The following is a 226,048-nucleotide window of genomic DNA, read 5'->3' on the forward strand; positions in this document are numbered from 1 at the left end:
GCAACACCCTTTAGGGGGTGTCCGCAAAGTCGCGTCGTTCGCCCGGAGGGCGGGCCCCGCGGCGTTCGGTGCGTGCTCTCGGCGTGCCGGGCGGGGACCCGCGTACTGGTTGTACTCGGGTGTTCGCCCGGTGCGGCGAGAGTGCGTGCCGGGCATCGCGGGGCAGGCGGGACTTTGCGGACACCCCCTAGCGGTCACGCCAGCTCCTTCACCAGCAGCTCGAACCTCAGGTCGTCGCGCTGCGGAACGCCGAAGCGCTCGTCGCCGTACGGGAACGGGGTCATCCGCCCCGTACGGCGGTAGCCGCGCCGCTCGTACCAGGCGATGAGGTCCTCGCGCACGGAGATCACGGTCATCTGCATCTCCTTGACGCCCCAGGTCTCGCGGGCCTGCCGCTCCGCCTCGGCAATGATGATCTTGCCGAGTCCCGCGCCCTGGAGCCGGGGGCTGACGGCGAACATCCCGAAGTAGGCGTTCTCGCCCTGGTGCTCCAGCTGGCAGCAGGCGACGATGCGGCCGTCCTGCTCCACGGTCACGAGCCGGCTGTCGGGCGACTTGATGACCTCCAGCACACCCTCCGGGTCGGTCCGCTGCCCCTCTAGGATGTCCGCCTCGGTGGTCCACCCGGCCCGGCTGTCGTCGCCCCGGTACGCCGACTCGATCAGCGCGACCAGTTCGTCCACGTCGGCTTCGGTGGCATCGCGGAAGGTCAGTGCGGTGGCGGCGGTCTCCATGGGCGTGGCTCTCCGTCTTCCTGGCGCGGCTCGGGCAGGGACGAGCGTAACGCCGCCACTAGGCTCCGCTGCATGGTGCATGTACTCAGCAGCCGGATCCTGCTCCGCCCCACCGACCCCGAGCGGTCCCGTGCCTTCTACGGTGAGCAGCTGGGCCTCGCCGTCTACCGCGAGTTCGGCACGGGACCGGAGCGCGGCACGGTCTTCTTCATGGGCGGCGGCTTCCTCGAGGTCTCGGGCCGGTCCGAGACGGCCCCGGCGCCCGCCGTACGGCTGTGGCTGCAGGTCGACGACGTGGCGGCGGCGCAGGAGGAACTGCGGGCCAAAGGCGTGGAGATCGTGCGGCCGCCGGTGAGGGAGCCCTGGGGGCTGGTCGAGATGTGGATCGCGGATCCGGACGGGACGCCGATCGTGCTGGTGGAGGTACCGGCGGACCATCCGATCCGCTATCGGCCGGGCATCTGAGGCCGGCCGGGGCGGTGCTCCCAGCCCCGGTCGGTGCGGGTGAGTTCGCGAAAGCCCGCCCCGGTCAGGAGGGCGAGCATCGCGGTGTCGTCGGCTGATTCGTAGGCGACGAGCCGGTCCACGCCGCACAGCCGGAGCCAGTCGGCGGCCTGGGCGAGCAGCCAGTGCTCCAGGCCGGTGCCGTACCGGAGGTCCACGCCGCACAGCCGGAGCCAGTCGGCGGCCTGGGCGAGCAGCCAGTGCTCCAGGCCGGTGCCGTACCGGGCGGGTTCGATGTGCAGGTTGCCGATGTCGGCGAGGCCCGCGGCGCGGGCGTGGCGTTCCGGGCGGGCCAGGGCCGTGTCAATCTCGACGAAGCCCAGGGCCTTCCCGTCGGCGCGCGCCGTGAAGCGGGTGCCGCACTCCCCCAGCGTGCGCTCGACGGTGACGCCCGGCCGGGGCCCGTGGGCCGGCAGGCCGGCCACCGGGGCGATCAGGATGACCTCGGTGTCCCCGGTGTGCCGGAACCCCGCGCGGTCGTAGAGGGCCCGGATGTGCGGCCAGTTGCGGGGCAGGCCGTGGACGAGCGGGGCGGGCAGTGAGCCGTCGGCGTACCGGACGCGGGCGTTCCAGCGGGCGAACCGGGCCAGGCACGCACCCATCAGCAGGTCCGCGGCCAGGTCGGCGTCCGGCCAGAGGGACGCCGCCGGGCGGTGGACGAACCAGTTGATCTCGGCGGCGTCCCGGTAGTGGTCGCCGACCTCGGCGTCGGCACGGTAGCGCAGCAGATGGGCCGCGGCGACGACGTACTCGCGCTGCTCGGCGACGAGCGTCGTCCGCTCGGCCACCCACGGGTCGGTGATGAACTCGCCGGGCTGCCGCTCGAGGTCGCCGAGGACGGTGTTCACGGAGACGGAGACGCCGGGGACGACGGCCGCCACGTGCATGTTGACCAGGTCGGTCAGCTGGTCGCGGTCGGACCGGCGGAACGGGCGCACCTCGGGCGCGGGCATGGGGTACCTCCGGGCAGGGTGAGGGAGCTGGAGGCCGCCACGCGGTGCGGTACGGGGTGAGGGTACGTCGGGGCCACGGGGGCACACCAGTGGGTTTCCCCGGATGGCAGGGAGCCCGGGAAGCGGCTTAGCGTGCTTCAGGGCGCCCTTCCCTTGGGGCCTGCCCCCGCCGCTCGTGGAAGGAACGCCATGAAGCTCGACGCACCGGTGACCGGCGGCCCCTGCTGGACCGAGCTGGGGACCAGCGATCTGGAAGCGGCCCGGCGGTTCTACACGCGGCTGTTCGGCTGGCGGCCCGAGACGGACGCGCGTCAGGAGGCCGGCGGCTACACCGTCGCGCACCTCGGGGACGCGGCCGTGGCCGCGCTCGCCCCGCTGTACCAGCCGTCGCAGCCGGTCGCCTGGAACGTGTCGTTCGCGGTGACCGACGCGGACGACAGCGCCCGTGCGGTGACCGAGGCGGGCGGGACGCTGCTGTTCGGCCCGATGGACGTGTTCGACGTGGGCCGTTTCGCGGTGGCCGCCGATCCGGGCGGTGCCGTGTTCCAGCTGTGGCAGGCGGGGACCTTCCCGGGCGCCGGGCTGTTCAACGCGCCCGGTTCGCTGGGCTGGGTGGAGCTGATGACGCGGGATCCGAAGGGGGCCGTGGCCTTCTACACCCGGGTGTTCGGCTGGACGGTCGCCCCGTCGGACCGCTACACCCAGTGGGGCATCGACGGCGCGGATTTCGGCGGCATGGTGACGATGGACGACAAGTTCCCGCCCGAGGTACCGGCGCACTGGCTGCCGTATTTCGCCGTTGCGGACGTGGACGACACGACCGCCGTCGTGCAGCGGCACGGCACGGTCCTGATGGTGCCCACCTCCGTGCCCGACGGGCCTCGCATCGCGGTGCTGCGGGACCCGCAGGGGGCGATGTTCGGCGTGTACGGGGCGGACCACGAGTGGTGAGACGCCGGGGTGCGGCGGCCGGCTGCGACTTGCGTTGAAGTGCGCTCCAGCTCCTAGCGTCGTGCGTACGACCTGCCCGGAGGGGACGAGACCGTGCGTTACACACTGTTCGGCAAGACCGGTCTGCGCGTGAGCGAGCTGAGCCTCGGCGCGATGACCATCGGCGACGACTGGGGCTGGGGCGCCGGAAAGGAGGCCAGCGCCCGGATCGTCGACGCCTACGCGGAGGCGGGCGGCAACTTCGTCGACACCGCCAACAACTACACCGACGGCAGCTCGGAACGGATCCTCGGAGAGCTGCTCGAGGGCCGGCGCGACACGTTCGTGCTGGCCAGCAAGTACACCTGCGGGATTCGTGACGGTGACGTCAACGCCGCGGGAAACCACCGCAAGAACCTGGTCCAGTCGGTGGAGGCGAGCCTGCGGCGGATGCGCACCGACCGGCTGGACGTGCTCTGGGTGCACGCCCGGGACAACTTCACACCGGTCGAGGAGGTCATGCGGGCCCTGGACGACCTCGTCCGCACGGGCAAGGTGCTGTACGTCGGTGTCTCGGACTGGCCCGCCTGGGAGATCGCCCAGGCCAACACCCTGGCGGAGTTGCGGGGTTGGACCGCGTTCGCCGGTTCGCAGCTGCGCTACAGCCTGCTGGAACGGACCCCGGAGCGCGAACTGCTGCCGCAGGCCCGGGCGTTCGACCTGGCCGTGCTGGCGTGGGCGCCGCTGGCGGCCGGGAAGCTCACCGGCAAGTACCGCAGGGGCGAGACGGGGCGGCTGGACACCACGGGCGGGGAGGCGGACCCGCGGGAGGAGGCGGTGATCAGCGCCGTGCTGGAGGTCGCCGAGCAGGGCGGCTGGAGTCCGGCCCAGGTCGCGCTCGCCTGGCTGCTGGCCAGGCCGGGCAACGTGGTGCCGATCATCGCGGCGACCAGGGAGAGCCAGCTCGCCGACAATCTGGGCAGCGTCGACGTCCGTCTCGACGCGGACGCCCTCGCCCGGCTCGACGAGGTGAGCGCCGTGCCGCTCGGCTTCCCGCACGACTTCGTCCGTGAGCCTGCCATCACCCGGAACATCTACGGCGACCGCTGGGCGGCCGTGGACGACCGCCGCTCCACGCATCGCCGCACGGTGCACGAGGTGCTCTGAGCGGCGACCGGTCAGGCCCGCAGCACGCCGAGCCGCCCTTCGAGCTGGCTGAGCAACTCCCCCAGCAGGAACGCGAGTTCGCCCTGCTCGGGGCCGTCCAGGCCGGACAGCACGGCGGTCTCGTAGGCGAGCTGGACGGGCAGGATGCCGTCGACGAGGTCGCGTCCGGCGTCGGTGAGGCGGAGGTGGACGACCCGGCGGTCACGGGTGTCCCCGCGCCGTTCGACCAGACCGCGCTCGGTCAGCTGCTTGAGGCGTTTGGTGACGGCGGCCCCCGAGGAGAAGGTCTCCCGGGCCAGCTCCCCGGGCGTCAGCTCGTGCCCGGTACGACGCAGCGCGCCCAGCAGATCGAACTCGGGCCTGCTGAGCCCCGCCCGGCGCAACGGAGCGTCCTCGGCCTGCTGGAGCAGAGCGGCACAGCGGTTGATCCGCCCGATGACCTCCATCGGCCCGGTGTCGAGCCCGGGATGCACGACCCGCCACTGCCGAACGACAGCAGCGACGGTGTCCCCCCGACGCCCGCCGACCGGGTCGGCTCCGGGGCCACCGGCCGGATCGACTCCCGCACTCCCGGCCGGATCGGCTCCGGCGGGGCGGCCGCCGCCCGGGTCCGCTCCGGCCGCCGGGGCGCGAGTCGGGTCCCCGTCGGCCGCCGCTCCCTCTTCGGCCGCCCGTCGCTCGGCAAGGTCACCGCCGGCTGCCTGAGTGCCCTCGGCGGAACCGCCTCCGGACGCGCGGGCCCCCTCAACCGCACCCCCTTCACCCGCCCGGACGTCGGCCGGGTCGCCACCGGCCGCCTGAGCACCACCGGCAAGACTCCCTGACACGTGCGACCCCTCGGCCGAGGCCCCTCCGCCCGCCCGGGCGACCTCGGCCGCCCGCACGTCGGCTGGATCGCCCGCGGCAACGTGCGCACCGTCGGTGAGGCCCCCTCCGGACCTTGCCCCCTCATCGGCCGCCCGTCCCTCCGCCACCGGATCTGCCTCGCCCCCCGCCTGCGGGGTCTGCTGTCCCGCGTCGCTCCCCGTGGGCGATGGTCCTTCGGTCGGCGTCATGGCCGTGCGTCCTCCGTTTCGGTGGCCGGGTCCCGGTCCGGGAGCAGTCCCTGGCGTCGGGCCGTCGCGGCGAGCGTACGGTGTCCGGACTGTTCGGCGAGCACGACCCGCTCCTGGGGCAGGGCCCGCTGCCACCATTCACCGGCCGCGGCGTCGGCGGTGGCGCGCAGGTCGGCCAGGGCGACGGCGAGACCACGACGGGCGGATTCCAGGGCCGCGGTGTCGGGGGCCTGCTCGGCGAGGAGGCGGGCGGCGTGCTCGCGGGCCCGGTCGGCGGTGGTCAGCGCCCGCTCGACGCGGTCGCCCGCACGCCGGTCGGTGACGGCCACGGCCGCGGCGAACCCGACCAGTGCGCCGACGACGGTGTCCACGACCCGCTCCGCCATCAGCGGGCCGGGCGCCTGGTGTCCGGCGAACTCCGTGATGAGCAGGGCCATGGGCGTCACGCAGACGCTGCCGAGCCAGTAGTTCCGGCTGATCAGCACCTCCGCACCGAAGCTGAACGCGAGGCAGCACAGCACGAGCGCCACCGGGCCCAGGTGCGCGAGCGGCACGACGGCCAGGAAGACGAGCACCCCGACGGCGTTGCCCACGACACGCTGGACGGCCCGGCTCCAGGTCAGGGAGATGTTCGCCTGGTAGAGCGAGGCGGCGGTGACCAGCGCCCAGTAGGGCCGGCCGATCCCGAGGGCGAGGGAGGCGTAGCCGGCGAGCGCGCAGCCGACCGCGGTACGCACCGCGAGCGGGGTCAGCGGGCCCAGCCGCGTCCAGAGGGGCCGGGCCGCGTCCGCACCGAGCAGTTCGTCGGCGGCCGCGTCCGGCAGCCCGGCCTCCGGGACGGGCCCCGTGCCACGCAGCGAGCCCGCCCACGCGCGCAGTCGGCCCGCGTCCGCCTCCGCCGGCGCCGCGAGGGCGACCTCGGCGCGGACGACGAGCCGTTCGAGGGCCCGCCGGGTCCCAGAAGGGGCGCTGGTGGACAGCAGCGACTGCCAGGCGGCCCGCACGGCGGCATAACCCGCGGCGCGGGCCCGGGCGTGCCCCTCCCCGGTGCCGCCGGTGTCGGCGTACGCGGCGGCGGCCTTCAGAGCCGCGGCGGTGGCGCGGCGCTCCGGTCCGTGCGGCCGGACGAGCGCGGGCGCCATGCAGACCAGCCAGGCCCAGGCACCCGTCACGGCGGCCAGGGCCAGATGGCCGGGCACCCGGGTGAGGGTCTGGGGCGCGAACAGGGAGGCGGAGCTGACGAAGGTGAGGACGACGTTGCCCGGCGGGCCGACCCCGGTGGCGTCGCACAGGCCCTTGTGCGCGGCGGCCAGCAGCGCGCCGACGGTGACCAGGACGACGGCGCTGTGGGTGAGCGAGGCCGCGACCAGGGCCACGGCGAGCCCGCCGAGCATGCCGAGCACCACCCACAGCAGGGCACCGGCCCGGGCGGCGTACGGACGGTTGTGGGTGTACAGCGCGCACAGGGACCCCGCCATCGCGTACATCACGAGGTCGAGCCGGCCGAGCGCCAGCAGGGTGAGGGCGGGTGGAGCGATCGACGCGACGACGCTCAGCGCGGGCTTGAACCAGATGTCCGAGGGCCTGCCGAGGCGCAGCACCCCCGTCAGCGGGAGACGCCGGGCGGGTGGGGAAGCGGGGAGGGGGGCGAGGGGCGCACTGCTCATGACTGTCAGATTAACAGGTGTTTTACTTGTAAAATACTGACCCTCGCCTGGCGTGCTCCGTCGAATGCTCCCCATGTACATCCCTGCGCTCGCGTGCGCGCCGCATGGCCCGGGCATCGAATTGACCGACCGTCGAACGGGGAGGTGCGCGTGCACGGACCGGCTTCGTCCGGCTGGCTGCTGGTGGCGCTCTGCGCCATGACCGGCGTCTACTGCCTGGCGCGGATGCGCAGCGGCGCCGAGGAGCAGCGCAGCGCCGCGGGCGGTGAGGCGCTGATGGGTTTCGGGATGGCGGCGATGGCCGTGCCGACGGCGGTGTTCACTCCGCCGTCGTGGGCCTGGCCCGTCTACGCGGTGGTGTTCGGGGCGGCGGGCGTCCACGCGCTGTGGGCGGCGCGGGCGGGCGCGCACCATCTTCACCATCTGGTGGGGGCCGCTGCGATGGTCTACATGTCCGTCGTCATGGCAGGCTCCCCCGGACACGCGCACGGTCGGGACGGGTCGGGAGTCCCGCTCCTGACCGGGGCGCTGCTGCTCTACTTCGCCGGGTACGTGCTGCTGACCGGCGTCCGCCTGGTGCCGGTCGCCGCCGTGGCCGGGGGCGGCGGTCCCGCCGGGTGGGGTGACCGGCCGGAACTGGCGCGGGCCTGCCGGCTGTCCATGGGGATCGCGATGGTGGCGATGCTGCTGACGTTGTGAGCGGGACCGGCCCCACCCCTCCAACGGATCCGTTGCCTGCGTCACTTCGACGCCACAAGTCGTACCCCTGAGCAGGGCCGCGCTCATAGGCTGCCCCCATGATGCTCACCGCCGTGCTGCTGCTGCTCGGCGCCCTGACCGCCGTCGTCGCCCCCCGGCTGCTCGCGCGGGCGGAGTGGCCGGACCGTGAGCCGGTGGTGGCGCTGTGGGTGTGGCAGTGCGTGGTGGCGGCCGTCCTCGTGTGCTGTGCCCTGGCGATGACGCTCAGCGCGGCGGCGGCCTGGCACGCGGTCGGCGGGCACCTTTTCGCGACGGCCCCCCGGGCGGTCGTCGAGGCGTACGCGCTCGGCACGGCGGGCCCCTGGGCGGCGACCACCGCGGTAGCGCTGGCCGGCGGCGGACTGTGGAGCGCGGCGATGCTGGTCCGCGAGGTCGGCCGGGCCCGCGCCCGGCGCCGTCGTCGGCGTGCCGATCTGCTGGTCCGGGCTCCGCTGCTGCCGGGTGAGGTGGCCGTCTCCGGCCGGCTCGTCGTCCTGGAGAGCGAGCGGCCCGAGGCCTGGTGGCAGCCCGGCACTCCCCCGCAACTGGTCGTCACGACGGCCGCGTTGCGCCGGCTGAAGGGGCGGCAGCTGGACGCCGTCCTCGCCCATGAGCAGGGCCACGCCCGGGCGCGGCACGACTGGCTGCTGAACTGCTCCTCGGCGCTGGCCGGCGGTTTCCCGCAGGTGCCGGTGTTCGCCGCGTTCTGCGACGAGATGCACCGCTTGGTCGAACTCGCCGCCGATGACACGGCGTCACGCCGTTTCGGCCGTCTGACCACGGCCCTTGCTCTGGTCGAACTGAACGAGCACCGCGGCGTGTTCGGCCCCTGCCCGACACCGCAGGCCCATGTCCCGGCCCGGGTGCACCGGTTGCTCACTCCCCCGGACCGGTTGACCGCGGCCCGGCGCCTGCGGCTGACGGCGGCGGCCGCGCTGGTGCCCGTGGTGCCGATCCTGGTGGCGTTCGTACCGGGGCTGCGGGCGCTGGGGTAGCCGGGGCGCCCGGGCACCCTCCGGCGGACAGCGCATGGCCGAAGCATGTCGCCGCGATGACGGAAGATCGTCCCTTACTGGATCCGGACCCCCCGGTTCGGCGAGGATCGCTGTATGCACACCTCGTCCGTCGACTCCCCGCCCCGTCCGGAGCACCGCACCACCGCCGGTCTCGCCGGTGTCCTGGCCCTGTGCTCGGCTCTGCTGCTGACCCTCGTCGCGGCCAGATGGAGCCCGTTGATCAGCGCGGACGGGAACATCGCCGACACCACCCACCGCTGGGCGGTGGACGAACCGGCCCTCACCCAGGCGTGCCGCATCCTCACGGACTGGGTGTGGGATCCGTGGACGATGCGTCTGCTCTGCGCGGCCGTCGTCGTGTGGCTGGTGGTGCGGTTGGCGGCGCGCTGGACGGCGGTGTGGCTGGCGCTGGCCGTCGCGCTGGGCACGCTGCTGCAACAGGGCATCAAGGCCGCGGTGGACCGTCCGCGCCCGGTCTGGCCCGACCCCGTCGACTCGGCCCACTACGCGGCGTTCCCGTCGGGCCACGCCATGACCGCCACGGTGGTGTGCGGACTGCTGCTGTGGCTCCTGCACCGGTACGGCGTCGGCCGGGCCGTGTGGCGTTCGGCCCTGGCCGTGGCCGTCGTCTCCGTGGTCGGGGTCGGGCTGACCCGCATCTGGCTCGGCGTCCACTGGCCGTCGGACGTGCTGGGCGGCTGGCTGCTCGGCACGATGGTGGTGGCCTTGGCGGTGTGGGTGCACCGGCGCTGGCAGCCCTGAACCCGGGGCTGCCTCACTGGTCTTCCCGCGCGACCCGGCCCGGCCTCGTAGGATCGCCGCATGACGGCCGTGCTCTTCGACTTCTCCGGAACCCTCTTCCGTGTCGAGTCCACCGACTCCTGGCTGCGTGGCGCCCTGGCCGGGACCGATGTCCGGCTCGCGGACGCCGAGTTGGCCGCCGCGGCGCTGGCGCTGGAGGCGGTCGGGGCGCTGCCCGGCGGCGGCGACCCCGCACGGGTACCGGAAGGGCTGGCCGGCACCTGGCTGATCCGGGACCAGAGCGCCGCCCTGCACCGGGCCGCCTACACCGGCCTCTCCCGGCAGGTCCCGCTGCCCGACCCGGCGCTGCACGACGCGCTGTACGACCGCTACATGACCCCGGCCGCGTGGGCCCCCTACCCGGACGCCGTCGAGGTGCTGCGCGCGCTGCGGGAGCGGGGCGTCCCCGTCGGGGTGGTCAGCAACATCGGCTGGGACCTGCGGCCGGTCTTCCGCGCGCACGGCCTGGATCCCTACATCGACGCGTACGTCCTGTCGTACGAGCACGGCGTCCAGAAGCCCGACCCGCGGCTGTTCGCCACCGCCTGCGAGGCGCTCGGCGCCGATCCGCGCACGACCCTCATGGTCGGCGACGACCGGCGGGCGGACGGCGGCGCCACTGCCCTGGGATGCAGGGTGCACTTCGTGGACCACCTGCCGACGGCCGACCGGCCGGACGGGCTGCGGCCGGTCCTGGATCTGGTGAGCTGAGCCGGGCACGCCGTCCGCGGAGACGCTGACCCGCACAGAAGGTAGCCCGAGGCCACCACCAGGGCCGACTGCTCGCCCACCTCGGACGATCCCCCGCATCGCCCGAGGCAGACGGCATCGCCGACCCAGACCCTCAGGGTCGTGGCCGACGCTCTGAGTATAGTTGGCTGGCAGCCAGTCAACACAGGAGTTACAGCATGTCCCCGCGTAGCGCCTCGGTCAATGAAGAGTTGCGGCGGCGTTCCCGGGAGCGACTCCTTCAGGCGGCGGTCGAACTCGTGGGCGAACGCGGTTACGACGCCACCACGCTCGGCGACATCGCGGACAGAGCGGGCTCGGCCCGCGGTCTGGTGTCGTACTACTTCCCCGGCAAGCGCCAGCTGGTGCAGTCCGCCGTGCACCGGCTGATGCACCGCACGCTGGAGGAGGCGCTGGAGCGTGAGCCGCGCACCGAGGACGGCCGGGAGCGGATGGCCCGGGCCATCGACGCGATCCTGGGACTGGCCCGGGACCGGCCCGTGCTGATGCGCCAGCACATGGCGGGGATCCTTCAGGCCGAGGGGTTCATGCAATGCCCGGAGCAGCGGCGCCTGGCGGAGCTCCTGAGGGACACCATGGCCCGGCACGGGTCGCCGGACGTCGACAGCGACTACCCGATGATGCGCGCCCTGCTGATGGGCTCCGTGTACGCGGCCGTGGTGCCGGGGGCGCCGATGCCGGTGCCGGTGCTGCGGGCGGAGCTGTTCAAGCGCTACCGGCTCGACTGGGAGCTGGGACTCCCGCCGGAGACCGGAGCCTCCGGCGGGAGGGGCGACAAGGATCTGTCGCGGTTCTTCGCGACCGGGGCCGCACCGGAGTGCGGTCCGCGGGGTCAGTCGAAGTAGTCCGGCTGGGTCTGCACGTTGAGCTCACGCTGGTGGACCCAGCGGGCCGGGTCCGTACGCCGGTCGTCGATCTTCAGGACGTCGAAGCCCCGGGCGTACTCGTTCGAGTAGATGTAGCCGTTGTAGTAGTACGCCGACCACGAGCCGCCCGACTTGATGGTGTCGGTGGTCAGCGGGCCGCGGTCGAAGTAGGCGATCTCCTTCGGTTCGGCCGAGTCGGTGAAGTCCCAGACGGAGACGCCGCCCTGGTACCAGGCCTGGACCATGATGTCCTTGCCCTTGACCGGGATCAGCGAGCCGTTGTGGGCGACGCAGTTCTCGGTGTCCGCCTGGTGGCGGGGGATCTTGAAGTAGCTGCGGAAGACGAGCTTGCGCTTGTCGCCCTTGCCGACGATGTCGTAGATGCCGTCGGCGCCACGGTCCGGGCCGATCTCCGCGTTGCAGGTGGCCGCGCCGCCGCCGCCCAACTCGTCGGTGTAGACGACCTTGTTCGCCTTCTGGTTGAAGGTCGCCGAGTGCCAGAACGCGAAGTTCACGTTGTCCTGCACACGGTCGATGACCTTCGGGCGCTCCGGGTCCTTGATGGAGAACAGGATGCCGTCGCCCATGCAGGCGCCCGCGGCCAGGTCCTTCGACGGCAGCACGGTGATGTCGTGGCAGCCGGTGGTCTTGGACACGCCCGGGTTGGTGGGTCCGCCCGGGTTGCCGCCGCCGTCCGGCCCCTCACCGGGGAACAGCACGGGGAAGCCCACGACCTTCGCCTTCTCGGGGGCGCTGCGCGGCACCTTGATGACGGAGATGCCGTCGTGCGGCGGCTGGCAGTCGGGGTAGGCGGCGTTCGGCGAGTACGAGGACACGTACACGTACACGTTGCGGCGCTCGGGCACCAGCGTGTGGGTGTGCGACCCGCAGGCGGTCTCGACGGCGGCGACGTACCTCGGGTTGCGCTTGTCGCTGATGTCGAAGACCTTCATGCCCTCCCACGAGGACTTCTCGGTCGCCGGCTGGGTGGTGCTGGAGCAACTGCTGTCGCTGCGCGAGGAGTCGGTGGACAGGAACAGCAGGTTGCCGGAGACGGAGATGTCGTTCTGCGAGCCGGGGCACAGCACCTGGGCGACGGTCTTCGGCGCCTTGGGGTTGCTGATGTCGAAGATGCGGAAGCCGTCGTAGTTGCCCGCGAACGCGTACCTGCCCTGGAAGGCGAGGTCCGAGTTCGTGCCCTGCAGCACGTCCTTGGGGACGTGGGCCAGGTGCTGGATGTTGTCCGAGTGGACGATCTCGTCCTGGCCGGGTATCTCGCCGCTCTCGATGGCCTCACGGACCTCGGCCTGAGCGCTCTTGGAGACCTTCTTCGGCGCGGGCGGCGCATCCCCCGGGTCGGGGGTGGCCCCTGCCGGTGCCGCTGTGAGGAGCGCGGCCAGCAGCCCAGCGGCGGCAGCGGCAACTCCCAGACGTCTGCGGCGCGTTCTGCGGTCGTTCAACAGGATCACTGTTTTCCTCCCTGGTTCCGTTCACTGCGGAACGGTTCACGCACCACGCAGTATCGTCTTCGCCATGCACATACCAATAGAGGGCAACAGAATCGCAATGAAGTTTTTTGATCACTGACCCGCGGAAGCGTGCCAGTACGTCGTCCGCAACTCGAGGTGCGTTCCAACCCGTTCGTCCCAGGAGGTCGTTGTGCTCTTCCGCCGTGCGTCTCGGGCGTCCGCCGTCACGACGGGGCTGGTCGCCCTGGTCGTGCTCGCGGCCGGGGGCTGTGACTCCGGCCCGGACCGGAAGCCCGCCGACGCGGACGGGCCCGCTGTGATCGCCCCGGGTGAGCCCGGCGAGGCGAACCGCACCCTGTCCGCCGAGGAGGCCGCAGACCGGCGCTCGGAGAACGACTCCCCCAACTCGGCCGACGTCTCCTACGTCCGCATGATGATCGAGCATCACGCCCAGGCCCTCGTGATGACGGAACTCGTCCCGGAGCGCGCCGAGTCGAAGGGCGTGCGGCGGATCGCCGAGCGCATCGCGGCCGGCCAGAAGCCCGAGATCGAGGCGATGAAGGGCTGGCTGAAGTCGTACAAGAAGCCGCTGAAGGCCGAGCGGCACGAGCACGCCACGATGCCCGGCATGGCCACCGAGGCCCAGCTGAAGAAGCTCCGCGCGGCCGAGGGCAAGGCGTTCGACCGCCTCTTCCTGACGCTGATGGCCACCCATCACCAGGGTGCGATCACCATGGCGACGGATGTGAAGGGGCAGGGCAACAACATCCGCGTCGAGGAGATGGCCGACGAGGTGATCGCGCAGCAGACGAGCGAGATCACCAGGATGCGGAACATGCTCTGAACCCGCCTGGACCGGGCCTGGGCGGTATGAGCTGGCCGCCGGCGATCACTTGATCGCGTTCAGCGCCGGGCGCGGCGCGGCGACAGCAGGCCCGCGTCCCGGGCCTGGCCGATCAGCCTGAGCGACGTACGGCGGCTGTGCCCGGTCGCGCCCATCACGGCGAGAACCGGGTCGGCGCCGTCCCGCTGGGCCGCGCGGTACTCCCGCGCCACCAGCAGCCGCCCCTCCGCGCCGCGCGGCCAGGCAGGCCGGGCACGGCGCCCCTCGCCCGCGCAGCCGTCGGGCCCGAGCCCGGTACCGCAGGCCTCTGCCACCGACTCCTCGATCCAGTCGGCGAGCACGGCCAGGTCGTCGAGGGACAGCGCGGGCTGGGCCCGTACCTCCTCGACGCCGACGCATCCGCCGCCCACGACGGCCAGCGCGTCGACACGGGCGCCGTCCGCGAAAGCCAGCCGGAACTCGAACCACCGGGTGGCGTCCTCGTTCTCCCGCACTTCCCACGCGGGGCGCACGGACACCGCACCGTCCGCCGGAGAGCGATCAGAAAGATTCAGAAAGGATGCTTCCAGCACACACTGAACGTAACCGCATGATCACATCCCCTATAGATCGGACACGCGCCGGGGGTGGCGCACTGCACCCTGTCAGCGGAGCCCTGCCGGTGCGATGCTGGAGGCGTCAGCGCCCTCCTGAGATCCGTCGGATCCCCCGGGTAAGGAGTTCCGCCGTGCTGCGAGTCGCCGTCGTAGGCTCCGGGCCGAGCGGGTGCTACACCGCCCAGAGCCTCGTCCAGCTGGACTCCGAGGTGTGCGTCGACGTCCTGGACCGGCTGCCGTGCCCGTACGGCCTCGTCCGCTACGGCGTGGCACCCGACCACGAGAAGATCAAGTCACTGCAGAACAATCTGCGCGCGATCCTCGAGCACGACCGGGTCAGGTTCCTCGGCGGCGTGCAGATCGGCCCCGCCGGGGTGACCGTCGCGCGGCTGAGGGAGCTCTACCACGCGGTGGTGTACTGCGTGGGCGCCGCCACCGACCGGCATCTGGGCATCCCCGGCGAGGACCTGCCGGGGAGCTGGTCGGCGACGCAGTTCGTGTCCTGGTACAGCGCCCATCCGGACGCCGTGGACGCCGGTTTCCTGCGGGACGCCCGGTCGGCCGTGGTCATCGGCGTGGGGAACGTCGCCGTCGACGTCACGCGGATGCTGGCCCGGGGACCGGCCGAGCTCACCCCGACCGACATGCCGCAGGCGGCCCTGGCCACCCTGGGGGCGAGCCGGGTGACCGAGATCCACATGGTGGGCCGGCGCGGCCCGTCCCAGGCCCGGTTCACCACCAAGGAGCTGCGCGAGCTGGGCACCCTGCCGGAGACCGACGTCGTCGTGGACCCGGCGGAGTTGGCCCTGGACCCGGGGTACACGGACCCGTCCGCGCTGCCCGCTGCGCAGCGCCGCAACGTGGAGGTGCTGCGCGGCTGGGCCGAGGCGCCCCCGAAGGGCGCCCCGCGCCGCATCCACCTCCGGTTCTTCCTCCGCCCGGCCGAACTGCTCGCCGAGCGGGGCCACGTGGGCGCGGCGCGTTTCGAGCGGACCGCCCCGGACGGCCACGGCGGCGTGACGGGCACGGGCCGCCACGAGGACATCGAGGGGCAGCTCGTCCTGCGCTCGGTGGGCTACCGCGGAGTCCCCCTGGAGGGCCTTCCGTTCGACCCGGCCACCGGCACCGTCCCGAACCTGTCCGGCCGCATCCTGCGGGACGGCGTCGTCACCCCCGGCGAGTACGTGGCGGGCTGGATCAAGCGCGGCCCCACGGGCGTCATCGGCACGAACCGCCCCTGCGCGAAGGAGACGGCGACGTCACTGCTGGAGGACGCCCCGGCACTCGCCCTGCGGGCGGTCCCCGACGACCCGCTCCCCGCCCTGCGCGCCGAGGGAACCGATCCGATCGAATGGCGGGGCTGGCAGTCGATCGAGCGAGCGGAGGCGGAACTGGGAGCGTCACTGGGCCGCGGAGTGGTCAAGCTCCCGGACTGGCAGTCCCTGCTGAACGCCGCGGCGGGCAGGACCCTTTAGGGGCACGGGGCCGCATCACACACCCGGGCGGACGGCCTGCCGGGCAGCCGCATCGAGAAGAGCACCCATGAGCCCCGGGAACAACTGATCGAGCTCATCCCGCCGCAGTCCGTTCATCTTGGCCGTCCCCCGGTACACCTGCCGAATCACCCCACTCTCCCGCAGCACCCTGAAATGGTGCGTGGTGGTCGACTTGGTGACGGGCAGCTCGAAGTCCGAGCAGGACAACTCGCCACTCGCACCGGCGAGCTCCCGCACGATCCGCAACCGCATCGGATCCGAGAGCGCGTGCAGCACCCCCTCCAGCCGGATCTCGTCACGCGCGGGATGCGGCAGGTCTCGACTGCTGACGGCGGGGGACGTCACGGCGGCTCCACTTCCTCGGGAACTCCCATAGTACGAGAACCCTCGTAGTTTGACATCCACCGTACTACGACACCTATCGTATGAGTCGACATCGGCCCCGTGACGAATGGAGTCCGCCGTGACCGCGCTCTTCGAGCCCTACCACCTGCGCGAGCTGACGATCCCGAACCGCGTGTGGATGCCCCCGATGTGCCAGTACTCGGCGGCGCCGGAGGGCCCGGAGACCGGGGTCCCCACCGACTGGCACTTCGCGCACTACGCCGCCCGCGCCACCGGCGGCACGGGTCTGATCATCGTCGAGGCCACCGCGGTGTCCCCGCAGGGCCGCATCTCCCCCTACGACCTCGGCATCTGGAACGACACACAGGCCGAGGCGTTCCGCCGCATCACCCGCTTCCTCACCGCGCAGGGCACGGTGCCGGCGATCCAGCTGGCCCACGCCGGCCGCAAGGCATCGACGGACCGCCCCTGGAAGGGCGGCGCCCCGGTCGGCCCGGACGCCCACGGCTGGGACTCGGTCGCCCCGAGTCCGCTCGCGTTCGACGACAGGCACCCGGCCCCGGCCGAGCTGACGGCCGACCAGATCAACGAGGTCGTGGAGCAGTTCGCCGCCGCGGCCCGCCGCGCGCTCGCCGCCGGCTTCGAGGTCGCCGAGATCCACGGCGCCCACGGCTACCTGATCAACGAGTTCCTCTCCCCGCACTCCAACCACCGCACCGACGCCTACGGCGGCTCGTACGAGAACCGCACCCGTTTCGCCCTCGAAGTCGTCGACGCCGTACGGGAAGTCTGGCCGGACGACAAGCCGCTGTTCTTCCGCATCTCGGCGACCGAATGGCTCGAGGACGGCGGCTGGACCGCGGACGACACGGTCCGGTTCGCCACCGACCTGCGGGCCCACGGCATCGACCTGCTGGACGTGTCCAGCGGCGGCAACGCCTCCGGCGTCCGTATCCCCACCGGCCCCGGCTACCAGGTGCCCTTCGCCGCCCGGGTGAAGAACGAGACGGCCCTGCCGGTCGCCGCGGTCGGGCTCATCACCGACGTCGAGCAGGCCGAGAAGATCCTGGCCAACGGCGAGGCGGACGCGGTCCTGCTGGGCCGCGAGCTGCTGCGCAACCCCTCGTGGGCGCGGCTCGCCGCCCGCGAACTCGGCGGCGAGGTGCGGGTGCCGGACCAGTACCACCGGTCGGTCTGATCCGGCCGTCCGATCCGGCACTCGCCGGCATACGTCAACCGGACGCGCACGCCGTCCCGTTGAGCGTGAACGCGGCCGGAGCGGCGCTGTCGCCGCCGTGACCGGCCTGGTAGCCGATGCTCACGCTCGCGCCCGGCGCGATGGTGCCGTTGTACGAGACGTTGGTGGCGGTGACCGCCCCGGACGACGGCGTGTAGGTGGCGCCCCAGCCGCCCGTGACCGTCTGCCCCGCGGGCAGCGTGAAGCCGAGCTTCCAGCCGTTGACGGTGGTCGTGCCGGTGTTGGTGAGGGTCACGGTGGCGGTCAGGCCGGTGTTCCAGGCGTTCACCGAGGCCGTCACCTTGCAGGCGCCGGGCTGGGGCTGGGGGGCCGGGCCGGAGCCGTCCAGGCCGAAGAAGGTGAGCACGCGGGACGCCATGCCCTGGGCGTACAGGTTGTGGCCGACGCCCTGAAGGCTGACGGCCTCCACGGGGGCCCGGTCACCCGTGCCTCCGTAGCGGGTGCGGGTCCAGCCGGACTGAGGGGTGTCGGTGACGGTGGGCGTCCGGCTCACGCCCTGCACGTCGGTCCACTGCTTGATCTGCTCCCCGAAGTTGGGGTAGCGCAGGACGTCGTCCTGGGTGCCGTGCCAGATCTGCATCCGGGGGCGGGGCCCTGTGTAACCGGGATACGCGCCCCGGACCAGGTCGCCCCACTCCTTCGGGGTGTGGGTGACCGTGCCGCCCGAGCAGGCGCTGTTCCACTCGGAGCCGTCGGCGGTGGCGAAGCAGCCGAACGGGACGCCCGAGAAGGCGGCGCCCGCCGCGAACACGTCCGGGTAGTCCCCGAGCAGAACGTTCGTCATCATCGCGCCGGAGGAGATGCCCGTGGCGAAGACCCGGCCGGTGTCCGCGTCGTAGGTGCGGGCGACCCAGTCGATCATGGACTTGATGCCGACGGGGTCGCTGCCGCCGCCGCGGCGCAGGGCCTGGGGCGAGGAGACGTCGAAGCACTTGCTGCTGCGGGTGACGGACGGGTAGAGCACGATGAACCCGTACCGGTCGGCCAGCGTGTCGTACTCGGTGCCGTTGTACATGTCCGGGCCCGAGCCGGTGCACCAGTGCACGGCCACCACGACCGCCGGCTTCGGGGTCACGTTCTCCGGTACGTACAGGTACATGCGCAGGCTGCTGGGATTGGTACCGAAGTTCGTGACCTCCGTGAGGGCCGCGGCGGGTACCGCCCCCTCGCGGGCGGAATCGCGGGCGGGCTCGCCGGCGGCGGCTGCGGGTGCGGCGAGCGCGGTAGCCGCGAGTAACGGCAGCAGAGCGGCGAGGAGAGCGAGGAGAATCGACCGCAGGAATCTTCTCGCCGTGGGGTGGGGGGTGGCAGACACGTCCGGGTCCCTTCCGTTGCGGGGTGCGGCTCGCAGGACGTACGTACGGGCGCTTCGGCGAAGGGGAGCTCGTCCGGCTCAGCGCGCGGAGTTCTCCTTCGGCATGGTGGCATGGACATGGCTGGCATGGAAGCGCTCCCACGCACCGTCGCCGTGACCAGGACCGGCCGAATACGTTCTGCGCGAGGCGTTGACTAGAAAGCGCTTGCCCTCTACGTTCCGTTCAACAGTGTGACCCGCTGGCACTGAAGAGCCGTACGCAGACCGCCTAGCGGGCAGCATGGCGAACATAGTTCATGTATGTGACCTCGCTCCACGCAGGCACCCCCACAGGACGCACGACACCGGAAGGCCCTGACCCTCATCCGCCCCCACGACAGAAGGAATCGGGACATGACTTCTGCGACACGTCCGCGCGCCCGCCGGCGCGCGCTGACCGGCGCACTGGCCACACTCGGCCTGTCATTTGGCATGATCATGACTACCAACGCGCCCACGGCGAGCGCCGCGACCTGGCCGACCCCCAACGGCAGCCAGGGGACCTCCTCCACCATCTCCGTGTCCGGCACCAAGGACTACGGGATGAAGCGGTACTACGGCACCGGGGCCCTGGCCGGTGACGGCCAGGAGGAGGGCCAGGACCCGATCTTCAAGCTCGCAAACGGCGCGGTGCTGAAGAACGTCATCCTCGGCGCCCCCGCGGCCGACGGCATCCACTGCGAGGGCAGCTGCACGCTGCAGAACGTCTGGTGGGAGGACGTCGGCGAGGACGCCGCCACCTTCCGCGGCGGCAACGGCGCCACCTACCAGGTGATCGGCGGCGGCGCGAAGAAGGCGGCGGACAAGGTCTTCCAGCACAACGGCGGTGGCACGCTGACCATCTCCAACTTCGCGGTGCAGGAGTTCAAGACGCTCTACCGCTCCTGCGGTGACTGCTCCACGCAGTACACACGCAAGGTCAACCTCAACACCGTCGACGTGACCGGCACCGGCACCACCGCGCGGCTCGTCGGCATCAACGTCAACCGCAACGACGTGGCGACGCTGCGGAACATCACGATCCGCAACGACTCCGGCCGCAAGGTCGTCCCCTGCCAGAAGTACAACAACAACACCGCCGTCGGCTCGGGACCCGACAGCAAGAACTGTCTCTACTCCGCCTCGGACATCGTCTACAGGTAGTCCGGGCCGACAGTCCCCCCACGGTGAAGGCGGCCGTGCGGAGCGTCCCGGCGGGCGCTGCGCACGGCCGTCCGCGTCATGCGCCGCGCACGCGCGCGCGTACCTCCCCGATCAGCTCCCGCTGGTAGCCGGTGTAGGCGACGCGCAGTTCGGTGCCGGGCCAGTCGCCGGGCAGGAGTCCGGGCGGCAGCACAGGGTCGGCCAGCAGGTGCCGTACGACGGCGGCGAAGGCGGTCAGGCGGTCGGCGGGCCGGGAGGAGCCGGCGACGTGGGCGAGCAGGGCCCGGGCCGTGGCGGACCAGGCGTCCAGCGGCCACAGGGTTTCGGCCCATTCGCCTGGGGGCCGGTCGGGGCGGGCCGTGCAGCGCTGGACCACCTGGTCCAGATCGCCGGGAAGAGTGCGGGTGAGGTTGGCGGGACGGAGCCAGACACCCTCGCGGAGTTCGGCCAGCCGGAGGCCGGTCAGCCGGGCGCGCAGGTCGGCACGTTCGGCGGGCCCACGTCCCGTCGCGGTGATCACGACCATCTCCCAGTCGCCGTCCCACGCGCGCGTGCGGGGGTGCACGGCGTCGTCCTGGCGGCGCTGGCGTTCCAGCAGCCGGTCGCTGAGGCGGTAGCCGCCGGCCGTGCGCCGCAGGTCACCGGCGGCCACCATCCGGCTCAGCGCCGCCCGCAGCGTGGAGCCGCCGACGTCGAAGCCCTCGACGAGCGGCACCAGCTCCCTGACCGGCAGCTCGGGGGGATGCGCCCCGAGCAGCAGGCTCAGCACGACCGACCGCGCGGACAGCGGGCGCAGATCGAGCGCGCCGGACCGCGCCGGAACGTTCCTCGGCATGGTCACGTACTGTACGCGGCGGCTATCGATGTTGCAGTATTGCTGCGATCGCAGCCAAAGTGCAACACTCGGCATATGGTCTCGACACGCGACGGACAGCGGGCGCAGGGCGGACCCGCCACGCACGACGTCACCAACCAGGCCCCGCCCCTCTCCCCCTACGACGCCTCCGACGACACGGCCCTGCTGGAGGGCCTGCGGCGGGAGGGCGCCGGATGGGCCGAGGAGGACCTGCGGCGGCTCGGCCGGCAGGCCGGCAGCGTCCAGGCGCAGGAGTGGGCCGATCTCGCCAACCGCCATGAGCCGGAGCTGCGCACGCACGACCGGTACGGCAACCGTGTCGACGAGGTCGAGTTCCATCCCGGCTGGCACCACCTGATGCGCACGGCGGTCGCCGAAGGACTGGCCGCGTCGCCCTGGGCGGACGACCGGCCCGGCGCCCATGTCGTCAGGACCGCTGGCGGACTGGTCTGGGGGCACACGGAGGCCGGGCACGGCTGCCCCACGTCGATGACCTACGCGGCCGTCCCCGCGCTGCGCAGGCAGCCGGAGCTGGCGAAGCTCTACGAACCGCTGCTGACGAGCCGGGAGTACGACCCCGTCCTGCGGGAGCCCATGCAGAAGCGCGGGCTGCTGGCGGGCATGGGGATGACCGAGAAGCAGGGCGGCTCCGACGTCCGGACGAACACCACGACGGCCACACCGACGGCCGAATGCGGGGTGTACACGCTGCGCGGGCACAAGTGGTTCACCTCGGCGCCGATGTGCGACGTGTTCCTCGTGCTGGCGCAAGCCCCGGGCGGACTGTCGTGCTTCCTGGTACCGCGCGTGCTGCCCGACGGCACCCGCAACACCTTCCGGATCCAGCGGCTGAAGGACAAGCTGGGCAACCGGTCCAACGCCTCCTCCGAGCCCGAGTTCGACGGGACCGTGGCCTGGCTGGTCGGCCCCGAGGGGCAGGGCGTCAAGACCATCATCGAGATGGTCAACTGCACGCGGCTGGACTGCGTGATGATGTCGGCGGCGCTGATGCGCAAGTCCCTCGTCGAGGCGGGGCATCATGCGCGCCACCGCAGGGCGTTCGGCGCACGGCTCGTGGACCAGCCGCTGATGCGCAACGTTCTCGCCGATCTGGCGCTGGAGTCCGAGGCCGCCACGACGCTCACCCTGCGGCTGGCCGGGGCGGCCGACCGGGCGATCCGCGGAGACGATGTGGACGGGGGCGAGGCCGCGTTCCGCCGGATCGCGACCGCCGTCGGCAAGTACTGGGTGACCAAACGGGGTCCGGCCTTCACCGCGGAGGCCCTGGAGTGCCTCGGCGGCAACGGCTACGTCGAGGACTCGGGCATGCCCCGGCACTACCGCGAGGCTCCCCTGCTGTCGATCTGGGAGGGCTCGGGAAACGTCAACGCCCTCGACGTGCTGCGGGCGCTGAGCCGCGAAGCGGACACCGCCGAGGCCCTGTTCGGCGAGCTCGCCCTCGCCCGGGGCGCGGACGCCCGGCTGGACGCGGCCGTGACGCGGCTCAAGGCGGGGCTGTCCGAGGCGTCGCAGACGACGGCACGCCGTCTCGTGGAGCAGATGGCGCTGGCACTCCAGGCCTCCCTCCTCGTCCGACACGCCCCGCCGGCGATCGCCGACGCGTTCTGCGCGACGCGGCTCGGGGGTGACTGGGGGCACGCGTTCGGGACGCTGCCGCAGACGGCGGGCCTGGACACCATCGTGGAGCGGGCGCTGCCCGACGGGGGCCGAGGAGCCGGGTCGGGCTGACCGGCCTGAGCGGGCCGGCCCGCACCGGGTGGCGTGACCCGTCCTGGACGGCCGACTCGAACTCAAGCCATCGTGCGCACAGTTCGCGCACAGTCATCTCCCGACTCCGCTTCGTTGTCAGTGCCGTGGTGCAGACTCCCCGTCAGTTGGCACTTCGCCTGGGGAGGACAACGTGTTCAGGGGGATCGACGAGGTCGACTGGGCCTCGCTGCGCCATGCGTACGGCAGCGCGGAGGACGTGCCCGGATTACTGCGGGGACTGGCCTCCGCCGACCCGGCCGAGCGACAGACCGCGCTCGACGGGATGTACGGCGCCGTGCACCACCAGGGCGACGTGTACGACTCGACGCTCGCCTGTGTTCCGTTTCTCCTCGCGCTCGCCGTCAGCGAGGAGGTGCCGGACCGGGCGGGAGTGGTGGAACTCCTCGTCAGTATCGGCGACATCGGTGGTCCGGCCCACGATCTCGCGGCGAGAGCCCGTGCGGTCCTGCGCGCGCGTGCCGATGTCTTCGTCCGGCTGGCGGGGGACGCTGACGCCGGAGTGCGCCGGGCGGTGCCCGGGGCACTCGTGCGGTTCCTCGACCGACCGTCGCGGGTGCTCGCCCTGTTGCGGGAGCGGCTCACCGCGGAGCGGGACGACCCGGTCCTGCTCGCGCTGGCGGAGAGCCTCGGCCTGTTCGTGCAGCGGTACCGCCTGACCGACGCCGTCCACGCCGCCGAGGCGGTGCGCCTGCTGACCGAGCTGAGCGAGCCCCCTTACGGACCCGGTCTCCGGCTCGCCGCACTCGGCCAGCTCGCGGGATGTGCCCCGGAGTTGCTCCCCGCCGGCCTCGTGCCGACCGTCGTCCGCCTGCTCAGGGACAGATCCGGGCAGCGGACCGGGACGGTCCACCCGTACGACGGTCCGGGCCCGGACACGCTCGCCGGCCGGCTGCGGCGTCTGCGCCCCTCGGACGAGGAGGGCTCCCGGCTGCTGCGGACCCTGCACTGCGCGCTCGGCGACCGGGTGGCCGACCGGGTCGCCCTGCTGTGCGGGCAGTTGACCAGCCCGGACCCCCTCGACCGGTGCAACGGCGTGTGGATGGCGGCCGGGCTGCTGCGCGAGTGGCGTAGCGGCCACACGGAGCCGGTCACCCTGATCGGAAATCAACTGGGCGCGGCGGAGGGGGGGTTGCACGACGCGGCGGTCACCGTCCTGGCGGAGCTCTTCGAGCTGGCCGCGCCCGCCGCGGACCATCTCCACGCGCTGGTGACGTACCGTCCCGAGGTTCGGGTACGGCATGGGGAGCGGGGTGCGCCGTCCTTGGGCGGTCCGCTCAAGGCACTGGCAAGGGCCGGGGACGCGCGAGCCGTGCCGGTGCTGGCCGAGGTGCTGGCGGGCCCGGTCGTCCCGAACGACCTGGGGCTGGTGATACCCCACCTGGGCCGCGCGGCCGTGCCGCTCGCTCCCGCGCTGCGGCGACGGCTCGCCCGCGTGCCGCTCGACGCGTCCGATACGCACGAGCGGGCCGTTCCCCTGCTGTCGGCCCTCGCCGCACTGGGCGATGCCGAATCCGTACCGGCGGTGTCGCGTCTGCTGCGCGGCATGCCGGACGGCTTGCGGCGGCGCGACGCCGTCGCGGAAGCGGCGGTTCGCGCCCTCGGGGCGTCAGGCAGCGCCGCGCACGAGGCGATACCGGATCTGCGCGGGTTGCTGGAGACCGACTGCGCGGTCGCGGCGGCGGACGCGCTGTGGTCGGTCACGGGCGATGCGGATGCCGTGCTGCCCGTGCTGGTCAGGGAGTTGACGGTCCCCGGGAGCGGTCGGCGGCGCCGCGCGGCTGCCGTACTGGGGCGGCTGGGGCCGGCGGCCCGTCCCGCCCTGCCGGGGCTGCGCGGGATGGCCGGCTCCGGTGACGCGTGGGAGCGGGCCACGGCCGCGGGCGCGGTGTGGCGGACAGCCGGGGAACCGGAACAGTGCCTTTCCGTCCTCCGCGGCGCGTGGGTGGAGCACCCGCACACGCGCCGGACGATCGCCGGATGCGTCGCGGCCCTGGGTCCGGCGGGAACACCTCTGCACGACCTGCTCCGAGCGGAGCTGGCCGCTCCCCGACGGCATCGGACGGACCGCGGCGGCTACGGCATACACGAGGATTTGGAGCTGCTGCGGGTGTGCCGGGAGGCGCTGACCGGGGAGGGGCACCACCGGTAGGGCGTCACCCGGCCGTACGCCGCCACATCGGGCCGAAGCGGGACCATTCGGTGTCCCACCGGTCGATGCGGCGACGCTCCAGGCGGCTGCGGAGGGCGCGGCCGGCGACCAGGGGTACGGCCGCGGCGCAGAGGCCCGCCACGGCGCCGATCAGGAAGGCCCGGACGCGGGCCTGGGGCGCGGTGACGGGCCGGGTGACCTGGCGACCCTCGGGGTCCGTCCACACCGTGACCCGGGTCCCGGCGGCGCTGCCCGGCGGGACCCGCAACTGTCCGGAGTGCGCGGAACCGTCCGCGGCGGTCCACCGTGCCGTCGCCCACACCTGCTCGGCGCGGGACACGGGGGTGTTCTCGGAGGCGGTTCCTGGGGCCCGCTCGGCGAGCCGTGCCACGACGGGACGCCATTCGACGCGCTCCCTGGCCAGCGCGTCCTCGACGGACCCGCTCACCGTCGTCCCGGCCAGCACCCCGGCGAGCACGGTGAGCGTCCACACGCCCAGGACGACCCAGGCCTCCACCCTGTCGGCGCGGCGCTTGAGCGGATTGCGCCGCCAGCGCCACAGCCACACCCTCGGACCACGTAACGCCATCGAAGGCCTCCTCCTCACGAGCCCACGACCATCCCGCCGCTCTCCCCATACGGACGGCGGCGCCCGGCTGCTCACGGCACGCCTCCGGCGTGACGGTCCGAACGGGTCCCGGCCTGCGCGAGCGGCGTCCGGGAACGGCCCGCAAGACGGCGTGACCGCGCGCCCGACACCCCTCTGACCTGCGGCGGAGCAGGTTCCGGGGGTGACTGTCAGTGGTCGGGTGCAAACTGGCCGGTGTCTGGGACGAAGGCGTCGACGACGACGCCGCGGAGGTGATCGGCATGACCGAGGTACTGCTCGCCGTGGGCACGCGCAAAGGCCTGTTCATCGGGCGCCGGCGAGGTGGTGGCGCCTGGGAGTTCGACGAGAGCCCCTACTTCAACGCGCAGGCCGTGTACTCGGTCGCCATCGACACCCGGGCCGCGACCCCGCGGCTCCTGGCCGGCGGTGACAGCGCGCACTGGGGCCCGTCCGTGTTCCACTCCGACGATCTCGGCCGGACCTGGACCGAACCGGCCCGGCCTGCCGTCAAGTTCCCCAAGGACACCGGGGCTTCCCTGGAGCGGGTGTGGCAGCTGCACCCGGCCGCCGCCGAGCCGGACGTGGTGTACGCGGGCACCGAACCGGCCGCGCTGTACCGCTCGGAGGACCGCGGGGAGACGTTCGAGCTGATCCGGCCCCTGTGGGAGCACCCGACGAGGTCGAAGTGGGTGCCGGGCGGCGGCGGTGAGGGCCTGCACACCGTGCTCACCGACGCGCGCGACCCGCAGGCCGTGACGGTCGCCGTCTCGACCGCCGGCGTGTTCCGCACGCTGGACGGCGGGGCGAGCTGGGCGCCCTCCAACTCGGGTGTCTCCGCGGTGTTCCTGCCCGACCCGAACCCGGAGTTCGGCCAGTGCGTGCACAAGGTCACGCGGGACGGGGCGACCCCGGACCGGCTGTATCTGCAGAACCACTGGGGGGTGTACCGCAGCGACGACGCGGGCGCCCACTGGACGGACATCGGCGAGGGCCTGCCGTCCACCTTCGGCTTCGCGGCGACGGCGCATCCGCACAGAGGCGACACGGCGTACGTGTTCCCGATCAACGCCGACGCCGACCGGGTCCCGGCCGACCACCGGTGCCGGGTCTACCGGACGGCGGACGCGGGCAAGAGCTGGGAGCCGCTCTCCGCGGGCCTGCCCCAGGAGGACCACTACGGCACGGTGCTGCGGGACGCGATGTGCACCGACGACGCCGATCCGGCGGGCGTCTACTTCGGCAACCGCAACGGCGAGGTGTTCGCGTCGGCGGACGACGGCGACAGCTGGAGGCAGCTCGCCTCACATCTGCCGGACGTGCTGTGCGTGCGGGCCGCGGTCGTCGGCTGAGAGACGACCGCCCACCGCTTTACCTACGTTGAAGGAGGCCCCGAGTCGGGGCCTCCTTCATGTTCGGCCACTCGCACGCCCCCTCCGGCCGGTGGCCCCCGCTGATCACATCACGGCAGGTCAGTCGCCTCATGTCCACGTGACGAGGTCGAGCACTCCGGGTGCCGTCGGGCCTCTCCCTGCCCGAACTTTGCCAATCGAGGATTTACAACGTTTACCGAAGCGCCATATCAATGCCTCCGACGCACTGCCGATCCGGCGGCGTCGTGCACATCCACCTCGATGGCATGGGGCGGCACGGGACGTCCGCGCCCGACAGAGGAGAAGTCGTGGATTCGACCAACTGGGCCCTGCGTACGCGCAGGACCACGCAGGTGGCCTGCGCCGCCGCCGTGCTGGGCCTCGCGCTGAGCGGCTGCGCCGGGCAGGGAGCCGCCCACAGCGACGGCGGTTCGGCCAAGGCCGGCGGCACGGTGACCCTGAAGTTCTGGAACGGCCTGACCGGCGGCGACCGTCCGACGGTCGAGAAGCTGGTCTCCGAGTTCAACGCCTCCCACAAGGGCATCAAGGTCCAGTCGGACCCGATGCCGTGGGACGTCTTCTACCAGAAGCTGCTGACCAGCGTGAGCTCCGGCAGCGGCCCGGACATCGTCGCCATGGACCCGGGCCAGATTCCGAAGTACGCCCACAACGGCGTGTTGCAGCCGGTCGACGACTTCTACGCCGGGGACAAGGCCGTCGCCTCCAAGCTCGTGCCGGCAGCCACGCAGGCGTCGACGTTCGGCGGCAAGAACTACGGCGTGCCGACGGAGACGGCGCCGCTGCTGCTGTACTGGAACAAGGCCCTGTTCAAGAAGGCGGGCCTGGACCCGGACAAGCCGCCGGCCACCTGGTCGCAGTTCGAACAGGACGCGACCGCGCTGACCAAGGACCGCAACGGCGACGGCAAGCCCGACACCTACGCGCTCGCGCTGGCCGACCACGAGACCATCCCGATGTACCCCGTGCTGATGTGGCAGGGCGGCGGCGGGGTGGTGAGCCAGGACGGCAAGCGCGCGATGCTGGACGACCCGGCGACGGTGGCGGCCGTCAAGCACTGGGTGAGCCTGGTCCGTGACCAGAAGATCTCCCCCATCGGCCTGGGCGGCGCGGACGCGGACAAGCTCTTCCAGACGCAGAAGGCCGCGATGGAGATCGTGGGCCCCTGGGACACCACCACGTTCACCCAGTCGCACGTCGACTACGGGGTGACCATGCCCTTCGCCGGACCGAAGGCCCAGGTCACCTCCGCCGGCGTCACCTCGTTCGCCCTGACCTCCACCGACCCGGCGGTCAAGAAGGCGGCCTACACCTTCTTCTCCTGGTGGAACAGCAAGCCCTCCCAGATCACGCTGGCCAAGGGCACGGGCTTCCCGGTCAACCGCACGGACGTGACCGCGGCCGACCTCAAGGGCTACCCGTACCCGATCGCCTTCGGCTCCCCGAAGGTGCTCCAGAACTCCCGGCCGTTCCTGGCGGGTCTGATCAATGGGCCCGTGATCCAGGACCAGATCTTCTACCCCGCCCTGCAGCGCATCCTCAACGGCAAGGGCAGCGCCGAAGCGGTGCTGAAGCAGGCCAACGCCGCTGTGCAGAAGGAACTTGCGACCAAGTAGACCGCTGGTGGAGCCGGACAGGATCCCCTCCCGGCTCCGCCCGCCTCGGCGTCCATGAGGTGAACGATGTCCCTGCAGATCACGTCGCGACCGCCGGCCGCACGCGCCGACCGCTGGTCGCGACACGGCGGACGGCCACGGACCCGGCTGTCCTACCGCGGCCGTCAGGCCCGTGCGGCCTGGCTGTTCCTCACCCCGAGCCTGATGATCCTCACCGTCTTCGTGGTGTGGCCGATGTTCCAGGCCGGCTACCTGTCCTTCACGAGCTACAACCTGGTGCAGGCCGCACAGTGGGTGGGGCTCGACAACTACCGCCACATGCTGCACGACCCGCAGGTCTGGAACGCCTTGCGGAACACCCTGGTCTACGCGGCGGTCAGCACACCGATCAGTGTCCTGCTCGCCCTGGCGCTCGCCCTGTTCCTCAACCGGGCCATGGTGCTGCGGGGCTTCCTGCGCTCGGCGGTCTTCCTGCCGTTCGTGGTGTCCCTGGGAGTCGTCTCCATCGCCTGGTCGTTCCTGCTCGACCCGAACATCGGGCTGCTGAGCGACTGGCTGTCGCACCTCGGCATCACCACCCAGCAGGGGTACCTCCAGGATCCGTCGACCGCCATGGCCGCCGTCATCGCGGTCGGCGTCTGGAAGAACGTCGGCTTCTACATGATCATGTACCTGGCCGGATTGCAGTCCATACCCGGCGAGTTGTACGACGCGGCGCGCGCCGACGGAGCGAACGCCTGGCAGCGCCTGCGCAACGTCACCTGGCCGCTGCTGGCCAACCAGACGATGCTCATCACGATCATGGCGGCGATCGGCACGCTCCAGGCCTTCGACCAGATCTACGTGATGACCCACGGCGGTCCGTTCTTCCAGACCGAGACACTGGTGATGTTCACCTACCGCATCGGGTTCGAGAACAACCAGTTCGGCTACGCGGCGGCCGTCTCCTGGGTGCTGCTCCTGCTGGTCTTCGCGCTGTCGATGATCCAGTTCACGTACTTCCGCAAGCGAGTGGTGACGTTCTGATGGCAACGACTGTCGACATCAACGGCGTTCGGCCCGGCCACCTGCACGACCGGCGCACCCTCACCCTGGCCAGGACCTGGCGCGTGGCCACCGTCGTCGCCGCGGTCGCGATCGCCTTCGCCGTCCTGCTGCCCGTCATCTGGATGCTCTTCGCCTCCTTCCGCCCCGAGCAGGACATCGTCACCAACCCGCCGACGCTCTTCCCGCGCGCGCTGACCCTGGCCAACTACCGGGAGATCTGGCACGCGATCCCGTTCGCGGAGCTGTACCGCAACACGATCGTCTTCGCCGGATCGGTCACCGTGATCTCGTTGTGCTTCGACTCCATGGCCGCGTACGCGCTGGCCCGCCTGGAGTTCAAGGGCCGCAACGCCGTCTTCGTCGTCATCCTCGTGATGCTGATGCTGCCGTTCCAGATCACCTTGGTGCCGCTGTACGACCTGCTGAACAACCTGCACCTGGTGAACACCTTCACCGGCATGATCGTGCCCCGGGCGACCAACGCGTTCGGCATCTTCTTCATGCGGCAGTTCTTCCTCTCGCTGCCCCGGGACATGGAGGAGGCCGCCCGTATCGACGGCGCCTCGGAATGGCGCATCTACTGGCAGGTGATCCTGCCGCTGGCCCGACCGGCACTGCTGACCCTCGGCCTGTTCCACTTCCAGTACAACTGGAACGACCTGCTGTGGCCGCTGATCATGACGTCGGACAACAGCCATGCCACCATCCCCGCCGGCCTGTCCCTGTTCATGGGCCAGCACGTCACCCAGTACGGCATGCTGATGGCCGGGGCCGTGCTCTCCCTCCTCCCGGTGATCCTCATGTTCCTGCTCATCCAGCGCAGTTTCGTGCAGGGCATCGCGACCACCGGCATCAAATGACCCCCGAGGACACCGCCTTGACCCCCTGGTTCCACAGCGACCGGCTGCATTTCGCCGTCGGTATCGAGAACACCTTCGTCCCGCAGGAGGACGTGGGCCGTCGCAGGCTCGACGAGTACGAACTGACGCAGCACTACCACCAGTGGCGGGACGATCTGATCCTGGCGAAGGACGCCGGCGCCGACATGATCCGCTGGGGCATCCCCTGGTACCTGCTCGAACCGGCCCCCGGCCGCTTCGACTTCACGTGGACCGACCGCGTCGTGGAGCACCTGGACCGGCTCGGCCTGCGCTGCGTGGTGGACCTGATGCACTACGGCACCCCGCTGTGGCTGGACAACCAGTTCCTGAACCACCGCTACCCGGAGGCCGTCGCGGCCTACGCGGGCGCGGTCGCCGAGCGCTACGCCGGTTCGCTGGACATCTGGACGCCGCTGAACGAACCGGTCGTCAACGCCGTCTACTGCGGCGAACGGGGCACGTGGCCACCGTATCTGCGGGGTGACGACGGATTCGTCAAGATCCTGACGCAGCTGGCCCGCGGCATGGTCCTCACCCAGCGGCGCATCACCGAGGTGCAGCCGTCGGCCACCTTCGTCCATGTCGACGCCGGGTTCCGCTGGACCGGCACGTGGCCGCCCGGAGAACGCGAACATCTGGAGGAACGCCGCTTCCTCGGCCTGGACCTCGTCCTCGGCCGGGTGGACGAAGCGCACCCGATGCGGCACCACCTCGCCGCCAACGGGGTCACCGACGCGGAACTGGACTGGTTCACCGCCAACGCCGTCACTCCGGACGTCATCGGCGTCAACTACTACCCCGCCTTCACCACCGCCGAGCGCGACGCCGGCACCGGAGCCGTGCGGTCCGCCGAGGCGGGAACCGCGGGTCTCACGGACCTGTTGCACCGCTACGCCGAACGCTACGAGCAGCCGCTCTTCCTGACCGAGACCAGCCGGGGCGGACCGGTGGACGAACGGCTCGCGTGGCTGGAGGAGAGCGTCGACACCGTCGTGCGGCTGCGTGCCGAGGGCATGCCGCTGGTCGGCTACACCTGGTTCCCGTTCTTCGCCCTCGTCGATTGGCTCTACCGCGAGTCGGCGGAACCGGTGGACCGCTGGCTGGTGCAGATGGGGCTGTACGACCTGGAGCGTGACGCGGGCTCGGTCCTGCGGCGCCGGGCCACCGGCCTGGTCGACCGGTTCCGTGCCCTGGCGGCGGGCACGACACACACATCTCAGGAGCGAGGACAGTGTCAGGAGCGAGGACAGTGAACACACATGCCGTGGCGGACGACGGCCTCCACCCCCGGCCCCAGCTGCGCCGGGCCGGGTGGACCGATCTCTGCGGCCCGTGGGGCTTCGCCCACGACGACGCCGACGAGGGGCGGGACGCCGGCTGGCACCGCGATCCCGCGCCGTTCGACCGCACCATCACCGTCCCGTTCCCCCCGGAGTCCCCCGCCTCGGGCATCCGCGACACCGCGCACCACCCCGTCGTCTGGTACCGCCGGACGCTGCGGCTGCCGGCCGGTGAGGTCTCCGGTCGCCGTGCTCTGCTGCACTTCGGTGCCGTCGACTACCGGGCGTCGGTGTGGGTGGACGGCACCCACGTGGGCGACCACGAGGGCGGCATGACCCCGTTCGTCTTCGACGTGACCGCCGCGCTGACGCCCGGCCAGGACGAGCACACCGTCGTCGTGCGCGCCGAGGACCTGCCGTGGGACGCCGCCCAGCCGCGCGGCAAACAGGACTGGCAGGACAGCCCACACGTCATCTGGTATCACCGAACGACGGGCATCTGGCAGCCCGTCTGGCTGGAGCTCGTCTCCCGGACACATGTCGCGGAGCTGTGCTGGACCGCCGACATCGCCGGCGCGTCGGTCCGGCTGGACGCGGTCCTGCGCGGCCCGGTCCGAAGGTCCGGCGACCGGCTGGTGGTGCGGGTCGGGCTGCGTCTGGGGACCGAGTTGCTCGCCGAGCAGTCCGCCCTCGTCACGGACGACCGCGTGGTGATGGACATCGCCGTCCCGGCCCTGCGCAACGGTCAGGACCTCGACCGGCTGCTGTGGTCGCCCGGGTCCCCCACCCTGGTCGACGCCGACGTCGCCTTGCTGATCCGCACGGCGGACGGCGTGGAGCACCCTGTGGACGAGGTCACCAGCTACCTGGGCATCCGCACCACGGGGACCGCCGACGGACGGTTCCTGCTCAACGGCCGTCCGTACTACCTGCGCATGGTTCTGGAGCAGGGCTACTGGCCGGAGTCGCACCTGGCGGCTCCGAGCGCCGGGGCGCTGCGCCGCGAGGTCGAGCTGATCAAGGAACTCGGTTTCAACGGCGCCCGGGTCCACCAGAAGGTGGAGGACCCCCGCTTCCTCTACTGGTGCGACCGGCTCGGTCTGCTGGTCTGGGGCGAGATGGCCGGCGCGTTCGCGTTCGACGCGGAGGCGGTGCGCCGGCTGACGACCGAGTGGATGGACGTGGTACGCCGGGACCGCAGCCACCCCTCGGTGGTGACCTGGGTGCCGTTCAACGAGAGCTGGGGGGTGCAGGACATCGCCGACTCGCCCGCCCAGCGGGCCTTCGTCGAGGGCGTCGTGCACCTGACCCGTGCCCTCGATCCGTCGCGGCCCGTCATTTCCAACGACGGCTGGGAGATGCCCGACAGCGACATGTGGACCATCCACGACTACGCCGGTTCCGGGAAGGAGCTGCGGGACCGTTACGGCTCGGCAGCCGCCGTCGAGGCGATGCTCACCGACGCTCGTCCGGGCGGCCGCCGGGTCGTGCTCCACCCCGACGCCCGGGATCCGCGCGGCGGGCGCCCGGTACTGCTCACCGAGTTCGGTGGGCTCAGCTACCGCCCCGAGGGCGAGGAGTGGTTCGGCTACTCGACGGTGACGTCACCGGACGAACTGCGCAGCCGGCTCGGTGAACTCTTCCGTGCGGTGACGGACTCCCCGGAACTGGCGGGGTTCTGCTACACCCAACTCACCGACACGGAACAGGAGACCAACGGCCTGCTCACCGCCGGGCGGGAGGCGAAGGTGCCGGTCGCGGAGATCCGCCGCATGGTCGGGCGCCCCTCGGCCGCCATGCCCACCGAGGCCCTCGACCGGCACCGGCAGGAGGTGGAGGAGGCTCAAGGCTGACCGGGGTCGCAGCGACAACGTTGTAGGATGCTGCTCCTCCTTCGCAGGCTCAAGGAGCGCAACAGCCGGGGCGAGCCGCGGAGTGCCCCCTTCGGATAAGGACAGTCGGTCATGGGGGTTCGCCTCAAGGACGTCGCCGAGCATGCGGGCGTGTCCATCAAGACGGTTTCCAACGTCGTACGGGGCGAAGCACATGTGTCGGACGCCACGCGCGAGCGGGTCCTCCGGTCCATCGCCGAGCTCGGCTACCGGCCGCACGCCTCCGCCCGCCACCTCAGGACGGGGCGCAGTGGCATCCTGGCGCTGGCGGTGCCGGACCTCGCGGCTCCCTACTTCGCCGAACTGGCCGCGGCGGTGATCGCCGCGGCCAAGGACCTCTCGAGCACGGTTCTGATCGAGGAGACCGGCGGGGACCCGGAGGAGGAGCTGCGGATCGCCTGCGGGCTCGGGTCCTCACTCATCGACGGTGTACTGCTCAGCCCTCTCCGCCTCGACCAGGAAGCCCTGGCCTCCCGTCCGCGCCGGATGCCCCTGGTCCTTCTCGGCGAGCGGGACTACGGCCTTCCGGTCGATCACGTGCTGATCGACAACGTCGCCGCGGCCAGGGAGGTCACCGCTCACCTGCTCTCCCTCGGCCACACCCGCGTCGCGGCGATCGGCGCCCAGCACGGCCCGGCCTCCGCCACCGCCCACCAGCGCGTGCGCGGCTACCAGGAGGCCCTGTACCGCGCCGGTGTTCCTTACGACCCCGCCCTGATGTGCGAGGTCTCGGCCTACCGGCTCGCCGACGGCGTGCGGGCGATGCGGTCGTTGCTGGAGCTGCCCGAGCCACCGGAAGCGGTGTTCTGCTTCAACGATCTGCTGGCGGCCGGGGCCCTGCGGGCGGCGGCCGACCACGGTCTGAGCGTGCCACGGGACGTGGCGGTCGCCGGGTTCGACGACATCGAGCTCTCCCAGTACTCGGTGCCCTCCCTGACCACCGTGGCACCCGACAAGGCCGAACTCGCCCGGCTGGCCGTCACCGCGCTGCTGCGCCGGATAGAGGACACCGAGCAGGCGCCTCCCGCCGTGCTCTACGCCGGGCACCGGCTCGTCGTGCGGGAGAGCAGCGGCGCACGGGGCACCGCGCGGCCCTGACCCCGGGCGCCGGTTCCCGGTCTACGGCAGTCGCCAGTCGACCGGCTGGCCGCCCAGTTGCATCAGCAGATCGTTGGCCCGGCTGAACGGGCGCGAGCCGAAGAAGCCGCGGTCGGCCGACATCGGCGAGGGGTGGGCGGACTCGATCGCCGGGAGATCCCCCAGCAGCGGCCGGAGGTTGCGCGCGTCACGCCCCCACAGGATCGACACCAGCGGCTTGCCGCGCGCGGCCAGCGCCCGGATCGCCTGTTCGGTGACCTCTTCCCAGCCCTTGCCCCGGTGTGCGCCGGGGCTGCGCGGCGCCGTGGTGAGCGCCCTGTTGAGCAGGAGGACGCCCTGCCGGGTCCACGGCGTCAGGTCCCCGTTGGACGGCCTGGGCAGCCCCAGATCGGAGTGCATCTCGCGGAAGATGTTCTCCAGGCTGCCCGGCAGCGAACGCACCTCGGGCGCCACCGCGAAGCTCAGGCCGATGGCCATGCCCGGTGTGGGGTAGGGATCCTGGCCGACGATCAGGACCCGTACGTCGTCGAAGGGCTGCTGGAAGGCCCGCAGGACATGCGCCCCGGCCGGGAGATAGGTCCGGCCCGCCGCTATCTCGGCCCGGAGGAAATCCCCCATGGCCGCGATGCGTTCGGCTGCGGGTTCCAGGGCCTTCGCCCAGCCCGCTTCGACAAGTTCGTGCAACGGTCGTGGTGCCACGCCGCGTCACTCTACTGGCACATGCCGGGGTTCCGCGCCGGCCGCGGATCACGGCCCGGAGGTGCGGCCCCGCCGCTACTCTTCCTCCCCGTCGAGGTTTTCGGCCCCGCTGTGCGACGTGCGCGTCCGGGCCGCCGGGAAGGAGGGGATCGTGTCGCGTCCCGTGGACCGCGGGTTCCTCGCCGTGGACTCCGGCGGATCCGGACTCCGGGTGGTGGTGGGAACCGCCGAGCGCGGACCACTCGCCCGGCGGGCGTCCGGCGAGCCGGTCCGCACGGGTGACAGGGGTATCGATCCCGAGCACTTCATGATGCAACTCGTCCCGCTGGTGCGGGCGTTGACCGACGAGACCGGGCCGATGCCGTTGACGGCCGCCGTCGTGGGGGCGGCCGGGCTCGCCTCCCTGGGCGACGGGCTGCGCGCCGAACTGCCGGGTGCCCTGGCCCGGGAGTGGGGTGTCGACAGGGTCGCACTGGCCGCCGACGCCGTGACCGGGTACGTGGGTGCGCTCGGGCCACGCCCCGGTGCCGTGATCGCCGGCGGTACGGGGCTGATCGCGATCGGCACCGACCTCACCTGCTGGCGGCGTGCGGACGGCTGGGGGCATCTGCTCGGCGACTGCGGGGGCGGCGCCTGGATCGGGCGGGCCGGGCTCGAAGCCGCGCTGCGCGCCCATGACGGGCGCCAGGACGGCTCAGCCCGGCTGCTGGCCTGCGCCGAGGAGGTGTTCGGGCCCGCCGCCGGGCTGCCCGGCGCGCTGTATCCCCGTCCCGACCGGCCGGCCGTCCTCGCCTCCTTCGCACCCCGCGTGGCGGCCTGCGCGGACGAGGATCGCGTCGCCGCGGGCATCCTTCGCGCCGCCGCCCGGCACATGGCCGACTCCGCCGCGGCCGTGTGCCCCTCCGGCGGTGAGCCGCACGTCGCCGTCACCGGCGGCCTGTTCAAGCTGGGCGACCCGCTGCTCGGGCCCTTGGACGAGGAATTGGCGCAGCGGCTGCCGCACGCGCGGCGGGTGCCGGCCGAGGGCGATCCGCTGGACGGCTCGGTGCGCCTCGCGGCCGAATTGAGCACCGGTTCGCTCACGCTGCCGGGTGACGAGAGGATGCTGTCCGTGACCACCCGGTCGGGCGATTGATCCGACCATAACCGGTCCGTACGTAACTCATCAGACAAAACAGGACGGATACCGCTCACCTGCACCCTCCCCGAACAGAGGAACCCAAGAAGCCAGTAACATGCGGCGCCATGAGTTCCCCCACTGGGCCCGCGGATGGCCTGCCCGTACGAATGCCGCGCCCCCGCCAGCCCGGACGCCACCGCCGTCCCGAGCCGCTGGTTGCTCCCGAGGGTGCGCCCGCGCTCGTCCTCGCCGTGCCGGGGACGCCCAGTAGCGCCACGCGCAGCCTCGCCGAGGAGGTCGTGAGCATCGCCCGCTCCGAGCTGCCCGGCCTCGACGCCCGGATCGGGTACCTCGACGGGGACAACGCGGAGTTCCCCTCGCTGCAGGCCGTGCTCGTGCACGCCGCCGAGGAGCGCACGGCCCGTTTCGAGCAGGCCCGCGCCGCCGGCATGGACGTCAAGACGCCCGACGGCCCCGTCGCCGTCGTCGTGCCGCTGCTCGCCGGCCCGGACAGCGCGCTGCTGCGCCAGGTCCGCCACGCCCTCATGGAGAGCCGTGTCGCCGCCGAGCTGACCGATGTCCTCGGCCCGCACCCGCTGCTCGCCGAGGCGCTGCACGTGCGGCTGTCCGAGGCAGGTCTGGCCCGTGCCGACCGCGCCCGGCTGTTCACCGTGGCGACCGCCGCGGACGGCATCATCCTGGCCTCCGTGGGCGGTGACGAGGCCGTGCAGGCGGCCGGGATCACCGGCATGCTGCTCGCCGCGCGCCTCGCCGTGCCGGTGATGGCGGCGGCCCTGGACCAGGAGGGCTCCATCGCGTCCGTCGCCGAGCAGCTGCGCTCCTCGGGCTCGCACCAGCTGGCGCTCGCGCCGTACCTGATCGGCCCGGAGATCGAGCAGGGCCTGGTCGAGGAGGCAGCCAAGGAAGCGGGCTGCTCCGCCGCCGAGTCTCTCGGCCCCTACCCGGCGATCGGCAAGCTGGCTCTGGCCAAGTACACGACGGCACTGGGCATCGCGCCGCCGCAGGCGCAGAGCGCGCCGGTCCGCTGACGCGCGTACCACCGGGAAAGGCCCGCTCCGGGTTCGGAGCGGGCCTTTCCTGTCGTAGAGCGGGTGTCCGGCGAGCCCTCACATTGCCGTCAGTCCAGGACCACACAGGATGCGGCCGTCACCCTGATCGAACCGGCGCGTCGTGGGACACCCGTGTGCGGGTCGGCGGCGAACCAGGTCACGTCGCCGGAGCGCTCGTTCGCGACGTACAGGAAGCCGCCGGAGACGGTGAGGGCGCGCGGCCAGTGGCCGCCGCAGGGCACCGTGGTGACGAGCCGCAGCTCCTCGCCCTCGACGGCGAGCACGGACAGGACGTCCTCGCCGCGGGTGGCGGTCCAGAGGAAGCGGCCGTCGGGCGAGGCGACGATGCCCGACGGGTAGGCGTCGCGCGCCGGTGCTCCGGGCAGGACCGGGGTCTCGGACAACGGCGTCAGGGCGCCTTCCGCCGCGTCCCAGCGGCAGACGGTCACGGAGGGGCTCAGTTCGTTGACGACGTAGGCGTGCGAGCCGTCCGGGTGGAAGGCCAGGTGGCGCGGCCCCGAGCCGGGGCGCAGGGCGGTCTCCCGGTGCAGGGTGAGGGCGCCGTCCGTGAGGGTGCACACCCGCACCGAGTCCGTACCGAGGTCCACGCTGACGGCCCAGCGGCCGCTCGGGTCGGGCTGTACATGGTGGGCGTGCGGCCCCTGCTGGCGGGGGGTGTGCGGCCCCGCGCCGGTGTGCCGGAGCACGCCGGAGGCGGATCGCGCGAGGGTGCCGTCGGGGCGGAGGGGGACCGCGGTGACGCTGCCGGAGCCGTAGTTGGCGGTCAGGAGGTGGCCGGCGTACAGACCGAGGTGGGTCGGACCGCTGCCGTCGACCGGCACGGGCCGCCCGGCCGGTTCGGGCTTGTCCCCGCTCACCCGGTACGCGGCCACCGCGCCGTCGGCCGTCTCACTGACCGCGTACAGCGTCTTCCCGTCGAGCGAGAGCGTCAGGCAGGAGGGGTCCGGGACGGCGTTCACACTGCTCAGCACGGTCAGCGCGCCGCTGCCCGGGTCGGTCTCCGCCGTCACGATCCCGGGGCCGCCGGCCGCCGTGAACGACCCGATGAACGCCCGCCGCCTGCCGTCCGCCACCGCTGTCCCCTCTCACCCGTGCCGCCCGGAAGGACCTCGCAGCCGATCATGCGCGGTCTAGACCAAGCGGTCAAGGGCGGGTCGCCCGGTCGGACCCGAGCCCGACGGGGTACGGCCGCGCCTGGAGCGGCGGCCCGGGCCGCCGCACAGGGCCCGGGCGGCCCGAGCCGACGCCAGGCCATCGGAGGGCGCCCTGTCAGCCATCCGCCGACTGTGAGCGACGCGGCCGCATCAAGCCGGCCAGTCGGCCGAAGCAGACACCAGCCCATCCGGAAACCGCCCCGCGCGCAAGGAGCCCCGACCCCACGTCGCAACCGGCAGGGCACGCGGACGGCGTCCCGTCAGGCGCCCACCAGCGGCGAGCCCGGCAGTGTGCGCAGGGGGCGGGCCAGTTCGGAGAGGGCTCGTTCCAGGCCGTGCAGGTGGGCCAGGGCGGGTTCGGCGTGGGGCAGCCCGTCCGCGTGGGTCGCGATGTCCCTGCCCTCGGTGAGGGCCTCGACGGCGGCCTCCACCCGTCGGCAGGCCGTGGCCAGACGGGCGTCGTGGGAGGCCTCGGGATCGGCCGCGACGGCGACCAGGCCGCGGATCTCCCGGGCGCAGTCGTCGAGGAGGGCGAGTACGTGCCGGGCCCGCCGTTTGCGGCCGAGCATCGGGTTCAGCGGGTGCACGAGCGGGGCGACCGAGAGCCGTACCCGGGCGAGGAGCTGCTCCAGCTCCGCCACGCGCGGGGCCGGGTCGGCGTCCGCCGCACCCGCCAGGCGCCGGGCGGTCTCGACGGCGCAGGCGTGCACGCAGCGCAGGGCCCGCCGGATCCAGGCGTCGGTGACGCTGTGGGTGGTGACGGGCAGGACGAGGATCACGGCCAGGGCGGCGCCGAGCGCCCCGACGCCGGTCTCGGCGAGGCGCAGGGCGAGCAGGCCCGGGCCGAGGACCCCGAGAAGGCCGTAGAGCAGTCCGGCGAGCAGGGTCACCCAGAGCATCATCCAGGTGTAGGACACGGCGGCGGTGTAGAAGATCCCGAAGACGCAGGCGGCGGCGAGCGCGGCCGTGACGGTCGGGTCGCCGTGCACGGGCACGGCGACGAACAGGCCGAGGGCGATGCCGATGACCGTGCCGAGGAGCCGCCGGAAGCCGCGGACCAGGGTCTCGCCGCGCGAGGTGGTGTTGACGAAGATCCACCAGGTGGCTCCGACGGCCCAGTACCAGCGCTGCCCCGACACCAGCTGGCCCACGACGAGGGCGAAGCCGGCTCCGGCGGTGGCCTGGATCGCCTGGCGGGTGGTCACGCGGGCCAGGCCGGTGCCGCCCGGCGGGGCGGGCACGGCGGGCACGGGCAGGCGGCGCTCGTAGCACCACAGGCCGAAGCGCACCACGGCGGCGGTGAGGACGGACAGCAGTACCGCGGCGTACAGCTGGGGCAGCTGATCGGTGGTGGCGTGCAGGAACTGCGCCACGAAGAAGGTCATGAAGGCGAACACGCCGAGGCTGTGGCCGCGCGGCCCCCAGCGGCGCGCGTACACGCCCGCGCCGACCACGGCGAGGAAGGTGAGGTCCCGGGCCACCGGGTGGTCGTGCAGCTCGGCCGCGGCGGTGAGCACGGGCAGGCCGACGGCGGGCAGCAGCGCGGTCGTGACCGCCTGGCCGCGCACTGTGGCGTCGGTGACGGTGAACAGGGCGAGCAGGGCGGCGAGACCGCCGGTGACGGCACCCGCGAGGGAGTGCCCGGCGAGACCGCACACGGCGACCGCGAGCGCGATGCCGAGCACGGCGCGGGTGGCGAACCGCAACCGCGTCCGCCCCGGATCCGGAGCCGTGAACACCCTCTTCAGCACCGCTTACCGCCCCTTTCGACACACCGGCCATGAGTACGCATGAAAAAGGCGCCGCGGGGTCCGCAGCGCCATCGACTCCCCCATATCAGCATCCCGGAGGCCACTGGCTCAACCGGCCCTCGCTAGACTGGGCCATTGGTACAGCCGGAGCGGCCGGAGGGCGGCCGCGGCAGAGCCAACGGACGAGGAGGACGCGCCATGCCCGTGGACGAGCTCGACACCCGCATCCTGCGGTTGCTGCTGGAGCAGCCGCGTACGAGTGTGCGCGAGTACGCGCGGACCCTCGGTGTCGCCCGGGGCACCCTTCAGGCCCGTCTCGACCGGCTGGAGCGCGACGGTGTGATCACCGGCACGGCACCGGCCCTCTCCCCCGCCGCGCTCGGGCATCCGGTGCTCGCGTTCGTGCACATCGAGGTCACCCAGGGCCATCTCGACGAGGTGGGCGACGCGCTGGCGGCGGTGCCGGAGATCGTCGAGGCGTTCTCGATCACCGGTGGCGGGGACCTGCTGGCCCGGGTGGTGGCGCGGGACAACGCGCACCTGGAAGACGTCGTTCAGATGCTGATCAGCATGCCCGGGGTGGTACGCACCCGTACCGAGGTCGCCCTGCGCGAGCGCGTCCCCCACCGGCTGCTGCCGCTGGTGGAGTCGATCGGACGGTCGGCCCGCGGATGATCTTTGAGAGCATGGCGCCATGAGCATGCTCCGCGGAATATCGGTCATCTTCGATCTCGACGGAACGCTCGTGGACAGCGAGCCGAACTATTACGAGGCAGGCCGGCAGACGCTCGCCGAGTACGGCGTCCAGGACTTCACCTGGGCGGACCACGAGCGGTACGTCGGCATCAGCACACAGGAGACCGTCGCGGACTGGAAGGACCGTTACGGCCTGTCCGCCTCGGTGGACGAACTGCTCGCCGCCAAGAACCGCCGCTATCTTGAGCTGGCCCGCGGCGCCACGCGCGCCTACCCGCAGATGCGCTCCTTCGTCGAGCTGCTGGCGGCCGAGGGCGTGCCCATGGCCGTGGCCTCGGGCTCGTCCCCGCAGGCCATCGCGGCGGTGCTGACCGGAACCGGACTGGACGCGCACCTGCACACGGTGGTCTCCGCCGACGAGGTCGCGCACGGCAAGCCGGCTCCGGACGTCTTCCTGGAGGCGGCCCGCAGGCTCGGCGCGGCCTCGTCCGACTGCGTCGTGCTGGAGGACGCCGCTCCGGGTGCCGCCGCCGCGCACGCGGCCGGCATGCGGTGCATCGCGATCCCCTACGTCCCGGCGCAGGCGGACGCACCCGAGTTCGCCACCGCGAGTCTGCTTCTGCGGGGCGGCCAGAAGGAGTTCACGGCGCGGTCCGCCTACGACTGGCTCGTGAGCTCGGCCGGCGGCCTTTCCTGAACTCGCCCCTCCCGACCCGTTGACGCTCCCCCGCCCCCTCCCTAGGGTCTGGTCGATCATCCGTACAGCGTTCGAAATATCGACCACTCTCGACCACCCCCGAGCACTCGGACCCGTGGAGGAGCACACATGGCACGACCCCTCTCCAGACGATCCCTTCTTCAGGCAGCGAGCGTCGTCGCGGCCGTCCCCGCGCTGTCGTGGGCGGCGACGGGACGGGCCGCGGCGGCTCCCACCGCTGCCGCCGCCGGCTCCCCGTCCGCATGGACCGTACGGCCCTTCGGGTTGGAGGACGTGAGCCTGGGACCGGGCGTCTTCGCCGACAAGCGGAAGCTGATGCTGGATCACGCCCGCGGCTATGACGTGAACCGGCTGCTCCAGGTGTTCCGTGCCAACGCCGGTCTGGCCACGGGCGGCGCTGTCGCGCCGGGTGGCTGGGAGGGGCTGGACGGCGAGGCCAACGGCAATCTGCGGGGTCACTACACCGGCCACTTCCTGACCATGCTGGCGCAGGCGTACCGCGGGACCGGGGAGCGGGTGTTCGCGGACCGCATCGGCACCATGGTCGGGGCGCTGACCGAGGTACGCGCCGCACTGCGGCGGGATCCGGCGGTGCTGAGCGTGGAGGGGAGGTTCGGGGCCGCCGCGGACCAGGTCCGGGGCTCCTACCAGTACGTGGACCTGCCGGCCGCCGTGCTCGGCGGGGCCTCGGCGATCACCTTCTCCGTCTGGGTCCGGCCCACCCACGACGCCGACTGGACCCGCATCTTCGACTTCGGCAACGACACCCACCGCTACCTGTACCTGGCCGCCCGCAACCAGGCCGGGGTGCCGCGCTTCGCCGTCACCACGTCCGGAGCCGGCGGCGAGCAGGGCCTGAACGGCACGGCCCCGCTGCCGCTGGACCAGTGGAGCCACCTTGCGGTCACGATCGCGGGCGGCACCGGCACGCTCTACGTCAACGGCACCGCCGTGGCGCGCAACACCGCGATGAGCCTCACCCCGGCGGCTCTCGGCCCGCTGAAGAACAACTGGCTCGGCCGCTCGAACTACTCGGCCGACCCCGTCTTCGCGGGCGCCTTCGAGGAGTTCAACGTCTTCTCCCGGGCGCTGACCGCCGCCGAGATCGGCGAGTTGCAGCGTCAGCGGGCCGCCGACGCCTCGACAGGCCGGGGCGACCTGGTGTCGTACGCCTTCGACGAGACGGCCGGCGGGGCCTTCGCGGACGCCTCCGGCCGGGGCCTGACCGCCGGCCTGCGCCGCACCTGGGGCGGGCCCAGCCACCCCGGGTTCCTCGCGGCGTACCCGGAGACGCAGTTCATCGACCTGGAGTCGAGGACCAGCTCCGACTACACCAAGGTGTGGGCGCCGTACTACACCGCGCACAAGATCCTCAAGGGTCTGCTCGACGCGTACACCGCCACCGACGACGACCGGGCCCTCGATCTCGCGTCCGGCATGTGCGACTGGATGTACTCACGGCTGTCCAAGCTGCCGGAGGCCACGCTCCAGCGGATGTGGGGGATCTTCTCCAGCGGCGAGTTCGGCGGCATCGTCGAGGCGATCTGCGACCTGCACACGATCACCGGCAAGCCCGAACACCTCGCGCTGGCCCGGCTGTTCGACCTCGACCGGCTGATCGACGCGTGCGCCGCGAACACCGACATCCTCGACGGCCTGCACGCCAACCAGCACATACCGATCTTCACCGGCTATGTACGGCTGTACGACGAGACCGGCGAGGAGCGCTACCTCACGTCCGCGAGAAACTTCTGGGACATGGTCGTTCCCCACCGCATGTACGGCATCGGCGGCACCAGCACCCAGGAGTTCTGGAAGGCGCGGGACGTGATCGCGGGCACGATCGGCGCGACCACCGCCGAGACCTGCTGCGCGTACAACATGCTCAAGCTGAGCCGGACCCTGTTCTTCCACGAGCAGGAGCCGAAGTACATGGACTACTACGAGCGGGCCCTGTACAACCAGGTGCTCGGCTCCAAGCAGGACAAGCCGGATGCCGAGAAGCCGCTCGTCACGTACTTCATCGGGCTGACGCCCGGTCACGTCCGGGACTACACGCCCAAGCAGGGCACGACCTGCTGCGAGGGCACCGGTATGGAGAGCGCCACGAAGTACCAGGACTCGGTGTACTTCGCGAAGGCCGACGGCAGCGCCCTGTACGTCAACCTGTACAGCCCGTCCACGCTGACCTGGGCGGAGAAGGGCGTCACGGTCACCCAGACCACCCGCTTCCCCCAGGAGCAGGGCAGCACGCTGACCTTCGGCGGCGCACGCGCCTCCTTCACCCTGCGACTGCGGGTGCCGTCGTGGGCGACCGCCGGGTTCCGGGTGACCGTCAACGGACGTGCCGTGTCCGGGACTCCGAAGCCGGGGAGCTACTTCGACGTGTCCCGGGCCTGGCGGGCCGGCGACACCGTCCGCATCGCCCTGCCGTTCCGGACGCGGGTGGAGAAGGCGCTGGACGACGCGTCCCTGCAGACCCTGTTCCACGGGCCGGTCAACCTCGTCGCCCGCGACGCGGCCACGGAACACCTGAAGGTGGGGCTGTACCGCGACGCCGGTCTGTCCGGCGATCTCTCACCGTCTCTCACGCCCGTGCCGGGCAAGCCGCTGCACTTCACGCTGGACGGGACCGAGTGGGCGCCCTTCTCCGAGGGGACGGAGGATCCGACGCACGCCTACTTCCGGCGCGCCGAGCCGAAGGTCGTGTTCGGCGGCCGGGACTCGGGCGTCGCCAACCCGGCGAAGTTGGACGGCACCACGCTGCTGGACGAGATCTGGGCCGGGGCGCCGTTCCGGAACAAGCGGGCGCTGGTGGCGCGGGTGCGGTCCACGGTGGACGCGTGGGTGACGGCCGGGCTGCTGACCAGGACGGATGGGGACAAGGTGGTGGGGACGGCGGGGGCGGCTTCGTACAAGCCCTGAGCGCCTGCCCGACGGGTCGGGTGAGGCGTCCGGGCGGGCGCCGCACCCGCCCGAACTTTTTTACGGCAGGGGTGATTGTTTCGCCCCTGGCATCCGTACCTCTTGGTGTTGGGCCGTTCATATCCCAGGAGGCACGATGCGCATCTCGCGCAGCACGGCAGGAACCGCGTTCGTGGGCGGTGCGTTGATCCTTACGCTCACCGCGCTCGCCTACCCGAGCATGCTGGGCGTGCAGAACGCGGCTTCCGGCCAGGACCGCATCATCGCCAACACCCAGTGGGGTCCGCTGACCGAGGCGGATCGCGACTTCGTGGTCCGCGTGCGCGCGGCCGGCCTGTGGGAGTACCCGCTGGGGCAACTGATCAAGCAGCGGAGCTCGTCGCCGGAGATGCAGGAAGTCGCCAAGCACCTGCTCGTGGGTCACGGCCGGCTCGACGCGGGCTGCCGCAAGGTCTCCACGGACCTGGGCATCACCCTGCCGAACGAGGCGTCGCCGCAGCAGCAGCAGTTCGTGGCGACGGCGGAAGGCAGCACCGGCAAGGAGTTCGAATCCACGGCGGTGACCATCATGCGCGTCGCGCACGGGGGGATCTTCCCGACGATCGCCAAGATCCGGGCGACCACCCGTAACAGCCTCGTGCGGGAGCTCGCCGACACGACCAACGACACCGTTCTCGACCACATCACGGTCCTGGAGAAGACCGGCCTGATCAACCAGGAGCAGGTCAGCTTCCAGATCACCGCCCCGCCCAAGCTGCCCCAGGAGCAGACGACACCGCCGCCGCCGCAACAGGGTGCGCCGGTCCGCGTGCTGCCGATCCCCGAAGAGCTGAAGGATTTCCAGACGGTCGCCCCCAATCCGTCCTATGGGGCGCCGGCGCCGTCTCCGTCGGCCGGCTGAGCCGGGTACGAGATCGCGGGGGGCCGCGGTCCGGTTGCGGCCCCCGCCCACGTCGCGGCCCCGGTCCTACGAACGACGGCGGGGCTTGCCGCGCCGGTCGCCCTTGGGAGCGCCGCGCCCGCTCTTCCCGGTCCGCTTCGCCCCGGCGGACCTTCCGGCCGCCGACTTTCCGGGCATCGGCTTCCGTCGGGCGCCGCCCCGGTCCGCATCCGCGGACTCACCCCGCGCCGGAGGCTGCTGACGGCCCCGGGTGCTGTTGACCGTGCGGCCGCGGACGATGCCGATGAAGTCCTCGACCAGGTCCGTCTTTTGGTCCTCGGGCCAGGCCAGGGCCACGCTCGACTCGGGGGCGTCCCTGAGGGGCCGGTGGGTGAGGTCCTTGCGGTGGTGCAGGCGGGCGAGCGACAGCGGGACGACGAGGACTCCGATGCCCGCCGCGACCAGTTCGACGGCGTCGGCCGTGGTGGCGGGCCGTTCGAGGGCGGGCCGCCCGGGCAGGCTCTCCCAGTCGAGAACGTCGTCGAGGGGATGGAGCACGATGTCGTCGGCCAGGTCTTCCGGCGCCACCTCGTCGACGGCCGTGACCAAATGGTCCTTGGGCACCACGACGACCGTCTGCTCGGTGTAGAGGGGGATCGCGCTGAAGACCGTGCGGTCCACGGGTGTGCGGACGAGGCCCGCGTCGGCGTCCCCGCCCAGCAGCCGCTCGGCGGCCGCTCCGGCGGGCACCTGCGTGAGGATCAGCGGGACACCGGGCTGCCGCTCGTTCCAGATGCGCACCCACTTGTCGGGCATCACCCCGGGGACGTAGGCGAGCCGGAACGAGGGGGTTGCATCCGAGCCTGTCACCTCGCCAGGTTACCGGCCGTGGTCAGCCGTCGTGCACACGCTCGATACCCTGGGGGCCATGACGTCGCACCAGAGCACCCAGACGATGAAGCCCGCCACCGCGGCGAAGAAGCTGGGTGTGTACCTCGAGGCCACACCCGCCGAATTCCGGGAGGGTGTCGTCTCGCGCGCCGAGCTGAACGAGCTCCAGGCGAATCCGCCGCAATGGCTTCAGGACCTGCGGCGCAACGGCCCGCACCCCCGGCCCGTGGTCGCCGCGAAGCTCGGCGTCTCCATCGCGGGACTTGCCCGGGCGGGCGTCACCGAGCCCCTCACCACCGAGCAGATCGAGGCGCTGAAGCAGGAGGGCCCCGAGTGGCTGGAGCGGGAACGCGCCACCCAGGCGGAGGTCCGCAAAGAGGCGGAGCGGATCAAGAAGAAGAACGCCGAACGTCAGGCCTGACCCCAGCACCCCTCGTTTTTCGGACGGCCCCCACCGGATGATCCGGTGGGGGCCGTCGCTGTTTCCCGGGTGTCCCTGGGCGTCGTGTGGCGTCGGTGAAATCTTTCGACCATGTCTTGACATGGCGAGGAAACGACCCGCAGCTTGGCCGATCATCTAACTCCGTGAAGCGGATTCACGAATGCGAACGGACCACACGCTGGAGGTGTGGACCCGGAGCGATCCGGAGTCCGCCCAGACCTACGACCGTGTGTTCGCCGCCTTCACCAAGAAGACCGGCATCAAGATGGACTACCAGCCGGTCATGAACTTCGACCAGCAGTTGCAGAGCCGCGCGTCCGTCAAGGACCTGCCGGACGTCATGATCAACGACACCGCCCTGATGGGGAGCTACCAGGCCCAGGGCCTGCTCAAGCCGGTCACCCCGGCCTCGCAGCGAGAAGGCCAGCGGTTCGACCCTGTCGTTCCTCCCGCAGCACCCGACCCTGCTGAACTTCGAGGTCGCGGGCGAGCGGGGCATCTGGGACTACTTCGGCAACTCCCTGGTCATCGCGGGCGGCGGACTGCTGCTCCAGCTCGCCGTCTGCACCCTCGCCGCGTACGCCCTGGCCCGGCACAGGTTCCGCGGGCAGGCGCTGATCCTGACCCTGTTCATGCTGACGATGATGCTCCCCGAGGAGGTCATCGCCATCCCGCTCTCCCTGGTCCTCGGGCATGTGCCCCTGGTCGGCGTCGACCTGAAGGGCACGGTCTGGGGCGTGATCCTGCCGCTCGGCGCCTGGGGCTTCTCGGTGATGCTGCTGACGGAGTTCATGAAGGACATCCCCACCGAGATAGAGGAGGCCGCCCGGATCGACGGCGTGGGCGAACTGCGGATGCTGTGGCAGGTCGTGCTGCCGCTGTGCAAGCCCGCGCTCGGTGTGGCCGGGGTGCTCGGCTTCATCATGGTCTGGGACCAGTACCTCCTGCCCCTGATCGCCGCCAAGGACCCCACCGACTACACGGTCACCGTCGCCCTGTCCGTCCTGCGCACCGACCCCGAGGTCGGCTCCGGCGTGGTGCTGGCCGGTGCGGTCATCGCCCTCGTCCCCAGCCTGATCGCCCATCTGCTCCTCCAGCGCTCGCTGGTCACCGGCATCGCCGCCGGGGCCACCAAGGGCTGACCACCCACCCCCATGTTTGAGGGAGACATGAAGTTCCACGGAGTGCTGTTCTTCCCGGTCACGCCGTTCGCGGCGGACGGTTCACTGAACGAGGAACGGCTGGCCCAGCACGTCGAGTCGGGTGTCGCCGCGGGGGCGGGAGGTGTGTTCGTCGCCTGCGGCACCGGCGAGTTCCACGCGCTGTCGACCGAGGAGATCGAACGGGCCACCCGGGTCGCCGTCACGACAACGGCCGGACGAGTGCCGGTCCTCGCGGCGGCCGGCGGTCCCACGCCGGTCGCCCGGGACCAGGCCGCACGGGTCGGACGCGCCGGTGCCGTGATCGCCTGGGAGCATCTGAGGCCGGCCGTCGAGCAGGACGCGATCCAGGTCCTGCTCACCGACCACCACTACTGGGGCGGGCTGCGCCGCACGCGTGAACTGGCTGCCGTGTGCGAGGCGTTCGGGCTCGCCCTGTCGATGCACTCCAACTCGCATCTGGGCATCAGCCTCGCCGCGATGACCCATGTCGCCGCGGTCATCCCCAACCTCGACCACTCCTGCGACACGCACTACCCGTGGAACTTCGCGGACGACGTGATCGTGCCGGGCGCGCTGGAGCTGCGCGACGGGGAGGTCATGGTGGTCACCGGGCCGGGGCTGGGTGTCGAGCTCGACCACGACCGGCTGGAGCGCCTGCACCGGCGATACGTCGACTCGGGCATGCGCAGCCGGGACGACACCGGCTACATGCGGCGGTTCCGGCCGGAGTACCAGCTGAGGCTCCCCCGCTGGTGACAAGCGTGCGTGACGTGCGTGAAGTTGATCGCAGCGTTACGGGACGCACCGTCGAACGCCCTCTTTCGACCGGGACGTGGCCGACCCAAACGCCAGGCCACGCCACCCCTTCCGGCGCGTAGAAATATCTACGAGCATGGCTACGGCCGGGCGGCACGCGGAACCCCGCGGGTCGTCGGCTGGTGTCCAGCGCGCGCCCGACCGCGGCGCCGCCGACTGTGCCTGGGGTGGCCATGCAGAGCGTCATGTGGAAGCAAGCCGTCGAGTGGCTCGCCGCAGCCGCCACGGACCCCAAGGAGTGCAAGCGGGAGTGGGACTACGGCGCGGGAACGGTGCTCGTGGAGGCCGGGCGGTACTGGGACGTGCTCAGCGTGCCCGACCGGCTCGGCCTCCTCGCACTGGACATCCTGTGGCGCGACCCGCTGAAGGTGCCCGGCCCCACCCTCGTGGACTGCGCCGCACGAAGAGTGGGGTTCTTCCTGCCGCCGGACCCGGTCAGCGAGTGGGTCGGCTTCGGTGTGCGGCACGTCGGCCGGGGTTCCTGGGTCGCCGTGCCGCCGCCGTACCGGCCCGCCGGGCGTCTGGAGTGGCTCGTCCCGCCGGACGGAACCGGCACCCTGCACACGGCCGGCACGCTCGAATCGGCCCTGCGGGAGGCCAGCGGCACCCTCGCGGTGCTGGCGCCGGTCAGCGCGGAGCCGGTGCTGACGGACGGCTGGTGAGGCGGGCGCCGGACGAGGGTGCCGTCCCCGAGTGGCGGCCGGCAGCAGGGCGGGTACCGGAGGGCGCGGCCGGACCCGGGTGCCGGCCGGCAGCCGGGTGAGAGGCCCCGGTTGGGTGAGAGGCCCCGGTTGGGTGAGAGGCCCCGGTTGGGTGAGGGGCGCCGGGGACGACAGGGCCCATGTGCCGGCCGGCGGTCCACGAGGTGACGGCGCTCCAGGTCTCGCTCACGGCCGGCGCGGCGAAGGAGACCCACTGGCCGTCGCGGTGCTCCGGGACCGTGTGGCCTCTGGCCTCCCACTCGGCGACCAGGGCCGCGTAGATCGGCGGATGTCCCGCGTATCCGCTGGTGAGTTCGGCGTACGAGCGGGGCGCGGCGGCGTTCCCGGGAAGGCGCCGCGCCGTCTCCGTGCTGTCCATGCCAGGGAAACGCGGCGTCGCGCACCGGTGGTACGCGGGCCGCACCCCGTCCGTCGGGTCGAGTGAATCCGTCACCCGTACGGCGGCACGTGGGCACCGGACAAACATCCAGTCAGGCGGTCGTCCGTTCAGAAACATCTCCTTCGCGTCCGACGGGATTCTCGACCGGGGCAGACGCATCCGGTCACACTGGCCTGACGCCGAGAACCCGGTACGACGGCAGGGAGAGGCCATGTCACAGCGCCCTGACCTCCGGCAGCGCAGGGCCGTGCTGGAGCACGAGTGGTCACGCTGGGTGCCGCGGCTGAGGTCCCCGGGCGCGCGGCCGGGCGGCACCGCGGCGCTGCGCCACGAGGTGACCGAGTCCTGGGCGCGTTCGCTGGACAGTGTGGACCCGGGCCGGGACAGCGCCCCGGTCACCGACGGCGGCCAGGTGCACCAGCGCTGGACGTCCTCACCGCTGTACCGGCCGGTCTCCGCTCTCGCCGGGGAGCTGCACAGCATCGCCGAGGACGCCGGGTTCGTCACCGCCGTCACCGACGAGTCCGGCACCATCCTGTGGACCTGCGGCGGCCCGACCATGCGCCGCCGGGCCGAGCGGGTGAACTTCGCGCCGGGCGGCCGCTGGGACGAGCAGGCCATGGGCACCAACGCGCTGTCCCTCGCCCTGCGCACCGGCCGCCCCAGCTCCGTCTTCTCGGCCGAGCATCTGGTGTCGGCCCTGCACGGCTGGGTCTGCTACTGCGCACCCGTGCACGGCCGGGACGGCCGCGTGCTCGGCGTACTGGACCTGTCCACGACCTGGGACCGCTCGCACCCCCTGGCCATGTCCACCGTCCGCACGCTGGTGTCGACGATCGAGGCCCGCCTGACGACGGAGGTGTCCCGCCCGGCCCGGCCGGCTCACGAGCCTGGGCTCCGAACAAGCCGTGCACGAGGGACGCCCCCTCCCCCTGCGGCCCCGCCAGATGGAGATCCTCACCCTCCTCGCACTCGAACCGGAGGGCTTCTCCCCGGCGCGGCTGCGTGCGGCCCTGTACGGCGACCGGCCGGTCACGTCATCCACCTTCAAGGCGGAGATCTCCCACCTGCGCCGGGCGCTGGGCGGCGCGATCTCCCCCCGCCACTACGCCCTCACCGCCCCGGTGTCCTGCGATGCCGCGGAGGTCCTGCGCGCGCTGGAGCAGGGCGACACGGACACCGCGCTGCGCCACTACGGCGGCCCGCTGCTCCCACGCTCCGAGGCTCCCGGCGTCGAGGAGTGGCGGATCCGCCTCGAAGTGGCGGTACGTGAGGCGGTGCTGGCGAGCAGGCGCGCGGAGCACGCCCTGCGCTACGGCGAACGGGCCCCGTACGACGCGGAGATCCACGAGCACGCGCTGCGCCTGCTCGGCCCGGACGACACGCGCCGCGCGATCGCGGCGGGCCGGCTGACAACGGCCCTGCGAGACTGACGGACCGTCATCGCGCCGCCAACCTCGCACCAACCTCCCGGGAGCACAGTGAGGGCTGTCCCGACGGCACGGACCGTCACCCGCCCGCACCGCCCTTCACCGAGGAGAGCCGCCATGGTGTACGCGCAGCCAGGAACCGACGGCAGCATCGTCACCTTCGCCCGCCGCTACGACAACTTCATCGACGGTGACTGGACAGCGCCTGTCGAGGGCCGCTACTTCGAGAACCCGACGCCCGTGACCGGCAAGGCCTTCTGCGAGGTCGCCCGCTCCACCGCGGCCGACGTCGACCTCGCCCTGGACGCCGCGCACCGGGCTGCCGACCAGTGGGGCCGCACGTCCACGACGGAACGCGCGAACATCCTGAACAGGATCGCGGACCGCATCGAGCAGAACCTGGAGAAGATCGCGGTCGCCGAGACGTGGGAGAACGGAAAGCCGGTCCGCGAGACCCTGGCCGCCGACATCCCGCTGGCCGTGGACCATTTCCGGTACTTCGCCGGCGTCGTCCGCGCGCAGGAGGGCAGCATCGCGGAGATCGACGCCGACACGGTCGCCTACCACTTCCACGAGCCGCTGGGTGTGGTCGGCCAGATCATCCCCTGGAACTTCCCGATCCTCATGGCCACGTGGAAGCTCGCACCCGCGCTGGCCGCGGGCAACTGCGTCGTCATCAAACCGGCCGAGCAGACCCCGGTCAGCCTGCTCTACGTCATGGACCTGATCGCCGACCTGCTCCCGCCGGGCGTGGTCAACGTCGTCAACGGCTTCGGCGTCGAGGCGGGCAAGCCGCTGGCGTCCAGCCCGCGGGTGGCGAAGGTGGCGTTCACCGGCGAGACGACGACCGGCCGCCTGATCATGCAGTACGCGAGCGAGAACATCATCCCCGTCACCCTGGAACTGGGCGGCAAGAGCCCGAACATCTTCCTGCCCGACGTCATGGCCGCCGACGACGACTTCCTGGACAAGGCCGTCGAGGGCTTCGTGATGTTCGCTTTGAACCAGGGCGAGGTCTGCACCTGCCCGTCCCGCGCCCTGATCCCCTCGTCGATCTACGACGACTTCATGGCCCGCTGCGTCCAACGCACCGAGGCCATCGTCGGCGGGGACCCGCTGGACCCGGCCACGATGATCGGCGCGCAGGCGAGCAACGACCAGTACGAGAAGATCCTCTCCTACCTCGACATCGGCAGGAAGGAGGGTGCCGAGGTCGTCACGGGCGGCAACCCCCGCGCGGTGCCCGGCCTGGAGGGCGGCTACTACATCGAGCCGACCATCTTCCGCGGCACCAACGACATGCGCATCTTCCAGGAGGAGATCTTCGGCCCGGTCGTCTCGGTCACGACGTACGACTCGGTCGACGAGGCCCTGAAGATCGCCAACGACACCCTCTACGGCCTCGGCGCGGGCGTCTGGACCCGCGACGGCAACACGGCCTACCGCCTGGGCCGCGAGATCAAGGCGGGCCGGGTCTGGACCAACTGCTACCACGCGTACCCGGCGCACGCGGCGTTCGGCGGCTACAAGAAGTCCGGGATAGGGCGCGAGACCCACAAGATGATGCTCGACCACTACCAGCAGACGAAGAACCTGCTGGTGTCGTACGCGCCGAAGAAGCTGGGCTTCTTCTAGGAGCCTGAAGTCGGTTGCCTGGAGACACCGTTGTGCTCCAGGCAACCCGACACGGTAGTTCGGGCCCCAAGTAGACCTGCCACGGGCCAGTTTCAGTACTGCAGCCAGGTGCGGGTCCGGCCGGAAGCTGTCCGCGCCGTCGAGGTTCTGGGCGCCCACACCCCGACCCTCACCGAGGCGATGAAGACAGCCGCCACCAAGGCATTCGTGATCCTGGACCGCACCCTGCTGCCGATCGACCGAATCGCCGTCGACCGGCCCCCCCCACTTCGGTGACCACACGAAGCACGGCGTGAACGTGCAGGTCCTCGCCGACTCGCAGGGCGGCTGCTGTCGGCATCGCCCGCCCTCCCCGGAGCCGTCCGCGACATCAAGGCCGCGAGTACCCGCGGCATCATCGACGCCCTGGAGGAGGCCCGGCGTGGAGTGCTGGGGGGACAACGACGGAACGGTACGGGTGCCTTACCGGGGTCGCTGGGGACCGCCTGCGATCACGGGGACGGCTCATCGCGGCTGACGCCCTCTGACGAGCGCAGTGGGCAGTGACGCGTCAAGGATCAGATCACGCGGCAGCGCCAGTTCGAAGCGCTGCTCCAGAACGGCGAGAGAGGCACGGTGCGCCGTGTCCCTCAATCTCTGCTCCGGGATTCCGGCCGCATCGATATCAGCGCGGATGAGGTCGGCGCCGGGGCCGGTGATCTCCTGCGACCAGGTGTACATGTACATGTCGAAGCCACACACATAGTGGTCGTCGTGGAAGGTCATCGAGCGGATCCTGGCCGCCCTGGCCGATGCTTGCGGGCTGCCGGAGCCCTCACCGGCCTGGTGGGTCACCTTCCGGGTGGTCGGGGAAGGCAGCTGGGGTTCGAGCGGTGGCGTCCTCTCCATCCCCTTCCTCCTGAACAGCGGTGTTTTCACGGAGGAGAAGGTAAAGCGGATCCGGGCAGCGGTCGGTGCCTGAGCCCGGCCCCGCCGTCAGCTCGAAGGGCCGAGCGCCCCGGCGATCAGCCCTTCGAGCTGGACGAGAAAGCTCGACGCCGCCGTGGCAAACGAACTCATCCCCGCGTTCCACTGATGGTGACGACGCCCTTCGTCCTGGCGCCGGTCTTGTTGTCGTAGAGGACGTCGCCGGTGGACTTCTTCCAGATCTTGATGCGGAAGGTGTCCGGGCCGTCGGTGGCGGTGACTCTGAAGGCGTAGCCGCCCTTGCCGCCCACCGTTCCGGTGCCCTGGTAGACGGCCTGGGAGCCGTGCACCACGAGCCAGTCGGAGCCGGTCGAGCGGAAGGTGAGCCGGGCGGCGCCGAAGACGAACGTGGCCTTGCCGGTGGGGACGGTGGCTCCCTTCCGGTACTGGGCGCCCAGGGTGAACGCCGCCTTTCCGGTCAGCGCCGGCCCGGCCGGGTAGGCACCGGCCGGCGAGGTGATCGTGCCTGCGCCGGCAGCGGGCCCGGCGGCACGGTCGTAGACGATCAGCTCCGCGAGCATGGTGGTGTCCGTGCCCTCGTCGTCGTCGGTGACGGTGACGACCGGGCGGTGGATGCCCGCGTCGTCGTAGACGTGTGCGGCGCGGCAGCCGGAGTCGGTGACCGTGCCGGCCGTCGGCCGGCTGCCGTCCTTCCAGTCGACCTCGCAGGTGTGGCGGTCGGCTGTGCCCGGGTCGTCGAAGGACGCGGTGACGACGGCGGCCTTGCCGACCGGGACGGGCGAGCCGGGGCCCTTGGCGGACGTGATGGAGGGTGCGGCGTTGGAGACCTCGACGGTCGCGGTGTCGGCACCGCGCCCGCCGGTCAGGGTGACCTGGAAGGTGCCGTCGTCGGTGCAGGTGAGGGTCGTCCGGGCCGCCGCGGGGTCCTTGACGGTGCACGGGGTGCCGTCCTGGACGGTCCACTTGGGCGCGCCGGCCCCGGAGACGGTGCCGGCGAGCGTGATCGCCTCACCCTCGGTGCCGGTGGTGTCCGGCCCGGCGTGGACGACGGTGACCGGGTCGATGCCGCCGAGGGTCGGGACGACCTTCTCGATCAGGCCGTCGGAGTCGAACTCCAGCTTGTCGATGGTCGTTTCGCGGTGGGTGCCGTCGCCGCCGGGGATGGCGAAGCGGTGGTAGGCGATGTACCAGTCGTCGGTGTTCGGGACGTGGACGACGGAGTGGTGGCCCGGGCCCTTGATGCCGAGGGACAGGTCCTTCTCCAGGATGACGCCCTGCTTGGTCCACGGGCCGGTGGGCGAGGGGCCGGTCGCGTAGGCGACGCGGTAGTTCTCGTCCCGGGTGTCGTTCTCCGACCACATGAAGTAGTAGGTGCCCTTGCGCTTGATGATGAAGGTGCCCTCGTTGTAGCCGCTCGGAGTGATGTCCTCGACCTGTGAGGTGTCGATGGAGGTCATGTCGTCGCCGAGCGGGACGACGTAGGCGCGGCCGTTGCCCCAGTAGAGGTACTGCTTGCCGTCGTCGTCGGTGAAGACCGCCGGGTCGATCATCTGGCCGCGGAAGTCACCGGCCTTCAGCAGTGGTTTGCCCAGGGCGTCCTTGAACGGTCCGGTGGGCGAGTCGGAGACGGCTACGCCGATGTTCGCGTCGGCGCAGAAGTAGAAGTAGTACTTCCCGTCCTTCTCGGTCATCGCCGGTGCCCAGGCCCGGCTGTCCGCCCAGCTGACGTCCGGCCCCAGGTCGAGGATGACGCCGTGGTCCTTCCAGTGGACCAGGTCCGTGGAGGAGTACGCCTTGAACTGTGTGCCGCTCCAGCCCTCGAAGCCGTCGGTCGTCGGGTAGAGGTAGAAGGTGTCGCCGAAGCGCACGATGTTCGGGTCGGCGTTCAGACCCGGCAGGACCGGGGTCTTCATGATCAGCGCCGAGACCTTCCAGGTGCGCTTCTCGCCGTCCGACCCGGTGACCTCGTACGTCACCGGCTTGGTGAAGTCGCGCACGCTGCCGGAGGCGGGGCTGATCGTCGCGCCCTCGGCGAGGGTGAACTCCGGTGCCAGGGCGGTGAGATCGGTGCCCGCCTTCATCGGCAGGGTGATCGTGCCGGCCGCGTTGTCGACGAGCGCGTCGACCTTGAGCGCCGGGTGCGTCACCTTGGCGATGCCCGCGGTGTTGCCGCTGAGTCGCATGACCTCGGTGCCCGTGAGGGCACGGTCGTAGACGCGGAAGTCGTCGACCTCGCCGCCGAAGTACGGGTCGGCCGCGTACAGGGAGCGGCCGATGTAGCCGCTGTAGTCCTTGGCCGCGTCGTACAGCTCGGACGGTTTGATGGTGGTCGTCGTGCGGGCCGCCTCGACACCGTCGGCGTACAGGACCATCGTGCCGGTGGCGCCGTCCAGCGTCACCGTGACGTGCCGCCACTGGCCGGGCGTGAGCTGCGAGCCGGCCGTGAGCTTCGACTCCGCCGACCAACTCGCCTTGGTGATGGCCGAGTAGAGGCTGGAGCCGCCGTTGGACGGGGTGGCGAACAGGTACTTGTCGCTGTCGGGCCCGAGCCCGAACAGCCACTGGAAGCTGCTGCCGCCCTTCCACTTGGCGTATGTCGACACCGTCACGCTGCCGGCGTTCTTCAGCACACCGTTCGGGATCTTCACGTACGGCGAGGCGGAGTCGCCGGACATGGTGAACGAGCCGCCCTCGACACCGGTGCCGAACTCGGGGGTCCGCACATAGGTGCCGTGGTGACCGTGCCCGCTGGAGTCACGGGCGATGCTGCCGCCGGTCTCGTCGAAGTCGTAGTGCAGCAGCAGGTCGGCCGGGACGTCCGGCCCCTCGTCGGACACGGTGACCTCGGCCCGGACCGGGATCGCGCCGCCGTCCGGCAGGCTGCCGGCCACCGTGAAGGTGCCGGCCTGGGCGTACTTCGACGCCGGTACGTCCTCCCAGGTGACCGCGACGGGCCGCTTGACGCCGTCGGCGTACTCGGCGATCACCGTGGCCGGCAGGACCGGGGCGTCGCCGACCCGGGTCTTCACCGACACGTCCTCGACGCTCTTCACGATCTGGTCGGGCTGGTAGGCGCGCAGCAGCCGGTCGTACTCGGCCTGGGTGACCGGCAGGACGGTGCCGTGGCGGGGTTTGGCGGGCAGGTCGTAGCCGGTGGAGGGGGTCCAGGTGCCGGAGTCGAGATCGGTCGTCTCGAACGGGATGTAGCCGCGGCCGCCGAACTCGTCGAGGAACGCGTACCACTTCTCCTCGGTGTTGGACTTGAACACCAGCGGCCCCTCGGCGGCGTTCATCGCGCCCTTGCCGATGCCCTCGGCGACCGCCGTCCAGGACGGGTTCAGGATCGAGTCGCTCTTCTCCTGGAAGATGAACTTGCTGTTGGGGGTGGAGGAGGTGTTGTTCCGCTCGTCCTTGGACAGGCGGTAGTACGTGCCGTCGTGCCGGATCATCGTGGAGTCGATGACCGAGTAGCCGCGGTCGATCCAGACCTTGGGCTCGCTGAAGGTGTAGAAGTCGCGGGTCGTGGCGTACATCATGCGGTTGTACGTGTCGCCGGAGTGGTCGGCGTTGTCGTACAGCTTCGACGCCCAGAAGACGACGTACTCACCGCGCTCGGCGTCGTAGAACGCCTCCGGCGCCCAGGTGTTGCCCGCGCTGTCGGGTGAGACCTTGACCAGGCGCTGGTTCGTCCAGTGGACCAGGTCGGTGGACTCCCAGACCATGATGGACTTGCTGCCGGTGCGCTGGGAGGCGTCCCAGTCGCCGTTGCCGTAGATCCTGAGGTCGGTGGCGATCTGGTAGAACTTGTCGCCCTCCGGGGAGCGGATGATGAACGGGTCGCGCAGGCCCTTCTCGCCGAGCGTGGAGGTGAGGACCGGCTTGCCGTCGTTCAGCTCGCGCCAGTGCAGCGGGTCGTTGCCCTTGCTGAGGGCGGCGTACAGCTGTTCGCCGTCGGAGGTGCCCTCGCCGGTGAAGTAGCTGAACATGTAGCCCTTGAGGGCCGCCTCGGCGGGCCGTTCGGGCACCTTGGCGGTCATGACGCGGGTCGCCTCGGCCTCGCCCTTGGTGACGGTGGCGGTCAGCTCGACGGTGGTGTCGCCGTGGCCGTGCGCGGGCCGGTGCACCTCGCCGCCGGCGGAGACGACGTCCGGCTTGGCGGAGGACCAGGAGACGGCCGTGCCGAGGGCCCCGCTCCTGGGCAGGGTGAGGTTGCCGCGTGCGTCGTCGAGGTTGTGGACCGTGAGCGCCTCGGCGGCCTGCCGGGTGGCGGCGGCGTCGTCGAGCGCGGGCCGGACCGTGACGTCGAAGGTCTTGGTGCCGGTCACGGTGCCCTTCTTCAGGGTCGCCGTGAGCGTGGCGCGGCCGTCCGGGGAGCCGGCCTCGGGGCGGGTCACCTTGCCGGTGTCGGACACCACGGACGGGTTGTCGCTGTCCCAGCTGATGGCGGAGCCGCCGGCCGGGCCGGTCCTGGGCAGGTCCAGGTCGGAGGTGACGCCGGTGGTGTCACCGAGGCTCAGGGCGTCCTTGTCGTCGGCGACGCCCTGGGTGGCGACCGGGAGGGAGAGCTGCTCGACCTCCGAGCCGGCCAGTGCCCGGTCGTAGACACGGAAGTCGCGGATCCGGCCCTTGAAGAGTTTGTCGCCGTCGTAGACGGACTTGCCGATGTAGTTGGCCCTGGTGGTTCCGGAGCCGATGGCGCCGGGCGTGGTGGTGACGGAGGTGTTGCGGCCGACCTCGACGCCGTCCTCGTAGAGCACGCCCGTGGAGCCGGTCTGGGCATAGGTGATGTGCTTCCACACCCCGCGGGTCAGGTTGTGGGAGTCGGACGGCTTGGTGGTCTGCTCGGTCGACCAGTTGCCCGTCGCGACGGAGGTACGGAAGGAGTTGCCGGTGGTGAACAGGTATCCGTTGCCGTTGCCCGCGCTGGTGTTGCCGAAGCCGTAGAGGAAGTAGGGCGTGCTCTGGGCGGAGTCGATCAGTACGTCCATGGAGACGGTGATCGAGTTCATGCCCTTCATGACGTCGTCCGGCACCTTGACGTAGGTGTCCGACCCGTTGAAGGCGAGCCCCTGACCGGATGCCGACCAGTCGGCGGTGCCACTGATCGTGCCGTTCCGGCCGTTGCCGGAGGCGTCGGTCACGGTGTCGCCGGAGCCGGCGTCGAGCTTGTACCACAGGGCCAGGCCGTCGGTGAGGTCCGCGGCTTCGGCCGTCTGTGCGGAAGCGGTGGGTCCGGCGAGGGTGAGCAGCATCGACGCGGCGGTCAGTCCGGCGAGATGACCCGCCCGACGTCTCACGCGGCTGCGAAGTCGTGCGACGTGCGTCATGTCGAGGTTCCCTGCTGAGGCATGGCTGGTGACGGACAAGGCGGAACGGAAAGACGAGGAGCCGACGAGGCGACGGCAAGTCCTTGCCGTGGGCCTGCCGTTGCACGCAGGTGAAGTGTGTTGCGAGAGTTTCAGTCGGCGCCCGGGGCAGCGTCAAGAGGTTCCGAACAATGTCCGACAGGTCGAACAAGGCCGGGCGTTGTCAGTAGCGGGTGGCAGCATCGGGCGCATGACGAACACCACGGCATTCGACTGGCGGTCCTTGCTGCTCAAGTGGAGTGAGGAGTGGGCGGATTCCCTGCCGGACGGCGAAACGCGGGGCGAGGACGACGAGGCCGCCCGGCAGGCACGGTGGCTGGGGTTCCCGCCCGCGTCCGAGGAGCGGATCGCGGTCCTGGAGGAGCGCCTGGGCCGGCGGATGCCCCCGTCGTACCGGGAGTTTCTGAAGGTCAGCGACGGCTGGCGGCACGCCGGCGGGTTCGTGTGGCGGCTGGCGGGGACCGAGGACGCGCGCTGGCACGACAACGAGTCAGGGCTCGCGGACACGTTCGAGGAGTACCTGGACGAGGACGCAGGACCCGAGGAGCGGCGGGAGGCGGACCTCTGGCGGCGCGGGCTCCAGCTCGACGTCGAGTCCGACGCCACCTACGTCCTCATGGATCCCGAGGACGTGGACGAGGCCGGTGAGTGGGCCGTGTACACGTGGGCGAGCTGGCGGGCCGAGTCGCCCGAGCGGCACGCGAACTTCCACGCGTTCATGCGGGACATGCACCGGGAGTTCCACAGCCTGCGGGCGCACCGGAGCGACGGAGAGCCGGTGTTCGTCAACGACACGACGCGAGCGCTGGACGCGCAGATGGAGGAGGCCCGGCTGGAGGCGCTGCGCGGCGACTGGGAGCGGGCCGTCACGACGCTGGACGAGGCCAAGGAGTACGGCAGACCCCGGGCCGCCGGGCTGGGAGACCAGATTCGCCGCCTGCTCGGGCAGACCTACATGGTGCACTTCGACGAACTGGCGACGGACCCGCAGTACGCGCCCGAGATGCTGCCGCCGCTGGTCGCCGAGCACGCGGCGCACTCGTACCGGGACGACTCCACGCTGACGTTCCATCTGAGGGGCGCCGGCGACGACCTGGTGTCGCTGGCTTACGCGACGCTGGACGAGGTGCGGAACGGCACGTATCGGTACACGGCGGCAGGACCGTTCGGGGAAGCGGTCGAGCGAGCGCGGGAGCTGGCGCGGTGGGGGGACACCGACGGGGCATGGCGGACACTGATCAAGGCTCTGCCCCGCTGGGAGCCGCTGGGACCGGACCACCTGGCCCCTGTGGGCTGGGTGGCGGACCCCGTGCTCGGGCCGCTGCTGACCCCGGAGCGGGGCCGGGAACTGCTGGCCACTCCCCGGGGCGGGCAGCCCGGCGAGGGACCGAGGCCGACGGCCGGGCTCGACCCGGGCAGCCTGGCGTGGCTCGCGGGGCCGGACCCGGGCAACAACCGCACGTCCTACCGGTTCGTCCTGGTGGAGGGGGTGGAGCCGGAGGAGCTGCCCGAACGGCTGGGGGACGGGGACGGGGACGGGGGCGGGGGCGGCCCGGTGCTGAGCGAACCCCTGACCCTGTGGGAGGCGCGCCGCAGGTCGCTGCACGATCGCAGGGAGTTCTCGTCCTACGACGACAGGGCTCTCATGGCGGTCGGCCGGGCCGGCTCCGGGTGGAGCTTCGCCTTCGACGGTGATCCGGCCGCGTTCGACGGGCGGCGGTTCGTCTCCCCGGCCGTCGCCGCCAGCGCCGGCACCCGTGCGGTGGTGGTGTGGAGCGGCCTGAGGACCGGGCGCCAGGAGCCCTTCTTCCATGTTTCGGTGGCGCGAGACGGCGTCGAGCAGTACTCCTTCACCTACGTGGACGGAGAGGTCAGGCCGAGCGGGGAGATACCGCGGGCGCTGGAACCGAGCAGGTTCTTCGGTGACCTGGAGGACGGCGTCGGGACGGAGCGGTCGCTGCTGGAAGCGGTGGCCGGGGAATTCGGGGTCTTCCTGCCCCGTCATGCCATCGTCAGCGGGCGGCTGCACACGTTCACCACCCGTTCCTGGACGCGTCCGCCCAGGGACGGTGAGACGTACATGGTGATCCGGATGGGCTGACCCGCCCGGAGAAGGCGGCGGGTCACGTCCTGACGTCGGCACCCCGGCGCGCTCTGCCGCACGTCTGCCGGTACGAGCGGGCGAAGGGGCCAACGCGGTGTCCCCCGGCTGTGTCGAGCGGCCGGCGCGCGGGCGTTCAGCCATGCTGGGCCGAGGTGGCACCCCCTCCATACGACAAGGAGCCCCGTATGCCCACGGACCCGCTCGGACGATTCCTGGCCGCTCTGGACCCGCAGCACCGTGAAGCTGTCGGCTCCAGGCCGCGCGAGGAGCAGGAAAGCCTCGCGGCGGCCTGGGAGCGGGAACTGGAAGCGGACGACGAGCTCGACACGCTCGACGAGCTGTCGCCGGCGGCGGCGGAGGCCGAGGCGGCCCGCCGCGTCCTGGAGCGCGAGTCCGACTAGCGCAGGGGCCCCACCGCCGCCCCACCATCACCGCACAGGACTCTTCCCAGCCCGGCGACTGGCGTACGCCCTGCCCGTCGGCGCACCGAGCCTGCCGCCCGGACACCGCCGGGCAGCCGGATTGTCCGTGATCGGTAACAGACGGATCCGCCCGCCTCCTTCCTCCCTCTTGCCGTATGCACGGGCTCCACGGCGACGGCGAAGGAACAGAACACATGGTGCGAAGTGGCGGACGGGGATGGTACGCCAAAGTGCTGGCGGCGGCGCTCGGAGTGACCGCGGTGGCCGGCATGACCTCGTTCTGGAACGCGCAACTCGGCTCCGCCGAGGGACGACCCACCCGAGCCGGCGTCTCGGCGCCTCCGCCCCAGTCGCAGCCGCAGGGCCGCAAGGCGGCGCCCGTGTCGGCGGACATCGCGCATGCCTCGGACGGGGGCGCCCGTGGCGTCAACATCACCATCGACGACGGACCTGACCCCGTCTGGACACCTCAGGTGCTGCGGGTGCTGCGGGACAACGGTGTGAAGGCCACCTTCTGCATGGTGGGCACGCAGGCCCGCGCGCACCCCGATCTGGTCAAGGCGGTGGTGGCGGCCGGGCACCGGCTCTGTGACCACACGGTGTCGCACGACGTCACCATGGACCACAAGTCCGAGGCCTACCAGTCCCAGCAGATCCTGACCGCCGCACGCATGATCACCGAGGCGTCCGGGGGTGTCCGCCCCCAGTACTACCGGGCCCCGGGAGGTGCCTTCACCCCCTACAGCCGTCACCTCGCCGCGTCCCACGGAATGCGCCCGCTCGGCTGGAACATCGACTCCAAGGACTTCGAACGCCCCGGCACGAACGCCATGGTCGCCACCGTCAAGAACGAGATCTCCAACGGCCCGACCCTCCTCTTCCACGACGCGGGAGGTGACCGCTCGCAGACCGTGGCGGCGCTGCGGGAGGTCCTGCCGTGGCTGAAGGAGCAGGGCTACTCCTTCGGTTTCCCCGTGCGCTGAGCGCGACCGGAGGAGCCGGACGGCGGGCGCGGGCCACCGAAGCGGGGGGGGTGGGGAGGCCGACCCGAGGTTCCACGGACGGGCGCGGCCCGCGCCGGCCGGTGGGCGTTCCCGCCCCCGGCTGACGCGGGCCCGTGGCCGGTCAGTCCGACAGGCCGACCCGGCGCGCCTCGACCGGAGACCACTGTGTGCCGCTGAGCCGCACGGCGCTGTCCGGTGAGCCCCGCCGTCCGGCCGGGCCGGTACGGCCTTCGGGGGAATTCCGGGCCGGCTCCGCGGTTCGGCGGCCGGGGGGTGGTACGGGCATGAGATGTCGACGCCCCCCGAGCCACCCGCCTCGGCGCTGCCACGCCTGGACGACGCCGAGTCGCGTGTGCCGGGTGTGCTGCGGACGGCGGCCGCGTACGCGTGGCGGCTCATCGCGGTCGGCATCGTCGTCCGGGTCGCGTTCTCCGTGCTCGGGCAGTTCCACCGGATCGCCGTCGCCGTCTTCCTCGGTCTCGTCATCACCGCGGTGCTGCGTCCCGTGGCCGGTCTGCTGGCCAGGTTCATGCCCCGGCCGCTCGCGGTCGCCGCCGCGCTCATCGGCGGCATCGTCCTCGTCCTCGGGGCGCTGGCTCTGGTGGGTGAGACCGTGGCGGATCAGCGGAGCGGGCTGGAGAAGGAGTTCGTGGCGGGAATCGACCGGATCGAGCGCCGGCTGGAGGAACCGCCCTTCCGGCTTCCCGCGGACGCGTTCGACGATCTCCAGTCCCGGATCGGCAAGCTCCTGTCGGACCACCGCTCCACCCTCATCAGTACGGCGCTCAGCGGCGCGAGCCGGCTGGTCGAGGTACTGACCGTGCTCGCGCTGGCCCTGTTCTGCGCGGTCTTCTTCACGCACTCCGGCGACAAGCAGTGGCAGTGGCTGTGCGACCAGTTCCCCGGCCGGGCCCGGCAGCGGTTCACGATCGCGGCCGGGGCCGCCTGGCGGACCTTCACCGGTTACACGCACGGCATCCTGCTGGTGGCGGCGACCAACGCGGTCCTCGTGGGCATCGCGCTGTTCGCCCTCGGGGTGCCGCTCGCCGTGCCGTTGGCCCTGCTGGAGTTCCTGGCCGCGTTCATCCCCTTGATCGGCTCGCCCATCGCCCTGGCGATCGCGGCCGTCGTCGCCCTCGCGTCGAAGGGACCGCTCATCGCCCTGGTGGTGGTGGCCCTGATCGTGGTCATCGGCCAGATCGAGGGCCACCTCCTGCACCCCGTCGTGATGAGCTGGGCCGTTCGGCTGCACCCGGTGGTGGTTGCCCTGGCGGTGGTCGGCGGGGCGGTCGCCGCCGGGGTGATCGGCGCGGTCGTTGCCGTACCGCTGGTGGCCGTGGTGTGGTCCGTGTACCAGGCGCTGCGCGGCCGTACGGGCGAGCCGGCGTGAACCCGGGAGGTCACCGGCCACGGCCGGCGCTACCGGACCAGCTCCCAGTCCTGCGAACCGTCCGAGAGCGCGCTCTGACGGAGTCAGCGGCGCTCCCGCGCTCGCGCCGGTCAGGTACAGGCTCGTGTTCTTGACCAACTGCAACCTGCAGTGACCGTAGGGGGCCTGGAGGTGTCAAGACCTCACCCTATGGCGATCCAGCGGCACTCGCTCAGCCGTCGGAGCGACGAGTGGACCAGGCCGTATCATCGCGCGGTGGGCACTGGGGTGGGGATCACGGCGCCGTTCGGCCGGATGCTGCGCGCGTTACGGCAGAGCCGCCGGCTGACGATCGAGGAACTGGCCGAGGCGTCGGGGATCTCGGGGCGTGCCATCGGTGACATGGAGCGGGGCCGGAGCCGGCGTCCGCACCGGGGCACCGTCACCGCGCTCGCCCAGGGCCTGGGCCTGGACGAGGCGGCGCACGCGGACCTCCTCGCGGCCGCCCGCGCGGCCCGACCCGGGGCGCGCTCCGCCGCCTTCGTCAGGGCCTCGCCCCACTCGCTGCCGAGGGGCGTGCGGGACTTCGTCGGCCGGCAGGCGGAACTGGCCGTACTGCGTGCTCTCGCGCGGGAAGCCGCCGAGGGCCGGGGGGTCGCGCCGCCGGTGGCCGTGGTGTCCGGGCCGCCCGGAAGCGGCAAGACCTCGCTGGCTGTCCGGCTTGCCGAGGAACCGGCGTCGTCCTGTCCCGACGGGGCGTTCCTGGTGGACATGCGGGGTCTGGACGAGCGGCCGCTGTCTGCGGAGCAGGCCGTGGCGGGGCTGCTGGGCTCGTGGGGCGTCGGGGACGCCGAGCTGGCCCGGCTCACCGCCGAGGAGCGTCTCACCCGCTACCAGGAGATCGCCGCCGGGCTGCGCGCGGTCCTGGTGCTGGACAACGCCGGCGGCGAGGCACAGGTCAGGCCCCTGCTGCCGCGCGCGGGGCGGCTGCTCGTGGTGGTGACGAGCCGCCGTACGCTCACCGGTCTGGAGGGAGTGCGGCGCGTCGAGCTCGGTGCGCTGAGCCGGCGGGAGTCCGCTGCCCTGCTGCGTGCCGTCGTGGGCGACGGGCGGGTGGATGCCGAGCCGGCCGCCGCGGACGTCGTGACCGAGCTGTGCGGGCATCTGCCGCTGGCGCTGCGGGTGGCCGCGAACTGGGCCGCCACCCGCGCCAACTGGAGCCTGGAACGGCTCGCCGGGCGGCTGGCCGACGAGGACCGCAGGCTGGACGCGCTCAGCGCGGGCGACGTGCGGGTCAACTCCGCCTTCGCGCTGTCCTGCTCCCGTCTCGCTCCCGAGGCCGCGCGGATGTTCCGGCTGCTGTCGCTCCTGCCGGCCGGGGACTTCAGCGTGGCCCCGGCCGCCGTGCTCGCGGACGTCCCCCTGCCCGAGGCCGAGGACCTCCTTGAGGAACTGCTGGAGGCCGGGCTGCTGATGACGTCCCGGCAGGACCGCTACCGGCTGCACGACCTGCTGCGCCTGTACGCGGCGGCCCGTCACCGCGCCGAGGACGCAGCGGAGAGGTCGCTCGCCGCGCGGTCCCGGCTGCGGCACTGGCTGCTGGACACGGCCGTCCTCGCCGGCCGCTGGCACGAGCCGGACTACGGGATGCCGCCGGCGGACCCCGGCCGGCTGGTCGCCCTGGACGACCGTGAGCAGGCGGCGCGCTGGATCAAGGCCGAGGGCGACACCTGGCTGGCCGCGTTCCGCGAGGCCGCCGAACACGGCGAGCACGCGCGGGTCGTCGAGGTCGCGGAGGCCATGCACTGGTTCTCCGACCACTGGGTGTCCTGGGGCCACTGGGTCGAGATCTACGAGCGTGCCGCCGCGGCCGGGGCGGCGCTGGGGGACGCCGCTCTGCAGGCGACCCACCGCAACTACCTCGCCTGGGCGTACTGGGCCTGCGCCCGCCGGCACGACGCGGCGGTGGAGTCGGCCACGAGTGCACTGGGTCTCGCCCGGGCGGCCGGCGACGTCCTCCAGCAGGCATGGGCCGAGGCGTATCTCGGCTGGCTGCGGGACGCCGTCGACGACCTGACGGCCGCCGCCGACCACTACCACCGCGCCATGGAGCTGTTCACCGCGACGGACGACGTCAACGGCTACCTCCAGGTGTCCTGCGGGATGATCCGGGTACTGCGCGGGGCGGGGCGTGGGCAGGCGGCCGTGGAGACCTTCCGGGGCATCATGGACGCCCTCGCGGACCCCCGTCACCGGGACCGGATCCCGCCCAACGTAGGGGAGTTCACCGTCCTGACCGCCGTCTACGCGGTGTCGTTCGTCCATCTCGACGAGGCCCGGTGGGAGGACGCCGTCGACGCGCTGCGCTCCGTCCGCGGGCAGTTCGACGCCCGCGGATGGCACAAGCAGGCGGGCAAGGTGCACCTGCACCTGGCCCATGCGCTGGACCGTCTCGGCGAGCGCACCGAGGCCGCCGCCGAGTACCGCGCCGTGCTCGCCCTGGGAAGCCGCGTTCCCGCGGACGTGCGGGACGAGGCCCGGGCGGGCCTTGCCGCACTGACCGCGGGCCGGACGACGCCCACCGTCCGGTTCGTGCAGTGACGGGCCTCAGCCCCTGCGGCCCGTCGCGGAGGCGAAGCCCAGCCAGGTGTGCCGGTTGTTCCACCAGCACCAGCCGACCTTGGGGGCGTTGCGGCGCTCGCGGCCGTCCCGGCCGGTGCCGTTGCTGATCCAGATGGCCGGGGTGCGGGCGTCCAGGGTGCCGTTGGGCTTGCGCAGCCGGGAGCCGATCGTCATGAAGCAGAGGTTGCGCTCCAGGGCCTCGGGCTGCTGGAGCACCCAGTGGATACCCTCGGTGAGCACCAGCGGGGTGCGGTCCTCCTTGGTGAGGGCGGGCAGGGCCTCGTCCGGGGACCAGTTGGCCATGTGGTCGCCGCGGTCGATGCCGGTGACGACGTAGAGCGGGGCGTCGGGCAGTTCGACGGCGCAGGGCGTGAACTCGTCGACGTCGGGCATGTCGACGACGACGAAGCCCGGCTTGCCGTCGCGGCGGAGCAGCGGCGCGAGGGCGGAGGCGGGGGCTCGGTCCGGGTGCACGGCCAGCAGGGCGCCGTCACCATCGGCCCCGGCCCCGGCGGCGAAGGTGCGGATCTCGTCGGCGGACAGCCCGGCGGTCTCGTGCACCCCCAGCCCGATCAGCCGCTCGGCCTGCGCGCTCAGGGCCGGGAGTGCGGGCAGGACGGTGGACGTGTCGGGCGTGGTGTCGGGCACGATGCTCCCTGGGTCGGCGACATGGGCGAACTCGGACGCGGTCGGACTCACGGGCAACGAGCCGGTGTGCCGGGACGTTCCCGCTCCGCCGGGTCCGTCTCCCCTTCGCCGGACAGGCCGTGCATCCGCCAAGCGCGGGGCGTCATCCCGTAGGCCGCGCGGAAGGCGCGGCTGAAGTGGCTGGGGCTCGTGAACCCCCAGCGCCGGGCGACGGCCGCGACCCCGGGCCCCAGGGCCGGGGGGCGCAGCAGATCCCGGCGGCACCGCTCCAGCCGCTGCGTCCGGATCCACTCCCCCACCGTCATGCCCTCCGACTGGAACAGCTTGTGCAGGTAGCGGACCGACATGCGGTGCGCGGCGGCGATCCCGGGCGGTGCCAGGCCGGGGTCGGCGAGGTGGCGCAGGATGTGGTCCTTGACGCGCACGAGGGTGGCCGCGGCGGTCTCGGGAGCCTGGGGGGTGAAGCGGCCGCGCCGCTCGTTGATCAGCAGCGCCAGCAGGTCGAGCGCCGTGGCGGCGAACTGGCGGCCGGCGCAGGCGTCGAGATGCGCCGCCTCACGTGCCAGGCGCGCGAAGTACGTCCCGACCAGGGCGGCGCTGCCCTCGCGGCCGGAGAACGCCGTGGCGGTCAGCGCCCGCAGATCCTCGTCGCGCACCCGGAGATCCTCACGAGGGAAGTGGAAGGAGGTGAAGGAGAACGCGTCCTGCACCTCCTTCCGGAACAGCCGGGAGGAGTCGGAGAGGGAGAAGTCGCCCGGCCCGATACGGGCCTGTCTCCCGTCCTGCTCCTTGATGGCGCTGCCTCGCTGCTGAAGGGTGAGGATGAGGTGCTCCTTCCCGTCCCGGGCGATCAGCCGTCTGCTGCGCGTCACGACCTGCGGGCCCGCCTGGACCTGCGAAACCCGTAAGGAGCCCAGCCGCTCGCTGACGATGCTGCCGGGCGACGGGGCGTCCTCGAGGAGGCGCACGTCGAGCGGGATGAAGGTGCGGGACACCGCGTCGTGCCAGCGCTCACCCCGGTCGGCCGCCGGCAGTGACGCGGTGGAAAGGACGACGGGCACCTGGTTCCCCCTGAGCATCATCAAGGGCCGGCGGGTGGGATCCGCTGCCGGCCTTGACGATGTCACCATCCCGCCCCGGGGCAGTCCAGGAAGAATCGGAGGAAGAATCCGATCACTTCGCCAGGAAGGCGAGCAGCGCCGAGTTGACCTCGTCCGCGTGGGTCCAGAGCAGACCGTGCGGGGCGCCCTCGATCTCCACGTAGTCCGCGGCCGGAAGGGCGTTGTGGAACGGTCGCGCGGTCCCCTCCACGGGCAGGATGCGGTCCCCCGTGCCGTGCAGGATCAGCGCGGGCACGTCGATCGCCGGGATGTCGGCGCGGAAGTCGGTGTACCAGGTCGCGGGCGCGGCGGACGCGGCGAAGAAGCCGCCGCCCGCGGCGACGTCCCAGCTGTGGCGGACGGCCTCCTCGCTGATCCGGATGCCGAGGTTCTCGTCGAGGTTGTAGAAGTCCTTGTAGAAGTCCGTGTAGTAGGCATAGCGGTCGGCCTTCACCGCTGCGACGACCCCGTCGAAGAACTCCTTGGGGGCGACCCCGTCCGGGTTGTCGTCGGACTTGAGCAGGCAGGGCTCCAGGGAGGCGAGGAAGGCGACCTTGGCGACCCGGGCCGAGCCGTACCTGGACACGTACCGGGCGACCTCGCCGGTGCCCATCGAGAACCCGACGAGGACGGCGTCGCGCAGGTCGAGGGTTTCCATCACGGTCTTCAGGTCGGCCGCGAAGGTGTCGTAGTCGTAGCCGGTCGTCGGCTGAGCGGACTGCCCGAAACCGCGCCGGTCGTAGGTGATCACGCGGTAGCCGGCGGCGAGCAGCACGGCGCTCTGCCGCTCCCAGGAGTGCCCGTCGAGCGGGAAGCCGTGGATGAGGACGACCGGCTGCCCGGATCCGTGGTCCTCGTAGTACAGGTCGATGGCGGTGGAGTTCTCCTGGCCCACGGTGATGTACGGCATGTGCTGCTTCCTCGTTTCCGAGCGGCTCGATGCAAGGGACCCGGCCACGCTAGGGCGGGCACGGTCCGGCCGATTGCGCTGCAGCGCACGGGTTGTTGACCGGGGGCGCACCTGCTGCCGGTGGTCCTCGACCGGGTGCGTCCTCGAGGCCGGCGTGACACCATCGCCTCCATGGATGGGTTCATGACACCTGATCAGATCTCCGCCCGCACATCCCGTGCCCTCGCCGCCGCCGTCGCGGCAGGGCGTGATCTGGGGCTCGACGTGGCCGGTGCGAGGGTCCTCTACGACGTGTTCTCCGTCGTGGTGCACCTGGCGCCGTCGCCCGTGGTGGTCAGGGTGCCGACCGTCCTGCCGTCGTACGCCGACGCCGACTCCCAGGCTGCCCGGCAGCGGCTGGAGCTGGACGTGGTGGGGTGGCTCGCGGATCAGGGGCACCCGGTGATTGCGCCCAGTCCGCTCGTGCCGCGCGAGCCCGTGCGGCGTGACGGGTTCTCGATGACGTTCTGGCAGTTCGTGGAGCTGGACCAGAGCGCCGAGCCCGACTTCGTGCACCACGCCGGCCTGGTCGCCGGCCTGCATGCCGCGCTGCGCGCCTACCCGGGTGAGCTGCCGTTCCTGTCGGCGGCCGAACCGCGGTTCGTCTCCGAGGGGCTTGCCGCGCTCGAAGGGCGCCCCGATCTGCTGGCGCCGGCCGACGTCGACCGGGCGCGGCGGGAGTGGAAGGTGCTGGAGCCGGTCGTCGCCTCCCGCGCGGGGTTCGAGGCGGTGTTCCCCGGCATCGACGTCCAGCCGATCCACGGGGACGCCCCGGCGGCCAACATCGTCTCCGGCCCGGGCAGCGAGCTGTACTCCGACTTCGAACTGACCACGCTCGGTCCGGTCGAGTGGGACCTGGCGGCCTTCGGCCCCGAGTGCGAGGCCGCGTACGACGCGGCCGCCGGGCGCCTGGGGCTGCGCCGGCTGGACCGGGACGTGCTGCGGGTCGTCAACGCGGTGGGCATGTCCCGCGCGGTGGCGTGCCTCGCGCTCGCGCCGCAGTTGCCCCTGCTGGTGGACGCGCTGAAGCCGGCCGTCGAGCAGTGGCGGTCGATGCCGTTCGCCGCGGGGCTGGGCGGCTGAGGCCGGCCGCACGCGCGCAGGCCGCTCACTCGGGCAGGGGGCGGTCGTCGACGATGTGCTTCATGACGAGGGTGGAGTTGATGCGCTGGACGCCGGGGAGCCGGGCGAGCTGCCGGTCGTAGAGCTCCTGGAAGGCGGCCAGATCGGTGGTGGCGACGCGCAGGAGGTAGTCGGGGTCGCCGAAGAGGCGCTGGGCCTGGAGCACGTGCGGGACGGCGGCCACCGCCTCTTCGAACGCGGAGACGGTGTCGGCGTCCTCCCAGCGCAGGGTGACGAAGACGAGGGCCTCGAAGTTGAGGCCCACCGCGGCCGGATCGACCACCGCGCGGTATCCGCGGATCGCACCCTCGCGTTCGAGGTCGCGCAGTCTGCGGTGGCAGGGCGAGACGCTCAGTTTCACGCGGGCGGCCAGCTCGGTGACCGTGAGACGGCCGTCCAGCTGAAGCTCGGTAAGAATTCTCCGGTCCAGGGCATCCATGGAGAAGATTCTGCCCCACATACCGCGATCAAGGAGTAAAGAAGGGAACACCTTCGGGTCGATCCGGCCTAGCCTTCCTCTCGCACCACAGCATGTGAGAGGGAACGATCGATGGACACGACCACGCTGGCGGCCTTCCTGGCAGTGGATCTGCTGCTGATATTCACCCCCGGCGCGGACTGGGCCTACACGATCACGGCAGGCCTGCGGGACCGGTCGGTCGTGCCGGCGGTCGCCGGGCTGGTCGCCGGGTACGCGGGGTACACCCTGCTCGCCATCGCGGGCCTGGTGGTGATCGTGGCGAGCTCGGCGACCCTGCTCACCGCGCTGACCCTGGCCGGCGCCGGCTATCTCGTGTGGCTCGGCTGGGGGGTACTGCGGCAGCCGGCCGCCCTGACGGCCTCCGAGGAGGAAGTGGGCACCGAGGGCGCCTCCCGTATGCGGGTCATGCTCAGGGGAATCGGGATCAGCGGGCTGAACCCCAAGGCGCTGCTGCTCTACTTCTCCCTGTTCCCGCAGTTCATCGACCCCGCGGGCGCCTGGCCGGTGGCGGGCCAGACCGGCCTGCTCGGCTCGCTGCACATGACCGCCTGCGCCGTCGTCTACCTCACCGTCGGAGTGCTGGCCCGCACGGTCCTGCGGACCAGGCCCTCCGCGGCCCGGGCGGTGACCCGTGCCTCCGGCGCCATGATGATCGTCATCGGCGGGTTCCTGCTCGTGGAACGCCTGGCAGGCTGACGGACCCGAGCGGCCCCCTGTCGAAGGAGAGCACGAGGACTGATGGCCCACCCCGGCGTCAGGATCACCCGGATCGCACCCGGCCGCGTCCACATCGGGCTGCCGGGCCGCCCCGAAGCCACCCGGCAGCACGGCTGCTTCCACGCGGCAGCGACCAGCGCGATCGCGGACAGCGCGGGCGGGTACGCGGCGTTCACCGCAGGATCACCGTGCGCCGGCCCTGGACGAACACCCGGCCTTCGCAGTGCCAGCGGACCGCCCGGGCCAGGGCCGCCGACTCCGCGTCGCGGCCGATGGCGGCGAGCTCTTCGGGCGTGTGGCTGTGGTCGACGTCGATGACCTCCTGGGCGATGATCGGGCCCTCGTCGAGGTCCGCGGTGACGTAGTGGGCGGTGGCGCCGACCAGTTTGACGCCGCGCTCGTGCGCCTGGTGGTAGGGCTTGGCGCCCTTGAAACTCGGCAGGAACGAGTGGTGGATGTTGATCATCCGGCCGGGCAGCCGGGTGCACAGGTCGTCGGAGAGCACCTGCATGTAGCGCGCCAGTACGACCAGGTCGACGTCGAACGCGTCGACGATGCCGAGGAGCCGGGCCTCGGCCTCGGGCTTGGCCGCCGCGGTGACCGGCACGTGGAAGAACGGGATGCCGTGCCAGGTGACCAGCGCCTCGTGGTCGCGGTGGTTGGAGACCACCGCGACCACGTCGATGGGCAGGTCCCCGCTGCGGGTGCGGAAGAGCAGGTCGTTGAGGCAGTGGTCGTAGCGGGACACCATGATCAGTACGCGGCGGCGGGTGCTGACCGGTTCGAGGTGCCAGCGCATGGCGAACGGCTCGGCCACGGCGGCGAATGCGCGGCGCAGGAGCTCTTCGGCGTCCTCTCCGGGCGCTGCGAAGCGCACCCGCATGAAGAAGTGGCCGTCCCTGCGGTCACCGAACTGGTGGTTGTCGATGATGTCGCTGCCGTGGTCGAGCAGGAACCGCGAGACGGCGGCGACGATGCCGGGCGACTCGGGGCAGTCGAGGGTGAGCACGTACTCGGCCGGTTCCATCACGGCACCTCCGGTCCACGGAACTCGCTCATCGCGTCGATGACCCAGCGCCCCAGGTAGTCGGCGTACGAGGAGCGCGGCAGCAGCCGGTACGTCGGCGCGTCGTCGGTCTGCCAGAGCAGTACGGCGACGGGGCCCACCGTGGTCGACACCGCCCGGCCCGGACCGAAGGCCCGGGGATGCAGGTCCAGCGGGCAGCCCTTCTCCAGCACCTGCCGGGCGGACGGGCCGCTGAGCTCCAGCGTGGTGCGGTTCGCGGAGACGTCCACGACCGACCCCGGGTCCGGCCCCAGTGCCTCCCGCAAGGCGGCGGTCTCGTCGGACGGGGAGAGCACGAGCCACTCGTCGGGCCCCAGCCAGACGACCGTGCGGGGCCCGGACGCGGTGGTGTCACCGCACCGGTGCGGCAGCGTCGCCCCCAGCGCCGTCTCGATACGGCCGGCCGCTTGGGAGGCGGGGTCGACGCGCACGTTCACCATGCCGAGGAACGGCAGCTCCCTCAGCGTGACACCCCGGGCGCCGGTGACGGCGGCGGCGCGCATCCGCTCCGCCAGGCCGGCCAGGGGACTTATGCGCAGGGCCGTCACGTTCGGGGGGATCGTCCGCTCAGCCATCTCGCTTGGTCCCTTCGGGGTCGTAGAGGACGCAGTCGGCCACCTCGACGGGCACCAGGTCCTCGCCCACCGGTGCGAGGAGGGTCTCGCCGATCCTGGCCCGCCCGCCGGCGACCAGGGCCAGGGCGAAGGGGCGGCCGAGGGCCGGGCTGTGATAGCTGGAGGTGACGTGGCCGAGCATCGGCACGGGCACGGTCTCCAAGGTGGTGCCCGGGGCGACGAGTTGGGTGCCCTCGGGCAGCCTGGTCGTGCGGTCGCTCGGCAGCAGACCGACCAGGTGCTTGCGGTCGCTGCGGGCGGTGTCGGCGCGGGAGAAGGACCGCTTGCCGATGAAGTCCTTCTGCTTCGAGACCACCCAGGACATGCCCGCGTCCTGCGGGGTGACGGTGCCGTCGGTGTCCTGCCCGACGATGATGTAGCCCTTCTCGGCCCGCAGCACGTGCATGGTCTCGGTGCCGTACGGGGTGATGCCGTACGGCTGCCCGGCCTCGTGCACCTGCTCCCAGACGGCCGGGCCGTACCAGCCCGAGACGTTGATCTCGTAGGCCAGTTCGCCGGAGAAGGAGATCCGGCAGACGCGGGACGGGATGCCGGAGGCGAGGGTGGTCTCGCGGAAGGCCATGAAGGGGAAGGCGTCGGCGGTCAGGTCGAGGCCGGGCGCGAGCCGGGCGACGACCTCCCGGGACTTCGGTCCCACGACGGCGATGGTCGACCACTGCTCGGTCACCGAGGTGCAGTGCACGTCGAGTTCGGGCCACTCGGTCTGGAGCCACTCCTCCAGCCAGTCCAGGACGCCGGCGGCACCGCCGGTCGTGGTGGTCATGAAGTAGCGGTCGTCGTCCAGGCGGAGCGTCACACCGTCGTCGAAGATCATGCCGTCGGGCTTGCACATCACGCCGTAGCGGGCCATGCCGGGCTTCAGCTTCTTGAAGGCGTTGGTGTAGATGCGGTTGAGGAACTCGCCCGCGTCCGCGCCCCGGATCTCGATCTTGCCGAGGGTGGAGGCGTCCATGAACGCCACGCCCTCACGGGCCGCCCGGCACTCGCGGGCCACGGCGGCGTCCATGTCCTCACCGGGCCGGGGGTAGTACCGGGGGCGCTTCCACTGCCCGACGTCCTCGAACTCGGCGCCGTGCGCCACATGCCACCTGTGCAGGGGCGTGGTCCGCTCCGGGTCGAACAGCTCGCCGCGCTCGCGCCCGGCCAGGGCGGCGAAGGCGACCGGAGTGTACGGCGCCCGGTAGGCGGTGGTGCCGATCTCCCCGAGTGAACCGCCGAGCACCTCGGCGATGACGCCGATGGCGTTGACGCCGGAGGTCTTGCCCTGGTCGTTCGCGGTGCCGAGGGAGGTGTAGCGCTTGACGTGCTCGACGCCTCGCATGCCTGCTGCGGTGGACCGCCGGACGTCGGCGACGGTGACATCGCGCTGGAGGTCGACGAAGTGGCTGTCCCAGGTGGCGGGTTCGCCGTCGGGGGCGGGCACCAGCCACAGGGCGCGTGTCGGGCCGGCCGGGAGCCGCGCGCCCTCGGGCGGTACGGCGACCGGGAACCCGGCCTGCGTCGCGGCCAGCGCGCCCGCCCTCGCCCCCTCGGCCCGGCAGCCGTCGAGGTCGTACGTCCCGCGCGCCGCGCCGACGACCTGCTGGTCCCGCACGGCACCGTCGGGCACGAAGGCGACCAGTTCCTCGTCCCAGCGCAGCCGCCCCTGCCGCTGGCTGTGCAGATGCACCACCGGGCTCCATCCGCCCGATACGGCGAGCAGGTCGCAGTCGAACGCCTCCCGGCCGCCGCTGAGTTGCCCGTTCTCGTCGAGCCCCTGGACGGTGACTCCGGTGAGCCGGCCGGAGCCCGCCGTGCCGACCACCGCGCTGCCTGTCAGCACCCGCACCGCGGTCGCCCCGGCGACCTCGGCGGCCCGTCGGGACAGTTCGGGCCGCGCGTCCACCACGGCGGCGATGCCGATCCCGGCCGCGTACAGGTCGGCGACGGTGTCGTAGGCGCTGTCGTTGTTCGTGCTCACCACGGCCCGCGAACCGGCGGCCACGGCGTACCGGTTGAGGTAGGTCCGCACGGCCGAGGAGAGCATCACCCCGGGCCGGTCGTTGCCGGCGAAGACCAGCGGCCGCTCGTGCGCGCCGGTCGCCAGCACCACCTGGCGGGCCCGGATGTGCCAGAGCCGCTGGCGCGAGACACCCGCGGGAGCGGCGGCTCCGAGATGGTCGGTCCGGCGCTGGAGGGCGAGCACGTAGTTGTCGTCGTACGACCCGAAGGCCGTGGTGCGCCGCAGTACGACGACCTCGGGGGCGGAGTCGAGCGTGGCGCGGATCTCCGCGACCCACTCGGTGCCGGAGTGCAGTGCGCCGCCGCGCTCCGGCTGGTCGTCGACGAGGATCACCCGGGCGCCGGACCCGGCGGCTGCGGCGGCGGCCGCGAGTCCGGCCGGACCCGCGCCGACGACCAGGACGTCGGTGTGGACGTACTTCTTGTCGTAGACGGCGGGGTCCGGGGCGGGGTCGAGCCGGCCCATTCCGGACAGGGTGGTGGCGGACAGGCCGTCGTAAAGCTCCACGGTCGTCGCGGGCAGCATGCCCTCCGAGCAGGAACCGTCCAGTTGCACCAAGGCGTTGGGTTCCTCGACGCCCGCGGCGACGATGCCGCGCGGGCGGCCGCGGTAGAGCGAGGGGGCGACCTCGACGAGCCCGTTCGCCAGCATCGCGGAGGCGAGGGTGTCACCGGGGTGCCCGGTCGACTCCCGTCCGTCGACGGTGAAGCGCAGCAGGGTGCCGCGATCGACACGGCCGCCCCGCGGCAGCCGGAAGCGCTGGTCGCTCATCGGGTACCTCCGGGGCGCGGCTCGTCGAGCCGGTAGGTGGTCAGCACCTCGTGGGTGACGGTGTCGCGCAGCACGTTGAACCAGCGGCGGCAGCCGGTGCTGTGCGCCCATCGCTCGGCGAAAAGCCCCTTGGGGTTGTCGCGGTAGAAGACGTACTCGGCCCACTGCTCGTCGGTGAGCTCGGCGGGGTTCTCGGGGTGGGGGACGTGGGCCTGTCCGCCGTAGTGGTACTCGGTCTCGTCCCGCGGGCCGCACCATGGGCAGGTGATCAACAGCACGGTGTCCTCCTCAGTGGGCCACGGCCGCGGCGCCGTGCTCGTCGATCAACGCGCCCGTCGCGAAACGGTCGAGGGCGAAGGGGGCGTTCAGCGGGTGCGGCCGGCCCGTGGCGATGGTGTGAGCGAAGGTCCAGCCGGCCGCCGGAGTCGCCTTGAAGCCGCCGGTCCCCCAGCCGCAGTTGACGTACAGGCCCTCCACCGGGGTGCTGCCGATGATCGGCGAGGCGTCCGGGGTGACGTCGACGATGCCGCCCCAGGTCCGCAGCACATGCGCCCGCGCGAAGATCGGGAACAGCTCCACGGCGGCGGCCATCTGCCGCTCGATGACGTGGAACGAGCCGCGCTGGCCGTACCCGTTGTAGGAGTCCACGCCGGCGCCCATCACCAGCTCGCCCTTGTGGGCCTGGGAGACGTACACGTGCACATGGTTCGACATGACGACCGTCGGGTGCACCGGCTCGTGCAGTTCCGAGACCAGCGCCTGGAGCGGGTGCGACTGCACCGGCAGTCGTACGCCCGCCCGTTCGGCGAGCACGCTGCTGTGCCCGGCCGCCGCGAGGCCGACCCGGCCGGCGTGGATGCGCCCCCGGTTGGTGTCGACGCCCACGACCCGGTCGCCGTCCTTGAGGAAGCCGGTGACCTCGCAGCCCTGGATCAGGTCCACGCCCAGCTCGTCGGCGCGGCGGGCCAGCGCCCAGGCGACGTGGTCGTGCTTGGCGATGCCGGCCCGGGGCTGGAAGGTGCCGCCGAGGACCGGATGGCGGGTGCGGGGCGAGACGTTGAGGATGGGGCAGACCTTGGCGACCTCGTCCGGTTCGAGCCACTCGGCGTCGACCCCGTTGAGACGGTTGGCGTTCACCCGGCGCACGCCCTCGCGGACGTCCTGGAGGGTGTGGGCGAGGTTGAGGACACCGCGCTGGCTGAACAGGAAGTCGTAGTCGAGTTCTTCGGGGAGCCGCTCCCACAGCTTGAGCGCGTGCTCGTAGATCGCGGCGCTCTCGTCCCAGAGGTAGTTGGAGCGGATGATCGTGGTGTTGCGGGCCATGTTGCCGCCGGCCAGCCAGCCCTTCTCCAGGACGGCCACCTTGTTGATGCCGTGGTTCTTCGCGAGGTAGTAGGCGGTGGCGAGGCCGTGGCCGCCCGCGCCGACGATGACGACGTCGTACGAGGAACGCGGCTCGGGGTTGCGCCAGAGGAAGTCCGGGTGCTCCGGCAGCGGTCGGGCGGTCATGCCGGGGCTCCGTCCATGGAGAGGGGGAAGGCTGCGGCGAGTTCGCCGACGCGTCCGCGCAGTTCGTCGTCCGGCTGTTCGCCCTTCAGTGCCTCGGCGACGATGTCGGCGACCTCCCGGAACTCCGTCGCGCCGAAGCCGCGGGTGGCCAGGGCCGGGGTGCCGATACGCAGTCCCGACGACACCGTCGGCGGGCGGGGGTCGAACGGCACCGCGTTGCGGTTGACGGTGACGCCGATGCGGTGCAGCCGGTCCTCGGCCTGCTTTCCCTCGAACTCCGAGTTCCTCAGGTCGACGAGGACCAGGTGGACTTCGGTGCCACCGGTCGGGACGGTGATCCCGGCCTCGGCGACGTCGTCGGCCAGCAGCCGTCCGGCGAGGATCTTCGCGCCCCGCAGCGTGCGCCGCTGACGCTTCCTGAACTCCTCGCCCGCCGCCCCCTTGAAGGCCACCGCCTTCGCGGCGATCACGTGCTGCAGCGGGCCGCACTGCCGGCCCGGGAAGACCGCCGAGTCGATCTTCCTGGCGAGGCCGGCCCGGCTGAGGATCACCCCGCCGCGCGGGCCGCCGCGTTCCGGCGGATCGCCGACACGGTGGGCGCGTACCTGATGGTGGACATGGCGCACTTCGCCGGGCTGGTCGCCGCCGGGCTGCACCCGAACCCGGTGCCCTACGCCGATGTCGTCACGACCACCACCCACAAGGCTCTCGGCGAAGTCCAGCTGTCGCGGGTAGGCCGACCAGCCGGCGACGATCATCCTCGGCCGGTGGGCGAGGGCCGGCCGCTCGACCTCGTCGACGTGTGCGCAGCCGCCGTAGGGGCGGCGGCCCGGGTGGCCCTCGGCGTACGTGTGGGTCAGGACCGAGCCCTGGGCCTCCGGCACGGCGGCCGGGGCGGACTTCTCCGAGGCGATCATCTCCGGCGTCGACTGCCGGCGGTGCAGCTCGGCCGTCACGGCAGCGGCGACGTCCGGGTCCAGTTCGTTGAGCGGGAGGGCGAGGGGGGTGGCGAATGTGCTGGTCGACGGGCTGGTTGCCATGGGTGCACCATCCTGGGAGGCAACTGATGCGCGACTGATATATCAGACTGTGCGGTACGGTATGGGAGCTCGCCGGACAGGTCAAGGGGGCATTCATGCAGCAGCTGGCGACCGAGCCGAGAAGCGGGGATCCCCGTGGTGGGGAGCCCGGGGGCGAGGAGCTGTCCCTCGCCGAGCGCGCCTACCGCGCCATCCGCGACCGGCTCGTCATGCTCGAGATCCGCCCGGGCGCGCCGATCCACGAGGAACAGCTCGCGCAGTCCCTCGGCGTCGGGCGGACGCCGGTGCGCGAGGCGCTGAAGCGGCTCCAGTACGAGCGCCTGATCACGACCTACCCCCGGCGCGGCACCTTCGCCACCGAGGTCAACATCACCGACCTGGCCCATATCTCCGAGGTGCGCCAGGAGCTGGAGCCCCTGGCCGCCGCCCAGGCCGCGCGACGCGCCACGGCGGCGGACCGGGCGGTCCTGACGGCCCTGCGGGAGGAACTGGAGAGCGCGCACTCCGCCCGGCAGGACCCCACCGAGCTGATGCACCTCGACCTCCAGGTCCACCGCGCCGTCTACGCCGCCGCGCACAACCCGTACCTGGAGGACACCCTCGTCCGCCACGACAACCTCGCCACCCGCATCTGGTGCCTGTTCCTGGACCGCCTGTCCGACATGGCGGGCCATGTCGAGGAGCACGGGCCGCTGATCGAGGCGATCGTCGCGGGTGACCCGGAGAAGGCGGCGCGGCTCGCCCGCGGTCACGTCGACGGCTTCGAGCAGGCGATCCGCGCGGCCATCTGAGCGTCTTCGCTGGTCGCCGCAGTGGCTCACGGCAGACGAGCCGCAGCGAGTCGGTAGCGGGACAATCGGTGCAGAGAAGTCGGCGTCGGAGGCGAGACGACGTAGGTCGGCGCGATCTCCTCGGGTTGCGCCGCGCGTTCCAGAGGGGCCTCGCTGCCGATGTGGGCGAGCCCGTCCGGCGGCATGTGCGGGTCCGCCTCGTTGAGGGGTGTCCAGGGCGGGCCCGGCGCGACCACGTTGGCACGCACGCCCCGCTCGGCCAGGTGCACGGCGACCGACTTGGTGGGAGTGATCAGCGCGGCTTTGGACGCCGCGTAGTCGATCATCGACGTTCGTCTTGAACGCCCCTTTGCCGGTGTTGTCCACGGCGCGGCCCGCTGCACCGGCCACGCCGTCCTTGCCCGGTCCGGAATGCCGGCAGGCACGTGGGGTACTCCGTCGATCTTGCAAGCCGGCCTTCGGGCCGTACGTCGTCGGAAGGAGAGCCGTGTCTGACGAGACGGTGAAGAACGTCTTCGTGATCGGGCTCGACGAGGCCAATCTGCCCACACTCCAGCAGGTTCCGGGAGCAGACCGGCTGCGTTTTCACCAGCTGCTGACGATCGAGGAACTCCAGGTCGGCGAAGTGCACCTGCCCACACTGCTGGACAAGGCCCAGGGCGTGCTCGACGCGTTCGACGGCAGCATCGACGCGATCGTGGGCTACTGGGACTTCCCGGTCAGCACCCTCGTCCCGATGCTGAGCGAACGCTACGGCACCCGCAGCACCAGTCTGGAGTCGGTGGTCAAGTGCGAGCACAAGTACTGGAGCCGGCTGGAGCAGCAGAAGGCCACCGACCGGCACCCGCGCTTCGACCAGGTCGACCTGTCGGCCGAGCCGCCGCGCCCGCCGGAGAACGTGACCTTCCCGATGTGGCTCAAGCCGGCCCTCTCGTACTCCTCCGAACTCGCCTTCGGGGTGGATGACGAAGAGGAGTTCCGCAAGGCCGTCGCCGAGATCCGCGACGGCATATCCCGCATCGGCCGCCCCTTCGAGCACATCCTCGAACGCATCGACCTGCCGCCGGAGATGCACGGGGTGGGCGGCCGGGTCTGTCTCGCCGAGGAGGCGATGTCCGGCGTCCAGGTCGCCGTCGAGGGCTACGTCCACCGCGGCGAGGTGACGATCTACGGGGTCCTGGACTCCATCCAGTACCCGGACTCCTCCTGCTTCCTGCGCCATCAGTACCCGTCGATGCTGCCGCCCCCGGTCATCGCCCAACTGCACGACGTCAGCGAGCGCGTGATGCGGCAGATCGGAATGGACTCGGCCACCTTCAGCATCGAGTACTTCTACGACCCGCGGACCCAGGGGATCAACCTGCTGGAGATCAATCCCCGGCACTCCCAGTCGCACGCGGAGCTGTTCCAGTACGTCGACGGCGTGCCCAACCACCATTGCATGGTCAGCCTCGCCCTCGGCGAGGACCCGCACATGCCGCACCGCGAGGGTGAGTACGCGATGGCCGCGAAGTGGTACCACCGCTGGTTCACCGACGGTGTGGTGCGCCGGGTGCCGAGCCCCGAGGAGATCGCCCGCATCGAGCGGGAGACCCCGGGCGTGCGCATCGAGGTGATCCCCGGAGAGGGCGACAGGCTCTCGGACCTCCCCGGGCAGGACAGCTACAGCTACGAGCTGGCGCACATCTACACCGGCGGGGCCGACGAGGCGGAACTGCGGGAGAAGTTCGACCACTGCGTGGCCGCCCTGGGCCTCTCCTTCGAGCACGCCCCGTCCGAGGCCGAAGCCGCGCGAAAGTGAGGAGCACGTCACTTCCATGCGTTACGTGAGCAACCTGCCGTACGAGACGAAGGAAGAAGAGCACGTCACGATCCCGATGTCCGACGGGGTCCGGCTCTCCGCGCACATCTGGCGCCCCACCTCCTCCGACCAGGAGCCGGTGCCGGCGGTGCTGGAGTACATCCCCTACCGCAAGCGCGATCTGACGGCCGTACGGGACTCGATCCACCACCCCTACCTCGCCGGGCACGGCTACGCGTGCGTCCGCGTCGACCTGCGCGGCACCGGCGACTCGGAAGGGGTGCTGCGCGACGAGTACCTGGAACGGGAGCAGGCGGACGCCGAGGAGGTCCTGGCCTGGCTGGCGGAGCAGCCCTGGTGCGACGGCGGCACGGGCATGATGGGCATCTCCTGGGGCGCGTTCGCGGCGCTCCAGGTGGCGGCCCGCCGACCGCCGAGCCTGAAGGCCATCGCCATCGCCTCCTTCACCGACGACCGGCACTCCGACGACATGCACTACATGGGCGGCGCCCTGCTGTCGGACAATCTGGCCGAGGCGGGCACCATGTTCGCCTACGGCACCTGCCCGCCCGACCCGGCCGTGGTCGGCGACCGCTGGCGCGAGATGTGGCACGAGCGGCTGGAGAACACCGAGCCCTGGGTGCTGGAGTGGCTGCGCCACCAGCGGCGCGACGACTACTGGCGGCACGCCTCGGTGTGCGAGGACTACACGAGCGTGCAATGTCCGGTCCTGGCCTCCAGTGGCTGGGCGGACGGCTACTCCAACGCCGTGACCCGGCTGCTCGGCAACCTGGACGTACCCCGCAAGGGGCTGATCGGCCCCTGGTCGCACAAGTTCCCCCATCTCGGGGAGCCCGGCCCCGCGATCGGCTACCTCCAGGAGCTCGTGCGGTGGTGGGACCACTGGCTCAAGGGTGCCGACAACGGCGTCATGGACGGGCCGATGCTCCAGGCCTGGATGCAGGACAGCGTGCCGCCCTCCACCTCCTACGAGGAGCGGCCGGGCCGCTGGGTGGGCGAGCCGGACTGGCCGTCCCCGCACATCCGGCCCGTCGCCCACCCGCTCACGCGGCACACGATCGGGCCGCCGCGGGACGCGGCCGCGGAGGCGTCCGAGGGCGGTGCGGCGATGACCGTGCGGTCGCCGCTGTCCGTCGGCCAGTTCGCGGGCAAGTGGGCCTCCTACAACGCGCCGCCGGACCTGCCCTACGACCAGCGGGAGGAGGACGGCGGTTCGCTCGTCTTCGACACCGAGCCGCTGACCGAGCCGGTGGAGATCCTCGGCTCGCCGAGCGTGGAGCTCGACCTGTCGGTCAGTGAGCCGGTCGCCATGGTGGCCGCGCGGCTGTCCGACGTGAGCCCCGACGGCGCCGCGACGCGCGTCTCGTACGGCATCCTGAATCTGACCCGCCGTGACAGCACCGAGGCGCCCGAGCCGTTGGAGCCGGGGCGTCGCTACCGGGCCACCATCCCGCTGAACGGGGTGGCGCAGGCGTTCCCGCCGGGCCATCGCATCCGGCTGTCCCTGTCGACGTCCTACTGGCCGCTGGCCTGGCCCGCGCCGAAGCCGGCCCTGCTCAGTGTCCACGAGCACTCCAGCACGCTCACCCTGCCGGTGCGGCCGGTGGACGAGCCCGACGAGGTGCCGTCCTCGCCCTTCGGTGAGCCCGAGGGCACTCCCCCGCTCGCCATGACCCAGGTGACGCCCCCGGAGGAACGCTGGGACGTCAAGCGGGATCTGATCGACTACCGCTCCGAGCTGGACATCGTGAAGGACCGGGGCACGGTCCGTTTCGAGGACATCGGCCTGGAGGCCGGCCGCCGCGCCCACGAGCGCTACACGGCGGTCGCCGACGACTTCACCTCGGTCGGCGGCGAGACCACGTGGACCATGCGGTTCCGGCGGGACGACTGGGACGTACGGGTGGTCACCCACACTCGGCTCACCTGCGACGAGACGGACTTCTTCGTCGACGCGACCCTCGACGCGTACGAGGCCGGCCGGCGGGTCTTCTCCCGCACCTGGAACGAGAAGGTCCCCCGCGACCTGCTGTAGGCAGCATCACCTCGACCGGGCGGCGCACCAGCGGAAGTGCCCGTCGTGCGGGCCCATGCCGAAGAGGTCGTACGTGATGAGGGCGTAGGCCCTCCGGTAGAGGGCCACGACCTCTTCGGCATGGCCCAGTTCCCGGGCGAAGAGACGGCTCAGCTCGGCGGTGTGACGGTCGGCGTCGGGTCCGTACATGTCCCAGACGGCGGCCGTGACCGCGGCCTCGAAGGCGGGGTCGCCGGCGGTGGTGCAGAACCCGAAATCGAGGACGGCGACCGGCTGCCCGGTGGCGTCCATGTGGATGTTGGGCGGTACCAGGTCGCCGTGGATGACGCTGTCGGCCTGGTCGGGCAGCGCCCGCAGCGCGGTGGTCGTGCGGGACACGACATCGGTCAGCCCGGGCACCTGTGCGGCGAGGGCGTCCCTGTTGCGGCCGACGGCCCGCTCCACGAGGGCGGCGAGCGCGTCGGAGAAGCGGGAATGGCCTTGCCAGAGGGGCCGGTCGTCCCCCTGGATCACCAGGCGCCGCATGGCCTCGCTGCCCGGCACCGAGGCCAGTCCGCGCAGGACGGTGAGCAGGGCGTCGGTCTCCCGGCGGGGCAGGTCGCGGGCGGGCGGGTCGCCGTCGAGCCCGGAGCGCAACGGGCGCCCGCCGAGCTCGCGTTCGTAGCTGACGAGCACGCCGTCGCATTCTTCGGCGTCGAGGATCTCCGGAGTGCGGAAGGGCAGGGGATGCCCGGCGATGTCGGCGTAGAGCCGTCGGGTGAGCTCGAAGTCCCCGGGAGGACGTCCGGCCCACACCTTCGCGACGGTCCCCTCCTGGAGCCGGTAGACGGTCCCTTCCATGCCGGAGGCGAGCCGCCGCGCATGGGGGTAGCCGCGTCGGGCGAAGTACTGGACCCAGCGGTCGGTCTCCTGCGCGTCGGTGTCGGTCACACCCGGCATTCAACCAGCGCCCGTGGTCGGCCGGTCGAGCCCTTGCCTGCTCGGAACGATGAAGTCGGCTTTGCGGAGGGAGACTTGGCGGCCGGCGGTTCGTGGCCGCGTACCGCAGGGGCGACCGGCTGACCGGCGGCCTGATCCGAGTCCTCACTAGGCGGGAGGGGACAGGTGCCGCTCCCGGCTTGTGGCCCCCACCCGTACGGCGGCGGATACTGGACGACTCGCGATACGGACCGGTTCCCGACCCCACCGTCACCGCAGGAGGACCACATGACCGTGCGCACAGGGCGTGTCGAACTGACCCCCGCCGCCGAGGACCTGCTGCGTCGGCTGACCGGGACGCACGGGCCGGTGATGTTCCACCAGTCCGGCGGCTGCTGCGACGGCAGCGCCCCGATGTGCTACCCCCGCGGCGAGTTCCGGGTCGGAGCCTCGGACGTCCTGCTGGGGCACGTGGCCGGGGACACCCCGTTCTGGATGAGCTCGGACCAGTTCAGGTACTGGTCGCACACCCATCTCACCGTGGACGTGGTCCCCGGCCGCGGCAGCGGCTTCTCACTGGAGGCCCCCGAGGGCGTCCGCTTCCTGCTCCGCTCCCGCCTCCTCACCGACGAGGAGCTGCGCCGCCTCGAGTCGGAACCGCCGCTGCCGAACGGGGCGGACCTGACGGCCTAGGGGGTGTCCGCAATGTCGCGTCGTTCGCCCGGAGGGCGGGCCCCGCGGCGTTCGGTGCGTGCTCTCGGCGCGCCGGGCGGGCACCCGCGTACTGGTTGTACTCGGGTGTTCGCCCGGTGCGGCGAGAGTGCGTGCCGGGCGTCGCGGGGCAGGCGGGACTTTGCGGACACCCCCTAGGGTGGACCCTATGTACACGTCCCGGGTCTCCGGCCATGTAGACGCTCCCCGTTCCGCCGTCTACCGGGCACTGGTGAGCGCGGAGGCGATCGCGCGCTGGCGGGTACCGGCCGGGATGAGCGGCGAGGTGCACGAGTTCGACGCCCGCGAGGGCGGCAGGTTCCGGGTCTCGCTCACCTACGAAGCACCGGACGCCTCCGGGAAGTCGGCCGCGCACACCGACACCTACCACGGCCACTTCGCGCGGCTGGTGCCGGACGAGCAGGTGGTCGAGGTGCTCGAGTTCGAGGCCGCCGACCCCGCCCTGCGCGGCGCCATGACGCTGACGACCACGCTCACCGACGCCGAGGGCGGCGGCACCGACGTGCTCATGGTCCACGAGGGCATCCCCGACGCCGTGCCCGCCGCCGACAACGAGACCGGCACGCGCATGGCCCTGGCGAACCTGGCCCGGCTCGTCGAGACCGACGGCTCTGCCTGAACGGCGGGGGTTACCGGGCGCCGGTGCACACCGACGGCAGCGCCCGCACCAGTCCCTCCAGGTGCAGGGCGTCGAGCCGGTACGTGGAGGCGGACCAGCCGGCGGCCACGGCCAGGCGCGGACCGCACGAGGGCGCGGACCGGGCCCGTTCCGTGTCCCGCAGCGCGGCCAGCAGCCCGGTGGTGATGCGGTCCAGGGCCGGACGGACCACCTTGGTCAGGTCGGGGCGCTCGGTGGGACGCTCGCCCGGGTTCGCGTCCCAGCGGGCGTACAGACCGCGCTGCACCAGCTTGTTCGCCTCGATCTGGTCCCGGAACACGGCGGCCACGGCGTCCGGGTCGAGCCCGAGGGCGGCTGCCCGGGTCCGGACGTCGTCCAGGATCCGCGCCTCGCGCACCGGGTCATCGATCGGCGTGGCGGTGCCGTACTTGGCGGCGGCGACCTTGTCGGCCAGCAGCAGCCGCTGAGCGAGCAGTTCGGTCACCGGGGTGAGGCCGTGGGCGGTGGCGGCATGGCGTGCGAAAGCGGGCGGCCGGGTGTCGGCGGCGGCCGGGCCGGCCGGACCGAGTGCCAGAGGGGCCGCCGCCGCGACGGCGCCGAGAACGGTGAGAGCAGAGGGGCGGAGACGTCGTGGGCGCACCGGGTCGACCCTTCCGTGAGGGGAAGCAATGCAAGCGCCAACGTACCGATCGCCCTCGGGACGCACGACGGCGCCGACCCCGGCTCGCAAACCTCCCGCCGCCCCATGTCCCGCCGTCCGCCGAGCTGTTGGCGGGGACCCCCGTAGCGGAAGCGCTGCAACACCGGACCCACCGCCCACATCTGGACGCCCTCACATGCCCTCGCCTAGGGTGCATCGGCAAGCGCTTTCTAGCCTGCCCATGCCAATCCCCTGTGCGCGCAGCCCCGCCGACGGCCGGACGAGGAACCGCCGCGGGGCCGGCGCGGAAAGGCAGTGCCCAGTGCCGCAGAGACCGTCACTCCCGTCCGTCACCCGCAAGTCCTTCTTACGGGGGATGGCAGCCGCAGGCGCCGCTCCCCTGCTTCCCGTCACCACCGCCGAGGCCGCTCCCTCAGCCCGCCGCCCGGACTTCCCCCTGCTCCGGGACGGCACCGCCGTGGACGTGTTCGTGGACGCGGCGGACGACCCCGCCGTCCTCCGGGCGGCCGGCGACCTCCAGGCGGACGTGGAGCGCGTCGGCGGCGTCCGCCCGAGGCTCCTGCACACGGTGCCGCCGCGCGCCGAACTCCTGATCCTGGTGGGGACGATCGGGGCGAGCCCGGTGATCGACCGGCTCATCGGCAACGGACGCCTGGACGTCTCCGGGGTGAAGGGCCGCTGGGAGGCCTCCGTCACCCAGGTCGTGGACCGCCCGCTGCCCGGCGTGGGACGTGCCCTGGTCATCGCCGGCAGCGACCGCCGAGGCACGGTCTACGGCGTCTACGACACCTCGGAACGCATCGGCGTCTCACCATGGTACTGGTGGGCCGACGTCCCCGTGGCCCGCCGCGACACGGTGACGGTCCCGGCCGGCCCCTTCCTCCGCCGGGAACCCGCCGTCCGCTACCGGGGCATCTTCATCAACGACGAGCAGAACCTCACCACCTGGTCCCACCGCACCCAGGAGCCGGACAAGAACATCGGGCCCAGGACCTACGAGCGGGTCTTCGAGCTGCTGCTGCGCCTCAAGGCCAACTACCTCTGGCCCGCGATGCACCCCTACTCCGACTTCTTCAACAAGCACCGCGAGAACCCCGAACTGGCCGACCGCTACGGCATCGTGGTCGGCTCCAGCCACCCCGAAGCCATGCTGCGCAACGGCGTCCACGAATGGCAGCCGTGGGCGGAGGAGCACCGGAACCCCGACGGCAGCCTGCCGCTCTACGACTACACGGTGAACCCTGCCGTCATCTCCGACTACTGGCGGGCCCGGGCCCGGCAGAACGCCGCCTACGAGAGCAGCTGGACGATCGGCATGCGCGGCCTGCACGACTCGGCGCTGGAGACGAAGCACGCCACCACCGTCCCGGAGAAGGTCGTGGTGATGAACGACATCATCGCCGACCAGCGCCGCATCCTGGCCGAGGAGGTGGGCCCGGCGGCCGAGCCGCAGATCTTCATCCCGTACAAGGAGGTGCTGGAGCTGTACAACGCGGGCGTCCAGGTCCCCGACGACGTCACGCTGATCTGGCCGGACGACAACCACGGCAACATGCGACAGCTCCCGAACGACGCCGAGCGCCGCCGCCCCGGTGGCAACGGCATCTACTACCACCTCTCCTACTGGGGACGCCCCCGGAGCTATCTGTGGCTGGACACCACGCAGTTGAGCAAGGTGTGGCAGGAGCTGCGCCGGGTCCACGAGCATCAGGTGGACCGCATGTGGATCTTCAACGTCGGTGACATCAAGTCGATCGAGACGGGGCTGTCCTTCTGCCTGGACATGGCCTGGGACGTGGACCGCTGGGGCCCCGGGAACGTCGAGGACTTCCTCGTGGAATGGGCCGGGCGCCAGTTCGGCCGGCGGTACGGCTCCCAGATCGCCGCGATCCGCACCGAGTACTACCGCCTGGCGGCGGAGCGGCGCCCGGAGTTCATCGACCGGGCGGTCTTCTCGACGGTGCACCACGGCGACGAGGCGGGCCGGCGCATGTCGGCCTACGAGCGGTTGCTGGAACGTGCGCGGCGGCTGGGCTCGAAGCTGCCCGAGGCCTACCGGAACGCCTACTACGAGCTGGTCGAATACCCCGTCCACGGCGCGTACTTGATGAACCTGAAGTACTACTGGGCGGACCGCAACGCGCTCGCCGTCCGGCAGGGCCGCGGGGCGGGCACGAACCGCTTCGCGGACCTGGCCGAGGCGGCACACGCCGAGGAGCAGGCGATCACCCGGCGCTACAACACCGACATCGCGGGCGGGAAGTGGGACGGCATCGTCAACCCCTACCCCTCCGAGATCCCGAAGGCGCCGGGCCGCCCCGCCGTGACCAGGGTCCCCCGCCAGGAGACGTCGGGCCTGGGCCTGGCCTCCGAGGGCAACGAGACGGGAGCGGACCGCCCGTTGTCCTTCTCGTCCTACACCCGGGACCGCCGCTTCGTGGACGTGTTCAACACCGGCTTCCTCCCGCTGGAGTGGCAGGCCGAGCCGAGCGCCCCATGGATCCGGCTGAGCTCGACGGGCGGTCAACTCACCGACCAGATCCGGGTGTGGGCCGAGATCGACTGGGAGCGGGTGCCGGAGGGCACGCACCGTCCGGCGCTGACCTTCACCGGTGCCGACCGGAGCATCCAGGTGCCGCTGCTGGTGGTCAATGACGGGGAACGGGCGCGCCGACGGGCCCGCGGCTTCGTCGAGGCCCACGGCTTTGTGTCGATCGACGCCGCGCACTTCGACCGCGAGGTGCCGCGCGGCGGAGCGCGGTGGCGGGTCGTGCGCGGGCTGGGCCGCCGCACGGCCGCCGTCGAGGCGGTCCCGACGACGGCACCGCCGATCACGGAGGACCTCACCACCCGGTCACCGGAGCTGCGGTACCGGGTCCGCTTCGCCACGGCCGGCACCTTCCCGGTGACGGTCTTCCGGCTGCCCTCCCTCGACGAACGCGGCAAGCGGCGCGTCGCGGTCGCCCTCGACGATCAGCCGCCGACCCTCCTGTCCGGCCAGGCGATCGCCACCGGCAACCGGGGCGACGCCTGGGCTCGCAACGTGGAGGAGGGCGTCGAGAAGCTGACGACCCGTCTGACGGTGACCGCACCCGGTGAGCATGTACTGAGGGTGTTCATGGTGGACCCGGGGATCGCGGTGGACCAGATCGTGGTCGACACGGGTGGGGTGGGGGGCGGGTATCTGGCGCCGCCGGAGAGTTACCGCCAGTAGTCTCCGGCCGCCGAGTAACCGGCGGAGCCACCCCGGGCTCCGCCGGCCCGGAAGCTCCGCTTTCGAATCGGAACGTTGGGCAAGGGAAAGGAGCGACTCGAGAAGCACGAGTGGCGGGCGAAAAGCATCAGCGGTGCCGACATGCACCAGCAATGAGTCACCCAGCGCTTGCCCGTGCTCCCGTGCGCCCCCCTGGAAAAGGGGTTCTCCAAGTCGACGGGCAGCCCGGACTGGGCAGGACATGGTGCAAGTGCCAAGTCGGTGAAAATTCACCGGATTACCTGGTCGACTGAGGCAGGTGGTTTTTCGATGAACGGCCTCGTTCCCGAAGCCGAGCGCGCATGGACGGTCGGTACTGCTCCAGGCATATTCCCATTCATCAGTCACGGTATCGCCTTGGCCCGTCGGCCGCTGGCGTTTGTGAATTCTTTACCCGAGCACGGTGACCTCGTCGAGTTGCGGCTCGGCCCACAGCGCGCGTGGATGGTGTGTCACCCGGAGTTGGTCCACCAGGTCCTCATGGACCCGGCCACCTTCGACAAGGGAGGCCCGCTTTACGACAGGCTCGGAAAGCTGATGGGCGACGGGCTCGTCACGTGCCGCCAGGACACTCACCGGCGCAAACGCAGGATGCTGCAGCCCGACTTCCGCCCCTCGCGCATCGCCCGGTACACGGACCTGATCGTCGACGAGGCCGAGGCGGCGTGCCGGGACTGGCAGGCAGGACGGGAAGTCCCCGTCAGCGCGGCGATGATGGCACTGACGACCCGGGCGATCAGCCGCGTCCTCCTCTCCGACTCACTCGACGAGGCGACGGCGATCGAAGTGCGGGACTGTCTGACCGTCATCGTCCGCGGCCTGTTCGTCCGTACCGTCGCACCGATCGACGTCCTCTTCCGTATCCCCACACCCGCGAACCGCCGTTACCAGCGGGCGATCGAGCGCATGCACGCGATCATCGCCACGGCCATCGCGGAGCGCAGCGAAGGCGCTGCCCGCGACGACGTCCTGGGGACGCTGCTGTCGACCGGACGCGAGGACGCCACGCCGGCACTCACCGCGCAGGAGATCCACGACCACCTGGTCACGCTGCTGCTCACAGGGGTCGAGGCGCCCGCACTGTGCCTCGCCGACGCTTTCGGTCTCCTGGCACGCCATCCGGAGGCCGAGGACCGCCTGCACGCGGAGGTCGACACCGTGCTCGGTGGACGGCCGCGGCCAGGGCCCGGCGATCTGCCTCGGCTCGTCTACACCCGGAGCGTGATCTCCGAGACGCTGCGGCACACCTCACCCGGCTGGCTCTTCACCCGACTCACCACCAGGGAGACGGAGCTGGCCGGTCGCCGGCTGCCCCGGGGCGCCACCGTGCTGTACAGCCCCTACCTGCTGCACCACTCCCCCGGCACGTTCCCCGAACCGCAGCGTTTCCTCCCCGAGCGCTGGTTGCCGGGCCGGACCACCGCCGAGCAGCGCCGGGCGACGATGCCGTTCTCGGCGGGCAGCCGCAAATGCCTCGGGGACGCGTTCTCCATGGCGGAGGCCACACTGGCGCTCGCGACCATCGCCGGCCGCTGGCGTCTGCACCATCTGTCCGACCGCGACGAGCGTCAGCGCCCGGCGATCACCCTCGGACAGCGCTCGCTGGTGATGGTCTGCGAGCCGCGTCCCCGCACGTCCCGTCCCGAAGGTGCGCACGCCGTGGAAGTGCCGGGTTCACGAAGGGCAGGTGACAGCAATGTCGATCACGCATGAGGAGATCGCCGTCGGCGGTCGGGACGAGGACGCCGCGTTCACTCTGGTGGAGCTGATCGACGCCCACCTTCACATGCCCTTCGCGTTCCAGCGCAATGCCCACGAGGCCGAGGCCGCGGCGGGCGTCGACACGTGGCTCGCCGAATGTGGGCTGACCGCCGAACCCGGAGTGGCGACCATGATCGCCCGCACCCGTCCCGCGGAGCTCGCCTCTTTCAACGGCCCGGCCATGGACTCCGGCCTGCTGCAGATCGCGGCCAACCAGATCGCCTATCAATTCATCTTCGACGACCAGGCGGAGGAGGTCGGCCGGGAGGCACCGGGCCGGCTGCTGCCGATGCTGTGCGAAAGCGTCGGGATCCTGCGCGACGGTCAGCCGCCCAGCACGGCCCTCGGCGTCGCACTGGCCGATCTCCATGAGCAGGTGCGGGAACGCTGCACCCCTGCGCAGGCCGCGCGCTGGGCGGCGAGGAGCCGGGAGTACGTGCACGGTCTGTTGTACGAAGCCGTGGCACAGGCACACCCCTTCCCGCCCCAGACCGACCTGTGCAGTTCCATACGGTCGCTGACCGCGGGCGTCGAACCGTTCTACCCGCTGTGCGAGGCGGCGCAGCCCTGCGAGCTCCTCCCCGAGGAACTGCACCATCCCGTGATGCGGCGCCTCAGCCGGCTGTCGGCCGACGCGGCGGTCTGGATACCCGACCTCTTCTCCGCGGTGAAGGAACAACGCGTGGGCGGGTTGATCAATCTGGCTCTTGCCTACGAACGGGCGCACCGGTGTTCACTGCCTGCGGCGGTGTTACTGGCCATCCGGCAGATCAACGGCACGATCGCGGAGTTCGAAAAGCTCTACGCGGACATCGAACCGGAGTTGAGCCCCGCAGGTGTCGGCTACGTGGAAGGCATGATCGGCTGGATCCGTGGCTGCTACTACTGGTCCCGCACCGTGCCGCGCTATGCGGACGCGGCGGCTGCGCAGGCTCTGGCCTGAGCCCCGACCGACGGTCCCTGGGGAACGATTGATCGGCCGACGTTACCCGAAGGGGGACAGTTCGGGTCCGCTCCCAGGCACGATTCACCCTTTCCAGTTGCACTGACCATCAAATCAGCTCAATCCCGCACCCGGAGGAGCATACGCTCGGCCTGTCTCTCCGAGGCCGACGACAGGAAGCGGTGCGGCACATGGAGCAGGAGATTCAGCAATCGAACCCCGAGAACCGGCCACTGCTCGAGAGGCGACGCGAACTGCGCGCGCTGGAAGCCGCCCTGGCGGAACTGCGGTATGCGGTCGACGGGGTTCCGCGAGCGCGGAGCAGCGGGCTCCTCGCCTTCACCGGTTCGGCCGGACTGGGCAAGACGGCGCTCGTCACCCAGGCCCGCGCCCGGGCCGCGGCACACGGGTTCACCGTGTTCTCGGGCCGGGGCGGCGAGAAGGACCAGCAGCTGGCGTTCCATGTGGTGCGCCAGCTCGTCCAGCCGTCGCTGGCGACGATGGACTCGGACAAGCTCCGCAGTGCTCTGGGCAGTTGGTACGACATCGTGTCGGCGGCGCTCGGCCTCGAGGCGCAGGGCGCCGCCCAGGTCCCGGATCCGCTCTGCGTGCGCGAGGGCCTCGATTGGGTCATGACCCGCCTCGTCGTCAGGAAGGCACCCGTCGTCCTGCTCCTGGACGACCTGCACTGGGCCGATACCGAGTCCCTCGGATGGCTCGCCTCCTTCGCCCCGCGGGTCGAAGACCTCCCCCTGCTGATCGTGGTCGCCTACCGGCCCGACGAACTCCCGCCCGAGGGCGATGCGTTCCACACGCTCGCAAGCCGGCACGGCAAGCGTCCGTTCGCCTTGGACCGGCTCAGCGCGGACAGCGTCACGCAGATCATCAGGAACGAACTCGGGGAGGACGCCGAGGACACGTTCTGCAAGGAGTGCTGGTCGGTCACCGGCGGAAATCCGTTCGAAGCGGTGGAGCTCGCCATCCGGCTCGGCGATCACCAGCTGAGGGGCACCGAGCGGGACCTGTCCGCCATGCGGGAGTTCGCCGCGACCGTCAAAGGGCCCAGGCTCCACGAGCGGCTCCAGCGGCTCGACACGAAGACCGTCCGCTTCGCGCAGACCGCGGCCGTCCTGGGTTCCCCCTTCTCACCGCAGCTCGCCGCGTCCATCGCGGTGCTCGGCGAGGAGGATGCGGCGCAGGCGACCGCCAACCTGCGCGCCGCCCGCATCCTGGCCGAGGGGCACGACCCGAAGGGCGAGCTGGAGTTCGTCCACCCGCTGATCGCCACGTCCATCTACCGGCACATCCGCTCCGGTTTCCGGGTTCTCCTGCACAACCTCGCCGCCGAGTCACTCCGTACGGCGGGGAGCAGCCCCACTGCCGCCGCCCGGCACCTGCTGGAAGTGCCCTGCGAGGGCAAACCCGAGGCGGTGGCATGTCTGCGCGAGGCCGCTCGTGAGAGTCTGCGGGCCGGGGCCACCGAGACCGCTCGGCGTCTGCTGACCCGAGCGCTGCAGGAGCCGCCCCTGCCCGAGGACCGGGCCGCGATCCTGTACGAACTCGCGTGCTGCACGTTCCTGATCGAGCCGACCGCCACCGTTCGCCACCTCCGGGAGGCCTTGACGGAGTCGGACATCGACCCCGACCTGCACGCGTCGATCGTCTACACGCTGACTCAGGCGCTGGCCCACACCGACCAGTTGGCCGAGGCCGCGACCGTGGCGGCCGAGGAGGCACGGAAGGCCGTCAACCCGCGCGTGAAACTCCGCATGCAGGCCGACCACTTCGTGTGGAGCATGGTTCGCACCGACGAGGTGGATTCACCCGCCCACTCCCGCACGCTGACCCGGCTGGCCGAACAGTTGCCCGGTCGCAGCCTGGAGGAACGCTGCATCATGGGCCTTCGCGCCTGGGACTCCATGAAGCGCGGCGAACCGCGGGAGACCTCTCTCACCTACGCCGAGAAAGCCCTGGACGGCGGCATGAGCTGGACCGACGAGAACCGGGGCTTCGAAGTGCCCGTGTCGGTCGCGCTGGTGTTCATGTACGGCGACCAGCCCCGACGGGCCGAGGAACTGTTCAACAAGGGCATCGCCGAGTGCGTGGGCAAAGGCTGGCGGGGCTCCCACCTGGCCCTGGGCCAGACCCTGGCCGGCTACATCCGTTACCGCCGCGGCTGTCTCGCCGAAGCCGAGGACCTGGTCCGAGAGGGACTGCGCATCGCCGAGAAGGTGGACGGTGCGGTACCCGCCCGGTGGTTCGCCCTCGGCGTCCTCATCCAGACACTGCTGGCCCGTGGGCGGATCACCGAGGCACGTCAGCTCGCCGACGAGTTCGCGTACGGCTCCGTGGTCCCCAACGCCGTCATCTACCCCGACCCCCGGATGGTGTACGCGGAACTGCTCCTGGCCGAGGGGCGGCAAACGGACGCCGTTCCCCTGCTCACCGCCGTCGGGGCCTGGCTGGACAAGCGGGCCTGGCGCAACCCTGCCTGGTGCCCGTGGCAGTTCGGCCTCGCGTCCGCACTGGTACCCACGGCCCCCGACGAGGCGCTCCGCCACGCCCAGGACGCTGTGAAGCGCGCCCGTGACTTCGGCGCCGCGTCCGTCATCGGGCAGTCGCTGCACAAACTCGCCGAGGTCACCGGCGGACCGGCGGCACTCGACCTGTACGAGCAGGCCGTCGATCACCTGGAACGCTCCCCCGCCGCCTACGAGCTGGCCCGTGCCCTGGTCGGCCATGGGGCCGCGCTGTCGCGTAACGGCCGGGTGCAGAAGGCTGCCGACCGGCTCTATCAGGGGCTGGAGGGGGCGGTGCACTGCGGTGCCGAGGCACTGGCCGCACGGGCCAGGGAAGAGCTCTCCGCAGCAGGCATGCGTCCGCTCCCCCTGCGCTACGCGCAGACCGACATGCTGACGGCACAGGAACGCAAGGCCGCCGAGATGACGGGGCAGGGCCGCCCGGCATCGGAGGTCGCGAAGGAGCTCCGGATCACCGAGCAAGGGGTACGGCAGCGGTTGTCCTCCGTGTACCGCAAACTCGGCACGGACGCGGCCGGCCTCGTGGCGGCCCTGGAGGCCTGTCCTCCGCCCGGGCGGTGACAGGCCGGACCCCCAGCCGCAGGCGAACCGGCCACGCGGCCCGGCCGCTCGGCAGCCGGTCGCGCGGCGTCACAGCTCACCGCGGCCGCGCATTGTGCTGCGCCCGATGCCCCATCGACTCCCAGAACCTCCGCAACTCCGTGAGCTTCGTGCGGCGCTGCCAGGACGCCTTGCGGCGCAGGCCCGAACGGGAGTGGGACAGGAGGGTGGACTGGGCGCGGCAGAAGGCCTCGCCCAGTTCGACGCGTTGGCCGTCCAGGCCCTTGGGCGGGTAGGGGCACAGTTCGAAGGCGCAGTCGTCACGGCAGTTGGAGCCCGCCTGGGAGGAGGCCGTGCGGACGGCGGTGCGGCCCGGGTCGAGCGGGGTGCGGTCCAGGGTGAGGCAGGGCGGCAGGTCGGGGCGGGCGGTGTGCTGGAGGCGGCGGATGCGGTCGGTGGGCCAGTCACCCCGCTCGGCAAGGTTGAGAAGCAGCAGCACGTCGGCGAGGAGTTGCTGCGCGCTCGGGTGGAGGGCGCTCCAGCCGGTGGAGGGCGGGATCCAGAGGTTGTGCTTGCGGGCCTCGCCCCGGGCCGTCTGCGAGCCGACGTGCGCGGCGACACCCGACTCGTCGATCCACAGGAACCGCTCGGGCTGCCGGGTCTCGAGCGCCCACACGCACAGTTTCCCGGCCGCCGTCACGAAGGGGTGCTCCGGTTCGCCGTCCGGCCGGGCCAGCCACTGGCGGACCTGCTGGGCGGGGTCGGAACCGTGGCCGCTCGACGGGTGGGAGACCGTGGCGCCGTCGGGCAGGTCCCAGAGGGTCAGGGCGTGCAGCAGCGTGAGGCGGGTGAACCAGAAGCGGGTGCGCTTGAGCATGTCCCACGCCTGCTCACTGAGGTACTCGCGGGCTTCGGACCGGGCGTGCGGATGGCGGTGCCGGCGGTTCGCCGCGTACTTGAAGCCCTGGGCGAGTGCCACCTCCACATTGAGGTCGAGCGCGGCGTGCGCGTCCGGGCTGTCCTCGGGGATGCCGACGCGGCGCACCCAGCTCTCCAGGAACGCGTACGGCGTGTCCTGATGGCGGTGGGTGGTGACCGAGCCGACGAGCAGCGGGATCAGCCAGGCGCACAGGGTGTTGTCCCGCCACTGCCGTTCCTCGGCCTCGCGGTCCTCGCGCTCCCGCCGGCGTTCCTGACGCCGCTGCTGCTCACGCTCGTTCAGTTCCCTCTTCATGCGGGCGACCTGGCCCTCGCCCCGCCGTCGGCGTCTGCTTTCCCGCTCGCCGACCACCTCGGGCTGCTGGCTGCCCCAGATCTCCTCCGTCCAGTCGGGCTCCCGCTCCACCCGTCGGCCCTCGACCACCTGCGGTCCGCGCAGTCTGGGCTGGAGCGCCGCGAAGGCGAGATCGCCGCCTGCGCCGATCTCCTGCGCGATGGCGAGACGGACGGCGTAGGAAGGCTCCAGGCGCGCGATCTCGAACAGTTCCAGGTAGGCCGGCCGGAGGGTCTGCCGCTGGGCGACCCCGCGCATGGCCTCGCCGAACCGGGCCACGAGCAGGGCCTTTGCGGTCTGCAGGGTGTGCGGGTCGCGGGCCCGCAGGTCCGGCCAGGACGTGCACAGCCGCATGGCGATCAGATGCTGTTCCGGCTCGGCGTCGACGCTGTCGATCTCCAGGGCCGCCGCGTAGAGCTCGAGGGCCTTGCTGTGCAGGGTGCGGCCGAAGAGGGGGCGCACCTCCTGCTTGTCGTCGTTGTCGTGGCCGGAGTTCCGGACGGCCTGCGCATGGCAGGCGGCCTGCATCAGAAGGTCGCGGGCGGCGCTCACCGGGCACCAGCACGTTCCGTCCGGGGCCGCCGCGCCCGGCTCCTCGTGGACGCACGCGCCGTCGGGCAGCCGGGAGTGCAGCACCATGGCGATGAGCAGCTCCCGGCCCGGCCTGCGCAGGGCCGCCGGGAAGAACGAGCCCTCCCGGGGTTCGGCCGGGACGTCGGGGTGGATCACCGCGTTCAGGAAACGGGCCCCCAACTGGGCCTGGATCACGCTGTGCTGGAAGCGGACGCGGTCCCCGCCGAGCTCGACCAGCTCCATCCGGGCGCCCCAGTGGGCGGCGAGGCGGAGGTCGATGCCGCTGTCGCCGACCCTGCGGCCCAGTTCGCGGACGATCTCGGGGAAGCGGGAGCGGTCCGGGTCCTGCTCGTCGACGACGTCGGCGAACCGCACCTCGGAGGTGTCCAGGGCGAGTCCCACGCACGCGAGCGCGGACAGGTAGTGGACGGTCGAGCGGCGCTCCTCCGGGGAGAGCGGCAGGTGCGGCCGGAAGCGGCCGCTGATGAGGGCGCTGAGCCAGGTCTCGAACAGATGGAACCGCAGGGACGCCCGGTCGCCGCCCCGGGTCTCCACCGCCTCCTCTTCCGTGGGGACGCTGAGGGCGCGCTCGAGCAGCCCCTGCTCGTGCAGTTCGGCGGCGATCTCCAGGTAGGTGGGGGCCTCGGCGATGCCGGCCCGCTCGACGATCCAGTCCAGCCGCTGCCGGTCCTCCCCGGCGCCCCCGGACGAGATGTAGGTGAGGGCGGCCTCCTCGCTCAGCGGCTCCAGTTCGGTGAGGGAGGCCTCCATGCCGCGCAGGGAATCGTGCGGCCGGGAGGTGATGATCAGCGGCAGGCCCTCCTCGTTGGCACGGCGGATGGCCAGCCGGATGATGGTGTCGCGCTCCTCCGTCAGGTCGCCGCCGGTGAGCGCCTCCTCCAGGCCGTCGGCGAGCACCACGATCCGCCCCTGCTGGCTCAGCCGCCGCCACACCTTCTCGGCCTCCGCGCCGGAACGGATGGTGCCCTGCACCTCCCGGCAGAAGCGCTCGAAGGCCAGCTCGCGGAAGTCCAGGTCCTTGTCGGCGGCGCGCAGCCGCAGCGGCACGGGCACCGCCCCGCGCTCGGCGAGCCGCTGGGTCAGCAGCACCACCAGCGCCGTCTTGCCGGTGCCGATGCCGCCGACGACGACATGCGTACGGCGGAAGCGGCGGTCGCGCAGGTCCTCCATGAGGACGGAGCAGAGCTGGTCGCGGCCGACGACCCGGCCGAAGATGCCGCCCGCGGTCTCCACGAGTTCGTGCGGGTCCTGGAGTGCCTTGCGCACATAGGCCCGGCGCACATGCCTGAAACGGAAGAACAGATAGGTGACGGTCGCCAGGGCGAGGGTGAGGAACGGCATGAAGAGCGACTGCAGGACGGTGCAGCTGAAACTGTCCGCCTTGCACTGCCGGTCGATCCATCTGACGGGTGAGTCGAAGCCCTTCTCCTGCGGCAGGGTGATGAGGGCCGTGATGGCCAGGAACAGCAGGAGCAGCGCCCCGAGGAACGTCAGCACCAGCAGCGCCACGTACCCGCCGTTCTTGCGGACCCGCCAGGTCCTGGTCCGGTCGTAGCCCTGTCGCATCAGCCGGCGCCGGTGCAGGGCGCGACGGACACCGAGCCCGTCGCGCAGCACGGGCCCGAGCCGGTGTGGCAGTCCTCCTCCTTCGCTCACCCTGTGAGGGTTCCGCCGCCGAGGGGGTTTCGCGCGCCGACGGCGCCGGATTCACCCGAGGAAGGACCTCTGACACCCGCCACCCGGCCGTACGGCGTCCTCCCGGCAGAGCGGCAGCCGGACCTCCTTCTCGACTTCGTTTTCGCAACTTCGTTGCATGACGGACTACTTGACGTCGGACCGTTGCACTGCTTCCCTCGAAAGACTGCTCATGGGAGCGCTCCCAACCCACCCCCACGTGAAGGGAACCCCACCCGTGCAGACCTCCCCCCACACCTCCCCGAGACGTGCCCGGCCGGCCCTTCTCGCGGCCGTGCTCATGGCGAGCCTGCTCTCCTGGGCCGGCGGCTCGCCGGCCCGGGCCGCCCCCGATGGCACCACCGGCCGTCTCACGGACGGCCCCCACTCCTCGGCCGCCCCCGGCCAGCCCGGCGACCCGAACATCAAGTTCGTCGGCCGCTGGGACACCACCGGCTCCAGCACCGCCTACACCCCGTACTGGGCGGGCGCGTACTACCGGGCCGGCTTCACCGGCCGGACGGTCAAGCTGAAGCAGCGGGGCACGATCGACCTGTGGGCACGGATCGACAACGGTCCCGTGAAGTTCTACGACGACGTCAAGGGGACGGTGAACCTGACCCCGACGGCCCTCTCCCCCGGCAACCACACACTCCAGGTCAACTACCAGGTGGTGGCCGGGTCGTACAAGGGCGACGCCGTCTTCCAGGGGCTGGTCCTGGACAGCGGTGCGACGACCTTCGCACCGCCGGCCCCGGCCAAGCTGGTCGAGTTCGTCGGCGACTCGATCACCGTGGGCACGACGACCTCGCAGAACGCCCGTACCGCGTACGGCTGGCTGATCGGGGAGCGGCTGGGCGTCGAGCACACGCAGATCGCGCAGGGCGGGGCGTGTCTGGTGGCCGCGGCGGACGGCTGCGTCGGACTGGAGCGGCAGTTCACCAAGCTCAACCCGAACGCGGCGACCCCCGACTGGAACTTCTCCCGCTACCGGGCCGACGCGGTCGTCATCAACCTCGGCACCAACGACGTCGGGCACGGGGTGAGTGCGGCGCAGTTCCAGTCGGCGTACAGCAGTCTGCTGCGCAAGGCGCGGGCCGCGTACCCGCAGGCGTGGATCTTCGCGCTGGAGACGTTCCGCGGGCGGTTCGTCCCGCAGACCGAGGCCGCGGTGAAGGCCGCCGTCGCCGGGGGTGACGCGCGGGTGTCCTTCGTCGACACGACCGGCTGGCTGGGGTCGGGCGATCTGACGGACTCGGTGCATCCCAACGACCGGGGGCACCGGGTCATCGCCGACCGGCTGGCGCCGGTCATCGCGGCGCGGATCGGTTCGTAGCGGGCCCGAAGGGTTCGGGGGCGGGCCTCACATCGGGCCGGGGCCCGCTCCTCCCTTGAGGCGTTCGAGGTCCGAGGGCCGGACCTGGATGACGACCAGGGCGATCAGGGCGGCGACGGCGGTGAAGATCGCCGCCATGATGAAGGCGGCCGAGACGCCGGCGGTGAGGATCTCGTCGGACCACGGTTTGGGCAGTTGCCCGGTGCGTTCGAACCGGATGCGTTCGGCCGGGCTCGCCTGCTGGAGGAAGTCCGGGACCTGCTTGTCCGCCTCGTTGGTACTGGCCGTGCCGTACATCGTGACCAGGATGGACAGTCCGAGGGAGCCGCCGACCTGCTGGGTGGCGTTGAGGAGCCCGGAGGCCGCGCCGGTCTCCGGCGTGGACACGTTGGACAGCGCCATGAGGGTCAGCGACACGAACTCCATGCCCATGCCCAGGCTGAAGACGAGCATCGGGCCGAGGACGCTGCCCGCGTAGGTGGAGTGCACGTCGGTCAGGGTCAGCCAGGCCAGGCCCACCGCCGCCAGGATCGCGCCCACCACCATGAACGGCTTGGGCCCGTAGACGGGCAGGAACCGCGAGGCCAGTCCGGCGCCGACGGCGATGACCGCGCTGACCGGCAGGAAGGCCAGTCCGGCCGCGAGCGGGCTGAACCCGAGCACGTTCTGCACGAAGAGCGTGAGGAAGAAGAACATGCCGAAGATGGCGGCGGCCAGGCACAGCATGATGCCGTACGTGCCCGCGCGGTTGCGGTCGGCGAACATGTGCAGCGGTGTGATGGGCTGTTTCGAACGCCGCTCGATCATGATGAAGGCCACCAGGACGACGACCGCTCCGGCGAACGAGGCGAGGGTGAGGGCGTCCCGCCAGCCGTCCTGCGCGGCCCTGATGAAGCCGTAGACGAGCAGCACCATCCCCGCGGTGGAGGTGAGCGCGCCGGTGATGTCGAAGCGCCCGGGGTGGCGTTCGGACTCCCTGATGTAGCGCGGTGTGGCGAGCACGATGAGCAGGCCGATGGGCACGTTGACGAACAGCACCCACCGCCAGTTCAGCCACTCCACCAGCATGCCGCCGGCGAGCAGGCCGATCGCGCCGCCGCCGGCCGAGACCGCGGCGAAGACCCCGAAGGCGCGGTTGCGTTCCGGTCCCTCGCGGAAAGTAGTGCTGATCAAGGCGAGGGAGGTCGGGGAGGCGATGGCGCCGCCGACGCCCTGGAGGGCTCGGGCGCCGAGGAGTTGGCCTGCGTTCTGGGCGAATCCGCCGAGCAGGGAGGCGAGCACGAAGAGCAGCACGCCGAAGACGAAGACGCGCCGCCGGCCGAGGATGTCTCCGGCCCGGCCGCCGAGCAGCAACAGGCCGCCGAAGGTGAGGGTGTAGGCGTTCACCACCCAGGACAGGCTCGTGGTGGAGAACTCCAGGGAGCTCTGGATGTGCGGCAGCGCGATGTTCACGATGGTGATGTCGAGGACCACCATCAACTGGCAGGAGGCGATGACGAGCAGCGCCATCGCGTTTCCGCCACCACCGGATTCCCTGGTGGTGGTCGCCTGTGGTGAAGCCGGCTGCGGGCTGCTGCCTGCGGTGTCCACCGTTCGACGGTACGCCTGGCTCCCACACCCCACCACTCGATCACCGTCGGCCTCGGCGGGCGCCTTGCGGTGACGGCAGCTGGGCGCGCGGGACGGCCGGTTGGCCTGCGACGACATGGACGCGGACGGTCCGCGACAACCTGGTCGGCGATCACCCGGGACGGCCGGGCAGGTCATCGAGGTGTACCTGCCCGGCCCCCGCGGGCCGTCAGCCCTGTGCAGGGATCTGCCCCGAGCATCCCACGGCGGGCGCGCCGCCGACAGCGCCGTTCGTCCGCCGTGCCCTTCCGGTCAGCGTCCGCCGCGGATGAGACCCGTCAGATAGCGCCACAGCGAGGATCGCTGCCGGGAGGCCGGGTCCGGCAGGACCTCCTCGGCCACCCCCGGCGCGGGGTCGTCCGCCCACGGCCGTGGGGGCGGTGCGGAGGCGAGTTCGTACCGCACGGGCAGGGAGCGCAGGCCGCGCATGAACGGCGAGGAACGCCATGGCAGTTGGTCGGCGGGCAGGGCGAGGTCGAGGTGGTCGAACCGCTCGAACAGGCGCCCCACTCCGGCCGCCGCGACCGCCGAGGCGAGTTCCCGCGCGGGGCACTGGCGCGGGCCGGCTCCCCAGGACAGGTGGGCCCGGGTGCTGATGGTGGTGCCCGAGGCGATGTGGTCGGCGAAGAGCGGGTCGGCGTGGGCGGCGCCCGGGGAGACCCACACCGGGTCGCCGGCCCGGATCGTGTAGTTGCCGAGCGGGGTGTCCCGGGCCGCGAAGCGCGGGACGAAGTTGACCAGCGGCGGCTTGCGCATGACCACCCGGTTCATGGTCTCCCTGACCATGCCGGCGGACAGGCTGGCGCGCACGCTGCCCTCGCCCGAGATGACCTCCACGACGGTGTTGGAGACGAGGATGCCGACGTGGTCGGAGGTCATGCCCAGCAGCATGAACAGCTCGCGGGCGAGCTGGTCCAGCGACAGGTCCGGGTGGGCGGCCAGCAGATACGAGGGGAAGTCGTCGCCCGGCTTCTCCAGCTTCAGCGCGGCCAGTTCCGCCAGCGTCGCCAGCAGGCGCTCCAGCGCGGCCTCGGCGTCCGGGCCCGCGTCGAGCACGCGCCACATGTCCATCAGCGCGTCGTCGCCCTGCGAGCCGGGGAAGCCCAGCAGATGGCTGGCCACCATCAGCGGCAGCGGCCGGGAGAACTGGGCGGACAGGTCCGCCACGCCGGTCTTGCCGCCCTGCCCGATGAGTGTGATCAGTTCGTCGGCGTAGGCGGTGACGGCGGCCTTCAGGCGCTTGGTCTGGGGGTGGCGGGAGTCCTGGAAGGGCTTCAGGGCGACGTCCCAGGCGGTGCGCAACGGCCGGTAGCCGGCGCCGCCCTGGATCAGGATGTGGTTGACCTCGAGGGAGGGGCCGAGCGGCCAGTCGGCCGGCACCCGCCCCTCGGAGCGGGCCCGCCAGTTCTCCAGGCCCTTGGGCCAGCCGTCGTCGTCCTGGAGCACCTGGAGCGACTCGCGGTAGCCGAGGACGAGCCAGGCGGGGACCCCCAGCAGATCGACCGGCGCGACCGGGCCGTGCCGCTGGCGCAGCCGCTCGTACACGAGCGCGGGACGCGTCTCGTAGTCCCTGGTCAGCAGCGGTTCGGGACTGAGTGTCTCCAGCCCGGTGTCGTCCAGGTCCACGGATCCGCCGTCACCCCACTGGGATTCCATCGTCTTGCCACCCTCCGACACGCCCTGTACCGGCACACCATCAGTCGGTAGCCGGAAACGCTGGGGACCCTACCCCAGGCTGAACCCACGGGTAACGACGGGGGTGGGGTGGGGAGGGCGGCCCGGCCGCTTGTCAGGCCGCCGTGTAACCGAGTTGACGGCGCATGTAGGGCGTCATGAGGCTCTTGGCCTTGGCCAGGGTGGTGGTGCGGCTGCCGAGGACGGCGGACTCGCCGCCCGGCACGGGCAGCACGGTCAGTCCGTCGGCGGGGCCGAACGGCACGATGAGCGGGGTGCGCTGCATCGGGCGGTACAAGCGCGGCTCCTTGCGGTGCTTGCCGGAACTCTGGAGGTAGGCGCGGATGTTGTGGGCCGCGAGGTCCGCCTGGGCGAGGGCGGCGGGGGTGATCTTGAGTTCGCTGACGTCGTTCACGTCGCCGACGGCGAACACGTCCAGCCTGCCCTCGACCCGGAGTGTGCGGTCGACCTTCACGCGTCCGGCCCCGTTGAGCCAGTCGCCGTGCCCGGCCAGGCGCAGCCAGAGCGTGTTGGGGGTGGTGCCCGTCGCCCAGAAGGACAGGTCGGCCTCGATGACCGTGCCGCGGGCGTCGCGGTAGGTGCCGAAGTCGTTGCCGGGCGACATGAAGGAGTCGAGCCGTACGTCGATGTCGTGGGACTCCAGCCAGGCCAGGGCCTTGCGTCCGGGACGGGCGCTGCCCGTGGAGTCGAGCAGGGCGGGCCCGGAGTGGGCGAGGGTGACCCGGGCGTCCGGGCGGGCGAGGCGGATCTCGGCGCTGAGTTCGACGCCGCCGGGGCCGCCGCCGACGACGAGGACGTGTTCGGCCGTGGCGATGTCGCGCTGGTGCTCGGCGAACGACTTGGCGGCTTCCTCGGTGGTGGTGCCGGTGAAGCGGGCCGGCTCGGGGTAGTCGGCGCCGGTGGCGATCACGACCACGTCGTACGGCAGCCGCTCGCCGGTGGCGAGGACGACCTGCCGTTCGGCGGTGTCGACGCGGACGGCCTTGCCGGTGACCACCCGGCCGTGGTGCAGCAGCCGGTCGTAGGGAATGAAGGGCGTGTGGGTCCACTCGGGGTGCACTCCGGCACGCAGGGAGGCGACGCGGTGGAAGAAGACCTCCTTGCGGTCCACCAGCGTGACCCGGGCCGTGCCGTCCAGCCGCTTGGCCAGCCGGACGCCGGCGTATCCGCCGCCGATCACCACTACGTCGCCGTCGTACACACCGAGTCTCCTGTGCATGGTGGGGGGGAGCGAGGGCCGCCGCGGACGGGCCCCGCTCGGATCGACCCCCGGCGGCCACTCGACTGACGCGACAGTAGCGCTTGAACTTTAAAGGGATCCCGAGGTTTCGTGCATGTTCCGTGAAGGGATCGGCACCTGACCGGCCGTCACTTTCCCCAGATCTTCCGGTACGCCTCCCGGTAGCCCGACGGGTCCCAGGCGGTGGCGCCTTCGCTGTTGCCGGCCGTGGCGATGTGCACGGGGGCCACGTACCCGCTGGCGGGACGGCCGGAGAAGGCACGGTTGAACTCGTCGACGATCTGCCAGCCCTGGAGGGACAGCGGCTCGGGCACGGTGGCGGCCTGGTACTGCCTGCTGTTGACGCGCTGGAAGGCGGACGGGTCGCCGTCGCCGGCCCCGATGTTGAAGGGCGGCCCGGAGCCCTTCTCGCCTGCGGCGCGGAAGGCGGGGGCGGCGTCGGCGAAGTACAGGTCGTTGATGGCCACGGAGTGGGTCCAGCGGTCCTGGAAGCGGGACAGCAGGGAGGAGATCTCCCTCGGCGTGCGGCTGCTGGCGTCGGGGATCGGGATGTTCTCCACCGACAGCAGCCGCACGCCCTGACAGCTCGCCAGCTCCTCGCGGATCAGGTCGGACTTGTTGCGCGCGAAGGGGATCGAGGCGTCGGTGATGAGCACCACGCCGGCGCGGCCGTTGGAGTCGGAGATGATCCACTGCGCGCTGATGCGGGCCACGTCCTGGACGCGGGTGGTGACGTTGGTGAACAGGTCGGGCTGCCGGCTGGGGCCGGGCTCGGGGACCGCGTGCCAGCCGATGAGCGGGATGCGCTGCGCGTTGGCCCGGGCGGCCTGCTGTGCCGTCGAGTCGGGGTCGAACCCGCCGATGACGATGCCCGAGGGCCTCAGGGCCACCGCCTCGCTCATGGCCGCCTGGATGCCGGCCGGGGTGCCCCCGCCGTCGATCACCCGGACGTTCCAGCCGATGGCCCGCGCGGCCTCCCGCACCCCGTTCGCGGCGCCCGCGACACCGGGGTTGGTCATGGTCTGGGCCACGTAGACGATCGTCTTGCCGGACACCGCCTCGGGGCCGCTGGTGGGCCCTCCCCAGGGGATGTCGGTCCGCTCCGCCCGGGTGACGGCGTCCCGGGCGCGGGCGTGGACGGCGGGGCAGCCGTTCGGGCCTGTCACGGTCTCCTCCGCGCCGTCGGAGGAACCGCGTTCGCAGCCGACGAGGGCGACGGCCGTGGCCAGCAGGGCGCAGGAGGCGAGCCGCGCGGTGCGGACTGCGGGGGCGGCCTTGCGAGTGCGGTGCACGGGAGCTCCAGTGAGGGGATCGACGCGGCGGGCGTGCCGGGAGGGTCAGGGCGGTGCCGTTCCGCCCCCCGGCGCCGGGGAGGACGGCGGCGGGGGCGGCGCGGCGGGCGTGTCGCGGGCCGCACCGCCGCGCAACCGGCGGCGGGCCGCGTATCCGGCCAGGCCGACGGCGATGAGCAGGGTGCCGCCGTTGAACAGCGGGACCGTCCAGAACTCGGCGCCCAGCTGGGCGATGCCGGTGAGGCCGACGGCCAGGACGGCGACGGCGACGACCGTGCCGAGGGCGTTGGGCCGGCCGGGCTTGATCGCCGTGGAGCCGAGGAGGGCGCCGACGAAGGCGGGCAGCAGGTAGTCGAGGCCCACGCTCGGGTTGCCGATCTGCTGCTGGGCGGCGAGCAGCACACCGGCGAAACCGACGATCAGGCCCGAGGCGGCGAACGCGTAGACGGTGTACGTGCGGGTCGGGATGCCCACGAGGCCGGCCGCGCGCGGGTTCGACCCGACGACGTACAGGTACCGGCCGAGCGGCAGCCGCTCCAGCACCAGCCAGAGGAGGGCCGCGAGCGCGAGCACGTAGAAGGCGGGGACCGGGAGGCCGAGGAACGAGGAGTCGTAGAGGTCGGTGAACGCGGGCGGCAGGCCCTGGGGGCCGGGGACGATCCGGCCGCCGTCGGTGATCCAGCCGGTCACGGCGTACATCATGCTGCCGGTGCCGAGGGTGGCGATGAAGGAGTCGATCCGGCCGAACATGACGACGACGCCGTTGAGGACGCCCACGACCAGCCCTCCGGCCAGCACGGTGAGGCAGGCGAGCGGCCAGGGCCAGCCCTCGTCGACGACGAGCCACAGCACCATCACATGGGCCAGGCCGAGGCCGTAGCCGATGGACAGGTCGAACGCGCCGGTGACGATGGGCACCATGGCGGCGAGCGCGAGGACCGCCGGGATCGACTGGTTGGACAGGATCGAGTCGACGGTGTCCAGCGTGGGGAAGGTGTCCGGCAGGACGAGGGAGAAGACCAGGTAGAGCAGGGCGGTGAGGGCAAGCAGGCCGTAGGCGCCGATGTGGTGGCCGCCGGGTCGGCGCCGCGGCCGGGGCGGCGGCGTCATGAGTGCCCGGCCGTGGACGGGGGCAGGGCCGAGGCCGCCCGGGTGAGTCCGGCGACGGTGAGGGCGGGGCCGCTCAGCTCCGTCGTCACGGTCCCGCGCACGAAGACCAGCGTCCGGCGGCACACACTCGCCACCTCCTCGAAGTCGGTGGACAGCAGCAGGACCGCGAGGCCCGCCTCCAGTGCCTCCCGGAGCAGGCGGTGGATCGCGGCCTTGGCGCCGACGTCGACGCTCGCCGTCGGCTCCTCCAGGATCAGCAGCCGCAGGTCCGTGCGCAGCCAGCGGCCGATCATGACCTTCTGCTGGTTGCCGCCGGAGAGCGTGGCGATGGGGGTTTCGGTGTCCCGGGGGCGCACCGCGAACCGTTCCATCAGGGCCGCGGCGCGGGTGCGTTCGCGGCGGGGGCCGATCCAGCGCGGTGCCGCAAGACCTCCCGCGCGGGGGTTGGCCAGGAGGTTCTCCCGTACGGTCAGCTCGGCGAGGCAGCCCTCGCGCAGTCGGTCGCCCGGCACGAGGCCGACTCCGAGAGCGACGGCCTCCGCGACCGTGCGGGGGCGGTACGGCCGCCCGTGCAGCACGGCCCGCCCGTCCAGGAGGGGCCGGGCACCGGCGAGGGCGCGGCCCAGGTCCATGTGCCCGGCGCCGGAGAGGCCGACCAAACCGAGGACCTCCCCGGCCGCGAGCTGGAGGCTGACGGGTCCGGCCCGGGCGGTGCGCACGCCGTCGAGGGCCAGGACGGGCGGCGCGCCGGCCGGGGACCCGGCGGGGCGGTGGAGGGCCGGTTCGTCCGCCTCGCCGGCCTCGCCCGCCTCGCCGACGATGTCCTGGACCAGGCGGGCCGGGCTGCGGTCCGCCAGCCGGCCGTGGCTGACGAGTCGGCCGTCGCGCAGGACGGCGAAGGTGCCGGCGACCTGGTAGACCTCGTCCAGGCGGTGGCTGACGTAGAGGATGGCGTGCCCGCGGTCGCGCAGGTCGTGCAGGACGCGGAAGAGCCGGGCGCTGTCCGCGGCGGGCAGGCGGGCGGTCGGCTCGTCGAGGACGATCAGCCGTGCGCGTGCCGCCAGGGCCCGGGCGATGGCGACCAGCGAGCGTTCGGCCGGCGCGAGTGAGGAGACCGGTGCGTCGGGGTCGAGGGGGGCGGCGACGATCCGGAGGGCGTCGGCGCAGCGCTCGCGGGTGCGCCGCCAGGAGATCAGCCCGGACCGGCGCGTGTACCCGGTGGTCAGGGCGAGATTCTCGGCGACCGTCATCCACTCCACGAGACCGAGGTCCTGGTGGATGAAGGACATGCTCCGGGTGGCGGCGGGGCTGCCGAGGGGCTCCCCGGCGACGGTGACCTGTCCCGCGTCGGCGTGGTGGACTCCGGCGAGGATCTTGATGAGCGTGGACTTCCCGGCCCCGTTGGGCCCGAGCAGGGCGAGGACGCTGCCGGCGTGGACGTCGAGATCCACCCCGGCCAGCGCGACGGTGCCGCCGAACCGTTTGCTGAGCCCGCGGATGCGGACCAGGGGTTCCGGCCCGAAGGGCGAAGCCGCCTTCGCCGGCATGTCGGGAGCGTCGCGCACCCGATCAAATTACAGCATTTCGGGCATTTTTCGGCTCGCGACGACTCCGGGGCCGGTGACCGCGTCACGCGGCGTCGAGCCCGCATTCGGCCCAGATGACCTTGCCCTCCGGCAGGTAGCGCGTGCCCCAGCTCTGCGAGAGCTGCGCGACGAGGAACAGACCGCGGCCGCCCTCGTCCGTACTCGCCGCCCGGCGCAGGTGCGGGGCGGTGTTGCTGGCGTCGGAGACCTCGCAGATCAGGGTCCGGTCGTAGAGCAGCCGCACCCGGATGGGCCCGGCGCCGTGCCGGATGGCGTTGGTGATCAGCTCGCTCAGGATCAGCTCCGCGGCGAACGCGGTCTCGTCGAGCCCCCAGTCGGACAGCCTCCGCATGGCGGACGCCCGGACCTCCCCGACGAGGGCCGGGTCGGCGGACAGTTCCCAGGCGGCGATCCGGCCGGGGTCCAGGGCGTGGACACGGGCGACGAGCAGGGCGATGTCATCGTGCGGGTGCGCGGGTGCGACGGTGTCCAGGACCACCTGGCAGGTCTCCTCGGGGGCGCGCTCAGGGTGGGCCAGGGCCTCGCGCAGCTGCTCCAGGACCACGTCGACGTCGCGGTGCCGGTCCTCGATGAGCCCGTCGGTGTACAGGACCAGCTGACTGCCCTCGGGGAGGTCGACCTCGACGGCGTCGAAGGGCAGGCCTCCGAGGCCGAGCGGGGGCCCGGCGGGGAGGTCGGGGTAGGTCACGCTGCCGTCGGGACGGACGAGCGCGGGCGGCGGGTGGCCGGCGCGGGCCATCAGGCACCGCTGCGTTGTCGGGTCGTAGACGGCGTAGAGGCAGGTCGCGCCGATGACGCCGGCGCCCTTGCCGTCCGGGTCCTCCCGGTCGAGGCGGCCCACGAGGTTGTCCAGGTGGGTGAGGACCTCCTCGGGCGGGAAGTCGAGTTCGGCGAAGCTGCGCGCGGCGGTGCGGAGGCGGCCCATGGTGGCCGCGGAGAGCATGCCGTGGCCGACGACGTCGCCGACGAGGAGTCCGACGCGGGCGCCGGAGAGGGGGATGACGTCGTACCAGTCGCCGCCCACGTCGGATTCGGCGGGCAGGTAGCGGTGGGCGACCTCGACGGTGTCCTGGTCGGGCAGGCCGTGCGGGAGGAGCCGGCGCTGGAGGGCCAGGACCATGGTGCGTTCGTGGGTGTAGCGCCGGGCGTTGTCGATGGACAGGGCGGCGCGGGAGGCGAACTCCTGGGCCAGGGAGCGGTCGTCGTCCCCGAAGGAGCCGCCGGCTCGGTAGAAGCTGGCGATGCCCAGGACGACACCGCGGGCGAGCAGGGGGACCGCGATGAGGGAGTGGACGTGGGCCAGCAGGCGCGCGGTGTGCTCGGGGTCCTGGGCGAGCCAGCCCGCGGCGGCTTTCAGGTCCGGTTCCAGCACGGCGTCGCCGCTGCTGAGGCAGCGCAGCTGGGGCGTGGTCGGGCCGAAGTCGACGCGCTTGCCGGGCGGCGTGAAGGGCAGGCCGTCACGGATGCCGTGCACGACCGTGCGGCGCAGGTCGGCGAAGGGGTCGACGGACTCCTCGCCGCGCAGCACGGCGTCGGGCAGGTCGATGGTGACGAAGTCGGCCAGTCCGGGGACCGCGGTCTCGGCCAGTTCCTCGGCGGTGCGGCGCACGTCCAGGGTGGTGCCGATGCGGGTGCTCGCCTCGGACAGCAGCTCCAGGCGCCGGCGCGCGGCGAGGGCGTAGGCCCCGACGTGCGGCTCCCCCAGCATCACCAGCCCCCGCGCCGGGAACGCCGCCCCTTCGGAGTGATCACCCGCCGGACCCTGGCCTCCGTCGGCAGCCAGGGCCTCACCGGGCTCGGCAGCCCTCCCGGGGCTACCGGCCGCGGTGGGCCCGGCAGGGCTCGGGCCGCCTGCCGACCCGGCGGAACCCCTGCCACCGTCCGCCGAGACGGCCGCACCGGGCTCAGCGGGCGTGCCAGGCCTGGCGGTCGCACCACCGGGCTCGTCCGCCCTGTGCGGACTGCCGGCCGCAGTGGGCCCGGCAGGGCTCCGGCCGCCGGCCGACCCGGCGGAACCCCCGCCACCGTCCGCCGAGACCGCCGCGCCGGGCTCAGTGGGCGGGACCGGGGCAGCGGCGGTCCCCCTGTGGCCACCGGCCGTGGGGAGCGCGCCGGGCCCGGCTGTCCCGCCCGGCCCCGTGGTCGCGGGGGACGGGGCCGTGCCGCCGTCTCCGTCGGCCGTGATGACCGGGCCGGGGGCCGCGGCGGAGAGCCCGGACGGCAAGGTGATCGCCGGGCGCGCGGTGGAGAGCGGGACGGCGGCGGCGGTGAGGCCCGACAGCGTCGACAGCTCGTCCGGCTGGTGCGGTATGACGAGGGGCCCCGCCGCGGAACCGGGCAGCACGGCCTCGATGGCGATGCCCCGCACACCGGAGCTGCTCGTCACCGGGCGGCTCACGAGTGTCACCCGCCGGCCGTCGGGCAGGGTCACCTCGACGGCGCCCCGCTGCCCGCCGGAGATCAGCTCGGCGGCCTTCTCCTTCAGGATCGCCTGGTCACGGGGACGGAACTCGTTCGCCAGCGCGTCCATCGCCACGCCGCGATGCGGACCGGCGGTCTCGGCCCCGGTGGCCAGGTACGTCCGCAGCAGGGCGCGCTCGTGCGCGGAGCTCTGTCCCAGCAGCCGCCGCTCGATGCCCTCGGCCGCGCGGCGGATGGCGACACCCAGCGCGGGCCGCTCCAAGCCGCGCGGATAGCCGAGACACAGGACGCCCTCGATGCGTCCGCTGAGCGGGTCACGGACGGGCAGCGCGACGCAGGCGTTCTGCTGGGAGCGCTCCGCGAAGTGCTCGGCGCCGTAGACGCGGATGAGCTGCCGCTCCGCCAGGGCCAGCCCGATGCCGTTGGTGCCGGCGACCTGCTCGGCGAACACGAACCCCGGCACGACCTGGATGGCCGGCAGGCTCCTGGCCATCGACGGGTCCCCGAAGCGGCGCAGCAGCACCGTCCCGTTCGCGTCGGCGACCGAGATGTTGACCTGGCTGCCGGCGAACGTGGCCTGCAGCCGGTCGAGCACCGGCGCCGCCGCCCGGACGATACGGCCGCCCGGGTCGAAGTCGTCCCGGTAGGGCAGGTCGAGCGTGTCCGGCGACAGCCCCAGGGACCGGCAGCGCTGCCACGAGTTCAGGATGGACGTCCGCACGCCCGCCGTGACCGGCTCGCCCTGGAGGAACAGCTCACGAAGACTGGCGGGCCCCGTGCCGTCCGTCGCACGCCCCGCCGGCTTGGGTTCCTCGCCGGACCGAACCACGCTTCGCCTCACTTGCGCCCGCGACAATCCGCTGCTCGGAAGAGAGTCTGGCATTGATGAGGATACGGGCATAACGGTCAGGCGTCACGGCACACCAGGGCCACACGGGACCGGTGACCGGCGGGGCGGGGGTGGGCGGAGGGCGCTCACCCCAGGAAACTCAGGCGCACCTTCCGTTCCGGGTTGTCCTTGTTGGTGTCCACCAGGCACACGGACTGCCAGGTGCCGAGCTCCAGCCGGCCGCCCAGCACCGGCAGGGTCGCGTGGGGCGGGACGAGGGCGGGCAGGACGTGGTCGCGGCCGTGGCCGGGGCTGCCGTGCCGGTGCTGCCAGCGGTCGTCGGCGGGCAGCAGGGTGTGCAGAGCGGCCAGGAGGTCGTCGTCGCTGCCGGCGCCGGTCTCCAGGACGGCGATGCCGGCCGTCGCGTGCGGGACGAAGACATTGAGGAGGCCGTCGCGGCCGGCCGCCGCCTCGCGCAGGAACGACTCGCAGTCACCGGTGATGTCGAGGACCCTCTCCGCGGCACCGGTGCTGACGTTCAGAACTCGGGTGGTGAAGACATCTGACATGCCCCCATCCTGACGCACGCGCCGGGCTTCCCCGAGCCACGCCGGGCCGGGTGGCGAGGGGATCCCCACCGCCGACGGGGGGCTCGTGTCGCGAAGGGCGCCTCACGGGAAGATCCACGACCCCGCCCCAGTTAGTAGAAGTGTGAACAACACACGCGAGGTCGAGGTAGTCGTCACAGGCGCGGGTCAGGCCGGTCTGGCCGGCGCCTATCACCTGCGGCGATCCGGTTTCGAGCCGGATCGCGACTTCGTCGTGCTGGACCACTCCCCCGGCCCCGGTGGAGCCTGGCAGTTCCGGTGGCCGTCGCTGACGTACGGCAAGGTGCACGGGATGCACGCCCTGCCGGGGATGGAGCTCAGGGACGCGGACCCGGCGCGGCCGTCCGCCCAGGTGATCAGCGAGTACTTCGACCGCTACGAGCGGACCTTCGACCTGCGCGTCAGGCGCCCGGTGGACGTACGGGCCGTGCGCGAGGGGCCCGGCGGGCGGCTGCTCGTGGAGACCTCGGACGGCGTGTGGTCGGCGCGGGCGCTGATCAACGCGACCGGCACCTGGGACCGGCCGTTCTGGCCGCGCTACCCGGGCCAGGAGACGTTCACGGGGCGGCAGGTGCACACCGCGCAGTACCCCGGGCCCGAGGAGTTCGCCGGGCAGCGGGTCGTGGTGGTGGGCGGTGGCGCCTCGGGCACCCAGCATCTGCTGGAGATCGCGTCGTACGCGGCGGCCACCACCTGGGTGACGCGGCGCCCGCCCGTCTTCCGTGAGGGGCCCTTCGACGAGGGCGCGGGCCGCGCGGCGGTCGCGCTCGTCGAGGAACGGGTACGGCGGGGACTGCCGCCCCGCAGTGTCGTCTCGGTCACCGGGCTGCCGCTCAACGACGCGATCCGGCAGGGCATCGAGGACGGTGTGCTCGACCGGCAGCCGATGTTCGACCGCATCACGCCCACGGGGGTGGACTGGAAGGACGGGCGGCACGTCGACGCCGACGTCATCCTCTGGGCCACCGGCTTCCGTGCCGCCCTCGACCACCTCACCCCGCTGCGGCTGCGCTCCCCCGGCGGTGGCATCCGCATGGAAGGCACGCACGCGGCCGCCGACCCCCGCGTTCACCTGGTCGGATACGGCCCGTCGGCCAGCACCATCGGAGCCAACCGGGCCGGCCGCGCGGCCGTACGGGACATCAGGCGGCTGCTGGAGCGGGAACCGGCCGCGGCATGACCCGGGCCGGGGCCCACCGAGCTGTCAACCTGCCGCCCGCGCCCCGCTCTTCTTGCTCTGCGCGTTGAACTCCGCGACATTGCGCTGGTGTTCCTGGTAGTTCGCCGTGAAGCGGGTGTCGCCCGGGCGGACCGTGACGAAGTACAGCCAGTCACCCGGGGGCGGGTTGACGGCAGCGCGCATCGCCTCCTCGCCGGGGTTGGCGATGGGCGTGGGCGGCAGGCCCATGCGCTGGTACGAGTTGTAGGGGCTGTCGATCCGCGTGTCGCTCTCCGTCGTACGGACGGTGGAGCGGCCCAGGGCGTAGTTGATGGTGGAGTCCATCTGCAGCGGCATGCCGCGTTCGAGGCGGTTGAAGACGACCCGCGCCACCTTGCCCATGTCGGCCCTGGTGGCCGCCTCCGCCTGGACGATGCTGGCGATGGTGACGGCCTGATAGACGTTCATGGCGTTGCGCTGCGCCCCGGCGGTGACGGGCGCGCCGTTGAACCTGTCGTTCGCGGTGTCGACCATCAGGGCGAGGAGCTTGTCCGGCGTGACCTTCTCCTGGAGCGGATAGGTGGCCGGGAAGAGATAGCCCTCGGGGTTGCCCTCGGCGTCGTTCGGCAGCTTCAGGGCGGCCTTTTCCAGGGACTTCCTCGTGCTGCCCGCGGGCAGGGCGAGGGCCTTGTCGACGGCCGCGTAGACCTGGCTCGCGCGCCAGCCCTCCGGGATGACCAGGGTCGTGGGCCGGCCTTTCTCCTCGGTCTCCAGGATCAGCAGCGGCACCGCCACCGCGGTACCGACCACGACGGCTCCGGTCGCGACGAGGGCGATACGGCCCCGGCGCGTCAGTCGAATCGTGCTCCGTGGCGGAGTGTTCTTCTGCATGCGGGCACGGTAACCCGCATACCGTCACAAACCCGGCATATTTTCATCTTGTCGGTTCCAGTTGGGCGTCCCGGCGTACGAGCGCCGCGTACCGGCCGCCCTCCTCCAGAAGCTCCTCGTGCGTACCGCGTTCGACCGCGCGGCCGGAGTCGAGGACCACGATCTGGTCGGCGCCGCGCACGGTGGAGAGCCGGTGGGCGATGGTGAGCGTGGTGCGGTTGGCCGACAGGGCGTCGATGGCGTCTTGGACGGCCGCCTCGGTCCGGGTGTCCAGCGCGCTGGTGGCCTCGTCGAGGATGAGGACCGGCGGGTCGCGCAGGATGGTGCGGGCGATGGCCAGGCGCTGCTTCTCACCGCCGGAGAAGCGGTGGCCGCGCTCGCCCACGACGGTGTCGTAGCCGTCGGGCAGGGCCGCGATGTGGTCGTGGATCTGCGCCGCCCTCGCCGCCTGGTGGAGTTCCTCGTCGGTGGCGTCGGGCTTGGCGAAGCGCAGGTTGTCGGCGACCGAGGCGTGGAAGAGGTACGTCTCCTGCGAGACGACGCCGACCGCGCGGGCCAGGGTGTCGAAGTCGAGGTCGCGGACGTCGACCCCGTCCAGGGTGACGCGACCGCCGGTCACGTCGTAGAGCCGGGGCACCAGGTAGCCGAGGGTGGACTTGCCGGCGCCGGTGGGGCCGACGATCGCGAGGCTGCCTCCGGCCGGGACGGTGAGGTCGATGCCGTCGAGGACCGGGCCGCCCTTGCCGTCGTAGCCGAAGGAGACGTTCTCGAAGCGGACCTCGCCCCTGATCCGGTCGAGGCTCACCGGGTCCGGGCGCTCGGTGATGTCGACCGGCAGGTCGAGGTACTCGAAGATGCGCTGGAAGAGGGCGAGGGACGTCTGGATCTGCACGCCGGTCGACAGCAGGCTCACGGCCGGGCGGAACAGGCCCTGCTGGAGCGAGACGAAGGCGACGATCGTGCCGATGGAGACCGCGGGCCCGCCCAGCTGGAGAGCCATGCCGGCGGTCCAGTAGATGACGGCGGGCAGGGCGGCCATGACGATCGTGATGACGGCCATGCGCCACCGGCCGGCCATGTTCGACCGCACCTCCAGGTCGACGAGGTCCTCGGACTCGTCGGAGAAGGACTTCGTCAGCGAGTCCGAGCGGCCCATGGTGCGGCCGAGCAGGATGCCACTCACCGAGAGCGACTCGGTGACGGTGGCGGCCATGGCGGCCATCTGCTTCTGGCGCTGGGTGGTGATCTTCCGGCGTTCGTTGCCGACGCGGCGGCTGATCCACACGAACACCGGCAGCAACAGCAGCGAGACGACCGTCAGGCGCCAGTCGAGGGCGATCATCGCGACGATCGTGGCGACGACGCTGGTGGCGTTGGAGACCAGGGAGGTCGCGGTGGAGGTGACGGTGGCCTGCATGCCGCCGATGTCGTTGGCGATGCGGGACTGCACCTCGCCCGTACGCGTGCGCGTGAAGAAGGCGAGGGACATGCGCTGGAGCCGGCCGTAGACGGCGGTGCGCAGGTCGTGCATGACGCGCTGGCCGACCGTCGTGGAGATCAGGGTCTGGAGAACCCCGAAGACGCTGGTGAGGACGGCGCTGAGGATCATGCCGAGGGCGAGCAGGCTGAGCAGGCCCGTACGCCCCTCGGGGATCGCGACGTCGAGGATCTCCTTCAGCAGGAAGGGCGTGGCGACCGAGACCAGCGAGGCGGCACCGACCAGCAGGCCGACGATCGCGAGACGGCCCCGGTAGGGGCGGAAGAGGCCGAGGATGCGGCGGACCTGCCGGGGCTGCTCCTTCGAGTCGGCCGGCGGGGTCCAGGGGGCTTCACGGTCGGGATGCATGGGCTCCTACGCGGGATGCGGCGGATCGGATCACAGCCCATTGTTACCTATACTCACAATGAACTGCATCCTGATATTGTTCCCGCATGACCACGCCCGACCCCGACGGCCTGCTCGCCGAGCAGTTGCTGCGGCTCACCCGCCGGGTGCACCGCATCCAGAAGCGCCATCTGGAGCAGCGCGACCTCGGCATCACCCCGGCCCAGTCCCGGCTGCTGCGCACGCTCGCGCACTGGGGCTCGCCACCGCGCATGGCGGACCTGGCCGAGCGCCTGGAGGTGGTGCCGCGGGCCGTGACGACGCTGGTCGACGGCCTGGAGGCGAGCGGCAAGGTGCGCCGGGTCCCGGACCCGGCGAACCGGCGGGTGATCCGCATCGAGCTCACGGACGACGGCCGGGGCGCGCTGCGCGAGCTGCGGGCGGCGCGCAGGTCGGCGGCGGAGGAGATCCTCGCGCCGCTGACGGGGGATCAGCGCGAGGCGCTCGGGGGGCTGCTGAACACGCTGATCGACGGGGCGCCGGTGCAGTCCTGCTGACCGGCCGGGGTACGGAATCGGGCCGCGGCCGCCGCTCGTCCTGCCCAAGCGGTGGCCGCGGCCCGTTCGGTCGCTCTCAACCGGCCTCGGGGACAGGCTCCTCGAGTTCCTTGGACTTCTGGGCCGGGATGCCCGGGACCGGCGCTTCGGTGCCGATCTCGCCGTCGGTGCCCCTTTCACCCTCGTCCGGGTCGAAGGTGTCCTCCCCGTCGAGTGTCCTCTTCGCCCGGGCGGTGTCCAGCGCCCCCTCCCAGCGGGACACCGCGAAGACGGCGACGCAGTTGCCGAGCAGGTTCGTGACGACGCGCATCGAGTCCATGATGCGGTCCACGCCGAGCAGCAGCGCGACGGCTCCGGCGGGGATCGCCCCCAGGGACGAGGCGGTCGCGGACAGGGCGAGGAACGCCGAACCGGGAATGCCCGCCATGCCCTTGCTGGTCAGCATCAGCACCAGGACGACGGTGACCTGCTGACCGAGGCTCAGGTCCACGCCCACCGCCTGGGCGATGAACAGTGTGCCGATGGACAGGTAGAGCGAGGCGCCGTCGAGGTTGAAGGAGTAGCCGGTGGGGAGGACCAGGCCCACGGCGTCGTCGCGGGCGCCGGCCCGGCGCAGCTTCTGCATCACGCGCGGCATGACCGACTCGGTGGACGCGGTGCCGAGCGCGAGCAGCATCTCCTCGCGGATGTAGCGCAGGAACTTCCACAGGCTGAGCCCGGTGACGGCCTTCAGAGCGACGGCGAGCAGCGCGACGAACAGTGCCGCGGCCACGTAGCAGAGCACGATGAGCTTGGCGTACGTCCGTATGACGCCCAGGCCGTAGTTGCCGACCAGGTGGGCCATCGCGCCGAACACCGCGAGCGGGGCCAGCCGCATGATGAAGCCGACGACCGCGAAGATGATCTCCTGGGCCTGCTCGATCGCGGGCAGGATCTTCGGCACCTTGGTGTGCCCGAGGTGCAGCAGGGCAGCGCCCACCAGGCAGGCCAGGATGAGGACTTGCAGCAGCTCGTTCTCGGCGAAGGCGCCGACGAAGCTCTGCGGCAGCGCGTTCAGGACGAACTCGGTCGTCGTGGGCAGATGACCGCCGCCCGTCGTCTCGTCCACCGCCGCGGTGTTCAGCGAGGACGGGTCGACGTTCATGCCCTTGCCCGGGCCGACGACGTTGGCCGCCACGAGACCGATGACCAGGGCGGCGGTGGAGGCGATCTCGAACCAGATGAGGGCCTTGACCCCGATCCGGCCGAAGGCCTTCAGGTCACCGGCCTTGGCGATGCCGACGACGACCACGCAGAACACCAGCGGCGAGATCACCGTCTTGATGAGCCGGGTGAAACCGTCGCCGAGCGGCTGGAGAGCCGTGGCCGTGTCCGGCCACAGCTTCCCGACGACGATTCCGAGGACGAGCGCACAGGAAACCTGCGCGAAGAGCGAGGTGCGTAGAGTGCGTGCGACGCGTCGCGGCAGGGACGGTACAGACGGCGGCACGTAGCCTCCTAGGGGGACGGCGCGCACAGAAGCCGGAGGAGACTTCTGTGATGCGGAAGGAAGATTCCGCTTCCGACACACTGAAGGCCGTCTCGATCACGCACAAGACCGCAACGTTTCAGCCAAGTAAAAACGTCATAAGTGGCCTACGTCGCACACACCCCCTCGCTCACCTCAGCATCGGCTGATGTCCTCCGTGAGCACCCCTTGCACGGCGGTCAGCGTGCGGTCGTAGCAGCCGCGCGAGCCGTGCAGCCGGTAGCGCTCGCTCGTGGTGCCGACCGCGTGGCGCCGGTCGCGCGGCACGTTCGCCGTGTACGTCGCGTCGCCCGTGTAGGTGTGGTCGAGCCGTGACCACGGGATGCGCCGCCCGTGATGCGTCCCGGCGACCGTGGCGCGGTCGCCCAGGGTCAGCACCGTTCGCAGCCGGTCGCCCGCGCCGAGGGTGGTCGTACCGTCCATCGTGTAGATGCGGTGGGTGCGCGTGGCGCGGCCGTCGACGGTCACCGACTCGTCGTCGGTCCACGTGGCTTCGAGCGCGTCAGTCGTCTCGCCCTCGGTCCAGCGGTGCGTGGAGGCGTGGGCGAGCGAGCGGCTGACCGTGGTCCTGACGCGGCCGTGCGACGTGTCGAGGTAGCCGCCGACCGTCAGCCGGTGGGCGCCCTCGGTGTGGACCGCATGCTCCGAACCGGGCGTGTACGCCGATGAGTCGGTGAGGTCGCCCTCCCTGTGCACCGTGAGCTTCCCGGTGACCCGCTCGCGCTGCTCGTCCTGCCAGACGAGGACGTTCACGGGCGTGCTCCAGCCGGTCTGCCCCTCGGGCACGCCGACGACCGAGACCTCGACGCGGTGCGGGCGGCCGTCGTTGAGGATCCCGGCGAAGGGGGTGAGGTCGTAGGTGATCGGCTTGATGTCGAAGGCGCGCGGGCCCGGGATCACGTACCAGAGGAACGGGTTGGACCAGCCCCCGGTCCACACCGTCGGGAACGGGGCCGCGATGCCCGCGAGCCGGCCGTCCACGCTGATCTGCACCTCCCGGTAGGGGCCTTGGCCGGCCTTGCAGGAGTACGGCGCCGGATCGGGCACCGTCAGGTACCAGTACTCCTCGCAGCCGCCGCCGGACCCGGTCGCGTACACCTCGGCGAGGACGCGCTCACTGTTGCGCGGCGTGGTGAGGGCCGAGTCGCCGTCGAGGGTGAGGACCCGGTCGGGGCTCTTCCCGTCGGGGCGGCCCCGGTAGAACGTCAGCGTGACCTTGACGTCGAGGACGCCCGTGTAGGTGTCGTCGACGACGTTCCCGATGAGCATCTCGACGTCCCGGCGCGTGCGGAAGGTGTCGCTGTAGCGCGTGACGTCCTTCTCCACGGACCACTCGATGCCGTCCGGCGAGGGCTGCGGCGTCGACGTCCGGAAGATCTCGACCCCGCCGACGTGGATGTAGCCGAGCCGGTCGTACTGGCGCCCCTTGACGTTGCCGTCGAGCCGCAGCACCACCTTGCTCCAGCGGTCGCCGCAGCCGTCGGGCGGGGTGTATGTGCCGCGGTACGGGGTGAAGTCACGGAACCGCGCTTGGGCGACGGTGACTTCACAGGACTTTCCGGCAGGCCTTTCGACGGGCGGGGCGGCCGTGACCGGGTCGTGCCAGTCGGTGCCGAACTCGGCGGGGACGCCGGCCGCCCGGGCCGGGACGTCCGCCGCCCCGGCGGGTCCGGTGCCGAGGAGGGTGCCCGCCAGGAGGGTCGCTCCGGCAAGCATGGACATGACGATACGTCTCTTCATGGGCGGTGTTCTACGGGGCCCCGGCCGCCTCCGCAATGAGCACCTGCCCGCCGGGACAGCCCTGTTCCCGCCCCGGTCGGCCGGTTCCCGTCGGTGGGCGGAAAACCTGTTGCCCCGGACCGCGCGGCGAGGCGAACCTGTCACGGTTTGCTGCCTTCGGCCGGACCTCATCCCCCCTGACACGAGCCACTGGGACGTCATGCAGATTCAAGACCTTCCGTACCCCGACCCGGGCGTGCCGGACGCGCGTTCGGGCCCCCGATTCCTGTGGTGGCTCTTCCGGAATCAGCTGGGCGGTCAGCTCAAGTCGCTGGCCTGGGGGCTGCTGCACTTCGCCTCCGTCGCCGCGCTGCCGTTCTGTGTCGGGGTCGCCGTGCAGGCCGTCGTCGACCGCTCCGGCTCACGGCTCGCCCTGGCGGGCGGCCTGCTGGCGCTGGCCTGCGTCGGCAACGCCGTGGGCGACACCTTCCTGCACCGCACCGCGATCACCAACTGGATCACGGCGGCCGCCCGGGTCCAGCAACTCCTCGCCCGCAAGGCGGCCCATCTGGGCTCGGCGCTGACCCGACGCGTCGCGGCCGGTGAAGTGGTGGCGGTTTCGACGGGTGACGTCGAGAAGATCGGCTGGTTCGTCGAGGCCCTGTCCCGCTTCACCGCGGCCCTGGTCACCATCGTGCTGGTCTGCGTCGGCCTGCTCGTCTACCAGCCGGCGCTCGGCGTGGTCGTCGCCGTGGGGCTGCCCGCGCTGGCGCTCGCGGTGCTGCCGCTGCTGCCCCGCGCCACCCGGCGCGCCGACACCCAGCGCGAGAAGGCCGGACGCGCCACCGAACTCGCCTCGGACACCGTCGCCGGCCTGCGCGTGCTGCGCGGCATCGGCGGCGAGGAGCTGTTCCTCGACCGCTACCGCAGCGCCTCCCAGGAGGTCCGCCACGCGGCCGTGCGCAGCGCCCGGATGTGGTCCCTGATCTCGGCGATCCAGGTCCTGCTGCCGGGGCTGCTGCTCATCGCCGTCGTCTGGTACGGCGTGCGGCTGGCACGCGAGGGCCGGATCACCGTGGGCGAACTGGTCACCGTCTACAGCTCGGTCATGGTTCTCACCTATCCGCTGCGGCACTTCGAGGAGATCGCCATGGCGTACTCCTTCTCCCGGCCCTCCGCCAAGCGGGCCGCGGGAGTGCTGTCGCTTCAGCGGCCCACGGACACCGCCGGGTCGCGCGCCGCCGGCGTCCCCTCCGGCGACCTGTACGACCCGGAGACCGGCCTGCTCGCGCCGGCCGGGCGGCTCACCGCCGTGGTGTGCGGCGACCCGGACGCGGCGGGCCTGCTGGCGGAACGGCTGGGCGGACACCCGTCCCAGGAGGGCACCTCGGCGCTGCTGGGCGGTGTGCCGCTCGACGAACTCCCGCTGGACAGCGCCCGTACGGCCGTCCTCGTCCAGGACAAGGACCCCGTCCTGTTGTCCGGCACGCTGCGCGACCTGCTCGACGTACCCGCGTCGGGCGACGTCCAGCCGCAGGCGGCGCTGGCGGCCGCGCAGTGCGACGACGTCCTGGCGGCGCTGGTGCAGGGCTCGCTGGACGCCGCCGACCCCATGGACGCGCGGATCACCGAACGCGGCCGGTCCCTGTCCGGCGGTCAGCGCCAGCGGCTCGCGCTGGCCCGGTCGCTGGTGACGGACCCGGAGGCGCTCGTCCTGGACGAGCCGACCTCGGCCGTCGACTCGCACACCGAGGCACGGATCGCGCAAGGCGTGCGGGAGTTGCGCGCCGGGCGCACGACCGTGGTGTTCACCTCCTCCCCGCTGCTGCTGGACCGCGCCGACCGGGTCGTGTTCCTGCACGACGGCGAGACCGTGGCGGTGGGCACCCACCGCGAGCTGGTGCAGAGCGAACCCCGCTACCGGGCGGTCGTCACACGCGAGACGGACGACGAGGCCGCACTGGACGGCTCCGTCGCCCTGAAGGACGTACTGCAGGAACTGGAAGAGATCGAGGAGAAGGCATGATCGGCGTCGCGCCACCGGCGTACGACCCGGCGGCCCCGACCACGGCGAGCACCCTGCCGGTCGGCGCCCCCGAGACCGTCCGCGCCTACGTGGCCGAACTGCTGCGCCGGCACCGGCGGGCGTTCCTGCTGCTGGTCGCCGTCAACACGGCCGCCGTGATCGCCTCGATGGCCGGTCCCTGGCTGCTGGGCGGGCTGGTGGAGCGGGTGTCCGACGGGGCGCGGGACCTGCGGCTGGAGCTCACGGCCGGGCTCTTCGTGGCGGCGCTGGCCGTCCAGGCCGTGTTCGTCCGTCAGGTGCGGCTGCGCGGCGCGATGCTGGGCGAGCGGATGCTGGCCGACCTGCGCGAGGACTTCCTCGTCCGGTCGGTCGGGCTGCCGCCGGGAGTGCTGGAGCGGGCCGGGACCGGCGACCTGCTGTCCCGGATCACGACCGACATCGACCGGCTGGGCAACGCGATGCGTGAGGCCGTGCCGCAGCTGTCGATCGGCGTGGTGTGGGTGGTCCTGCTGATGGGCGGGCTGGTGATCACCGCGCCGCCGCTGGCGCTCGCCGTGCTGCTCGCCCTGCCGCTGCTGATCGTCGGCTGCCGCTGGTACTTCCGGCGGGCGCCCTCGGCCTACCGTTCCGAGGCCGCCGGGTACGCCGCCGTGGCCGCCGCCCTGGCCGAGACCGTGGACGCCGGGCGCACCGTCGAGGCCCACCGCCTGGGCGAGCGCCGCGTCGCCCTGTCGGAGCGCCGGATCCGGGAGTGGACGGCCTGGGAGCGGTACACGCTCTGGCTGCGGTCGGTGCTCTTCCCGGTCATCAACGTCACCCACGTGACCGTGCTCGCCTCGGTCCTGATGATCGGCGGTGTGTTCGCCCTGCACGGGTGGATCGACGTCGGCCAGCTGACGACCGGCGCGCTGATCGCCCAGATGCTGGTCGACCCGGTGGGCATGATCCTGCGCTGGTACGACGAGCTGCAGGTGGCCCAGGTGTCGCTGGCCCGGCTCGTCGGGGTCCGGGACATCGAGCCGGACGCCGGTGATCCGTCGGTGGCTCCCGAGGGACGTCATGTGCACGCCGACCGCGTGCACTTCGGCTACCTGGAGGGCGTGGACGTCCTGCGCAAGGTGTCCCTGGAGGTCTCCCCCGGCACCCGGCTGGCCCTGGTCGGCCCCTCGGGCGCGGGCAAGTCCACGCTGGGGCGGCTGCTCGCCGGGATCTACGCGCCCCGGGACGGCCGGATCACGCTGGGCAGCGCCGAGCTGTCCCGGATGCCCGCCGAGCGTGTCCGCTCCCACGTGGCCCTGGTCAACCAGGAGCACCACGTCTTCGTGGGCTCCCTGCGCGACAACCTCCGGCTCGCGCGGACCGGTGCCGTCGACGCCGAGCTGTGGGCGGCGCTGGGCGCGGTCGACGCGGACGGCTGGGCCCGGGCGCTCGAGGACGGCCTGGACACCGAGGTCGGCTCGGGCGGTCTGGCGCTCACCCCGGCGCAGGCCCAGCAGATCGCGCTGGCCCGCCTGGTGCTGGCGGACCCGCACACGCTGGTCCTGGACGAGGCGACGTCGCTGCTCGACCCGCGCGCCGCCCGCCACCTGGAACGGTCCCTGGCCCGGGTCCTCGACGGCCGCACCGTCGTCGCCATCGCGCACCGGCTGCACACCGCCCATGACGCGGACGTCATCGCCGTCGTCGAGAACGGCCGCATCAGCGAGCTGGGCAGCCACGAGGAGCTGGTCGCGGCGGACGGGGCGTATGCGGCGCTGTGGAGGTCGTGGCACGGCTGAGTCGTGACCCGAGCGACGGGATGAGCGGGGCGGGGCGCTCGCCCCGAGGGGCCACCGGGCCCTTGGCGTTGCGCGGGCCCGAGCCGGGGGGAAGGCACCTTGGCGTTGCGCGGTCCCGAGCCGGGGTGGAAGGCTGGAATCAGGCACCGGCTCGGGGAACGCCCGGGGACCAGCGGTTCGGGCGGCGCCAGTGCCCCGTGCGACGGCGGCCCGGCGCGGGCTCCGTGAGAGCGGGCCCGTTCCCATCCCCTGGAGGTACCCGTGAACAGCTCCGACGGCTGGGGAGACGACGTCTACCAGCCGGACCAGGATGAGCAGAGGGAGGACACGGGGCTGCTCGACGCCGAGGACACCCTGGAGTACGACGGCGTCGACGATCCCCTGGACCGGGGCTGGTCCCCTCCCGAGCGGCCCTGGGCCGTCGAGCACCTGGGCGTGACGGCGGCCGAGCGGCTGCGGGGCGAGACGCTGGACCAGCGGCTCGCCGAGGAGCTGCCGGATGCCGTCGCCCCGGACGGTGACGGCCTCGGGGACTTGCAGGGCACCGACGGGGAACTCCTGGACAACGAGGTCGGCGCCGCACGTTCCGGCCGGCTCGTGGCACCCGACGAGGGCGCCCACGAGGACGAGGAGGAGGCACTGGTCGCCATGGACGTGGGCATCGACGGCGCCGCCGCTTCGGCCGAGGAGGCCGCCGTGCACATCGTCGACGAGGACACCCTGTCCGGCTGATCGCGGAACCGGCCCGAGCCGGCCCGAGCCGTCCGAGGAGCATTCATGCAGCAGGACCAGCACCCCGACTACCACCCCGTCGTCTTCCGCGACCGCGCCGCCGGCTACGCGTTCCTCACCCGGTCCACCGCGACCAGCGACCGGACCATCGAGTGGGACGACGGCGAGACCTACCCGGTCGTGGACGTGGAGATCTCCTCGGAGAGCCACCCCTTCTACACGGGCAAGGCGCGCACGGTGGACTCCGAGGGCCGGGTGGCCGCGTTCGAGCGGCGCTACGGCGGCGGCTGAGGCACGGGGCGGTGCCGCGCTCAGATGACGTTGAGCGCCGCCGCGCAGCCCACCCCGCCGAGCAGCATGAACACCGGCATCAGCACCTTGAGCTCGACCCAGCTGCCGGCCCGGAAGCGCATGACCTTCGGCGGTCCGATCGGGTACCAGCGCTTGCGGCCGACGGGGATGGGCCACAGGATCGGGCAGCCGGAGACGGTCAGCGCGTCCCCGATGTCGTGCACGATCGCACCCAGCACGACCGGCAGCCCCAGCCACAGGTACTCCTGGCCCGGGGCCGTGAACAGCCAGTCCGCGCCGTTGCCCGGCTTGTCCAGCACGCCCGCGAGGATCCACGCGGTGGTCGCGGCCAGCAGCCACACCAGGACCTCGCTGCTGGAGCCGCGCGTCGCCCGCCACAGCAGGCCCTCGATGGCCAGGACCATGTGCACGAAGAGGATCGCGAGCACGCCCCAGCGGTCGCTGGTGATCGCCACGGCCGAGGTGCCCGCACCGATCAGCACCGCCCACAGCCAGGTGTGCGTGAGGGTGCGGTGCCCGCCGGAGCGGCGGGGGTCGCCCTGCTTCTTGGTGGCCTTGTACACGGCGTACGACAGCTTGTCGACGATCTCGCACAGCCAGCGCGACACCGGTCCGAAGGACCGGGAGATGGTGGCCGCTTTGTGGTCGAGGTCCGGGGCGAGTGCGGCTCCGGCGCAGATCAGGGCGCCGACGAGGAGGACCGGCCAGGGCATCGGGTGCCCGGCCGCCGCGGCGGCCGCACCGACGCCGAGCCAGGCGGCGGCTCCCGACAGTGAGTGTGCTGGTCCCATCATGGCCGCTTGCCCGCCCCATTCGTCGTATGCCGCTGTCCAGTTGACCGGGCGTGCTGACGTCCCGTCGGCGCCCCAGCGTAGCGTTCGTGATCTTCGGGCCCGCAGCCGATTCCCGCATCGGGCATCGGGCCAGGCAAGATGGGGGGCGTGACCCTCATCGATCAGCTGCCGCGGACCCCCGACCCCGACGCCTTGTACGAAGCCTTCGAGTCGTGGGCCGGCGAGCGGGGTCTCACGCTCTACCCCCACCAGGAGGAGGCGCTGATCGAGGTGGTCTCCGGCGCGAACGTGATCGTGTCGACGCCCACCGGCTCCGGCAAGAGCATGATCGCGGCGGGCGCGCACTTCGCGGCCCTCGCCCGGGACGAGGTCACCTTCTACACCGCCCCGATCAAGGCACTGGTGTCGGAGAAGTTCTTCGAACTGTGCAAGATCTTCGGCACCGAGAACGTCGGCATGCTGACCGGCGACGCGTCCGTCAACGCCGACGCCCCGGTGATCTGCTGCACCGCCGAGGTGCTGGCGTCGATCGCGCTGCGCGACGGCAAGGACGCGGACGTCGGCCAGGTCGTGATGGACGAGTTCCACTTCTACGCGGAGGGCGACCGCGGCTGGGCCTGGCAGATCCCGATCCTGGAACTGCCGCAGGCGCAGTTCGTGCTGATGTCGGCGACGCTCGGCGACGTCTCCTTCTTCGAAAAGGACCTCACCCGCCGCACGAACCGCCCCACCGCGGTGGTCCGCTCGGCGACCCGGCCGGTCCCGCTGTCCTACGAATACCGCTACACCCCGCTCACCGAGACGCTCACCGACCTGCTGTCGGCCCGGCAGGCACCCGTCTACATCGTGCACTTCACGCAGGCGCAGGCCGTGGAACGGGCGCAGGCGCTGATGAGCATCAACATGTGCTCGAAGGAGGAGAAGGAGCAGATCGCCGAGCTGATCGGCAACTTCCGCTTCACCACCAAGTTCGGCCGCAACCTCTCCCGTTACGTCCGGCACGGCATCGGCGTGCACCACGCCGGCATGCTGCCCAAGTACCGCCGCCTGGTGGAGAAGCTCGCGCAGGCCGGTCTGCTGAAGGTCATCTGCGGCACCGACACGCTCGGCGTGGGAGTCAACGTCCCCATCCGCACGGTGTTGTTCACGGCCCTCACCAAGTACGACGGCACCCGCGTCCGCACCCTGCGGGCCCGGGAGTTCCACCAGATCGCGGGCCGGGCCGGGCGGGCCGGGTACGACACGGAGGGCTTCGTCGTCGCGCAGGCGCCCGAGCACGTCGTGGAGAACGAGAAGGCCCTCGCCAAGGCGGGTGACGACCCGAAGAAGCGCCGCAAGGTCGTCCGCAAGAAGGCTCCGGAGGGCTTCGTCGCCTGGTCGGAGCAGACCTTCGACAAGCTCATCGGGTCCGAGCCGGAGCCGCTGACGTCCCGGTTCCGGGTGACGCACACGATGCTGCTGTCGGTGATCGCCCGCCCCGGCAACGCCTTCCAGGCGATGCGGCGGCTGCTGGAGGACAACCACGAGCCACGCAAGCAGCAGTTGCGGCACATCCGCCGCGCCATCGCGATCTACCGTTCGCTGCTGGACGGCGGCATCGTGGAGAAGCTCGACCGGCCGGACGCCGAGGGCCGCATCGTCCGCCTCACGGTCGACCTCCAGCAGGACTTCGCGCTGAACCAGCCGCTGTCCACGTTCGCGCTCGCCGCGTTCGAGCTGCTCGACCCCGAGTCGCCGTCGTACGCGCTCGACATGGTGTCCGTCGTGGAGTCGACGCTCGACGACCCGCGGCAGATCCTCGCCGCCCAGCAGAACAAGGCGCGCGGCGAGGCCGTCGCCGCGATGAAGGCCGACGGCGTGGAGTACGAGGAGCGCATGGAGCGCCTCCAGGACATCACGTACCCCAAGCCCCTGGAGGAGCTGCTCTTCCACGCGTACGACACGTACCGCAAGAGCCACCCCTGGGTCGGCGACCACCCGCTGTCGCCCAAGTCCGTCATCCGTGACATGTACGAACGGGCGTTGACCTTCACCGAGTTGGTGTCCCACTACGAGCTGGCCCGCACCGAGGGCATCGTGCTGCGCTATCTCGCCAGCGCCTTCAAGGCCCTCGACCACACCGTCCCGGACGACCTCAAGTCCGAGGACCTCCAGGACCTGATCGCCTGGCTGGGCGAGATGGTGCGCCAGGTCGACTCCAGCCTGCTGGACGAGTGGGAGCAGCTGGCCAACCCGGCGGAGATGACCGCCGAGGAGGCCCAGGAGAAGGCCGACGAGGTCAAGCCGGTCACCGCCAACGCGCGCGCCTTCCGTGTCCTGGTCCGCAACGCCATGTTCCGCCGCGTGGAACTGGCCGCGCTCGACCAGGTCGGCGAGCTGGGCGAGATGGACGGGGAGTCGGGCTGGGACGCCGACGCGTGGGGCGAGGCGATGGACAAGTACTGGGACGAGTACGAGGATCTCGGCACCGGCCCCGACGCCCGCGGCCCCAAGCTGCTGCTCATCGAGGAGGAGCCGGAGCACGCCCTGTGGCGGGTCCGGCAGATCTTCCACGACCCGAACGGCGACCACGACTGGGGCATCAGCGCGGAGGTCGACCTCACGGCCTCGGACGCGGAGGGCCGCGCGGTCGTCCGCGTCACCGATGTCGGCCAGCTGTGACGGGCCGGGCAGCAGCGAGCACAGGAGAATCCCACTGATGACGACGAACCCGGCCGAGAGGCTCGTCGACCTGCTCGACCTGGAGCAGATCGAGGTCAACATCTTCCGCGGCCGCAGCCCGCAGGAGTCCCTGCAGCGGGTCTTCGGCGGTCAGGTGGCGGGGCAGGCGCTGGTCGCCGCGGGCCGCACCACGGAGGGCGACCGCCCGGTGCACTCGCTGCACGCGTACTTCCTGCGCCCGGGCCGGCCGGGCGTGCCGATCGTCTACCAGGTCGAGCACGTGCGCGACGGGCGGTCGTTCACCACCCGCCGGGTCACGGCCGTGCAGCAGGGCCGCACGATCTTCAATCTCACCGCCTCCTTCCACAAGCCGGAGGAGGGCAGCTTCGAGCACCAGCTGCCGCCGGCCCGCAAGGTCCCGGACCCGGAGTCCCTGCCCACGGTCACGGACGAGATCCGGGAGCACCTGGGCACGCTGCCCGAGCAGCTGGAGCGGATGGCCCGCCGCCAGCCCTTCGACATCCGCTACGTGGACCGCCTGCGCTGGACCGCCACGGAGGTCGAGGACGCCGAGCCGCGCAGCGCGGTGTGGATGCGCGCGGTCGGACCGCTCGGCGACGACCCGCTCGTGCACACCTGCGCCCTCACCTACGCCAGCGACATGACGCTCCTGGACGCCGTCCGCATCCCCGTCGAGCCGCTGTGGGGCCCGCGCGGCTTCGACATGGCGTCGCTGGACCACGCCATGTGGTTCCACCGCCCGTTCCGCGCGGACGACTGGCTCCTCTACGACCAGGAGTCGCCGATCGCGGTGGGCGGCCGTGGTCTGGCCCGGGGCCGGATCTACGACCGGGAGGGCCGGCTGGTCGTGTCCGTGGTGCAGGAGGGGCTCTTCCGGAAGCTCGGCTGACCTGGCTCTTCGCCGATCGGGGCCCCGCTCGGCGGGGTTCCGATCGCGCCCCTGACCGGATCCGGCGACGATGGCAGGAGCAGGCACTGCCGGCGTACCCGCCCGCCGATCCGGGAGGTGGCCACGCTGCACACCGTGCTCCCCGTCGTGTTCGCGATCTGCGCGGCCTTCAGCAACGCCGTCGCGACTGTGCTGCAACGCAAGGCGGCGCTCACCGTGCCCGCGTCCCAAGGGTTGCGGGCCGGGCTGATCGTCGACCTGCTGCACCGGCCCGTGTGGCTGGCCGGCATCCTCGCGGTGATCGGCGCCGCCGTCTGCCAGGCACTGGCGCTGGCCACCGGGCCGCTGACGATCGTGCAGCCGCTGTTCGTGCTGGAGCTGCCGCTCACCCTCATCGTCGCCTCCCTGCTGATGCACCGGCATCTGCCCGGTAGGGGCTGGCTGGCCGTGACGGTGGTGGTGGCCGGTCTGGCGGTCGCGCTCGCCGCGGCCTCCCCCGCGGGCAACCGCACCCATGTGGCGCTGGACCGCTGGATTCCCGCACTCGCCGTGTGCGCCGGGGCTGTCGTCGCACTGGCTCTCGCGGCCCTCCGGCGCCCGGAGGGCCGGGCCCGGGCCGCCTGCCTGGGTGCCGCGACGGCGATCAGCTATGCGGTGACCGCGGCGCTGATGAAGGCCGCCACCCACATCCTCGATGAGCAGGGCCTCGTGGGTTTCCTCACCGCCTGGCAGACCTACGCCTTCGCCGCCACCGGCGTGTGCGCGCTGTTCCTGCTGGAGAACGCCATGCAGGCCGGCCCGCTGGTCGCCTCCCAGCCCGCGCTCACCCTCGGCGACGCCCTCGTGAGCCTCGCCCTCGGTATCACCCTCTACGAGGAGACCATCCGCTCCGGGTGGTGGCTGCTGCCCCAGCTGTTCGGCGTCGCGCTGATCGCCGCGGGGGTGCTCGCGCTGGCCCGGATTCCGTTCACGCAGTCGCTGGTGGCCCCGGGCGAGGAGCGCGAGACCGCGGCGGCACCCTGAGCGGAGGAGGTCCACGACGGGGCGCCTCAGCGAGCGGGTGGCGATCGTCACCGGAGGGGCCGAGGGCATCGGAAGCGCGGTGGCTCGTGCCCTGGCGGCCGAGGACGCCTCCGGGGTGATCGCCGGCGATCACGGCTGACGGCTGCCCCGCCGAAGGACCCGCCCCGCCCGGATCACCCGTCCGGCTGGCACCGCGGGCACCACACCGTGCCCCGCCCGGCCATACGGGACCTGCGCAAGCCGCTGCCGCACCGCGGGCATCTCGGGTCCCGGTCGTCCCGGTGGCCGGTGAGCCAGGAGTCACGCGGCGGCACGCAGCCGGCGGCGACGGACGAGCGCAGGGTGCGGCGCATCTCGCCGTACAGGCGACGGTAGTCCTCCTGGGTGAGATCCCGCGCCCCGCGGTCGGGGCGCAGCCGGGCCCGCCACAGGATCTCGTCGGCGAGCAGATTGCCGAGGCCGGCGAGGACGGACTGGTCGGTGAGGGCCGTCTTGAGATGCCCGCGGCGCGACGAGAGCGCCTCCTCGAACCCCGCACGGTCCACCGCCAGCGCATCGGGTCCCTGCCGCTTCAGCAGCCGGTCGACGTCGGACTCGTCGTGGGCCAGCCAGAGCCCCTGGAGTTTGCGCTGGTCCCGGAAGCGCAGCTGGCGGCCGCCGCCCAGGGTGAACAGGACCCGGTCATACGCCTCGACGGGATCATCGGCGTGCCCGCAGACCAGCCGTCCCGTCATACCGAAGTGCAGCACGAGGACGGGGCCGCCGGTGCGGGCGAGCAGCCACTTGCCGCGCCGCTCCGGTGTGCCGAACCGCCGCCCCTCCAGCGCGTCCCGCAGCCGCCGGCCGTCGACGCCGTGCAGGACGCCCGCGTCCCGCACGTCGACGCGCCGGATGACACGTCCCTTCGCGCAGGACTCGAGCACCTCCCGGAAGCCCTCCACGTCGGGGAGCTCGGGCATGACCGGCGCGTCAGGTTTCCTGGAGGACGGACAGCACGTTCCCCGCCGGGTCGGTGAACCACGCGATCAGCGGGCCGCCACCGCGGAAGATGCCCTTGTCGTCCGTCTTGAGGTGGTCGTAGCGCTCAAAGCGCACGCCTCTCCTGCCCAGCTCGTCGACCGCGGCCTCGATGTCGTCGACCGGGAAGTTGAGGATGGTGAACGACGCCGGTGTGTGGTCCGGCTTGGGGTAGACCAGGGTGTCCCGATCACCCGCGATGTGCAGGATCAGCATCCCGTTCTCCTCCGACACCCGGAGCCCGAGCGTGTCACCGTAGAACGCCCTGGCCGCGTCGATGTCGTTGACCGAGAACCCGCTGAACGCCTTCGTCGTACCGAACATGATCGCCTCCTGGACACAGTCTTCTCAGAGATGGGACCCGGGCGCATCCGCAAACTCATCGGTCAGCGGCCCCGCCGACGGTGACTCGGTGTCGCCGAGGTCGGTCGTCGGCCTCTGCGGAGAAGCCGGCTCAGCAGGCCGTGGGGAGGGGCGGGGCTCGGGGGCGCGGGCCACTCCGGCGCCGGAGCCGGGGGTGCCGCCGGCGGCTGCGGTCCTGACGCCGGTGTGGCGGGAAGGGCCTCGGCCACGGGGAGGTGCCTTCGGGCCGTCTCCACCGAGTGGGCCAGGTCGGCACGGAACCAGGCCACTTCGTCCGGTTCGCTCGCGGTCATCAGTGTCTCGGCCAGCTCGGCGGCGGGTGAACCGGGGGCGCCGTGCGCCGGGAGCCGGGGGCGGCAGCGGTCCAGGTGGGCTCGCTCGAGGGGATCCAGGACGACGTCCGCCACGTCGGCAGGGTCCAGGAGGCAGGCGACGGCTGCCGCGCGTGCCCACGGGTCGTCGCCCGCCTGCCGTGTCAGGAATCCGACGTGACGCCCCCGCCAGTTGCGGGGCCGCCGGTCCATCTTGGACTTCAGGCCTTCCCGGATCTCAACGGGCGTGCGGCGTGCGGTCAGCAGCCCGGCGTTGCCCTCCTCGGCCGCGAACTGCCGTAGTTCCTCGGCCGGATACAGCCAGACGACCGTCCGGTACCGGTTCAGGCAGAACGTCACCGGGACCAGCAGGCCGAAGCGCGCGAGGCTCGTGAACCTGGAGGGCGTCACCTTCATGAGCTGCGCGCCTTCTGTGGTGCCGACGGTCGCGACGCGCTCGCGCAGGACGTCCGGAAAGCCGTCCCCGGAGCGCAGCCGGTCGATCTCGCCCCGGGGCACGCGCCGGCCTCCGCCTCCTTCGTCGGGGACGGTCCGAATGAGCCCCAGGTTCACCGCGAGGTCGAACTCGCGCCGCTTCAGGTCCAGTTCGCGGGCGGCCCGGCTCGGGGCGCAGGTGAGTCGGTCGGGTGTCGTGCCGGTGCGTGCCATGGTCGGTCTCCCCCGTTGAGTCGGCGGCTCACGCCCTGTGCGGTCGCCGTGCACACACCGTAGCCGTTGCGGCGGATCTCGCGGCGGGCCTGTGGATAACTCCGCGGGGGATGATGAACGTGCAGGTCAGAGGTCTGTGATCGGTTTTGGTTCCGGCTGGCGGGCATCCACGTCGAGGTGCTCGCCCACCCGGTTGACCAACAGTGTCATCTCGTAGGCGATCTGGCCGATGTCGGCCTCCGCGCCGCTGAGGACGCACAGACAGCTGCCCGTTCCGGCGGCGGTGACGAAGAGTACCGCGTCGTCGAACTCGATCATCGTCTGGCGTACGCTGCCCGCGCCGAAGTGCCGTCCGGAGCCCTTGGCCAGGCTGTGCAGCCCGGACGACACGGCAGCGAGGTGCTCCGCGTCCTCGCGGCGCAGTCCGGTGCTCGCGCCGGTCACCAGGCCGTCGTTGGACAGGACCAGTGCGTGCCGCACTTCGTGGACGCGCTCGGTCAGGTCGTCCAGCAGCCAGTCGAGTCCCTGGTTCTGCGCCATGGTCCGTTCTCCCCGTTTTCTCCCCGTGCGATTCTCCTCCTGGCCGGAGGATCTCCACGCCAGCCTTCCCCACGACCGCTGTCGGGGCAAGGAGGATGGGAGCCATGGCAGAGAAGATGTCCGACGCGCAATGGCGCGAGTTCGTTTCCCACGGCACCCGCACCGCGAAGCTCTCCACGGTCCGGGCAGACGGCGGCCCGCACGTGGCTCCGATCTGGTTCCTGCTGGACGGGGACGAGGTGGTGTTCAACACCGGCAAGGACAGCGTGAAGGGGCGCAATATCGTCCGGGACGGCCGGGTCGCCCTGTGCGTGGACGACGACCGGCCGCCCTACTCCTTCGTGGTGCTGCGGGGCCGGGCCCGCGTCTCGGAGGACCTCGACGAGATACGGCACTGGGCCACCCGGATCGGTGCCCGGTACATGGGCGAGGAACGCGCCGAGGAGTTCGGCGCGCGCAACGGCGTCCCCGGTGAACTCCTCATCCGGGTCACCGTCGACAGGGTGCTGGCGGAGCGGGACGTCGCGAACTGACCAGGGGGCGCCCCTGTGCCGCAGGTCAGCCGACCGAGTCGAGCAGCCGGGCGGTGTGCATCCGCCCGGCGTACTCGACGAGCCGGATCAGCACCTCCTTTCCCGAGTCGCGGTCACGGGCGTCGCACAGCACCACGGGTGTGCCCCGGTCGAGGTCGAGGGCGCGCGAGACGTCCGGGGCGCCGTGCCGCCGGGCGCCCGCGAAGCAGTTGACGGCCACGACGAACGGGATGCGCCGGTGCTCGAAGAAGTCGACCGCGGGAAAGCAGTCCTCCAGGCGGCGGGTGTCCGCGAGGACCACCGCACCGAGCGCCCCTTGCGACAACTCGTCCCACAGGAACCAGAACCGGTCCTGGCCCGGCGTGCCGAACAGGTACAGGGAGAGGCCGGACCGGATGGTGATGCGTCCGAAGTCCATGGCGACGGTCGTCGTGGTCTTGTGGTCCACGCCGCCGGTGTCGTCCACCGACTGTCCCGCTTCGCTGAGCAGTTCCTCGGTGCGCAGTGGCCGGATCTCGCTGACGGCGCCCACCAGGGTGGTCTTGCCCACGCCGAATCCGCCGGCGACCAGAATCTTCAACGCCAGTGGGGCGGTCTCGCCGCCCTGGGCGTCGGAGTGCTCGGAGACCATTGATCACTTCTCTCAGGAGTGCCGGGTGTCGTGCGTGCGTGGGGGTGTGGGTGAAGTGGGTGCAATCGACGCGCGGGGGCTACAGCGCCCTCAGTCCCTCGATCACCTCGCGCAGGATGCGTTCGTCGGGCAGCTGCGCCGGGGGTACGGGACGGCTGACGGTGACGCAGCCGAGTTCCAGCAGGTCGCCGAGGAGGACCCTGACCACGCCGACGGGCAGGTCGGCGCCGGCGGCGAGTTCGGCGACCGACTGGGTCTCCGTGCGGCACAGGTCGAGGAGGTTGCGGTGTTCCGGCCCGAGCGGGGCGTCCTCGACGCCGGGTGCGCCCGGGTCCAGGGTGACCAGGGCGATCAGGTCGAACCGGACGCCGGTGGGGCCGGGCCGGGTGCGTCCGCCCGTCATGGCGTAGGGGCGGACGAGTGGGCCGGCCTCGTTGTCGTACCACTGGCTGCCTTGTTCGAGCGGGGTGCCCGTCATGTCCTCGGTCATCTGCTTGGACCGTTCTCCCGGTTCATCCGGCGGCGGGGGGCCGCGCGGCGACGCGGGGGGCCGTGCCGAGGTGCTCGCCGACGCGTTTGACCAGGCGCGCCATCTCGTAGGCGACGAGGCCGATGTCGGCGGTGACGGCGGTGAGGAGGGCGAGGCAGGAGCCGTCACCCGCGGCGGCCACGAACAGGAAGCCCTCGTCCATCTCCACCATGGTCTGGCGGACCCCGCCGGCGCCGAAGTGCCGTCCCGCACCCTTGGCGAGGCTGTGGAAGCCCGAGGCGACCGCGGCGAGGTGCTCGGCGTCCTCGCGGCGCAGGCCGGTCGAGGCACCCACGGCGAGGCCGTCGTTGGACAGCACCACGGCGTGCCGGATGTCGCTCACGCGGAGCACCAGATCGTCCAGCAGCCAGTCGAGTTCGCCGGAGCGCCGGGCGGACCGGGTGCTCGGGTCCTGGATCATGCGGGGTCTCCTTCACTGCTGTCGCTGCCCGTCGCGGGGGCGGGAGTGGTGCCGCGGCCGGGTCGCCTGCCGCCGCCGCGCGCCCAGCCGTCGCGATAGGCGGCCATGCGGTCCCGTACGTGTTCGGGGGTGCGTTCGTCGTCCCGGGGGGCGGGCGTCGGCGGTTGCTCCTCGGGGCGCCCGTCGCGCAGTTGCGGAGCGAGGCTGGCCTGGCGTACCCGGCGCGGGAGGGTGTCGGAGTCTTCGGGCTGCTGCGGTGGGCGGTGCAGTCGCAAGGTGGCGACTCCTGGGGGTGGGGTCTGGCTCGGGGTCTCCAGGTGACGCGGGCTCTCCGCGTGACGCGAGATGTCCGCGTGACGCGAGATGTCCGCGTGACGCGAGGCCTCGTTCTCCACGGCGGCCGGTACCGGAGCCACGAGGGCGCGCCGGTCGCTCCGGGCGGGGACGGCGTCCTGGAGCAGGGTGCCGTCGGGCACGCGCGCGTAGGCGCGTTCGCGTTCATCGGGTTGCCGCGCGGGTTCCGCCGCTTCCGGGGATCGTTCCGCCGCCCCTGTGTGGAGCAGGGCGGTGGGCAGCAGGACGACCGCGGTGGTGCCGCCGTACGGCGAGGTTCTCAGGTGGACCTTGACGTCGTGCCGGGCGGCGAGCCTGCTGACCACGAACAGGCCGAGCCGGTCGCTGTCGAACAGGTCGAGTGCCTCGGACTGCGCGATGCGGCGGTTGGCTTCGGCGAGGGTCTCCTTGCCCATGCCGAGACCGCGGTCCTCGACCTCGACGGCGTAGCCGTTGCCGACGGGTTCGCCGGTGACGCGCACGCGCGTGTGGGGCGGCGAGAACTGGGCTGCGTTCTCGATGATCTCGGCCAGCAGGTGGGTGAGGTCGGCGACGGCCGCGCCGACGACGGCTGCCTCGGGGAGCTGCCGTACCTCCACGCGCGCGTAGTCCTCCACTTCGGAGACGGCCGCGCGGACCACGTTCGTCAGGGAGACGGGCATGCGCCAGGCCCTGCCGGGGGCGGCTCCGGAAAGGATGATCAGGCTCTCCGCGTGGCGCCGCATGCGGGTGGTGAGGTGGTCGAGGCGGAAGAGATCGCTCAGCTCGTTCGGGTCGTCGGAGCGGCGTTCCATGCTGTCGAGGAGGGCAAGCTGCCGGTGGACGAGGATCTGGCTGCGGCGGGCCAGGTTGACGAAGACGCCGGAGATGCCGCTGGCGAGTTCGGCGCGTTCCACCGCGGCCCGCAGCGCGGCGCGGTGCACGGTGGTGAGGGCCTCGGCGACCTGCCCGGTCTCGTCCTCCGCGGGCGCCTCCGGCGGGGCCTCGGCACGGATGTCGATCTCCTCGCCCGCGCGCAGTTTCCGCATCGCGTCAGGGAGTTTGCGCCGGGCGATCTCCAGGGCGCTGTTGCGCAGGCTGACCAGTTCCACCACGAGGCCGCGTCCGATGCGCACGGAGATGACGAGCGAGGCGGCGACGGCGGCGAGGCCGAGCAGGACGGCGGCGCCGGCCGGGGTGAGCACTCCTCGGGTGAAGGGGTCGGCCCGCCCCGCGACACCGCGTGCCGCGTCGTCCTCGATGATGCGCATGCCGTTCTGCACGCGCGCGTGGGCCGTGTTCCAGGTGTTCTCGGGTACCGCGTCGACCGCCTTCGTGCCCGGCCCGCGGGCGAGGACGCCGTCCTCGGCGTCCCCCAGGGCGGTGTAGGCGCTGTTGTCGGCGAGGGCGTTCCACGCGGAGCGTTCGGTGCCGCTCAGGTCGGCGACGGCGGACTCGGTGAGCGTGCGGCGCAGGTCGACGGCGCCGGTGAAGAGCCGGAGCCGCTCCCCGGTCAGGGTGCCGTCCAGGCGGGCACTCGCCAGTACCGCGTCCTCCTGGGCCAGCGCCTCGCCCGCGCGGGCGAATTCGAGCAGCACGCGCGCGTCGGAACCGAGGTCGGCGTCCTGGATCCCGGTGAGGGCGCCGCCGACGCCGAAGGCGGCCGAGACGGTCCGGGTGTAGCGGTCGTACGTCTCGGCCCAGCCGGCGCGCCGGTTCTGCACCGCGGAACGCAGCGGCCTCAGTTGCTCGGCACCGGTGACGAACGCCTCCAGCCGGTGGGCGACTCCGGCGGGCAGTTCCCCGCTGTCGGCCACGGTGTTGTTCTGGCCGAGCCGCAGTTTCGCGACGGCCCGGTCGGTGCGCCGGGCGAGCTCGTCGAGTTCGTCGGTGGGGACGGCGGACGGGTCGGTGGCGTGGCGCACGGCGGCCGCGCGTTCGGCCTGGAGGGCGGCGACGGCGGCGGAGACGGGAGCGCGGACGGTGGCGTCCACGCGCTGGACCTGCCGCAGCCGTGAGACGTCCTGGGCGGTGGTGACGGTGGCGTAGGCCCACAGGGCCAGGAGGGAGACCACCGGCACCATCAGCAGACAGACGATCTTGGCGCGAACGGTGCGGGGACGTATGTGCCAGCGCTCCGCGCGCGCGGGTGACTCGTCCGCTGCGGCGCCCGAGGGCGTCTCGGGGCCCTCGTCGGCCGGTGGTCCGGCATGCGCACGGCGACCGCGCACGGGCGGGGAGGGCGCCTCGGCGCCGGCTGTGGAACTCCTACGGGGTGTTCGCATGGACTCCTCGCTCGGGAGTGGGTCGGGGCATGCGGGCCGGCGTCCTGGCCGGGGCGGGCCGTCGTCCGAGCGCGCCGTGGGACTCGGAGCGCACCGGCAGGGCCGTCGGGCGGGCAGTGCCCGCCGTGGGGGCGCCGCCCGGGCCGCTCAGCCGCGGTCTGCGGTCTGCGTTACCGCCGTCTGCGGTCTGCGTTACCGCCGTCTGCGTTACTGCGGTCCGCGGTTGCCTTCGCGGCTAGGGGGCCGCGCTCCGAACCGGCCGCTGAGCCGAGGCGGACGCCGCACGCTCCCCCGCCGTCGGCGACAGCGCGACGAAGGCCGAGGTGAGGAAGAGGTAGGAACCGAGGCCGACGGCGAGGGGGAAGATGAACTGCATCGCCGTGGCCCCGGGCAGGGCCTCCCCGGAGGGCGTCACACGCACGCCCACCGCGAACATCCCGGTGTAGTGCATGCTGCTGACGGCCGCGCCCATGATCAGGGAGGCGATGGTGACCGCCACGGGCGACTTGATGTTGAGGGCCGCCCACAGGGCCGCGGTGGCGGCGACGACGGCGATCAGCACGGAGAGTCCGACGAGCAGCGGGTCGTAGGTCACGTCTCCGTGCAGACGGACGGCCGCCATGCCCAGGTAGTGCATGCTCGCGACGCCGAGGCCGGTGGTGAGCCCGCCGACGAGCAGCGCCCGGCCCCGGTCCTTGCTGTAGCCGACGGCGAAGACGCCGGCGCAGACGACGACCATGGCGACGAGCAGGCTCAGCAGAGTGAGCGGCACGTCGTAGCGGAGGTCGGTGCCGGTGACGCCGAACCCGAGCATGGCCACGAAGTGCATGGTCCAGATGCCGGTGCCGATCGCCGAGGCGGCGGTGACGAGCCAGTTGCGGCGCGAGCGCCCGGTGGTGGCGAGTGCGCGGACGGTGCAGCGCAGTCCGAGCGCGGCGCCTATGCAGGCCATCACGTACGACAGTGCGGGGGTCAGCCACCCCAGGGCTGCGTGGTCCAGGTGTCCCATGGCCCCGGGACGCTAGACCCGGCTGGGGCGTGTGAAGGGGGCGCATTTCGAAAGGTGTTGGAATATGACGCAAGGATGTACCGGAACGATCGGGTCACGCTCGAACGTGTGCGCTGAGCCGTCATCCCTGCGGGGAGGCATCATCCGTCCCGGTGAGGAATCATGCGGTGCATGAGCGACGAGCAGACGCGTGTCCAGGAGTTCTTCACCGCCCGCGCCGCCGACTGGGACAGCCGGTTCCCCGACGACGGCCCGGCCTACGCGGCCGCGGTGGCCGAGCTCGGCCTGCGGGCGGGTGACCGGGTGCTCGACGCGGGGTGCGGCACCGGACGCGCCCTGCCGCCGCTGCGAGCCGCCGTGGGGGCCTCGGGGGTGGTGTTCGGGGCCGACCTGACGCCGGCCATGCTGCGGGAGGCCGTACGGGCCGGACGGGACCGCGACGGGCAGTTGCTGCTCACGGACGTCGCCGCGCTGCCCTTGCGCTCGCGGTCGCTGGACGCCGTGTTCGGGGCCGGCCTCATCTCGCACCTGGGGAGCCCGTCCGAGAACCTGCGGGAGCTGGCGCGCGTGGTGCGCCCCGGCGGGGTGCTGGCGCTGTTCCACCCGATCGGCAGGGCGGCTCTCGCGGCGCGCCACGGCCGCCCGCTCACCCCGGACGACCTGCGCGCCGAGCCCAACCTCCGTCCGCTGCTGGCCGGCTCCGGGTGGCGCCTGACGTCGTACGTCGACGAGGACTCCCGTTTCCTGGCGCTGGCCGTGCGCGACGACTGAGCCGCCGCGTCACCCGGCCTCGGCGTCCGGCGCCGCGTGCCGCACGGGGCAGCCCCGGACGCCCGGGACCGGGCGTGTGCCCAGGTCGGCGATCCGGTAGCCGTACGGGTAGCCCTTGATCTCCCGGTTCTGGCGGGCGAAGTGCGGGGCGCGCCGGGGCGGCAGCAGGCGGACGGCGCGGCCCCGGAGCCGGACCGCGCGACGCACCCACGCGCGCGTGGTGGCACCCGGCGGGGTGTAGCGGAAGGCGCGCAGCAGCGAGTCGTCGAGCAGCGCGAGGGTCGTGGTGCGCAGCAGGGGCGCGAGGGGGCCGGGGTACCAGGAGGCCATCAGGACGAGCGTGGCGTCCGAGACGCGCCGGGCGTCCTCGTCCCAGGCGAAGTGGGCGGCCTCGTAGGAGTCGAGGCAGCTCTCGAACTCCTCGTAGGTCTCGGGGATGTACTTGATGCCCATGTGCCGGCCCAGTGTGCGGTAGTGGACGACACTGGCGACGATCTCGTGGCGCGACATCCTGCGCCAGCCGTAGGCGTCGATCCACCGTTTGGGCATCACGACGAATGTGCTCAGCACGTAGCGCATGTCGTCGTCGCTGATGTCGTAGCTGCGGTGCATCTGATTGATGCGGCGGATCGCGGTCCTGCCCTGGTCACTGGCGAACCCGTGCTCGACGATGGCGTCCAGGAGCAGCGAGGTGTCGTCGTAGCGCTTCTGCGTCCGGTCCGTGAGCTCAGCGGTCCGCGCGAGCAGCCGGCCGATGCTCGGGACGGCGTACGTGCGGAAGAGGGCCAGTTCCAGGGCGCGTGTGACGTCCCAGGGGAACTCGTAGGCCACGCTGAGCCGTTGGATCTCCGTTGCCTCCTCGTACGGGTCCATCCGCCGGATCTGTTCGAGCCGTGAGAAGCGCTTCACCGTGCCGTCCCCCTTCTGCCACAGGTTTTCCAACTCTACGTTGGTGACCGGGAGATGAAGGACCAGGCACGGCAGGCGCGCAGGGGGAAAGGTGGTCAGTATGTGGGGCAGGTTCCGCAAAGCCGGGGGAAGGGTCGCCGATGTCTTGCGCACGGAGCCGAAGGCCGGTGGGGACAAGCGTCCGCACAATCTTTTCGAGGCCGCGGCGACCTACGTCACGGCGTGCGCGGAAGATGACCAGGAGCGGGGCGACGAGGCGGCCGGCTGGGTGTCGCCGGAGGCGCTGTCGTTCGGGGTGAACGAGCTGGCCTGCCGGGCCGTGATCGCGCTCGCCCGGGAGCGCGGCGAGTCGCCGGAGACCGTGGCCCGCGAGTTGCTGGGACTGCCGGCGGCATGACGGGCGCGCCCCGGACGGCCGATTCGCCCCGTCCGCCGGAAAACTGCAGCTCCGCGTGCGCATGCGAGACCGTGACAAGGGGCTTCCCGGCGCATTAGGGTGCGCGCCGGTGGACGAACCGATGGGGAGGCTGGGATGGCCGGGACGGACGAGGAAGCCGTCGCCGCCGCGGACGATGCGCTCTATGTGCTCACGGCGGTGCTGCTGACGCCGGCGAAGTTCCCGAGTGTGCTGGGCGACGACTACCCCGAAGCATGCGCGGCGCTCGGTCTCGCACCGCTCGCCGACGGGTACGGTCTGGTGCTCGGGCAGGACGGCGAGGGCGCCCGGTGGACGGTGGCCATCGACGACGTCTCCCTGGTGGCCGTCGCGATCGCGTCCTGGGACTGCGGCATGGAGTACGAGCTGTCGCCCGACGAGCGGACGGTCGTCGCGGCCCTGCCCGGCTGGCCCCTCGCGGTCGCCGTCGCGGCCCCCGGGGTGCCCGCGCCGCACGATCCGGGCCCGGAGGCCGACGACCGGCCCCCGCTGACTCCTCCGGACGCCACCGTCTGGGGCCCGGCCCAGCGGCGCCTCGGCGCGGACGAGATCGCGCTCCAGTGGGCGGTGTGGCGGGAGCAGGTCGACGACGCGGAGTTCCCGACGCCGGGGCCCGCGGGTGCACCGGGTGACGGGAGCGGGGCGGCCGACGGCCCGGACGGAGGCGGGGAGAACGGACCGCAGGGTGGCCACAGCGGCATCCGGCGCGTCCTCGCGGAGGCCCGCACCTACATCGACTCGCCGCCGCCGCTGGGCCGGGTCCGGTCGTCCTTCGCGCCGGGCGACGCCCGGACCCTGCGGGCCGACGGTCCGGGCTGGTCGCTGGTCGCCAGGACCGACGACATCGCCTTCGTGCTGCTCGACGAGGAGCCCGGCGAGGTCCTGCCGGTGGGCCGGGGGCCGGAGCTGCCGGGTCTCCTCGAGGCGCTCGACAAGATGGCCGTGCGGCCGAACTGAGCCGGTTCGGCCGGGCCGCCGACGTGCCGGCCGGGCCGCACCGGGTCAGCGCCTCAGCGGCCGAGCTCCTTACGGGTGGTGCGGCGCAGCCTGCGCCGCTGCGATGGGTCCAGCGCGAGGTACGCGGCGGCCGGGACTCCCAGGATGATCAGGAGCGCTGCCCACCAGGGCAGCCAGATCAGCAGGATGAGCCCGACCGCCACACCGCCTGCGGCGATCTTGGCGTTGTTCGACATGACTGTCGCCTCCTTCGCGGCCACTGCCGCTCTCTGTCTCGAAAACGGACCCGCGCTCACGGCGGTTCCGGACCGCGACCCTGAGACATCCCTGAGGTGCCACCCCGACGCACCCCTTAAGACCTCCATGGTGACTCAGCTCACAGCTCAGCCATACCCATGCGCACCGGTAGTGCTGTACTCTCGGCGGCTCCGACCCCCACTAGTCAAATTTGAGGAATCCGCCATAGCCGAGCATCCGACTCCCCCGGCATCCTCCTCCGACCTCTGCGAACTCGCCCTGTGCCGCTCCGTGTTCCTGCCCGGCGACCCCGCTCGCACGGGCCGGGTCGCCTTCTGGCGGCCCGACGGCGCCGCCCCTCCGACCGCGGCGTCCACGCCCGTCGGCGACCTGACCGTCGTGATGCCCCACGGCAGTGGCGTCGCGAAAGCGAGCGTGCCCGCCGTTGTGGTGCCCGTGCGCACGGCCCTGCCGGTCCTCACGCGTGCGCGTGCCGACGGGCAGGGGCACCGGTCCACCGTCTTCTGGGGCGCCGCGGCCCTGCACGCCCTGCACCTCGTCGCGCGCGGGCTGCTGCTGCCGGGGCTGTCCCCGGGCGACCACGACGCCTGGCGCACGGGCCCGCTGCGCGCCCAGGACATCGAGGCCGTACGCCGCCTCGCCGCCGCGATGCCGCCCGAGGCGCACGCCGTGCCCCAGGAGGGCGCCGGGCCGCTGCGGCTGCCCGAGCCGGAGCAGCTCCTGCGCGCCTTCCTCGACGCGGTCGCCGACACCCTGCCCCGCTCCCCCGCCGCCCAGCTGGTGACGGGCGGCCCCGCCTACGCCGCGCCGGAGCCGGTGCGGCTGCCCGAGCAGCGCGCCTGGGCCACCGATGTCGCCGCGGGCCACGACGCGGGCGTGCGGCTGTCGTTGCGGATCGAGGCCGACGGCCTGATGGACGAGGTGGCCGACGACGCGGACGTGACGTTCCGGGCCGTGCTGCAGGTGCACAGCGTGAGCGACCCCGCGCTCGTCGCGGACGCCGCGGACGTCTGGGCCGGCGCGGGGGGCGACGCCTTCGGCCCGCGCGCGCGGATGGACGCGCTGCTCGCCCTGCGCCGTGCGGCCCGGGCCTGGGCCCCGCTCACCCCCCTGCTGTCGGCCACCGTGCCGGACGCGGCCGAACTCGCCGACGAGGAGGTCGCCGAACTTCTCGGCGCGGGCGCCCGGGCACTGGGCGCGGCCGGGGTCGACGTGCACTGGCCGAAGGGACTGGCCCGCGAGTTCACCACACGGGCGGAGGTGGGCCCTCCCGACGGCGAGCCGGAGTCCGGCAGGGGCTTCGCGGCCATGCCGTCGTTCCTGTCCGCCGACGCGCTGCTCTCCTTCACCTGGTCGTTCGCCCTGGGCGACCGGCGGCTGGACCGCGAGGAACTGGACCGTCTCGCCGAGGCCAAGCGCCCCGTGGTGCGGCTGCGCGACCAGTGGGTCCTGATCGACCCTCACGAGGTGCGCCTGGCCCGCGCCCGGCAGGACCGGAAGGTGACACCGGTGGACGCCCTGGGCGCGGCCCTGACGGGCTGGGCGGAGGTGGAGGGCCACCGGGTCGAGGTGCGGCCGACCGGGTGGCTGGCGGCCCTGCGGGAGAGACTCGCGGACCCCGAGGCGCAACAGCCCGTGGAACAGCCGGCCGCCCTCGCGGCCACTTTGCGGGACTACCAGCGGCGGGGTCTGAACTGGCTCTCCGGTATGACGTCGCTGGGTCTGGGCTGCTGTCTCGCCGACGACATGGGGCTCGGCAAGACGATCACGCTGATCGCCCTCCACCTGCACCGGCAGACCGAGCCGGGTTCCGCCGGGCCCACCCTGGTGGTCTGCCCGACGTCCCTGATGGGCAACTGGCAGCGGGAGATCGAGCGGTTCGCACCCGGCACACCGGTGCGGCGCTTCCACGGCGCGCGGCGGGGCCTGGACGGCCTGGCCGACGGGGAGTTCGTGCTCACCACGTACGGCACGATGCGCCTGGACGCGCCCCGGCTCGCCGAGGTGCCGTGGGGCATGCTCGTGGCGGACGAGGCCCAGCACGTGAAGAACCCGTACTCCTCGACCGCGCGGGAGCTGCGTTCCATCGGGGCACGCGCGCGCGTGGCGCTCACCGGCACCCCGGTGGAGAACAACCTGTCGGAGCTGTGGGCGATCCTCGACTGGACGACTCCGGGGCTGCTGGGCCGGCTCGGCACCTTCCGCAGGCGATACGCGGAGGCCGTCGAGGGCGGTCAGGACCCGGCCGCGGCCGACCGTCTGGCCCGGCTCGTGAGGCCGTTCCTGCTGCGCCGCCGCAAGTCGGACCCGGGGATCGCGCCCGAGCTGCCGCCGAAGACGGAGACCGATCACGCCGTGTCGCTCACCCAGGAGCAGGCGGGTCTCTACGAAGCCGTGGTGCGCGAGGCGCTCGCGGAGATCTCCGGCGCCGGCAGCATGGCCCGCCGGGGCCTGATCGTGAAGCTGCTGACCGGCCTCAAGCAGATCTGCAACCACCCGGCGCAGTACCTCAAGGAGGAGCGTCCGGTGATCACCGGACGGTCGGGGAAGCTGGAGTTGCTGGACGAACTGCTCGACACGATTCTCACCGAAGGGGCGGGCGTGCTGGTGTTCACGCAGTACGTGCAGATGGCCCGTCTCCTGGAGCGGCATCTGGCCGCCCGGGGCACGCCCTCGCAGTTCCTGCACGGCGGGACGCCCGTCGCGCAGCGCGAGGCCATGGTGCGGCGCTTCCAGGACGGCGAAGTGCCGGTGTTCCTGCTGTCGTTGAAGGCGGCGGGCACCGGACTGAACCTCACCCGAGCCGAGCACGTCGTGCACTACGACCGCTGGTGGAACCCGGCCGTCGAGGCGCAGGCCACCGACCGCGCGTACCGCATCGGCCAGACCCGGCCCGTGCAGGTGCACCGGATCATCGCGGAGGGAACCATCGAGGACCGCATCGCGGAACTGCTGATGCGCAAGCGGGAGCTGGCCGACTCGGTCCTGAGCGCCGGCGAGGCGGCGCTCACGGAACTGACGGACGCGGAACTGACGGATCTGGTCGAACTGCGAGGGGGCCTGCGATGACTCGGCACGATGGCGACACGGAGCGCACCTTCGCCGCACTGCCCCCCGCGCACGGGCGGGGCTTCGCGTGGACCTGGTGGGGCCAGGCCTGGCTGACGGCGCTGGAGGGCACGGCGCTGGACTCGGCGCAGCTCAAGACGGGCCGTCGGCTCGCCCGCGCGGGTGCGGTCGGCGCGGTGTCGGTGCGCCCGGGGCGGCTCACGGCCGTCGTCCAGGACCGTGACCGTACGGCGCACCGGGCCGACGTCCTGCTGGAGGAGCTCTCGCCCGGACAGTGGGACCGCTTCCTGGACATGGCGGCGGAGCGGTCCGGCCACGTGGCGGCGCTGCTGGACCGGGAGATGCCGCCGCACCTGGTCGAGGACGCGGCGGACGCGGGCGTGGAACTGCTGCCGGGCCTGGGGGATCTGGAGCCGGAGTGCGACTGCGGGGCCTGGGACCACTGCGGGCACACGGCGGCGCTCTGCTACCAGGTGGCACGGCTGCTGGACCAGGACCCGTTCGTGCTGCTGCTGATGCGCGGACGCGCCGAGGCCACGGTGCTGGACGATCTCCAGACGCGCAGCGGTACGTCCGCTCCGGAGCCCTCGGGGCCCTCGGGTGTGGACGCGGCGGAGGCGTACGCGAGCGGTCACATCCTGCCTCCGCTGCCGGCCCTGCCCGGACTGCCCGACGAGCCGGGGGTGCCGCCGTCCCTGGACACCGAGACGCCGCCCGCTCCCGGCATCGACCCGGACGCGCTGGAGTTCCTGGCCGCGCGAACCGCCGTACAGGCCCACCGTCTGCTCACGGGGGCGCTCCGGGGCGCCGTCGACGCGGAACTGACGCTGACGCAGGACGCGGCGCGGCTGGCCGCGGGCGGCCCCGGCCGGGAGATGACGGACCGGCTCGCCGACGGATCGGGACGCGGCCGGGAGGGACTGGCAGCGGCGGTCCGCGCCTGGCGCCACGGCGGGACGGACGCGCTGTCCGTCCTCGACGACGAGTGGCGCGTGGAGGGCGAAACGCTCGCACGCGCGCGTGCCGCCCTGGAGTCGGCCTGGGACGCGGACGAACGGCCGGTGCTGCGGGCGCGGGGCAACCGGTGGACGGTCGTCGGGGCACCGCTCCAGCTGCGCCTCGGCCGGGACGGCCGGTGGTGGCCCTACCGCAAGGAACGCGGCCGCTGGCTGCCCGCGGGAGGCGCCGCGCAGGATCCGGCGACGGCTCTGGCCTCGGTGACAGCCCCGGCTTCGGTGACAGCCCCGGCTTCGGTGACAGCCCCGGCTTCGGCGGAACTCGCTCCCGGAGAGGGGAACTCGCTGTGAGGATGCAGCGGTACGGCCCGGACGTCCTCACCGTCGCCGACGAGCTCACCGAGGCGTACGCCGAGGTCTTCACGGCACCGCCCTGGGAGCCGCGGGACGCGGAGGAGACGCGGGGTGAGTTCCGTGAGCGGCTGGAGACGGACGTGCGCCGTCCGGGTTTCCGGGCGGTGCTGGCGCTGTCGGAGGACGGCGGGGTGGACGGCTTCGCCACGGGCTGGATCACCCAAGCGCCCTTCCGCACCGACCGCGCCTACGGGAAGGTGACCCGGCGGCTCGGTGCCGACCGGGTGAACGAGCTCCTCGTGGGCTGCTTCGAGATCGACGAACTGGGCGTACGCCACCGGGCTCGCGGTACGGGTCTGGGGCAGCGGCTGCTCTCCGCTCTCAGCTCCGGCGCACCCGGCGGCCGGGCCTGGTTGATGACCTGGAACGGTGCGCCGGACGCACTCGCCTTCTACCGCCGTGCCGGATGGCGGGAGCCCGAGCCCGTGGCGGGTGAGGAGACGGACATGGTGGTGTTCATCGCCCCGGGCCGGCCTGCCGGCGAGGGCTCCGGCTTCGGGGCGCAGGCGTCAGCGCGCTAGCTCGCCGGAGCCAGGGACGGCAGGAGCGATTCGAGGCCGCTCGGAAATTCGCTCGGAAGCCGAGTCGGGAAGCCCGACGGCAGTCGGGTCGGCAGCTCGGTCGGCAGCCCGGTGGGCAGCTCGCTCGGCAGCTCGGTGGGGAGGCCGAAAGAGGGAGCGGGAGTACGGCTCGAACTCTCACCCCCCGGCTCCCCGTCCGGCGGGTCGTCCCGCCCCGAGGCCATCAGCACCACGAGAGACACGGCTGCGACGGCCACGAGCACGGCGAGCAGGACGAGCAGCGGACTGCGGCGCCGGGGAGGTCCGGGCGGGTGGGGCGGTACGGGCGGCAGGGCCATATCGACCACAGTCGCCGCGTCCCGCCCGAGCCGGGAGGGGCGTGCGGAAGCTGATACGGACTCATGGCGTGGACCGCATGATTCCGGAGCATGACGGACCCGTCGACCGGCCGGAGTGACCGGCCGACGGGCCCGCACGCGCGCGTGGACTCAGCCGCGTGCCCCCAGCAGATGATCCATCGCCAGCTGGTCCAGGTGCTCGAAGGCCATGCCGCGCGCGGCGGCCGCCTCCACGTCGAACGCCTCGAACGCCGACGGGTCGGCGAGCAGCGACTGAAGGCCGTCCGCGGCGGTGGGCTGGGCCAGCTCGTCCAGCCGGGCCGCGTGCAGGGCCTGCTGGACCTCCGGGTCGGCGCGGAAGGCGGCGGCGCGCTCCTTGAGGATGAGGTAGTTGCGCATGCAGCCGGCCGCCGACGCCCACACGCCGTCGAGGTCCTCGGTCCGCGGCGGCTTGAAGTCGAAGTGGCGCGGACCGGTGTAGCCCGCCGACTCCAGCAGGTCGACCAGCCAGAACGCGGCACGCAGGTCGCCGGCGCCGAAGCGCAGGTCCTGGTCGTACTTGATGCCGGACTGACCGTTGAGGTCGATGTGGAACAGCTTGCCCGCCCACAGCGCCTGCGCGATGCCGTGCGGGAAGTTGAGCCCGGCCATCTGCTCGTGACCGACCTCGGGGTTCACGCCGTACAGCTCCGGGCGCTCCAGGCGCTCGATGAACGCCAGGGCGTGGCCGACGGTCGGCAGCAGGATGTCGCCGCGCGGCTCGTTCGGCTTGGGCTCGATCGCGAAGCGCAGGTCGTACCCCTGGGAGGTGACGTACTCGCCGAGCAGGTCGAAGGCCTCCTTCATCCGGTCCAGGGCCGCGCGGACGTCCTTGGCGGCGCCCGACTCGGCACCCTCGCGGCCGCCCCAGGCCACGTACACCTGGGCGCCCAGCTCGACGGCGAGGTCGATGTTGCGGATGGTCTTGCGCAGGGCGTAGCGGCGCACGTCGCGGTCGTTGGCGGTGAAAGCGCCGTCCTTGAAGACCGGGTGCGTGAAGAGGTTGGTGGTGGCCATCGGGACCTTCATGCCCGTGGCGTCCAGCGCCTGCCGGAAGCGCTTGATGTGCGCCTCGCGCTCGGTGTCGCTCGAGCCGAACGGGATCAGGTCGTCGTCGTGGAAGGTCACACCGTGGGCGCCCAGATCGGCCAGGCGCTGCACCGTCTCGACCGGGTCGAGGGCGCGCCGCGTGGCGTCGCCGAAGGGGTCCCGTCCCTGCCAGCCGACGGTCCACAGGCCGAACGTGAACCTGTCCTCGGGGGTGGGCTGGTAGCTCATGCCGCGGCTCCTTGCTCGCTGAGGCTATTTCGTCATGCCGATTTACAAATTAGTATGCGAGCACCTCTCTGGGAAGAGACAAGGTGCCTCCGAACGGAGACACGTGCCGCGCGCAGTAGGGAGAAGACCGATGTCAGCAGCCGAGGGTCCGCTCGTCGTCGGTGTGGATTCGTCCACCCAGTCCACCAAGGCGCTGGTCGTCGACGCGTCCACCGGACGGGTGGTCGCGAGCGGCCAGGCGCCGCACACGGTCTCCTCGGGGGCCGGACGGGAGACCGACCCGCGCCAGTGGTGGGACGCCCTGTGCGAGGCCCTGCGCCAGTGCGGTGACGCGGCGCACGAGGCCGCCGCGGTGTCGGTCGGCGGGCAGCAGCACGGCCTGGTCACCCTGGACGGCCGGGGTGAGCCGGTGCGGCCCGCCCTGCTGTGGAACGACGTGCGCTCGGCGCCGCAGGCCCGCCGGCTGACGGAGGAGATGGGCGGCGCGAAGTTCTGGGCCGACCGCACCGGAAGCGTGCCCGCGGCCTCGTTCACGGTCACCAAGTGGGCCTGGCTTGCCGAGCACGAGCCGGAGGCGGTGCGCGCCACGAAGGCCGTGCGGCTCCCCCACGACTACCTCACCGAGCGGCTCACCGGACAGGCCACGACCGACCGCGGCGACGTCTCCGGGACGGGCTGGTGGGCGTCCGGGACGGAGGCGTACGACGAGGAGATCCTGGCGCACGTAGGGCTCGACCCGGCCCTGCTGCCCCGGGTGGTCCGGCCCGGCGAGGTGGCGGGCACGGTGCGCGACGGCCATGACCTGCCGTTCTCCAGGGGCACCCTGGTCGCGCCCGGCACGGGCGACAACGCCGCCGCCGCGCTGGGCCTCGGGGTACGGCCGGGCGTGCCGGTGATGAGCCTCGGCACCTCCGGCACGGTGTACGCCGTTTCGCAGCGCCGGCCCGCCGACCCGAGCGGCACGGTGGCGGGTTTCGCCGACGCCCGCGGCGACTGGCTGCCGCTGGCCTGCACCCTGAACTGCACGCTCGCCGTCGACCGCGTCGCGGCGCTGCTGGGTCTGGACCGCGAGGCCGTGGAACCCGGCACGGCCGTGACACTGCTGCCCTACCTGGACGGCGAACGCACCCCCAACCTGCCGAACGCCTCCGGCCTGCTGCACGGCCTGCGTCACGACACGACCGCCGGCCAGCTGCTCCAGGCCGCCTACGACGGTGCCGTGCACTCCCTGCTCGGGGCGCTCGACCTGGTCCTCGACGAGGACGCGGACCCCGCGGAGCCCCTGCTGCTGATCGGCGGCGGCGCCCGGGGCACCGCCTGGCAGCAGACCGTGCGGCGGTTGTCGGGACGTCCCGTGCAGGTGCCCGAGGCCAAGGAACTCGTCGCGCTCGGCGCCGCCGCGCAGGCGGCCGGGCTGCTGACCGGGGAGGACCCCGCGGCGGTCGCGCGCCGCTGGGACACGGCGGCCGGGCCGGTGCTCGACGCCGTCGAACGGGACCAGGAGACGCTGGCCAGGATCGCCGGGGTACTCTCCGACGCGGCTCCGCTGCTGGAGCGGCCCACGGACACCCACTGAGGACTGACGTCAGGCATGACCGCACCGCTGCACGAGGCCCGTCACGCCGGGCCGGGACGCGCACTGCCCGACACCCAGCAGGGCATGCGCCGCCGCAACCTCGCCCGCGTCCTGCACGCCGTCCGGGCCGAGGGGCCGCTGTCCCGGGCCGCCGTCGCCTCGCGGATCGGCCTGACCCGGGCGGCGGTCTCGACCCTCGTCGACGAGCTCATCCGTACGGGACTCCTCGAGGAACTGGGACCCGAGCGGCCCGGCCGGGTGGGCCGCCCGGGGTCCGCGCTCGCCGTCAGCGGACGCGGCCCGGCCGGCATCGGCGCGGAGGTCGGCGTCGACCATCTCGCGGTCTGTGCCGTCGACCTGCGCGGCACGACCCGGTCGCGGGCGATACGGCAGGGAGCGAACCGTGGCCGCTCCCCACAGCCCGTGCTCGCCGAACTCACCGAGCTGATCCGGCAGGTCGTCGCCGAGGCGGAGGGCGAGGGGCTGTGGCCGGCCGGACTCGCCGTGGCCGTGCCCGGCCTGGTGGCGCGCGACGCCCGGACCGTCGTGCGCGCCCCGAACCTCGGCTGGCACGACACGGACCTCGGTGAGCTGCTGCCGGAGGACCTCCCGCTGACCGTGGACAACGAGGCCAACTTCGGTGCCCTCGCCGAACTCTGGCTGGGTGACGGCACGCCCCGCGACTTCCTGCACGTCTCGGCGGAGATCGGTATCGGTGCGGCGGTCGTGGTGGACGGCGGGCTGCTGCGCGGAACACGCGGTTTCGCGGGCGAGTTGGGGCACGTGCCGGTCCAGCCGGACGGGCCGCAGTGCGCCTGCGGCGGGCGGGGCTGCCTGGAGCAGTACGCCGGTGAGGAGGCCGTACTGCGTGCGGCCGGTCTGGAACCCGGCGGGGACCGGGTCGGGCTGCTCGCGGGGCGCGCCGCGGAGGGCGACGAGAACGTGCGCCGTGCCCTGCGCGACGCGGGTACGGCGCTCGGTGTGGCCCTGACCGGGGCGGTCAACCTGCTCGACCCGCAGAGCGTGGTGCTGGGCGGGGAACTGTCCGGCCTTGCGCCCTGGCTACTGCCCTCGCTGCGGGAGGAGCTGGCACGTCGTACGGCGGGTCCGGTCTGCCCCGTGTCCGTGTCCGTGCTGGGCCCGCAGGGGCCGCTGCTGGGGGCCGCCCACTCGGTGGTGCGGGCGGTGCTGGACGACCCGGCGGCCGTCGCCCGGCAGGCTTGAGTGGGACAGTCGCGCACGGTCGCCGCCGGGTCGCTGCCCCTGTGAATCCACAAGCGCTGCCTCCGGCTCGTCAAGTCCGCCCGGAAACCTGGTCGGTGCGCCGCGATCCACCTCACGTCCCGGTTACAAATCGCTCAACCTCTGGTTGCGGACCGGTAAGCAGGCGACGATGGGGGCATGACTCTGGCCCAGCGCGCCCTGGAGCGCCTGCAGGCCTGGCCCGACCTGATGGTGGGCCCGGCGAGTTGCGGCACCGGAAGGGCGCTCCGTTCCGTCCGTGACGAGATCGTCCACTTCCACTCCTCGCGGGACGTGGACCTCCACCTCACCCACCGGGCCATCCAGCGCTTCCACTACGACCTCGCCGGTTCGAGCGCGATCCACCTGCTGCCCGGATCGTGCTGGGTGACGGTCCACCTCGACTGCGAGGCGGACATCGACCTGTTGCTGAGCCTGGTGAGCATCGCGCTGAAGGCCCACCAGAACCCGCCCGCCGACGACGTGCCCCGGCTCGCCGGGTGCAACTTCCACCGGGTCACGGTGCTGCCGCGTGACGCCGTCGCGGGCGGCTGAGCCTTGGCGGACGCACCGGAGGCGGTCAACGCCGAGGCCTGGGACGCGTACGGAGCACATCATCTGCGACGGGGCACGGTGCTGCCCGAAGCAGCACGGATCGACTGGGGGTTCGAGGGCGGCGGCCCGGGGAGCGAGGTGCTCGGGGAGCTGACGGGCCGCCGGGTGCTGGACCTCGGGTGCGGTCCGGCCCGGCACGCCGCCCATCTGGTCCGGGCCCACGGCGCGCTGGTGGACGCGGTCGACGCCTCGGCCGGGCAGTACCAGAGGGCCGTCGCCCGCTACGGCTCGCTGCCCGGGCTGCGGCTGGTCCTGGGCGATGCGGTGGAGCATCTGCGCGGTGCGGAGCCGTACGACGTCGTCTACTCCGTCAACGCCGTCCCGTACATCGATCCGCACCGGCTGCTGCCCGCCCTCGCCAGGGCGCTGAGGCCGGGCGGCAGGCTCTGTTTCACGGTGCTGCACACCAACAGTCGTGGTGACGGACCGTCGGACCGGGTCGTGGCCCGGCCGGAGGTTCTGCGGTTGGCGGGCGGTGGCGAGGTCACCGTCCACATGTGGGTGCTCACACCGGAGCTCTGGACGGCGCTGCTCACCGAGTACGGGCTGCGCGTGGAGGGGGTCGACGTCCTCGACACGCCGCAGGGCGACAACAAGGCCTCCTACCGGCTCTTCCGGGTGACACGTCCCGTCCGGGTCTCCTCCCGGCCGCGCGTCGACAAGCCGCCGCCGGCGCACGCCGCGCTCGGGGTGGGCGCCCTCCTGTACGGGCCGCGCGGGCTGCTTCTGGGCCGGCACCGGCGTGGGACGTGGGAGCTGCCCGGCGGGACGGTGGAGCCCGGGGAGTCGCTGCAGGAGACGGTCGTGCGCGAGCTCGGCGAGGAGACGGGGCTCGCGGCCCGGCCCGAGGACGTCCGGCTGCTCGGGACGCTCCTGGACGACGCGGGCGGTGTGGTCCGCATGACCGTGGCCGCCCGGGTCATCGCCTGGCGGGGTGAGCCGTCGGACCAGCCCGGGGAGAGCGTGGGCCGCTGGCGCTGGTTCGGCCTGGACCGGCTGCCGGAGCAGCTGTTCGTGTGCAGCGCGCAGGCCCTCACCGCGTGGCGGCCCGGTCTGCCGATCGACCACGCGCCCGCGCACTTCACGCCGTACGACACCGGAACGGGCGACCGCTGAAGCACCCAGAGGGGTGCGTTTTTCAGCCGTTCCCGCGTGGTCGGCGCTCAGCCACCCTGCCGGGCCCCGCGGTCTGGTGCACTGCCTCCGAGGGTCCGGACCATTGACGAGGCATCAGGGGGCACGGTGACAGGTCGTCACAGGCGTAGGAGAGCAGGCAGATCGGTACTGGCGTTTCTCACGGCGTTCGGCGCGCTGACCGGTGCGGCCCTGGTGGGGGCGGCGCCGGCCGGCGCCGTCCAGAAGGGCGGACGGGTCGCGCCGGGCGTGACGTACGAGGAGTTCGACATCGAAGCGGCCAAGGGGGTGACGCACGCACATGTGCTGAAGGTCGACCTGGACAACCCGCGGGTCCGCGTCGATCTGCTGTACCCGGGGGCGGTGGCCTCGCGCGCGCGGGTCTCGGCGATGGCGCACACCCAAGGGGCGGTCGCCGGTGTCAACGGCGACTTCTTCAACATCACCGAGACGCAGCACCCGGGCGTGGAGGCGACCGGCGCGAGTGTGGGTCCGGCGATCGCCGCCGGGCGGACGCTCAAGGGTGCCGTGCCGGACGGTCAGCGTTTCGGGCCGGAGCTGCCGCCCGGCACCAGCACCCAGGACGTGTTCGGCGTGGACAGCGACGGGCGGGCCCGGCTGGACCGGCTGGCGCTCGCCGGTTCGGTCCGTACGGCCGAGGCGCGGCTGCCTCTCGGGGGACTCAACCAGTACGCGCTGCCGGTGGGTTCCGTCGGCGCGTTCACCTCCGAATGGGGCAGCGTCTCCCGGGTCCGCGCGACGTGCGGCACGGACACGGACCGCGCCGCTCCGTGCAGCACGGACACCCACGAGGTGACGGTCCGCGACGGCAGGGTCGTCTCGGCCGCCGACACCCCCGGCAGCGGACCCATCGCGGAGGGGACCACCGTGCTGGTGGGCCGGGAGGCGGGCGCCCAGCAGCTGCGGAAGTTCTCCACCGGTGAATCGGTCGAGGTCGAGCACAGCCTCGTGGCGGCCACGGACGGCCTCCCGTACCGGCTCGCCCTCGGCGGCTACCCGGTGCTCACGGGCGGGCAGCCGCTGCCGGGGCTCGACGACACGACGTCGGCCGTCCGTACGGCGGTGGGGATCTCCGACGGCGGGCGGCGTGTGCTGCTGCTCGCACTGGACGGCGCCGCCGCCTACCGCAGCGGTCTGACGATCGCCGAAGTCGCCGACACCATGCGGAAGCTGGGTTCGCAGGACGCCTTCAGCCTGGACGGCGGCGGGTCGTCGACCCTGGTCGCACGGAAGCCGGGCGCGAGCCAGGTCTCCGTGCGCAACCACCCCAGCGGCGGCTCCGAACGCCCCGTCCCGAACGGCATCGGCGTGTTCTCGGGGTGACCTCAGGGACGCAGACCACTGACGATGTCCGCCGTCGCCGTGAGGCCACTGTGGATGGTGGGAGCGATGCTGGTGCTGGCCAGGTAGAAGCCGAGCAGCAGGCAGACCAGCGCGTGGGAGACCTTCAGCCCGCCGTTGCGCAGGAAGATCACCGCCAGGATCACGAGCAGCAGCACCACAGAGATGGAAATGGCCATCGTCAACTCCTCCGCCACGCCGCCATGTCCGGTTCACGGCGTTCGGCCGCAAGTGTGGCGTAGCGAAGGGTTCGTCCGGGCGGCTGACCTGTCCGCCGAACGTGTGGTTCTCCTGCTGCCCTAGAGGGCCCGCCGGGCGTCGAGGAACGCCTCCAGCCCGGCGAGGTCGTCGGTGTTGAGGTGGTCGACGCCGGCGGCGAGCAGTTCGCCCCACAGCGCGTCGCGGGCGGGTCCCGCCAGGTCCGGGGTCGCCCAGAACCGCACCTTCTGCCCGCGCTGGTGGGCGGTCCTCGTGATGTCCCGCAGCTTCTCCCGCTCGCCGTCCGGGAACGGGCCCACGCCCTGCCAGGTGAAGTTGAGTGTCCAGTTGTCGCTGATCAGCGGGATGAAGGAGGCCGGCGCCCGGCCGCCGAGGTCGGCGAGGCGGCCGTCGTAGAAGGCGCGCCGGACGGTCTGGGCCTCCATGGGCGCGCGGGCCGCGCGGTCGCCGGAGATCACGGCGGTGACCGGGCCGCGGTGGACGCGGCCGTGGGCGTACGTGGTGAACAGGTGCCGGTGGCGCCGGAGGTGGCGGTCGAGTTCGAGGTACGTCGACGAGCCCTCGGTCTTGATGTCGATGAGCAGGTGCAGCGAGCCGCGGTACCCCCGGTACACCGAGCCGTGGTTGGCCCGGACGCGGGCGGCGAGCGGGTCGAGGTAGAGGGACTCGAGGGTGCGGGAGGGGTCGAGGTCCTCGGGGTCGTGTGCGACGAGGAGCCGGTCGCCGACGAGGTGGATGTCGGCCTCGACGCTGCCGAAGCGGTGGTCGAGGGCGTCGAACAGGGGTCGCGGGTGCTCGTAGTCGTTGTGGGCGTGGGCGCGCCACAACGGGCGGGGCCGGTGCGTGCGTTCGCCGGCCGGTGCGGGGGCGGCGGGGAGGGCGATCGAGCCCGCGAGGACCGCGCCGAGGGTGGTGAGGGCACTGCGACGGGTTGTGAGGGCCATGCTCTGCCTCCCTGGAGGTGCCGTACGGGAACCCTGCGAGTATGGGGTCCCGGTCGGCTCAAGGAGCAGGCCTGCGCACGGAGTTGGCCGGACTGCCGCCACGCGTTCACTTCGCCGGACCGGGGCGCACGAAAAGGCCCGCCCCTGGTGGGGCGGGCTTTCCGGGCTTGCCCGGGCCTTTCCGGGTGCGTTCCCCGGCGTCGGCCGGATGTACGTCGTCGTACGTCAGGGGGCTTGGAGGTCGACCAGTCCGGCCAGGGCCTCCCGGTGGGCGCCCGCGGTGCCGTAGGCGATCGAGTCGGCCTTCGCCCGCTTGAGGTACAGGTGCACCGGGTGCTCCCACGTCATGCCGATGCCGGCGTGCAGTTGCAGAGCCTCCTCGGCGGCGTGCACGGCCACGGGTGCCGCGTAGGCCTGGGCGACGGTGACGGCCACGTCGACGTCCTCGCCGGTGGCCAGGGCGTCGGCCGCGTTGCGGGCGGCCGCGCGGGCGTTGACGACCTCCAGCCACAGCTGGGCCAGCCGGTGCTTGAGCGACTGGAAGCCGCCGACGGGCCGGTTGAACTGTGTGCGTTCCTTGAGGTAGCGCACGGTCTCCGTCAGCGTCCACTCGGCCAGCCCGAACTGCTCGGAGGCGAGCAGCCCGGCCCCGGCGCGCAGGGCACGGCGCACTGCGGGCTCGGCGTCGCCCAGCAGCCGGCCCGGCGCTCCGTCGAGGGTGACGGTGGCCAGCGGCCGGGTCAGGTCCAGGGAGGTCCGGGGCGTGAGGGTCGCGGCCGAGGCGTCGACCGCGTACAGACCACCGTCGTCGGCGGGCACGAGCAGGACGTCCGCCACGGCCGCGTCGGCGATGCCGGTCAGTTCCCCGTGCAGGGCGCCGTCGTCGTGCCGGACGGTCTTGTAGGCGGCGCCCGGTGCGACGTGGAGGGCGACCGCGAGCGCGCCGATCCTCGTCCCGGTCGCGAGGTCGCGGAGCAGGTCGTCGGTGCCGCAGGCCAGCAGAGCCTCGGTGGCGACGACCGCGCTCGTCAGATACGGCACGGGCGCGACCGCGCGTCCGAGCTCCTCCAGCACCACGGCGGCTTCGCGGTGCGTGGCGCCCTGGCCGTCGAGTTCCTCGGGCACCAGCAGGCCGGCGAGGCCCATGCCGTCGGTCAGGGCCTTCCACAGGGCCCGGTGGTGCGGGGCGTCCGACTCGGTGCGGGCGATGACGCCGGGCGCGTCGCAGTGGTCGGTGAGCAGGTCGCGGACGGCGGCGCGCAGCGCCTCTTCCTCTTCCGAGTACAACAGGTCGCGCTCGTTCTTCACCGGGCCAGGTCCTTCCAGGCGACGTCCTTGTCGGTGCGCGGCTCGGCGGGCAGGCCCAGAACGCGCTCGGCGACGATGTTCAGCAGGACCTCGCTGGTCCCGCCCTCGATGCTGTTGCCCTTGGAGCGCAGGTAGCGGTAGCCGGCGTCGCGGCCGGTGAAGTCGACCAGCTCCGGGCGCCGCATGGTCCAGTCGTCGTACAGCAGGCCCTCCTCACCGAGGAGTTCCACCTCCAGGCCGCTGATCTCCTGGTTGAGGCGCGCGAAGGCCAGCTTCATGCCGGCGCCTTCCGGGCCGGGCTGGCCCACGACGAGCTGCTGGCGGAGCCGCTCCGCGGTGAGGCGGGAGACCTCGGACTCCACCCAGAGCTTCAGCAGCCGCTGGTGCAGATCGTGCGTGCGCAGCTCGGGCCGCTCGCGCCAGGTCTTGGAGATCGGGCCGATCATGCCGCCCTCGCGGGGCAGTCGCATACCGCCGATGGCCACGCGCTCGTTGTTCAGCGTGGTCTGGGCGACCTTCCAGCCGTCGCCGACCGCGCCGAGGCGCCGCCCGTCGGGGATGCGGACGTCGGTGAGGAACACCTCGTTGAACTCGGCCTCGCCGGTGATCTGCCGCAGCGGCCGCACCTCGACGCCCGGGTCGCTCATGTCGCAGACGAAGTACGTGATGCCCCGGTGCTTGGGCACGTCCGGGTCGGTGCGGGCGATGAGGATCGCCCAGCGGGCCACGTGGGCGCTGGACGTCCAGACCTTCTGCCCGTTGACGACCCAGTCCTCGCCCTCGCGCACGGCCCTGGTGCCCAGCGCGGCGAGGTCGGATCCGGCACCGGGCTCGCTGAAGAGCTGGCACCACACCTCCTCACCGGTCCACAGCGGCCTCAGGAAGCGCCGCTTCTGCTCCTCGGTGCCGAACTGCAGGATCGTCGGCGCGGCCATGCCGAGGCCGATGCCGATGCGCCGCGGGTCGTTGTCGGGCGCCCCGGCGGCCTCCAACTCGGCGTCCACGGCGGCTTGGAGGGAGCGGGGCGCACCGAGGCCACCGAGGCCCTCCGGGTAGTGCACCCAGGCCAGTCCGGCGTCGAAGCGGGCCCGGAGGAAGTCCAGCCGGTCGGTGGAGGCCGGCGGGTGGGCGGCCAGCAACTCGCGGGTGCGGCGGCGCAGTTCCTCGGTGTCGGTCATGCTGTCTCCTCCATGACGACCGCGACCCGGCCGGTGGTCAGACCGTCCGCCACCTTCTGCACGGCGGCGGCCGCCGAGCCGAGCGGCACGCGCTCGCTGACCAGCGGCTTGATCGCACCCCGGGCGGCCAGCTCGGTGAGCTGCTCGTGGCAGTGCTGGACCAGCTCGGGGTTCTTGGTGTTGTACAGGCCCCAGTGCAGGCCGAGGATCGAGTAGTTCTTCACCAGGGCGTGGTTCAGGCCCGGGCTGGGGATCGTGCCGCTGGCGAAGCCGACGACGACGATCCGCCCCTCGAAGGCGACGGCCTTGGCGGACTGGGTGTAGGCCTCGCCGCCGACCGGGTCGTAGATCACGTCGGCGCCCCGGCCGCCGGTGGCCTCCTTGACGGCGGCGACGACGTCCTCGGAACGCCGGTCGATCACGACGTCGCAGCCCAGCTCGCGGGCGACGGCCGCCTTCCCGGAGCCGCCGACGACACCGATGACGGTGGCGCCGGCGGCCTTCCCGAGCTGCACGGCCGCGCTGCCGACCCCTCCTGCGGCAGCGTGGACGAGCAGGGTCTCGCCGGCCTCCAGACCGGCCCGGCGGTGCAGACCGAACCAGCCGGTCTGGTAGCCGATGTGCAGGGCGGCGGCCTCGGCGTCGTCGAGGGCGTCCGGCGCGGGCAGCAGGGCGGCGGCGTCCACGACGGCGTACTCGGCGAAGCCGCCGTGGGGCAGCGCCGGGTTGGCGATGACGCGGCGGCCGTCCTCGGTCTCGCCGCAGATCTCCACGCCCGGGGTGAACGGCAGCGGCGGCCTGACCTGGTACTGGCCGCGGCACAGCAGGGCGTCCGGGAAGTTGATGCTGGCCGCCCGTACCTTCAGCAGGACCTGGCCGTCGCCGGGCGTGGGCGGCTCCACGTCCTCGAGCCGCATCACCTCGCCCGGCTCGCCGTTCTCGTGCACTTGCCATGCCTGCATGCGGGGCCTCCACGGGGGACTGCTTCGTCTGACCGGGGTCGGTTCGCATACTAAGCGGTCGCTTGCCCATCAGGGAACAGTCTTCGGGCAATCTCCCGCGCGGAGGCCTCCCGTACGTCAGGCGCCCTTCGGCCGCGCCCGCACATGCATCCGCTCACCCTGCGGCCCGAACAGACTGAGGAACTCCACGGGCCCCTCCCCCGTCGACCCGAACCAGTGCGACACCCGGGTGTCGAACTCGGCGGCCTCCCCCGCCGTGAGCACCACGTCGTGCTCGCCGAGTACCAGACGCAGCCTCCCGGACAGCACGTACAGCCACTCGTAGCCCTCGTGCGTCCGTGGGTCCGGCTCCTGTCGGCGCCGGGGTTCCAGGACCTTGTAGGCCTGGAGGCCGCCGGGCTGGCGGGTGAGCGGCCAGTGGGTGCGGCCGCCCATCACGATCGGCTTCGAGCGCACGCGCGGATCACCGGCCGGCGGGGCGCCGACCAGCTCGTCCAGCGCCACCTGATGAGCGCGCGCGATCGGCAGCAGCAGTTCCAGACTGGGTTTACGCAGGCCCGACTCCAGCCGCGAAAGGGTGCTGACGGAGATGCCGGTGGTCTCGGAGAGCGCCGCCAGGGTCACCTCCCGGTCCTTCCGCATCTGCCGCAGCCGGGGGCCCACGCCCGCGAGTACCTCGTCCGTCGTCATGGTCGTATTGCAGGTTCGGCAAAGTGGTTTGTCAATCCCGCAGTGCCGGGGCGACGCTCGGCAGCGGAGGTGGTCACATGACCGACACATACGCAGTGGTCGTCGTCGGCGGGGGCGCGGCGGGTCTGTCCGCCGCGCTGGTGCTGGGGCGGGCCCGGCAGCGCACGCTGGTGGTCGACGCGGGCGAGCCGCGCAACGCGCCCGCCGCGCACATGCAGGGCTATCTGTCCCGGGACGGCATGCCGCCCGCCGAGTTCCTGGCCGTCGGCCGGGAGGAGATCGCGCGCTACGGCGTGGAGCTGGTGCGGGACCGGGTGGTGGAGGTCGAGAGGGGCGAGGACTTCACCGTGGCGCTGGCCGGTGGCCGGAGCGTGCGGGCCCGGCGCCTGGTCGTCGCCACCGGGCTGAGGGACGAGCTGCCCGAGGTCGCCGGGATCGCCGAGCGGTTCGGCCGGGACGTGCTGCACTGCCCGTTCTGCCACGGCTGGGAGGTGCGCGACCAGCCGTTCGGGGTGCTGGCGACGAGTCCGGCGAGTGTGCACCAGGCGCTGATGGTGTCCCAGTGGTCGAAGGACGTGCGGTTCTTCCTGCACACGGTCGCCGAGGAGGAACTGTCCGACGAGGATCTGCGCCGGCTCGCCGCGGCCGGGGTGGACGTGGTGCCGGGGGAGGTCGCGGAGCTGGTGGTCGAGGACGACCGGCTCACCGGCGTCCGGCTCGCCGGGGGGCCCTCCGGGGGAGGTACGACGCACGCCCGCTCGGTGCTGTTCGTCGCCCCGCGGGCCGTTCCGCAGACCGGCCTGCTGGAGCGGCTCGGCGCCGAGCTGCGCGAGACGCCGTTCGGCGCGTATCCGGTGGTCGACGCGACCGGTCTGACGAGCGTGCCGGGCGTGTGGGCCGCGGGCAACGCGATCGGCTTCGCCGAGCAGGTCGTGCACGCGGCGAGCGGCGGATACCGGGCGGCGTCCGCGATCGTCGGGGACCTGCTGATGTCCGACCTCGACGCGGCCGTCCGGAATCAGAGCTCACCTTGACGCCGTAGGCACTCCGGCACCCGCCGTGCCGGAGTGACGATTGCGACCGGGGTCAGGAGAGGCGCAGATCGATCCAGGGAACCGTCTCTCCCGGAAGCAGGTACCGCTCGGTCTCGACGAACCCGTGTGTGAGAGCGAACCGCAGCCCGTCCTCATTGGAGGACAGGACCACCGTTTCGATCACCTCGGCGCCCCACTTCCGTGCCCGGCCGACCCCGCGCGCATACAGCTCCTCGCCGAATCCCTGCCCTCGGTGAGGAGCAAGCACGCGTGCGATCACCGTTGCCGTGGAGGTGGCGTCCGCCGGGGGACGCACGGTGCTGCAGCCCACGAGTACGTCTCCGAGGTACGCGACTTCCAGGTGATGGCGCTCTGCGCGGTCGCGCACGTCGTCCATCGACAGGAGGTGCGTGGGAATGATCGTGTTGTGGACGTACTGCCAGTCCCTGAGCGCGCCGTCGTCGTCGGGCTGCAGGATGCGAAGATCGGACATCGCAGTAGAAGATCCGAGTGTGCTGCGCATGTCAACATCATCGTGCCGCGCCACCGAAGCGCCGTGGTCGCCGACAGTCCGGGTGTAGAGGCGGCTCCTCCGGTGCACCATGGCTGCATGCTGCTGCACCGGCTGGCCCGAGTGTCCCAGGAGGTCGCCGCCACCTCGGCGCGGTCCCGTAAGACGGCTCTGCTCGCGGAGCTCTTCCGGGACGCCGAGGCCGAGGACGTGCCGATCGTCATCCCGTACCTGGCCGGACGGCTGCCGCAGGGCCGGATCGGCGTCGGGTGGAAGGTGCTGAGCCGCCCGGTCGACCCGGCGGCCGAGCCGGGCCTGACCGTGCGGGAGGTGGACGCCCGGCTGGCGGAGCTCGCCAAGGTGTCCGGCCCCGGCTCCCAGGCGGAACGGACCCGCCTGGTGGGGGAGTTGATGGGCGCGGCCACCGAGGACGAGCAGCGGTTCCTGCTCGGGCTGCTCACCGGCGAGGTCCGGCAGGGCGCACTGGACGCGGTGGCCGTCGAGGGCCTCGCCCAGGCGACCGGGGCGCCCTCCGCCGACGTACGGCGGGCCGTGATGCTCGCGGGCTCCCTCCAGGCCGTGGCCGAGGCGCTGCTCGCGGACGGCCCCGCCTCCCTCGACCGCTTCCGCCTCACCGTCGGCCGCCCGGTGCTGCCGATGCTGGCGCACAGCGCCTCCTCGGTCGCCGAGGCCGTGGACAAGCTCGGCGCCTGCGCGGTGGAGGAGAAGCTGGACGGCATCCGCGTCCAGGTGCACCGCGACGGCGACACCGTACGGCTCTACACCCGCACCCTCGACGACATCACCGACCGCCTGCCCGAAGTGACGGCCGCGGCACTGGAGTTGCGGGGCGAGCGGTTCATCCTGGACGGCGAGGTGATCTCCTTCGACGAGGGTGGGCGCCCCCGCTCGTTCCAGGAGACCGCCGGCCGCGTCGGCTCCCGCACGGACGTGGCGACGGCCGCCCGCGCGGTGCCGGTCTCCCCCGTCTTCTTCGACGCGCTGTCCGTCGACGGCCACGACCTGCTCGATCTGCCCTTCGCCGAGCGGCACGCCGAGCTGTCCCGCCTGGTGCCCGAGCCGATGCGGGTGCGGCGCACGCTGGTGTCCGGCCCCGACGACACGCCCACGGCGGAGGAGTTCCTCGCCGAGACCCTGAAGCGCGGCCACGAGGGCGTCGTCGCCAAGGCGCTCGACGCCCCCTACAGCGCGGGGCGGCGCGGCGCCTCCTGGCTGAAGGTCAAGCCCGTCCACACCCTCGACCTGGTCGTCCTGGCCGCCGAGTGGGGCCACGGCCGCCGCACCGGCAAGCTCTCCAACCTCCACCTCGGCGCCCGCACCGCCGACGGCGGCCTCGCCATGCTCGGCAAGACGTTCAAAGGCATGACCGACGCGATGCTCACCTGGCAGACCGAACGGCTCCAGCAGCTCGCCGTCGACGACAACGGATACGTCGTGTCCGTCCGCCCGGAACTCGTCGTCGAGATCGCCTACGACGGGCTGCAACGCTCCACCCGCTACCCGGCCGGCGTCACACTCCGCTTCGCCCGCGTGATCCGCTACCGCGAGGACAAGCGCCCGGAGGACGCCGACACGGTCGAGACGCTGCTGGCCGCGCACCCGGAGGTGAAGCCGTGAGGCGCAGTGCCGGCCTGCTGCTCTTCCACCCCACGGACCACGGCCTCGAAGTGCTGCTCGGCCACATGGGCGGTCCGTTCTTCGCCCGGCGCGACGCCGGGGCGTGGACCGTGATCAAGGGCGAGTACGAGCCGGACGAGCCCGCTTGGGAGGCCGCCCGCCGGGAGTTCCAGGAGGAACTGGGGCTGCCCCCGCCCGACGGTGCGCCCATCGACCTCGGCGAGGTCCGGCAGACCAACGGCAAGATCGTCAGGGCCTGGGCGGTCGAGGCGGACCTCGACCCGGCGACGATCGCGCCCGGCACCTTCCGGATGGAGTGGCCGCCGAGGTCGGGGAAGCTCCAGGAGTTCCCCGAGCTGGACCGGGTGGCGTGGTTCGGCCTGGACCGGGCCCGCACGGTGATCGTCAAGGCGCAGGCGGCGTTTCTCGACCGCCTGGCGGAGCACTCGCCCTGAGGAGACGCTCCCGCGTTGCGGTCCCCTCCGCCGCGCGGGAAGGTCGAGACACAGCCCGCTCCGAGGGAGGTCAGCCATGCCCATCGCAACGGTGAACCCGGCGAACGGCGAGACGCTCAAGACATACGAGGCCATGGGCGAGGAGGAGATCGAGCGCCGGCTCCAGCTCGCGGAGGCCACGTTCCGCACCTACCGGACGACGACCTTCGACGAGCGCGCCCGGCTGCTGCACCGGGCCGCCGACCTCCTCGAAGAGGACCAGCAGGACATCGCCCGCGTGATGACCACCGAGATGGGCAAACCGATCCAGCAGGCCCGGGCCGAGGCGGCGAAGTGCGCCAAGGCCATGCGCTGGTACGCCGACCGCGCCCCGGAACTGCTCGCCGACGAGGAACCCGCCGACGCCGACGTCAAGGACTCCGGCGCCTCGCGCGCACGGGTCCGCTACCGGCCGCTCGGCCCGGTGCTGGCGGTCATGCCGTGGAACTTCCCGCTGTGGCAGGTGATCCGCTTCGCCGCGCCCGCGCTGATGGCGGGCAACGTGGGCCTGCTCAAGCACGCCTCGAACGTCCCGCAGACCACCCTCTACCTGGAGGACCTCTTCCACCGGGCGGGCTTCACCGAGGGCTGCTTCCAGACCCTGCTGATCGGCTCCGCCGCGGTCGACGAGATCCTGCGCGACGAGCGGGTCAAGGCGGCCACGCTCACCGGCAGCGAGCCGGCGGGCCGCGCGGTCGCCTCCACCGCCGGGGAGATGATCAAGAAGACGGTGCTGGAGCTGGGCGGCAGCGATCCGTTCGTCGTCATGCCCTCCGCCGACCTCGACCGGGCCGCGAAGGTCGCGGTGACCGCGCGGGTGCAGAACACCGGGCAGTCCTGCATCGCCGCGAAGCGGTTCATCGTGCACGCGGACGTCTACGACGCCTTCGCCGAGCGGTTCGCCGAGGGCATGAAGGCGCTGAAGGTCGGCGACCCCCTGTCCGACGACACCGAGGTCGGGCCGCTCTCCAGCGAGCAGGGACTGCGCGACCTGGAGGAACTGGTGGACGACGCGGTGCGCAGTGGAGCGCAGGTGCTGTGCGGTGGCGAACGGCCGGACGGGCCGGGCTGGTACTACACGCCGACGATCCTCGCCGGCATCACCCGCGAGATGCGGATCCACCGGGAGGAGGCGTTCGGGCCGGTCGCGACGCTGTACCGGGCGGCCGACCTGGACGAGGCCGTGCTGATCGCGAACGACTCCCCGTTCGGACTGAGCTCGAACGTCTGGACGCGGGACGAGGAGGAGGTCGACCGCTTTGTACGCGATCTGGAGGCCGGCGGGGTGTTCTTCAACGGCATGACGGCGTCCCACCCGGCGTTCCCGTTCGGCGGTGTGAAGCGGTCCGGGTACGGGCGTGAGCTGTCCGGGCACGGAATCCGGGAGTTCTGCAACATCACCACTGTTTGGCACGGTGCGTGAGTGTTGCGGGGCTACGATCCCGTCTGTGAACCGCGAAGTGACTCTGCCTCTGATCGTCGACGACCGCGGGACCTTGCAGGTGGCCGCGGCGGATGTCAGCAAGCTCTTGCGGACGGTGGGGGGTCGGTGGGTGCGGCTCGTGGAGGGCGGGGAGTCGGGACTGGACGAGGACACCGTTGCCGAGTTGGCCATTGAGCTGGCGAAGCTCGCCGATCGTATTGATGTGGCCTGTATCGCGCACAGCAGTGGGACTGCGACGTAACGCCGGCGAGTGGGGGTGCGTTGTGGCTTGTCGCGCAGTTCCCCGCGCCCCTAGGGGGTGTCCGCAAAGTCCCGCCTGCCCCGCGACGCCCGGCACGCACTCTCGCCGCACCGGGCGAACACCCGAGTACAACCAGTACGCGGGTGCCCGCCCGGCACGCCGAGAGCACGCACCGAACGCCGCGGGGCCCGCCCTCCGGGCGAACGACGCGACTTTGCGGACACCCCCTAGGAGGTCGGCTCCCCCAGCGTCGACCAGAACCTCGCCTCGTAGTTCTGAAGCAGGCGGCCGTACGCGTGGGCTCGTTTCTCGTCGAGGCGGCCGGCGTCCAGCCCCTCCCGCACCGCCGCCGTCGCCAGTCGGTCCAGGTCCGGCGACGGCTCGGCGAAGAAGTCGAAGAAGGCGCAGGCCTCGTCCGTGAAGCCGTACCGTTCGCGCAGCGCGGTGGCGATCGTCGCGCAATAGCCGCCCCAGGCCGAGAAGTTGGCCGTCAGGGCCAGGACCACGTCGGCCGGTGAGGCGTTCAGGGCCAGCCAGGCCACGTACGCGGGGTACGCCTGGCAGCCCGGGAGGGGTTCGTACGAGGCCTCCCGGGCCTCGTCCACGCCGCACGCCCGTGCGAACGCCGTCAGGCGCTCACCCGCCAGCGCCTCACCCTCGGCCAGCATCGTGAAGAAGGCCGCGGCCTTCGGGTCCGTCGCTTCGCTGCGCGCTGCCAGGAATGCGAACGCCCGGCGGTCCGCGGGAATCACCCATGTCTGTTCCAGGGCCAGCGCGGCGAGGGTGGTACGGGGGGCCGTGCCGCGGGCGATCAAAGGGACCAGGGGGTTGGCATGAGGGTCCGGGGCGAGGTTCGCCGTGGTCGTCCGCAGCAGGTCCCGGGCCGGGTGCGTCATCGCGTCCTCCGTCGTCGAGGCATCGGCACGAGCGTGGCACGGCGTCCCCGGTACGGACTAGTCCGGCGCGAAGTCGCCGTACCGGCGGGAGATCGTGGGTGGACCACCCCTTGAGGTGAGCCACCTTCTGACCGGGGGGCGAAGGCCTTCCGGGAGGCGAGAGCGGGGACGGTTCATGGCGACGTTGTGCAGACCCTCGGTGTCCGTTCCAGAACACGTGATCACGATGGAGGAGACGCTGGAGCTGGCGCGTGAGCGCCACGCCGGCCACCCTCGACTGCCGCTGGCCCTCCGGCTGATCGAGAACACCGGTGTGCGCACCCGGCACATCGTGCAGCCCATCGAGGAGACCTTGAAGCATCCCGGGTTCGAGGACCGCAACAAGCTCTACGAGGCCGAGGCCAAGGCGCGGGTGCCCGCGGTCGTCCAGCGGGCGCTGGACGACGCGGAGCTGCTCACCACCGAAGTGGACCTGATCGTCTACGTGTCGTGCACGGGCTTCATGATGCCCTCGCTCACAGCCTGGCTGATCAACGAGATGGGCTTCGGCTCGACCACCCGGCAGCTGCCGATAGCCCAGCTGGGCTGTGCGGGCGGCGGCGCGGCGATCAACCGGGCCCACGACTTCTGCACGGCCTACCCCGAGGCCAACGCGCTGATCGTGGCCTGCGAGTTCTGCTCGCTGTGCTACCAGCCGACCGACATCGGTGTCGGCTCACTGCTGTCGAACGGTCTGTTCGGTGACGGCATCGCCGCCGCCGTGGTCCGCGGCCGGGGCGGCGAGGGCGTCCGGCTGGAGCGCAACGGCTCGTACCTGATCCCCAAGACCGAAGAGTGGATCATGTACGACGTGCGGGCGACCGGCTTCCACTTCCTGCTGGACAAGCGGGTCCCGGCCACGATGGAGCCGCTCGCGCCGGTGCTGAAAGACCTGGCCGGTGACCACGGCTGGGACGCCTCCGACCTGGACTTCTACATCGTCCACGCGGGCGGCCCGCGCATTCTCGACGACCTCAGCACCTTCCTGCGGGTCGACCCGTACGCCTTCCGGTTCAGCCGGGCCACGCTCACCGAGTACGGCAACATCGCCAGCGTCGTCGTCCTGGACGCGCTGCGCCGGCTGTTCGACGAGGGCGGCGCCGGACACCGGGCGCGCGGGCTGCTCGCCGGGTTCGGACCCGGTATCACCGCCGAGATGACCCTGGGCCGCTGGCACAGGGCGGACGAGACGACGTGAGATGAGCGAAGAGACGGTCAGCGCAATCCTGCCCCCGGTCCGGGACCGGCCCGCGCCCGACCTGTCCGGCGGCGAGGACCGGGCCTGGCTGGTCACCCGGCTGCGTCGCAGCGTCGCCGGCGCGTTCACGGTGCGCGGGGTGGAGCGGGTGCGCGAGCGGTCCCGCCACATGCTGACGGAACTGGTCGACGAGGTGCTCCAGGACGGCCCGCCCGCCGACCTGACCGAGGCCGTGCTCAGCCCGTTCCCCACCGCGGTGATCTGCGAGCTGATGGGCATCCCCGCCGCCGACCGGCAGGGCATGCACGCCTGGACCCGGCGGATCCTGTCCCCCTCGCACGGCGCCGAGGCCGGCGAGAAGGCCGGGAAGGAGCTGGGCGCCTACTTCTCCGACCTGATCGGGCTGCGCGGGGGAGGTGGCGGCGAGGACGTCGTCTCCCTGCTCGGCGCCGCTGTGGGCCGCGGGGAGGTCACCCTGGACGAGGCGGTCGGACTCGCGGTCCTCCTCCAGATCGGCTGCGAGGCGGCCGCCGGCGACAGCGGCCGGCTGGTCCACGTCCTGCTGACCCGGCCCGAGCTCGCCGAACGGCTGCGCGCCGAACCGGAGATCCGGCCCCGGGCCGTCGAGGAACTGCTGCGTGGGCTCCCCCACCGCCACGCGGTCGGCCTGTCCCGGATCACCCTGGAGGACGGGGAGATCAGGGGCCCGGCCGCGAACCCCGACCCGAACCCGCACGTCTCCTTCGGCTTCGGGCCGCACTGCTGCCCCGGCGGCATGCTGGCCCGGCTGGAGTCGGAACTGCTGGTCGACGCGCTCCTCGACGGCGTACCGGGCCTGCGGCTCGCCGTTCCCGCCGAGGAGGTGCCCTTCAGGAACGGCACGCCGACCGACGGGCCCGAGGCCCTGCCCGTGACGTGGTGACCCGGCGATGACGGCGACGGAAGGGCTGCTCGTCCCCCCGGGGCACGGCCGGGTGCTGTCGGCCCCCGCCCAGCACGTCACCTTCAAGGTGACCGGCACGCACTCCCGCTCGGCCTCCACCTTCGAGGTGGTCGTGCCCCCGGGCTTCGACGTCGGTGCCCATGTGCACACCCGCAGCGAGGAGTTGTTCTACGTCCTGGAGGGCGAGCTGGACGTCCTCGCCTTCGAGCCGCGTGTCCGTACTCCCGACAACTGGCAGCAGTGGGAGTCACGTTCGGGCAGCCGGGTGGTACGGGCGACACCGGGAACGGTGATCGTCGTACCGCCGGGTTGCCCGCACGCGTTCGCGAACCCGGCGGACGAGCCCGCGAAGGTTTTCTTCCAGGCCAGTCCGCCGCCGGATCACGAGCGGTACTTCGAGGAACTGCTGGAGATCCTCGGCGCCGGGGGCCCGCCGGACCACGCGGCGATCGAGGAGCTACGGGCGCGGTACGACATCGAGCAGCTGACCCCGCTCAGGCACCGTTAGCGGATGGGCACGCCGGCGAGGGTCCGGGCGATGACCAGCCGCTGGATCTCGCTGGTGCCCTCGAAGATGGTGTAGATGGCGGCGTCCCGGTGCATCCGCTCGACGGGGTACTCGCGGGTGTAGCCGTTGCCGCCGAGGATCTGGATCGCCTGGGCGGTGACCTTCTTGGCCGTCTCGCTCGCGAACAGCTTGGACATCGAACCCTCGGCCGCCGTGAACGGCTTGCCGTTGATCGCCATCCAGGACGCGCGCCACACCAGCAGCCGGGCCGCGTCGATGGACGTCCGCATGTCCGCGAGCTGGAAGGCGACACCCTGGTTGTCGATGATCGGACGCCCGAACTGCTCCCGGGTCTTCGCGTAGTCGAGGGCGACCTCGTAGGCGGCCCGGGCGGTGCCGACCGCCATGGCGCCGACCGCCGGGCGTGAGGCCTCGAACGTGGCCATCGCCGCGTTCTTCACGCGCTCACCGCCCTGCTTGGCCTTCTCCCGCGCGCGGGAGAGCCGCTCGTCCAGCTTCTCCTTGCCGCCGAGCAGGCAGGAGCCGGGGACGCGCACGTTGTCGAGGATGACCTCGGCGGTGTGGGAGGCGCGGATGCCGTGCTTCTTGAACTTCTGGCCCTGGGACAGGCCGGGCGTGTTCGGCGGGACGATGAAGGACGCGTGTCCCTTGGAGCCGAGCTCGGGGTCGACGACCGCGACGACGACGTGGACGTTGGCGATGCCGCCGTTGGTCGCCCAGGTCTTGGTGCCGTTGAGCACCCATTCGTCCTTGGCCTCGTCGTACACGGCCCGGGTGCGCATGGAGGCCACGTCGGAACCGGCGTCGGGCTCGGAGGAGCAGAACGCGGCGACCTTGACGTCGTTGGCGTCGCCGTACATCTGGGGGATCCAGGTGCCGATCTGCTCCTCGGTGCCGTTGGCGAGGACGCCGACGGCGGCGAGGCCGGTGCCGACGATGGACAGGGCTATGCCCGCGTCGCCCCAGAACAGCTCCTCCATCGCCATGGGGATGCCGAGGCCCGTCGAGTCGAAGTACTGCTGGGCGTAGAAGTCCAGGGAGTAGATGCCGACCTTGGCGGCCTCCTGGATGACCGGCCAGGGAGTCTCCTCACGCTCGTCCCATTCGGCGGCCGCGGGGCGGATCACATCGGCGGCGAAGCCGTGCAGCCAGTCCCGGACCTCCTTCTGTTCGTCGTTGAGCTCCATGGTGAACTCGGCCATCTCGTCCCCTCCAGCGGTACACATGCATGTTACTTGCGGTAACACCAGTCTGTTACCGACGGGTAGTCGAAGTCAACTCCTACCGACCGGTCGGCACCCGTTCGGTGTCCTGGGCACGCTTCAGTGTTAGTTTGCGCAGGCGTCATGGAAACAGCACGGGTGGGGAGAGACCATGGACACCACGCAGCGGACCGATCAGCAACGGTCCGCCGACCGCCGCCGGCGTGAGCTGCTGGAGGCCGCCGACCGAGTGGTGCTGCGCGACGGCCCGCAGGCCTCGATGAACGCGATCGCGGCGGAAGCCGGTATCACCAAGCCGATTCTCTACCGGCACTTCGGCGACAAGGGCGGACTTTACGCGGCCCTTGCCATGCGGCACACGGACGCGCTGCTGGACTCGCTGCGGGCGGCGCTGGACGCGCCGGCGGACCGACGGGAGCGGGTCGAGGCGACGTTGGACACGTACCTCGCGGCGATCGAGGCGCGGCCCCAGGTGTACCGGTTCCTGATGCATCCGGCGGAGGGGAGCCAGCCGGGGGATCAGGGGTTCGATGTCGGCAAGCACAGTGCGCCGTTGCTGCGGCGGATGGGCGAGGAGCTGGCACAGGTCATCGAGGAGCGGCTGGATCTCGGGCCGGGCGGGCAGCAGCTGGCGCGGGTCTGGGGGCACGGGATCGTCGGCATGATGCATGCGGCCGGGGACTGGTGGCTGGGGGAACGGCCGTGTTCCCGTGCGGAGTTGGTGCGGAGTCTTGCCGATCTGTTGTGGGGTCGGCTTGCGGCTGCGGGGGATCGGGTGGGAGGTCCCGGGTTCTGACCGTCGTGTGTCGCGTGCGGACCGGTGGGGGCTGGTCGCGCCCACGCGGCGGAGCCGCACATCGAACACAGCCCCGCGCCCCTGGACGCCTCACCGCACCCCACGCCAAGAGGCCCGGGCCACCTGCCGCATCAGTCTGCGATGGCGCCAGCCCTTGAGGTGGTCCGCGTAGACGCGGCCCGCCAGGTGGTCGCACTCGTGTTGCAGGCAGCGGGCGAAGAAGCCCGTGCCGTGGACGGTGATCGGGTCCCCGGTCACCGTGAAGCCCTCCACCACCGCGTGGTCGTGGCGTTCCGTGCCCGCCTCCAGGCCCGGCAGGGACAGGCAGCCCTCCGGGCCCCGGACGACCACACCGTCCTTTTCGGTCAGGCGGGGGTTGATCACATGGCCCACATGGCGGACGTCCTCGTCGTCCGGGCAGTCGTAGACGAAGACCCGCAGCGGCACGCCGACCTGGTTGGCGGCGAGACCGACGCCCTGGGCGGCGTACATGGTCGCGAACAAGTCCTCGACGAGTCGGGCCAGTTCGGGTCCGAAGTCGGTGACCTCCGCGCAGGGTGCGTGCAGGAGCGGGTCGCCGTGCAGGGTGAGGGGTCTCACGCGGCCGTGGGCGCCTGGGATGGAGCTGTGTCGCATGGCGGCAAGAGTAAGGTCCTGTCGGTCCGCGCCTCCCACACGAGTTCGCCACAGTGCCGCGGTTCGGGAGTGCGAATGGATCTCGATAGGCTGAGGTCCACACCACGTGGCCGTCAGGCTTCAAGGCGCGGCGCGTACGCAAGGAGGATCGAGAACTGATGGCAGGCAACTCGGACCCGCTCTCGCCGCGGGCCAAGCTGGCCGTGACCGCGGGCAAGGCGGTCGCGGCGGCATCGCGCGCCGCAGGGCGCGGCAGCGGTTCGGTGATCGGCGGCCGGGTCGCGCTCAAACTCGACCCCGACCTCCTCGCCCGGCTCGCCCAGAACCTGGACGTGATCCTGGTCTCCGCGACGAACGGCAAGACCACCACCACCCGGCTCATCGCCGAGGCGCTGCGCGCGGCGGGACCGGTCGTCTCCAACGCGCTCGGCGCCAACATGCCGGCCGGCATCACCTCGGCCCTCGCCGGCAGCTCGGACGCCCGCTACGGCGTCATCGAGGTCGACGAGAAGTACCTCGCCGGCGTCGCCCGGGACACCGCCCCGAAGTGCATCGCCCTGCTCAACCTCTCGCGCGACCAGCTCGACCGGGCCGCCGAGACCCGCATGCTCGCCGAGAACTGGCGGGAGGGACTCGCGGGTTCCAAGGCCGTGGTCGTGGCCAACTGCGACGACCCGCTGGTGGTGTGGGCGGCGTCGTCCTCCCCCAACGTGATCTGGGTGGCCGCCGGGCAGATGTGGAAGGACGATGCCTGGTCCTGCCCGTCGTGCGGTGGCGTCATGCAGCGCCCGGGCGACGACTGGTTCTGCGGCGAGTGCGGCTTCCGCCGTCCGACGCCGAGCTGGGCGCTCTCCGGCGACCACGTGCTCGACCCGCACGGCTCGGCCTGGCCGATCCACCTCCAGCTGCCCGGCCGCGCCAACAAGGCCAACGCCGCCTCCTCGGCCGCCGTCGCCGCCGTGTTCGGGGTGCCGCCGCAGGTCGCGCTGGAGCGCATGTACCAGGTGCAGGCGGTGGCCGGGCGGTACGACGTCGTCCAGTTCCAGGGCCGTGACCTGCGGCTGCTGCTCGCGAAGAACCCCGCCGGCTGGCTCGAGACGTTCTCCCTGATCGACCCGCCGCCCACCCCGGTCATCCTGTCGGTGAACGCGCGCTCCGCCGACGGCACCGACACCTCCTGGCTGTGGGACGTCGACTACTCGCGCCTGACCGGCCACCCGATCTGCGTCGTCGGCGACCGGCGACTGGACCTGGCGGTGCGCCTGGAGGTCGCCGACCAGCACTTCCAGGTCTACGAGAACCTCGACCAGGCCGTGGCCGCGTGCCCGCCGGGCCGGATCGAGGTCATCGCCAACTACACGGCGTTCCAGGACCTGCGCCGCCGCGTCGGCAACTGAGCACGAGACGTCAGGGGACTTTTGTGAGCGACAACCAACTGCGCATCGTCTGGATCTATCCCGACCTGCTCAGCACCTACGGCGACCAGGGCAACGTCCTCGTCGTCGAGCGCCGCGCCCAGCAGCGCGGCCTGGACGTGGCCCGGCTGGACGTGCGCAGCGACCAGCCGATCCCGACCTCGGGCGACATCTACCTGATCGGCGGCGGCGAGGACCGGCCGCAGCGGCTCGCCGCCGAGCGGCTGCGCCGGGACGGCGGACTGACCCGGGCCGTGGAGAACGGCGCCATCGTGTTCTCCGTGTGCGCCGGCTACCAGATCCTCGGCCACGAGTTCATCAACGACCTCGGCCAGCGCGAGCCCGGTCTCGGGCTGCTGGACGTGGTGTCGGTGCGCGGCGAGGGCGCGCGGTGCGTCGGTGACGTGCTGGGCGACGTCGACCAGCGTCTGGGCCTGCCCCCGCTGACCGGCTTCGAGAACCACCAGGGCGTCACCCACCTCGGCCCCACCGCCCGCCCGCTCGCCCGGGTGCGCTTCGGCAACGGCAACGGCACGGGCGACGGCACGGAGGGCGCGTACAACGACACCGTCTTCGGCACGTACATGCACGGGCCGGTGCTCGCACGCAACCCGCTGATCGCGGACCTGCTGCTGAAGCTGGCCCTCGACGTCAACGCGCTGCCGCCGACCGACGACCGCTGGTACGAGGCGCTCCGCAACGAGCGCATCGCCGCTGCGCAGCAGCCTGCGTGAACACTGCTGCTCAGCGGCCCGCGTGAGGGAGGCGTCAACCTGCTGGTCAACAGCCCGTCTGACGGCACATCCGCACAGGTGAGCGGGGTCGTCCAGCAGGCGGACGCGTGCTTCGGTCCGGCCCCTCGATGCCGCTAGGGTGGCGGGGATTCGAGCCGGACAACGTGGTCCGGTCCCCGGCCCACGTTGAGAAGGTATTCGGGCTATGCGCATTGGTGTCCTCACGTCCGGCGGCGACTGCCCCGGCCTGAACGCCGTCATCCGGTCCGTCGTGCACCGCGCCGTCGTCGACCACGGCGACGAGGTCATCGGCTTCCGGGACGGCTGGAAGGGCCTCCTGGAGTGCGACTACCTCAAGCTCGACCTCGACGCCGTGGGCGGCATCCTCGCCCGCGGCGGCACGATTCTCGGGTCCTCCCGGGTCCAGCCCTCCCATCTGCGGGACGGTGTGGAGCGGGCCAAGGGCCATGTCGAGGAGCTCGGCCTCGACGCGATCATCCCCATCGGCGGCGAGGGCACGCTCAAGGCCGCCCGGCTGATGTCGGACAGCGGCCTGCCCATCGTGGGCGTGCCGAAGACCATCGACAACGACATCGCGGTCACGGACGTCACGTTCGGCTTCGACACGGCCGTGGGTGTGGCGACCGAGGCCCTGGACCGGCTGAAGACCACCGCCGAGTCCCACCAGCGCGTGCTGGTGGTCGAGGTCATGGGCCGGCACACCGGCTGGATCGCGCTGCACTCCGGCATGGCGGCCGGTGCGCACGCCATCGTCGTCCCCGAGCGGCCCTTCGACGTCGACGAGCTGACCCGCAAGGTGGGTGAGCGGTTCGAGGCGGGCAAGCGCTTCGCGATCGTCGTGGCGGCGGAAGGGGCGAAGCCGAAGCCGGGAACCATGGAGTTCGACGAAGGCGGCAAGGACATCTACGGGCACGAGCGGTTCGCCGGGATCGCCCGGCAGCTGTCCGTGGAGCTGGAGGGGCGGCTGGGGAAGGAAGCCCGGCCGGTGATCCTCGGGCACGTGCAGCGCGGCGGTACGCCGACCGCCTATGACCGGGTGCTGGCCACGCGGTTCGGGTGGCATGCGGTGGAGGCCGTGCACCGCGGTGAGTTCGGGCAGATGACCGCGCTGCGCGGCACCGACATAGTGATGGTGCCGCTCGCCGAGGCCGTGAAGACGCTGAAGACCGTGCCGGAGGACCGGTACGACGAGGCGGAGTGTGTGCTCTGAGATCGAGCTGATCCGCGCCTGACTGCGCCCCCGGTCACAACCGTGGCCGGGGGCGGTTCTACTCTTGTGGGCGGACAGATGGCTGCACACCCCCACGAAACAGGAGCCGGCGGAATGGATCACAGCGGGCACGGCATGACCATGGATCTGCCGCCGTTCACGCTGGGACGAGGGCTGGAGTGGTCGGCGGACCCGTTCTTCCTCGTCGCCTGCCTGGCCGGGCTGGCCCTGTACGGGTGGGGTGTCGTGCGGCTCGTCCGGCGCGGGGACAAGTGGCCCGTGGGGCGGACGGTCGCCTACGTCCTGGGCGTGCTGAGCATCATGCTCATGATGTGCACCCAGCTGAACGACTACGGCATGGTCATGTTCAGTGTGCACATGGTGCAGCACATGGTCATCAGCATGGTGTCGCCCATCCTCATCCTGCTCGGGGCGCCGATCACACTGGCGCTGCGGGCGCTGCCGACCGCGGGGCGTGGCCGCAAGGGCCCGCGTGAGCTGCTGCTGATGTTCCTGCACAGCCGGTACATGCGGATCGTCACGCACCCGGCGTTCACCATCCCGCTGTTCATCGCGAGCCTGTACGGGCTGTACTTCACGCCGCTCTTCGACACCCTGATGGGCTCCAAGGCCGGTCACATCGCGATGATGGTGCACTTCCTCGCCGTCGGCCTGGTGTTCTTCTGGCCGATCATGGGCGTGGACCCGGGCCCGCACCGCCCGGGCTACCTGATGCGGATGCTGGAGCTGTTCGCGGGCATGCCGTTCCACGCGTTCTTCGGGATCGCGCTGATGATGGCGTCCGAGCCGATGGTCGAGACGTTCAAGAACCCGCCCGGCTCGCTCGGCATCGAGGCGCTCTCGGATCAGAACGCGGCGGGCGGCATCGCCTGGGCGTTCAGCGAGATCCCCTCCGTGCTGGTGCTGGTCGCCCTGCTGTTCCAGTGGTACGCCTCGGACCAGCGGCAGGCCAGGCGCGAGGACCGGGCCGCCGACCGCGACGGGGACAAGGAACTGGAGGCGTACAACGCCTATCTGGCCTCGCTGAACACGCAGGGGCGCTGAACACCGCTCGTGTACGGGCCGTGCGCGCCGGGCGTCCGCCGGGCACCATAAAGGGACCGAACCATGAGGAGGGTGTTGCGATGCCCGGTTCCACGAACGGTTCCAACTCGACGAAGACCATGGGAGCGCTCACGCTGGGCGGGCTGGTCGTGGTGACGGCCTACACGGTGGCGCTCGGGAGCAATGGCTGGCTGTGGTTCGGCTGGGTCGTCCTGGGGCTGATCACCCTGGGACTGGTGGTCACCACGCGCAGCACCTGACGGCTCACTCCCGGGTCAGCCGGCCGGCCGGGTGCACACCCGGCTGGTACTTCGGGAGCCGGACGGTGATCTTCATGCCGGCGCCCACGGCGGTCTCGATGACGAGCCCGTGGTCGTCGCCGTAGACCTGGCGGAGCCGGTCGTCGACGTTGGAGAGGCCGATGCCGCCCGAGGGGCTGACCTCGCGGGCGAGGATGCGGCGCAACAGGCCGGGGTCCATGCCGGCGCCGTCGTCCTCGATGACGACGAGGGCCTCGGCACCGGCGTCCTGGGCGGTGATCTGGATGTGGCACTTGCCGGAGGGCACGGCCTTGCCCTCCAGACCGTGCTTGACGGCGTTCTCGACGAGCGGCTGCAGGCACAGGAACGGCAGGGTCACCGGCAGCACTTCCGGGGCTATCTGGAGGGTGACGGAGAGGCGGTCGCCGAAGCGTGCCCGCACCAGCGCCAGGTAGTGGTCGATGGCGTGCAGTTCCTCGGCGAGGGTGGTGAAGTCGCCGTGCCGGCGGAACGAGTAGCGGGTGAAGTCGGCGAACTCCAGGAGCAGCTCGCGGGCGCGCTCGGGGTCGGTGCGGACGAACGAGGCGATCACCGCGAGCGAGTTGAAGATGAAGTGCGGGGAGATCTGGGCCCGCAGGGCCTTGATCTCGGCCTCGATGAGGCGGGTGCGGGACTGGTCGAGATCGGCCAGTTCCAGCTGGACCGAGACCCAGCGGGCGACCTCGCCGGCGGCGCGGACGAGCACCGCCGACTCGCGGGGCGCGCAGGCGACGAGGGCGCCGTGCACCCGGTCGTCGACGGTGAGCGGGGCGACGACCGCCCAGCGCACCGAGCAGTCGAGGCTGTCGCAGGTGAGCCGGAAGGCCTCGCCGCGGCCGGTCTCCAGGGGGCCCGCGAGGCGTTCCATGATCTCGGTGCGGTGGTGGGCGCCGTCGCCGTCCCAGACCAGTACCTGCCCCTGGTCGGTGAGGCAGAGGGCGTCCGTGCCGAGCAGGGAGCGCAGTTTGCGGGCGGACTTGCGGGCGGTCTCCTCCGTCAGGCCGGACCGCAGCGGGGGCGCGGCGAGGGACGCGGTGTGCAGGGTCTCGAAGGTGGCGTGCTCGACGGGGGTGCCGAGGCCGGCGAGGCTCTTGGCCCGTGCGGTGCGCCGGCCGAGCCATACCCCCAGGGCGAGCACCGGGAGCACGGCCACGCACAGGCCCGCCAGGAATCCGCTCATGCCGTCACCTCCGTGCGCAGTTCCTCGGGCAGGTGGAACCGGGCCAGGACCGCCGCCGTGCCGGGCGGGACCCGGCCGGGGGTGGCCAAGGACACCAGGATCATGGTGAGGAAGCCCAGCGGCACCGACCACAGCGCGGGCCACGCCAGCAGGGCGTGCAGGGCGGCTCCCTCGCCCGGGTAGCCCGCCATGGTCGCGGCGACGGCGAGCAGGGCGGAGCCGCCGCCGACCAGCATCCCGGCGGCGGCTCCCGGCGGGGTCAGCCGACGCCACCAGATGCCGAGGACGAGCAGCGGGCAGAACGAGGACGCCGACACGGCGAAGGCGAGCCCGACGGCGTCGGCGACCGGCAGCCCACCGACCAGGACGCTCGCCGCGAGGGGCACGGCCATGGCGAGGACCGTCCCGAGCCGGAAGTGCCGTACGCCCCGGGACGGCAGCACGTCCTGGGTGAGGACACCCGCGACCGCCATGGTCAGGCCCGAGGCCGTGGACAGGAACGCGGCGAAGGCGCCCCCGGCGACCAGCGCGCCCAGCAGATCGCCGCCCACTCCCCCGATCATGCGGTCGGGCAGCAGCAGGACGGCGGCGTCCGGGTCGCCGGTGAGGGTGAGTTCGGGGGCGTAGAGGCGGCCGAGCGCGCCGTAGAGGGGTGGCAGGAGGTAGAAGGCGCCGATCAGGCCGAGGACCGCGACGGTGGTGCGGCGGGCGGCGACGCCGTGCGGGCTGGTGTAGAAGCGGACCACGACGTGCGGCAGGCCCATGGTGCCGAGGAACGTGGCGAGGATCAGCCCGTACGTGGCGTAGAGCGGGCGTTCCTCGCGGCTCTCGGCCTGTGACGGGGACAGGTCGCCGCCGCCGCTGCGCTCGGCCCGGGGGACGGGGGCGCCCGCGGCGAAGGTGAGGCGGGTGCCGCGTTCGATGTGGTGGGTACCGGCGGGGAGGTCGAGCCGTGTGTCGGTGTGCGCGCGGCCGTCGACGGTGCCGGTCACCGTGACGGTCAGCGGGCGTTCCAGCTTCAGGTCGATGCTGTCGTCGACGCGGACGGCGCGCTGCTCACGGAAGGTGGCCGGTTCGTCGAAGGCGTGCCGGGGGGCGCCGTCGCTCTGCCAGGTGAGGACCAGGAAGAGGGCGGGGACGAGCAGGGCGGTGAGCTTCAGCCAGTACTGGAAGGCCTGCACGAAGGTGATGCTGCGCATGCCTCCGGCGGCGACGATGGCGGTGACGACGACGGCGACGATCACTCCGCCGAGCCAGTCGGGCGCCCCGGTCAGCACGGTCAGGGTAAGCCCGGCGCCCTGGAGCTGGGGCAGCAGGTACAGCCAGCCGACGCCGACGACGAACGCACCGGCCAGCCGCCGCACGGCCTGGGAGGCGAGGCGGGCTTCGGCGAAGTCGGGGAGGGTGTAGGCGCCGGAGCGGCGCAGCGGGGCGGCGACGAAGAGCAGCAGGACCAGATAGCCGGCGGTGTAGCCGACCGGGTACCAGAGCATGTCGGGGCCCTGGACCAGGACGAGGCCCGCTATGCCCAGGAAGGAGGCGGCGGAGAGGTACTCCCCGCTGATGGCGGCGGCGTTGAGGCGGGGGCCGACGGTCCGGGAGGCGACGTAGAAGTCGGAGGTGGTGCGCGAGATGCGCAGGCCGAAGGCGCCGACGAGGATCGTCGTGACGACGACCAGGGCGACGGCGGGGATGGCGTAGCTGGAGTTCATCGGTGGGGCTTCAGCGGTCTTCGACGAGGCGTACGAAGTCGCGCTCGTTGCGCTCGGCGCGGCGGACGTACCAGCGGGCGAGCAGGACCAGGGGGGCGTAGAGGCCGAAGCCGAGGACGGCCCATTCCAGGCGGCGGGCGTCGGGCATCGCCGCGAACAGCAGCGGGAGCGGGCCGATGAGCAGGCCGAGGACGGCGAAGACGGTGAGGGCGGCGCGCAGTTGGGTGCGCATCAGGGAGCGGACGTAGGTGTGGCCGAGGGTGGTCTGCTCGTCGATCTCGGTGCGCGGGCGGTAGTAGCCGGATGAGGTCCGGCGCGTCAGGCGGGGCGGGCCGGTGACGACGACGCGGCGTTCGGTGTGGTCCTGGGGCACCGTCACGGCCTCCTCATGAGCAGGTCGCGCAGTTCGCGCGTGTGGCGCCGGCTGACCTGGAGCTCCTCGGAGCCGACGAGGACGCTGACGGTGCCCGCGTCGAGGCGCAGTTCGCCGATGTGGCGCAGGGCGACGAGGTGGCGGCGGTGGATGCGGACGAAGCCGCGGGTGCGCCAGCGCTCCTCCAGGGTGGACAGCGGTATGCGCACCAGGTGACTGCCCTTGTCGGTGTGCAGACGGGCGTAGTCGCCCTGGGCCTCGACGTGGGTGATGTCGTCGACGGCGACGAAGCGGGTCACCCCGCCGAGTTCGACGGGTATGTGGTCCGGGTCGGGTTCGTGCACGGGGATGCGCGGGGCGGCGCCGCGCAGCTCGGCGGCCCTGCGGACGGCCTCCGCGAGCCGCTCCTTGCGGACGGGCTTGAGGACGTAGTCGACGGCCTTGAGGTCGAAGGCCTGCACGGCGAAGTCCTCGTGGGCGGTGACGAACACGACGAGCGGTGGCCTGGCGAAGCCGGTGAGCAGCCGGGCGAGGTCGAGGCCGTCGAGGCCGGGCATCTGGATGTCGAGGAAGACGACGTCGATGGCCTCGGGCCCGCCCGGGCCGGACTCCAGGGCGCGGTTCATGCGGCGCAGCGCCTCGGTGGCGTCGCCGGCGCCCTCCGCGCTGCCGATGCGGGGGTCGGCGTGCAGGAGGTAGAGCAGCTCCTCCAGGGAAGGGCGTTCGTCGTCGACAGCCAGGGCACGCAGCATGAACGTGGAGTGTAGGGGCGATCCCCGCTGTTCGGACACGTGGATACAGTGCCCGCATGAACAGCAGGTCGTCCACGCCGTTCGACGAACTCGACCGGAAGATCATCACGGCGTTGATGGCGAACGCCAGGACGTCGTTCGCCGAGATCGGCACGGCGATCGGACTGTCGGCCACGGCGGTCAAGCGGCGGGTCGACCGGCTGCGCGAGACGGGCGTCATCACCGGGTTCTCGGCGACGGTGAAGCCGTCGGCGCTGGGCTGGCGTACGGAGGCCTATGTCGAGGTGTACTGCGAGGGCGCCGCACCGCCGCGGCGGCTGGCCGAGGTCGTGCGCGACTACCCGGAGATCGCCGCGGCGATGACCGTGACCGGCGGCGCGGACGCGTTGCTGCATGTGCGGGCGCGGGACGTGGAGCACTTCGAGGAGGTCCTGGAGCGGATCCGGCAGGAGCCGTTCATCAGGAAGACGATCAGCGTGATGGTGCTGTCCCACCTGCTCCCGGAGAGCCCGGAGGCGGGGGCCAGCCAGCCGGCGCCGCAGGAGCCTCCGGGGCGCGCAGCAGACCTGCGCTGAGCGGTCACAAGACGCAGCGTTCCTGCGCGAACACGCAACCTTTGATTCTTGTCGGGCACCTCCGTCGGTTCCTACCGTTGTGTCAACCCCCAGTCACACACCGTGAGGAAGCGGAGGGACCCCTCTGTGCCCGACTCCCGTGTGCCGCGCCGGCGGCGCTACCTCGTCTGCGAACCCAGACACTTCGCCGTGCAGTACGCGATCAACCCGTGGATGCATCCCGACGAACCCGTCGACGTCATCCGCGCCCTGGACCAGTGGCAGGCGCTGGTCGACGCCTACCGTGCCCACGGCCATACCGTGGACAGTGTGAAACCCGTTCCCGGTCTGCCCGACATGGTCTTCGCCGCGAACGCGGCGGTCGTGGTCGGCGGCCGCGTCTTCGGCTCCCTCTTCCACGCGCCCGAACGCCGTCCCGAGTCCGTGCCCTACGAGGCGTGGTTCAAGACGGAGGGCTTCGAGGTGTACCACCCCGAGTCGGTGTGCGAGGGCGAGGGCGACCTGGTGCCGGCCGGCCGCTGGATCCTGGCCGGGACGGGTTTCCGTACGACCCGGGAGGCCCACAGCGAGGTGCAGGAGTACTTCGGGACGCCGGTGATCAGCCTGACGCTGGTGGATCCGTACTTCTACCACCTCGACACGGCGCTGTTCGTCCTCGACGAGGGGCACGACGGGAACATCGCCTACTACCCCGAGGCGTTCTCGCCGGGCAGCCGCGAGGTGCTGGCCCGGCTGTACCCGGACGCGGTGCTCGCCACCCGTGAGGACGCGATGGCGTTCGGGCTCAACTCCGTCTCCGACGGGCGCCACGTGTTCATCTCACCGGGGGCGACGGGCCTGGCCGAGCAGTTGGCCGGCCGTGGCTACGTCCCCGTCCCCGTCGACCTGTCCGAGTTCCAGAAGGCCGGTGGCGGCATCAAGTGCTGCACCCAGGAGATCCGGGAGACCCGCTCATGACCGCACCCGTCCGCACCGAGGACCCGCAGGAGAGCCGTGGCTCGCGGGAGACCCGTGGCTCGCAGGAGCTGATCCGCGCGGAGGAGCCGGTCCTCGCGCACAACTACCACCCGCTGCCGGTGGTCGTGGCCCGGGCCGAGGGCACCTGGGTGGAGGACGTGGAGGGGCAGCGCTACCTCGACATGCTGGCCGGCTACTCGGCCCTCAACTTCGGCCACCGGCACCCGGCGCTGATCGAGGCGGCCCATCGGCAGCTCGACCGGCTGACCCTCACCTCACGCGCCTTCCACAACGACCGGCTCGCCGAGTTCGCGGAGCGGCTGGCCGCGCTGACCGGCATGGACATGGTGCTGCCCATGAACACCGGTGCGGAGGCGGTGGAGAGCGGGGTGAAGGTGGCCCGCAAGTGGGCCTACGACGTCAAGGGCGTACCGGACGGCCGGGCGACGATCGTGGTCGCGGCGGACAACTTCCACGGCCGTACGACGACGATCGTCAGCTTCTCCACGGACGCGACGGCCCGGGCGGGCTTCGGGCCCTTCACCCCGGGTTTCCGGGTGGTGCCGTACAACGACCTGGCCGCGATGGAGGCGGCGGTCGACGAGACGACCGCGGCGGTGCTGATCGAGCCGATCCAGGGCGAGGCGGGGGTGATCATCCCGGACGACGGTTATCTGGCCGGCGTGCGGGAGCTGACCCGCCGCAAGGGCTGTCTGTTCATCGCGGACGAGATCCAGTCCGGGCTCGGCCGCACGGGCCGCACGCTGGCGGTCGAGCACGAGCCGGTGGTGCCGGACGTGCTGCTGCTGGGCAAGGCGCTGGGCGGCGGCATCGTGCCGGTGTCGGCGGTGGTCGGGCGCCGGGAGGTGCTCGGGGTGCTGCATCCCGGGGAGCACGGCTCGACGTTCGGCGGCAACCCGCTGGCGGCGGCGGTCGGTACGGCGGTGGTCGAGCTGCTGGAGACGGGCGAGTTCCAGCGCCGGGCGGCCGAGCTGGGCGTGATCCTGCGCGACGGTCTGACGGGGCTGGTCGGCAAGAGCGTCGTCGGCTTCCGCTCGCGCGGCCTGTGGGCGGGCGTGGACGTCGACCCCGCGCTCGGCACCGGCCGCGAGATCAGCGAGCGGCTCATGCGGGAGGGAGTCCTGGCGAAGGACACCCACGGCTCGACGATCCGCCTGGCCCCGCCGCTCACCATCACGGCCGAGGAGCTGCGGGGAGCACTCGCGGCGCTGGAGAAGGCACTGGGGTAAGGGGCTGGAGGAGGACCTTCAGCGGCAGGTCGGCGGCGATACCGAGCGGGCGGACGTGCGGACGACGCCGGCGCCCTGCCGCAGTTGGCGGGGGCGCTCGCGGGCGTTCGAGCAGGCTCGACCCTCATCGGGTGGGCACGCGTCCTCGATGCGGGATCGCAGCGCCCTCCGGCGACGTCGGGCCGAGCAGGCGCGGATCCGTGTGGGCCGAAGCGATGCCGGTCCGCTCGTCGGGGGTCGTCCCCTTCCGCGCGCTGACCGGCCCGGGGGCTCTGAGGCGGAACGACCCCACCCCGCCCGGCCCCGCCCAGGCCGCCCGCTGTCGCCGGAAGGGTGAAGATTGAGGCAAGAGGTGGTAGACCACTCTCAGCGACAGAGAGGTCGGCCGTGGGCGCAGACGAGGTGTACGGCGTTGCCCGGCAGCGGTTCGATGTGGCCGACGCGGCGCCCCTGTTGCTCGATCCACAGGGCGTGGTGACGGGCTGGACCAGCGGTGCCCGGCGGCTGCTGGCGTACCCGGCTTCCGAGGCGGTCGGCAGGAAACTGGCCGATCTGCTGGTCGCCGAGGACGCGCAGCGGGTGCCGGACCTGGTCGAGCGGTGCCGCACGAGCGGCGGCTGGACGGGGCTGCTGACGGCCCGCCGCAGGGACGGGCAGCCGGTGAAGGTCGTGGCCCGGATCGCCTCGGCCGAGGAGGCGCACGGCGGGTCGCGCTGGCTGATGCTCCTGTCGGAGCTGGCCGACGCCCCCGGCTGGGACATGAGCCGCACGGTCCTGGAACAGATGGCGGCGGGCGCCCCGGTCGGTATCGCGATCGTGGACACGGACCTGCGCTTCGTGTGGTCGAACGCCGCCCTGGAGCAGTTCGGCGGCGGCCCGGCGGCGCGCCGGCTCGGTCTGCGCTTCGCGGACGTCCAGCCGGGCATGGACGCCCAGGCGGTCGAGGCGCAGATGCGGCACGTGCTGGAGACCGGCGAGGCCGTGATCGGCTATGAGCACGTGGGCCATGTGCGCTCGGCACCGTTGCGCGAGACGGCGCACATGCTGTCGTTCACCCGGCTCGAGGACGACCGGGGCCATCCGATCGGCGTGTACTACACGGTCGTGGACATGACCGAGCGGCACCGCGCGCGGCAGCGGCTGGCGCTGCTCGACCGGGCCGGCCAGAGCATCGGCCGCAGCCTGGACCTCACGCGCACCGCCCAGGAGCTGGCGGACGTGGCCGCGCCGGGGCTGGCCGACTTCGTCACCGTGGACCTGCTGGAGTCGGTGCTGGGGGGCGCCGAGCCGGCTCCCGGGCCGCTCGCGGACTCGGAGGAGCCGGTGGAGCTGCGCCGCGCCGGCTACCGGTCCGCGCAGGACGACCTCACGGAGGCCGTCATCGCGATCGGCGAGGTGGTCGCCTTCCGGGCCGGCACGCCCCCCTTCCGCTGCCTGGCCACGGGACGGTCCTGGCGCGAGGAGCGACTCGACCCGCTGACCCGGGACTGGACCACGGACACCCCGAGCGGCCGCCGGGCCACGTTCCGGGAGCTGGGTCTGCACAGCGTGATGGCCGTGCCGATCCGCTCGCGCGGCACCACCCTGGGCATCACGACCTTCTACCGGCGCCACAGCCGGGAACCCTTCGACGAGGAGGACCTGCGGCTGGCCGAGGACCTCGTCGCCCGCGCGGCCGTCTGCGTGGACAACGCCCGCCGCTACACCCGCGAGCGGGACGCCGCGCTCGTCCTGCAACGCAGCCTGCTCCCCCACCGACTGCCCGAACAGGGCGCCGTCGAGGTGGCCGCGTGCTACCGGCCGGCCGACGAGCTGACCGGACTCGGCGGCGACTGGTACGACCTCATCCCGCTGTCCGGGGCGCGCGTCGCGCTGGTCGTGGGCGAGGCGCCCGGGCACGGCATCGACGCCGCGGCGGCCATGGGTCAGCTGCGGACCGCCGTACGGACCCTGGCGGCCCTGGATCTGCCGCCCGCGGAGGTGCTGGCGCACCTCGACGACCTGGTGGCGCGGTCGGCGCGGGAGGAGGGTGCCGAGCCCGGCACGGTGGGTTCCGCGGGCACGCAGTGTGTGGGCTCCGGGTGCCTGTACGTCGTCTACGACCCGGTCGACGGCGGGTGTGCGATGGCCGCGGCGGGGCATCCCGCACCGGCCGTGGTGCTGCCCGACGGCTCGGTCGTGTTCGTCGATCTGCCGCAAGGGCCGCCGCTCGGCGTGGGCGGCCCGCCCTTCGAGGCGGTCGAGCTGCCCCTCGTGGAGGGCAGCACGCTCGCGCTGCACACCGACGGGCTGCTGGCCCGGGGGGAGACCTGGGCCGTCGACGCGGGCCGGGAGCGGCTGCGCCGCGCGTTGGAGCGTGAGGGCCCGCTCGAGTCGTACTGCAGGGCCGTGGTCGACGCGCTGGTCCCGGCCCGCCCGTACGACGACGTGGCGCTGCTGATGGCCCGGACGAAACGTCTCGGCACCGAGCAGGTCGCGGCCTGGGACCTGCCCTCGGACCCGGCCGTGGTCGCCGACGCCCGCCGCACGGCCACCCGGCAGCTGGCGCACTGGGGGCTGGACGAGCTGGCCTTCACCACGGAGCTGGTGGTGAGCGAGCTGGTCACCAACGCCATGCGGTACGCCACCGGGTCCATCCGGCTCCGGCTGATCCGGGAGCGTGCCCTGGTGTGCGAGGTCCTCGACGGCGGCGCCACCGCGCCCCATCTGCGCCATCCCCGTACGACGGACGAGGGCGGGCGCGGGCTGCTGCTGGTCTCCCAGCTCACGCAGCGGTGGGGCACGCGGTTCGTCCCCGAGGGGAAGATCATCTGGGCCGAGCAGTCTCTGACGGACCCGTCGGAGTGAAGCCGGGTGAGGTTCACCCATACCGTGCGAAACTGGTGTGATCCCGGCAGCGGTGAGGCGGCAGCCATGGCGGACACGGCGATCGACTACGGGGCGGTCTTCCAGGCGCTGCCCGGCATGGTGGCTCTCCTGACACCCGAGCTCGTGTACGCGGACGTCAACGAGGAGTTCGTCCGCGGCTCCGGCCGCACGCGCGAGCAGCTGATCGGCAAGTACCTGTTCGACGTCTTCCCGGACAACCCCAACGACCCGGCCGCGTCGGGCATGCGCAACCTGGAGGCCTCGCTGTACCGCGTCCTGGCCACCGGGCAGCGCGACACCATGGCCCTCCAGCGCTACGACGTCGAGGATCCCGAGCGCCCCGGCGAGTGGCAGAAGCGCTACTGGAGCCCGGTGAACGCGCCCCTGCTCGGCTCGGACGGCAAGGTCGTGCTGATCCTGCACCGCGTGGAGGAGGTCACGGAGCTGATCCGGGCCCGGGGCGGCTCTCCGGCGAACCGGGGCAGCCGGGCCCGGGTGCTGGAGGCCGAGCTGTACACCCGCGCCCGTGAGTTGCAGGAGCTCAACGAGCGGCTGCGCCAGGCGCACTCCAGGGAGCGGGAGGTGGCGCTGGCCTTGCAGGAGGCGATGCTGCCCGCACCCCGGCAGGTCGGCCACCATCGGGCCGCCGTCCGTTACCGGCCCGCCGTGGGCGCGCTCAACGTGTGCGGGGACTGGTACGACCTGGTCGATCTGGTGGGCGGCGACCGCATCGGCGTGGCCGTGGGCGACGTGGTCGGGCACGGGCTGGAGGCGGCCGGTGTGATGGGCCAGCTGCGCAGTGCGCTCAGCGCCGCCTCCCGGGTCGCCGCGGGCCCGGCCCAGGCCCTGGACGTGCTGGGGCGCTACGCCCACGTGATCGACGGGGCCGAGTCCGCGACCGCCGTGACGACCTTCGTCGACTGCGACCGCCACGTCATCACGTACAGCAGCGCCGGCCATCTCCCGCCCGTGCTCGTCCACGCCGACGGCCGCACGGAGTTTCTCGACCAGGCCACGGACACGCCGCTCGACGCCCGCCCGGACCCGATCCCGAGGCCCCAGGCCGCGACCACGTTCTCGCCGGGCGCCACGCTCGTGCTCTACACCGACGGCCTGATCGAACGGCGGCGCGAGGACATCGACACGGGTCTGGACCGGCTCGCCGCCGCCCTGCGCGACCACCGGGACCAGGAACCCGAGACTCTCGCCGACACCGTCCTGTCCCAGCTGCTGCCGCCCGGCGGCGCCACCGACGACACCGCGCTGGTCATCGTGCGTCTGTGAGCTACATGCGGGTCTTGCCGTGGTCGAGCAGCCGGACGCGGTCGACGTTCTGCCGGTCCTCGGCGTCCCCGCTGGGCTCGCCGGCGAACCACGCGTCGAGGATCTCCGTCAGCAGCGGCTCCGACGTCAGGCGCAGGCTGAGCGCGAGCACATTGGCGTCGTTCCAGCGGCGCGCCCCGTCGGCCGTGTAGGCGTCCGTGCACAGGGCGGCCCGTACGCCGGGCACCTTGTTCGCGGCGATCGAGGCGCCCGTGCCGGTCCAGCAGCACACCACCGCCTGGTCGGCCATGCCGTCGGCGACCTCGCGGGCCGCGGCCTCGGAGCACACCGCCCACTGCGGGTCGTCCCCCGGGCGCAGCGCGCCGTGCGGGCGCACCTCGTGCCCGCGCTCGCGCAGGGCGGCGACGAGGGAGCGGGCGACGGGTTCGTCCATGTCCGAGGAAACAGAGATCCGCATACCTGGCAGGTTACTCGCCGGAGCGGCCGGGGCCACCGGCCCACAACAGCCCCTCGCGCGCAAGAGCCTCAGGCCCGCCACGCACCCCCGCCATCGCGCCACGCCACCCGTTCGGCTTGCCCGTCACCGGCACGGCGCAGCACGCTGGTCCCGCGGTTCTCCCCAGCCGCATGAGCACCACCGGACACCCACTCCTGACTGACCATCAGTCAATTGGCGAAGGATCTGTGCGGTCCGGCCGCACGAGGTGCCCGGTGGTCGCGCCTGCACCTACACTGGCACCCCACGACATGCCGGTTGACCTGCTGGAACGCGGCGGTTGAGTCCACCGCGAGAGTCGAGGAGCGCCCGCTTTGTTCTACTACCTGCTGAAATACGTACTGCTGGGCCCGCTGCTGAGACTGGTCTTCCGGCCTCGCATAGAAGGCCTGGAGCACGTTCCCGCGGAGGGCGCCGCCATCGTCGCCGGCAACCACCTGTCGTTCTCGGACCACTTCCTGATGCCCGCGATCCTCAAGCGGCGCATCACCTTCCTCGCGAAGGCCGAGTACTTCACCGGCCCGGGCCTCAAGGGCCGCCTGACGGCCTTCTTCTTCCGCAGCGCGGGGCAGATCCCGGTCGACCGCTCGGGCAAGGACGCGGGCCAGGCCGCGATCCGCGAGGGCCTCGGCGTGCTGAGCAAGGACGAGTTGCTCGGCATCTACCCCGAGGGCACCCGCTCCCACGACGGCCGCCTCTACAAGGGCAAGGTCGGCGTCGCGGTGATGGCCCTCAAGGCCGGCGTCCCGGTCATCCCCTGCGCGATGATCGGCACCTTCGAGGCCCAGCCGCCCGGCAAGGTCATTCCCAACATCCACCCCGTCGTGATCCGCTTCGGCGAGCCCCTCGACTTCTCCCGCTACGAGGGCATGGAGAACGAGAAGGCCATCCTGCGCGCCATCACCGACGAGATCATGTACGCGATCCTCTCCCTGTCCGAGCAGGAGTACGTCGACCGGTACGCGGCCGAGGTGAAGGCCGAGGAGGCCGCCGCCAAGGAGCGGAAGTTCCGGCGCATGCCCCGCAGCTGAGATCTGCTGTCGGCAGAGGCCGGTTCCCCGGCCGGACCGCGGCGATCTACGGTCACGGCATGAGACGTGCTGTGGTGATCGGGGCCGGCGGGCAGATCGGGCGGCCGGCGGTGGAGGCGCTGGCGCGGGACGGCTGGGAGGTGACGGCCGCGTCGCGCGGCGGCGGCCGGGGCGAGAACTGGCCCGGCGAGGTGCGGACGCGGCGGCTGGACCGCGAGGACGACGCGGCGCTGGGCGCGCTGATCGGCGACGGCTGCGACCTCGTGGTCGACATGGTCGCCTACGGGGCCCGGCACGCACGGCAGTTGACGCACCTGGCCGACCGGATCGGCGCGGCCGTGGTGGTGTCGAGCGTGTCGGTGTACGAGGACGGCACGGGCCGCGGCTTCGACACCATGGCTGAGCCGGACGGTCTTCCGCGGTACCCCGTGCCGATCGCCGAGGACCAGGTGACGGTCCTTCCGGGGGACGCCACGTACAGCACCGGCAAGGTGGCTCTGGAGCGTGAACTCCTGGCGGTGGGCGAACGGTTGCCCACGACCGTGCTGCGCCCGGGCGCGATCCACGGGCCGTACAGCCCGCTCCCCCGGGAGCTGTACTTCGTCAAGCGGAACCTCGACGGCCGGGGCAGGAGGGTGCTCGCCTTCCGGGGCGAGAGCCGCTTCCACACCTCGGCCGCGCGCAACATCGCCGAACTGATCCGGCTGGCGGCGGCACGGCCGGGCTCGCGGGTGCTCAACGCCTGTGACCCGCGGCCGCCGACCGTGTCGGAGATCGGGGCCGCCGTGGACGCGGTCATGGGAGCGGAGGCGGAGACCGTCCTGCTGGACGGGCCGGCGCAGGCGTCCGTGGGCAGCTCGCCCTGGTCGGTGGAGCTGCCGGTGGTGTGCGACATGTCCGCCGCGGAACGGGAACTGGGCTACCGGCCGGTCGTCTCCTACCCGGACAGCCTACCGGAGACGGTCGAGTGGCTCACGCGCCGGCTGTCCGAGCAGGACTGGCGGGAGGCGTTCCCCACCCTCGCCCGCGCCTACCCGGACCTCTTCGACTATGCGGCGGAGGACGCCTGGTTCGCGGCCCGGCAGGCATGAGGAAGGGGCGGCCGGTGTCCCGGCCGCCCCTCACCGCCGTACGGCCGACGGCTACGGCTTCGGCGTGGCGTGCGGCGCGCAGGTCACGTCGGCGCCGTCCAGCTTGCCGGTGAGCAGGTAGCTGTCCACCCGGGGGTTGATGCACGGGTTGACCAGGCCGGTGACGCCGTGGGAGCCCGCGTCCTTCTCCGTGATCAGGCGGGAGCCCTTGAACCGCTTGTGCAGTTCCACGGCGCCCTCGTACGGGGTGGCCGCGTCCCGTTCGGACTGGACGATGAGCACGCCGGGCAGGCCCTTGCCGGTCTTGACGTTCACCGGCGTCTGCTGCTTGGCCGGCCAAGTGGCGCAGGGCAGGTTCATCCAGGCGTTGGCCCAGGTCATGAAGGGGTGGTCGCGGTGCAGCCGGGTGTTGTCCCGGTCCCAGGTACGCCAGCTGGTGGGCCACTTGGCGTCGGCGCACTCCACGGCCGTGTAGACGGCGTTGCCGTTCTCCGAGGCCGCGTTGCCCGCCGTGTCGGACAGGTCGGGGGCGGCGGCGTCGACGAGCGCCTGGGTGTCACCGGCGGCGTACTTGCTGAAGACCGACGCGACCGGCGCCCAGGAGGAGTCGTAGTACGGGGCGCTCTGGAAGAAGGAGATGAGCTCGGCCGGGCCGACGACCCCGCCGATCGGGCTCTTCTTCGCGGTGGCGCGCAGCTGGAGCCACTTCGCCTGGACGGCGGCACGGGTGGTGCCGAGGTGGTAGGTCGCGTCGTTCTCGGCGACCCAGTCCTGCCAGTCCTTCCAGCGGCCCTCGAACGCGACGTCCTGGTCGAGGTTGGCCTGGTACCAGATCTTGTCCCGGGACGGGTTGACGACGCTGTCGACGACCATCCGGCGCACGTGGCCCGGGAAGAGGGTGCCGTAGACGGCGCCCAGGTAGGTGCCGTAGGAGACGCCGAGGAAGTTGAGCTTCTTCTCGCCGAGGGCGGCGCGGATGACGTCGAGGTCGCGCGCGGTGTTCGGTGTGGTCATGTGCGGCAGCATCGCGCCGCTGCGCTCCTGGCAGCCCTCGGCGTACTCGCGGGCCAGCTTGCGCTGGGCGAGCTTGTCGGCCTCGGAGTCGGGCACCGGGTCCATCTTGGGTGCCTTGACGAACTCCTGCGGGTCGACGCAGGAGATGGGCGTGGACTTGCCGACGCCGCGCGGGTCGAAGCCCACGAAGTCATAGGCCTTGGCCGCGTTCGCCCAGACGGCGTTCTTGTTGGTGACCCGGGCCGGGAAGCGCAGTCCGGAGCCGCCGGGGCCGCCGGGGTTGTAGATGAGCGCGCCCTGCCGCTCGGCCTTCGTGCCCGTGTTGCCGATGCGGTCGACGGCGAGCTTGATCTGCTTGCCGTACGGCTTGGCGTAGTCGAGCGGCACGGTGACGTACCCGCACTGGATCGGCTTGGCCAGGTTCCAGTCGGCGGGGCAGTCCTGCCAGTCGATGCCGGTCTTCGCGGCCCGGGCGGCGGCGATAGCGGTGCCCCGGGCCTCCCGGTCCTGGCCGTGGCCGCTGCCCGCGCTCGCGTTGGCCGTGGGCGCCGCGACGGCGCCGGCTATCAGCGTGGCCGTGACGAGCGCGCCGGCCGAACCGAGCGCCGCCACCCGCTTCTTCGGTCTCGAACCCCTCAAGGGGAACCTCCCCGTACCTCGTTGCGATCAGTACGGGGGATCCTCTCGGTTGTGAGGTCCCTGACAACAGGGCCGGACGCCCTTCTTTGCCAATCCGATAAACGGAGAACCGGTTCTGCTCTACGGACGGCTACCGTCGTGACGCGAGGGACGTCAGGGTCTCGTCGAGCAGCTGCCGCAGCCGGAGGGCGTCCGGCGCCACGGCGGTCACCAGCGCGGCGGGCCCGGCGAGCGGCACCACCGAGGCCCCCTCCCCCAGCACCCTGGCGGCCACCGGTTCGGCGGCGAACTCCGGCCTTACGACGATCAGTTGCCCGACCGCGCGATGCCCCGCCAGCACGGCGGGCCCGTCCCAGCCGCCCGGTGCGCCGGGCCCGCAGGCGAGTTCCTGGTCGAGCACGGCCTGCCCGTCGACCCGCACGGTCAGACGGCTCGTCAGCCGCCCGGGTTCCTCACCGACGCGCCCGAGCACCTGCTCCTCGCGGAGCACGAGCCGGGCCGTGGCGGCGAGCTCGACGCGGGTGGTGACCTTCAGGTCACTGCCGTGGGCGGAGATCAACTGCTCGGGCAGCCAGTGCAGTTCGCCATGGTCGGCGACATCGAGCCGGACGTCGTAGCGGGCGTCGCCCTTCGCCTGGCCGGGCAGCGCGATGGTGGCGGCGGCCGACCCGGCGGACAGCCGCGCCCCCTTCTCCACCCGGGCCTCCACGGTGAAGTGGTCACCGCCGAGCGGCCCGCTCATCGCACCGACCAGCATGACCCGCGCCTCCGAGCCGGTCGCCCGGGTACGCCGCAGCGCCAGCGGTCCGTCGCTCTCCAGCACGGGCAGCGAGGTCCCGCCCCGCCCGTCGTCCCGGGCGACGATCCGCGCGACGGACCGCACCCCGGCGCCGGCGCGCACGCTCACGCCGTCCACGCGGCGAGCTGCGCACGCACCCACGCGGCGACATCCGCCACCCCCGTCTCGCCCCGCAACGACTGGAGGACGACCGGCAGTTCGGCGCGCTGCGCCTTGGCGTCGGCGGCCATCCGCGCGAGGTCGGAGCCGACGTACGGGGCGAGGTCGGTCTTGTTGACGACGAGCAGGTCGGCGGTGGTCACGCCGGGGCCGCCCTTGCGCGGGATGTCGTCGCCACCGGCCACGTCGATCACGAAGATCTGCGCGTCGACGAGCCCCTTGGAGAAGGTCGCGGTGAGGTTGTCCCCGCCGGACTCCACGAGCACCAGGTCCAGCGGCCCGACCGCGTCCTCCAGATCCTCCACCGCCTCCAGGTTCGCGGAGATGTCGTCCCGGATCGCGGTGTGCGGGCAGGCCCCCGTCTCCACCGCGGTGATCCGCTCGGGCGGCAGCACGGCCTCTCGGAGCAGGAACTCGGCGTCCTCCCGCGTGTAGATGTCGTTGGTGACGACGGCGAGCGACAGCTCGTCCCGCAGCGCCCGGCAGAGCGCGGCGACGGTGGCGGTCTTCCCGGACCCCACCGGGCCTCCGAGCCCGATGCGCAGGGCACGGCGGCGACCGTCGGGGCGCAGGGCGTCGGCGCTGACGGCGGCGGGACCGGGGTGGCTGTGGTCGAGATGCATGGAAGCGACTCCTACGTTGTTGTCCGACTGATGCGGGTGGTGGATGCAGGGCCCGGCGACCGTCTAGGAGGCGAACAGCCGCACGGCCCACCCCGCATGGGTCTCAGCCCCGATCTCCAGCAGCGGCGCCGATCCCGCCGGCAACGCGTCGACCCCCTCGTCCACCACCCTGCGCGCCGCCTCCACCGCCCGGTCCACGACCCGGTCGACCTCGGGCGCCAGCCGGGCCAGCACCCCCGTGGCGTCGAACGGATCCAGACTGAGCAGCCGCACCGTCGCCGACGCGGGCCCGCTCACACTCTCGTACGCCGCGCAGTACGCCGCGTCCACCGGCCCCAGGCCCGCCGCCCGGGCCGCCAGCCCCAGCACCACCGGCTGATGCGCCCCTTTGGGGAATTCCCTCCCGAGCGTGTCCAGCTCGGCGGACGGCCAGGTCGCCCGCGCGGCCCGCAGCAACTGCCGCCCCAGCTTCCGGGCGGCGACCCGCAGCGCGGGCGAGGGGGTGCGCGCGTCCGCGGCACGGTCCAGCGCGACGGGATCGATCCCTAGTGCCGCGGCCGCGGACAGCCCCGCCGCCACCAGCCCCGTCGTGTGCAACCGCCCCCGGCAGAACTCGCTGAGGCTCGTCGCCCCGCTGATCCGCCCGGCCTTGACCGCCGCCTCGGCACCGCCGGAGTGCGCATGTCCCCCGGCGGGAAACCGCCCGTCGGCCAGGACGAGAAGCGCTGCACGCGACATCAGACCACCTCAGAACAGGAAGTACCGCTGAGCCAGCGGCAGTTCGGCCGCCGGCGCCGCCTCGACCAGCTCCCCGTCGATGTGCACGGCGAAGCTGTCGGGGTCGACGCGGACCTCGGGCCGCGCGTCGTTCTCCCGCATGTCGGCCTTGGTGACCCCACGCGTCGACTCGATCGCCACGAACCGCTTCCCGAGCCCCAGCCGCTCCGGCAGCCCGGCCTCGACGGCCAGGGGCGCGACGAAGTTGACGGAGTTGGAGGCCGGCGCCCGCCCGATCGCCCCGTACATCGGCCGCGGCAGGATCGGCTGCGGCGTGGGGATCGAGGCGTTCGCGTCGCCCATCTGCGCGTACGCGATCTGCCCGCCCTTGATGACGAGTTGCGGCTTCACGCCGAAGAACGCCGGCTCCCAGAGCACCAGGTCGGCCAGTTTGCCGCTCTCCACCGACCCGATCTCCCGGGACAGGCCCTGGGCGAGCGCGGGGTTGATCGTGTACTTGGCGACATAGCGGCGTACACGGTGATTGTCGGCCCGCCCGTCCCCGGGCAGCGCGCCCCGCCGCCGCTTCATCACGTGGGCGGTCTGCCAGGTCCGCATGACGACCTCGCCGACGCGGCCCATGGCCTGGGAGTCGGAGGAGATGATCGAGATCGCGCCCAGGTCGTGCAGCACGTCCTCCGCCCCGATCGTGGACGGCCGGATCCGGGACTCGGCGAAGGCAAGGTCCTCCGGCACCGCCGGGTTGAGGTGGTGGCACACCATCAGCATGTCGAGGTGTTCCTCGGCGGTGTTGACGGTGAACGGCCGGGTGGGGTTCGTGGAACTGGGCAGCACGTACGACTCGGAGACCACGGTCATGATGTCCGGCGCGTGCCCGCCGCCCGCGCCCTCGGTGTGGTACGCGTGGATGCCCCGCCCGGCGATCGCGGCGAGGGTGTCACCGACGAACCCGGCCTCGTTGAGCGTGTCCGTGTGGATGGCGACCTGGATGCCCGTCCGCTCGGCGACGGTCAGCGAGGCGTCGATGACGGCCGGGGTGGAGCCCCAGTCCTCGTGCAGCTTCAGGCCGAGCGCGCCGCCCCGGATCTGCGACAGCATCGCCTCGTGGGAGACGGTGTTGCCCTTGCCGAGCAGGCCGATGTTGAGGGGGTGGGCCTCCAGGGCCTCCAGCATCCGGGCGAGATGCCAGGGGCCGGGCGTCACGGTGGTGGCCTTGGAGCCCTCGGCCGGTCCCGTTCCGCCGCCGACGAGGGTCGTGATGCCGGAGGAGAGCGCCTCGTCGGCGATCTGCGGGCAGATGAAGTGGACGTGCGCGTCGATGGCGCCCGCCGTGAGGATCCGCCCGTTTCCGGCGATGATCTCGGTCTCCGGGCCGATGACCAGGTCCGGGTGGACGCCGTCCATGGTGTCGGGGTTGCCGGCCTTGCCGATGCCGGTGATCCGGCCGTCGCGGATGCCGACGTCGGCCTTGACGATCCCCCAGTGGTCGATGATCACCGCGCCGGTGATGACGGTGTCGGGGGTTCCTTCCGCCCGCGTGGCCCGTGCCTGGCCCATCGACTCGCGGATGACCTTGCCGCCGCCGAACACGGCCTCGTCACCGGCGAGACCGGGCCCGCCGGAACGATCCTCCTCGATCTCGACCAGCAGATCGGTGTCGGCGAGGCGGATCCGGTCGCCGGTCGTCGGGCCGAACAGGTCGGCGTACGCGGCACGCGAGATCTCAGGCATCGAGGGCACCTCCGGTCTCCCCGCGCAGACCGGGGACCACACGGGCACCGGCCAGCGGAACGAGTTCGACGTCGACGGGGATCCCGGGCTCGAAACGCACGGCCGTGCCGGCGGCGACGTTCAGCCGCTTGCCGCGCGCGGCGGCGCGGTCGAACTCCAGGCCGGGGTTGGCCTCGGCGAAGTGGTAGTGGGAGCCGACCTGCACGGGCCGGTCGGCGGAGTTGAGGACGGTGAGCCGGGTGGCCTCGCGGCCCTCGTTGTAGACGATCGGGTCCTCGGCGAACAGGATTTCTCCGGGAATCACGGCGGCCTCCCCGTCAGACGATCGGCTCGTGGACGGTGACGAGCTTGGTGCCGTCCGGGAAGGTGGCCTCGACCTGCACGTCGTGGATCATCTCCGGGATGCCCTCCATGACGTCGTCCCTGGTCAGGAGCTTGCGTCCGGAGGACATGAGTTCCGCGACGGTCCGGCCGTCCCGCGCCCCTTCGAGGATGTGCGAGGTGATGAGCGCGACCGCCTCGGGGTGGTTGAGCTTCATTCCACGGGCCCGGCGCTTCTCGGCCACGTCGGCCGCCACGTGGATGAGCAGTCGTTCTTGCTCGTGCGGGGTCAGTTGCACGTCCCACCTCACAGTCCTCGCTCCCGAGCCGTGCGGGGCCCGGCTGCCGCGGCCACGGGGCAAAGTGCCAGGTGGCGTGGATCGGCAGGCTAATGGGACCGCGTTTCGGGCACGTTAACCGAGCTGTGATCCACCGGTCGCGGTGTCCTCGTTCCGCATACTGGTCAGGGCCCGCAGACCGTCCCGGAGGACTTCGACCGGGGCGGGTCCGAAGAGGGACTGCTGCGCGATGAACCCGAGCACGGCGGCGATCATCGTGCGGGCCACATGGTCCGGCGCCACGTCCGCCCGCATCATCCCGGCCTCCTGATAGCCCTCGACGATCCTCCCCCAGGCCGCGCGGACCGAGCCGTAACCCTCCCGCAGGACGACCGCCAGCTCCTCGTTGCGCAGTGTCTCCGTCCACACCTGGATGACGAGCCGCGGAAAGGCGGGCCGGCCGTCGACGACCAGGGCCTCGCGAGCGGCGAGCGTCTTGCCGAGGACGGAGGCGACGAGTTCGTCCGGCGGCGGGGGCGGGCTCTGCCGCGACGCCTCCTCGAAGGCCACGCGGACCGAATCGAGCACCTCGGCGACGATCGCGCCGATCAGCTCCTCCTTGCCGCTGAAGTAGCGGTACACCGCTCCCGCCGAGAGATCGACCTCTTTCAGCACGTCCTGCATGGACGTGGCGTGGAAGCCGTTGCGGGCGAAGCAGAGCGCGGCGCCGTCGAGGATCTGGCGACGGCGGGCATCGAGATGTTCCTGGGACACGCGGGCCATGGTCCACAACGTAAAACGAATATTCATTCTTGACAAGACGCCCCGACCGGAGCACGGTGAGAGCAGAGCAAAACGAACGATCCTTCTTTTTAGCGCTCCGCTTCCGCTCGCCTCAGGAGACCTCATGCCTTCCCGCAACCGCCATGTGCTCGCGGTCGTCGTCCTCGTGCCCGTCCTGGCCGCCCTCGCGCTGTGGGCCTTCGCCTGGCCGGCCTCCCGAATCGCCCCCCGTGACCTGCCGCTGGGCGTGGCCGGACCGCCCGCCGCGGCGGCCCAGGTCGAGCGGCAGCTGGAGCGGCACGAGGGCGCCTTCGAGATCCACCGCTACGCCGACGAGGCCGCCGCCCGGGACGCCATCGAGGACCGGAGCGTGTACGGCGCGGTCGTGGTCACGCCGCAGGGGCCCGAACTGCTCACCGCGTCCGCGGCCGGACCGGCCGTCGCGCAGTTCCTCCAGCAGGCCGTGGCACAGCAGGCCGCCAGCGGGGGCACAGCGGTCAAGACGGTCGATGTCGTGCCCACCCCGGCCGGCGATCCGCGCGGTACGGCGCTGAACGCGGCCGTACTGCCGCTCGCCCTGGCCGGCATCGCGGCGGGCGCGGTGGTCACCCTGCTCGGACTGCGCGGCGCCCGGGCCGCGATCGCACTGCTCGGCGCGTCCACCCTGGTGGGCGTGGTGGCGGCCGGGATCGCGCACAGCTGGCTCGGGGCGCTCAGCGGCGACTGGTGGGCGGAAGCGGGTGTGCTCGCGCTCTCCACGCTGGCCGTCGGCGGTGCCGTCGCCGGGCTCGCCGCCCTGATCGGCCCGGCCGGCACGGGCATCGGCGCCGCCCTGGTGATGCTGCTGGGCAACCCCTTCTCCGGCGCCACCTCGGCCCCGCAGATGCTGCCGGAGCCGGCCGGTGCGATCGGCCAGTGGCTGCCGCCCGGCGCGGGGACGACACTGCTGCGCTCGGTGTCGTACTTCGACGGCGCGGCGGCGACCGGACCCGCCCTGACCCTGACCTGGTGGGCGGCGCTGGGCCTGGGTGCCGTACTGCTCGGCAGCTCGCTCCGGGCACGGAGGGCGGGCGGTGAGCCCGCGCCCGACCGGCGGGAGCTCTCGGCCGTCGGCTGACCGACGCCCGCGCTGGACGACCGTGCGTCCCCGATGTGGCGGACGGGGACGCACGGTCTTTCGTGCCTCAGGGGCTTACTGGGACCTAGGCCGGGCCGGCCCGCCGGTGCTCGGCCGCGATGCCGAAGCGCTGGGGTTCGCCAGGAGCGGACGCGACCTCGCGGACCGTGGAGACCGCGCTGATCACCTGCTCCTCCGCGGACTCCGCATGCTCTGGGGCCTCTTCGAGTCGCCGCAGGTCATCGGCCGAGACGAGGGCGACGAGGGGCTTGCCGTGCCGGGTGACGACGACGCGCTCGCCGGCGTACACCACGCGGTTGATCAGGTCGGCGAGCTCAGCCCGGGCTTGCGTCACCGGAATCTCATAGGCCATGTCCCCATCATAACGTGACGTACGTCCTGTACATTTTTTACAGAGACAGCTGTCGCCGGAGACCGCTGCGCCGCGAGGAGGGGTTCGCCATGACCCGACCGTCCGCCCGTTACGTGCTGCCCGAGTTCACCGAACGCACGGGGTCCGGGCAACGGACGATGGACCCGTACTCGAAGCTCCTGGAGGAGCGGATCGTCTTCCTCGGGGCGCCCGTGGACGAGACTTCGGCGAACGACGTGATGGCCCAGCTCATGTACTTGGAACACCATGCCCCGGACCGCGACATCTCGCTGTACATCAACTCCCCCGGCGGCACCTTCCACGCGATGACGGCGATCTACGACACCATGCAGTACGTCTCCTGCGACGTGGAGACGATCTGCCTGGGTCAGGCCGGTGCCGCCTCCTCGGTGCTGCTGGCGGGCGGCACGCCCGGCAAGCGATTCGCGCTGCCCGACGCACGCCTGGTGATCCATCAGCCGGCGCTGCCCGAGCCGGTCCGGGGGCAGGCCGGTGATCTGGCGATCCAGGCCGAGGAGTTGACGCGCATCCGGCTCCGGATGGAGGAGATGCTCGCACGGCACACCGGCCGCACCCGGAAGCAGGTGAGCACGGACATAGAGCGGGAGAAGATCCTCACCGCCCAGCAGGCGGTGGAGTACGGCCTGGTGGACGGGATCATCCCCAACCGCAAGGCCACCCTGGTCCCGCCGACCGGACGGTGAGGCCCCGGTGCTCCCGCCCGAACTCCCGCCGCTGCCCGCCCTGACCCGCGCCGAGGCGGAGTTGATCGACCGTTACCTCGAGGTCGTCGACCTGCTCGGCCGCATCAACCCGGCGCGGCACGGCGACACCTACCGCGGACTGCGCGCCGCCCAGGCGCTGGTGGGCAAGGCGACGGCGCTGCGCGACGCGCTGGCCCTGATGCACCGGCGAGGCGAGACGGAACTGCACGCCGGGACGTTGGCCCGGGCGCTGCGGGTGCTGGACGGTGAACGGCGCACGGCCCGGCTCACCCTTCCCCCGGAGTCCGTCAGTTGACGCGGAACCGTCGGTCCGGACGCCCGCCTCGCATACGGAGCGTCCGGACCTGAGTCGAAACGGACCAAAAGACGTACCCCTGTTCGGACTAGGCGGGAGACCGATTTTCGGCCCGTCCCGGTTGCGCAACATGCGGAGCCGATGGACGGAATGGGGCATTCCGTCGCTGGTCCGGCGGTCCGCGAACCCGTGGACAGTGGCTCGAAGGCACACGTGTCCACCCGAACGGGTGAGTGGTGAGTAACAACACAAATACGCGGTTCAGTTGGGAAATCAGGACAGTCATGAGCCAAGATCCCTGTCTGACGACAAGCCCCCGCCGCTGTGGCGGGGCGATCCGGGCGGACGCCGAGTCCTGCCGCCGCCCGGATGACCGGTCGACAGGAGTGGATCGGCAGGAGTGGAGGACCCAAGCACGACGGGTCGCCGGGACGGTCACGCCATGACCGACCCCGAGCAGCCCTTGGGGTGAAGCCGCGTCAGCGGCCGGGCAACTTCGCCAGCCCGAATCCGACAGGTCATCCTTCACAGGCGGCTGACGAAGGGTTGCGCATGACTGCGCTCAATCGTGTCCCGTCGCTCATGGTTCGGGCCGGCACGGCCTCGGCCCTCACCATCGCCGCGGTGGGCGGCTCGATCGTGGCCCCCGGCTTCTCCTCGGAGGCCGCGGCAGCCACACCGGGGACCAAGGCGCTCCAGATAGCGGCCTCGAAAAAGGGTGCGCCCTACAAGTACGGGGCCACCGGTCCGCACCGGTTCGACTGCTCCGGGCTCACGCTCTACTCGTTCAAGAAGGCCGGCAAGAAGCTTCCGCGCACGGCCGCCCAGCAGTACAACAAGACGCGCCACATCTCCGCCAAGAACCGCAAGGCGGGAGACCTGGTGTTCTTCCACTCGGGCAGCAACGTGTACCACGTCGGTATCTACGCGGGTAAGAACAAGCTCTGGCACTCCCCGAAGAGCGGGGACGTGGTGCGGCTGCAGAAGATCTGGACCAAGAGCGTCTGGTACGGGCGCGTGAAGTGATCCGCCCGGCGTGCGGCGGCGTCCCTGACGCGCCGCCGCACGCCGGAGCGTGACACGGGCTTGCCCGGATACCCGTCATTCCATGGCCGAGCACCGTCCCTGCACCGCACGCAACGAGACTCCGCTGCAGCGCGCCGACCGCAACTTCGTCGAGCTGCTCCAAGAACTCCGCGTCACCCAGACGGGCATGCAGATCCTCTTCGCCTTCCTGCTGTCGCTCGCCTTCACGTCGCGCTTCGAGGACCTCGACACGGTCCAGCGCGTCACCTACGTCATCACACTGCTGCTCGCGGTCCTGGCCGCCGCGCTGTTCACCGCGCCGGCGGCACTGCACCGCTCGCTCTTCCAGCAGGGCGCCAAGCCCCGCATCGTGCAGGTCTCCTCGCGCCTGGCCACCACCGGCCTGAGCGTGCTGGTGTTCGCGTTCAGCGGTTCCGTGCTGCTGGTGGTCGATGTGACCACGGGCCGGGCCGGTGGTATCGCCGCGGGCGTCGCGACCTTCCTGGTCTGCGTCGGCCTGTGGGGGCTGCTCCCGCGGCTGGTGCGGCGAGCGGGGCGGCGTGCGGAGGCGGACGGCACCGGGGACACCACCGAGGAGGAGCCGGCCCGGGACGACGCCACGATCCCCGCACAGCTGCGGCACACCGTCAGGCAGCCGTCTGGGCTTCGAGGAGCGGCAGCGCACCGGGAGGCACCGGCACGACACCGGTGACGGCGGCGGGCTCCTGCGGGGCGTGACGCCCGGAGCGGGCATCGTGGCCTCGGGGGTGGCCCGGATGTCGGTCGCGCGGGCAGGGGCGTGGGAGGGCAACCGCCGGGGAGGTCTTTCGGGTCCTGCGGTGAGCGGCTACGGCTCCTGCTGGACCGCTGTCGTCACCGGCCGGACCGGGACGACCCAGGGCAGTTCGATCGAGATGGTCTTGCCGCCTTCGCGGGTGGGGCGGATGCGGAGTCGGCCGCCGCATTCCGCGGTCAGCCAGCGGATGATGACCAGGCCACGGCCGTTGTCCTGCTGGACGGCCGCGGGCAGGCGTTTGGGGAAGCGCGGGTGACTGTCCGTGACACCGATGCGCAGCTGCTCGTCGCGGTCGAGCGCGACGTCCACGGTGAACGTGGGCGACTGACCGAAGGTGTGCTGGACGGCGTTGGTGGCGAGTTCCGAGATGATCAGCCGGACGGTGTCGGACACTTCCGTGCCCTCCGGCAGGCCCCACTCGGCCAGCGTGTCCACCACATAGGCGCGCGCTGCGGAGACCGAGGCGGGATCGCTCGGCAGAGTGACGGATGCTTCCAAATGGTCTGCCATGGCGACGTCGTCCCTTTCCCACGGGACCGCAGTCCGACACGGAGCGGATGGTTCGAGTACGGTCCCGGACTGGTGCTTCGTCGCCAGACTGCCACCAGTACGCCCGTGAAGGACGGCGATCCACCAAGATATGCATATATCTGTCGCTCAAAGCGGTGAACTCTGCGACGCGAGACCGTATTTGGGTGGCTCGGAAGGAGTAAGGAGGAGCCCATGCAGCACGGTCCCGCGGTGCGCCGCCGGAAACTGGGCGCCGAACTGCGTGCGCTGCGCACCTCGGCGGGGCTCACGAGCGGTGAGGCGGCACGGCTGGTGGGCTGGCACCAGTCCAAGGTGAGCCGGATCGAAACGGGCACGAGCGGGGCGAAACCGGCCGATGTGCGGTTACTCCTCGACGCCTACGCCGTCGCGGACTCCCAACTTCGCGAGCTGCTCATGGCGTTGGCGGGGTCCGACGAGAGCGGCGGACGTCATCACTGGTGGCACGCCTACCGGGGGGTGCTGCCGCCGACCTACCGGGACTTCATCAGCCTGGAGTCGCAGGCCGGCGCGATGCGCACGCTGGAGACCACGGTCGTCCCGGGCCTGCTCCAGACGCCCGAGTACGCGCGTGCGGTGACCAGGGCGGCGGTGGAGGGGCTTCCGGAGGACCGGCTGGACACGCTGGTCGAGGTGCGGCTGGCCCGGCAGGACGTGCTGCGCGCCGATCCCCCACTGGAACTGAGCGCCGTCCTGGACGAGGCGGTGCTGCGCCGGGAGGTGGGCGGGCCCGGGGTCATGGCACGCCAGCTGGAACGGCTGGTCGAGGCGGCCCGGCTGCCCCAAGTGCGCCTTCAGGTGCTGCCGTTCGCCGCCGGGGCGCACATCGGTGTCACCGGCCCTTTCGTTATCTTGTCATTTTCGAGCACTTCTGATCTGGATGTGGTTGTTCTCGACCACTTGACGAGTAGCCTCTACCTCGAACGGAAAGAAGACCTCCAGGCCTACACGGAGGCCTTCAACGCCCTTCAGATCCACGCCCTTTCGCCCGAGGACTCGTTGGATTTCATCGCCGGGACAGCCGCCGGCGCGTAAGGAGGCACCATGCGTGCACTGCCTCGTCACGTCCCCTCAAGCATCGAACTGCACGGTGTGCGGTGGTTGCGCAGCAGCTACAGCACCGGCGCGAACAACTGCGTCGAGACGGCGTGTCCGGATGCCCCGCCCTGGGCCGGACTGCTCGCCGTGCGCGACTCCAAGGACCCGGCCGGACCCGCGCTGCTCTTCTCTCCGGGGAGCTGGGCGGCCTTCGCGGCCGGGGTGGACCGCATGTAACCGCGTCCGATCAGACCGTCATCGTGCGACGCACGGCCGTGTCACGCCGACTCATGGTCGCGTCTCGCCGATCAGCCGTACGGCGCGTTCGATCTGCTGACCGGTCAGGTCCGCGCGGGCGGTCAGCCTGAGCCGTGAGATGCCGTCGGGCACGGAGGGAGGACGGAAGCACCCCACGGCCAGGCCCGCCGCTCGGCACTGCGCCGCCCAGTTCACGGCGTCCTCGGGAGAGGGCGCGCGCACCGAGACCACCGCGGCGTCCGGACGTACCGCTTCCAGTCCCGCGGCGGTCAGGCGTGCGTGCAGTTCGCCCGCCACCGCGCGGGCCCGTGCCGCCCGTTGCGGTTCGCGGCGCAGCAGCCGGAGGGCCGACAGGGCCGCTCCCGCCGCGGCGGGGGCGAGTCCCGTGTCGAAGATGAACGTCCGGGCCGCGTTGACCAGGTGGTCGACGACCCGCGCGGGGCCGAGGACGGCCCCGCCCTGGCTGCCCAGCGACTTGGACAGCGTGACCGTCGCGACCACGTCGCCGGCGCCCGCCAGTCCCGCCGCGTACGGGGCGCCGCGGCCGCCGTCGCCCAGGACGCCCAGGCCGTGGGCGTCGTCGACGACCAGCCCGGCGCCGCGCTCCCGGCAGGCCTCGGCCAGCGCGGTGAGGGGCGCCGCGTCGCCGTCGACGGAGAAGACCGTGTCGGACACGGCGATGGCCGTGCCCTCGTGCGTCGACAGCGCCTTGCGCACGGCATCGGGTTCGGCGTGCGCCACGACCTGTGTCGTGCCGCGGGCCAGTCGGCAGCCGTCGATGAGCGAGGCGTGGTTGCCCGCGTCGGAGACGATCAGGGAGCCGTGCGGGGCCAGCGCGGTGACCGCGGCGAGGTTGGCCGTGTACCCGGAGGAGAAGACGAGGGCCGCCTCGAAACCGCAGAAATCGGCCAGTTCCCGCTCGAGTTCCGTGTGCAGTTCGGTGGTGCCGGTGACCAGCCGGGAGCCGGTGGAGCCGCCGCCCCAGGTCCGCGCGGCCCGGGCCGCGCCCTCGGTGACCTCGGGGTGGCGGGCCAGCCCCAGGTAGTCGTTGCTCGCCAGGTCGAGGAGCGGCGAAGCGGCCGGACGGGGGCGCAGAGTCCGTACGAGTCCGGCGCGGCGGCGCCGCTGCGCCTGCTCGTCGATCCAGCCGAACGCCATGGGTGGTCCTCCGGGGAATTTGTAGGCAGTGCACAGACACTAGCGGGACGACCAGCAGGTCACTGTGTGGCAATACCCACACCTCGAAGCGACTCTGTTGTGCGAAGTCTCCTTGGCCCCGGGCACCTCCTTAGGACAGGATCGGCTTCCATGGACCTGCTGAACACGCTGGTGGACAAGGGGCTTCGGCGCGAGCTGCCGACCCGCGACGAGGCACTGGCCGTCCTCGCGACGTCCGACGACGACCTGCTCGATGTGGTGGCCGCGGCCGGAAAGGTGCGGCGGCACTGGTTCGGCCGGCGGGTGAAACTGAACTATCTCGTCAACCTGAAGTCCGGCCTGTGCCCCGAGGACTGCTCGTACTGTTCGCAGCGGCTCGGTTCGACGGCCGGGATCCTCAAGTACACCTGGCTCAAGCCCGACCAGGCGTCCGACGCGGCGGCGGCCGGGGTGGCCGGAGGGGCCAAACGGGTGTGCCTGGTGGCCAGCGGGCGCGGCCCGACCGACCGGGACGTGGACCGGGTCTCCGAGACGATCAAGACGATCAAGGAGAACAACGAGGGCGTCGAGGTGTGCGCCTGCCTCGGACTGCTCTCCGACGGACAGGCGGAGCGGCTGCGCGAGGCGGGCGCCGACGCCTACAACCACAACCTCAACACGTCCGAGGCGACGTACGGGGAGATCACCACCACGCACACGTACGAGGACCGCGTCGACACCGTGCACAAGGCGCACGCGGCCGGTCTGTCCGCCTGCTCCGGGCTGATCGCCGGCATGGGCGAGTCGGACGAGGACCTGGTGGACGTCGTCTTCTCGCTGCGTGAGCTGGACCCGGACTCGGTTCCGGTCAACTTCCTGATCCCGTTCGAGGGCACCCCGCTCGGCAAGGAGTGGAACCTGACCCCGCAGCGGTGCCTCAGGATCCTGGCGATGACGCGGTTCGTCTGCCCGGACGTCGAGGTGCGGATCGCGGGCGGACGCGAGGTCCATCTGCGCACGATGCAGCCGCTCGCCCTGCACCTGGCCAACTCGATCTTCCTCGGCGACTACCTCACCAGTGAGGGCCAGGCCGGCAAGGCCGACCTGGAGATGATCGCGGACGCCGGATTCGAGGTGGAGGGCACCGGCCAGGTGACGCTTCCCGAGCACCGGGCGGGAGGCTGCCACGACGGCGGCGGAGTCTGCGGTTCCGGTGGCGGGGCGTGCGGCTCGGACGAAGAGCCGCAGGTCGCCGACGCCCGTACAGGCGCCGAACCCCGGACCGATCTGGTCGCCGTGCGCCGCCGGGGCGCCGGGACGGACCTCGCGCCCAATGCCTGAGCCGACGGTCGCCGAGCTGCTGGAGCTCGACCGGCGGCACGTGTGGCATCCGTACGGCCCGATGCCCGGGCGGCAGGAACCGCTCGTCGTGGAGTCGGCGAGCGGGGTGCGGCTGCGCCTCGCCGACGGCTCGGGAGAGCTGGTCGACGGCATGTCGTCCTGGTGGTCGGCGATCCACGGCTACAACCACCCGGTGCTGAACGAGGCGGCGCGCGAGCAGCTCGGGCGGATGAGCCATGTGATGTTCGGAGGGCTCACCCACGAGCCCGCCGTGCGGCTGGCGAAGCTCCTTGTCGACATGTCGCCCGAGGGTCTGGAGCATGTCTTCCTCGCCGACTCCGGTTCGGTGTCGGTCGAGGTCGCGGTCAAGATGTGCCTGCAGTACTGGCGTTCGCTGGGCCGCCCCGGCAAGCAGCGGCTGCTGACCTGGCGCGGCGGCTACCACGGCGACACCTGGCAGCCGATGTCGGTATGCGATCCGGACGGTGGCATGCACGACCTGTGGACCGGGGTGCTGCAGCGCCAGGTGTTCGCCGACCCGCCCCCGGCGGAGTACGAGGAGGCGTACGCCGAGCACCTGCGGTCGCTGATCGAGCGCCACGCCGGTGAACTGGCCGCGGTGATCGTCGAACCGGTGGTGCAGGGCGCCGGCGGGATGCGGTTCCACTCCCCCGCGTATCTGCGGGTGCTGCGCGAGGCGTGCGACGCGCACGACGTGCTGCTGGTCTTCGACGAGATCGCGACCGGTTTCGGCCGTACGGGTGCGATGTTCGCCGCCGAGCACGCGGCCGTGGCGCCGGACGTGATGTGCCTGGGCAAGGCGCTGACCGGCGGCTACATGACGATGGCGGCGACGCTGTGCACCACGCGGGTGGCCGACGGCATCTCGCGGGGCGAGGTTCCGGTGCTCGCGCACGGCCCCACCTTCATGGGCAACCCGCTGGCGGCCGCCGTGGCCTGCGCCTCGATCGAGCTGCTGCTCGGGCAGGACTGGATCGCCGAGGTCAAGCGGATCGAGGCGGGGCTGCGGGACGGGCTGGCCGCGGCCTCGGACCTGCCGGGGGTGAAGGACGTACGGGTCCTCGGCGCCATCGGGGTCGTACAGCTGGATCACGCCGTGGACATGCGGGCGGCGACCGAGGCGGCCGTGCGCGAGGGCGTGTGGCTGCGGCCGTTCCGCGATCTGATCTACACCATGCCGCCGTACGTGACGGGCGACGCGGACCTGGCACGGATCGCGCGAGCGGTGTGCGCGGCGGCGCGGGAGGGATGACATGCCGGTACTGGTGATCACGGGCACGGGCACGGAGGTCGGCAAGACGGTCGTGACCGCCGCCGTCGCCGCGACGGCGCTGGCGGCCGGCCGTTCGGTGGCCGTGCTGAAGGCCGCCCAGACGGGCGTGCGGCCCGACGAGCCGGGGGACGCCGCCGAGGTGGCGCGCCTGGCGGGTCCGGTGACGACGGCCGAACTCGCCCGATTCCCTGAGCCGTTGGCCCCGGCCACGGCCGCACGCCGGGCCGGACGGGCCCCGGTGCATCCGCACGAGGTCGCGGAGGCCGCCGCCAAACTGGCCACCGAGCACGACCTGGTGCTGGTCGAGGGAGCGGGCGGACTGCTCGTACGGTTCGACGCGGCCGGAGGAACCCTGGCGGACGCGGCCCGGCTGCTGTCGGCGCCGGTGCTGGTCGTGGCGGCTGCGGGGCTCGGCACCCTGAACACGACGGAGCTGACGGCGCGTGAACTGCGCTCCCGGGGGCTGGACCTGGCCGGGATCGTGATCGGGAGCTGGCCCGCCGCCCCGGATCTCGCCGCGCGCTGCAACCTCGCGGACCTGCCGGACGTGGCCGGAGCGCCGCTGCTGGGCTCCGTTCCGGCGGGGTCGGGCGCCCTCTCCCCCACCGCTTTCCGGGGCACCGCACCGCACTGGCTGGCGCCCCGGCTGGACGGCTCGTGGGACGCGGAGGCGTTCCGGGTACGGGAGGCGCCCGAGGCGTTCTGAGGGTCGGACGGGCGTGTGGTGAAACCGGCGCGGACGTGATCGCGTGTTGAACCACGTACGTGATCGCCTCCGAAGGGACCATCTTGCACACGAACGGATCACGCCCGTCCCGCCGTACGGCCCTGGCACTGGGCACGGCCGCCGCTCTCTCGCTGGGCGGCGGCACGGCTCACGCCTCGCCCGGCACCCGTGGTGTCACCGCGCGGCTGCGGGAACTGGAGCAGGAGCACACCGCCCGGCTCGGCGTGTACGCCCGTAATCTGCGCACCGGGCGGACCGTGCGGTACCGGGCCGACGAACGCTTCCCGATGGCCTCGGTGTTCAAGACGCTCGCCGCCGCGGCCGTCCTGCGCAACCTCGACCGCGCCGGCGAGTTCCTGTCCCGGCGCGTCCACTACACCCAGGCCTACGTCGGCAAGTCCGGGTACTCCCCCGTCACCGAGAAGAACGTCGCGACCGGCATGACCGTCGGCGAACTGTGCGACGCCACCATCCGCTTCAGCGACAACACCGCGGGCAACCTGCTTCTGAAGGAGCTGGGCGGGCCGACCGCCGTGACGCGCTTCTGCCGTTCGATCGGTGACCGGGTCACCCGGCTCGACCGGTGGGAGCCCGAGCTCAACTCCGCGGAGCCGTGGCGCGTGACCGACACGACCTCCCCGCGCGCCATCGGCACGACCTACGCCCGGCTCGTGCTCGGCACCGCGCTGGAGCCCCGGGACCGGGCGCGGCTCATGGACTGGCTGCTGCGCAACACCACCAGCATCGACAGGTTCCGCAAGGGCCTGCCCGCCGACTGGCTGCTCGCCGACAAGACCGGCGGCGGACGGTACGGCAGCAACAACGACGTGGGCATCACCTGGCCGCCGGACGGCCCGCCGATCGTGCTGTCCGTCCTGACCACGCAGCCGGAGGAGGACGCCGTGGCCGACAACCCGCTGGTGGCCCGGACGGCCGCGCTGCTGGCGGCGGAACTCGCCTAGCGTGGGCCTCGACGGCAGGTCGTCGGGGGACACCTGGCTGGTGAGCGGTGCCCTCGGTGTCGCCGGTCTGCTCGCCCTGCACTCCGCCGTGCCCAACGGGGTCGGGCGGCTGGGGAGCCTGCTGGAGACGTTCCTGCCGTGGCTGGGGGCGGCCGTGCCCGTGCTCGGCTGCCTCGCCCTGCTCAAGCGGTCGTGGGCGGGGGCGCTCGCCTGCCTGGCGCCCACGGCCGTGTGGCTCTGGATGTTCGGTGGGATGTGGTTCTCCTCGGCCCCGGGCCCGTACGACCTGACCGTCGTCCAGCACAACGTGGCCGACGACGACGCCCACCCCGCCGGCACCGCACGGGCCCTGCTCGCGACCCGTGCGGGGCTGGTGGCCGTGCAGGAGCTGACCCCCGCGGCGCGGCCCGTGTACCAGGACGTCCTGGGCGCCTCCCATCCGCACCGGGCCGTCCACGGCACGGTCGGGCTCTGGTCGGCCCATCCGCTGTCCGACGTGCGGCCGGTGGACATCCGGCCCGAGGGCTTCCCGGAGGGCTGGCAGCGGGGTCTGCGGGCCACGGTGTCCGCACCGGGCGGCGGGATCGCGGTGTACGTGGTCCATCTGCCGTCCGTCCGGCTCGGGACGACAGGCCTCGCCTCGGCGGCCCGGGACGAGAGCGCGGCCCTGCTCGGCGCCCGGATCGACGGCGACCCCTCGGGCCGGCTCCTGGTGGTGGGCGACCTCAACGGAACGGTGCAGGACCGCGGTCTCGCCCCGCTCACCTCCCGGCTGCACGCCCCGCGCGCGGGGTTCGCGTTCAGCTGGCCGGCCGCCCTGCCGGTGGCGAGGATCGACCAGGTGCTGGGGCGAGGGGTCGAGGTGACGGAGGTGTCGGCGCTGGAGGCGACCGGCAGTGACCACCGTCCGGTCCTGGGCCGCGTACTCCTTCGGTAGGCGGCATGGGTGCGCCGGGCTCGTCGCGGGGAGAATCCCGGTAAGGCCGGCATCCTCAGGGAGGTCCCCATGCCGCACCGCTCCGGCACGATGCCACGGGACGCCGTGCACCATCCGCTGTTCGCCCGCTGCTACGCCCGGGTCAGTGTGGCCGCCGAGACCAGGATGGGCATGGGCCGGACGCGCGAGAGACTGCTCGGCGGGCTGTCCGGGCGGGTGATCGAGATCGGCGCGGGCAACGGGCTGAACTTCGCGCACTACCCGGGCACCGTCGCGGAGGTCGTGGCCATCGAACCGGAGCGGCGGCTGCGGCAGCTGGCCGTTCAGGCCGCGCTGCGCGCCGAGGTGCCGGTGGACGTGGCGCCGGGCGCGGCCGAGGCGCTGCCGGTCAAGAGCGAGGGCTTCGACGCGGCCGTGGTGTCGCTGGTGCTGTGCAGTGTGCGGGACGTGCCCCGGGCGCTCGGGGAGCTGCGGCGGGTGCTGCGGCCGGGCGGCGAGGTGCGGTTCTTCGAGCACGGCCGGGGCGGTGGCCGGGCGATGACCTGCACGCAGCGCGCGCTGGACCGGACGGTGTGGCCGGTGCTGAGCGGGGGCTGCCATGTGGCGCGGGAGCCGGTGCGGGCACTGCGGGAGGCCGGCTTCGAACTCGGCCCCTACCGGCGGGTGCTGATGCCGGCGGAGGGGCCGAAGCTGCCCACTTCGTACTGCGTGCTCGGGACGGCCTGGCGGCCGGTCAGCGGGTGATCACCAGGCTCCACCGGCGCGGCTCCCGCTCGATGTCCCGTACGGACGCCTCGCCGTTCTCGACCAGCCGGGCGAGGAGCTGGAGCAGTGCGGCGGCGCGGGGTGCGGGCTGTCGTAGACGGGGACGCCGAACACGGCGGCCCGGTGGCGGGCGACGGCGGCGACCAGAGACCTCTGGCGCGGAGGGGCTGGCACCGGCGAGAGCGGAGTCCGACCCACGGAGGATACCGAGTGTGGGCCGGGTCACATTACCCTCGGGCAGGGCCAGGAGGTCCTGACGTCCACCCAGAGGAGGCGGCCTTGTCCACACCTGCTGCGGAGCACGCTCCCGGCCTCGCGCCGGCCGACGGGATCGCGGCCCGCGCCCGCGGCCTGACCAAGGCGTACGGCTCGGGCGAGACGACCGTGCTCGCGCTCGACTCGGTGGACGTGGACGTCGTCCGCGGCCGGTTCACCGCGGTGATGGGGCCGTCGGGCTCCGGGAAGTCCACGCTGATGCACTGTCTGGCGGGGCTCGACACGGTCTCGGCCGGTCAGGTGTGGCTCGGTGACACGGAGATCACCGGGCTGAGGGAACGCGAGCTGACGCGGCTGCGCCGCGACCGGATCGGGTTCATGTTCCAGTCGTTCAACCTCATCCCGACCCTGAACGCGTTGGAGAACATCACCCTGCCCATGGACATCGCGGGCCGGAAGCCCGACGAGACATGGCTGGACCGGGTGATCGACACCCTGGGTCTGAGGGACCGGCTCAAGCACCGGCCGTCGCAGCTCTCCGGCGGGCAGCAGCAGCGCGTGGCCTGCGCGCGGGCGCTGGCCTCCCGGCCCGAGCTGATCTTCGCGGACGAGCCGACCGGCAACCTCGACTCGCGCGCGGGCCTCGAGGTGCTCGGCTTCCTGCGCGAGGCGGTGGACCAGCTCGGGCAGACCGTCGTCATGGTCACCCACGACCCGGGCGCCGCCGCCCACTCGGACCTGGTGCTCTTCCTCGGGGACGGCCGGATCGTCGACGAGATGCGGCGCCCCACGGCGGAGGCGGTACTGGAGCGGATGAAGAGGTTCGACGTGATCCGCACCCGGTACGAGGACGCCCCGGTACCGACCGAGGAGAACTGAGCCCGTGCTCAAGGCGACCCTGAGGAGCTTCCTGGCGCACAAGGGGCGGCTGCTGCTCTCGGCGCTCGCCGTCCTGCTGTCCGTCGCGTTCGTCACGGGGAGCCTGATCTTCTCGGACACCGTCAGCCGCACGTTCGACCGGTTGTTCGCCTCCACCGCGGCCGATGTGACGGTCAGCCCGAAGGAGGGCCTGGACGAGGCGGTGCCCTCCGGCCGGACGGCCACCCTGCCGGCCGCACTCGCCGAACGGGTCCGGCAGGTCGACGGGGTCGCGGCGGCCCGCGCCGACGTGGAGGTGAACGGCCTCACGGTCGTCGACGAGGAGAACGAACCGGTGGGCCCGACCACCGGGGCGCCCACACTCGGCAACGCCTGGAACCCGAACGAGCGCAGCCCCGTGAAGCTGACCTCGGGCCATGCCCCGCGCGGTCCCGCCGAGGCGCTGCTCGACTCCGAGACCGCGGGCCGCAAGGACGTGCGCATCGGCGACACCCTCACCGTCATCGCGCCCCCCGGGTCGTTCCAGGTCCGGGTGGTCGGCATCGTCACCTTCACGACCACCAACCCCGGCTCGGCGCTGATCTACTTCGACACCCCCACCGCGCAGACGAAGCTGCTGGGCCGGCCCGGGACGGCCACCGCCATCGCGGTCGACGCGGCGGAGGGCGTCGGCGACGGCCGGCTCAAACAGCGCGTGGCCGACGCGCTCGGCGCGCACACCTACGACTTCAGAACGGCCGGCGAGCAGGCCGAGTCGGATGTCGAGCAGCTGGGTGGGTTCCTCGACGTCATCAAGTACGTGATGCTCGGCTTCGCCGGGATCGCCGTGCTGGTGGGCGTGTTCCTGATCGTCAACACCTTCTCCATGCTCATCGCCCAGCGCACCCGGGAGCTGGGGCTGCTGCGCGCGCTCGGCGCGGACCGGCGCCAGGTCCGCGACTCGGTGCTCACCGAGGCACTGCTGCTCGGGCTCGTCGGCTCCACGCTGGGGCTGGCCGCGGGCATCGGGCTCGCGGCCGGGCTGATCGGGCTGATGGGCCTGCTCGGCATGAACATCGACGCCGACGAGATGGAGATCCGCTGGGTGACACCGGTGGCGGCGTACGTCGTCGGGCTCGGCGTCACCTTCGTCGCCGCGTACCTCCCGGCGCGGCGGGCCGCGGGCGTCTCGCCGATGGCCGCGCTCTCGGACGCCGAGGTCGCCGGGGTGGGCCGGCCGCTGCGGATGCGCGCGGTGGCGGGCGGGATCGTCGGCGCGGCCGGTGTCGCGGCGCTCGTGGGCTGCGCGGTGTCGGAGCAGACCGCGTCGGCGGCGTCCCTGCTGGGGCTCGGCGTGGTGCTCACCCTGATCGCGACCGTGATCGCCGGGCCGCTGCTGGTGCGCCCGGTGATCCGGGTGCTCGGCGCGGCCTTTCCCGCGCTGTTCGGGTCGATCGGCCGGATGAGTCAGCGCAACGCCCTGCGCAACCCGCGCCGCACCGGGGCCACCGCCGCCGCCCTGATGGTGGGGATCGCCCTGGTCGGCGGGATGTCGGTGGCGAGCGAGTCGATGACCGCGTCGTTCGACCGGCAGATCGACAAGACGCTGGGCGCCGACTTCGTCATCCAGAACACCAACTTCCAGCCGTTCCCGAGGGAGGTCACCGACAAGGTGCGCGGCACCGACGGTGTGGGCCTCGTCGTGCGCGGGCGGTTCACACCGGTCGCGGTGCGGCTCCCGGACGGCGACCGGGTGGAGACGACCGCCGGGGGCTACGATCCGCGGCTCGACGAGGTCGCCAACATCGCCTACGTGCAAGGGGACTCCGCGGCCGCGCTGGCGAGCGGGCGCCTGGCCATGGACCGGGACTTCGCGCGCGACCACGGCGTCCGGGTGGGCAGCACCGTCCCGGTGGAGTTCCAGGGCGGACGCTCGGCCGAGCTGACGGTCGGCGCGCTCACCGACCAGGACGCCGCCGAGGGGTTCGGCACTCAGGGCGGGCTGTACTTCGGGCTGGGCACCCTGGAGCGGTACGCGCCGGGCGGGCAGGACTCCGCGCTGTACGTCAACGCCGCCGGCGGCACGAGCGACGACGACCTGCGCGCGAATCTGGAGGAGACGCTGGACCCGTACCCGCAGGTGCAGGTGCGGGACCTGGCCGACTACAAACAGCTGGTCCACGACCAGATCTCCGTGCTGCTGTACCTCGTGTACGCGCTGCTCGGGCTGGCGATCATCATCGCGGTGCTGGGCGTGGTCAACACCCTCGCGCTGTCGGTCGTCGAACGCACCCGGGAGATCGGCCTGTTGCGCGCGATCGGGCTGGCCCGGCGTCAGCTGCGGCGAATGATCCGGCTGGAGTCGGTGGTGATCGCCGTGTTCGGCGCCGTCCTCGGGCTCGTGCTGGGGCTGGTGTGGGGTGTGTGCACCCAGCAGGTGCTGGCGCTCCAGGGCATGACGGCCCTGGCGATCCCGTGGCTGACGATCGTGCTGGTGGTGGTCGGCTCGGCGGTGGTGGGGGTCGTGGCGGCACTGCTGCCGGCGTTGCGCGCGTCCCGCATGAACGTGCTGGCGGCCATCGCGCACGAGTGACGTCCGGATGGTGAAACGGTCTGACGCGGGTCTGCGTGAGTGATGTGATCACGGGATGACCGACCTGCGTATCCGGGCCGCGACGCCCGAGGACATCGACGCCGTGCTGGCCTTCTGGAAGGTCGCCGCCGAGGGCACGAGCATCAGTGACGACCGCGGTGGCGTGGAGCGGCTGGTCGCGCGTGACCCCGAGGCGCTGATCCTCGCGGAACGCGGCGGCGAGCTGGTGGGCACGGTGATCGCCGGGTTCGACGGCTGGCGCTGCCACCTGTACCGGCTGGCCGTGCACCCGGACCACCGCCGTCAGGGCATCGCGTCCGCGCTGCTCGCTGCCGCGGAGGAGCGGTTCGTACGGCTCGGCGGTCGCCGCGCGGACGCGATGGTGCTCACCCGCAACGAGACAGCGCACCAGGCGTGGGGCGCCGCGGGATACGGGCCGGAGGAGCGGTGGCGGCGCTGGGTGAAGCCGCTCACCGACCCGGCGCCCGCCCCGTGATCGGGTCCGGGTGAGGACTTTGCCCATCCTTTACCCTTGAATGGCCACTCGGTCCTGCATGAAAGGTTGTGAGCGTCCGCCCATGGGCGAGCCTCCCCGTGCGCGACACCGCGCGTTCCGCCCCGTCCTGGAGAACCATGGAACGGGGGTGAACCGATGACCGAAGTGCTCCTTCTCCTGGCGGCGATCCTGCTGTCACTCGCCTGCGGCGCCTTCGTGGCGGCCGAGTTCTCCCTCACCACGGTCGAGCGTGCCGAGCTGGAGCGGGCCGTCGAGCGCGGCGAGCGGGGTGCGCAGGGGGCACTGAAGGCCGTACGGAACCTGACGTTCCAGCTCTCCGGTGCCCAGCTCGGCATCACGGTGACGAACCTGGTGGTCGGCATGCTCGCCGAGCCGTCGATCGCCGCCCTGATCGCCGGGCCGCTGGAGGACCTCGGCATCTCGCGCTCGGCGTCGCACAGCGTCGCGCTGGTGCTGGGCACGGCCGCGTCGACGGTGTTCCTGATGGTCGTGGGCGAGCTGGTGCCCAAGAACTGGGCGATCTCCTCGCCGCTGGCGGTCGCCAAGACGGTGGGCAACGCGCAGCGCTGGTTCAGCGCCGCGTTCCGGCCCTTCATCACCCATCTGAACAACACGGCGAACCGGGTCGTGCGGCGGATCGGTGTCGAGCCCGCCGAGGAACTGGCCTCGGCGCGCGGGCCCCAGGAGCTGGCCGCCCTCGCCCGGCACTCCGCCAAGGAGGGCGCCCTGGAGGCAGACACCGCCGAGCTGTTCGTGCGGACCCTGAACCTGGCCGACCTGACCGCGGAGAACGTGATGACGCCCCGGGTGCAGGTCGTCGCGCTGGAGGTGCAGGCGACCCTGGAGGACGTGGCGAACGCGACCCGGGCGACCGGACTGTCCCGGTTCCCCGTCTACCGCGGGACGCTCGACTCGGTCGTCGGAACGGCCCACGTCAAGGACGTGCTGGCGGTACCGGCCGAGCGCCGGACCCGGATCCACGTCTCCGAGCTGATGCGCGAGCCGCTGCTGGTCCCGGAGACGCTCACCGTCGACCGGCTCCTGGACCGGCTCTCCGGCAAGCGCACGATGGCCGTCGTGATCGACGAGTACGGCGGCACGGCCGGCGTGGCCACCCTGGAGGACATCGTCGAGGAGGTCGTCGGCGAGGTGCGCGACGAACACGACCCGCACGAGGTTCCCGACCTGGCCGCGGCCGGCACGGACGAGGCCGGACACCCGCTGTACTCGGCCGACGGCTCCGCGCGCGTGGACCACCTGGAACGCGTCGGGCTGCGCGCGCCGGAGGGCCCCTACGAGACGCTCGCCGGGCTGGTCGCCATGGTGCTCGGCCGGATACCGGCCGCCGGTGACACCCTCGAGGTCGCCGGCTGGCACCTGGAGGTCCTCGACGCGACGGGGCGCCGGGCCGCCCGCGTCCGGCTGCGCGCCCCCCTCGACGACCGCAAGCCCGACGAGAGGGGGGTCGAACTGTGACCGCCGTCCAGCTGCTGATCGGACTGGCGACGCTCGTCGTCAACGCCTTCTTCGTCGGCGCCGAGTTCGCGCTGATCTCGGTGCGCCGCAGCCAGATCGAGCCCTACGTCGACCGGGGTGACCGGCGCGCGAAGAGCGTGCTGTGGGGCCTGGAGCACGTGTCCGCGCTGATGGCGGCCGCTCAGCTCGGCATCACGCTGTGCACGCTGGTCCTGGGCGTGGTGGCCGAACCGGCGATCGCGCACCTGCTGGAGCCGGTGTTCCACGCGGTGGGCGTGCCCGAGGGAGCGGGACACGCGGTGTCCTTCGTGATCGCGCTGGCCCTGGCGACGTATCTGCACATGCTGCTCGGCGAGATGGTGCCGAAGAACATCGCGCTGGCGGAGCCGGTGCGCAGCGCGCTGGCGCTCGGTCCGCCCCTGGTGGCGCTGTCCCGCGCGCTGCGCCCGGTGATCTTCACGGTGAACGCGTTCGCCAACGCGCTGCTGAAGCTGCTGCGTGTGGAGGCCCGGGAGGAGGTCGCCGCCTCCTACTCGGACGCGGAGATCGCGCAGATCGTGAAGGACTCCAGCGAGGCCGGTCTGATCGACGACCGTGCCCAGGAGCGGCTGCACGACGCGCTGGAGCTGGGCCGCCGTCCGGTGCGGGACGTGGTGCTGCCGCTGGAGCGCGTGGTGTACGCGAGCGTCGGCGTCACGCCGGAGGAGCTGGAGCGGCTGTCGGCGGAGTCCGGGTTCTCCCGCTTCCCGGTGGTGGACGAGGGGCGGCGGATCGTGGGCTATCTCCATGTGAAGGACGCCCTGGAGGCCGTCGGGCGCGACGTGCCGTTCCGGCTGCGCGACATGCGGCCCATCGCGCGCGTGGTGGAGCGCACCCCGCTGGACGACGTCCTGACGGCGATGCGGGGCAGCCGTACGCACCTCGCCGCCGTCCTCGGGGCGGACGGGCGGATGGCCGGGCTGGTGACCATGGAGGACGTGCTGCGGGAGCTGTTCGGTCAGCGGGCGTGAAGCGGGCGGGCCGCGGAGCCCGCTGCCGAGGGCCCGGAGGCCGACCGACTGCTGGGTATGTGCACGGGATACCATTTCCGTCGCCATGCAGACGAACCCCACCTACAGCAGCCTGGTCGCGGTCGGCGACTCCTTCACCGAGGGCATGTCGGACCTGATGCCCGACGGCACCTACCGGGGCTGGGCCGACCTGCTCGCCACGCGGATGGCGGCCCGTACGCCCGGCTTCCGGTACGCCAACCTCGCGGTGCGCGGCAAGCTGATCCGGCAGATCGTCGACGAGCAGGTCGACGTCGCTGCGGCCATGGGTGCCGACGTGATCACCCTGGTCGGCGGGCTCAACGACACGCTGCGGCCCAAGTGCGACATGGGCCTGGTGCGCGGGCTCCTGGAGGAGGCCGTGGAGAAGCTGGCCCCCGCGTGCCGGCAGCTCGTCCTGATGCGCAGCCCGGGCCGGCAGGGCCCTGTCCTGGAGCGATTCCGGCCGCGCATGGAGGAGCTGTTCGCCTGCGTCGACGAGCTGGCCGCCCGGCACGGCGCGATCGTCGTCGACCTGTACGGCGCGCCGTCCCTGAGCGACCCGCGGATGTGGGACGTGGACCGGCTGCACCTGACGGCCGAGGGTCACCGCCGGGTCGCCGAGGCGGTGTGGCAGACGCTCGGCTACGACCCCGAGGACGCCGAGTGGCACACGCCGATGCCGGCGACGCTGCCGCCGGGCTGGGTCATGCGGCGGGTCGCGGACGCGCGCTTCGCCCGGCAGCACCTGCTGCCGTGGATAGGCCGCCGTCTGACGGGCCGCTCCTCGGGCGACGGTCTGCCGCCCAAGCGGCCCGAGCTGCTGCCGTACGAGGATCTGGCGTAGCCGCAGGTGGAGACGGCCCGGACGCTCTCGTAGGTTCCGACAAGGACACCCGCGGCGCTGGCCTGCACGAATCGCCAGTAGAATCCGTGCACGTGACTTCCGCTCCCGCCAAGCCCCGCATCCCGAACGTCCTCGCCGGACGCTACGCCTCCGCCGAGCTCGCCACGCTCTGGTCGCCCGAGCAGAAGGTGAAGCTGGAGCGGCAGCTCTGGCTCGCCGTGCTGCGGGCCCAGAAGGACCTCGGGATCGAGGTGCCGGACGCGGCGCTCGCCGACTACGAGCGCGTCCTCGACACCGTCGACCTGGCTTCCATCGCCGAACGCGAGAAGGTCACGCGGCACGACGTGAAGGCGCGGATCGAGGAGTTCAACGACCTCGCCGGGCACGAGCACGTACACAAGGGCATGACCTCGCGCGACCTCACCGAGAACGTCGAGCAGCTCCAGATCCGCCTCTCGCTGGAACTGATGCGCGACCGCACGGTCGCGGTCCTGGCGCGCCTGGGCAGGCTGGCCGGCGAGTACGGCGAGCTGGTCATGGCCGGTCGCTCCCACAACGTGGCCGCCCAGGCCACCACCCTCGGCAAGCGTTTCGCGACCGCCACCGACGAGCTGCTCGTCGCCTACCACCGGATCGAGGAGCTGCTGGGCCGCTACCCGCTGCGCGGCATCAAGGGCCCGGTCGGCACCGCGCAGGACATGCTGGACCTGCTGGGCGGGGACGCCGCGAAGCTGGCGGACCTGGAGCAGCGGATCGCCACGCACCTGGGCTTCTCGCAGGCGTTCACCTCGGTCGGCCAGGTCTACCCGCGCTCGCTGGACTACGAGGTCGTGACGGCGCTGGTGCAGCTGGCGTCGGCCCCGTCGTCGCTGGCGAAGACGATCCGCCTGATGGCCGGGCACGAGCTGGTCACCGAGGGCTTCAAGCCCGGCCAGGTCGGTTCCTCGGCGATGCCGCACAAGATGAACACCCGCTCCTGCGAGCGCGTCAACGGTCTGATGGTCATCCTGCGCGGCTACGCCTCGATGACCGGCGAGCTGGCGGGCGACCAGTGGAACGAGGGCGACGTGTCCTGTTCGGTGGTGCGCCGGGTCGCGCTGCCGGACGCGTTCTTCGCGCTGGACGGTCTGCTGGAGACGTTCCTGACGGTGCTCGACGAGTTCGGCGCGTTCCCGGCGGTCGTCGCCCGCGAGCTGGACCGGTACCTGCCGTTCCTCGCCACCACCAAGGTGCTGATGGGCGCGGTGCGCGCGGGCGTGGGCCGGGAACTCGCGCACGAGGCGATCAAGGAGAACGCCGTCGCCTCCGCGCTCGCGATGCGCGAGCAGGGCGCCGAGCGCAACGAACTGCTCGACAAGCTGGCCGCCGACGCGCGCATCCCGCTGGACCGGGACCAGCTGGACGCGCTGATGGCCGACAAGCTGTCCTTCACGGGTGCCGCGGGCGACCAGGTCGCCGCCGTCGTCGCCCGGGTCGAGGAGATCGTGAAGCAGCACCCCCAGGCCGCGGGCTACACGCCCGGGGCGATCCTCTGACCCGCCGCCCCTGATGGCGCGTTTCACGCCCGAGGAACTGGAGGCCGCCCGCGGCCGCGTCGTGCCCGACGTGGTCGCGGAGGGCCTGCACGTCCTGTTCTGCGGCATCAACCCCGGCCTGATGACGGCCGCGACGGGCCACCACTTCGCCCGCCCGGGCAACCGCTTCTGGCCGGTGCTGCACCGGTCGGGGTTCACACCGCGCCTGCTCGAGCCGTCCGAGCAGCAGGAGTTGCTGTCGTACGGGCTCGGCATCACCAACGTCGTGGCGCGGGCCTCCGCCCGGGCCGACGAACTGAGTGCCGAGGAGTACCGGGAGGGCGGGCGGCTGCTCGCGACGAAGGTGGAACGGCTGCGGCCGCGCTGGCTGGCCGTGGTCGGTGTGACCGCGTACCGCGCCGCGTTCGACGACCGGAAGGCGCAGGTCGGGCCGCAGGAGCGGACGATCGGGGACACGCGCGTGTGGGTGCTGCCCAATCCGAGCGGGCTGAACGCGCACTGGACGGCCGAGACGATGGCGGAGGAGTTCGGACGGCTGCGGGAAGCCGCCGAGCACTGATCGCCTACGGCGGGTCCGTCTCCGTGACCAGGGCCAGCAGTTGGACCTCCCGCGACGCGTCGCGGTCGGCGACCGCCACGGCGACCCAGCGGCCCGTGCCCTCCACCTCCCACAGGTGGGCGACGCTCGCCCACGCGCTCAGTTCGGCCCAGGGCCGGGGCATCTCCTCATGCTCGGTGCGCAGCAGGACGGTCTGCAGGTTGTAGGGGTCCGTGTCGCCCCAGCGTGAGGCGAGGAGCTCGTAGACGGCGTCCCGGTCCTTCTCGTACTGGTCGATCGTCACCGCGCGGGCCGCCGGGTCGGCGTCGGTCGCGGCCTCTAACACCGCGATGTGGTGACCGGGTCCCGAGACACCGACGTCCGACGGGCCGTGCTCCGCCGGAAAGGGGCGGTAGCACAGCTCGTCGATGAGGGCGATGTGCTGCGCGATGTTCATGGGTCCAGTAAACCCGCCCCCACTGACACTTGGCGGAGCGTCAACCGGACCGTCGTCAGGCGTCCCTGCGACGCAGGCTCCACGCCCCCGCCAGCAGGGCCGCCGCCGTCCAGAGCGCCGTCACCGCGAGCCCCGACCACGGGCCGAGGGTCCCGTCGTACGTCTCCCGGAGAACGAGTTGTCCCGCCTTGTCCGGGAGGAAGTCGGCGACGGTGCCCGTCGCGTCGCCGATCACGAACGACACGACGAGGATGAACGGGATCAGCACGGACAGCGTGGCCACGCCGCTGCGCAGCAGGGCGGCGAGCCCGGCGGCGAACAGGGCCATGAGCATGAGGTACACGCCGCAGCCCACGACACCGCGCACCTGCTCGCCGGTGCTGAGCCCGTCGGCCGCCGGCCCGAGCCCCGCCCGCGCCACGAGGAGCGCGGCGAGGGCGGTCACCAGCCCCACCAGGAGGGCCGGTACGGCGATGGCGGCCGCCTTGGCCGCGAACCACCGTCCGCGCTGCGGAACCGCGGCCAGCGAGAGCCGGAGCCCGCCCGAGTGGAACTCCGAGGACACGGCCAGGGCCCCGAAGGAGAGGGCCGCTATCTGCCCCGGTATGACACCGGACAGAGCCATGAACAGCGGGTCGAACCCGGGTTCCGACGTGTCGGAGACACCGGCGATGGCGGAGAACGCCGTGGTCGCGGCGAACAGGGCGAGGAGCGCTCCCAGGAGCGAGCGGAGCGTGCGGATCTTCAGCCACTCGGAGCGCAGGACGGGCGTGAATTCCATGGTCAGGCCTCTTTCGGCTGCGGTGCGGTGAACTCGGTCTCGGCCGACGTGAGGTCGAAGTACGCCTGCTCCAAGGTGCCTTCCTCCGCCGCGAGTTCGAGAACCGGCACACCGGCGGCGGAGGTGAGGCGGCCGATGTCGTCCACGCGCGCGTGGTGCACGTTCCAGTGCCCGCCCTCGTGTTCCACCGCCTCGTAGCCGTGCGGGGCGAGGGCGCTCTTGAGAGCGGCGGGGTCGGTGGTCCGGATGCGTACGCGTGGCTGCACGCGTGCGTGGATGAAGTCCCGCATCGGGGTGTCGGCCAGCAGCCGGCCCCGGCCGAGGACGACGAGGTGATCGGCGAAGGACGCGGTCTCGTTCATCAGGTGGCTGGAGACCAGGACCGTGCGGCCCTGATCCGCGAGCCGGCGCAGCAACTGCCGGATCCACACGATGCCTTCGGGGTCCAGGCCGTTGGACGGCTCGTCCAGCATGACCACCTCCGGATCGCCCAGCAGGGCGGCGGCGATGCCCAGCCGCTGGCGCATGCCCAGGGAGTACGTCCGCACGCGGCGGCGGGCCACCGACGCCAGGCCCGTCTCCTCCAGCACCTCGTCGACCCGTCGGTCCGGGATGCGGTTGCTCGCCGCCAGGACACGGAGATGGTCGCGGGCGGTGCGCGAGCCGTGCGCGGACTGCGCGTCGAGCAGGGCGCCCACGTGGCGCAGGGGTTCGCTCAGCGTCGGGTAGGGCCGGCCGCCGACCGTGGCGGAACCGGCGGTCGGCCGGTCGAGGCCGAGCACCAGCCGCAGGGTGGTGGACTTTCCGGCGCCGTTCGGGCCGAGGAAGCCGGTGACGCGGCCGGGCTGCACGCGGAAGGTGAGCCCGTCCACGGCTCGCCGGCTGCCGAACTCCTTGGTGAGGTCCTGGACGTCGATGCTGGTCATGGCAGCAGCGTGACGGTCGGACCGGGGTGCGGTCCTCCCCCGGCGGCGGGGACCGCCTCCCCCGTGCGGGGGAGGCTCGATGTCCGTGCCGGCTGGCACGATGACGCCATGGTCCGCATGCTGCGCCCGTTCACCCGGGCGGTGACGTACACGCGGTGGCTGCATCTCTCCATGGCCATCGTGTGGCCGTCCCTGTGGCTGTTCATCGACGAGGCGTGGTGGACGGTGGGCACGGCGACCGTGCTGCTGGGGCTCGCGGGTCTGGTCCCCGCCATGCGGGTCGTGGAGGGGTTCCAGGCCAGGCTGCTGCTGACCGGCCACCGGGACGGTGGCGAGAGCCCGGAGATCGTCGTCGCCCCCTCGGCCACCTGGGGCGACCGCGGCCGGGTGGTGGTGTGGCTCCAGACGCGGCTGTTCTTCGGCGCCCTGGTGTCGCACCTCGCCGTCCAGCTGCTCCTCCTCGGGGTGGACCTGGTGTCGACGGCGATCAGCGGCGAACGCGCCGGCGGTGCCTGGCTGGTCGTCACGGGCCACCACTGGTGGCACGTCCTGCTCGCGCCCCTGCCCCTGGTCCTGGCGGCCGCGGTCGTGGTCGGTTCGGGGCACTTCATCACGGCGCTCGCCCGGCGCCTGCTCGGCCCTTCCCCCGCCGAGCGGCTCGCCGCACTGGAGGAGCGCACGGAACAGCTCCTGGAACGCACCCGGATCGCCCGCGAGTTGCACGACTCCATCGGGCACGCGCTCACGGTCGCCGTCGTGCAGGCGGGGGCGGCCCGGGCGGCGGGCGATCCGGCCTTCACCGACCGGGCCCTGGGTGCCATCGAGGAGACCGGCCGGGCCGCTCTGGAGGACCTGGAGCGGGTGCTCGGCGTCCTGCGTGAGTCGGGGAAACCGGTGAGCGGCAGACCGACCCTCGCCGACGCCGACCGCCTGCTGGAGTCGGCCCGGGCCTCCGGGGCGAAGGTCGACGCCGAGGTGACCGGGCCGGTGGAAACGGTGCCGGGACCGGTGTCCCGGGAGGGCTACCGGATCCTCCAGGAGTCGCTGACCAACGTGCTGCGGCACGCAGGGGCGGTCCCGGTGCGCGTCCGGGTGCGCGTCGCCGGCGGCACCCTCGTCCTCGCGATACGCAATCCGCTGCCGACCGGAGCTCCCGGCTCGGGGCGCGGCAGCGGGCTGCGCGGGATACGCGAACGCGCGGCCCTGCTCGGCGGGCGGGCCCGGACCGGACCCGACGAAGGCGACTGGCAGGTCCATGCCGAACTGCCGCTGAGTTGATCTACGCTGGTCCGATGCCGGTCACCGTTCTCCTCGTCGACGACGAACCCCTCGTACGCGCCGGTCTGCGGGCCGTGCTGGAGGCACAGCCCGACATCGAGGTCGTCGGGGAGGCCGCGGACGGGGCGGCGGTGATCCCGCTCGTACGGCAGCTGCGGCCGGACGTGGTCGCCATGGACGTGCGGATGCCGCTGCTGGACGGCATCGAGGCCACCCGGGCGCTGCTGCGGACGGTCGACGAGCCGCCCCGGATCCTCGTGGTGACGACGTTCGAGAACGACGAGTACGTGTACGAGGCGTTGCGCGCGGGAGCCGACGGTTTCCTGCTCAAGCGGGCCCGCCCGGCCGAGATCGTGCACGCGGTACGGCTGATCGCCGAAGGCGAGTCGCTGCTGTTCCCGGCCTCGGTGCGGCAGCTCGCCGCCGAGTACGGTGACACCGGCGGGAACCGCGCGGCACGGGCCGTGCTGGAGCGGGCTCAGCTGACCGAACGCGAGGCGGAGGTGCTGCGGCTGATGGCGCGGGGCCTGTCGAACGCGGAGATCGCCACCCGCCTGATCGTGGGGACCGAGACCGTGAAGTCGCATGTCAGCGCGGTGCTGGCGAAGTTGGGGGCGCGCGATCGCACCCAGGCGGTGATCGCGGCGTACGAGTCGGGGTTCGTGGCGCCGGGCTGATCGCCCCGGGCCCGTGCCCGCCCCTCGCCGGGGTGTGCCGTGCCGAAGTACCATCCGGCCAACACGCGCGCGACCTGGGAGGACGGACGGTGGGGCGGCTGACCGGCGGGGACCCCTCGCTGCTGCGAAGGATCAACTCCGCGGTGGTGCTGCACGCGCTGCGTGCCACGGACTGCGCGACGCTGACCGAGATCACCCGGGTGACGGGGCTGTCCCGGCCGACCGTCGAGGGCGTCGTCGAAGGGCTCATCGAAGCCGGGCTCGTCGTCGAGAAGGCGGCCGAGGAGGGCGCTGCCCGGCGGCAGGGCCGTCCGGCGCGGCGGTTCCGCTTCCGGGCGGAGGCCGGGCATCTGCTGGGGCTGGAGATCGGGGCGCACCGGGTGGCGGCACTGCTGGCCGACCTGGACGGCCGGGTGATAGGCGCCCAGGCCAGGGAGGTCCCCGAGACGGCCGGTGCCGACGAGCGGCTGGAGCGGCTGCGGGGGACCGTCGCCGAGCTGCTGCGGCGGGCCGGGGTCGCACGCGGTTCGCTGCGGGCCGTGGGCGTGGCGACGCCCGGGATCGTCGAGGCCGACGGCACGGTGCGGCTGAGCACGGCGCTGCCGGGGTGGACCGGGCTGCGGCTGGGCGAGCGGCTGGGCCGGTCGTTCAAGTGCCCGGTGCTGGTCGAGAACGACGCCAACGCGGCCGCCGTCGCCGAGCACTGGAAGGGCGCGGCCACCGAGTCGGACGACGTGGTGTTCGTGCTGGCGGGGCTCAGCCCGGGCGCCGGTTCGCTGATCGGGGGGCGGCTGCACCGGGGCTACGGCGGGGCGGCCGGCGAGATCGGCGCGCTGCATCTGCTGGGCCGGGGGGTGACGCCCGAGACGCTGCTGTCCACCACGGACGAACCGCTGCACCCGCTCGACGAGCAGGCGGTCGCCGAGGTCTTCGCGCAGGCCCGCGAGGGTGACCAGCGGGCCCGCGCGGCCGTCGACCGCTTCATCCAGCGTCTGGTCCACGACGTGGCGGCCCTCGTCCTCGCCCTGGACCCCGAGCTGGTCGTCGTCGGCGGCTGGGCGGCAGGCCTGGACGGCGTCCTGGCACCCCTGCGGCAGGAACTCGCCCGCTACTGCCTGCGCCCCCCGGAGGTGACCCTCTCCAGTCTGGGAGACGCGGCGGTGGCGACAGGCGCCCTGCGCCTGGCCCTGGACCACGTGGAGGAACAACTCTTCGCAGTGGAGCAACGCCCCCTTTAGGGGCGCGGGGAACTGCGCGACAAGCCACAGCGCGCCGGCAGCCTCCCGCACCGCACCCCTACGGCGCCAGGCTCAGGACGCCTGCTTCTGAAGCCCGGGGTGGATCTCCACACCCCCCGCATCACCGAAGGTCAACCGGCACGTGTCAGCGCGATACGTCGCCACCGACAGCGCAGCCGTCCGCCCCCCGGCGACGAACCGCGTCGTCACCACCAGCACGGGCGCCCCGGGCAGCCGGTCCAGTTCCTTCGCCTCGTCGGCGCCGGCGGAGCCGAGCTCCACCGCGTTCTCCTGCCGCTCCAGCTCCAGCCGCTGAAGCTCGCGCAGCACCGCACGCGCGCGTGCCGCTCCGGACGGCGCGTCGATGCCGGAGAGCTCGGCCACCGAGGGCTGCGGGACGTACAGCAG

At 72.2% G+C, this 226,048-nt stretch carries 204 protein-coding genes, 6 pseudogenes and 1 riboswitch (1 of these 211 cut by a window edge); of the genes and pseudogenes, 121 read left to right on the top strand and 89 right to left on the bottom strand.

From position 1 onward, the window contains the following. Positions 1–194: 194 nt before the first annotated feature. Positions 195–734 carry a GNAT family N-acetyltransferase gene (locus ACIRDU_RS21605; RefSeq protein WP_403581766.1) on the bottom strand — a complete coding sequence of 180 codons (540 nt, stop codon included), beginning with the start codon at positions 732–734 and terminating at the stop codon, positions 195–197. Positions 735–806: 72 nt separating this feature from the next. On the opposite strand from ACIRDU_RS21605, the gene ACIRDU_RS21610 reads away from it, so the two are divergent. Continuing rightward, positions 807–1,199 (top strand): VOC family protein, encoded by a 393-nt coding sequence (locus tag ACIRDU_RS21610; protein ID WP_403581768.1) that lies wholly within the window; start codon positions 807–809, stop codon positions 1,197–1,199. Here ACIRDU_RS21610 and ACIRDU_RS21615 read toward each other — a convergent pair. Beyond that, positions 1,181–2,191 carry an N-acetyltransferase gene (locus ACIRDU_RS21615; protein WP_403581769.1) on the bottom strand — a complete coding sequence of 337 codons (1,011 nt, stop codon included), beginning with the start codon at positions 2,189–2,191 and terminating at the stop codon, positions 1,181–1,183. The genes ACIRDU_RS21610 and ACIRDU_RS21615 overlap by 19 nt on opposite strands. Before the next feature lie 189 nt (positions 2,192–2,380). Here ACIRDU_RS21615 and ACIRDU_RS21620 point away from each other — a divergent pair, with 189 nt between their 5' ends. Both ACIRDU_RS21620 and ACIRDU_RS21625 read left to right on the top strand, forming a co-directional pair. After that, on the top strand, positions 2,381–3,142 hold the full coding sequence (locus ACIRDU_RS21620; RefSeq protein ID WP_403581770.1) for a VOC family protein: 762 nt from the start codon (positions 2,381–2,383) through the stop codon (positions 3,140–3,142). A 93-nt stretch (positions 3,143–3,235) separates the two neighbouring features. After that, positions 3,236–4,288: an aldo/keto reductase gene (locus ACIRDU_RS21625; RefSeq protein WP_403581772.1), complete on the top strand. Its 1,053-nt coding sequence runs from the start codon at positions 3,236–3,238 to the stop codon at positions 4,286–4,288. Positions 4,289–4,299: 11 nt separating this feature from the next. Here the strand turns inward: ACIRDU_RS21625 and ACIRDU_RS21630 are convergent, their stop codons facing one another. Further along, on the bottom strand, positions 4,300–4,761 hold the full coding sequence (locus tag ACIRDU_RS21630; RefSeq protein WP_403581773.1) for a MarR family winged helix-turn-helix transcriptional regulator: 462 nt from the start codon (positions 4,759–4,761) through the stop codon (positions 4,300–4,302). Here ACIRDU_RS21630 and ACIRDU_RS21635 point away from each other — a divergent pair. Then, on the top strand, positions 4,756–5,112 hold the full coding sequence (locus ACIRDU_RS21635) for a hypothetical protein (protein WP_403581774.1): 357 nt from the start codon (positions 4,756–4,758) through the stop codon (positions 5,110–5,112). The two genes, ACIRDU_RS21630 and ACIRDU_RS21635, sit on opposite strands and share 6 nt — an antisense overlap. Positions 5,113–5,339: 227 nt before the next feature. Here ACIRDU_RS21635 and ACIRDU_RS21640 read toward each other — a convergent pair whose 3' ends face one another. Next, positions 5,340–7,010 carry an FUSC family protein gene (locus ACIRDU_RS21640; protein WP_403581775.1) on the bottom strand — a complete coding sequence of 557 codons (1,671 nt, stop codon included), beginning with the start codon at positions 7,008–7,010 and terminating at the stop codon, positions 5,340–5,342. 150 nt (positions 7,011–7,160) lie between these two features. Here ACIRDU_RS21640 and ACIRDU_RS21645 point away from each other — a divergent pair, with 150 nt between their 5' ends. From ACIRDU_RS21645 to ACIRDU_RS21665, 5 genes are all read left to right on the top strand, one after another. Continuing rightward, on the top strand, positions 7,161–7,709 hold the full coding sequence (locus ACIRDU_RS21645; RefSeq protein WP_403581777.1) for a DUF5134 domain-containing protein: 549 nt from the start codon (positions 7,161–7,163) through the stop codon (positions 7,707–7,709). Between the two features lie 98 nt (positions 7,710–7,807). Then, entirely contained in the window at positions 7,808–8,743 is a 936-nt protein-coding gene (locus ACIRDU_RS21650) for a M56 family metallopeptidase (RefSeq protein ID WP_403581779.1), read from the top strand. Between the two features lie 114 nt (positions 8,744–8,857). Beyond that, the gene (locus ACIRDU_RS21655; protein ID WP_403581781.1) at positions 8,858–9,526 is read left to right on the top strand and encodes a phosphatase PAP2 family protein; all 669 of its coding nucleotides are present in this window, start codon (positions 8,858–8,860) and stop codon (positions 9,524–9,526) included. A gap of 60 nt (positions 9,527–9,586) precedes the next feature. Next, positions 9,587–10,276, top strand: a complete 690-nt coding sequence (locus tag ACIRDU_RS21660; RefSeq protein ID WP_403581783.1) for an HAD family hydrolase — start codon at positions 9,587–9,589, stop codon at positions 10,274–10,276. A gap of 197 nt (positions 10,277–10,473) precedes the next feature. After that, positions 10,474–11,160: a TetR/AcrR family transcriptional regulator gene (locus ACIRDU_RS21665; protein WP_403581785.1), complete on the top strand. Its 687-nt coding sequence runs from the start codon at positions 10,474–10,476 to the stop codon at positions 11,158–11,160. On the opposite strand, the gene ACIRDU_RS21670 is transcribed toward ACIRDU_RS21665, so the two are convergent. Beyond that, a complete protein-coding gene (locus ACIRDU_RS21670; protein ID WP_403581786.1) occupies positions 11,148–12,650 on the bottom strand; it encodes an LVIVD repeat-containing protein in 1,503 nt (500 codons plus the stop codon). The genes ACIRDU_RS21665 and ACIRDU_RS21670 overlap by 13 nt on opposite strands. Positions 12,651–12,840: 190 nt before the next feature. Here ACIRDU_RS21670 and ACIRDU_RS21675 point away from each other — a divergent pair, with 190 nt between their 5' ends. Then, positions 12,841–13,494 (top strand): DUF305 domain-containing protein, encoded by a 654-nt coding sequence (locus ACIRDU_RS21675; protein WP_403581788.1) that lies wholly within the window; start codon positions 12,841–12,843, stop codon positions 13,492–13,494. 59 nt (positions 13,495–13,553) lie between these two features. On the opposite strand, the gene ACIRDU_RS21680 is transcribed toward ACIRDU_RS21675, so the two are convergent. Further along, the gene (locus ACIRDU_RS21680; protein ID WP_403581790.1) at positions 13,554–14,012 is read right to left on the bottom strand and encodes a DUF6214 family protein; all 459 of its coding nucleotides are present in this window, start codon (positions 14,010–14,012) and stop codon (positions 13,554–13,556) included. Between the two features lie 209 nt (positions 14,013–14,221). Here ACIRDU_RS21680 and ACIRDU_RS21685 point away from each other — a divergent pair, with 209 nt between their 5' ends. Beyond that, positions 14,222–15,565 (top strand): FAD-dependent oxidoreductase, encoded by a 1,344-nt coding sequence (locus ACIRDU_RS21685; protein ID WP_403581792.1) that lies wholly within the window; start codon positions 14,222–14,224, stop codon positions 15,563–15,565. Between the two features lie 15 nt (positions 15,566–15,580). Here ACIRDU_RS21685 and ACIRDU_RS21690 read toward each other — a convergent pair whose 3' ends face one another. After that, on the bottom strand, positions 15,581–15,931 hold the full coding sequence (locus ACIRDU_RS21690) for an ArsR/SmtB family transcription factor (RefSeq protein ID WP_403581793.1): 351 nt from the start codon (positions 15,929–15,931) through the stop codon (positions 15,581–15,583). 118 nt (positions 15,932–16,049) lie between these two features. Here ACIRDU_RS21690 and ACIRDU_RS21695 point away from each other — a divergent pair, with 118 nt between their 5' ends. Further along, entirely contained in the window at positions 16,050–17,129 is a 1,080-nt protein-coding gene (locus ACIRDU_RS21695) for an NADH:flavin oxidoreductase/NADH oxidase (RefSeq protein WP_403581795.1), read from the top strand. A 34-nt stretch (positions 17,130–17,163) separates the two neighbouring features. Here ACIRDU_RS21695 and ACIRDU_RS21700 read toward each other — a convergent pair whose 3' ends face one another. Further along, complete coding sequence (locus ACIRDU_RS21700; RefSeq protein ID WP_403581797.1) at positions 17,164–18,504, bottom strand: PHB depolymerase family esterase; 1,341 nt, start codon at positions 18,502–18,504, stop codon at positions 17,164–17,166. Between the two features lie 393 nt (positions 18,505–18,897). Here ACIRDU_RS21700 and ACIRDU_RS21705 point away from each other — a divergent pair, with 393 nt between their 5' ends. Continuing rightward, complete coding sequence (locus ACIRDU_RS21705; RefSeq protein WP_403581798.1) at positions 18,898–19,686, top strand: pectate lyase; 789 nt, start codon at positions 18,898–18,900, stop codon at positions 19,684–19,686. 76 nt (positions 19,687–19,762) lie between these two features. Here the strand turns inward: ACIRDU_RS21705 and ACIRDU_RS21710 are convergent, their stop codons facing one another. Continuing rightward, the gene (locus ACIRDU_RS21710; RefSeq protein ID WP_403581800.1) at positions 19,763–20,521 is read right to left on the bottom strand and encodes a PaaX family transcriptional regulator C-terminal domain-containing protein; all 759 of its coding nucleotides are present in this window, start codon (positions 20,519–20,521) and stop codon (positions 19,763–19,765) included. A gap of 75 nt (positions 20,522–20,596) precedes the next feature. Between ACIRDU_RS21710 and ACIRDU_RS21715 the strand changes: the two genes are divergently transcribed. Next, positions 20,597–22,291 (top strand): acyl-CoA dehydrogenase family protein, encoded by a 1,695-nt coding sequence (locus ACIRDU_RS21715; protein ID WP_403581802.1) that lies wholly within the window; start codon positions 20,597–20,599, stop codon positions 22,289–22,291. Between the two features lie 172 nt (positions 22,292–22,463). Continuing rightward, positions 22,464–24,482, top strand: a complete 2,019-nt coding sequence (locus ACIRDU_RS21720) for a HEAT repeat domain-containing protein (protein WP_403581804.1) — start codon at positions 22,464–22,466, stop codon at positions 24,480–24,482. Positions 24,483–24,486: 4 nt separating this feature from the next. Here the strand turns inward: ACIRDU_RS21720 and ACIRDU_RS21725 are convergent, their stop codons facing one another. After that, complete coding sequence (locus tag ACIRDU_RS21725) at positions 24,487–25,071, bottom strand: hypothetical protein (protein ID WP_403581805.1); 585 nt, start codon at positions 25,069–25,071, stop codon at positions 24,487–24,489. A 212-nt stretch (positions 25,072–25,283) separates the two neighbouring features. Here ACIRDU_RS21725 and ACIRDU_RS21730 point away from each other — a divergent pair, with 212 nt between their 5' ends. The 7 genes from ACIRDU_RS21730 (at position 25,284) to ACIRDU_RS21760 (ending at position 34,294) form a co-directional block, all read left to right on the top strand. Continuing rightward, positions 25,284–26,441 (top strand): WD40/YVTN/BNR-like repeat-containing protein, encoded by a 1,158-nt coding sequence (locus ACIRDU_RS21730; protein WP_403581807.1) that lies wholly within the window; start codon positions 25,284–25,286, stop codon positions 26,439–26,441. A gap of 329 nt (positions 26,442–26,770) precedes the next feature. Continuing rightward, positions 26,771–28,096 carry an ABC transporter substrate-binding protein gene (locus ACIRDU_RS21735; RefSeq protein WP_403581809.1) on the top strand — a complete coding sequence of 442 codons (1,326 nt, stop codon included), beginning with the start codon at positions 26,771–26,773 and terminating at the stop codon, positions 28,094–28,096. Positions 28,097–28,162: 66 nt separating this feature from the next. Further along, positions 28,163–29,122 carry a carbohydrate ABC transporter permease gene (locus ACIRDU_RS21740; protein WP_403581810.1) on the top strand — a complete coding sequence of 320 codons (960 nt, stop codon included), beginning with the start codon at positions 28,163–28,165 and terminating at the stop codon, positions 29,120–29,122. Continuing rightward, positions 29,122–30,003, top strand: coding sequence for a carbohydrate ABC transporter permease (locus ACIRDU_RS21745; protein ID WP_403581812.1), 882 nt, complete (start codon positions 29,122–29,124; stop codon positions 30,001–30,003). The genes ACIRDU_RS21740 and ACIRDU_RS21745 overlap by 1 nt, the downstream gene beginning before the upstream one ends. Further along, the gene (locus ACIRDU_RS21750) at positions 30,000–31,277 is read left to right on the top strand and encodes a family 1 glycosylhydrolase (protein WP_403581813.1); all 1,278 of its coding nucleotides are present in this window, start codon (positions 30,000–30,002) and stop codon (positions 31,275–31,277) included. The genes ACIRDU_RS21745 and ACIRDU_RS21750 overlap by 4 nt, the downstream gene beginning before the upstream one ends. After that, complete coding sequence (locus tag ACIRDU_RS21755) at positions 31,274–33,157, top strand: sugar-binding domain-containing protein (protein ID WP_403581815.1); 1,884 nt, start codon at positions 31,274–31,276, stop codon at positions 33,155–33,157. The genes ACIRDU_RS21750 and ACIRDU_RS21755 overlap by 4 nt, the downstream gene beginning before the upstream one ends. Before the next feature lie 111 nt (positions 33,158–33,268). Then, complete coding sequence (locus ACIRDU_RS21760; protein WP_403581816.1) at positions 33,269–34,294, top strand: LacI family DNA-binding transcriptional regulator; 1,026 nt, start codon at positions 33,269–33,271, stop codon at positions 34,292–34,294. Positions 34,295–34,315: 21 nt separating this feature from the next. Here ACIRDU_RS21760 and ACIRDU_RS21765 read toward each other — a convergent pair whose 3' ends face one another. Next, entirely contained in the window at positions 34,316–34,993 is a 678-nt protein-coding gene (locus ACIRDU_RS21765; protein WP_403581818.1) for a uracil-DNA glycosylase, read from the bottom strand. Between the two features lie 163 nt (positions 34,994–35,156). Between ACIRDU_RS21765 and ACIRDU_RS21770 the strand changes: the two genes are divergently transcribed. Continuing rightward, positions 35,157–36,128, top strand: coding sequence for an N-acetylglucosamine kinase (locus ACIRDU_RS21770; RefSeq protein ID WP_403582211.1), 972 nt, complete (start codon positions 35,157–35,159; stop codon positions 36,126–36,128). 110 nt (positions 36,129–36,238) lie between these two features. Further along, entirely contained in the window at positions 36,239–37,162 is a 924-nt protein-coding gene (locus ACIRDU_RS21775; protein WP_403581820.1) for a sirohydrochlorin chelatase, read from the top strand. An 89-nt stretch (positions 37,163–37,251) separates the two neighbouring features. On the opposite strand, the gene ACIRDU_RS21780 is transcribed toward ACIRDU_RS21775, so the two are convergent. After that, the gene (locus ACIRDU_RS21780) at positions 37,252–38,277 is read right to left on the bottom strand and encodes a lactonase family protein (RefSeq protein ID WP_403581822.1); all 1,026 of its coding nucleotides are present in this window, start codon (positions 38,275–38,277) and stop codon (positions 37,252–37,254) included. Between the two features lie 341 nt (positions 38,278–38,618). Further along, a complete protein-coding gene (locus ACIRDU_RS21785) occupies positions 38,619–40,109 on the bottom strand; it encodes an FUSC family protein (protein ID WP_403581824.1) in 1,491 nt (496 codons plus the stop codon). A 198-nt stretch (positions 40,110–40,307) separates the two neighbouring features. Here ACIRDU_RS21785 and ACIRDU_RS21790 point away from each other — a divergent pair, with 198 nt between their 5' ends. The 4 genes from ACIRDU_RS21790 to ACIRDU_RS21805 all read left to right on the top strand — a co-directional run bounded on the left by ACIRDU_RS21790 (position 40,308) and on the right by ACIRDU_RS21805 (position 45,349). Further along, complete coding sequence (locus tag ACIRDU_RS21790; RefSeq protein WP_403581826.1) at positions 40,308–40,784, top strand: Lrp/AsnC family transcriptional regulator; 477 nt, start codon at positions 40,308–40,310, stop codon at positions 40,782–40,784. Between the two features lie 19 nt (positions 40,785–40,803). Then, positions 40,804–41,502: an HAD family hydrolase gene (locus ACIRDU_RS21795; RefSeq protein WP_403581828.1), complete on the top strand. Its 699-nt coding sequence runs from the start codon at positions 40,804–40,806 to the stop codon at positions 41,500–41,502. A 129-nt stretch (positions 41,503–41,631) separates the two neighbouring features. Continuing rightward, complete coding sequence (locus ACIRDU_RS21800; protein ID WP_403581830.1) at positions 41,632–44,448, top strand: beta-L-arabinofuranosidase domain-containing protein; 2,817 nt, start codon at positions 41,632–41,634, stop codon at positions 44,446–44,448. A gap of 136 nt (positions 44,449–44,584) precedes the next feature. After that, positions 44,585–45,349, top strand: a complete 765-nt coding sequence (locus ACIRDU_RS21805; RefSeq protein WP_403581831.1) for a DUF4142 domain-containing protein — start codon at positions 44,585–44,587, stop codon at positions 45,347–45,349. Between the two features lie 66 nt (positions 45,350–45,415). Here the strand turns inward: ACIRDU_RS21805 and ACIRDU_RS21810 are convergent, their stop codons facing one another. Beyond that, entirely contained in the window at positions 45,416–46,198 is a 783-nt protein-coding gene (locus tag ACIRDU_RS21810; protein ID WP_403581833.1) for a LysR family transcriptional regulator substrate-binding protein, read from the bottom strand. 58 nt (positions 46,199–46,256) lie between these two features. On the opposite strand from ACIRDU_RS21810, the gene ACIRDU_RS21815 reads away from it, so the two are divergent. Then, positions 46,257–46,640, top strand: a complete 384-nt coding sequence (locus ACIRDU_RS21815; RefSeq protein WP_403581835.1) for a DUF5997 family protein — start codon at positions 46,257–46,259, stop codon at positions 46,638–46,640. Positions 46,641–46,821: 181 nt separating this feature from the next. Beyond that, positions 46,822–47,073: pseudogene (locus ACIRDU_RS21820) on the top strand (sugar ABC transporter substrate-binding protein); the annotation flags it as partial. A 93-nt stretch (positions 47,074–47,166) separates the two neighbouring features. Here the strand turns inward: ACIRDU_RS21820 and ACIRDU_RS21825 are convergent. Next, positions 47,167–47,295: a hypothetical protein gene (locus ACIRDU_RS21825; protein ID WP_403581836.1), complete on the bottom strand. Its 129-nt coding sequence runs from the start codon at positions 47,293–47,295 to the stop codon at positions 47,167–47,169. Between ACIRDU_RS21825 and ACIRDU_RS21830 the strand changes: the two genes are divergently transcribed. From ACIRDU_RS21830 to ACIRDU_RS21855, 6 genes and pseudogenes are all read left to right on the top strand, one after another. Beyond that, the gene (locus tag ACIRDU_RS21830; RefSeq protein WP_403581838.1) at positions 47,294–47,803 is read left to right on the top strand and encodes a carbohydrate ABC transporter permease; all 510 of its coding nucleotides are present in this window, start codon (positions 47,294–47,296) and stop codon (positions 47,801–47,803) included. The two genes, ACIRDU_RS21825 and ACIRDU_RS21830, sit on opposite strands and share 2 nt — an antisense overlap. A gap of 27 nt (positions 47,804–47,830) precedes the next feature. Next, the gene (locus ACIRDU_RS21835; protein ID WP_403581840.1) at positions 47,831–48,580 is read left to right on the top strand and encodes a dihydrodipicolinate synthase family protein; all 750 of its coding nucleotides are present in this window, start codon (positions 47,831–47,833) and stop codon (positions 48,578–48,580) included. Positions 48,581–48,813: 233 nt separating this feature from the next. Beyond that, positions 48,814–49,302 carry a hypothetical protein gene (locus tag ACIRDU_RS21840; protein WP_403582213.1) on the top strand — a complete coding sequence of 163 codons (489 nt, stop codon included), beginning with the start codon at positions 48,814–48,816 and terminating at the stop codon, positions 49,300–49,302. 1,347 nt (positions 49,303–50,649) lie between these two features. Next, positions 50,650–51,174: a transcriptional regulator gene (locus ACIRDU_RS21845; RefSeq protein WP_403581841.1), complete on the top strand. Its 525-nt coding sequence runs from the start codon at positions 50,650–50,652 to the stop codon at positions 51,172–51,174. A gap of 114 nt (positions 51,175–51,288) precedes the next feature. Beyond that, the gene (gene adh / locus ACIRDU_RS21850; RefSeq protein WP_403581842.1) at positions 51,289–52,806 is read left to right on the top strand and encodes an aldehyde dehydrogenase; all 1,518 of its coding nucleotides are present in this window, start codon (positions 51,289–51,291) and stop codon (positions 52,804–52,806) included. A gap of 135 nt (positions 52,807–52,941) precedes the next feature. Beyond that, a pseudogene (locus ACIRDU_RS21855) lies at positions 52,942–53,284 on the top strand (transposase family protein); the annotation flags it as partial. A gap of 26 nt (positions 53,285–53,310) precedes the next feature. On the opposite strand, the gene ACIRDU_RS21860 reads toward ACIRDU_RS21855, so the two are convergent. Both ACIRDU_RS21860 and ACIRDU_RS21865 read right to left on the bottom strand, forming a co-directional pair. Beyond that, on the bottom strand, positions 53,311–53,724 hold the full coding sequence (locus ACIRDU_RS21860; RefSeq protein ID WP_403581844.1) for a hypothetical protein: 414 nt from the start codon (positions 53,722–53,724) through the stop codon (positions 53,311–53,313). A gap of 137 nt (positions 53,725–53,861) precedes the next feature. Continuing rightward, complete coding sequence (locus tag ACIRDU_RS21865; protein WP_403581846.1) at positions 53,862–59,060, bottom strand: family 43 glycosylhydrolase; 5,199 nt, start codon at positions 59,058–59,060, stop codon at positions 53,862–53,864. 229 nt (positions 59,061–59,289) lie between these two features. On the opposite strand from ACIRDU_RS21865, the gene ACIRDU_RS21870 reads away from it, so the two are divergent. From ACIRDU_RS21870 to ACIRDU_RS21890, 5 genes are all read left to right on the top strand, one after another. Next, positions 59,290–61,200 (top strand): SMI1/KNR4 family protein, encoded by a 1,911-nt coding sequence (locus ACIRDU_RS21870; RefSeq protein WP_403581848.1) that lies wholly within the window; start codon positions 59,290–59,292, stop codon positions 61,198–61,200. 188 nt (positions 61,201–61,388) lie between these two features. Then, the gene (locus ACIRDU_RS21875) at positions 61,389–61,604 is read left to right on the top strand and encodes a hypothetical protein (protein ID WP_403581850.1); all 216 of its coding nucleotides are present in this window, start codon (positions 61,389–61,391) and stop codon (positions 61,602–61,604) included. A gap of 215 nt (positions 61,605–61,819) precedes the next feature. Further along, positions 61,820–62,608 carry a polysaccharide deacetylase family protein gene (locus ACIRDU_RS21880; protein WP_403581851.1) on the top strand — a complete coding sequence of 263 codons (789 nt, stop codon included), beginning with the start codon at positions 61,820–61,822 and terminating at the stop codon, positions 62,606–62,608. A 310-nt stretch (positions 62,609–62,918) separates the two neighbouring features. Next, positions 62,919–64,019 carry an AI-2E family transporter gene (locus ACIRDU_RS21885; RefSeq protein WP_403581852.1) on the top strand — a complete coding sequence of 367 codons (1,101 nt, stop codon included), beginning with the start codon at positions 62,919–62,921 and terminating at the stop codon, positions 64,017–64,019. A 255-nt stretch (positions 64,020–64,274) separates the two neighbouring features. Then, complete coding sequence (locus ACIRDU_RS21890) at positions 64,275–66,599, top strand: helix-turn-helix domain-containing protein (RefSeq protein WP_403581853.1); 2,325 nt, start codon at positions 64,275–64,277, stop codon at positions 66,597–66,599. A gap of 6 nt (positions 66,600–66,605) precedes the next feature. Here ACIRDU_RS21890 and ACIRDU_RS21895 read toward each other — a convergent pair whose 3' ends face one another. The 3 genes from ACIRDU_RS21895 to ACIRDU_RS21905 all read right to left on the bottom strand — a co-directional run bounded on the left by ACIRDU_RS21895 (position 66,606) and on the right by ACIRDU_RS21905 (position 69,278). After that, a complete protein-coding gene (locus ACIRDU_RS21895) occupies positions 66,606–67,268 on the bottom strand; it encodes a DUF5701 family protein (protein WP_403581854.1) in 663 nt (220 codons plus the stop codon). A gap of 47 nt (positions 67,269–67,315) precedes the next feature. Continuing rightward, positions 67,316–68,329, bottom strand: coding sequence for a helix-turn-helix domain-containing protein (locus tag ACIRDU_RS21900; RefSeq protein WP_403581856.1), 1,014 nt, complete (start codon positions 68,327–68,329; stop codon positions 67,316–67,318). Positions 68,330–68,441: 112 nt separating this feature from the next. Then, positions 68,442–69,278: an alpha/beta fold hydrolase gene (locus ACIRDU_RS21905; protein ID WP_403581857.1), complete on the bottom strand. Its 837-nt coding sequence runs from the start codon at positions 69,276–69,278 to the stop codon at positions 68,442–68,444. A gap of 183 nt (positions 69,279–69,461) precedes the next feature. On the opposite strand from ACIRDU_RS21905, the gene ACIRDU_RS21910 reads away from it, so the two are divergent. Continuing rightward, positions 69,462–70,400, top strand: coding sequence for a phosphotransferase family protein (locus ACIRDU_RS21910; RefSeq protein ID WP_403581859.1), 939 nt, complete (start codon positions 69,462–69,464; stop codon positions 70,398–70,400). A gap of 25 nt (positions 70,401–70,425) precedes the next feature. Here the strand turns inward: ACIRDU_RS21910 and ACIRDU_RS21915 are convergent, their stop codons facing one another. Next, positions 70,426–70,878 (bottom strand): Lrp/AsnC family transcriptional regulator, encoded by a 453-nt coding sequence (locus ACIRDU_RS21915; protein WP_403581861.1) that lies wholly within the window; start codon positions 70,876–70,878, stop codon positions 70,426–70,428. Between the two features lie 111 nt (positions 70,879–70,989). Here ACIRDU_RS21915 and ACIRDU_RS21920 point away from each other — a divergent pair, with 111 nt between their 5' ends. After that, complete coding sequence (locus tag ACIRDU_RS21920) at positions 70,990–71,616, top strand: LysE family translocator (RefSeq protein ID WP_403581862.1); 627 nt, start codon at positions 70,990–70,992, stop codon at positions 71,614–71,616. 42 nt (positions 71,617–71,658) lie between these two features. After that, positions 71,659–71,814: pseudogene (locus ACIRDU_RS21925) on the top strand (DUF4442 domain-containing protein); the annotation flags it as partial. On the opposite strand, the gene purU reads toward ACIRDU_RS21925, so the two are convergent. From purU to ACIRDU_RS21955, 6 genes are read right to left on the bottom strand one after another with little or no spacing between them, the layout of a single operon-like run. After that, a complete protein-coding gene (gene purU / locus ACIRDU_RS21930) occupies positions 71,810–72,664 on the bottom strand; it encodes a formyltetrahydrofolate deformylase (protein WP_403581864.1) in 855 nt (284 codons plus the stop codon). The pseudogene ACIRDU_RS21925 and the gene purU overlap by 5 nt on opposite strands. Beyond that, the gene (locus tag ACIRDU_RS21935; protein WP_403581866.1) at positions 72,664–73,278 is read right to left on the bottom strand and encodes a sarcosine oxidase subunit gamma; all 615 of its coding nucleotides are present in this window, start codon (positions 73,276–73,278) and stop codon (positions 72,664–72,666) included. Before ACIRDU_RS21935 ends, purU begins: the two co-directional genes overlap by 1 nt. Then, positions 73,271–76,111, bottom strand: coding sequence for a sarcosine oxidase subunit alpha family protein (locus ACIRDU_RS21940; RefSeq protein ID WP_403581867.1), 2,841 nt, complete (start codon positions 76,109–76,111; stop codon positions 73,271–73,273). Before ACIRDU_RS21940 ends, ACIRDU_RS21935 begins: the two co-directional genes overlap by 8 nt. Then, entirely contained in the window at positions 76,108–76,389 is a 282-nt protein-coding gene (locus ACIRDU_RS21945; RefSeq protein WP_403581868.1) for a sarcosine oxidase subunit delta, read from the bottom strand. The genes ACIRDU_RS21940 and ACIRDU_RS21945 overlap by 4 nt, the downstream gene beginning before the upstream one ends. Before the next feature lie 10 nt (positions 76,390–76,399). Then, positions 76,400–77,620 (bottom strand): sarcosine oxidase subunit beta family protein, encoded by a 1,221-nt coding sequence (locus ACIRDU_RS21950; protein WP_403581870.1) that lies wholly within the window; start codon positions 77,618–77,620, stop codon positions 76,400–76,402. Then, on the bottom strand, positions 77,617–78,246 hold the full coding sequence (locus ACIRDU_RS21955; RefSeq protein ID WP_403582215.1) for a hypothetical protein: 630 nt from the start codon (positions 78,244–78,246) through the stop codon (positions 77,617–77,619). The genes ACIRDU_RS21950 and ACIRDU_RS21955 overlap by 4 nt, the downstream gene beginning before the upstream one ends. Here ACIRDU_RS21955 and ACIRDU_RS21960 point away from each other — a divergent pair. Then, positions 78,193–78,330: pseudogene (locus tag ACIRDU_RS21960) on the top strand (serine hydroxymethyltransferase); the annotation flags it as partial. The gene ACIRDU_RS21955 and the pseudogene ACIRDU_RS21960 sit on opposite strands and share 54 nt — an antisense overlap. 84 nt (positions 78,331–78,414) lie before the next feature. On the opposite strand, the pseudogene ACIRDU_RS21965 reads toward ACIRDU_RS21960, so the two are convergent. Further along, positions 78,415–78,660 (bottom strand): annotated as a pseudogene (locus tag ACIRDU_RS21965) (serine hydroxymethyltransferase); the annotation flags it as partial. 95 nt (positions 78,661–78,755) lie between these two features. On the opposite strand from ACIRDU_RS21965, the gene ACIRDU_RS21970 reads away from it, so the two are divergent. Next, a complete protein-coding gene (locus tag ACIRDU_RS21970; protein WP_403581872.1) occupies positions 78,756–79,451 on the top strand; it encodes a GntR family transcriptional regulator in 696 nt (231 codons plus the stop codon). Positions 79,452–79,477: 26 nt separating this feature from the next. Here ACIRDU_RS21970 and ACIRDU_RS21975 read toward each other — a convergent pair whose 3' ends face one another. After that, complete coding sequence (locus ACIRDU_RS21975; protein ID WP_403581874.1) at positions 79,478–79,777, bottom strand: SDR family oxidoreductase; 300 nt, start codon at positions 79,775–79,777, stop codon at positions 79,478–79,480. A 161-nt stretch (positions 79,778–79,938) separates the two neighbouring features. Between ACIRDU_RS21975 and ACIRDU_RS21980 the strand changes: the two genes are divergently transcribed. Further along, positions 79,939–81,252, top strand: coding sequence for an acetyl-CoA carboxylase biotin carboxylase subunit family protein (locus ACIRDU_RS21980; RefSeq protein WP_403581876.1), 1,314 nt, complete (start codon positions 79,939–79,941; stop codon positions 81,250–81,252). A gap of 16 nt (positions 81,253–81,268) precedes the next feature. Beyond that, the gene (locus tag ACIRDU_RS21985; protein ID WP_403581877.1) at positions 81,269–83,308 is read left to right on the top strand and encodes a CocE/NonD family hydrolase; all 2,040 of its coding nucleotides are present in this window, start codon (positions 81,269–81,271) and stop codon (positions 83,306–83,308) included. A gap of 6 nt (positions 83,309–83,314) precedes the next feature. Here ACIRDU_RS21985 and ACIRDU_RS21990 read toward each other — a convergent pair whose 3' ends face one another. Beyond that, a complete protein-coding gene (locus tag ACIRDU_RS21990; RefSeq protein WP_403581878.1) occupies positions 83,315–84,247 on the bottom strand; it encodes a phosphotransferase family protein in 933 nt (310 codons plus the stop codon). A gap of 267 nt (positions 84,248–84,514) precedes the next feature. Here ACIRDU_RS21990 and ACIRDU_RS21995 point away from each other — a divergent pair, with 267 nt between their 5' ends. Both ACIRDU_RS21995 and ACIRDU_RS22000 read left to right on the top strand, forming a co-directional pair. Beyond that, positions 84,515–84,919, top strand: coding sequence for a DUF779 domain-containing protein (locus tag ACIRDU_RS21995; protein ID WP_403581879.1), 405 nt, complete (start codon positions 84,515–84,517; stop codon positions 84,917–84,919). Positions 84,920–85,106: 187 nt separating this feature from the next. Further along, positions 85,107–85,577, top strand: coding sequence for an SRPBCC domain-containing protein (locus ACIRDU_RS22000; RefSeq protein WP_403581881.1), 471 nt, complete (start codon positions 85,107–85,109; stop codon positions 85,575–85,577). A 10-nt stretch (positions 85,578–85,587) separates the two neighbouring features. Here ACIRDU_RS22000 and ACIRDU_RS22005 read toward each other — a convergent pair whose 3' ends face one another. Further along, a complete protein-coding gene (locus tag ACIRDU_RS22005) occupies positions 85,588–86,217 on the bottom strand; it encodes a chorismate mutase (RefSeq protein ID WP_403581883.1) in 630 nt (209 codons plus the stop codon). A 376-nt stretch (positions 86,218–86,593) separates the two neighbouring features. Between ACIRDU_RS22005 and ACIRDU_RS22010 the strand changes: the two genes are divergently transcribed. The 4 genes from ACIRDU_RS22010 to ACIRDU_RS22025 all read left to right on the top strand — a co-directional run bounded on the left by ACIRDU_RS22010 (position 86,594) and on the right by ACIRDU_RS22025 (position 95,296). After that, positions 86,594–89,452 (top strand): glycosyl hydrolase 115 family protein, encoded by a 2,859-nt coding sequence (locus ACIRDU_RS22010; RefSeq protein ID WP_403581885.1) that lies wholly within the window; start codon positions 86,594–86,596, stop codon positions 89,450–89,452. 309 nt (positions 89,453–89,761) lie between these two features. After that, on the top strand, positions 89,762–91,204 hold the full coding sequence (locus ACIRDU_RS22015) for a cytochrome P450 (RefSeq protein ID WP_403581887.1): 1,443 nt from the start codon (positions 89,762–89,764) through the stop codon (positions 91,202–91,204). After that, a complete protein-coding gene (locus tag ACIRDU_RS22020; protein ID WP_403581888.1) occupies positions 91,140–92,195 on the top strand; it encodes a (-)-alpha-amorphene synthase in 1,056 nt (351 codons plus the stop codon). Before ACIRDU_RS22015 ends, ACIRDU_RS22020 begins: the two co-directional genes overlap by 65 nt. Before the next feature lie 191 nt (positions 92,196–92,386). Next, a complete protein-coding gene (locus tag ACIRDU_RS22025) occupies positions 92,387–95,296 on the top strand; it encodes an ATP-binding protein (protein WP_403581889.1) in 2,910 nt (969 codons plus the stop codon). A gap of 76 nt (positions 95,297–95,372) precedes the next feature. Here ACIRDU_RS22025 and ACIRDU_RS22030 read toward each other — a convergent pair whose 3' ends face one another. After that, complete coding sequence (locus ACIRDU_RS22030) at positions 95,373–98,798, bottom strand: NACHT domain-containing protein (protein ID WP_403581890.1); 3,426 nt, start codon at positions 98,796–98,798, stop codon at positions 95,373–95,375. Between the two features lie 256 nt (positions 98,799–99,054). Between ACIRDU_RS22030 and ACIRDU_RS22035 the strand changes: the two genes are divergently transcribed. Then, positions 99,055–100,152: a GDSL-type esterase/lipase family protein gene (locus ACIRDU_RS22035; protein WP_403581891.1), complete on the top strand. Its 1,098-nt coding sequence runs from the start codon at positions 99,055–99,057 to the stop codon at positions 100,150–100,152. 27 nt (positions 100,153–100,179) lie between these two features. Here ACIRDU_RS22035 and ACIRDU_RS22040 read toward each other — a convergent pair whose 3' ends face one another. From ACIRDU_RS22040 to ACIRDU_RS22075, 8 genes are all read right to left on the bottom strand, one after another. Further along, positions 100,180–101,661, bottom strand: coding sequence for an MFS transporter (locus ACIRDU_RS22040; protein WP_403582217.1), 1,482 nt, complete (start codon positions 101,659–101,661; stop codon positions 100,180–100,182). 372 nt (positions 101,662–102,033) lie between these two features. After that, entirely contained in the window at positions 102,034–103,437 is a 1,404-nt protein-coding gene (locus tag ACIRDU_RS22045; RefSeq protein WP_403581892.1) for a cytochrome P450, read from the bottom strand. A gap of 133 nt (positions 103,438–103,570) precedes the next feature. After that, on the bottom strand, positions 103,571–104,677 hold the full coding sequence (locus tag ACIRDU_RS22050; protein WP_403581893.1) for an NAD(P)/FAD-dependent oxidoreductase: 1,107 nt from the start codon (positions 104,675–104,677) through the stop codon (positions 103,571–103,573). A 167-nt stretch (positions 104,678–104,844) separates the two neighbouring features. Further along, positions 104,845–106,008, bottom strand: coding sequence for a substrate-binding domain-containing protein (locus tag ACIRDU_RS22055; protein ID WP_403581894.1), 1,164 nt, complete (start codon positions 106,006–106,008; stop codon positions 104,845–104,847). Between the two features lie 45 nt (positions 106,009–106,053). Next, positions 106,054–107,118: an ABC transporter permease gene (locus ACIRDU_RS22060; protein ID WP_403581896.1), complete on the bottom strand. Its 1,065-nt coding sequence runs from the start codon at positions 107,116–107,118 to the stop codon at positions 106,054–106,056. Continuing rightward, complete coding sequence (locus ACIRDU_RS22065) at positions 107,115–108,683, bottom strand: sugar ABC transporter ATP-binding protein (protein WP_403581898.1); 1,569 nt, start codon at positions 108,681–108,683, stop codon at positions 107,115–107,117. Before ACIRDU_RS22065 ends, ACIRDU_RS22060 begins: the two co-directional genes overlap by 4 nt. Positions 108,684–108,747: 64 nt before the next feature. Continuing rightward, a complete protein-coding gene (locus ACIRDU_RS22070) occupies positions 108,748–111,975 on the bottom strand; it encodes a SpoIIE family protein phosphatase (RefSeq protein ID WP_403581900.1) in 3,228 nt (1,075 codons plus the stop codon). A gap of 146 nt (positions 111,976–112,121) precedes the next feature. Then, a complete protein-coding gene (locus tag ACIRDU_RS22075; protein ID WP_234749552.1) occupies positions 112,122–112,544 on the bottom strand; it encodes a YjbQ family protein in 423 nt (140 codons plus the stop codon). Positions 112,545–112,686: 142 nt separating this feature from the next. Between ACIRDU_RS22075 and ACIRDU_RS22080 the strand changes: the two genes are divergently transcribed. Then, positions 112,687–113,763, top strand: coding sequence for an NAD(P)-binding domain-containing protein (locus ACIRDU_RS22080; protein WP_403581902.1), 1,077 nt, complete (start codon positions 112,687–112,689; stop codon positions 113,761–113,763). Positions 113,764–113,787: 24 nt separating this feature from the next. Here ACIRDU_RS22080 and mltG read toward each other — a convergent pair whose 3' ends face one another. Beyond that, a complete protein-coding gene (gene mltG / locus ACIRDU_RS22085; RefSeq protein ID WP_403581903.1) occupies positions 113,788–114,633 on the bottom strand; it encodes an endolytic transglycosylase MltG in 846 nt (281 codons plus the stop codon). Between the two features lie 43 nt (positions 114,634–114,676). Further along, positions 114,677–116,479 (bottom strand): ABC transporter ATP-binding protein, encoded by a 1,803-nt coding sequence (locus ACIRDU_RS22090; RefSeq protein WP_403581905.1) that lies wholly within the window; start codon positions 116,477–116,479, stop codon positions 114,677–114,679. A gap of 86 nt (positions 116,480–116,565) precedes the next feature. On the opposite strand from ACIRDU_RS22090, the gene ACIRDU_RS22095 reads away from it, so the two are divergent. After that, positions 116,566–117,015, top strand: coding sequence for a MarR family winged helix-turn-helix transcriptional regulator (locus ACIRDU_RS22095; protein ID WP_403581906.1), 450 nt, complete (start codon positions 116,566–116,568; stop codon positions 117,013–117,015). Positions 117,016–117,091: 76 nt separating this feature from the next. Here ACIRDU_RS22095 and ACIRDU_RS22100 read toward each other — a convergent pair whose 3' ends face one another. Both ACIRDU_RS22100 and ACIRDU_RS22105 read right to left on the bottom strand, forming a co-directional pair. Then, the gene (locus ACIRDU_RS22100) at positions 117,092–118,504 is read right to left on the bottom strand and encodes a cation:dicarboxylate symporter family transporter (protein WP_403581908.1); all 1,413 of its coding nucleotides are present in this window, start codon (positions 118,502–118,504) and stop codon (positions 117,092–117,094) included. Between the two features lie 174 nt (positions 118,505–118,678). Continuing rightward, complete coding sequence (locus ACIRDU_RS22105; protein ID WP_403581910.1) at positions 118,679–120,283, bottom strand: peptide-N4-asparagine amidase; 1,605 nt, start codon at positions 120,281–120,283, stop codon at positions 118,679–118,681. A 199-nt stretch (positions 120,284–120,482) separates the two neighbouring features. Between ACIRDU_RS22105 and ACIRDU_RS22110 the strand changes: the two genes are divergently transcribed. From ACIRDU_RS22110 to ACIRDU_RS22125, 4 genes are all read left to right on the top strand, one after another. Next, positions 120,483–122,288 carry an ABC transporter transmembrane domain-containing protein gene (locus tag ACIRDU_RS22110; protein WP_403581912.1) on the top strand — a complete coding sequence of 602 codons (1,806 nt, stop codon included), beginning with the start codon at positions 120,483–120,485 and terminating at the stop codon, positions 122,286–122,288. Further along, positions 122,285–124,066, top strand: a complete 1,782-nt coding sequence (locus ACIRDU_RS22115; RefSeq protein WP_403581913.1) for an ABC transporter ATP-binding protein — start codon at positions 122,285–122,287, stop codon at positions 124,064–124,066. Before ACIRDU_RS22110 ends, ACIRDU_RS22115 begins: the two co-directional genes overlap by 4 nt. Positions 124,067–124,327: 261 nt before the next feature. Further along, positions 124,328–124,798, top strand: a complete 471-nt coding sequence (locus ACIRDU_RS22120) for a DUF5709 domain-containing protein (protein WP_403581914.1) — start codon at positions 124,328–124,330, stop codon at positions 124,796–124,798. A gap of 45 nt (positions 124,799–124,843) precedes the next feature. After that, a complete protein-coding gene (locus ACIRDU_RS22125; RefSeq protein ID WP_403581916.1) occupies positions 124,844–125,089 on the top strand; it encodes a type B 50S ribosomal protein L31 in 246 nt (81 codons plus the stop codon). A gap of 20 nt (positions 125,090–125,109) precedes the next feature. On the opposite strand, the gene ACIRDU_RS22130 is transcribed toward ACIRDU_RS22125, so the two are convergent. Then, complete coding sequence (locus tag ACIRDU_RS22130) at positions 125,110–125,904, bottom strand: metal-dependent hydrolase (protein ID WP_403581918.1); 795 nt, start codon at positions 125,902–125,904, stop codon at positions 125,110–125,112. A 147-nt stretch (positions 125,905–126,051) separates the two neighbouring features. Between ACIRDU_RS22130 and ACIRDU_RS22135 the strand changes: the two genes are divergently transcribed. The 3 genes from ACIRDU_RS22135 (at position 126,052) to ACIRDU_RS22145 (ending at position 130,498) form a co-directional block, all read left to right on the top strand. Beyond that, a complete protein-coding gene (locus ACIRDU_RS22135) occupies positions 126,052–128,565 on the top strand; it encodes a DEAD/DEAH box helicase (protein ID WP_403581920.1) in 2,514 nt (837 codons plus the stop codon). A gap of 37 nt (positions 128,566–128,602) precedes the next feature. Continuing rightward, a complete protein-coding gene (locus ACIRDU_RS22140; protein WP_403581921.1) occupies positions 128,603–129,475 on the top strand; it encodes an acyl-CoA thioesterase in 873 nt (290 codons plus the stop codon). Positions 129,476–129,601: 126 nt separating this feature from the next. Next, positions 129,602–130,498, top strand: a complete 897-nt coding sequence (locus tag ACIRDU_RS22145) for a DMT family transporter (RefSeq protein ID WP_403582218.1) — start codon at positions 129,602–129,604, stop codon at positions 130,496–130,498. Positions 130,499–130,671: 173 nt separating this feature from the next. Here ACIRDU_RS22145 and ACIRDU_RS22150 read toward each other — a convergent pair whose 3' ends face one another. From ACIRDU_RS22150 to ACIRDU_RS22165, 4 genes are all read right to left on the bottom strand, one after another. After that, positions 130,672–131,457 (bottom strand): Fpg/Nei family DNA glycosylase, encoded by a 786-nt coding sequence (locus ACIRDU_RS22150; RefSeq protein ID WP_403581923.1) that lies wholly within the window; start codon positions 131,455–131,457, stop codon positions 130,672–130,674. 10 nt (positions 131,458–131,467) lie between these two features. Next, positions 131,468–131,839, bottom strand: coding sequence for a VOC family protein (locus ACIRDU_RS22155; protein ID WP_403581925.1), 372 nt, complete (start codon positions 131,837–131,839; stop codon positions 131,468–131,470). Between the two features lie 62 nt (positions 131,840–131,901). Continuing rightward, positions 131,902–132,858 carry a DUF6397 family protein gene (locus ACIRDU_RS22160; RefSeq protein WP_403581926.1) on the bottom strand — a complete coding sequence of 319 codons (957 nt, stop codon included), beginning with the start codon at positions 132,856–132,858 and terminating at the stop codon, positions 131,902–131,904. Positions 132,859–132,984: 126 nt separating this feature from the next. Then, on the bottom strand, positions 132,985–133,398 hold the full coding sequence (locus tag ACIRDU_RS22165; RefSeq protein WP_031107031.1) for a roadblock/LC7 domain-containing protein: 414 nt from the start codon (positions 133,396–133,398) through the stop codon (positions 132,985–132,987). Positions 133,399–133,502: 104 nt separating this feature from the next. On the opposite strand from ACIRDU_RS22165, the gene ACIRDU_RS22170 reads away from it, so the two are divergent. Then, positions 133,503–133,931 (top strand): PPOX class F420-dependent oxidoreductase, encoded by a 429-nt coding sequence (locus ACIRDU_RS22170; protein WP_403581928.1) that lies wholly within the window; start codon positions 133,503–133,505, stop codon positions 133,929–133,931. Positions 133,932–133,956: 25 nt separating this feature from the next. Here ACIRDU_RS22170 and ACIRDU_RS22175 read toward each other — a convergent pair whose 3' ends face one another. The 5 genes from ACIRDU_RS22175 to ACIRDU_RS22195 all read right to left on the bottom strand — a co-directional run bounded on the left by ACIRDU_RS22175 (position 133,957) and on the right by ACIRDU_RS22195 (position 139,118). Next, a complete protein-coding gene (locus tag ACIRDU_RS22175) occupies positions 133,957–134,562 on the bottom strand; it encodes a GTP-binding protein (protein ID WP_403581930.1) in 606 nt (201 codons plus the stop codon). A 79-nt stretch (positions 134,563–134,641) separates the two neighbouring features. Next, positions 134,642–135,052, bottom strand: a complete 411-nt coding sequence (locus ACIRDU_RS22180; protein ID WP_403581931.1) for a DUF742 domain-containing protein — start codon at positions 135,050–135,052, stop codon at positions 134,642–134,644. A 22-nt stretch (positions 135,053–135,074) separates the two neighbouring features. Beyond that, the gene (locus tag ACIRDU_RS22185) at positions 135,075–135,512 is read right to left on the bottom strand and encodes a roadblock/LC7 domain-containing protein (protein WP_403581933.1); all 438 of its coding nucleotides are present in this window, start codon (positions 135,510–135,512) and stop codon (positions 135,075–135,077) included. Beyond that, the gene (locus ACIRDU_RS22190) at positions 135,509–138,109 is read right to left on the bottom strand and encodes a nitrate- and nitrite sensing domain-containing protein (protein ID WP_403581935.1); all 2,601 of its coding nucleotides are present in this window, start codon (positions 138,107–138,109) and stop codon (positions 135,509–135,511) included. The genes ACIRDU_RS22185 and ACIRDU_RS22190 overlap by 4 nt, the downstream gene beginning before the upstream one ends. A gap of 235 nt (positions 138,110–138,344) precedes the next feature. Continuing rightward, positions 138,345–139,118 (bottom strand): MHYT domain-containing protein, encoded by a 774-nt coding sequence (locus ACIRDU_RS22195; protein WP_403581937.1) that lies wholly within the window; start codon positions 139,116–139,118, stop codon positions 138,345–138,347. Between the two features lie 171 nt (positions 139,119–139,289). On the opposite strand from ACIRDU_RS22195, the gene ACIRDU_RS22200 reads away from it, so the two are divergent. After that, positions 139,290–139,889, top strand: coding sequence for a class I SAM-dependent methyltransferase (locus ACIRDU_RS22200; protein WP_403581938.1), 600 nt, complete (start codon positions 139,290–139,292; stop codon positions 139,887–139,889). A 9-nt stretch (positions 139,890–139,898) separates the two neighbouring features. On the opposite strand, the gene ACIRDU_RS22205 is transcribed toward ACIRDU_RS22200, so the two are convergent. Then, complete coding sequence (locus ACIRDU_RS22205) at positions 139,899–140,798, bottom strand: oxygenase MpaB family protein (RefSeq protein WP_403582219.1); 900 nt, start codon at positions 140,796–140,798, stop codon at positions 139,899–139,901. A 100-nt stretch (positions 140,799–140,898) separates the two neighbouring features. Here ACIRDU_RS22205 and ACIRDU_RS22210 point away from each other — a divergent pair, with 100 nt between their 5' ends. Both ACIRDU_RS22210 and ACIRDU_RS22215 read left to right on the top strand, forming a co-directional pair. Then, entirely contained in the window at positions 140,899–141,195 is a 297-nt protein-coding gene (locus ACIRDU_RS22210) for a hypothetical protein (protein WP_403581940.1), read from the top strand. 135 nt (positions 141,196–141,330) lie between these two features. After that, a complete protein-coding gene (locus ACIRDU_RS22215; protein WP_403581942.1) occupies positions 141,331–142,191 on the top strand; it encodes a hypothetical protein in 861 nt (286 codons plus the stop codon). 53 nt (positions 142,192–142,244) lie between these two features. On the opposite strand, the gene ACIRDU_RS22220 is transcribed toward ACIRDU_RS22215, so the two are convergent. Further along, positions 142,245–142,427 (bottom strand): hypothetical protein, encoded by a 183-nt coding sequence (locus tag ACIRDU_RS22220; protein ID WP_403581944.1) that lies wholly within the window; start codon positions 142,425–142,427, stop codon positions 142,245–142,247. A gap of 127 nt (positions 142,428–142,554) precedes the next feature. Between ACIRDU_RS22220 and ACIRDU_RS22225 the strand changes: the two genes are divergently transcribed. From ACIRDU_RS22225 to ACIRDU_RS22235, 3 genes are read left to right on the top strand one after another with little or no spacing between them, the layout of a single operon-like run. Next, complete coding sequence (locus ACIRDU_RS22225; RefSeq protein WP_403581946.1) at positions 142,555–145,518, top strand: DEAD/DEAH box helicase; 2,964 nt, start codon at positions 142,555–142,557, stop codon at positions 145,516–145,518. Continuing rightward, positions 145,515–146,825: an SWF or SNF family helicase gene (locus ACIRDU_RS22230; RefSeq protein ID WP_403581948.1), complete on the top strand. Its 1,311-nt coding sequence runs from the start codon at positions 145,515–145,517 to the stop codon at positions 146,823–146,825. Before ACIRDU_RS22225 ends, ACIRDU_RS22230 begins: the two co-directional genes overlap by 4 nt. A 2-nt stretch (positions 146,826–146,827) precedes the next feature. Continuing rightward, complete coding sequence (locus ACIRDU_RS22235; protein ID WP_403582221.1) at positions 146,828–147,409, top strand: GNAT family N-acetyltransferase; 582 nt, start codon at positions 146,828–146,830, stop codon at positions 147,407–147,409. Here the strand turns inward: ACIRDU_RS22235 and ACIRDU_RS22240 are convergent. Continuing rightward, complete coding sequence (locus tag ACIRDU_RS22240; protein ID WP_403581950.1) at positions 147,406–147,747, bottom strand: hypothetical protein; 342 nt, start codon at positions 147,745–147,747, stop codon at positions 147,406–147,408. The two genes, ACIRDU_RS22235 and ACIRDU_RS22240, sit on opposite strands and share 4 nt — an antisense overlap. 150 nt (positions 147,748–147,897) lie before the next feature. Further along, positions 147,898–149,064: a xylose isomerase gene (gene xylA, locus ACIRDU_RS22245; RefSeq protein WP_403581951.1), complete on the bottom strand. Its 1,167-nt coding sequence runs from the start codon at positions 149,062–149,064 to the stop codon at positions 147,898–147,900. A 130-nt stretch (positions 149,065–149,194) separates the two neighbouring features. Here xylA and xylB point away from each other — a divergent pair, with 130 nt between their 5' ends. The 5 genes from xylB (at position 149,195) to ACIRDU_RS22270 (ending at position 154,975) form a co-directional block, all read left to right on the top strand. Further along, a complete protein-coding gene (gene xylB / locus ACIRDU_RS22250) occupies positions 149,195–150,640 on the top strand; it encodes a xylulokinase (RefSeq protein WP_403581953.1) in 1,446 nt (481 codons plus the stop codon). A gap of 15 nt (positions 150,641–150,655) precedes the next feature. Next, positions 150,656–151,864 carry an ROK family protein gene (locus ACIRDU_RS22255; protein WP_403581955.1) on the top strand — a complete coding sequence of 403 codons (1,209 nt, stop codon included), beginning with the start codon at positions 150,656–150,658 and terminating at the stop codon, positions 151,862–151,864. A gap of 177 nt (positions 151,865–152,041) precedes the next feature. Beyond that, complete coding sequence (locus ACIRDU_RS22260; RefSeq protein ID WP_403581957.1) at positions 152,042–152,437, top strand: luciferase family protein; 396 nt, start codon at positions 152,042–152,044, stop codon at positions 152,435–152,437. Between the two features lie 3 nt (positions 152,438–152,440). Further along, positions 152,441–153,613, top strand: coding sequence for a bifunctional class I SAM-dependent methyltransferase/NUDIX hydrolase (locus ACIRDU_RS22265; RefSeq protein WP_403581959.1), 1,173 nt, complete (start codon positions 152,441–152,443; stop codon positions 153,611–153,613). A 126-nt stretch (positions 153,614–153,739) separates the two neighbouring features. After that, positions 153,740–154,975: a phosphodiester glycosidase family protein gene (locus tag ACIRDU_RS22270; RefSeq protein ID WP_403581961.1), complete on the top strand. Its 1,236-nt coding sequence runs from the start codon at positions 153,740–153,742 to the stop codon at positions 154,973–154,975. A 2-nt stretch (positions 154,976–154,977) separates the two neighbouring features. Here ACIRDU_RS22270 and ACIRDU_RS22275 read toward each other — a convergent pair whose 3' ends face one another. The 6 genes from ACIRDU_RS22275 to ACIRDU_RS22300 form a co-directional block, all read right to left on the bottom strand. After that, the gene (locus ACIRDU_RS22275) at positions 154,978–155,172 is read right to left on the bottom strand and encodes a hypothetical protein (protein WP_185013539.1); all 195 of its coding nucleotides are present in this window, start codon (positions 155,170–155,172) and stop codon (positions 154,978–154,980) included. Between the two features lie 120 nt (positions 155,173–155,292). Next, the gene (locus ACIRDU_RS22280; protein ID WP_403581963.1) at positions 155,293–156,156 is read right to left on the bottom strand and encodes a phosphatidylinositol-specific phospholipase C/glycerophosphodiester phosphodiesterase family protein; all 864 of its coding nucleotides are present in this window, start codon (positions 156,154–156,156) and stop codon (positions 155,293–155,295) included. A gap of 225 nt (positions 156,157–156,381) precedes the next feature. Then, positions 156,382–157,464 carry an acyl-CoA dehydrogenase family protein gene (locus ACIRDU_RS22285; protein WP_403581965.1) on the bottom strand — a complete coding sequence of 361 codons (1,083 nt, stop codon included), beginning with the start codon at positions 157,462–157,464 and terminating at the stop codon, positions 156,382–156,384. After that, positions 157,461–158,642: an acyl-CoA dehydrogenase family protein gene (locus ACIRDU_RS22290; protein WP_403581967.1), complete on the bottom strand. Its 1,182-nt coding sequence runs from the start codon at positions 158,640–158,642 to the stop codon at positions 157,461–157,463. The genes ACIRDU_RS22285 and ACIRDU_RS22290 overlap by 4 nt, the downstream gene beginning before the upstream one ends. After that, the gene (locus ACIRDU_RS22295; RefSeq protein ID WP_403581968.1) at positions 158,639–159,604 is read right to left on the bottom strand and encodes an NADPH:quinone oxidoreductase family protein; all 966 of its coding nucleotides are present in this window, start codon (positions 159,602–159,604) and stop codon (positions 158,639–158,641) included. Before ACIRDU_RS22295 ends, ACIRDU_RS22290 begins: the two co-directional genes overlap by 4 nt. Positions 159,605–159,721: 117 nt before the next feature. Then, complete coding sequence (locus ACIRDU_RS22300) at positions 159,722–160,294, bottom strand: helix-turn-helix domain-containing protein (RefSeq protein ID WP_403581970.1); 573 nt, start codon at positions 160,292–160,294, stop codon at positions 159,722–159,724. 77 nt (positions 160,295–160,371) lie between these two features. Here ACIRDU_RS22300 and ACIRDU_RS22305 point away from each other — a divergent pair, with 77 nt between their 5' ends. Beyond that, on the top strand, positions 160,372–161,328 hold the full coding sequence (locus ACIRDU_RS22305; protein ID WP_403581972.1) for an NAD(P)/FAD-dependent oxidoreductase: 957 nt from the start codon (positions 160,372–160,374) through the stop codon (positions 161,326–161,328). A gap of 52 nt (positions 161,329–161,380) precedes the next feature. On the opposite strand, the gene ACIRDU_RS22310 is transcribed toward ACIRDU_RS22305, so the two are convergent. After that, positions 161,381–161,821, bottom strand: coding sequence for a GNAT family N-acetyltransferase (locus ACIRDU_RS22310; protein ID WP_403582223.1), 441 nt, complete (start codon positions 161,819–161,821; stop codon positions 161,381–161,383). A 117-nt stretch (positions 161,822–161,938) separates the two neighbouring features. Here ACIRDU_RS22310 and ACIRDU_RS22315 point away from each other — a divergent pair, with 117 nt between their 5' ends. The 4 genes from ACIRDU_RS22315 to ACIRDU_RS22330 all read left to right on the top strand — a co-directional run bounded on the left by ACIRDU_RS22315 (position 161,939) and on the right by ACIRDU_RS22330 (position 165,656). Continuing rightward, entirely contained in the window at positions 161,939–163,477 is a 1,539-nt protein-coding gene (locus ACIRDU_RS22315) for an ATP-dependent DNA ligase (RefSeq protein WP_403581973.1), read from the top strand. Next, a complete protein-coding gene (locus ACIRDU_RS22320) occupies positions 163,474–163,932 on the top strand; it encodes an NUDIX domain-containing protein (RefSeq protein WP_403581974.1) in 459 nt (152 codons plus the stop codon). Before ACIRDU_RS22315 ends, ACIRDU_RS22320 begins: the two co-directional genes overlap by 4 nt. Positions 163,933–164,008: 76 nt before the next feature. After that, positions 164,009–165,394, top strand: a complete 1,386-nt coding sequence (locus ACIRDU_RS22325) for an NADP-dependent succinic semialdehyde dehydrogenase (protein ID WP_403581975.1) — start codon at positions 164,009–164,011, stop codon at positions 165,392–165,394. A gap of 25 nt (positions 165,395–165,419) precedes the next feature. Further along, positions 165,420–165,656, top strand: coding sequence for a DUF6213 family protein (locus ACIRDU_RS22330; protein ID WP_033307522.1), 237 nt, complete (start codon positions 165,420–165,422; stop codon positions 165,654–165,656). A gap of 227 nt (positions 165,657–165,883) precedes the next feature. Here ACIRDU_RS22330 and ACIRDU_RS22335 read toward each other — a convergent pair whose 3' ends face one another. Beyond that, a complete protein-coding gene (locus ACIRDU_RS22335) occupies positions 165,884–166,552 on the bottom strand; it encodes a transcriptional regulator (RefSeq protein WP_403581976.1) in 669 nt (222 codons plus the stop codon). A 175-nt stretch (positions 166,553–166,727) separates the two neighbouring features. On the opposite strand from ACIRDU_RS22335, the gene ACIRDU_RS22340 reads away from it, so the two are divergent. Genes ACIRDU_RS22340 through ACIRDU_RS22350 form a run of 3 tightly spaced genes read left to right on the top strand, consistent with a single transcriptional unit; the run spans position 166,728 to position 169,240 of the window. Next, positions 166,728–167,789, top strand: a complete 1,062-nt coding sequence (locus ACIRDU_RS22340; protein ID WP_403581978.1) for a type III polyketide synthase — start codon at positions 166,728–166,730, stop codon at positions 167,787–167,789. A 1-nt stretch (position 167,790) separates the two neighbouring features. Beyond that, positions 167,791–168,711: a cytochrome P450 gene (locus tag ACIRDU_RS22345; RefSeq protein ID WP_403581980.1), complete on the top strand. Its 921-nt coding sequence runs from the start codon at positions 167,791–167,793 to the stop codon at positions 168,709–168,711. Positions 168,712–168,718: 7 nt separating this feature from the next. Continuing rightward, positions 168,719–169,240 carry a cupin domain-containing protein gene (locus ACIRDU_RS22350; protein WP_403581981.1) on the top strand — a complete coding sequence of 174 codons (522 nt, stop codon included), beginning with the start codon at positions 168,719–168,721 and terminating at the stop codon, positions 169,238–169,240. Here ACIRDU_RS22350 and ACIRDU_RS22355 read toward each other — a convergent pair. Then, positions 169,237–170,463, bottom strand: a complete 1,227-nt coding sequence (locus ACIRDU_RS22355) for an acyl-CoA dehydrogenase family protein (RefSeq protein WP_403581983.1) — start codon at positions 170,461–170,463, stop codon at positions 169,237–169,239. The genes ACIRDU_RS22350 and ACIRDU_RS22355 overlap by 4 nt on opposite strands. Positions 170,464–170,635: 172 nt before the next feature. Here ACIRDU_RS22355 and ACIRDU_RS22360 point away from each other — a divergent pair, with 172 nt between their 5' ends. Then, positions 170,636–171,280, top strand: a complete 645-nt coding sequence (locus ACIRDU_RS22360) for a TetR family transcriptional regulator (protein WP_306922675.1) — start codon at positions 170,636–170,638, stop codon at positions 171,278–171,280. 90 nt (positions 171,281–171,370) lie between these two features. Here the strand turns inward: ACIRDU_RS22360 and def are convergent, their stop codons facing one another. Beyond that, complete coding sequence (gene def, locus ACIRDU_RS22365) at positions 171,371–171,916, bottom strand: peptide deformylase (protein WP_403581985.1); 546 nt, start codon at positions 171,914–171,916, stop codon at positions 171,371–171,373. 158 nt (positions 171,917–172,074) lie between these two features. Between def and ACIRDU_RS22370 the strand changes: the two genes are divergently transcribed. The 5 genes from ACIRDU_RS22370 (at position 172,075) to ACIRDU_RS22390 (ending at position 176,621) form a co-directional block, all read left to right on the top strand. After that, positions 172,075–173,313 carry a MurT ligase domain-containing protein gene (locus tag ACIRDU_RS22370; RefSeq protein ID WP_033307230.1) on the top strand — a complete coding sequence of 413 codons (1,239 nt, stop codon included), beginning with the start codon at positions 172,075–172,077 and terminating at the stop codon, positions 173,311–173,313. Positions 173,314–173,336: 23 nt separating this feature from the next. Further along, positions 173,337–174,065, top strand: coding sequence for a glutamine amidotransferase (locus ACIRDU_RS22375; RefSeq protein WP_161368284.1), 729 nt, complete (start codon positions 173,337–173,339; stop codon positions 174,063–174,065). 205 nt (positions 174,066–174,270) lie between these two features. Then, on the top strand, positions 174,271–175,296 hold the full coding sequence (locus ACIRDU_RS22380) for a 6-phosphofructokinase (RefSeq protein WP_403581987.1): 1,026 nt from the start codon (positions 174,271–174,273) through the stop codon (positions 175,294–175,296). Positions 175,297–175,410: 114 nt separating this feature from the next. Continuing rightward, positions 175,411–176,361 (top strand): cytochrome c oxidase assembly protein, encoded by a 951-nt coding sequence (locus ACIRDU_RS22385; RefSeq protein ID WP_403581989.1) that lies wholly within the window; start codon positions 175,411–175,413, stop codon positions 176,359–176,361. Between the two features lie 80 nt (positions 176,362–176,441). Further along, entirely contained in the window at positions 176,442–176,621 is a 180-nt protein-coding gene (locus ACIRDU_RS22390; RefSeq protein WP_030835374.1) for a hypothetical protein, read from the top strand. Positions 176,622–176,625: 4 nt separating this feature from the next. On the opposite strand, the gene ACIRDU_RS22395 is transcribed toward ACIRDU_RS22390, so the two are convergent. From ACIRDU_RS22395 to ACIRDU_RS22410, 4 genes are read right to left on the bottom strand one after another with little or no spacing between them, the layout of a single operon-like run. Continuing rightward, a complete protein-coding gene (locus ACIRDU_RS22395) occupies positions 176,626–177,840 on the bottom strand; it encodes a sensor histidine kinase (protein ID WP_403581990.1) in 1,215 nt (404 codons plus the stop codon). Further along, entirely contained in the window at positions 177,837–179,552 is a 1,716-nt protein-coding gene (locus ACIRDU_RS22400) for a cation acetate symporter (RefSeq protein WP_403581992.1), read from the bottom strand. The genes ACIRDU_RS22395 and ACIRDU_RS22400 overlap by 4 nt, the downstream gene beginning before the upstream one ends. A gap of 10 nt (positions 179,553–179,562) precedes the next feature. Continuing rightward, entirely contained in the window at positions 179,563–179,925 is a 363-nt protein-coding gene (locus tag ACIRDU_RS22405; protein ID WP_403582224.1) for a hypothetical protein, read from the bottom strand. A gap of 2 nt (positions 179,926–179,927) precedes the next feature. Then, positions 179,928–180,677, bottom strand: coding sequence for a LytTR family DNA-binding domain-containing protein (locus ACIRDU_RS22410; protein ID WP_053674358.1), 750 nt, complete (start codon positions 180,675–180,677; stop codon positions 179,928–179,930). 56 nt (positions 180,678–180,733) lie between these two features. Between ACIRDU_RS22410 and ACIRDU_RS22415 the strand changes: the two genes are divergently transcribed. The 5 genes from ACIRDU_RS22415 to ACIRDU_RS22435 all read left to right on the top strand — a co-directional run bounded on the left by ACIRDU_RS22415 (position 180,734) and on the right by ACIRDU_RS22435 (position 187,611). Continuing rightward, positions 180,734–181,252, top strand: coding sequence for an Lrp/AsnC family transcriptional regulator (locus ACIRDU_RS22415; RefSeq protein ID WP_403581994.1), 519 nt, complete (start codon positions 180,734–180,736; stop codon positions 181,250–181,252). A 126-nt stretch (positions 181,253–181,378) separates the two neighbouring features. Further along, positions 181,379–182,209 (top strand): dimethylargininase, encoded by an 831-nt coding sequence (gene ddaH, locus ACIRDU_RS22420; protein ID WP_403581995.1) that lies wholly within the window; start codon positions 181,379–181,381, stop codon positions 182,207–182,209. After that, positions 182,206–183,459, top strand: a complete 1,254-nt coding sequence (gene rocD, locus ACIRDU_RS22425) for an ornithine--oxo-acid transaminase (protein ID WP_403581997.1) — start codon at positions 182,206–182,208, stop codon at positions 183,457–183,459. The genes ddaH and rocD overlap by 4 nt, the downstream gene beginning before the upstream one ends. A 387-nt stretch (positions 183,460–183,846) precedes the next feature. Next, positions 183,847–186,306, top strand: a complete 2,460-nt coding sequence (locus tag ACIRDU_RS22430; protein WP_403581999.1) for a SpoIIE family protein phosphatase — start codon at positions 183,847–183,849, stop codon at positions 186,304–186,306. A 66-nt stretch (positions 186,307–186,372) separates the two neighbouring features. Beyond that, positions 186,373–187,611, top strand: a complete 1,239-nt coding sequence (locus tag ACIRDU_RS22435; RefSeq protein ID WP_403582001.1) for a PP2C family protein-serine/threonine phosphatase — start codon at positions 186,373–186,375, stop codon at positions 187,609–187,611. A gap of 1 nt (position 187,612) precedes the next feature. Here the strand turns inward: ACIRDU_RS22435 and ACIRDU_RS22440 are convergent, their stop codons facing one another. Then, entirely contained in the window at positions 187,613–188,068 is a 456-nt protein-coding gene (locus ACIRDU_RS22440; RefSeq protein WP_403582002.1) for an RpiB/LacA/LacB family sugar-phosphate isomerase, read from the bottom strand. A 353-nt stretch (positions 188,069–188,421) separates the two neighbouring features. Here ACIRDU_RS22440 and ACIRDU_RS22445 point away from each other — a divergent pair, with 353 nt between their 5' ends. Both ACIRDU_RS22445 and ACIRDU_RS22450 read left to right on the top strand, forming a co-directional pair. Then, positions 188,422–189,138 carry a lysophospholipid acyltransferase family protein gene (locus tag ACIRDU_RS22445; RefSeq protein ID WP_403582003.1) on the top strand — a complete coding sequence of 239 codons (717 nt, stop codon included), beginning with the start codon at positions 188,422–188,424 and terminating at the stop codon, positions 189,136–189,138. Between the two features lie 59 nt (positions 189,139–189,197). Further along, positions 189,198–190,229 (top strand): NAD-dependent epimerase/dehydratase family protein, encoded by a 1,032-nt coding sequence (locus ACIRDU_RS22450; RefSeq protein WP_403582005.1) that lies wholly within the window; start codon positions 189,198–189,200, stop codon positions 190,227–190,229. A gap of 51 nt (positions 190,230–190,280) precedes the next feature. On the opposite strand, the gene ACIRDU_RS22455 is transcribed toward ACIRDU_RS22450, so the two are convergent. From ACIRDU_RS22455 to ACIRDU_RS22490, 8 genes are all read right to left on the bottom strand, one after another. Continuing rightward, positions 190,281–191,882 carry an alpha/beta hydrolase gene (locus ACIRDU_RS22455; protein ID WP_403582006.1) on the bottom strand — a complete coding sequence of 534 codons (1,602 nt, stop codon included), beginning with the start codon at positions 191,880–191,882 and terminating at the stop codon, positions 190,281–190,283. A 130-nt stretch (positions 191,883–192,012) separates the two neighbouring features. Continuing rightward, entirely contained in the window at positions 192,013–192,798 is a 786-nt protein-coding gene (locus ACIRDU_RS22460) for an urease accessory protein UreD (RefSeq protein WP_403582007.1), read from the bottom strand. Beyond that, positions 192,786–193,463, bottom strand: a complete 678-nt coding sequence (ureG, locus tag ACIRDU_RS22465; protein WP_403582009.1) for an urease accessory protein UreG — start codon at positions 193,461–193,463, stop codon at positions 192,786–192,788. Before ureG ends, ACIRDU_RS22460 begins: the two co-directional genes overlap by 13 nt. Positions 193,464–193,526: 63 nt before the next feature. Beyond that, positions 193,527–194,201, bottom strand: coding sequence for an urease accessory protein UreF (locus tag ACIRDU_RS22470; RefSeq protein WP_403582010.1), 675 nt, complete (start codon positions 194,199–194,201; stop codon positions 193,527–193,529). Positions 194,202–194,210: 9 nt separating this feature from the next. Further along, a complete protein-coding gene (locus ACIRDU_RS22475; RefSeq protein WP_403582012.1) occupies positions 194,211–195,932 on the bottom strand; it encodes an urease subunit alpha in 1,722 nt (573 codons plus the stop codon). Next, positions 195,925–196,236: an urease subunit beta gene (locus ACIRDU_RS22480; RefSeq protein WP_403582014.1), complete on the bottom strand. Its 312-nt coding sequence runs from the start codon at positions 196,234–196,236 to the stop codon at positions 195,925–195,927. Before ACIRDU_RS22480 ends, ACIRDU_RS22475 begins: the two co-directional genes overlap by 8 nt. Positions 196,237–196,249: 13 nt before the next feature. Next, positions 196,250–196,552 carry an urease subunit gamma gene (locus ACIRDU_RS22485; RefSeq protein ID WP_403582016.1) on the bottom strand — a complete coding sequence of 101 codons (303 nt, stop codon included), beginning with the start codon at positions 196,550–196,552 and terminating at the stop codon, positions 196,250–196,252. Between the two features lie 114 nt (positions 196,553–196,666). Further along, positions 196,667–197,314, bottom strand: coding sequence for a TetR/AcrR family transcriptional regulator (locus ACIRDU_RS22490; protein ID WP_403582017.1), 648 nt, complete (start codon positions 197,312–197,314; stop codon positions 196,667–196,669). 124 nt (positions 197,315–197,438) lie between these two features. Between ACIRDU_RS22490 and ACIRDU_RS22495 the strand changes: the two genes are divergently transcribed. Next, positions 197,439–198,431 carry an ABC transporter permease gene (locus tag ACIRDU_RS22495; RefSeq protein ID WP_403582019.1) on the top strand — a complete coding sequence of 331 codons (993 nt, stop codon included), beginning with the start codon at positions 197,439–197,441 and terminating at the stop codon, positions 198,429–198,431. 85 nt (positions 198,432–198,516) lie between these two features. Here the strand turns inward: ACIRDU_RS22495 and ACIRDU_RS22500 are convergent, their stop codons facing one another. Beyond that, positions 198,517–198,804 carry a type II toxin-antitoxin system Phd/YefM family antitoxin gene (locus ACIRDU_RS22500; RefSeq protein ID WP_403582021.1) on the bottom strand — a complete coding sequence of 96 codons (288 nt, stop codon included), beginning with the start codon at positions 198,802–198,804 and terminating at the stop codon, positions 198,517–198,519. Between the two features lie 89 nt (positions 198,805–198,893). Here ACIRDU_RS22500 and ACIRDU_RS22505 point away from each other — a divergent pair, with 89 nt between their 5' ends. The 4 genes from ACIRDU_RS22505 to ACIRDU_RS22520 all read left to right on the top strand — a co-directional run bounded on the left by ACIRDU_RS22505 (position 198,894) and on the right by ACIRDU_RS22520 (position 201,583). Further along, positions 198,894–199,529, top strand: a complete 636-nt coding sequence (locus tag ACIRDU_RS22505) for an ATP-dependent Clp protease proteolytic subunit (RefSeq protein WP_403582022.1) — start codon at positions 198,894–198,896, stop codon at positions 199,527–199,529. Positions 199,530–199,536: 7 nt separating this feature from the next. Beyond that, the gene (locus ACIRDU_RS22510; protein WP_403582024.1) at positions 199,537–199,845 is read left to right on the top strand and encodes a hypothetical protein; all 309 of its coding nucleotides are present in this window, start codon (positions 199,537–199,539) and stop codon (positions 199,843–199,845) included. Between the two features lie 336 nt (positions 199,846–200,181). Further along, a riboswitch (cyclic di-AMP (ydaO/yuaA leader) is annotated at positions 200,182–200,394 on the top strand. A gap of 3 nt (positions 200,395–200,397) precedes the next feature. Next, complete coding sequence (locus ACIRDU_RS22515; RefSeq protein ID WP_403582026.1) at positions 200,398–200,871, top strand: C40 family peptidase; 474 nt, start codon at positions 200,398–200,400, stop codon at positions 200,869–200,871. A gap of 82 nt (positions 200,872–200,953) precedes the next feature. Beyond that, on the top strand, positions 200,954–201,583 hold the full coding sequence (locus tag ACIRDU_RS22520) for a DUF6328 family protein (protein WP_403582028.1): 630 nt from the start codon (positions 200,954–200,956) through the stop codon (positions 201,581–201,583). Positions 201,584–201,718: 135 nt separating this feature from the next. Here ACIRDU_RS22520 and ACIRDU_RS22525 read toward each other — a convergent pair whose 3' ends face one another. Next, positions 201,719–202,177 (bottom strand): ATP-binding protein, encoded by a 459-nt coding sequence (locus ACIRDU_RS22525; protein WP_403582030.1) that lies wholly within the window; start codon positions 202,175–202,177, stop codon positions 201,719–201,721. Positions 202,178–202,390: 213 nt separating this feature from the next. Between ACIRDU_RS22525 and ACIRDU_RS22530 the strand changes: the two genes are divergently transcribed. Both ACIRDU_RS22530 and ACIRDU_RS22535 read left to right on the top strand, forming a co-directional pair. Beyond that, on the top strand, positions 202,391–203,251 hold the full coding sequence (locus ACIRDU_RS22530; protein WP_403582032.1) for a helix-turn-helix domain-containing protein: 861 nt from the start codon (positions 202,391–202,393) through the stop codon (positions 203,249–203,251). 9 nt (positions 203,252–203,260) lie between these two features. After that, a complete protein-coding gene (locus tag ACIRDU_RS22535) occupies positions 203,261–203,491 on the top strand; it encodes a DUF397 domain-containing protein (protein ID WP_175431248.1) in 231 nt (76 codons plus the stop codon). Positions 203,492–203,542: 51 nt separating this feature from the next. Here ACIRDU_RS22535 and ACIRDU_RS22540 read toward each other — a convergent pair whose 3' ends face one another. Then, entirely contained in the window at positions 203,543–204,670 is a 1,128-nt protein-coding gene (locus tag ACIRDU_RS22540) for an 8-amino-7-oxononanoate synthase (protein ID WP_403582034.1), read from the bottom strand. Between the two features lie 150 nt (positions 204,671–204,820). Between ACIRDU_RS22540 and bioB the strand changes: the two genes are divergently transcribed. From bioB to ACIRDU_RS22570, 6 genes are all read left to right on the top strand, one after another. Next, the gene (bioB, locus tag ACIRDU_RS22545; protein WP_403582036.1) at positions 204,821–205,990 is read left to right on the top strand and encodes a biotin synthase BioB; all 1,170 of its coding nucleotides are present in this window, start codon (positions 204,821–204,823) and stop codon (positions 205,988–205,990) included. Then, a complete protein-coding gene (locus ACIRDU_RS22550; RefSeq protein ID WP_403582038.1) occupies positions 205,983–207,263 on the top strand; it encodes an adenosylmethionine--8-amino-7-oxononanoate transaminase in 1,281 nt (426 codons plus the stop codon). The genes bioB and ACIRDU_RS22550 overlap by 8 nt, the downstream gene beginning before the upstream one ends. A 1-nt stretch (position 207,264) precedes the next feature. Next, entirely contained in the window at positions 207,265–207,990 is a 726-nt protein-coding gene (gene bioD / locus ACIRDU_RS22555) for a dethiobiotin synthase (protein ID WP_403582040.1), read from the top strand. A gap of 83 nt (positions 207,991–208,073) precedes the next feature. Further along, positions 208,074–208,973, top strand: a complete 900-nt coding sequence (gene bla / locus ACIRDU_RS22560) for a class A beta-lactamase (protein WP_403582042.1) — start codon at positions 208,074–208,076, stop codon at positions 208,971–208,973. A gap of 1 nt (position 208,974) precedes the next feature. Continuing rightward, positions 208,975–209,910 (top strand): endonuclease/exonuclease/phosphatase family protein, encoded by a 936-nt coding sequence (locus ACIRDU_RS22565; protein ID WP_403582044.1) that lies wholly within the window; start codon positions 208,975–208,977, stop codon positions 209,908–209,910. A gap of 69 nt (positions 209,911–209,979) precedes the next feature. Further along, complete coding sequence (locus ACIRDU_RS22570) at positions 209,980–210,654, top strand: class I SAM-dependent methyltransferase (RefSeq protein WP_403582046.1); 675 nt, start codon at positions 209,980–209,982, stop codon at positions 210,652–210,654. Here the strand turns inward: ACIRDU_RS22570 and ACIRDU_RS22575 are convergent. Then, positions 210,644–210,825, bottom strand: a pseudogene (locus tag ACIRDU_RS22575) (fic family toxin-antitoxin system, toxin component); the annotation flags it as partial. The gene ACIRDU_RS22570 and the pseudogene ACIRDU_RS22575 sit on opposite strands and share 11 nt — an antisense overlap. A 129-nt stretch (positions 210,826–210,954) precedes the next feature. On the opposite strand from ACIRDU_RS22575, the gene ACIRDU_RS22580 reads away from it, so the two are divergent. The 8 genes from ACIRDU_RS22580 (at position 210,955) to mug (ending at position 220,304) form a co-directional block, all read left to right on the top strand. Then, positions 210,955–211,770, top strand: a complete 816-nt coding sequence (locus ACIRDU_RS22580; protein WP_403582048.1) for an ABC transporter ATP-binding protein — start codon at positions 210,955–210,957, stop codon at positions 211,768–211,770. Positions 211,771–211,774: 4 nt separating this feature from the next. Then, positions 211,775–214,342, top strand: a complete 2,568-nt coding sequence (locus ACIRDU_RS22585; RefSeq protein WP_403582050.1) for an ABC transporter permease — start codon at positions 211,775–211,777, stop codon at positions 214,340–214,342. Positions 214,343–214,397: 55 nt separating this feature from the next. Next, positions 214,398–214,838 (top strand): GNAT family N-acetyltransferase, encoded by a 441-nt coding sequence (locus ACIRDU_RS22590; protein ID WP_403582052.1) that lies wholly within the window; start codon positions 214,398–214,400, stop codon positions 214,836–214,838. A gap of 156 nt (positions 214,839–214,994) precedes the next feature. Then, positions 214,995–216,335, top strand: a complete 1,341-nt coding sequence (locus ACIRDU_RS22595; protein ID WP_403582053.1) for a hemolysin family protein — start codon at positions 214,995–214,997, stop codon at positions 216,333–216,335. After that, complete coding sequence (locus tag ACIRDU_RS22600; protein WP_403582055.1) at positions 216,332–217,345, top strand: hemolysin family protein; 1,014 nt, start codon at positions 216,332–216,334, stop codon at positions 217,343–217,345. Before ACIRDU_RS22595 ends, ACIRDU_RS22600 begins: the two co-directional genes overlap by 4 nt. An 85-nt stretch (positions 217,346–217,430) precedes the next feature. Next, positions 217,431–218,210 carry an SGNH/GDSL hydrolase family protein gene (locus ACIRDU_RS22605; protein ID WP_403582056.1) on the top strand — a complete coding sequence of 260 codons (780 nt, stop codon included), beginning with the start codon at positions 217,431–217,433 and terminating at the stop codon, positions 218,208–218,210. Positions 218,211–218,302: 92 nt separating this feature from the next. After that, a complete protein-coding gene (gene purB, locus ACIRDU_RS22610; protein WP_403582058.1) occupies positions 218,303–219,745 on the top strand; it encodes an adenylosuccinate lyase in 1,443 nt (480 codons plus the stop codon). 13 nt (positions 219,746–219,758) lie between these two features. Beyond that, positions 219,759–220,304, top strand: coding sequence for a G/U mismatch-specific DNA glycosylase (mug, locus tag ACIRDU_RS22615; protein ID WP_403582060.1), 546 nt, complete (start codon positions 219,759–219,761; stop codon positions 220,302–220,304). Between the two features lie 4 nt (positions 220,305–220,308). Here the strand turns inward: mug and ACIRDU_RS22620 are convergent, their stop codons facing one another. The 3 genes from ACIRDU_RS22620 to ACIRDU_RS22630 are packed head-to-tail and all read right to left on the bottom strand — an operon-like array spanning position 220,309 to position 222,447. Further along, complete coding sequence (locus tag ACIRDU_RS22620) at positions 220,309–220,740, bottom strand: hypothetical protein (protein ID WP_403582062.1); 432 nt, start codon at positions 220,738–220,740, stop codon at positions 220,309–220,311. 55 nt (positions 220,741–220,795) lie between these two features. Beyond that, entirely contained in the window at positions 220,796–221,521 is a 726-nt protein-coding gene (locus tag ACIRDU_RS22625) for an ABC transporter permease (RefSeq protein WP_403582064.1), read from the bottom strand. Between the two features lie 2 nt (positions 221,522–221,523). Beyond that, the gene (locus ACIRDU_RS22630; protein WP_403582066.1) at positions 221,524–222,447 is read right to left on the bottom strand and encodes an ABC transporter ATP-binding protein; all 924 of its coding nucleotides are present in this window, start codon (positions 222,445–222,447) and stop codon (positions 221,524–221,526) included. 108 nt (positions 222,448–222,555) lie between these two features. Between ACIRDU_RS22630 and ACIRDU_RS22635 the strand changes: the two genes are divergently transcribed. The 3 genes from ACIRDU_RS22635 (at position 222,556) to ACIRDU_RS22645 (ending at position 225,640) form a co-directional block, all read left to right on the top strand. Continuing rightward, positions 222,556–223,725, top strand: a complete 1,170-nt coding sequence (locus tag ACIRDU_RS22635) for a sensor histidine kinase (protein ID WP_403582067.1) — start codon at positions 222,556–222,558, stop codon at positions 223,723–223,725. Between the two features lie 14 nt (positions 223,726–223,739). Beyond that, entirely contained in the window at positions 223,740–224,402 is a 663-nt protein-coding gene (locus ACIRDU_RS22640) for a response regulator (RefSeq protein WP_403582069.1), read from the top strand. A gap of 89 nt (positions 224,403–224,491) precedes the next feature. Beyond that, positions 224,492–225,640 carry an ROK family transcriptional regulator gene (locus ACIRDU_RS22645; protein ID WP_403582070.1) on the top strand — a complete coding sequence of 383 codons (1,149 nt, stop codon included), beginning with the start codon at positions 224,492–224,494 and terminating at the stop codon, positions 225,638–225,640. Positions 225,641–225,712: 72 nt separating this feature from the next. On the opposite strand, the gene ACIRDU_RS22650 is transcribed toward ACIRDU_RS22645, so the two are convergent. Then, positions 225,713–226,048: the 3' portion of a GntR family transcriptional regulator gene (locus tag ACIRDU_RS22650; RefSeq protein ID WP_403582072.1), read on the bottom strand. Its footprint extends 426 nt past the window's final position; 336 of the gene's 762 nt are visible here — the last part of the coding sequence; its start codon lies beyond the right edge, outside the window; the stop codon is at positions 225,713–225,715.

The organism is Streptomyces sp. NPDC093598 (assembly GCF_044764825.1).
Classification (GTDB): domain Bacteria; phylum Actinomycetota; class Actinomycetes; order Streptomycetales; family Streptomycetaceae; genus Streptomyces.

Excerpts from the sequence above, each read along its gene's own strand:
- ACIRDU_RS21605 (WP_403581766.1), bottom strand. The coding sequence starts at position 734 with ATGGAGACCGCCGCCACCGCACTGACCTTCCGCGATGCCACCGAAGCC.
- ACIRDU_RS21610 (WP_403581768.1), top strand. The coding sequence starts at position 807 with ATGGTGCATGTACTCAGCAGCCGGATCCTGCTCCGCCCCACCGACCCC.
- ACIRDU_RS21615 (WP_403581769.1), bottom strand. The coding sequence starts at position 2,191 with ATGCCCGCGCCCGAGGTGCGCCCGTTCCGCCGGTCCGACCGCGACCAG.
- ACIRDU_RS21620 (WP_403581770.1), top strand. The coding sequence starts at position 2,381 with ATGAAGCTCGACGCACCGGTGACCGGCGGCCCCTGCTGGACCGAGCTG.
- ACIRDU_RS21635 (WP_403581774.1), top strand. The coding sequence starts at position 4,756 with ATGCACGACCCGCCACTGCCGAACGACAGCAGCGACGGTGTCCCCCCG.
- ACIRDU_RS21640 (WP_403581775.1), bottom strand. The coding sequence starts at position 7,010 with ATGAGCAGTGCGCCCCTCGCCCCCCTCCCCGCTTCCCCACCCGCCCGG.
- ACIRDU_RS21650 (WP_403581779.1), top strand. The coding sequence starts at position 7,808 with ATGATGCTCACCGCCGTGCTGCTGCTGCTCGGCGCCCTGACCGCCGTC.
- ACIRDU_RS21655 (WP_403581781.1), top strand. The coding sequence starts at position 8,858 with ATGCACACCTCGTCCGTCGACTCCCCGCCCCGTCCGGAGCACCGCACC.
- ACIRDU_RS21660 (WP_403581783.1), top strand. The coding sequence starts at position 9,587 with ATGACGGCCGTGCTCTTCGACTTCTCCGGAACCCTCTTCCGTGTCGAG.
- ACIRDU_RS21665 (WP_403581785.1), top strand. The coding sequence starts at position 10,474 with ATGTCCCCGCGTAGCGCCTCGGTCAATGAAGAGTTGCGGCGGCGTTCC.
- ACIRDU_RS21705 (WP_403581798.1), top strand. The coding sequence starts at position 18,898 with ATGACTTCTGCGACACGTCCGCGCGCCCGCCGGCGCGCGCTGACCGGC.
- ACIRDU_RS21710 (WP_403581800.1), bottom strand. The coding sequence starts at position 20,521 with ATGCCGAGGAACGTTCCGGCGCGGTCCGGCGCGCTCGATCTGCGCCCG.
- ACIRDU_RS21715 (WP_403581802.1), top strand. The coding sequence starts at position 20,597 with ATGGTCTCGACACGCGACGGACAGCGGGCGCAGGGCGGACCCGCCACG.
- ACIRDU_RS21725 (WP_403581805.1), bottom strand. The coding sequence starts at position 25,071 with ATGGCGTTACGTGGTCCGAGGGTGTGGCTGTGGCGCTGGCGGCGCAAT.
- ACIRDU_RS21740 (WP_403581810.1), top strand. The coding sequence starts at position 28,163 with ATGTCCCTGCAGATCACGTCGCGACCGCCGGCCGCACGCGCCGACCGC.
- ACIRDU_RS21745 (WP_403581812.1), top strand. The coding sequence starts at position 29,122 with ATGGCAACGACTGTCGACATCAACGGCGTTCGGCCCGGCCACCTGCAC.
- ACIRDU_RS21750 (WP_403581813.1), top strand. The coding sequence starts at position 30,000 with ATGACCCCCGAGGACACCGCCTTGACCCCCTGGTTCCACAGCGACCGG.
- ACIRDU_RS21760 (WP_403581816.1), top strand. The coding sequence starts at position 33,269 with ATGGGGGTTCGCCTCAAGGACGTCGCCGAGCATGCGGGCGTGTCCATC.
- ACIRDU_RS21775 (WP_403581820.1), top strand. The coding sequence starts at position 36,239 with ATGAGTTCCCCCACTGGGCCCGCGGATGGCCTGCCCGTACGAATGCCG.
- ACIRDU_RS21790 (WP_403581826.1), top strand. The coding sequence starts at position 40,308 with ATGCCCGTGGACGAGCTCGACACCCGCATCCTGCGGTTGCTGCTGGAG.
- ACIRDU_RS21795 (WP_403581828.1), top strand. The coding sequence starts at position 40,804 with ATGAGCATGCTCCGCGGAATATCGGTCATCTTCGATCTCGACGGAACG.
- ACIRDU_RS21800 (WP_403581830.1), top strand. The coding sequence starts at position 41,632 with ATGGCACGACCCCTCTCCAGACGATCCCTTCTTCAGGCAGCGAGCGTC.
- ACIRDU_RS21805 (WP_403581831.1), top strand. The coding sequence starts at position 44,585 with ATGCGCATCTCGCGCAGCACGGCAGGAACCGCGTTCGTGGGCGGTGCG.
- ACIRDU_RS21815 (WP_403581835.1), top strand. The coding sequence starts at position 46,257 with ATGACGTCGCACCAGAGCACCCAGACGATGAAGCCCGCCACCGCGGCG.
- ACIRDU_RS21830 (WP_403581838.1), top strand. The coding sequence starts at position 47,294 with ATGCTGACGATGATGCTCCCCGAGGAGGTCATCGCCATCCCGCTCTCC.
- ACIRDU_RS21825 (WP_403581836.1), bottom strand. The coding sequence starts at position 47,295 with ATGAACAGGGTCAGGATCAGCGCCTGCCCGCGGAACCTGTGCCGGGCC.
- ACIRDU_RS21835 (WP_403581840.1), top strand. The coding sequence starts at position 47,831 with ATGAAGTTCCACGGAGTGCTGTTCTTCCCGGTCACGCCGTTCGCGGCG.
- ACIRDU_RS21840 (WP_403582213.1), top strand. The coding sequence starts at position 48,814 with ATGCAGAGCGTCATGTGGAAGCAAGCCGTCGAGTGGCTCGCCGCAGCC.
- adh (WP_403581842.1), top strand. The coding sequence starts at position 51,289 with ATGGTGTACGCGCAGCCAGGAACCGACGGCAGCATCGTCACCTTCGCC.
- ACIRDU_RS21865 (WP_403581846.1), bottom strand. The coding sequence starts at position 59,060 with ATGACGCACGTCGCACGACTTCGCAGCCGCGTGAGACGTCGGGCGGGT.
- ACIRDU_RS21870 (WP_403581848.1), top strand. The coding sequence starts at position 59,290 with ATGACGAACACCACGGCATTCGACTGGCGGTCCTTGCTGCTCAAGTGG.
- ACIRDU_RS21875 (WP_403581850.1), top strand. The coding sequence starts at position 61,389 with ATGCCCACGGACCCGCTCGGACGATTCCTGGCCGCTCTGGACCCGCAG.
- ACIRDU_RS21880 (WP_403581851.1), top strand. The coding sequence starts at position 61,820 with ATGGTGCGAAGTGGCGGACGGGGATGGTACGCCAAAGTGCTGGCGGCG.
- ACIRDU_RS21885 (WP_403581852.1), top strand. The coding sequence starts at position 62,919 with ATGTCGACGCCCCCCGAGCCACCCGCCTCGGCGCTGCCACGCCTGGAC.
- ACIRDU_RS21905 (WP_403581857.1), bottom strand. The coding sequence starts at position 69,278 with ATGCCGTACATCACCGTGGGCCAGGAGAACTCCACCGCCATCGACCTG.
- ACIRDU_RS21910 (WP_403581859.1), top strand. The coding sequence starts at position 69,462 with ATGACACCTGATCAGATCTCCGCCCGCACATCCCGTGCCCTCGCCGCC.
- ACIRDU_RS21915 (WP_403581861.1), bottom strand. The coding sequence starts at position 70,878 with ATGGATGCCCTGGACCGGAGAATTCTTACCGAGCTTCAGCTGGACGGC.
- ACIRDU_RS21920 (WP_403581862.1), top strand. The coding sequence starts at position 70,990 with ATGGACACGACCACGCTGGCGGCCTTCCTGGCAGTGGATCTGCTGCTG.
- purU (WP_403581864.1), bottom strand. The coding sequence starts at position 72,664 with ATGGAACCGGCCGAGTACGTGCTCACCCTCGACTGCCCCGAGTCGCCC.
- ACIRDU_RS21935 (WP_403581866.1), bottom strand. The coding sequence starts at position 73,278 with ATGGCTGAGCGGACGATCCCCCCGAACGTGACGGCCCTGCGCATAAGT.
- ACIRDU_RS21940 (WP_403581867.1), bottom strand. The coding sequence starts at position 76,111 with ATGAGCGACCAGCGCTTCCGGCTGCCGCGGGGCGGCCGTGTCGATCGC.
- ACIRDU_RS21950 (WP_403581870.1), bottom strand. The coding sequence starts at position 77,620 with ATGACCGCCCGACCGCTGCCGGAGCACCCGGACTTCCTCTGGCGCAAC.
- ACIRDU_RS21970 (WP_403581872.1), top strand. The coding sequence starts at position 78,756 with ATGCAGCAGCTGGCGACCGAGCCGAGAAGCGGGGATCCCCGTGGTGGG.
- ACIRDU_RS21975 (WP_403581874.1), bottom strand. The coding sequence starts at position 79,777 with ATGATCGACTACGCGGCGTCCAAAGCCGCGCTGATCACTCCCACCAAG.
- ACIRDU_RS21985 (WP_403581877.1), top strand. The coding sequence starts at position 81,269 with ATGCGTTACGTGAGCAACCTGCCGTACGAGACGAAGGAAGAAGAGCAC.
- ACIRDU_RS21990 (WP_403581878.1), bottom strand. The coding sequence starts at position 84,247 with ATGCCGGGTGTGACCGACACCGACGCGCAGGAGACCGACCGCTGGGTC.
- ACIRDU_RS21995 (WP_403581879.1), top strand. The coding sequence starts at position 84,515 with ATGACCGTGCGCACAGGGCGTGTCGAACTGACCCCCGCCGCCGAGGAC.
- ACIRDU_RS22000 (WP_403581881.1), top strand. The coding sequence starts at position 85,107 with ATGTACACGTCCCGGGTCTCCGGCCATGTAGACGCTCCCCGTTCCGCC.
- ACIRDU_RS22010 (WP_403581885.1), top strand. The coding sequence starts at position 86,594 with ATGGCAGCCGCAGGCGCCGCTCCCCTGCTTCCCGTCACCACCGCCGAG.
- ACIRDU_RS22015 (WP_403581887.1), top strand. The coding sequence starts at position 89,762 with ATGAACGGCCTCGTTCCCGAAGCCGAGCGCGCATGGACGGTCGGTACT.
- ACIRDU_RS22025 (WP_403581889.1), top strand. The coding sequence starts at position 92,387 with ATGGAGCAGGAGATTCAGCAATCGAACCCCGAGAACCGGCCACTGCTC.
- ACIRDU_RS22040 (WP_403582217.1), bottom strand. The coding sequence starts at position 101,661 with ATGGCGCTGCTCGTCATCGCCTCCTGCCAGTTGATGGTGGTCCTCGAC.
- ACIRDU_RS22045 (WP_403581892.1), bottom strand. The coding sequence starts at position 103,437 with ATGGAATCCCAGTGGGGTGACGGCGGATCCGTGGACCTGGACGACACC.
- ACIRDU_RS22060 (WP_403581896.1), bottom strand. The coding sequence starts at position 107,118 with ATGACGCCGCCGCCCCGGCCGCGGCGCCGACCCGGCGGCCACCACATC.
- ACIRDU_RS22075 (WP_234749552.1), bottom strand. The coding sequence starts at position 112,544 with ATGTCAGATGTCTTCACCACCCGAGTTCTGAACGTCAGCACCGGTGCC.
- mltG (WP_403581903.1), bottom strand. The coding sequence starts at position 114,633 with ATGCAGAAGAACACTCCGCCACGGAGCACGATTCGACTGACGCGCCGG.
- ACIRDU_RS22090 (WP_403581905.1), bottom strand. The coding sequence starts at position 116,479 with ATGCATCCCGACCGTGAAGCCCCCTGGACCCCGCCGGCCGACTCGAAG.
- ACIRDU_RS22095 (WP_403581906.1), top strand. The coding sequence starts at position 116,566 with ATGACCACGCCCGACCCCGACGGCCTGCTCGCCGAGCAGTTGCTGCGG.
- ACIRDU_RS22105 (WP_403581910.1), bottom strand. The coding sequence starts at position 120,283 with ATGAAGAGACGTATCGTCATGTCCATGCTTGCCGGAGCGACCCTCCTG.
- ACIRDU_RS22110 (WP_403581912.1), top strand. The coding sequence starts at position 120,483 with ATGCAGATTCAAGACCTTCCGTACCCCGACCCGGGCGTGCCGGACGCG.
- ACIRDU_RS22115 (WP_403581913.1), top strand. The coding sequence starts at position 122,285 with ATGATCGGCGTCGCGCCACCGGCGTACGACCCGGCGGCCCCGACCACG.
- ACIRDU_RS22125 (WP_403581916.1), top strand. The coding sequence starts at position 124,844 with ATGCAGCAGGACCAGCACCCCGACTACCACCCCGTCGTCTTCCGCGAC.
- ACIRDU_RS22130 (WP_403581918.1), bottom strand. The coding sequence starts at position 125,904 with ATGATGGGACCAGCACACTCACTGTCGGGAGCCGCCGCCTGGCTCGGC.
- ACIRDU_RS22140 (WP_403581921.1), top strand. The coding sequence starts at position 128,603 with ATGACGACGAACCCGGCCGAGAGGCTCGTCGACCTGCTCGACCTGGAG.
- ACIRDU_RS22150 (WP_403581923.1), bottom strand. The coding sequence starts at position 131,457 with ATGCCCGAGCTCCCCGACGTGGAGGGCTTCCGGGAGGTGCTCGAGTCC.
- ACIRDU_RS22155 (WP_403581925.1), bottom strand. The coding sequence starts at position 131,839 with ATGTTCGGTACGACGAAGGCGTTCAGCGGGTTCTCGGTCAACGACATC.
- ACIRDU_RS22160 (WP_403581926.1), bottom strand. The coding sequence starts at position 132,858 with ATGGCACGCACCGGCACGACACCCGACCGACTCACCTGCGCCCCGAGC.
- ACIRDU_RS22165 (WP_031107031.1), bottom strand. The coding sequence starts at position 133,398 with ATGGCGCAGAACCAGGGACTCGACTGGCTGCTGGACGACCTGACCGAG.
- ACIRDU_RS22170 (WP_403581928.1), top strand. The coding sequence starts at position 133,503 with ATGGCAGAGAAGATGTCCGACGCGCAATGGCGCGAGTTCGTTTCCCAC.
- ACIRDU_RS22175 (WP_403581930.1), bottom strand. The coding sequence starts at position 134,562 with ATGGTCTCCGAGCACTCCGACGCCCAGGGCGGCGAGACCGCCCCACTG.
- ACIRDU_RS22180 (WP_403581931.1), bottom strand. The coding sequence starts at position 135,052 with ATGACCGAGGACATGACGGGCACCCCGCTCGAACAAGGCAGCCAGTGG.
- ACIRDU_RS22185 (WP_403581933.1), bottom strand. The coding sequence starts at position 135,512 with ATGATCCAGGACCCGAGCACCCGGTCCGCCCGGCGCTCCGGCGAACTC.
- ACIRDU_RS22190 (WP_403581935.1), bottom strand. The coding sequence starts at position 138,109 with ATGCGAACACCCCGTAGGAGTTCCACAGCCGGCGCCGAGGCGCCCTCC.
- ACIRDU_RS22195 (WP_403581937.1), bottom strand. The coding sequence starts at position 139,118 with ATGGGACACCTGGACCACGCAGCCCTGGGGTGGCTGACCCCCGCACTG.
- ACIRDU_RS22200 (WP_403581938.1), top strand. The coding sequence starts at position 139,290 with ATGAGCGACGAGCAGACGCGTGTCCAGGAGTTCTTCACCGCCCGCGCC.
- ACIRDU_RS22210 (WP_403581940.1), top strand. The coding sequence starts at position 140,899 with ATGTGGGGCAGGTTCCGCAAAGCCGGGGGAAGGGTCGCCGATGTCTTG.
- ACIRDU_RS22215 (WP_403581942.1), top strand. The coding sequence starts at position 141,331 with ATGGCCGGGACGGACGAGGAAGCCGTCGCCGCCGCGGACGATGCGCTC.
- ACIRDU_RS22220 (WP_403581944.1), bottom strand. The coding sequence starts at position 142,427 with ATGTCGAACAACGCCAAGATCGCCGCAGGCGGTGTGGCGGTCGGGCTC.
- ACIRDU_RS22225 (WP_403581946.1), top strand. The coding sequence starts at position 142,555 with ATGGTGACTCAGCTCACAGCTCAGCCATACCCATGCGCACCGGTAGTG.
- ACIRDU_RS22230 (WP_403581948.1), top strand. The coding sequence starts at position 145,515 with ATGACTCGGCACGATGGCGACACGGAGCGCACCTTCGCCGCACTGCCC.
- ACIRDU_RS22235 (WP_403582221.1), top strand. The coding sequence starts at position 146,828 with ATGCAGCGGTACGGCCCGGACGTCCTCACCGTCGCCGACGAGCTCACC.
- ACIRDU_RS22240 (WP_403581950.1), bottom strand. The coding sequence starts at position 147,747 with ATGGCCCTGCCGCCCGTACCGCCCCACCCGCCCGGACCTCCCCGGCGC.
- xylA (WP_403581951.1), bottom strand. The coding sequence starts at position 149,064 with ATGAGCTACCAGCCCACCCCCGAGGACAGGTTCACGTTCGGCCTGTGG.
- xylB (WP_403581953.1), top strand. The coding sequence starts at position 149,195 with ATGTCAGCAGCCGAGGGTCCGCTCGTCGTCGGTGTGGATTCGTCCACC.
- ACIRDU_RS22255 (WP_403581955.1), top strand. The coding sequence starts at position 150,656 with ATGACCGCACCGCTGCACGAGGCCCGTCACGCCGGGCCGGGACGCGCA.
- ACIRDU_RS22260 (WP_403581957.1), top strand. The coding sequence starts at position 152,042 with ATGACTCTGGCCCAGCGCGCCCTGGAGCGCCTGCAGGCCTGGCCCGAC.
- ACIRDU_RS22275 (WP_185013539.1), bottom strand. The coding sequence starts at position 155,172 with ATGGCCATTTCCATCTCTGTGGTGCTGCTGCTCGTGATCCTGGCGGTG.
- ACIRDU_RS22280 (WP_403581963.1), bottom strand. The coding sequence starts at position 156,156 with ATGGCCCTCACAACCCGTCGCAGTGCCCTCACCACCCTCGGCGCGGTC.
- ACIRDU_RS22290 (WP_403581967.1), bottom strand. The coding sequence starts at position 158,642 with ATGACCGACACCGAGGAACTGCGCCGCCGCACCCGCGAGTTGCTGGCC.
- ACIRDU_RS22295 (WP_403581968.1), bottom strand. The coding sequence starts at position 159,604 with ATGCAGGCATGGCAAGTGCACGAGAACGGCGAGCCGGGCGAGGTGATG.
- ACIRDU_RS22300 (WP_403581970.1), bottom strand. The coding sequence starts at position 160,294 with ATGACGACGGACGAGGTACTCGCGGGCGTGGGCCCCCGGCTGCGGCAG.
- ACIRDU_RS22305 (WP_403581972.1), top strand. The coding sequence starts at position 160,372 with ATGACCGACACATACGCAGTGGTCGTCGTCGGCGGGGGCGCGGCGGGT.
- ACIRDU_RS22310 (WP_403582223.1), bottom strand. The coding sequence starts at position 161,821 with ATGTCCGATCTTCGCATCCTGCAGCCCGACGACGACGGCGCGCTCAGG.
- ACIRDU_RS22315 (WP_403581973.1), top strand. The coding sequence starts at position 161,939 with ATGCTGCTGCACCGGCTGGCCCGAGTGTCCCAGGAGGTCGCCGCCACC.
- ACIRDU_RS22325 (WP_403581975.1), top strand. The coding sequence starts at position 164,009 with ATGCCCATCGCAACGGTGAACCCGGCGAACGGCGAGACGCTCAAGACA.
- ACIRDU_RS22335 (WP_403581976.1), bottom strand. The coding sequence starts at position 166,552 with ATGACGCACCCGGCCCGGGACCTGCTGCGGACGACCACGGCGAACCTC.
- ACIRDU_RS22340 (WP_403581978.1), top strand. The coding sequence starts at position 166,728 with ATGGCGACGTTGTGCAGACCCTCGGTGTCCGTTCCAGAACACGTGATC.
- ACIRDU_RS22345 (WP_403581980.1), top strand. The coding sequence starts at position 167,791 with ATGAGCGAAGAGACGGTCAGCGCAATCCTGCCCCCGGTCCGGGACCGG.
- ACIRDU_RS22350 (WP_403581981.1), top strand. The coding sequence starts at position 168,719 with ATGACGGCGACGGAAGGGCTGCTCGTCCCCCCGGGGCACGGCCGGGTG.
- ACIRDU_RS22355 (WP_403581983.1), bottom strand. The coding sequence starts at position 170,463 with ATGGCCGAGTTCACCATGGAGCTCAACGACGAACAGAAGGAGGTCCGG.
- ACIRDU_RS22360 (WP_306922675.1), top strand. The coding sequence starts at position 170,636 with ATGGACACCACGCAGCGGACCGATCAGCAACGGTCCGCCGACCGCCGC.
- def (WP_403581985.1), bottom strand. The coding sequence starts at position 171,916 with ATGCGACACAGCTCCATCCCAGGCGCCCACGGCCGCGTGAGACCCCTC.
- ACIRDU_RS22370 (WP_033307230.1), top strand. The coding sequence starts at position 172,075 with ATGGCAGGCAACTCGGACCCGCTCTCGCCGCGGGCCAAGCTGGCCGTG.
- ACIRDU_RS22380 (WP_403581987.1), top strand. The coding sequence starts at position 174,271 with ATGCGCATTGGTGTCCTCACGTCCGGCGGCGACTGCCCCGGCCTGAAC.
- ACIRDU_RS22385 (WP_403581989.1), top strand. The coding sequence starts at position 175,411 with ATGGATCACAGCGGGCACGGCATGACCATGGATCTGCCGCCGTTCACG.
- ACIRDU_RS22390 (WP_030835374.1), top strand. The coding sequence starts at position 176,442 with ATGCCCGGTTCCACGAACGGTTCCAACTCGACGAAGACCATGGGAGCG.
- ACIRDU_RS22395 (WP_403581990.1), bottom strand. The coding sequence starts at position 177,840 with ATGAGCGGATTCCTGGCGGGCCTGTGCGTGGCCGTGCTCCCGGTGCTC.
- ACIRDU_RS22400 (WP_403581992.1), bottom strand. The coding sequence starts at position 179,552 with ATGAACTCCAGCTACGCCATCCCCGCCGTCGCCCTGGTCGTCGTCACG.
- ACIRDU_RS22410 (WP_053674358.1), bottom strand. The coding sequence starts at position 180,677 with ATGCTGCGTGCCCTGGCTGTCGACGACGAACGCCCTTCCCTGGAGGAG.
- ACIRDU_RS22415 (WP_403581994.1), top strand. The coding sequence starts at position 180,734 with ATGAACAGCAGGTCGTCCACGCCGTTCGACGAACTCGACCGGAAGATC.
- rocD (WP_403581997.1), top strand. The coding sequence starts at position 182,206 with ATGACCGCACCCGTCCGCACCGAGGACCCGCAGGAGAGCCGTGGCTCG.
- ACIRDU_RS22435 (WP_403582001.1), top strand. The coding sequence starts at position 186,373 with ATGGCGGACACGGCGATCGACTACGGGGCGGTCTTCCAGGCGCTGCCC.
- ACIRDU_RS22440 (WP_403582002.1), bottom strand. The coding sequence starts at position 188,068 with ATGCGGATCTCTGTTTCCTCGGACATGGACGAACCCGTCGCCCGCTCC.
- ACIRDU_RS22450 (WP_403582005.1), top strand. The coding sequence starts at position 189,198 with ATGAGACGTGCTGTGGTGATCGGGGCCGGCGGGCAGATCGGGCGGCCG.
- ureG (WP_403582009.1), bottom strand. The coding sequence starts at position 193,463 with ATGCATCTCGACCACAGCCACCCCGGTCCCGCCGCCGTCAGCGCCGAC.
- ACIRDU_RS22470 (WP_403582010.1), bottom strand. The coding sequence starts at position 194,201 with ATGTCGCGTGCAGCGCTTCTCGTCCTGGCCGACGGGCGGTTTCCCGCC.
- ACIRDU_RS22475 (WP_403582012.1), bottom strand. The coding sequence starts at position 195,932 with ATGCCTGAGATCTCGCGTGCCGCGTACGCCGACCTGTTCGGCCCGACG.
- ACIRDU_RS22490 (WP_403582017.1), bottom strand. The coding sequence starts at position 197,314 with ATGGCCCGCGTGTCCCAGGAACATCTCGATGCCCGCCGTCGCCAGATC.
- ACIRDU_RS22495 (WP_403582019.1), top strand. The coding sequence starts at position 197,439 with ATGCCTTCCCGCAACCGCCATGTGCTCGCGGTCGTCGTCCTCGTGCCC.
- ACIRDU_RS22500 (WP_403582021.1), bottom strand. The coding sequence starts at position 198,804 with ATGGCCTATGAGATTCCGGTGACGCAAGCCCGGGCTGAGCTCGCCGAC.
- ACIRDU_RS22505 (WP_403582022.1), top strand. The coding sequence starts at position 198,894 with ATGACCCGACCGTCCGCCCGTTACGTGCTGCCCGAGTTCACCGAACGC.
- ACIRDU_RS22515 (WP_403582026.1), top strand. The coding sequence starts at position 200,398 with ATGACTGCGCTCAATCGTGTCCCGTCGCTCATGGTTCGGGCCGGCACG.
- ACIRDU_RS22520 (WP_403582028.1), top strand. The coding sequence starts at position 200,954 with ATGGCCGAGCACCGTCCCTGCACCGCACGCAACGAGACTCCGCTGCAG.
- ACIRDU_RS22525 (WP_403582030.1), bottom strand. The coding sequence starts at position 202,177 with ATGGCAGACCATTTGGAAGCATCCGTCACTCTGCCGAGCGATCCCGCC.
- ACIRDU_RS22530 (WP_403582032.1), top strand. The coding sequence starts at position 202,391 with ATGCAGCACGGTCCCGCGGTGCGCCGCCGGAAACTGGGCGCCGAACTG.
- ACIRDU_RS22535 (WP_175431248.1), top strand. The coding sequence starts at position 203,261 with ATGCGTGCACTGCCTCGTCACGTCCCCTCAAGCATCGAACTGCACGGT.
- ACIRDU_RS22540 (WP_403582034.1), bottom strand. The coding sequence starts at position 204,670 with ATGGCGTTCGGCTGGATCGACGAGCAGGCGCAGCGGCGCCGCCGCGCC.
- bioB (WP_403582036.1), top strand. The coding sequence starts at position 204,821 with ATGGACCTGCTGAACACGCTGGTGGACAAGGGGCTTCGGCGCGAGCTG.
- ACIRDU_RS22550 (WP_403582038.1), top strand. The coding sequence starts at position 205,983 with ATGCCTGAGCCGACGGTCGCCGAGCTGCTGGAGCTCGACCGGCGGCAC.
- bioD (WP_403582040.1), top strand. The coding sequence starts at position 207,265 with ATGCCGGTACTGGTGATCACGGGCACGGGCACGGAGGTCGGCAAGACG.
- ACIRDU_RS22570 (WP_403582046.1), top strand. The coding sequence starts at position 209,980 with ATGCCGCACCGCTCCGGCACGATGCCACGGGACGCCGTGCACCATCCG.
- ACIRDU_RS22590 (WP_403582052.1), top strand. The coding sequence starts at position 214,398 with ATGACCGACCTGCGTATCCGGGCCGCGACGCCCGAGGACATCGACGCC.
- ACIRDU_RS22595 (WP_403582053.1), top strand. The coding sequence starts at position 214,995 with ATGACCGAAGTGCTCCTTCTCCTGGCGGCGATCCTGCTGTCACTCGCC.
- ACIRDU_RS22605 (WP_403582056.1), top strand. The coding sequence starts at position 217,431 with ATGCAGACGAACCCCACCTACAGCAGCCTGGTCGCGGTCGGCGACTCC.
- mug (WP_403582060.1), top strand. The coding sequence starts at position 219,759 with ATGGCGCGTTTCACGCCCGAGGAACTGGAGGCCGCCCGCGGCCGCGTC.
- ACIRDU_RS22620 (WP_403582062.1), bottom strand. The coding sequence starts at position 220,740 with ATGAACATCGCGCAGCACATCGCCCTCATCGACGAGCTGTGCTACCGC.
- ACIRDU_RS22625 (WP_403582064.1), bottom strand. The coding sequence starts at position 221,521 with ATGGAATTCACGCCCGTCCTGCGCTCCGAGTGGCTGAAGATCCGCACG.
- ACIRDU_RS22630 (WP_403582066.1), bottom strand. The coding sequence starts at position 222,447 with ATGACCAGCATCGACGTCCAGGACCTCACCAAGGAGTTCGGCAGCCGG.
- ACIRDU_RS22635 (WP_403582067.1), top strand. The coding sequence starts at position 222,556 with ATGGTCCGCATGCTGCGCCCGTTCACCCGGGCGGTGACGTACACGCGG.
- ACIRDU_RS22640 (WP_403582069.1), top strand. The coding sequence starts at position 223,740 with ATGCCGGTCACCGTTCTCCTCGTCGACGACGAACCCCTCGTACGCGCC.